Below are 230686 nucleotides of genomic sequence, written 5' to 3' on the forward strand. Positions count from 1 at the left end.
AAAATTCAAGTCCGAAAAAAAACAAAATCGCTTTATGAATCCGTCTTTAGAAAAGGATATAGTCTGATTTGTAACGTTTGCCAAAAAATTGTAATTTTTATAGAGTACTTGATAGTTATGGCTAAAAAAAATAAATATGCTCTGTCCCCATGAGCTTAACTTTTGTCCAGTAATCAGGGTAAACCACGACACCAATAGTGTGATACCTATAAATACCAAACATATCACCCAGCCGGTAAGCATATCATAAGAAGGAGGTGGCCCAGCAGAGGCGTTGGGCGTTGGGGGATTTAGATAAGCCATGATTGTGTAAGCGGTATAGAGCAGCGGCTGATGTACCAAATAAATTGAAAACGACCAGTCTCCGATTCGCTGTAAAGGTACTGTCCCGAAGAATTTGTCCATATTGGTACTTCCATAAGCCGCCGATAAAAGCATTAAAGGAAAAAATAAAACTGTAAATACATCGGGAACAGCAAAATGCAAACATAAGCCTAAGCCTAACGTAAGGACTAAGAAAGTATACCCATTTCCAAACAAACGTTTACCCTTATTTTCCGAGTAATATTGATAAACCATCATCCCCAATACAAATCCAAATAAGCAGCGTAAAAAGCCGTATTGATACGACACATTGATAGTCAAATCGGCAGGATTGACTTTGGTAAAAGCGATAGACTCCGGAACCGTCACTATAGGTACAATCACAAAAGTAATCAGTAAATAGCCCCCAACGCAGCCCGCAATCATCAGCAAACGCCCCCAAGAAGAGAGTTTTGAGAATAGTTTTACCAAAAACGGAAACAACATATACATCCACCATTCGGTACTGATAGACCATGAGGCGTTGTTCCAAGTAAACCACTCGTTGACATTCATACTGTGCAACAGCAACAAATGACTTGGAATCGTGGCCCAATCGTTGCTAATGGCATTCATAGGGTTCATATCTATCCCCCCTGCCGCAATAAATACCAACTGCAACAAGACGCAGTAAAGAAGTGTTACAAAATGCAAGGGATAGACCCGTGCAAAACGAGCAATCGTGAAACGTTTGAAATCTTTTTTGTGTACCGACTCAGCAAACCATTGTCCATATACGTGATACATGATAAACCCACTCAATACAAAGAAAAAATCGACCATGAGATACATACGTGTAAACAGCATTGAGTCCTTAAATTTTAGGAGCATATTGCCCCACCACCCACCATCAAATCTACATGAAACATGACTGTTAATAGGGCTGCGATACCCCGAAGCGGGGTCAAATTGGCCAGATAAGGAGTTGAGTTGTTCATTATGAGAAAGGGTAAAGAGTTATCACAAAAAATCAGGTAACTTTCAGAATGTCAGCCTATTACCCACCCTTCCTTTCTAAAAATAACATTCCCTATACAAGCGCAGGTAACCAATCAAATGTAGCAACTAAATCCCAATACTCAATTTGATATTGAGCAAACGGTTGGTTTTTGTTTAAATCAGTAAATACCAAACCACTTTCAAACCAAACTATCTCTATATCAAACCCTTAATTTATTCACTAGTAGAAACTATAGCAGCAAAAAGTTGGAGGGCAATAATTATTGAAGCCTCAATTGGCATAAACCTAATTTGATAAAAGGAGTACTGCGAATGCGCTCTTCGTTCAAAGATTACAGTTTTACAAAAACAACCTTATGTGCTGTCTTTTGCTTCTATTCATTCAAATTTAGCAATCCAATTTTATCAATTATTATACGTTTCCAAACAAGGATTCCCCTCAATTGGGTAAAATTCTCACTCCCAAACGCGCCGGTTCTACAGTAGTTTGGGCGTATTGTGTTTTCCAAACGGGGTTCTTACCTACTCCTTGCACTGTAGTATTGCTTCGGATGGTATCGCCTGTGTCAAAAATATAATAAGCAATTTGCATTAAAACTTCCGCGATTTCGCCAGGATCATAACCCGAAAAAATACATTCAAAATCAGGAAGCCCGTAGATATGCAAACCAATCGAGTCCATTAAAATTTCGTTTTTAGAGCCACTTATATTAAACATCCTAATATTCACAACACCCTCTAAAATAGCAGGATGCGTATCCGAAAGTGCCCTTAAATAATCATTGGCTGCTAGTAATTTATCACTGCCCTTAAAATAAATTGCGGCAGGAGTAGTGGCTTTTACTACTGCCCTGATAAATTTTTGAAAATACTCCAATCTTGCTTGATAAGGAAGTGTCCTCGACATCAAATCGGTCAAATTAATTTCAAATTTGCATTTTCCTATTACTTCTTCTGCCTCTGACCAATGCCAAGACTGCATAAACGCTGAATGAAAGCGACTAATTTCCAAATCTTTGTTAACCTCAATAATCACCCCTTGCGCTGGAACAGTCGCATCCGTGAGCTGGAGCGTATAATCTGGGAAAAAGAACATCAGCGAATCATCTTCATTGGTAGTATCTACATTTTCAAATAGTAGTTTTAATTCTTCTAAAATACGGCCTTTATCAAGGATTGGTTTAGTTTCAAAAAGCAAACTAACAAATTGAATTTGAGGCTTGTTGGCTACCAATTCATTATTTAAAGCACCTTCTTTTTCGTTTTTTTTACTTTTTAAAAACTCAAACAATCCCATATATTTATCTAGTTAATACTATTATGACTAAAAATCAACAATCAGGTAAATTTACTAACTTACAGATTTTTTAAGGCTCATAATAAAAAATCTCTGGATAGTTTTCTGAAGTTGATTCAAGGTCTGAGTCTGCGTACTCAAAGGAAAGCCACTCAATATTTTCTAAACCTATAATTTCGGCAAATTTGTAATCCCCTCCATCAGCCTCATCTGGATTATCGACCCCAAAAAGTTCTTTTAAAGCTTCTTTTTTATCATCATCTAATTGCAACTCAACACTAAACTCCTCAAAATTAAGCCTTTCGTTGCTGATTTTAAATCCTTCAAAATAGTCTTGTATGTCATAATGTGATATTAAATTTGCATCCCTATACAAGTCAAATCCCCAAAATAGAGCATCATCTGTTCGAATAAATTCTAAAAGCAAACCTTTATTAAACTGCGTCAATATTGCTCTTTCTGCCACCAATATTGTAATCCACCCATTCACAGGCGGAATAAGATAACCCTTCAAGTTAGCATTTTTTAATAATATTTTTGCGTCTTCTATATTATCAGATTTAAGATGAAATTGATTGCTAAAATCGCTCATATTACAGTATGTCTTAAAATTTATTTGTGGAGAAATTTTATTTAATTTTTACTTTGCAATGATAGTACTTTAGTATCTAAATCACAAAAAACAATTGATAATTTCCCCCTCAATTATCTATATCTTTTACAAGCGGTCTATCGTCTGACACGCGTTTTTCGTAGGATATTTGAAATCGACTTAAATCAGGCTTGAATCTACGCGTCCGTTTTAATTCATGCTCATAAATTACTTTTCCCAATTGATACAAAAAAGGATGTCCTACGGTTTGGTATTCGTATTTATTATCGTTCAGGATACCGTCACTGTTTACATAAATAGTCGCGGCTAACATGTATTCTATTTTGTTTTTAAAATCAGCTACATAAGAGGCATCCGTCAAAAAACCATAGGACCAGCCTACTTTATTGAAAACCCTTACGCCCTCGGGCAGTTGCCGCTGTAGGCTATCTCGAAAAAAGAATTTGACATAACTATCATAATATTCTTCTCCGTCGTATTTGGGATAGTTGGTTTCGCCTGGAAATTGAGAAAGGTATTGATACAAAAAAAGATAATCATCTTCGGTCAGGTCAAAACGTTGTTTGGCTTTCATAGCCTCCGGAAACATCACCGACTTGAGGATTTGTTGAAAAGCTTCGAGGGGAAGTTTGTTGCGAGTCGTAAAATCAATTGGCGCATGAATGAGGCTATCTTTGGCATCCCAATGCCCCTGCCCTACTTTAGCGATACGTCTAAAATCAAAAGCGTCGGTATTGTAGGCAGCAGGTTGGGCATAAATCACCGAGCTATCTCCCCTCAAAAATCGTACTGGATTGGTATGGCGATTTTCGTCGGGCGTCATTCTTACAAAACGGTGCGTAATGCGGGTGTCAAGATAGCCTTTGGCACGAAGCGCACGATTGATGGTTTGTTGACCCACAAACTCATACATTCGATTATAGGCGTCGTTGTCGCTTACCAGCAACGCCTTTTTGATAAAATGCGCAATCGACGGCAGACCGTTGGGAGAGGTAGCATCTTTCCAAAGTTTGGTTTGGCCACTATAGGCACTATCAAACTGCATGGAGGTAAATTTGTTTACCTGCGGGAGTCGCAATTGATTGAGCTTTTCCAAAGACAACAACGCCAAGGGCAACTTAACCGTAGAGGCAGGATTGAAATACAAAGTGCTATCGACATTGAAATAGTAATTTTTGAAGGAAGGCACATTGTTTTTATCACGGTCGATTTGGGTATAGATAATTTGGAGGCGATAAGTTTGGGGATGCTGTACCACTTCCTGAAAAATAGGATGTGTATTTTGGGCAAAGAGCTGCGACAAAAAAGCATCGGTTTGAGCTTGGGCTTTTGTTTCGGATAAACCACTAACAGTAAGCAAGAAAAGTAAAATTTTTCGCATGGTTTGTTGAAGATAAAGTGCTATTAAACAAAATCAGAGCTGATGATTGGGGATCACCAGCTCTGATTGATTATTCTGAGTCCTATAAAAGATTAAACCACAATGGTCTTACCAGGTACGGCTACTGGGTAGTATCCATCAGACCCTGGAAGAAGTTTGGGAAGAGCATCCCAAGCTAGTTTTTCGGGGAATAAGCTAATATTAGAATTAAGCGCTTCGTCCCATTTCACTACTTTGCCCGAGTAAGTAGCCATACGTCCCATGATGGAGGTCAGAGTACTTTTGGCGCCATTTTCGGCATCGGCAAATTTATATTCGCCTTTGGCAATTGCCTCAAAAAGCTCATCGTGCTCTACTTGATAAGGGTTACGGTCACCTTTGCCTTCGTGGGCATACAATACTTTTCCGCCTTTATAAGCTTTAAGGACGGTATTGTTTCCGTTGAAGCTATCGATACGGCCTTTGGTTCCCAAAAACTGCTCATCTACTTTGCTGTAAGTACCTTCGTAGTGGCGGCATTGGCTATTGATAAGGGTACCATCAGCATAGGTAAAATCAACGATATGGTGGTCAAAAATCTCACCAAATTCTTTACCATTACGAACTTGACGGCCACCTGTTCCTTGGGCCGATACCGGGTATCCTTGTTTTGCCCAGTTGGCTACGTCGATATTGTGTACGTGCTGCTCAGTGATATGGTCTCCGCAAAGCCAGTTGAAATAGTACCAGTTACGCATTTGGTATTCCATTTCGGTTTGGCCTGGTTTGCGTGGGTTGTTCCACACGCCACCCGAAACCCAATACACACTACCACCCACAATATCGCCGATTTTGCCGTCATGAATACGGTTCATCGCTTCGCGGTAGTTACGCTGATAGTGGCGCTGAAGACCTACCACTACATTGAGTTTTTTGCGTTTTGCTTCTTCTGCCGCTGCCAATACCTGACGAATACCCGGTGCATCCGTGGCTACGGGTTTTTCCATGAAGATGTGTTTATTTTGACGAACAGCCTCTTCAAAGTGCCCGGGACGGAAGCCTGGAGGCGTTGCCAGAATCACTACATCCGCCAAAGCAATTGCTTGTTTGTAAGCATCAAAACCCACAAACATACGGTCTTTGGGGACATCTACTTTTGAGTTAATATCGATCTCGGCACCTGCGCCGTCTTTGTATTTACGTTTGGTAAGGGCATTGTAAGCACCTTCTACACGATCAGCAAAGGCATCGGCCATTGCTACCAATTTCACATTTTGGGTAGTACTCAAAGCCTGAGCAGCGGCGCCCGTTCCACGACCCCCACAACCCACAAGAGCTATTTTGATAGTGTCATTGACGGAATTGTGATACCCGTAAGAAGAAAAAGGAAGACTACTCAACAAAGCTCCTCCCGTGAGAAGGCTTGAAGTTTTGAGGAACTCTCGGCGATTGGTTTCCATGTTTAGAAAAAAGGTTTATGGATTTGTACTGTGGATTAATGAATACGTTGAAAATGTAGAAATCGTTGCGGCAAGCCGCTTGATGTTAAGAAACTATACAGCCTTTCCAAGCCTTCATCTTAACACTTGGAAAGTCTATTATCACAAAGGCAGAAAGCACTGTAGTCTAATCATTCGAACACTTCAATTTAATACAAAAAAATTGACAATCAGACCTTTAACAATCCACCTACCCTATTAATAATCTTCGATAAGCGGTGGATTGTAATACGCGGCGATTTCTTCTTTGGAAGGAGGCGTAGCCGGGCGCACAATCCTGAATCCCACAAAGGAAGCACTCGTCATCCACCATTCGCTTTTGGGGCTTTGGGGGTCAATGATTTTCCACTCAGCGGCTGAAGGTACACGTGCTGCGCTGCGAGCTACGGTAGCATCATCATCCCACGACCCACCTCTAACCGAGTTGGGATACAATTCTTTTACTTTCGGATAATCTTCTTTTACTTCTCCTTTGGCTTTTTTGGCATAATAGTCCTTGTAATATTGATCTATTGTCCATTCCATGACGTTTCCGTGCATATCATAAAGTCCCCAAGGATTAGGTTTTTTAGTACCTATTTTTTTATAACCGCCTCCGCTGTTGCCTTTATACCAAGCATACTCATCAAGTTGCTTTGGATCATCTCCAAACGAATAAGCAGTAGTAGTTCCTGCACGACAGGCATATTCCCACTCCGCTTCGGTAGGAAGGCGATAAAAAACGCCCGTTTTTTCATAAAGCCACTTGCAGAAATAAATAGCGGCGTATTGTGTCATATTGATAGCAGGATAACCCGAGCGTCCCATCCCAAACGACATATCGACATAAGCCGCGCTTGGGCGTGTACTTCCGTCGGTTTTGGCAAGGCTATTTTCAGGATCTGGAAAACGCTTGGCCATTTCGATTTCAATATTTTTGGTGGTAAACAAATCGTAGAAATCCCACGTGATTTCGTATTTTCCCATCCAAAACGGCTCAATCTTCACTTTGTGCTGTGGTCCTTCGTCATCTTTACGCCCTTTTTCTTTCTCGGGGCTTCCCATCATAAACTCCCCTCCTTTGATAGCGACCATGTCGTATTTTATGTCACTTCCCGAAATAGCTTGCGTATAGTTTTCAAATTTCGTTTGAGCCATTGCTGACCCACAGATGGCCCAGAATAGTAGTGATTTTTTTAAAAATTGCATTTTTTGTGAATAGTGAAATAACTGAAAAAGAATTTAGAACCTGAAATATACCGCAAAACAACGAATTTCTTCGGTTCAAACGACAATAATCTAAGTTTTACTATTCAAAATGCCATTTTTATTTGATGACCATTAACTGATTTTTTAAGACAAACTGTATATCAATAGGCCGCCGCAATCGTAATGATTATGACTTCTTTGGCACCCGCCTCCAATACCGTCGCAGCGGCCGATTCCAGGGTAGAGCCCGTCGTCAATACATCATCAATGAGAGCGATTGATTTATTATGAACCAAATCAGGCTTCATCACTTCAAAGATACCCGATACATTCTCAAAACGTTGGAGTCTGGTTTTGTGAGTTTGGGTTTCGGTAAATTTCGCTCTTAGAAGTACTTCTGCTGACCACGCTATTTTGGAAGTAGACGACAGCCCTTCGGCCAATAAATCGCTCTGATTGTATCCTCTTTGTTTTTTCTTTCGCTCATGCAAAGGTACTGGCACCAACAAATCCAAGTCCTGAATGATCCCCGATTCAAACAACTCCTGCCCGTACAATTGCCCCAAAACAAGCCCTACTTCAGACCGATTGCGGTATTTGAGCTGATGAAGGAGACGTTGGACACGTCCTGCTTTTTCAAACTTCAAAAAAGAATACACCGCCCTCACTGGCACTTTGCCCGCGAATTTATCTTCTAGTGTCTTAATCGGACTGAGATGAGAGTTGGTACGGGGCAGGTTGGCTCGGCACTTAGTGCAGATAACGCCCTCATTTCCTACCAATTGACTTTGACATGATGCACATGGGTTTGGATAAAACAAATCCAGTAAATCATGCCAATAGAGGGTCAGTTTGGTAGCAAAAGCCATAAGAATGGTATTTAGAAGACGTGGCAAGTCTTTTAAAACTTGCCACGTCTGAATGGGGTTTAACGACTATATAATATTGGATTTAATGGACTATCCGGCACACTGCCAACGGGCGAGGAAGCAAGCCATGTTTCCCAATCAGCCTTTTGAAAACTATTTTTAGGCTGAATAATGCGCTGGTCTTTATCCATATAAATCATCGTCATCACTTTGCGGGGTTTGGTAGAGAGATTGGCCCCTGCACGGTGAAACAACCACCCCGCATGGTAACTTACCTCACCCAACTCAAAGGGTGTTTCGTTCAGATTAAACTGTGTCAATGATTGAGACATCAAAGCCTCACTTTCGTCACTAATTTCTACGTCACGGCCAATCTCTACGGCTTGACTTTTTTCGGCAAAAGCCAAAGGTCCCATATCCATCGGAGTGGCTTGCAACGGAATCCAAATCGTGACGGTTTTGGGAGATGCCAAAGGCCAATAAAACTGATCGGCGTGCCAGGGAGTGATGCCCCCACTCGGTTCTTTGTAAAGTGCTTGGTCGTGATAGAGCCGTACACCCTCTACCCCCATGAGGTCGGCGGCGATTTGCGCCAAACGTTTAGAAAACACAAATTCTTTGGCAGTTTCGTCTTCACGCCAGAGATTCATGATTTGCAAAAACGCCCGCTCATAAGTTGTGCGCTCCTCCATAGGTTTGGTAAGTTTGTTGAGCTTAAACACCAAATCCGTAATCACATCTCCATAATAAGCCAACACCTCCGCACTAAGCACGTTTTTGAGTTTTACATAGCCGTATTCTTGATAAAAAGAAATGGCTTCGGGCGAAACTACATAAGGAGTATTGAGTTCCTCTTTCAAAATAGTTGTATCAATTGTTGCTGACATGATTAGTTGATTTTTTGCTTGAATGTTGATACAAAATAAGCTTATTTGTCAAATCCAAAAATTCTCATTATTGATAAAAAAATGTAGTATTTTAGCCTAAATATCACACGAAACAAATCTATAAAGTAAAAATTCTTCATTTTATGAAACCGCAGCTCGAAAAGCTAGCTCTCGAAGGGCGTTTTTCTTACTTAGCACGTCATTTCAAACGTCCCAATTTCGACGCGCCTTGGCACTATCATCCTGAGTGGGAGCTTACCTATATCATTGACAGCAGCGGGCAGCGGTTTGTCGGCGATAGTATCGAGCCTTTCTTTGAAAACGATTTGGTATTGTTGGCGAGTAATCTCCCGCATTTTTGGCGCAATAGTGACGACTACTATCAGCTTCCTTTCCAAAAATCAGCAGAAGCCATCTTGGTGCAGTTTCCTCAAAGTTTGGTGGATGATTTTTTTGAAAAAGTACCCGAATTTAGCCATCTTAGGCGACTCTTGAATGAAGCAGTAAGAGGTATCAAATTTAGCACCCAAGTCGCTACTATGCTCAGAGATGACCTTCTTCGCCTGCCTACCCTTCCAGATGGTGAGCGTTTTGTAGCTTTTATGCACATTTTACTCATACTCAGCCATGATAGCAAAGGTCAATTGCTAGCAAGTCAAGGCTACCAAATCACCCCTGACGAAGCCGATACAGAGCGGATGAAGCGTATTCTAGAATTTACATTAGCCCATTTTCAAGAAGATATCAAGTTGGAAATCATTGCCGAAACTGCCCATTTGACAGTTCCGGCCTTCTGTCGATATTTTAAGAAGCGAACTCAAAAGACCTACGTTGATTTTTTGCAAGGCTTGCGAACAAGCCACGCCCGCCAACTACTCACTAGCTCCGAAATGAGCGTGGCGCAGATAGGTTTGGAATGTGGTTTTCAGAATCTGTCCCATTTTCACCAAGTTTTCAAACGACACACTGGCGATTCTCCTCTCCAGTATCGTTTAAAAACGCAACGCTAGGTTCCCTTCTATTTCTGCTCCGGTTTTCACCTTGTTTTTACGTATTTATGGTATTCTGCCCTTAGGCCGGTGTAAAATTATATTATCTTTGATGACAGATATTAGAGGGTTTTATATAGATATTATTGTTTTTACTTAACCATAACCTTCCTATGCCTTTTCACCTCCTAATAACTGAGTAATACTTACCTTCTTTCCTTAGGTATATTTCCTTTAAGATAGATTTGATAATCAATTATTTATACCCCATTGTACACAAAACTTACACGAAGTACAAATACTTATACCTACTCAATCTCTTCTTTCGGGTATCTTCAGCTAGAACAATCTTAAGGCATTTAACACATTCAATCAATAGACTTATAACCAAAAACCAATACTTGCTTTTTTCGCAAAAATTTTGCAGTTTTGTTAGCAAATACCCTAAATAATCAATGTTTTTTTGAAAAATTGTAAAGCAATGTTCTTTTGGATTAATAAATTGTAAAATTCCAAGATAATTTAAAATATTCTCAATGAGACAAAAATAAAGCTACATTATTTGGCAAAAACGTTGTTATACCAAATAAATTTTTGTTTAACTTGCGTGAGTTTATGATTAGGTAAAGCTACTGATGAGCGTATTGTTACCGAGCTATTAACCAACCCCCCCAATATACATTTAAAACCATGCTAGAACCTGCCCAACAGGGGCTTTATCGCCCCGAGTTTGAACACGACGCATGCGGTATCGGTTTCCGAGCCAACATGAAGGGTCGTAAATCTCACCAAATGGTCGCCGATGCCATCACGATGCTCGAACGCATGGACCACCGTGGTGCCTGTGGCTCTGACCCTAATACTGGTGATGGCGCGGGAATCTTAATCCAAATTCCCCACGAGTTTTTTGTGGAAGAGTGTACAAAGCTAGGCTTCTCGCTTCCTGCGGCTGGTGAGTACGGTGTAGGGATGATTTTCTTCCCCAAAGATGCCAAGCTCCGTGCCGAATGCCGTGACATTTTGAATCGTAAAATCAAAAAACTGGGTCTAGGTTTGCTAGGATATCGCACAGTACCTACCCTCAACGACATTCTAGGCGAAGGCTCACTCTCGGTAGAGCCCGAAGTAGAGCAGCTCTTTATCAAACGCCCTGACTCCATCACCGATGAACTCGGCTTTGAACGTAAGCTGTTTGTACTTCGTCAGTACGTGACTCGTATTATCTACGATTCGGTCATTGGTTCCAAATCTCACTTTTACTTTTCTTCGTTGTCGTGCCGTACAATTTCTTACAAAGGACAATTGACAACAGGACAATTAAAATATTATTTCCCCGATTTGCATCATGAGTCGGTGGTATCGGCGTTTGCGATTATTCACTCCCGCTTCTCGACCAATACTTTCCCCTCTTGGAAATTGGCTCAACCTTTCCGTTATGTAGCTCACAACGGTGAAATCAACACCGTAAGAGGCAACGTAAACTGGATTAGAGCGGGAGAAAAATCGTTTTGGTCTGATAAGTTTACCAAAGAAGAAATGGATATGTTGCTTCCTATTTGCGACATTACCAACTCCGATACGGCCAACTTAGACAACGCCATCGAATTACTCTATCTCTCAGGCCGCTCGCTTCCTCACGTGATGATGATGGTAGTACCGGAAGCTTGGGATGGCAACAACGACATGGACCCTCAGCGTAAAGCGTTTTATGAGTACCATGCCGCTATTCAAGAACCTTGGGATGGCCCAGCGTCGATTTCATTTACAGATGGCAAAATCATCGGGGCTACCTTAGACCGTAACGGACTCCGTCCTTCACGCTATTGGGTACTCGACGACGATACCGTTATCATGGCTTCCGAAGCAGGGGTATTGGATGTAGATCCCGCCAAAGTAGTTTCTAAAGGACGTCTTCAATCAGGTAAGATGTTTGTGGTAGATATGGAACAAGGCCGTATCATCCCTGATGAAGAACTCAAAGCTGATATTTGCTCACGCCAGCCTTATCAACAATGGTTGGAGGAAAACAAAATCAAAATCTCTGACCTCGAACCATCTCAACGCCCCTTTGCGCCCTACGATGACAAACTTCTCCTAAAACGTCAAATTGCTTTTGGATTTAGTTCAGAAGACATTCGGATGGTGCTTGGGCCAATGGCCGAAACAGGTATGGAAGCCATTGGGTCGATGGGGACAGATGTGCCGTTGGCGGTACTTTCAGAGCAAAGCCAACACTTGGCAAACTACTTTAAGCAACTCTTTGCTCAAGTAACCAACCCACCGATAGACTCGATTCGTGAGCGCTCGATTATGTCGCTTATCTCGTTTGTAGGCTCTACCGAAAACCTGCTTACTGAATCGCCTCAGCATTGTCGCCAAATCGAACTAGAGCAACCTGTACTAACTATTGAAGAGTTTGATAAGCTGCGTTGGGTAGATAAAGCGCATTTTCAAGCCAAAACCATCAATACTTATTTCCGCGCCGACCAAGGCGGCAAAGGCCTCGAAAGAGCCTTAGAGCGTATTTGTCGCTACGCCGAAGATGCGATTGAAGACGGTTTTGAAATCATCATTCTCTCCGACCGTGCAATTGACTCTGACCATGCTCCCATTCCTTCGCTTTTGGCCTTAGCGGCCGTTCACCACCACCTTATTCGTCAAGGATTACGTGGTAAAGTGGGTATTTTGGTAGAAGCAGGAGATGTATTTGAGACCCACCACGTAGCTACTCTGATTGGTTATGGTGCAGCAGGTGTATGCCCTTATATGGCTTTCCAAACCCTTGCTTATATGAACAAGCATGGCATGATCAATGGAGAGTTTAAAAATGAAAAACTATATGCCAACTACATCAAGGCCATTGACAAAGAATTGCTCAAAATCTTCTCCAAGATGGGGATTTCTACCTTGCAATCTTACCAAGGAGCCCAAATTTTTGAGTGTTTGGGATTGAACAAAGATGTAGTTGATAAATATTTTACAGGTACTATTTCACGGATTGGTGGAATGGGTATCGACGAAATCGCTCGTGAGGTATTGATTCGTCACAAAGTGGCTTACCCTGAGGTACCAATGATTAGCCCTCGTCTTGGAGTGGGTGGATTCTATCAGTGGAAACAACGTGGCGAAGCTCACATTTTCAATCCTCAGACCATCCATTTGCTTCAACAATCGACCCGCAAAGGTGGAGAAGAAGGGTATCAGATTTTCAAGAAGTTTTCAAAACTCATTGATGACCAAACCCAAAAAGCACTCACGCTTCGAGGCTTGATGAAATTCAAAAAAGGAACGCCTATTCCTTTAGAAGAAGTAGAGTCGGTCGAAAGCATTTTCAAACGCTTCGCCACAGGTGCGATGTCTTTTGGGTCTATTTCTTGGGAAGCCCACACTACCCTCGCTATCGCTATGAATCGTATCGGCGGTAAGTCAAACTCTGGCGAAGGTGGAGAAGATGAGCTTCGCTATACTCCCCTACCCAATGGTGACTTTATGTCGTCGGCGATTAAGCAAGTAGCTTCGGGGCGTTTTGGCGTAACAAGCCACTACCTTTCAAATGCGCAAGAATTGCAAATCAAAATGGCCCAAGGAGCCAAACCAGGTGAAGGTGGGCAGCTTCCGGGTCATAAAGTGGATGACTGGATTGGCCGTACTCGTCACTCTACGCCTGGCGTAGGTTTGATTTCGCCTCCTCCTCACCACGATATTTATTCGATTGAGGATTTGGCGCAGCTCATCTATGACCTCAAAAATGCCAACCGCGCTGCTCGCATCAGTGTCAAACTCGTATCCGAAGCAGGCGTAGGTACCGTAGCTACTGGAGTTGCCAAAGCTCATTCTGACCATATCCTCATCTCTGGCCACGACGGTGGAACGGGTGCTTCGCCACTCAGTTCGATTCGCCACGCAGGTTTACCTTGGGAGCTTGGTTTGGCCGAAACCCACCAAACTTTGGTAAAAAATAAACTCCGTGGCCGGGTGACAATTCAGGCCGACGGACAGATGCGTACTGGCCGCGACTTAGCGATTGCGGCTTTGCTAGGAGCCGAAGAATTTGGCGTAGCTACCGCCGCTTTGGTGACGGCTGGCTGTATCATGATGCGCAAATGCCACCTCAATACTTGCCCCGTGGGTGTCGCTACCCAACGCAAAGAATTGCGTGCGCTCTTTACTGGAAAGCCTGAGTATGTGGTAAATATGTTTACGTACATGGCACAAGAACTACGCGAAATCATGGCACAACTTGGCTTCCGTACCATCAACGAAATGGTAGGACAAGTGCAGTTCTTAGAAATGCGTAACGACATCAAACATTGGAAGTATAAAGCGTTGGATTTCAATGCAATGCTCTATAAAGAACCTGTGAGCCTTGATGTAGCTCAATTCAAACAAGAAGAACAAGACCACGGTATAGATAGCGTGATTGACTGGCAATTGATTGAAGCCGCTCAGCCTGCGCTTCAAAATCAAGAAGAGGTATATGGAGAATATCCTATCAACAACCTCAACCGCTCAGTGGGCAACATGCTCTCCAACGAAATCTCCAAAAAATACGGAGGAGTAGGCTTATCAAAAGGCACTATCCACTTCAAGTTTAGAGGTACGGCGGGTCAAAGCTTCGGAGCTTTCAACACAAACGGTATTCGTTTAGAGCTTGAAGGCGATGCCAACGATTACTTTGGCAAAGGTCTTTGCGGGGCAGAATTGGTAGTATATCCCGACCGCGAAGCTACTTTCAAACCCGAAGAAAACATCATCATTGGAAACGTAGCGTTTTATGGCGCTACCTCCGGCGAAGCTTATATCCGTGGTACGGCCGGAGAGCGTTTCTGCGTTCGTAACTCAGGAGCCAAAGTAGTAGTAGAAGGCGTAGGCGACCACGGCCTCGAATACATGACAGGAGGTCTAGCCATTATTTTGGGTGAAGTAGGACGTAACTTTGCCGCAGGTATGTCGGGAGGAGTGGCCTATGTATGGGATAAAAATGGAGACTTTACTTCTAAAGTCAATACCGAAATGGTGACTACCGAGCCTCTCTCGGAAGAAGACGAGACCATTATCAAAGGTTTTATTGAGAAGCATTTCCAATATACCACAAGTAACGTTGCCTTTATGATGACCCAAGATTGGGGTAATTATTTAGGTCAGTTTGTGAAAGTAATGCCTACCGATTTCAAAAAGGCCTTGGCCGGGCGTGGTATCAGCCTTTCACAACAGATTGCTGACAAAAATGTAGTGTATCAAGATATTGTAGTTGACGTAGCCCACAATTAACCCATCCCTTAATATAGACCTTGCAGGTATTCTACCTGTAAGGTCCCCTTTAAAAAGGAAATGAAGGTATTTTTGTAGTTGCTCAATCTTGATGATAAGCATTTTATACATTCACTCAATCACCGCCTGTGCGGAACGTAACTCACTCATTCACTGATTATTTAAAATGGGAAAACCCACTGGATTCATAGAATTTGGCCGCGAATTGCCCGCCAAACGCAGCGTTGAAGAACGCCGTTTAGACTATAAAGAAATCGAACCCCTTGGCACCGAAGATAGCTCCAAAAACCAAGCAGCTCGCTGTATGGATTGTGGCATTCCTTTTTGCCATAATGGCTGCCCTCTCGGCAACATCATTCCCGAATTTAACGATGCCGTATATGAAGGCAACTGGGAATATGCCTACCAAATTTTGAGCAGTACCAACAACTTTCCCGAATTTACGGGCCGCATTTGCCCTGCTCCCTGCGAAGCTTCGTGCGTATTGGGTATCAACAAACCTCCCGTTGCTATTGAATTTATTGAAAAATCAATCATCGAAACGGCTTACGAAAAAGGATTGGTACAACCCCGCATTCCTAACGTAAGAACAGGTAAAAAAGTAGCCGTAGTAGGCTCAGGCCCTGCCGGAATGGCGGCAGCGGCTCAGCTCAATTATGCAGGTCACACCGTTACGTTGTTCGAACGTGCCGACCAAATTGGCGGTCTCTTGCGCTATGGTATTCCTGATTTTAAATTAGAAAAATACGTCATTGACCGCCGTATCAAAGTTATGGAACAAGAAGGCGTTACGTTCAAAACCAATACCCATATTGGCGTGGATGTATCAGCCGACGAACTCCTCAAAGAATTTGACGCGATTGTGCTTACGATTGGTTCTACAGAGCCTCGCTCTATTCAAATCCCCGGTTGGTTGACTTACCTTGGCAAAGGGATTTACCCTGCTATGGAGTTTTTGAGCCAACAAAACAAACGCGTAGCGGGCATCGACCGTATCGCTGACCACCGTGGTGATAAATATCAAAATGGTGAAATTTTGGCAACCGACAAAAATGTGGTGGTTATTGGTGGTGGAGATACTGGCTCAGACTGCGTTGGTACTTCCAACCGTCACAAAGCCAAGACAGTCACTCAAGTAGAGGTAATGCCTGCCCCTAAATATGACGACAAAAAACAACCTTTTTATACAGTTCGTGACGAATCTACCCCTTGGCCGCTTTGGCCTTTGACCAAACGCACTTCTACTTCTCACGAAGAAGGATGTGAGCGTTTTTGGAGTATTGCCGTACAAGAATTTGTAGGAGATGGTCAAAAACTAACGGGCTTACGTATCGCCGACATCACAGGAGAACGCATCACCGACGACGGCCGCAAAGTTTCTATCACGGAAAACGAACGCGTTGTTCCTTGCGACTTAGCACTGATTGCGGCAGGTTTCTTGCATCCTCAGCAAGGTTTGATTGAGCAATTTGGCCTCGAAACCGATTTCCGCAAAAACATCAAGGCTACCGAAAGCAGCTACAAAACCTCTCTCGATAAGGTGTTTGCAGCGGGCGACTGCCGCCGTGGACAATCCCTAGTGGTATGGGCGATTTCGGAAGGCCGCGAAGCGGCTCGCAAAGTGGACGAATTCCTCATGGGCGAGTCGTTTTTGGAAGCCAAAGAAGTAGGAATTTTCAACCCTGCTTTTGCACAGGCATAAAGTAAAACAAAGCTAATAAAGCACAAAAGAGGTCCGAAATGGCCTCTTTTGTGCTTTATTAGCCCGCAAATGCCGCTCTATAGGCCATGGGGTTTTGATTTTTGAGCATCCGAAACGAGCGGTTGAAATTTGAAAGATTATGAAAACCGCATTCATAAGCAATCTGCTGAATGCTTTTTTTGTTTTCGATTAACATCCTACAGGCATAGCCAATGCGCACTTCAGTCAGAAATTGGATGTATGTCTTTTGGGTACGATTTTTGAAATAACGACAAAAATTCGGCACCGACATGTTAGCGACCGAAGCCGCTTCATCGATCAAAATACGTCGATTAAATTGCGATAATGTAAATTCATAGACGCGATTGATGGCGTCGGTATCAAATCGGTGGTAAGAATCCAGAAAACCTTCGCTACTCAAAAGAACCAACTCGTCAGACTCCGCAATGATTTCAAAAATATGCAAAAACAAAGCGATACGCTGTACTCCGCTAGCATTTTCGAGAAGCTGAGTGATTAATGTTAGAATCCTTTCACGCGTCCTTCCCAAAATCCTGATCCCTCTTTTGGCTTTCTCAAAAAGGCGTTTTAAACCTTCCATTTCTTTGAGTTCAAAAAAATCCATTCCGAAGCACTCTGGCAAAAATTGTATTACGTGCGATTCTACTTGTAATACCGACTGCGGTGCAAAATAAACAGCATCGTTTTTCCAAACATGAGGTAAATTGCTTCCCAACAAAATCAAATCTCCTTCCTCAAACTCTTCAATGCTATCACCCACAAACCTCGTACCACGGCCTTGTACAATATGGGTTAGTTCTATTTCGGGATGAAAATGCCAATTTTCATACAAGTAAGGTAGTTTATCAATTCTAGCCACAAATGAGTAGTTGGCCGACGGGTTGATTTTCCGAAATACTGCTTGCATACTATCTATGATATAATACTATTATTATCTTTTCTTCAAACCAAAATTGATAATATTTCATCAAAACTCTATAATATTTCACAAAAAACATATCAATTTTAAGCGTTTTTTTGTAAAGTCATATACTCTTGTGAGTAAAGGTTTATTTTATACTCAAGAGATATAGTTAAAATCAGCATTCAAAGTCTTTTATACATAGATTATTCAAACAATTCTTAACTACCAAAATTTGCCTCTTTCATGAAACTGTACCATACCCGCCAAGGCATTATCGTTGAGTCTGAAGGGCTTTTATACCTTTCGTCCTCCACAAACTGGGATACTTATGTCAACCGTGATGATTTGTACGATGCTATCAGCGCCGAAATCGCCACGCTTTCAGCCGATGCTTCCCTAGCCGAAATGATCAAAACCGACTTGTTGGCTCCTATCAGTCAGCAAGAAGTGTGGGCATCGGGCGTCACCTATCTCAAAAGCCGCGAAGCTCGTATGGAAGAATCAAAAGACGCGGGAGGGGGCGATTTTTATGCCCGTGTCTATGATGCAGACCGCCCCGAGCTTTTTTTCAAAGCTACGGCTTCTCGCACAGTGGGTTCGGGCGCAGAAGTACTGATTCGGAGAGATTCCAAATGGAATGTTCCAGAGCCGGAACTTACCTTATTTGCTACTTCAAGTGGAAAAATCGTAGGCTATACCTGCGGCAATGATATGAGCTCAAGAGACATCGAAGGCGAAAATCCATTGTATCTCCCCCAAGCCAAAAGTTATGATGCTTCGGCTGCCATTGGCCCATGCTTGTACGTTCCGGGCGCGCCGATTCATCCCGATAGTATGATTCAACTAGAAATTGTACGTGAAGGCAATACCGTATTTTCGGGAAGTATTTCTATCAATCGTATGAAACGTAAGCACGACGAATTGATTGGATTTTTGTTCAGAGAAACCTCTTTCATTAATGGTGTGTTCTTAATGACAGGTACGGGTGTGGTTCCGCCCAATGAATTTACATTGGCCGTAGGCGACGAAGTACGCATTAGCATCGAAGGTATCGGAACTCTAATCAATACAGTGGCTCAAAAACCTACTCATTAATGTCATTACAAGGAAAACAAATCATCGGATTCGCGCTTTCAGCCGAAGGTGAAGGTACATTTCAAGCTTTTAATCCTACTACAGGAGAAAAGCTTCCGACGCGATTTTATCGCGCTACTCGCAACGAACTCGAGCAAGCAGCCCAAAAAGCCCAAGATGCTTTTCAGATTTATCGTAAAAAATCGGGAATCGAAAAAGCAGCGTTTTTAGAAAAAATCGCGGAAGAAATCGAAAATATAGGAGACAAACTCGTCCAAATGGCCACTGCCGAAACAGGCTTGCCTGCGGGTCGAATCCAAGGCGAGCGCGGTCGTACTACAGGGCAGTTGCGGTTGTTTGCCCAACTTTTGAGAGATGGCTCTTGGGTCAATGCTCGCATTGAAGGCGCCCTGCCCGACCGTCAACCACTGCCTAGAGTTGATATTCGTATGATGCAGCGCCCACTTGGCCCTGTAGGGGTATTTGGCGCGAGCAATTTCCCCTTGGCTTTTTCGGTAGCGGGAGGCGATACGGCTTCTGCATTAGCCGCAGGATGCCCCGTGATTGTCAAAGCTCATTCAGCCCATCCCGGTACTTCGGAGTTGGTAGGGCAAGCCATTCAGCAAGCCGCTCAAAAGTCTCAAATGCCCGACGGCGTTTTTTCATTGTTGCATGGAAGTGGTACTGAAATAGGTGCCGGGCTTGTTCAGCACCCCTACATCAAAGCCATTGGGTTTACGGGGTCTTACCAAGGCGGAATGGCCTTGTTTCATCTAGCAGCCAATCGCCCAGAGCCTATTCCAGTGTATGCCGAAATGGGAAGTACCAATCCCGTTTTTGTATTACCTCAAATCATGAAAGAAAAAGGCGAAGCAATTGCGCAACAATTTGCCGCCTCTGTCACGCTTGGAGTGGGTCAGTTTTGTACCAATCCGGGTATGTTGATTGCCCATAAAACCGAAGACTATTCTCAGTTTCTAGGAAATCTAGAAACCCAATTCCAAAATGCGGCAGGAGGTGTAATGCTTACCCAAGGGATTCAGACGGCTTATCTTAATGGAATAGCCAAGCACTCCGAAGATGAAAAAGTATCGATTGTAGCAGAAGGAAATGAAGGCACAGGCTTTACGGCAGTAAAACCTGTTTTATTCAAAACTGACGCTCAAGCCATTGCCGAAAATCACAACTTATCAGAAGAAATATTCGGCCCTACTAGCGTATTGGTTGAAGCCAATAGCAAGGAAGAATTATTGAAAATAGCCCAAAATCTAGAAGGACACCTTACGGCTACGATTCATGGTACACCCGAAGAACTTCTCGAATACGCTGATTTGGTAGATTTGCTAGAGCAAAAAGTAGGTCGTCTGCTTATCAATGGCTTCCCTACGGGCGTAGAAGTTTGTCATGCCATGACACACGGCGGGCCTTTCCCTGCTTCTTCAGATTCGAGAAGCACCTCGGTAGGTACGGCTGCCATTTACCGTTTTACTCGTCCTGTAAGTTATCAAAACTTCCCAGAGGGGCTATTGCCCGACGAGCTCAAAGACGCTAATCCACTCAATATTTGGAGATTAGTAAATGGGGAATTTCAAAAATAATAGAAAAGATTTATCATAGGTTAATAAAGTGAGTAAAGGTCTCTTGCTCTGTGAGAGACCTTCTTTTTAACACCTCTAAACATGCAACACAAAGTTTTAAAAGTAAACGCATCGGATAATGTAATCGTTGCCCTTCGTAACCTTGAAGCAGGCGAAACTATAGAATTTGAAGGCGAGACCTACGTATTGCCTAGGGCGATTGCCGCTAAACACAAATTTGTTACCCATGATTTAGCCGTTGGAGACCACGTCACTATGTATGGGGTGCTAGTAGGCAAAGCTACTCAACCTATCGCAAGGGGGGAGCAAATCACTACTTTCAACCTCAAGCATGAATCCGACGAATTTTCGGTAACAAAACGCAAACCCCAAACCAATTGGGTAGCGCCAGATGTTTCAAAATGGGTCAACCGCACTTTTATGGGTTTTCCTCGTTTAGACGGACAAGTAGGAATTGCGAATTATTGGCTAGTGATTCCGCTGGTTTTTTGCGAAAACCGTAACATTCTCAAGCTTAAAGATGCTTTCGACAAAGCACTTGGGTATGCTTTTCCAGACATTTATTTAAAGCAAGTCAACGACCTCGTAAAACTATACGAAAAAGCCGATAACGCTGCCCTCAAAAGCTATAATGCCACTACCCAAACCCTGAACTTAGGCCCCGAACCTTTGTTTAAAAACCTTGACGGCATCAAGTTTTTGACGCACGAATCGGGCTGTGGCGAGAGTAACCAAGAATCGGCAGTATTGGCGGCTTTGTTTGGAGCTTATGCCAACAATGCCAATGTTACGGGTATCACCGTTTTGAGTCTTGGCTGCCAAAAAACGCAATTCGATGATTTGATGAAAGAAATCAAAACTCGAAATCCGAATTTTGATAAGCCTATTTTATTTTTTGAACAACAAGCCTACGGTACAGAATTTGAGATGATGTCGGCTGCCATCAAAGCAACCTTTGAAGGGTTGATTGAAGCCAACAAACTTGAGCGCCAACCTGCTCCCCTATCAAAACTCAATATCGGCCTCAAATGCGGCGGTTCGGATGGTTTTTCGGGAATTTCGGCCAATCCTGTCTTAGGTCATTTGTCGGATTTGGTGGTGGCCTTAGGAGGCAATACTTACCTTGCCGAGTTTCCTGAATTATGTGGTGTAGAACAAGAGCTCATCGACCGCTGTACAAGCGAAGCAAAAGCCCAAAAATTTGAGACCCTCATGCGCGACTACGCCGCCAAAGCAGAGGCAGTAGGAGCCGGTTTTGACATGAACCCTTCGGCTGGTAACATCAAAGATGGTCTCATCACCGATGCTATCAAATCAGCAGGAGCCGCCAAAAAAGGCGGTACAGCTCCTATTGCGGATGTACTAAACTATACCGAAGTAGCCCAAGAATCTGGTCTGCACTTGGTATGCACCCCTGGCAACGATGTATTGGCCACTACAGGGCAGGCCGCTTCTGGGGCCACAATCACCTTGTTTACCACGGGCCTTGGCACGCCTACCGGCAACCCCATTTGTCCGATTGTCAAAGTCTCGACCAATACCAAACTAGCACAGAAAATGCCCGATATCATTGACTTTGATTGTGGAGCTATCATTGAGGGTGAAAAAACCATCGAACAAACCGCCGAAGAACTACTTGAATATTGTATCCAACTCGCAAGCGGCACCATAAAAACAAAAGCCCAATTGCTTGGCCAAGACGATTTTATGCCTTGGAAACGTGGCGTGAGTTTGTAAAATTTTGTATTTTTTTATATTCTAGCAGTGGTTTGTAATTATAAACTGCTGCTTTTTTTTTAAATACTCCCAAATCCATTTTAAGCAGCCGAGCAATGTCAATCGTATTGAATATCAGGATCTTAATAATATAATTAATCCACTTTAATTTTGCACATTTACTCAAGTAAGCAATGCTAATCGTTATCAGTTAATTGTATTGATAATCAGCGATTTAGAAATAATTATAGTGTAGTTTAATTTTGCTCAAATAATTAAGTAAGTAGGCAATGTTAATTATTAAACATATTGAATATCAGACATTTAATGATATTATTAATTCGCTTTAATTTCACTCATTTTTCTAATAAATATTTAGATTATTATTTTTTACCCTACTTATATCCAAAAGTTTTTTTATAATTGTATTTTGCATCCATACACAAACGAACTTCTATTATTCAATTCTTTTTATGAAGAAACAAATACTTACTGTTGCTGCACTACTTTTTGCAATTACAACCTATTCACAAAACTCTCTTTCTGTAACCCAAACAGGTAGTGGTGCCAATAATACAGACATTACCCAAACTTCAACCAATAATGCCGTAACGCTTACGCAAAATTCGTCACCTGAAACAAGTAGTAATGACATTACTATCAAACAAACTTCTTCTGACAATACTTTTACGGGAAGCCAAGAAAGTATCCATGAGAGTGAAAATAAATTTACTGTGGAGCAAATGGGCGTTCGAGCTACCACCGAACTCAGCCAACATGCCACATCAATGAGTGTCAACTCAGGCAGTATTGTCCAGCGTGGTACTGACAATTTTGCTAACACTCACCAACTTTCGAGCCTATCGAGCCAAAACTTTAGTACAATTGCTCAAGATAATGCGTCGCACAATGCTTCAGTTATACAAACTGCTTCTGAGTTTGCAAACAATTCTAGTACTATCTCTCAGCTATCCTATGGCAATGCGTCTTCTTTCAATAATGCGTTGGTAGAACAAGAAAGCTCTGATAATAGTCAAAATACAAGTTCTACCCAGCAAAAAGGGACTTATAATGTAGGTACTGTATCACAAACGGCATCCGGTGCTGGAAGTAACAATACAGCCGAAATTGGGCAGCACTACTCAGATACTCAAAGCGCTAATTTTGCCCAGCTTACCCAATCGGCAATAGATGGTGGGCAAAACACTGGAAAAATCCGCCAAAGCTATACTGACAATGAGGGCATTATCGACCAGTCTGCCACTGGAACAGGTGCTAAAAATACGGCTAGTATTATTCAGTCTTCAAACTTTACTGCCACAAACTCTACAGGAAGTATCTATCAAAACACCCAAAATCTGGGTGAAAATAGCGCAGAGTTATGGCATTTGGGCACAAACAGTGCTGGTACTATCTCTCAAACTATAAGTGATGCAGGTCCCAGTAAAAATACCGCATCCTTAACTGTCGCAGCAGAATCAATTGGGCAAATCACCCAAATTGCTTCACAGAGTGGTAGTAACACGGGTTATGTCGACCAAAGTGGAAGCAACAACACCACTACCCTGGAGCAAACCGCTACTGGGGAAGGGAGCACCAATTTTACCCGCTTCTATCACGGTGCAGGTGCCCTGTCAGGCAATAGTGCGGTGATTACACAAAATGCCCAAAAAGGAGGAGCAAATAAAGTAGACAATCTTTCGCAAATTAATAGCGATAATAGCCTCACTTTATCACAAACAACTAATGGTCAAGGCAGCTATAATGAATCTTTTATCTCACAAGGAGGAAATGGTTCTTCAGCCAACATCTCCCAAGATGCAGCAGGAGCCGCCAAAAACGAAGCTCATTCAATTGATAAAGGTACCAACAACAACTCCACCATTAGTCAATCCATCAGCGGTGGTAGTAGCAGCAAAAACGTAGCTTATGTCTATCACGACGAATCTACCTCCATTTCCAATAAAGCAAACATTACGCAATCAGGCGTAGAAAATTCTCAAAATACAGCTCATATCTTCCAAAATAATTCTTCTGGAAATGAAGGCAACATCACTCAAATAGCTAAAGGAAATGGCATAGGAAAGAATATAGCAAGCATCAATCAGTCGGGTGCCAATCTTCCTCAAGATAACACTGCTACAATTACTCAGGAGGTGGCAGATAACGCCATCAATTATGCAAATATTGGTCAATACCATAACTCAAGCAATGTAACAATCACCCAAAAAGCAAGTGGTGAACAAGTTGAGAATTATGCCTCTATATCAGCGCGTAAATTTTCGTCAGTGAACCTTCTTCAAGAGGTTACAGGGACGCAATCGAAAAACACTACGTCTGTTAGTGATGAGGGCCAAGAAAACGAAGGAAATCAAAAAGATGTTACTCAAACTATTCAAGGCGACCAAAGTAATAACTCAGCTAACATCTATCAGCGATACCAACTAGTAGGAATTCCATTCATCTCCTCCAAAAATAATTCAGCGACCGTAACACAAACTATCAATGGTAACAACAGCAATAACGATGTGGCTGTTGACCAACATTATGGGACATCGGAGTCTAATTCCGCAGAAGTAATGCAAACAGCAGGCAATAATGGAAACAACTCTGCTGAAATACTACAGGGTAACACAAACAACTCCACTACCTTAAACCAAGAAGCAACCGGAAGCAGTCTTAGCAAAAATGAAATAAGAGTATATCAATACCAATTAGAAGCCAATAACAACACTAGCCAAATTAGCCAAGACGCTTTGGCAGGAGGTTATAACAAAGGTACAGTTACTCAATCTGGTAACGGTGCTGAGATGACATTAAGCCAAACTGCGGAAGATGCAGGTAGTACCAACGAAGCTACTATTATCCAAAATGACGGAGCTAATGAAGTAAGTCTCACCCAACAAGCTAATGCTCAGGGAAGTAACTTGGCCTCTATCTATCAAGCAAAAGATGACAACTCAGCGACAGTTTCACAAACGGCCTCCGGAGTATCTAGTAAAAACTCCGTTACTGTTTTCCAAAACAACCCCAATACAACGTCAAATGCTTCAAACATCATCCAAAATGCAGGAGAAGGCAGTACCAATACAGTAATTGTAGCTCAGTATCAATCCAACAATTTATCAAAAGTCGACCAAACAGCAATTAACTACAGCAAAAATCAGGCAATTGTTTACCAAAGCTTTAATACATCTGCAGCCAATTCCTCTGACTTTATACAGTCGGCTACTAATGGAGGAGAAAATTCAGGTACTATCAATCAAAATGGCACTGACAATACGGCAATAGTCAATCAAAATGCAGACGGAATAGGAAGTAAAAATACGCTAGAGTTATGGAATTCTTCTACAGAAACCTCTCAAACTAATTCTGCTAATATTACTCAAACTAGTTCCAATCAAGGAGCAAATAATGCCACAATTCGCCAAGATTATACAAACAACAGCGTAGTCTTAAACCAATCTGCTTCTGGGCTAGGAAGTGTCAATACTGCCAATATATCTCAACAATTTACCACAGGGGCTTTGCCCCCTAACCAAAATAGCGCGCAGATTAGCCAAACTGCAATTGGCTTGGGAGAAAACATGGTCAGTTTCTTCCAAAATGATAAAAAAAATACGGCGACCATCGAACAAACAGCAATTGGTGGAGAAGGCAGCACAAACACCTCACTTATCGGCGGAATCAATCCCCAAAATACGGCGGAAGAAAACACCAGTTCAGTTATTCAACACGCATCAGCAGGTGGATTTAATAGTGGAAATATCTTAGTTGCTCACGGTAAATTCAATCAAGGTACAATCACCCAAAAGGCCGTTGAAAAAGTTGCAAAAAACTACGCCAATATTGGTAGTTCTTACACAAGTATTGGCAATACTGCTATTATCGATCAAGAAGCTAACGAGCTAAGCCAAAACAATAGTCAAATCATTCAAGAAGGTTCTTATAGTACTTCTAGCATCATCCAAAAAGCGGAAAAAGAAGGATATAATAAAGCCAACATTTTTCAAACAGGTAGCAATAATAGCTTTAGTATCAACCAATCAGCCGACAATGCTACCAATAACTTTGAAGGCTCACAGGAAGGTGAACACAATGAAGTATCAATTACACAAATAGGAGCAGAAGGTAGTACGCACTCTACTACTATCTCCCAAAATGGCAACGAAAATGACATCGATATTTACCAAAATGGTAGCAATAATACCGTTGACGTATCCCAACAAACCAACAAAAGTAGTGTCTCGATTACGCAAGCAGCCCAGAGTAGTGACAATTCGGTAGTTATTAGCCAGTATAATGATGGCGAACATAGTGCTACTATTACCCAAGCAGGTGCAGGGCATCATATTACTAGCAATCAACGTGGTAGCGCCCAAGTGGAGGTATTGTCGCAAAGTGGTGAAACCAACATCATCACTTCTGACCAAAATGGAAGTGACAATTTTGCGTCTTTTACCCAAGCAGGTATTGAAAACACCGTTCGGAACAACCAATCAGGTTCCGACCTGACTATAGAAAGCAGTCAAACAGGTGAATACAACTCTGTCACAATCACCCAATCTGGGAATGGAAGCACCTTAAACAACAATCAATCAGGTACCAACAATACTTTTAACCTTACTCAAAGTAGTTCTAATTGATTAAGTATTCTACTCACAACATACTGAGAGGCGGCCTTGGCTGCCTCTTTTTTTGATATCCACTTTTTCCAAAAAAATCAACAATCATTTTTGGAGATTATACGTTTAGTTAAAAAACAGCACATCATGCCTAAACGATACTTGCCTTTTATCTTTCTATTCTTCTTATCCTTCTCTTGTATAGCCCAGCAAATATTGAGCGATAAGGAGCTATTTTTACGACAAAATCCTCAATACCAAACCATGCTCAATGGCGACGGTCGCTACTTAGCATTAGATGTTTATCGTTGGGGTGGAATTACTCGCCATCGTTATTTTGTGGGCGACCAGCTACAATTCAAGCTCAAAGGAAAGCCCAAACGTTTTAACGAGACTATTGTCGCCATATCAGATAGTTCATTCACCATTGCGCGCTTCAACGATATTATCAACGAAAATGAATATACCGAAATTAAATTTCCAGAAGTACGCAAAATTAGGGTGTATCGCCGCATCCCGTGGGTAACCCAAGGCGCGTATATGCTCCCCGTAGCAGGAGGACTTTTTTTGCTGAGTGATACCTTTATTTACAAAGGTGGAATGGAGTTTGCAGTACAGTTTGACCCTAAATCAGCCTTAATTGGCGGCGGAATCGCTTCTTTGGGGCTTCTATGCAAACGACTTAGTTTTCCTACTTATCATCTCAAACGTCATAGGTTACATACGTTGCGCGTAAAATAAATACAAACAATATTATTTAAACTGATAGTCAGGCATTTAAAAACATCACCACCTACACTATTATAGATTATATTTCGATTTATTGGCTTGTTTTTCTGAGTAAAAGTACTTATATTTAATAAGTTTTTCCAAAAACCAAGCTGTTATGAAAACACTTTACCCTTCCTTCGTAGTAGCCTCACTCTCAATAGTATTCATTTCTGGATGCATTACTTTACAAGAAAAACTGGGGCCTTCTCTTTCTATAAGTGGAAACACCGATTATGGTGAAATCTGGCAAGGTGATACTGTCACTAAAACATTGGTAATTAAAAATAGAGGCGACGCCACCGCCACGGGTATTAATCTTCAAATTCCGATGGGATATGTATCTACTACAGGCACTACTCTGAGCGATTTAGCTGCCAAAGATTCTGTCACGTTTCAAGTCTCATTTATTCCTCCTGCTTCTGGAACTTACAACAATGACTTGGTTGTCAAATACAACAATAACACAGATCTGGCCACTCGTGCGCTTACAGGAAAAGCCTGGGGGAAAATATGGGATAAAGTATTTGGAGGCAATAATTCGGACGGAGTCATTACTATCATTCCCTCAGTGGATGGTGGGTATTTAATCGGTGGATATAGTTATTCGGGTATCTCTGGTGACAAGACCCAAACCGCGAAGGGAGAATCAGATTATTGGGTGGTTAAAATCAACGCCAACGGTGACAAAGAGTGGGATAAAACCTACGGAGGTGACCAACATGACATCCTAACAAGTATAATTGCTACCTCTGATGGGGGATTTATTTTGGGTGGATATAGCCATTCAAGTGCCTCGACCGACAAGTCAGAAAACTCCAAAGGTGATAATGGAAGTTCTGATTACTGGATTGTCAAAATCAATAGCAACGGCGATAAACAATGGGATAAGGTACTTGGCGGGTATAGTTTTGATAATTTGAGAAGCATAATACCTACCTCCGATGGTGGATACCTATTAGGAGGTGATAGTAGCTCTGGAATAGGAGCTGACAAGACTGAAGCCTCCAAAGGTTCTACGGACTTTTGGGTACTAAAAATTAATGCCAATGGTATCAAAGTATGGGATAAGACCTACGGAGGTGACCGCCCCGACCAAATTTATAGAATGATAACTACTGCCGATGGGGGATTTTTGCTGACAGGCACTTCCGCTTCGGGAGTTGGGGGAGACAAAACCCAGCCTTCAATAGGTGAAGAAGATATCTGGATTGTCAAAATTAATGCCAGCGGCAATAAACAATGGGACAAAGTATTTGGTGGAAATAAAAGCGAATATATTTCTAGTATTATTTCTTCCTCCGACGGCAACTATATCTTGGGTGCCACTAGTAGCTCTTCTAACTCCCGTGACAAAACTCAACCCTCAAGAGGAGAAAACGATTTTTGGACTCTAAAAATAACTCCTAATGGTGATAAAATATGGGATAAAACATGGGGTGGAAATAGCTTCGAAAATTTGACCAGCGTGGCTCCTATCGGCAATGAAGATTGGTTTGTGGCAGGTTCTAGCAATTCTACTTTATCAGGTGATAGAACACGCCTTGCCAGGGCTAATCCCGACTTTTGGATCCTAAAAATAACCGCTAACGGAGAGAAAAAATGGGATAAAGCTTTTGGAGGAGGCAGCAATGAATCTCTCAATGCCATCGCCACTACTGCTGATAATGGCTTTTTATTGGCAGGAACAAGCAACTCAAACCTTGGAAACGACAAAAGTCAATCTTCAAGAGGCTCAGTGGACTTTTGGGTCATTAAAATAAAATAGAAGAGAAAGGTGCCACCGCAAATGTTTTACCTTCTTCGGCAATCTCAGTTGCCGGAAAGATACTTTGTGCTTCTTGCAAAAAACCACTAAACTCTTTATACCTAGACGAAAAATGGCCTAATAACAGCCGCCCCACTTCTGCTTTAGACGCGGTGCGAGCGGCATCTTTGGCCGTAGCATGATAGCGCTCATAGGCTTGCTGCGCCAAATCTTCCATGAAAGTAGCTTCGTGATAAAGTAAATCTACTCCTTTGATATATTCAGAAAGTTGCTCGTAAAACCGTGTATCGGAGCAGTAGGCATAACTACGTGGCGCGGGTGCGGGTAGGGTATATTCTTCAAAATTGTAGAGTATCGTCCCAGATTCGTCATAAACATGTTCCGCATTTTTAAGCTTTTTCAAGCACTCATACGACATCTGGTCTGAAATTTTTTCTTTGATAAGCTTACGTTTATGGGGCTTTTCACGAAAAAGATAGCCTGCACACGGCACACGGTGTTGCAACGGAATCGTATGTACCGTAAAACAAGGATGGTCAAAAACTTGAGTATGTTGGGTAGTGTCTACTACCGTAAAATGTATAGTAAAATGAAGCGGTGTCTGTGAATACTTAAATTGAAGGAGTAATATCTCATCAAGACCGCGTGGGCCAAAAAGATGGAGGTCGTCGGTACGACCTCCCAAATTGAGACTTGACAGTAAGGCAATAAGCCCAAAATAATGATCTCCGTGCAAATGAGAGATAAAAATCGCTCTAAGGCGACTAGGGCGAATTTTGTACTCTAAGAGCCTTATTTGCGTACCTTCTCCGCAGTCAATCAGAAAATTTTCGTTTTCGTAAGAAATCAACTGCGCAGAAGGATGCCGCCCTATGGTAGGGGTAGCCGAACCTGCCCCCAAAATTGTGACTGTAAATTGCATTTAAGGTTTTTCGCTCTGAGTGTAGCCGTCTTCGTCCATGTCATCGTCGTTGAAGTCATCACTGTCAGCGCCAAATTCATTTTCCAAATCGTTCATAAAAACGGCATCAATGCCTTCTTCGACAGTAGGTAGAATGGTGACATCACGGATTTTACCATCGATAAGCTGATCTACAAAATCATCATCGTCCGACACCAAAACCAAAACACCTAATTCTCTCGAACACAGCATGTTGATTTTCTTTAAAACACTAATCCCAGCACTGTCAATGCTTTTGGCCGTACTAAAATCAATGATAAGATTGTGAAAGCCTTCACGAAATAACGTTCGTGATACTGCCTCTAAATCAGCAGCAAAAGTATCTTCAAACTTGTTTTCTTGAACGTTGATGAGAGCGTATTGCTCGTGTTTTTGAATGGTATAGTTCATTAGATGTTGGTGGTTAAGAATTAAACGCTAAGTGTCAAGGGCATTTAGCAGGTAGCGATTAATGAATAACGTATTCTCAACGCGAAAATAGCGAACCCTTGATATTTTCTTCTATTCTTTGCAAAATATCTTCGGTAGAAGCTTTTACGAAAGACTGACCTGTTACCTTTTCAAAAAGCTCTATATAACGCGCCGAAATCTGCAAAACCCATTCGTCTGACATTTCAGGAACTTGCTGTCCTTCTTTACCTTGAAAACCATTTGCAATCAACCATTCTCTCACAAACTCTTTCGACAATTGTTTTTGTGGTAAGCCTTTTTGTTGATTTTCTTGGTATACATCCGCATAAAAATACCGTGAAGAATCAGGTGTATGCACTTCATCGATTAAGTAAATTTTACCTTCGGCATGGCCAAACTCGTATTTGGTATCTACCAAAATAAGCCCTTGCTGTGCTGCCATTTGGGTTCCTCTCTCAAATAGTGCCAAGGCGTATTTTTCTAATTGTACATATTCTGCTTCCGACACTATACCTCTCTCCAAGATTTGCTCTCTCGAAATATCTTCGTCGTGCCCTTCGTGTGCCTTAGTAGTAGGTGTAATAATAGGCGTAGGAAGACGGTCATTTTCTTTTAATCCTTCGGGTAGGGTCACGCCACATACACTACGCTTACCAGCCTTATACTCACGAGCCGAATGTCCCGCCAAGTACCCTCTCACTACCATTTCCACCGGATAAGTTTCGCATTTGTGACCCACACTGACGTTAGGGTCTGGCACATCAATCAACCAATTGGGGACAATATCGGCCGTAGCTCTCAAAAAATGAGCCGCAATCTGATTTAGCACTTGCCCTTTGAAAGGAATCGCTCGTGGCAAAATCACGTCGAAGGCCGAAATACGGTCGCTGGCAATCATCACCACACGGTCGTCAAAACTATATACATCACGAACTTTGCCACGATAAAAGCCCGTCTGATTAGGAAACTGAAAATTGGTTTGAGTAAGCGCTTGCATTGGGGGTTTTAGATTAAAGTGATGGTACAAAGGGCGGTTTTACCATTTTCCTTTGCTATCATCATTGGGAATGTTTGAACGATGTTTCTGTTGTTGTAAATATTGAATTTCGGAGGCTTTTAGTGCGTCTAATATCATCATAGCCTGTACTTCCGTCATTTTGATATTTTGGAGGCGATTCAGAATATCTTTTTTCTGCTCTGTCTTTATCGCTTCCTGTGCTACTTGAGGACTCTCCGTTTTGGTAGGTTTTGTTTCCTTGGTGGTTTCGTTTCGAGTGGTGTTTGGAGAAGATTTAGATTCGGGAACAATCCCGCTGTATTTCTTTTTCAAAAACTCATAATTAAATCTTGATTTCTGATTATCAGGATTTTCCTTGAGACTTTCTTTTAAATAATTGAGTCCCGCAAGGGTATCTTTCTCTAAAACCGCAATTATTCCAAGTTGATTCAGGGCTTTGGAGGCCAAAAAAGGGTCTTTTAGTCGAGCAAGTTTATTATAATAGCGTCGCGCACTTTTTAGTTGTTTCAATTGAAAGTAGGAATGCGCCAAATTCAACCGCGCTTCGGGTTCGGCAAAGAGTGAGGCCGAAGTCACATCACGATAGGCTTCCGTAGCTTTTTTATAGTCTTGGTTTGTATATGCTTCTTGGGCTTCCATTTTGGCTCGATTACTGCGCGAAATTGTATCAAAGGAACGATTATCCCAAATCCACAAAAGCAAAGAAATTAGTAATGACGGAACCACAGTATAAAATCAATTAGGTAGGTATTTCTCCTATTATTTGTAGGGCATAACGCTCGCAACGCGCCTCTGAGTGTACTCCTAAAGTAACTAAGCTGCAAAGATAGCGTTTTTTAAATCTTGGCACAGTTTTGGAGATATTGGGCATATCACCTTACATTTGACTTGTTTTCCAATGTCTGTGGTTATGTCAAAATCCAAAAAGGGGAACCCTCAACCCGCCAAACCAACTCAAAAGCAACAAGTTATACCTGTTGAACCTAGTATTCTATCTACCCAAAGCTTTGTGGCAGAAGCTACATCAAAGCCTCCGATTGCCAAGGTAAACAATGCGCTATTTCGTAAAATTTTTTGGGGTTTAGCTTTGGTGCTCCTCATCGGAATGCCCATTTTGAGTACTCAGTACAGTATCACCGCCGATGAATGGGGTAACAAAGCCTACGGCGAACTTTGCTTGGATTATTTCACAAGTCTTGGGCAGAAAAAAGACGCCCTCACTTATGCTCCGCGTGGTGGTGAAGTGATGTATTGCTATGGGCCTACCTTAGATCTTATATCAGCGGCGATTTATCGCACTACTGGTGCCGATCCTTATACCGTCAGGCATTTATTGCTTTCTCTGATGGGTGTACTCATTATGGTAGGATGCGGCCTTATTGCTCGTCTTCTTGGCGGCAATTGGCGGGTCGCTGTCATTGCCTTGGTGTTTACGTTGTTTTCGCCTCGTATTTTTGGGGATTCAATGAACAACCCCAAAGACATTACGTTTGCCGCAGGTTATATTGTAACGATATGCTTTTTGATTAAATTTTTGCAAGAACTCCCCCGCCCTTCTTGGCGCACTAGCTTGTTTCTGATTGCGGGTATCGGGATTGGTTTAGGAAGCCGTGCACCGGGATTGGCATTGGTAGGATATGTACCTTTTTTTGTGGTTTTCGAAATCTTATTCCGTAAAGGTCTGCGCAAAACCATCTTCTCCGAAAGCACTTTGATCAAAGATGTGGCCCTAAAAACCACCGCCGCTACCTTGGGAGGATATATCTTAGGTATTCTTTTCTGGCCTTTTGCGCTAGCCAATCCTTTCAAAAACCCGCTCGTAGCTTTACAGACTCTCACCAACTTCCCGATTAGCATCAAAACTCTCTTTGAAGGCTCCAAAATATATTCTACGGCTTTGCCTTGGTACTATGTTCCAAAATATATGATGGTTTCGACTCCATTATATTTTTTGGCGGGTTTGCTGATTTTTGTCCTTATTTTCCCGTTTATAAAGAAATATTTCAATCAGCGTTATCTCTTCATTGTGTTGTTTGTGGGGATGTTTCCGCTTATTTACGGAATCTCAAAAAACTCAGCTTTCTATAATGGTTGGCGCCATACTACCTTTATCTATCCTCCATTGGTGGCGCTTGCAGCAGTAGGATTTGAATATTTGCTCCAACGTTTTTCAAATACTGGACAAAAAATCTTGGCGGGGATTCTGGCGATATTGGTGGCATTGCCCTTGTGGTTTATGGTCAAAAATCACCCTTATCAATACACTTATTATAACGAACTTACGGGCGGTGTCAAGGGCGCTTTTGGACAATACGAGACGGACTATTTTGGAACTAGTACCCGCGAAATAGCCGCTTGGATGAAAAAAAACATCCCCAATATCCAAACCGATAGCGTGGTTATTGCGAGTGATTATTATATTCCTCTCAAAGATTATTTTACGGATTATCCCAAACTCAAAATGGCTTATCGACGCTACTATCAGCGTTCTGAACATGATTGGGATTATGGGGTATTCTTGACAGGACACCTCACCCCGAGCCACTTCCGCAACTCCAATGTATTTCCACCGGCGGGTACGATTCATACCATTACGGTCAATGGTGCACCCATTGGAGTGGTAATCAAACGAATCTCGAAAGATGACTTTAAGGGAATTCAACTTATCAAAGAAGGCAAAATAGCGGAATCGATACCTTATCTCGAAAGAGCCCAACAAGCCGACCCTAACAATGAGGTTATTAAGCTTTATTTGGCCAATGCGTATAACAACGTAGGCCGCCTCAATGAAGCCTTACAGACTACCCAAAAAGCCCTTGAGATTTTTCCTGAGTACTTAGGGGCAATGACTACCATGGCGATTACGTATATCAATCTCAACCAAAACGATAACGCGATTTTTATGCTCACGGAGGTGCTTAACCAAGACCCTTCAAATCGTGATGCTGCCCAATATTTGGCTTTGGCTTACGAACGCAAAGGTGACCTCAATACTGCCAATCGCATCAGGAGCCAGTTGCAGCCGCAATAAGAAAGCTTTCGTAATAACACCAGTCAGCTAATCGCGTCCTACGAGGTCGCGATTTTGCTTATTTATAAGCGGATAGTTGCAATGAATGACCAACCACACTTAAAATAAATCATTGACAATCTTTTGATTAAGCCCTATTTTTAACCCATCAAACTAAACAACTTCTCAATCTCTAAAATCCATTATTAGCGTATGTCATCTCGTTCTCAGGTCGATTGCGATGTAGTACTCATCGGTGCAGGCATTATGAGTGCTACTTTAGCTGTTTTTTTGAAAGAACTTCAGCCCGATTTAAAAATTGAAATTTTTGAAAGATTAGACCACGTAGCTGGCGAAAGCTCATACGCTTGGAACAACGCAGGCACGGGCCACTCGGCCCTCTGTGAGCTCAATTATACGCCCCAAAAAGAAGACGGAACCATTGATATATCCAAAGCCCTCAAAATCATAGAGTCGTTTGAGATTTCTAAGCAATTTTGGGCCTATTTGGTAGGACACGGTTATTTTAGTAGTCCAAAATCTTTTATCAATAGTATTCCTCATATGAGTTTTGTCGAAGGCGAGGAAGATGTTTCTTTTTTACGAAAAAGATTTGAAGCACTGCAAAGTTCACACCTTTTTGCGGGTATGCAATTTGCCGACGACTATGAAACCCTAAGCAAGTGGATTCCACTCATGGTGAATAAACGTGACTCTGACCAAAAGATAGCTGCTACTCGCATAGACATCGGTACCGATGTTGATTTTGGAGAACTCACTCGCAGCCTTTTCAATCACCTCAAAGAAAGTCATGAGGTAGCAGTATCGCTAAGTCACGAAGTGATTGCAATGCAACGAGACGAATATGAACATTGGCTGCTAAGAATTGAGGACAAAACCACCGAAAACCACGAATGGATTCGGACCAAATTTGTTTTCATCGGGGCAGGTGGAGGCTCACTTCCATTGCTCGAAAAATCAGATATTGAAGAAGGAGAAGGTTTTGGAGGATTTCCGGTCAGTGGACAATGGCTCGTGTGCCAAAACGAAACTTTGATTGAAGCGCACCACGCCAAAGTATACGGGAAAGCCAAAGTGGGTACTCCTCCTATGTCAGTGCCTCACCTAGACACGCGCATCATCAATGGCAAGAAGCAATTACTTTTTGGTCCTTTTGCGGGCTTTTCTACCAAATTTCTCAAAGAAGGCTCTTTTCTTGACTTGGCCTTTTCTATCACCGCCGACAATCTGCTTCCTATGTTGAGCGCAGGGATTCACAACTTACCTCTTACCAAGTACCTTATTGAGCAAGTGATGATGAGTTTTGAGGACAAAATGGAAGCTTTACGTGAGTTTATGCCTGCTGCCAAGGCCGAAGACTGGGAGTTGGCTATTGCGGGGCAACGAGTCCAAGTCATCAAAAAAGACGAAAAGGAAGGAGGGGTTTTAGAATTTGGGACAGAACTAGTCGCAGCAGCCGACGGAAGCGTTGCGGCATTGCTAGGAGCCTCCCCCGGTGCTTCTACCTCAGTTTCGATTATGCTTGATTTGCTAAACAAATGCTTCAAAACAGAAATGCAATCAGAAGCATGGCAAAACAAGCTCCAAGAGATGATTCCGTCTTATGGCAAAAAACTCTCCAACGATCCTATACTTACCCAGCAAGTCAGACGCTGGAGCCATGAGGTATTGGAGCTTGACGCCGTTCCTAATACCTAGTACCGATTCTATTTTTCTTAACTAACAGCCAATATGAAGCATTTCAGTCTTTTTGTAGTTATTATTTTATTGTTGTCTATTTCGTCGGTATTCGCCCAAAAACTCAGCATTCGTCTTACTGATTCCAACAAAGAACCGGTGATTGGGGCTACGGTTCGTTTAACAGAACAAACCGACTCTACCAAAAAACTCTTTGGAGTAGCCGATGTAGAGGGCAATGTCGTTTTTGTACTTAAATCTCCCAACACAAGTTATCGACTAGAAGCTACTTCGGTGGGCTTTGCTCCTTTCAAAACTACCATCAACCCCTCCTCCCAAAGTGAATGGACGTTTGTGATGCAAGTAGATAAAAAAACGCTCAACGAAGTAGTAGTCACCGCTCCAAAGCCGCTCATGCTCCAAGAAGATGATAAAACCATCGTAGACCCTGAGCCTATCGCCAGCGTAAGTACCAATGCCATGGAAATCATGGAAAAAATTCCTGGTCTCTTCATTGACCCCGACGGCAATATCTACATCAGTAGTACTACCCCTGCCACGGTGCATATCAATGGTAGAGAACAAAAAATGAGCGCCGCCGACATTGCTTCTTTACTCAAGAATCTCCCTCCCAACAGCATCGCCAAAATTGAAATCTTAAGAACTCCCTCTGCCAAATTTGACGCTAGTGGTAGTGGAGGCGTGGTCAATGTGGTACTCAAAAAAGGCGTAAAACTCGGCATCACGGGGAGCCTTAGCGCTGGTATGAATCAAGGAAGGTACGGAAATCAATTTGTAGGAGGAACTATCAATCACAATGACGGCAACCGTAGCTCGTATTTGACCCTAAATTATAACAAACGCAATAGCTATGACCAGCTCACTACAGATCGTCCTTTTACCGCCGATTCGCTCCTAAGCCAGCGGTCATTCACGACGACCCCTAGCCAAGTGTTTTACAGTGGTTTTGGAATGGGTTTTACTCCCAACAAAAAATGGGAAATCAATTTTGACGACCGCCTCTCTTTTAATAAGTTTCAATCTCTGGCCGACAATCTCAATCAAATAAGCAGCCTAAGCGAGGGGCTTGTTATTACCCAAAATACCAATACCCTTCAAAACAACACCCGCGCCTTTTCGTTCAATCAAGACATTTCGACCAAATACAAAATAGACTCCTTAGGTTCGGAGTTTACGATAGATGCCTCCTACAATTTCTCCCAAAGCAATGGTACACAGCAGTTTAGTACCATCTTCACCCAACCTATTCGACCAGTGATTGGTGGAGATGGCTCCATTGACAACAAAAGGCACTTTTTCAATGCTCGTACGGATTTTCGATACCAATTTCCCCATAAAATCTTGTTGGAAACAGGCCTCAAAACTACTCTTCAGCACTTCAATAACCAGACACAGTATTTTAGCGAGGTAGGAGGTATAAGACGCCCTGATAATTTCCGCACCCGGACTTTTGAATACGACGAAAACATCAACTCTGCTTATCTACAAGGCTCCAAAACTATCAACGCCTTTGTCATTAAAATGGGGGTTCGTTTAGAAAATACCCGCATGGATGGGCACCAACTCAGCCCAAGCGACACCTCTTTTAGACTTCGTCGTACGGATCTTTTTCCTTATGTATTTTTGAGCCGACGCTTATCCAAAATCGCCGGCTACGAGCTTCGCGGCTATTTGGTTTATCGGCGCTCTATCACACGTCCCGTTTATGAATACCTCAATCCTTTTCCGCGATACATAGACCAATACCTCTACGAATCTGGAAACCCTTCGCTTAGACCTCAATTTACCGAAAATATCGAGGCCAATATCAGCGTCCAAGAACGTCCTATTTTTGCGATTGGGCGCAATTATACCCGCGACATTTTTACGAATGTAGTCTACCAAGATGCCCAGAATCCAAGCCTAGCTTACCGTACTTATGACAACTTAGGCAAAAATCAAGAAACCTATTTTAGACTTATGGGGGCTATTCCTCCGGGTGGTAAATACTTTTTTGTGGTAGGAACCCAATATAACCACAACAAATACGACGGGTTTTATGAAGGACGTCCGTTGACTTTTCAGCGGGGTTCGTGGTCATTTTTTACTTTCCATTCGCTCAAAATAGACAATCTAACTACCCTGACTCTCAACGGTTTTGTTAGACTAAAAGGGCAACTTCAATTTTATGAATTAAGTAATTTTGGTGCTTTAAACATCAACCTTAACCGTAAGTTTTTTGACCGTAAGCTCACCGTAGCCCTCTCGGCCAATGACGTTTTCTTTACTTCAAACAATCAGTTCAGCATTCAGCAAGGAAGTATTACGGCCTATGGCAAACGCCAAAGTGATACCCGTCGGTTTGGGATTAATGTTTTGTACAATTTTGGTATTCGTAAAAAAGAAGAAAAAAACAATATGATGAATTTTGAAACGCTCGAAAAAAGCGTCAATTAATTTATCGAATCCAAACCCCTTGGCCTATTTCCAGAATTTGGTGAGGGGTTTGGTACAAATCAGCATATTTCTCAAACTCTTGCGGTTCTTCGGTATTAAAACTAAACATGTGGTAATGATGCGGAATCACCAATTTAGCCCTAATTTCTTTACCTAGACGAGCCGCTTCTTCGGCGTTCAGGTTGCCCGCTACTTTACGTTCTGGCTTGTTGCCATTGATGGGCAAAAAAGCCACATCCACCTCAAAAGGCTTCAATATTTCGACCATACCATCGTACCAAAGGGTATCGCCCGAGTGGTATACCCGATAGCCTCCAAACTCCACCACAAATCCCATGTATTTACACCTCCCCAGATTGTCTCTTTCGAGGGCATTATGAGCGGCAGGTACGCCTATTATCTTAAAACCCTGTATTTCAATACCCTCACCGTCGTTGAGTCCCACTGGAAAATCCATCGCACACGCCAAACGCTCACAAACAAAAGCTCGATTGGCTTCGGGTATTATAAACTGTATGTTGGGATTTTGGGCAATGAGCGGTAGGAGCGTTTCGGCATCCAAGTGATCCGTATGATTGTGTGAAGAAGTCACTATATCTATCATCGTGAGTTTGGCGGGATTGATAGCACGCTCGCTCATACGCGTATGAGGCTTGTCGGTAGCTGCGTATTTGACTGTCAATGAGTCTGACAGGTAAGGATCAAAGAGTAAATGTTTTCCCCTAAACTGAACCAGAAAACCACTCTGCCCTAGCCACCATATCCCAAAGCCTTCCTCAACAGTGGAGTGAGAAAAAATATCTTGTAACAAGGTTTCGTCTTTTTGAAAAGCAGGAATCAGGCTCATACGTCAGAAAATAGATTAGTGATATAGCTTTAAAATACCTTTTTATTGGCAATTTACTTATACAATTGTGGCGGTTTTGGTCGAACTAACTTAGGAAGACAAACGTTGAAAATGAGTAAACCATATCGCCTTCTTCTTTATTATTAGATTCAATCATCATGGGAAAATTTCACTCTTCTATCGCGCCAGCTCATCAAGATTTTATTCAAAATCAGCATTTATTCTTTGTCAGTACCGCCCCTTTGAGTGGCGAAGGGCACGTCAATCTTTCACCCAAAGGACTTGATTGTTTCAGGGTTCTTAATAGCCATCAAGTGGCTTACATGGATTTGATTAGTAGCGGCAACGAGACCTCCGCTCATGTCCTCGAAAATGGCCGCATTACAATCATGTTTTGCTCATTTGACAAAACTCCGCTTATTCTTCGTCTTTATGGAAAGGGAAAAACAGTACTACCTCATTCGGAAGAGTGGCAAATGTATGCTCCCCATTTTACAATATACCCAAGCACACGCCAAATCATAGTGGCGGATATAGATCTTGTTCAAACTTCCTGCGGATTTGGGGTGCCGCTTTATGAATACGTGGGAGAAAGGAGCATTCATTTTGAGTGGGCCGAAAAGAAAGGAGAACAAGGACTACAAGAATATATTCAAGAAAAAAACCTCAAAAGTTTAGATGGGCTACCCACGGCTATTGGGCAAAACACTTTTTAATAATTCTAACGATTTAGTGGCTAAATTGCACTAATTATAACGATTAAGGACGACTCGCGACTTAGTACGATTAGATTTATAGGGGTTTCTTCCTTTTAGTGGAGGCATATTTCGGCAGGAATCTATATTTTTGTCTCTTTGAAATGGCTTCAATAAAATCTGTTTTTAGGATTTAAGACCTAACCAGAAAGCACGTCTTTTTTTGTTTGTAGGTTTTGGAAAAGATAGAAGTAGTATTCTCAAGCACTTTCATTAATAGATACGCCCCAACAAATGAATGTAGATTTAACAGAAAGCCTAAAAATCAGGCAATTGAGCGCCGAGGAGGAAATTCCTTATCACTTATTACTTCTTGCCGATCCTTCCCAAAAATTGATCGACGACTATCTACTCAGTGGTGAAGTATACGTAGCTTCGCTTGAGGAAGCTATCGTAGGGGCTTATGTACTCACTCCGCTCAACGACGATGAAATCGAAATTAAAAATATCGCCGTAGAAACCGAATACCAAAACAAAGGCTTAGGTAGCATTTTGCTTGATGATGCCACCCTTAAAGCCAAGGAGAAATCTTTTAAAATTTTAATTATTGGCACGGCAGATTCTAGTTTGGGTCAGCTGTACTTATACCAAAAACAGGGCTTTGAAATCTCAGGTATCAAAAAGGATTTTTTCATTGAAAACTACGAGGAGCCTATTTATGAAAATGGAGTACTGTGTCGTCACATGATTGTACTCACCAAGCACTTATAATTGTCTTCCCAGAAATAGGCTCACTTTTAGAGCGTTAGTACCTTCTCGTTTATTTTTCAAAAACAGCCAAGAAAGACAGAAATCATATGAAAATTCACATTTTTGGTGCCTCTGCAAGCGGAGTTACTACGCTTGGTAGGGCATTGGCTGCCGAATTAAACATTCCTTATTTCGATACAGACTCTTATTTTTGGGAACAAACAGCTCTTCCTTTCACGGTCAAAAGAGAGCCAACCCTGCGCAACACTCTACTTTCCAACAATTTAGCTCCTCATCCTAGTTGGATTTTAGGTGGGTCGATTGTAAGTTGGGGCCAGCAAGAATGGATGCAATTTGATTTAGTGGTGTTTTTATACATTCCTCATTCTATTCGGATGGCAAGATTGCATCATCGCGAGTTAGAACGCTACGGCAATCACATTTTTGAAGACCCTATTCGCCGTCAACTCTATCATGATTTTGTAACTTGGGCTTCGGGCTACGACGACAATTCTACCAAAGGGCGTACTTTGGCAGTTCATGAGGCTTGGCTTCAACAACAATCCTGCCCTATACTCGAACTCCGGGGAGATTTGTCGGTAGCTCAGCGTATTGAGTCTATCAAGCACAAACTTTCTTCTATTTCCTAAAAAACTTTTTTGTATGACCTCTCCTAAAATCTTACCAGCAGTAGCAGCGGCTATTTTCAATGCTCAAGGAGAAGTACTTCTTCAGCGCCGCAAAGATGTCAATCAATGGTGCATTATATCGGGACATGTCGAATACGGCGAAAGCATCCAAGAGGCGATCTTGCGCGAAATCTACGAAGAAGCCAACGTATCAGCCAAAATCGTCCGATTGATAGGCATCTACTCCTCGCCCGATTTTCAGACGTACCATTATCCTGAGCAGTCAGTTCAGTATGTTACGTCGTATTTTGAAGTAAAACTTCTTGAAGAAATTGGGCAAGACTTTTCTAAAAATGAAAGCTTTGAATTTAGGTTTTTTAACAAAAACGACCTTCCTCAAGAAATGGCTCTCATCAATCCTCATTGGCTAGAGGATGCCTTAGATACGGCAAATGAAGTATTTTTAAGATAGAACCTTGTGTTCTAAGGTTCTATCTTGATGCTACATTTATTGCAACCTAACCAAATACCGTGCTTGGGTTTCGGTAGCCCGAGTAGCGGGGTTTAAAAACGGAAGCGTCAAACCTGTGACGTGAAAGTTTTGGTAAGAATGCAACACCTCAGCTTGACTATCAATGGTTTTGAGCGATGCAAGCCCCTGCTCATCGGTATAGAGAAGTATCTCTTTGTCCTTCTTCGTTGTTTTTAATTCTTCTGCCGACTTTATCACAGGCGTGGTACGTTGGGTATAAAAATCTAACGCACTATGAAAAATATTGTAATTTGTAGAAGCCTCCAAATCATAGATATAAAAGGCATCTTTTTTGTCTTGATAATCTTTGGCTACTTTTTGCCCTACTACCGATCCAATCTGATAGGTCAAAAGCGTGGGATAAAAATGATAATTCATCACCAAGTTGGCCGCAATAGCCGTCAAAAACGGAGCAAATACAAGCTGCGAAAAACCCGGACGTCGGGTACTGTATAGCCTTACCACCAAAACCGACAACAGCACTACGATGGCAATCAGAACGATGTTTTCTAAAGGAAAAAACCAAGTACAGGCCGCCAAAATGACAATGCCCATTACGACCGAGGTGATAATCAAACCCACCCGCACCCATTTAAAGACTGTCGTAGAAGAGGGCATTTCGATGGTTTTGATGAGGAAAGAAGCCGTCAAAACCGCCGCCAATGGAAACACCACAAAGGTATAGTGTGGCAACTGATACTGCGCCGTAGACAAAGCCATAAAAGGCAATACAAAACCTCCCAACGAAATCGCTTCTTCTTGGGAAGTCAACAAAAACTTTTGTTTTACTACCTGCCTAATCGCAAAAACCAACGCTGGAATAAAAGCCAGTACCCAAGGTAAAAAACTCCAAAGGAAATTATGAGACTGAAAAAATAATCCTGCATCATTTACCCACTGATTTTCGCCCGTAATACGCCCAAAGCTCTGAGTCCAGAAAAAGAAAACAATCCCTTCGGTACCATACTGCCGTAGCAATCCAATACAATAGGGCAGCAAAACAAGCCCAATAACCGGAATTCCTAATATCCAACGGGGGTCGAAAAGTTGTTTCCATTGACGTTTTAAAACAAAATCTACAAAAAACGCAGAGCCTACTACAATGAGGCTGATGGGGCCTTTGGCTAGCATTCCTAAACCCGCAAACACAAATCCACCGACAAAATGTTTCCATTTTCGATGCCGTAGGTATTCGGCGATTAGCCAAATAGAAACCATGACGCTATTGGTAAGCAAAGTATCACATCGAACATCATGATTCATCAAAAAAAACGCTTGACAACTCCCCATCACCAACGCCGCCACATAAGCGGTTTGTTCTGAATAATAAAGTTTTGTAAAACGATACACGGCATACAAGCCCAAGATTGTCGACAAAATTGGGATGAAGCGATAGGCAAAATTGGAGATGCCAAATAATTTGAAAATAATAGCCGAAATCCAAAACAACAATGGAGGCTTATCGAGGTAATAATCCTGACCGCGCAATTGTACTTCTAAAAACTCCCCATTATCGGCCATTTCGCGCCCAATAGAAGCATATTGGGCCGCATCAATATCCATAATATCAATCCTAAACGCCCCGATTACATAGACTATGATTAAAGCTACAAAAGGTAAATATTTATTGTTCCAACGCATACAGGTGGGTTTATATGTAATGTATTTTATTTGTGGGGGCGACTCGCCCCCTGAAACTTTCTATTAGAGGTGTTACTTAAATGCTGGGATACCCGTAATCTCATGCCCAAGTATCAAAGCATGAATATCGTGCGTACCTTCATACGTAATCACCGATTCGAGATTCATCATATGCCGCATGATAGGATAATCGCCCGTGATGCCCATTCCTCCCAACATTTGTCGAGCCTCACGAGCTATATGAAGAGCCATGTCAACATTGTTTCGTTTGGCCATCGAAATCTGAGCAGTAGTAGCTTTTCCGGCATTTTTGAGGGTTCCTAGCCGCCAGGCCAACAATTGTGCCTTGGTAATTTCGGTCAACATTTCGGCTAGTTTTTGTTGTTGAATCTGAAACGCACCTATCGGTTTTCCGAACTGAATTCTTTCCAAAGCATAGTTGCGGGCGGTCTCATAGCAGTCAATCGCAGCCCCTATTGCTCCCCATGCGATGCCATAGCGGGCATTGTCGAGACAGCCAAGCGGCCCCCTAAGCCCCTCCACATTAGGCAAGATATTGGCCTTGGGTACTTTGACATTGTCAAAAACCAACTCTCCCGTCACACTCGCCCGTAGCGACCACTTATTATGGATTTCGGGTGCCGAAAACCCCTCCATTCCTTTCTCGACAATCAGTCCTTGTATACGCCCTTGTTCGTTTTTGGCCCATACTACCGCAATATCGGCCACGGGAGAATTTGTAATCCACATTTTGGAACCATTCAAAACCACATGGTCACTTTCATCCGTAAAATGCGTAAGCATACCTGCGGGATTAGATCCGTGGTTGGGTTCGGTTAGCCCAAAACACCCGATCCATTCGCCCGAAGCCAAACGTGGTAAGTACTTTTGGCGCTGCTCTTCGGAGCCATAAGCAAAAATAGGCCACATCACCAGCGAACTCTGCACCGATACCGTAGAGCGCATACCTGAGTCACAACGCTCAATTTCTTGGGTAATCAACCCATACGCAATATAATCCATCCCACCCCCACCGTACTCCACGGGTAAGGTAGGGCCAAAAGCGCCAATTTCGGCAAATTTTTGAATCAAATGGGCAGGAAAGGCGGCTCGTTGAGCATAGTCTTCGATGATGGGGCGTACATCCCGATTGATCATCTGTCGTACCGCATCCCGCACCAAGAGATGCTCTTCGGTCAGTAAGTCATCAATTTGATAAAAGTCAGTAGTTGTTGAAAAAGAAGTGCTCATGATTTTTGGAGAATGTATTTTAAAATAATCTCTCAGTCTGAATTGTCCCCAAAATTATCATAAAATCCACCCATTATCACAAAAATCAAGGAAAGCTGTAACCAAATAGTTGCAACAAACGTTACTATATGGTAAATTTGATAAACTCTGACACTGATTTTGTAACGTGGAAACGCTTTTGCTGATTCTTTTATTGATTCCGTATTTAGTACTTCGATACCATCTTACAGACCACGATACCCCAACCGACAAAGAAAGGAAAAGGCTATCAGAGGGAATACAACTGTACGAAAATCAGGCCTATGCCGAAGCTTTTGTCTATTTTGATAAAAGAATCAAAGAATACCGTAAATCTGCCATTGCCTACGCCTATCGAGCCAAATGTAATCTCAAAGAAGGAAATTACTTTTCGGCCATTTATGATTCAGGACAAGCCCTTAGCTTTGACAATACCCTAGCCGACGTGCACCTTGACCACGGCATGGCTCATTATTTTTTAGGTGAATACAACACCGCTTTTCTTTCATTCGACAAAGCGGTCTGGTTTTCAAGAGGAAACGAATCCAACGCCCTTCGCTGGCGCGCTTTGGCTCGTCTGAAGCTCCACCAACTATCACAAGCCGAAAAAGACCTTTCAAGGGCCGTAGAATTGGGCGATGAAAACGCCGCCTATGTACTGAGTCAACCTCCTTTTTGTCGAAAGGTGATTTTATAATCGCTTCAACTTTTTTCTTTTTATGTGTGTTACTACATTCACACCTCAAATTTCATTTGTGATTGATTATTTATTCGACACTTTCATAAACACCTAGTCTATGCTCGAAGTAACCCCTGACAACAAGCTTAAACGCCTCATTGTGGTAGGCGACCGCGTGCTTATCAAACCCAAAAATCCCGTTGATCAGACTTCCTCTGGCCTTTATCTTCCTGCCACTGTTACCGAAAAAGAACAAGTACAAAGTGGATATGTCATCAAAGTCGGGCCAGGCTACCCCATTCCCAGCCCCGTAGAAGATGAACCTTGGAAAGAAACCGAAGAAAAAGTAAAATACATGCCTCTGCAAGCCCAAGAAGGCGACCTTGCGATTTATCTCCAACGCAATGCCATAGAGGTGATGTATAATGATGAAAAATACATCATTGTCCCTCAGTCGGCCATCTTGATGCTAGAGCGGCACGAAGATTTGTTTGGCTAATCCTAAACAACCAAAAAAGCCCGGCGTGCCGGGCTTTTTTGGTATAGAAAGAGTATGATTTATCACTTACCGCTTTCCTGTGGACCACCACCTCGGGGGTCGTAGCCAGAAGCAAAAAGTGGATACTGATCAAAAATTGACCGCACTACGTTTCGGTAGTAGTTGTTGGCTGCATTGGGATTTTTGAAAATACCAGCCGCGTACCCTCTCCAGACCACTTGATCACTGTCAGCATCAATCAAAGAGATAATGATTGTTCCTTTATCAAGCGAATAGCGAATAGGTTCATATTTGAAAGAATCGTCTTCGGTATCTACCCAGTTTTTAATAACCGGCTGCATATACCCCTGATAACGTAGATTGTCATAAAAAATACCGTAATTTACCAAAAGGGAAGGCTTACTTGTGGAGAGGCGATAGCCACGCGCCTGCATTTGGCGGTGAATCGCATTGTACACTTCCGTACAGACATTACCTGTATCTCTCTCACATTCCAAGAAGGCATACGTACTGTATGTCTTGAAATTTGTTTCATAACTGTAATCGTGTTCAACGAAAATACGACGACTTGTGTTACAGCCCGCCGCCCACACAACGACGCAACCAAAAAGTAAAAGTTTAGCAAGCTTCATGACGGATGTTAGTGTTAGGTGTTATGCCCGAATATTTGGATAAAATTACGAAATTTTCGATAAAAGCAAATTTTTTATTGTAAAACTTGTCAACAATAAATTATCCTATGTAATACGCTACTCCTTGATGAAATTCGTTGGCCGTTACTTTGATGTCATACCCGCAACTTCCTATTCCTGTAAGCAACGAAAAACGTAACTCTCCCCCTTTATTTTTTTTGTCTTGATAAGCCAATTCAATGAGATGAGGTATATCAAGCACTTTTAAATTTACTTTGCCATACAACGAAAATATAAACTCCTCTACTTGCTCTAATGTTTGCAAATCGACCATTTTTTTTCGATAGGCTATGTAAGTTTCGATAATCATTCCGGCCGCGATAGCTTCTCCGTGCAACAATCGCTCTTTGGGTGGTTTACTCAAATAATATGTTTCGACAGCGTGACCAACAGTATGACCAAAATTTAAAATTTTGCGTAATCCTTTTTCTGTAGGGTCTTGGGTTACTACCTCTTTTTTTATTTCGACCGAATGCGCAATCAAATCCCCCCAATCCTGAGCTTCAAAGTCTTTCTTGCGTATTGCTTCCCATTTGGCCGCATCCGCAATCAGACAATGCTTAATGATTTCGGCAAAACCCGATCTCAGTTCTATATACGGGAGTGTGGATAAAAAGGATGCGTCAATCAAAACATTTTTTGGTTGGGTAAAAACGCCCAAATGATTCTTGAATCCCTGAAAATCAATGCCTAGTTTTCCACCCACGCTTGCATCCACTTGCGCAAGCAAAGTGGTCGGAATTTGCACAAAGTCAATCCCTCGTTTATAGGTGGCGGCACAAAACCCTCCCATGTCTCCAATCACTCCACCACCCAAATTAAACACTACCGCATGACGGTCTAGACCAAAGCGGGTCATTTCGCCCCAAATCTGCTCACACGTACTTAGATTTTTGTGTTGCTCCCCCGCAGGCACTACTATCAAGTGGTGCTTTGGCAAAAGCGTTTTTATGCGACTATAGCAGTGTTTGCGGGTATTGGTATCTGCAATTACGACGACTTTAGAGTAGGATTTATCCGATAAATAAGCCGGAAGGCTTTCTTGAATAGGGGCAATTGTTACTGACATAGGATGAGTTATGAATTAAAAATCTAAAAATAAGTGATTTAAGTGCTAAAGCACAACTAGGCTGCCCGTGCGGTTACTCGTTGGTCGTTATTCGTTTATCATTAACTGTAGTACCCTGCTGCGATTATTCGCTCAAAATCAACAGATTATACCCAAGCAAAAGCCAAAAAATTCTTGCTTTACTACTTAAAACAGGTTTAACTAAATTATTTAAAAACTAAAAAAGCATATCTACAACAATTTTACAAATGAGTGTAATCCTATATTCTACCTATCATTATAGCTATCTCTTGAGGGTTGGAGGTTGATAATTTTCTTCTACACGCACATTGAGCCATCTTCCAAATACAGAATAATCATGCAAGTGAGGAATTAAATTCAAGCAAAAACCTGCACAAATCCGCATAACAAATTTTGAAAAACCGCACACAAACGCAATTTTATTGCAGGATTCATTGCAAATCAGAAAGGTATTTGCTTTTTTTGGAGAGTTTATTCAGTTTTTTAATCAAACTAAAACCAACTTCAACTTTATTATGAACAAACTTTTACTCCGATTAGGGGTTTTGGTGCTTTCTTTTGCGTTAAGTCTATCGCTTTTTGCCCAAGACCGGGTGATTACGGGAAAAGTATCGAGCAACTCCGACAACACCCTACTTCCTGGGGTGAGTATTGTGGTCAAAGGCACTACACGCGGTACCACCACCGACAACAACGGCGATTTTAAGCTCACAGTGCCAGCCAACGCTACCTTGATTTTCAGCTATATTGGCTTTACAAGCCGTGAAATAAAGGTAGGGAATCAGAGCGTCATCAACCTCGAATTGTCGCCCGATGAATCGACTCTCAATGAAGTGGTTGTGACCGCTATGGGTATCAAGAAAGAGAAAAAACTCCTAGGTTACTCTACCCAAGATGTGAAAGGACAAGACATCATCGATACTGGTCGTGACAATTTCTTGGTAGCTCTGCAAGGGCGTGTCGCAGGGCTTACCATGACACCAACTTCTGGTCAACCTGGCGCTTCGGTGTCTATCCAATTGCGCGGAGCTAGTTCGATTGGCGGCAATAATCAACCACTTTATGTAGTTGATGGCCTCCCTATCGACAACCGTACATTTAGCCAAGAAGCCTACGTAAACCCATTGCCCAACCGCGACAACGATTATCTCAACCGTGCTGCCGATATCAATCCAAACGACATTGAAAGCATCACCGTTCTGAAAGGGCCTGAAGCAGCCGCTTTGTATGGTATTGATGCCTCGGCAGGAGCCATTTTGATTACGACAAAAAAAGGAAGTGGGGGCAAAGGTAAAATCACTTACGACAACAACTTCCGTTTTGAGGATGTATATCGTTTTCCGCAGGTACAGAAAGTGTATGGCCGGGGAATCAATGGCGCTCCAGACCCAAATACGCAACGGTTTTTTGGGCCAAAGCTTCCCGAAAACACCCAATTTTATGACAATTTTGAGTCTTTCTTCCGTACTGGTTTTACCCAAAAACATAGCTTAGGATTTGAGGGAGGAAAAGAAGGCGTGACTTACCGCTGGTCTACTACCTACACCGACCAAGCCGGTACTGTGCCTACGAGTGCTTTCAAAACCCTTTCTACGCGCCTTACTGCTACTGCCAATCTTACCTCCAAGCTCAAAGCTACTACCTCTTTTAGCTTTGTAAATACGCAAGTAGTGAAGCCTATCCGTAGCGAATATGGCTTTTTGATTGGTTTGCTTACTTGGCCTTCTTACGATGATGTGAGCAATTACCTCAATCCCGACGGCACGCGTCGCCGCTTGATTGCTGATACGGGCGAATACGACAATCCGCTGTTTAGTGTCAATAAAAACAAAAACACTGACCGTACCAAACGTACCATTGGTAACTTTTCGCTTGAATATACTCCTACTACTTGGCTCAATATCATCGGGCGATTCGGGGCTGACAATTACTCAACCCTCGGAAATTCATTTCTTCATCCTGAGTCAAACCGTGGCTTAGTGGGGCGTGGTACTATCGACAACTATACCGAAAATAGCCAATTGCTCAATGGGAATTTGTTGGTAACCGCCAAAAAAGCAATCGGAGATTTCAATACCTCCTTTTTGTTGGGAGGCTCAGTAGACGACCGCAATTATGAAGTCACCGCCGTAAGAGGAGAAAAACTATATCTGCCTGATTATAATTCTATCAACAACACCGACCCTGCTACCCAGCGTAACAAGCTCACTATCACCCGTCAAAGATTGCTAGGTGTATTTGGAAAATTGGATATAGACTATAAAAACTATTTGTCGTTGTCAATCACTGGTCGTAACGACTGGTCGTCTACCCTTCCCAAAGCCAACAATTCCTTCTTTTATCCTTCAGTCAGTATGAGTTTTGTATTTACTGACCTGCCTTCGATGAAAGGCCAATTCAGCGCCTTGTCGTTTGGTAAAATTAGAGCTTCTTATGCACAAACTGGTAAAGATGCGATTCCTTACCGCGTAAGAGCACGCTTGGTACCACAGACGAGCACAGGCGGTGGTTTTATCTATGATTTTTATGGTGATAATCCAAACCTCAATCCAGAGCGTTCGAGCGGATTTGAAGTAGGTACTGAGCTAAAATTCTTTAAAAATCGTTTGGGATTAGAAGTGGCTTATTATTCAAATGAACGCTCAAAACAAATTGTAGTACAGCGCCTTAGCTACGGCACAGGCTTTATCTTTGGATTGCTCAATGGAGGAACATTCTCTAACAGAGGTGTAGAAATCACTTTGACAGGTTCGCCCATACGTACTCCTTCTTTTAGCTGGGACGCTACTGTCAACTTCAGCAAACTTAAAACAGACGTGCGCAACCTTCCTGCTGATGTAGCAGAGTACTATAACTCAGACACTTGGCTGTATGGTAATGCCCGCGCTAGTGCTTTTGTGAATGGATTGGATAGTTATTATTCAAATATCAACTTAGCCTACAATCGCCGTGGAGAAGGAAGCGCAACTGCCATTGGGGGCTACAGCTATCTTCGCAACAACAAGGGCGATATTTTGATTAGCCCTGCTACTGGTTTACCGATTACTAATACCAACTTCTTGCCAATTGGTGACCGTAATCCAGATTTTACAATGGGTGTAACCAACATGTTCCGCTATAAAAACTTACAACTTTCGTTTTTATTGGATATTCGTAAAGGAGGAGATGTATACAATGGTAATGAAAGATATCTATACGCCATGGGCTTAAGTACTCGTACCCTTGATAGAGACCAACCTGTGGTATTTAAGGGCGTATTGCGTGATGGTTTGGAAAATACCGATAATCCTACCGCTAATAATATCCAAGTCACTCCCGCTACTCGTTTAGACTACTATACTTCGGCACTTCCTGAGTCTGAATTTGTAGAAAAAGACATCAATTGGTTGCGCTTACGCGATGTTACTTTAAGCTATAGACTCCCTACTACCCTTCTCAATCGTACAGGTTTTCTAAACAACGCCAGCGTATTTGTAACAGGAACAGACTTGTTCCTTCTTACCAACTATACAGGTGCCGATCCAAGTATCAACGGAAACTCTGCCAGTACTCTTGGGGTAGGAGGTGCTGGTTTTGACTTTGGAACGTTGGCGCTTGCACGGGCAGTATCGTTTGGAGTGCGTATCGGCTTATAATCTCCCCAGCTTTTGAAAAAGAGGACAAAATTCTCACAATCAAATAGTTACAAATACAAAATTTGATTAAAAATGAAAAAAATACTTCATATATTTCTTACACTTGGGGTAATGACGGGTTTGAGCAGTTGCGAAAAATACCTTGACATCAACACCGACCCAAGCAATCCCCAAGTAGCTGAAGCCTCGGCTATTTTGCCTCCAGTACTCGCCCAAATGGCGCGCGGACACGTTTTTGACTCACGGTTTACTGGGCGCTACGTCCAATATTGGGGACTCAATTCGGCCCTTGATAGCTGGGAAAGACACGGCTATATCTCTGGAAGTGACAACGGCGGTGAGATGTGGCGCTCGCATTATTGGTCAGTAGGTAAAAACATCGATTTGATCATCGAAGATGCCACTCCCAAAAAGCAGTTTGACTACGTAGGCGCGGCCAAAGCCATCAGAGCTTGGACTTGGCAAACCTCCACTGATGTATATGGTGAGATGATTCTGAAACAGGCATGGGAACCCAATCGCTACGTTTTTGAATATGATTCGCAAGAAGATATATATAAAGAAGTGGTAAGACTCGCCACCGAAGCTATTCAGGATTTGAGCAATACCGAAACCGTAGCTGCCCTTCGTCGTGGCGATGCTGTTTATAATGGAGATGTAACCAAATGGACAAAGTTTGCGTATGCGGTATTGGCTAGAAATGCTCATAACTTAACCAACAAAGCAAGTTATAATCCTGACAAGGTGATTGAGTACGTAGACAAGTCTTTCACAAGCAATGCAGATAACTTCTCGGTGTCTCATGCAGGTTCCAACTCCCTTGATGGTAACTTCTACGGGCCTCTGCGTGGCAATTTAACCACTACGGTTCCAGGAGCTTACACCATAGGACTTCTTGACGGTACTACTTTTGCAGGTGTAGTTGACCCACGCTTGCCCATCATGTTTGCAGCTTCTCCTGATGGGGTTTATCGGGGTGTACAAGCCACTTTTGGTGACCCCAACAACGCCGCAGGAAACGTCAGAAGAATTCCATTGCTATGGGGAAATCTTCCCGGCACAACTGCCCCAACGGCTGGCCGCTGGATTTATCGCGACAATGCTCCTTATCAGTTGGCGACTTATGCCGAACTCCAATTTATCAAAGCAGAAGCAGCTCTAAAAAAGAACAATCCTACCCTAGCTTTAGAAGCCTACAAAAAAGGAATCGAAGCTCACATGGATTTTGTGGGAGTAGCCGCCGCCGACAAAGCCAAATACATGGCAAGTGCGGCCGTAGCACAAACGGCAGGAGCGCTAAAATTAAGTGATGTCATGCTCCAGAAGTACATTGCACTATACGCTATCGGCGCTATGGAAACATGGGTAGATATGCGCCGTCATAAGTACAGCAGCGATGTGTATACTGGTTTTACACTTCCCACAGGCACTCGCCTTTTTCCTGACAACAACGGCAAGCCCGTGTATCGAATGCGCCCACGTTACAACTCTGAATACGTTTGGAATCGGAAATCTTTGGACATTATCGGCGGCAACAATCCCGATTATCATACCTACGAAATTTGGTTTGTAAAACCTTAGTGCATTTATTGTTGAATCGCTGATAGATCAAATGAGACCTCAGTTTTTAACCAAATTCATTGAAATGAAAATTAGCTCAATCAAAAATATACTAGTCGCAAGTGCGATTGCAGCGCTCATCACTGCTTGCGGAGAAGAGCACAATCTTCTAAAAGACGTTGAGACCGCGCAAGGGGCACGGGTCAAATTTATCCACGCCGCCCCTGATGCTGCTGGTGTCGCCCTTTTTGTGAATGACAAGAAATTTTCGGGCGTTATCACTACTCCACCTGCTACACCGGGTGTTATTACTTATGGCAATGTGTATCCCGCTATCGACTATGCTATCGTAGAGGCAGGTGCTGCCAAGGCTCGTCTGACGGTCCCCGCCTCAAGTACTGCCGCCGAAGTAGTTTTGTTTGACGGTAGCGTCCCTGTAGAAGCAGACAAGTATTATTCTGTATTTGCAACAGGCATAGCGCCTACATACGGCGCCGTCGTCATTCCAGACAATATCCCTGCTTTCAACGACCGTCAGTTGTTTTTTAGGGTAGTCAACATGGTGCCTAACTCTACTTCCGTTGGGGTGACAGTTGCCGGAACTACAATTGCCGAAAAAGTAGAATTTGGCAAAGCCAGTAGTTTTGTCCCGCTTACTCTTCCAGCTGATTTTAAAGGAGGTGCCATCGCTATCAGCGGCTTTACAACTAAAGTAGAGGGGGCAGCCAATGTCACGGCTTCTGTCACTACCAACTTTACGGGCTTGACGGCAGGGCGTGCCATTACTTTTGTGGTAAGAGGGGTTTTACCTACTTCTACCACCACTACTTCAAAATTTCCAGTTACCATATCAACATACAATAATCGCTAAGTAGTTTTCTTAAACAAGAATCCCGCGCTGAAAAGTGCGGGATTTTTTGTTGTTATTATTCAACATCGGCAAAGCTCAGCGTTTTGCCGATGTTTTTTTATTAAGCCCCAAAAGTAGCAATCGTACCTTGTACTTCGGCTTTGAAATGTTCGATAAAATCTTGGATGGTCATTTGACCTAAATCACCTTGGCCTTTGCGACGTACCGAAACTTTACCTTCCTCTTGTTCTTTCTCCCCTACAATGAGCATATAAGGTAACTTGTTGACTTCGGCATCTCTGATTTTGCGACCAATTTTTTCATCACGATGATCTACATAGCCACGTACATCCGCTTCTTGAAGTTGGAGGAAAATATCATTGGCATAGTCTTGGTATTTTTCAGAGAGAGGCAATACCGCAATCTGATCAGGTGAGAGCCACAAGGGGAAATTACCTGCCGTATTTTCAATCAAGATAGCAATAAAACGCTCCAAAGAGCCAAAAGGCGCCCGGTGAATCATCACAGGACGGTGCTTCTGGCCATCCGAACCCATGTATTCTAATTCAAATCGCTGCGGCAATTGGTAGTCTACCTGAATAGTACCAAGCTGCCACTTGCGACCGAGAGCGTCGCGTACCATAAAATCTAACTTAGGGCCATAAAAAGCGGCTTCGCCCAACTCTGTTACGGTGTTAAGTCCTTTTTCTGCCGCCGCTTCTATGATAGCACTTTCGGCTTTTGCCCAATCGTCGTCGCTACCAAAGTATTTTTCTGGCTTTTCGGGGTCGCGTAATGAAATCTGAGCGCTATAATTGTCAAATCCCAAAGAACGGAATACATATTGCACCAAGTCAATTACCCGTTTGAACTCATCCTTTACTTGCTCTGCCCGACAGAAAATATGCGCATCGTCTTGGGTAAAACCACGCACGCGAGTCAGACCGTGCAACTCCCCACTTTGCTCATAACGATACACTGTACCAAACTCAGCCAAACGCAAAGGCAACTCACGATAAGAACGTGGGCGCGATTTGTAGATTTCGCAGTGGTGAGGGCAGTTCATGGGTTTGAGCATAAACTCCTCGCCTTCCTCGGGAGTATGAATAGGCTGAAACGAATCTTTTCCGTACTTTTCCCAGTGACCCGAAGTAATATATAATTGCTTTCCACCAATGTGTGGCGTTACTACAGGAGAGTAGCCCGCTCTTACTTGTGCTCTTCGCAAGAAGCTTTCGAGACGCTCGCGGAGCAAAGCTCCTTTGGGCAACCATAGTGGTAAACCTTGGCCTACTTTCTCAGAAAATGTAAAAAGCTCAAGTTCTTTGCCTAGCTTGCGGTGGTCACGTTTTTTGGCTTCTTCCAGTACGTGCAAATACTCGTCTAGTTCTTTTTGCTTAGGAAAAGTCACGGCATATACGCGAGTAAGCATAGGGCGTTTTTCGTCGCCACGCCAATAGGCACCCGCTACATTCATAATTTTAGCGGCTTTGATAAATCCCGTATTGGGGATATGAGGGCCACGGCAAAGATCTGTAAACTCACCTTGTGAATAAAAAGTAATCTGACCGTCTTCCAACCCGTCAATCAGTTCGAGTTTGTATTGATCTCCTTTTTCGGTAAAATACTCAATCGCATCTTTTTTGCTTACTTCGGTACGCTTATAATCGCTTTTTTGACGTGCCAATTCAAGCATTTTATCTTCTACTTTTTTGAAATCTTCCTGCGAAAATGGTTTCCCGTTTAGGTCAATATCGTAATAAAAGCCCGTTTCGATAGCGGGACCAATCCCAAACTTTGTACCAGGATAAAGGGCTTCAATCGCCTCGGCCAGCAAGTGAGCCGAAGAGTGCCAAAAGGTGGCCTTGCCATCGGTATCATTCCACGTCAGAAGCTGGACGGTAGCGTCGGTGGTAATAGGGCGCGTGGCATCCCACACTTGACCGTTGACTTTGGCGGCTAATACATTCCGCGCTAATCCTTCGCTGATACTCAGCGCAATGTCCATACTTGACGAGCCTTGGGGATACTCGCGTACACTACCATCGGGTAGCGTAATTTTGATAAGGTCACTCATTTGAAAATAACGAATTATACATGATAAATAATAAGCACCGCATGGCGGCTAAAAATTTTCGCAAAATTGGGATTTTTATACTTTACTGCCAACATTCAGCAAGGTCAATCTACGGCTTAATCTTCAAATTCCGTGCCGTATCAATCTTGGTTTTGATTTCTAAACGAGGCGTGAGTACTTGAAGCGGGATGCGCTCGGGGTCAAGAGGACGCTCTTGGGTCGGCGAAGACTCTTCTTCCGACTCAGTAGCTACTTCGGGTGATGCTGGCGGCAGCGTACCATAAGTATCCAAATAATACTTGCGTTGCTGAGCGCGATACAACCGCCCCTTTGAACGCCAATCGCTAGGGTCAACTTCGACCGCAAGTCCGTACTGCTCCACAGCCCCTTCCAAATTACCCATTCGGTCGTAAGCAGTGCCTAGCATAAAGTTTACTTGTGGGTACTTGGGATTATACCTGATCACTTTTTGAAAGGTTTTTATTGCTTGAGGCAAGCTATTCCACTTAAGATAGATGGCTCCTGCCTGAAAATCAGCTACATAATTGGTAGAGTCAAAAAATATGGCTTTACGAAAGCATATTAAGGCACTATCTAGCCTTTTTTGAGTACTATAACTCAACCCTCTGGTATAATACAGAGCCGACTCTTTAGGAAAATACTTTAAGCCTTGGCTATTGATATAGCGCGCTTGTTCATAATCTCGCAAACGAGTATGAATACTAGTAAGCTCAATATAAGCCGGAGCAAAACGAGGCTTCAGTTCTAATGCTTTCTGCATCAAAGCAATCGCCGAAAGTGTATCTCCTTGACTTGCATCCAGCATACCATTGTAAAAATAGGCTTCTCCTTCATAGGGAGCCATCTGCAATGCTTTGGCTAGGTATAATTTTGCTTGGCGGTATTGTTTTTTTTGTTGGGTCAAATCTCCCAATAATATATACAATTCAGGTGTATCTTGCTGCAATACTTCGGCACGGCGAGCGGCAGCTAGCGACTCGTCATACCGCTTCAATTGACGTAGTATACGGGCTTTAGTCAACAAATACAACCCATTGCTAGGGCTAATATCAAGTGCCTCATTGACATCTTCCAACGCCGCAGGGAAATTGCGTAGCACCATATACAGCTCTCCTCTTTTATGAAAATTGGCGGCTGAACGCGGGTTACGTCTAATGATATTATCCAAATACTCCACCCCGATTTTAGCACGTTTTACTTCATCGTCGGAGGGAGACGGCGGAATACGAGTTTGCTGTCGGGCATCGCTGCTACATCCCCATAAACCAATCAATAAACCAATACCCAATAAAAACGAAAACCCTTTCAATGTGTTGAACTCAAATGATTTTAACGCAAATTTCGAGAAAGTTTCGACCAAATCACAAGTAAATACGCTAATTAAAAATTAGGCCCGCACTTCTCCGTGTGCTATTATTTCCATTATTTAATAATAGCCTGTCTATACACTCGCAAAACGATAAAAAATCCCTAAGGGCAATTTGCGTCCAAAGTGGTCAGGCAAGTATAACTCTCCCATTTCGGCATTTGGTATTTTTCCAAATCGGTCTAAAACCAGATTTTCGGCCATTAAGGCTGAAAATCCAAGCGAGTAAAGATTCAAAATAAACACAAAACTCTGTTTATCAAGCAATTCTGAACAAGACTTGAGCAGCTCATTGAGTTGCTCTTCAAGCACCCACTTCTCCCCAGCCGGGCCACGTCCATAAGCCGGCGGATCCAGAATGATACAATTATAGGTTTTTCCACGCCTTACTTCGCGTTGTACAAACTTAAAGGCATCTTCGACCATCCAGCGGATATTGTCGATCCCGCTTGCTTCCATATTTTCGCGCGCCCACGTGACCACAGGCTTTACCGAATCTACGTGCGTCACGTCGGCACCTGCTTGTCGTGCCGCCACTGAAGCAGCACCCGTATACGCAAAGAGATTCAAAACGGTAGGACGCTCAACGGGCAAATCACTTAGTTTTTGGGCTAAATAATCCCAGTTGGCGGCTTGTTCTGGAAAAATCCCCACGTGCTTGAAAGCAGTCAGTGAGCATTTGAGTTTCAAATCTAGCTGTTGATGACGATAGCTCGTCCACCATTTTTCGGGCATTCCGGGAGTGAGCTGCCATTCGCCACGCTCGGGAGAGTTTTTTTCCCTTACAAAAGTCGCTTGTGCTCTTTTTTTCCATTCTTGTTCCGACAACGACTTATCCCAAATCGCCTGAGGTTCTGGTCGGGCAAGTACATAAGCCCCAAATCTTTCTAATTTCTCAAAATTACCGCTGTCTATCAGTTCGTATTCTTTCCAGTGGAGAGGAGTGAGTAATTGCATGTGTATAAATAAAAGTCCCTATTTTGTAGCAAACTTAAACCACAAAATAGGGACTTCGCAATAGAATCAGAAATTAAAAAGAAATTTTGTTCATATAAAATACATTCCGACGTCCATCGTCTCCAGTGATGCGTTGGTAGCCAAAGGCCAAGTAGTAATTATCGTACCAATACAGCACTTCGTCGGTGGTAGTCTGACGCACCCGATCTCCCATGTCGGCAGTCAAGATAGGAATAGGCTGACGGTCAGCTAATACTTTGTTTCCATCAAATACCTTGGCTTTGATAGCACCTCTGTTGCTATAAAGCATTTCTATGGTTTGGTCAGGATTAGGTTTCACCCGGATTTTTTCTTTTAGTTCCATACTACGTACGTTTTCAAACGGCAAAGAATTGTCCCATAGAAGTTCTCCTTTGGGGTTGAACCCCGCCACAATCGCATGAGTATAAACAAAACCGTTGAATACTTGACCGTTGTTCATACGACGCGAGCCAAACCAAGGATCCCAGTAGTATGGATTCCACAAGCCATAAGACGGAAACATACCAAACCCGCCCCATCCCCAAGGCGACATCATGGGTGAGCCCCACCACGAACTCATGCCATACGGTCCGTTCATATTGTTGCGATATTCGGGATAAAACACTTCGCCTGAGATAAGATAATTGCCGTTTTGCTCAATGATATCATGCACCAACAAGCGATAGTTTAGTTTTACGTCTGTTCCACTTTCTTTTTTACGTTCGATTTTGCGCTGCATTCGTTCTTGCTCGCGCTCACTCATAAAATTGAAAAAGTTTTTGAAATCCGTAAAACTATGGTATTGTGTAAAATCGACTTCATCATACACAATTTTGCTCAAAAACAACCCTTGCGATGCGCTGTTGTTGTTGCCTTGCATATTGCGAAAGCCATAGGTACCAATCATCAATTTGGTCGAGTCATTGAGCATAAAAAGACGCCCATTGAGCAAAGAATAATCGGGGTCAGGATTCAATATTATTTGACCCACCGACTGACCATATTCATCAAAAGTACGAGAAATAAGCTTGATTTCGCGCCCTTTGCGAGCGGCGTAGCAAACATTGACAAGGTGATGAGTAGTATCTACATCTACCGACTGAATCACCGTATTGGCTTGGGTGACTCCGGGCAAAACTTTACTCTGTTTAGAGGCTAAGTTGGTATAAAGTAGCATCGGCTCGTCACGCACGGTTCCAGCCATAAAAACAGAATAACCTAGTGTCTGAAAATCTGTAATCTGAAAACGGTCAACGGAAGTCAAGTAAAAAGTCTCCATAAAACCTGCCAAACCTACTTTGACTACTTGGTAAAAATCAGTACGATTTCGCGTAAACAATAAATAGACCGACTGCCCGTCGTAAGACGATTTTACAAAATCAAGATTGTCCTCAATTGTTCCATTCAATGTCCAATCTCTTTCGAGATCCGCGTTGAATTTCTGGATATTGAAAGCATTTTTTGCAATCTGAGATACTAAAACCACGCCTTTTCCCCCTAGCGAAATCGTGTGAAAGGTCTCGTTGGTAGTTTGGGTAGGTAGCTCTACCCGCTTAATAGTCTGGGCATTGGTAACATTATAAGCCAACACAGCAAGCAGCAAGGGGATGATTGCCCATAAGCTACGCCTGAGATTGAAATAAGACAAGCAAGGAATATCTTGCCCCTCTACTGATTTTTGAACGTTATTCATCTGCGTTTTCATCGTTGCTAAGACTTAAGATTAGGTCAAACTCTTCCGCTTGAATCGGCATGACCGACAAGCGAGATTGCCTAATTAACGCTATTTGTTGTAATCTATTATCTGCTTTTATTTGTTGTAAAGTCACCGGCTTCTTCAAAGGCTGCACTGGCACTAGCTCTACCACCACCCAGCGTGGATCATCGATAGTAGGGTCAGGATAAGCTTCTGTGGCAACCTCAGCAATCCCCACTACGGCAAGTCCCTCATTGCTATGATAAAACAACACCCAATCTCCTTTTTTCATGGCTTTGAGGTTGTTGCGTGCTTGATAATTTCTCACTCCATCCCATACACTTCTACCTGCTTTCACAAAATCGTCCCAACTGTATGCAAAAGGTTCTGACTTAACTAACCAATGATTCATTCTTATCGATTTATACCTTATTGGGGTTTTTAGATGCCCAAAAACCCCAATGTTAAATTTACTTAAAATACGTTTTACAGAAACTATTTGACCAACATTGCCGCCCCAAACACCCCTGCACTATCTCCCAATTTAGGTCGTAGGATTTTAGTCTGCACACGCCCACTGTTGAATATATATTTTTTGGCTCTTTCTACACCTTCGGTGTATAGCAAATCAATATTGCCCACTCCTCCACCCAGCACAATGGCATCGGGGTCAAGAATATTCATCAGTACCGAAACTGCCTTACCAAAATACTCTAGCATCCTATCGATAGTCTGCGTAGCAAAAGGGTCTGTACCAGCATAATACCTCTCTACTATCTCCTTCATTTTCAGTTCATTTCCACTGATTTGTGCATAGTACCTTTGCAAAGCTGGCCCCGACAATACTTGCTCAGTACACCCCTTTTTACCACAATAACAATCGTAGCCGTTGGGTTCGAGTTCATTATGTCCCCATTCCCCTCCGATACCTTGTGTTCCGTTCAAGACAAACGATTGACCATCGTTTCCTTTAATAACAACCCCACCCCCTACGCCTGTTCCCATAATGACGCCAAAAACACACTGATAGTTGGGAACCACCTCTGGCACCACTCCCATTGTAGCTTCGGCAAGGGCAAAACAATTGGCATCATTGGCGATTTCAACCGGAATCCCCAAGAGTCCCATTAAGTCTTTTTTGAGGGGCATGTCATTGAGACAGGTAGTATTACAGTTTTTCATGAGACCGGTAGAAGGTTCTACCGTACCTGGGGTACCAATTCCCACTTTTTCGGCTTTATGACCTGTCTCGGCCTCAAGCTCATGTATCAGTCTCACGATTTGATTGACAATATGCTGATAGCCCTTATATGCTTCAGTATCAATTCTTTTACGGATAATGACGGCATCAGGTGAAGGGGATGCCAATATTACTCCCTCTATTTTGGTGCCTCCGAGGTCGATTCCCCAAATGGTCTGCATAATGATTTGAACGAATGTATGATTGTTAAACGAAATAATTAGCTTATCCCTTGATAAAGAATACCTAGCGTCAAAACTCCTCTCTCTGGTTAATTTTTGGCATAATTACGAACATTTGCTGACTTATCAAGTTTTCAAGATGTATTTCTATTTTTGCAAAATAAAACCGAAAAATCTAACAATATGGCACTCCAAAAAGGCGATAAAGCCCCTTCATTTAAACTTTATAATACCAATAAACAAGAAATATCTTTAGAGGATTTTAAAGGCAAAAACCTTATTATTCATTTTTTCCCCGCCGCATTTACGGGTGTATGTACGGCTCAGCTCTGCACCATGCGCGACAATATTGAGTATTACACTCGCCTCAATGCTGAGGTAGTAGGTATATCAGTAGATATGCTATTTTCGTTGGGAAAATTCAAAGAAGAACAAAATTATACTTTTGACCTGCTCTCCGATTTCAACAAACAAACCATCAAAGATTACGGGGTTTATTTTGAAAACTTCGCTTTTGGTATGAAGGGCGTGGCAAGTCGTGCGGCTTTTGTGATTGATAAAGAGGGAGTCATTCAGTATGCCGAGGTACTAGATAGCCCCGCCAATTTGCCAGATTTTCAGGCTATTAAAAGCACCTTAGAAAATCTATAAGGCTTTGACATTGAACACAAAAATACCATAAAGGCCTTCTTTATGGTATTTTTTATATACCAAAATTTGTTTATTTATAACATTTATGATATGTTGTAAATAATTTTACATTGTTAAGTTATTTCTAATCCATAAAAATGCATGGGAATCGTTGAACGTCGGGAACGCTTGCGCAAACAAGTCCGTACCGATATCCTCAAAACCGCCCGCGATATCGCCCGCGAAGAAGGTTGGCAAGCAGTATCTATTCGAAAAATAGCCGAAGTAATCGAATATAGTCCTCCTATTCTTTACGAATATTTTGACAATAAAGACAAGCTCTTAGAAACCATTCGTAATGAAGGCTTTAGCCATCTCCACAATGAGCTTACTCGCCTCAAAACCCTGTATCGTAGTCCCGAAAAGCTCCTGCTCGAATTTGCGCAAGTGCAATGGAAATTTGCGATTGAGCAGCCCGAGGTATTTCAAGTAATGTTTAATATAGAAGGAGCGATGTGTCAGTCTAGGCAAGCGTTTCAGGTGGAGTTTGCGATGCTCAACAACCACCCTATTTGGGATGCCTTAGCGCACATTCGTCCTCGGTCGGCTGATGCGATCTCCAAAACCTTCTACGAATGGTGGTGTTTGACTTATGGTTTTTTGATGGTATCTCTCATCACTCAACCCAAAACCAGCTTAGTTACTTTTGAGCCTATTTTTATGGAATCTGTAAGGCGTTTTGTGAGGGGGCTTGTATGACCAAACATTTACATCCATAGACTTTGATAGAAGCAAGCCTTGGCAATGTTTTGAAACATTGCCAAGGCTTTTATGACTCTTTGGTATTCAAACGCTTCATCAGATCTTCTAAATAATCAATCTGAACTTCCTGTATTTCAAGCAATTTTCGATTTTGATGTACCAGTAAGTGGTCCATTTTCTCACTCAGCAACTTGATTTCGAGCTCGGCTTTTAGATTGATTTTATAATCATGCTCGGCACGTTGTCGGTCTTTTTGCTCTTGTCGATTTTGACTCATCATAATGATTGGTGCTTGTATGGCTGCCAAACACGATAAAATCAAATTTAACAAGATAAAGGGATAAGGGTCGAAAGGCTTGGCCGCCAACACCCACACGTTGATCAACATCCACAGCATGAGAAAAGAGAAGAAAGTGACAATAAACGTCCAACTTCCTCCAAATGTGGCAATCTTGTCGGCTAGCTTCTGTCCGGTGGTAAGTTGGGTATCTATTTCATCCTGAATGTTTTCCGACAATATGGCGTTTTCATTAATCGCCTTCATTACGTCCAAGTCTAGCACTGCCAACTCGCCCCGCTCTTGTTCTACTAACTTAGTAAGATAAGTACGTCGATAATAATTCAGCTCATCAATCGAAATATAGCTTTCGGCACTAAATGCCGGATAGTCTTGCTGAATGTACTTGAATATACTATCTCGGATATCGCACCCTTTGACGGCCTCTGCTGCCTCGACCGAGACATTTGAAATAATACTGATTGGCATATATTTCTTCTAAAATTTTCTGCGAAGGTATTACTTTTATTGCTCAATCAACTACTCCTGAGGAGAGTACTTTACGATATCTATTCCGATACCATTGGGATCTTCGATAGCAAAATGCCGATCTCCCCAAGGTTCGTTACGAATATCGATTTTGATTTCTATTCCGCTATTTTTTAGTTTATTATAAATCTTGTCCACATCATCCACTTCAATGGTAAGATACATACCTTTTCCCATAAATGGTGCTTGAAACAAAGGCTGCTGAGTGGGATGATTTCGCAACAAAAAGCTAATTTCGGCTTCTTTGGAGGGTGTATGAAGTAAGAGGTAAAATTCGTTTTCAAAACTTACCCCAAAGCCTAATACTTGGGTATAAAAGACCTTGCTCTCTGCGAGTTTGTGCGTAACAATACCTGCGTTTAGTTTCATTTTGTTAGAGATGTTAGAAGTTCTGCTTTTTTGTGAATAAGCACTATTTGATAAACAAACAAGTAGGCAAATGGCTATTAAGTATCTCATTGTCAATAGGATTTTGATGACACAAAAGTCAACAAATACCTTGCTTTATCATTGTAAAAATCGGACAACTTACCTGCCAAATGCTTTGCTCGGCGTCACTCCATAAAAATTCTTAAACTCCTTGATGAAATGAGCTTGGTCGTAATAGCCTACATCAAAAAAAAGCTTGTTTTGTCTCAAACTCTGAGAGGAAGGTTTGGCGCGTAAAATATTCTGAAACCGCACCACTTTACTAAACGTTTTGGGTGTATCACCAATATAAAACTCAAAAAGGCGCCGAAGCTGACGTGAACTTATACCTGTGTCTAAATCTGTTTCTACATCTAGTACTCCATGCTTGTCAAGAATAATCTGTATCGCATCGTAGAATCTAGTATCATAGTCAACAATCGCCTTTGAGACGATTTCAATAAAATAAGCATCCAATAAGTTTACGATTTGGTCGGGGGGCTGTTCAGCGTTCAAATGATTTCTAATGAAATCTGAAACATGAGGAAGTACATTGTCTAATGATTCAAATTTGTTGCTAAGTTCTTTGGCGTTGATTTTGAATAATTGCGGAAACATACTGGGCAAAAACCGAACCCCCACATAATTGAAAGAAGGAGGAAGAGCAAACTCCGTAAACTGTTTGCAAAAACCCATCACAAAACTTTCGTGCGATTGATGTGCCTCAAAAAATATATCAATACACCCATCCGAAACTACGCGGTAATTGAACTGCTCCGCCAATGGATGAGCGGTTTTGAGCTGCCAATAGCAATAAATATAACGTCGTAACTCAGGTGCCGGCAAAAATTCACGATAAATAACATTGTCGGCCGATTGTCTGACCGTCGGCTGAATAGGCGTGTACAAATCTCTTATGCTGATTGATTTACTCAAAATATACTTCGTTTTACATTGCCAAAGATAAAAACAAACACGAGTCATCCCGAAGGAGTTTGTAGAGCAATACCTATCATGATAATCATAAAAATACCTTCTGATTAGGTTTGAGAGTCTGCAAACGCTCAAATACACATCAGAAGGCACTATGGGTGAATCACCTAACTTCGAGAAGACTCATGTTTCTGTTTTACAACCATCTATTTCTACACTATGGTTTCCTTGTGGGTGGTGGTGTATTTGATTTTGCTGCTTTGTGGCAAATGATTCAAGTGGGGCATTTTACCCTGGCGATATTCCTGATAAAGTCTTCTTATATCTTCTTGAGAATCACCAATAAACGGCCCATGACTCACTATCGCAGCATGCTGCGGCTCACCCGCATATACTATAAATCGTGCACCTTCATCGCCTGCTTTGAAGCTTACTTGGGTCTCCTCAGATGGTACTGAAGGTAGTTCTAGCCAAGCCGATTGGCCTTGCAGGATTTTTTTATCTCCTATCCATACAGCTCCTTCCACTACATAAATGAAGCCGTTGTAAGAAGCAGGAAGTATCTGAATAGCATCACTTTGAGCCCCTAATCGAAAATCCACCAATGTGAAAGGGGTGTAATTTTTTAAAGGTGAAGTAAGGCCATTGCTCGTTCCGCTATAAACCCTAATTTCATCATTACCATTGCTGAAAGTGGGTACATCTTCCAGCTCAATTTGTTGCCAACGAGGCTCGGCCCAGCGTTTATCAGGTGGTAGTACCAACCACAATTGCAAGATGTGCATTTTGGTTTTGGCCGTAATTTCTTCCGTATGAATGATACCTTTACCCGCAGTCATTAATTCCAAACTCCCCGTTTTCCATTCTCTTCCGTCGCCTTGCAATACCAAAGTCACCGTTTCAAAGCCTGCGTGAGGATGGGCACCGCCCACTGGCGCGCCACCTGGCAAGTCAAGGCGATCGTCCATGAGGAGAATAAAGGGATCGGTTTGGGCAAATTGAGTGCCATCAATGACCGCCGCTGCGGTATGGCCTATTCCCAGAAATCCTTGATGTAAAGGACTGCTGACAATTTTAGTTATTTTACGCAGTTTCATGTCTGAATTGATTTTAAATTTAATTTTTATGCTTCAGTAGTTTTAAACAACCGCTGTTTTAACTCTGGAAAACGTAACACAATCGTAATCCAGACCAATACCTGTATCACCACTGCCATCATAATAGACTGCTGATGCTGAAGGTGGGTAGCAATCGCTCCTCCCATATACGCAATCAACAGCAACGAGCCTAATACTCCTGTACGAGGAATAACAAAAAGTATCAGCGAAATAATCTCGACAATACCAATGATTCGATAAGTATTGGCATCTATCCCCGTAGATGCAGCTTGCGCCAATGCAGCTTCATTTTGTGTGAGTTTTAAGTAAGCACTAAACGTAAAAAGTAATGCTAAACCTAGGGTCAAAACCCAACCTATTGTTTTGGTGATTTTCTGTGACATCTTCAATTATTTTTTGATTACGTTGCAAAATTACAACCCCATGTTATACTTTTATTATCTGTTACAAAAAGGATACCGGTTACAAAAAGAATACCACTATGGAGATTAAAGAAGAATACGCCATTGAAAATAAAGCCGAATGCAAAAGAGCTATTTTGGCCGTAAGAGATACCTTAGATGTAGTAGGAGGCAAGTGGAAACTAGTCTTACTGACTATCTTAATGAGGGGCAAAAGAAGGTTTAGGGAGCTTTCTAGAGAAGCTGGTATTTCTCCCCGGATTTTGTCGAAAGAATTACAAGAATTAGAAATGAATGGACTCATTAGCCGCACCGTAAACGATACCAAGCCGATTACGGTAGAGTATGCCGTTACGCCTTATAGCGAGACCTTACATGAAGTACTTGACGCCCTCAATCGATGGGGGGTACAACACCGTCATAAAATTATTAATACTCCATAAAATCGTACTCATCAGGGATGTACAAACACACCATTTTCTTATTTTGATAAATCTCAGGGAATCGCTGCCTGATGTGGTTTCTATGGTGTTTTTCCATTACTATTGAATGGTCATTTCGACTTTTCGTTGAAATAATCCCAGGCAACTTTTGCAATATCGGCCACAATCTTCTCATTGGTTTCGGCATTTTCTTTAGAGTCAGTCACAAAAACACTAATGAAAAAGTGGTGCCCATTGGGTAAAAATACAATTCCTATATCATTTACAGCCGCTGTAATTCCTTTGTTAGTACCTGACGAACCTGTTTTGTGGGCCACTACCGTATTAGGCGGCAGCGCTCCTTTTAGTCTTTTAGCGCCAGTAGTTGTTTCTCGCATTACTCGCCAGATAAAATCATGACTTTTGGCCGAAAGAAACTTTTTCTTATTGTAGTAAAAAGCCGCCAATACTTCATTGGCCGCTTTGGGTGTTGTCCAGTTTTGAAACTGTAGCTCCCAATTACCTTGCTGCTGTTCCTCGTTAAATTTAATCGAAATATCTTTAAAGTTGTGTTGAATAAAATAATCCTCCACTACTTTGGGACCACCCAAAAGTCGAAGCAAAACCTCACAACCCACGTTGTCGCTTGAAGCTACGGTTGATTCTAAAATTTCGGCAATCGACAAAGTAGCTCCGTTGGGGTATTTATCGCGTATAGGACTGTAAAGATCGGGCAACAAATCTTTTTTTTGAATTTCGATTTTTTGATCAAGCGAAAGTTTCCCTTTATCTACCTGCGACAACACCACCAAACCAATGTGTAGCTTAAAAACACTTTGCAGAGGATAATGCCGATTGGCATTGATTGATAGCGTATCTTTGCCATTGTTTCCACTAATCGCCACCCCTACCACGGCGTTTTTGGTCGCTAATATTTTATTAATTTTCTGACGTAAATCGCTGGTTGTCTGCCCCACAACGTGGCCAATCATTACGAAAAATAGAAGAATAGACAGACCGGTTAGTTTGTTCATTTTTTTAGATTGCTTTTGAAGAAAATACATAAAAAACCTGTTTGTAGGTGTGGAGGGGCAAATTATCGAAGAAATCTTGAACCACAAGCAAAAAACCGAACATAATTTACCGTTTGATTGGGTAGCCAAAAATATCCGTATTCAACCACTTATTGACACAATGGAAAATCCATTAAAAGAAATCATCTGGAATCAATTTGGTGCAAGCATCGAAATGCTCGAAAACGCTATCTTTCTATGTCCAGAAGAAGAATGGAACACCGACAAACTATTCTGGTACCAGGCTTTTCATTGTTTATTTTTCTTGGATTATTATCTCACGCTTGAGCCTTCTACTTTTGTACCGCCAGCGCCGTTTACCTTGTCCGAGTTTGAAGATACGCTCCCTGAAAGAGTATATACTAAGGAAGAATTGATGACTTATTTAGCTTTTTGTAAAACCAAATGCCACGACCTAATCGCCACTATGACCGACCAAATCGCCCACAGTCATTGGACAAATGAATCTCAAACGATGAGTTATCCTGTGACTGAGATTTTGCTTTACAACATGCGTCATGTACAACACCACGCTGCCCAGCTCAACTTACTATTGCGACAAACAATCAATGATGCTCCCGATTGGGTTTTTCGAGTTAGTAGCTCTTTGTTAAAGAGTTAGTGTTTCGCAACTCCGTTCGTGGTGTCTTTTGTGATTTACGATTACTTTTATCAAACATTTTTAAAAATGTAGTAACCCAACGAATTTTACCCTTGATATGGAGCAAACAGAGGTGAATGTGAGAGAAGAAGTGCTTCGTTTTGTCTCACAATTTGACAGCCTAACCCCAGAGGAAGCAGAAGAAATTGGGGCACATCTCAAAGCAAAAGCCTTCAAAAAAGGACAAATATTGGTGAAAGAGGGAGATATTACCCGCGAATGTTATTTTGTCCTAAGGGGGTGTTTAAGACAATATGTGATTTTGGACGGAGATGAAAAAACCACCGAATTTTATACCGAAAATCAAGCTGCGGTGCTTTTCAGCAGCTATACATCTCAAAGTAAATCAACAAGTTATCTAGTTTCCAATGAAAACTCGATTGTGATTGTAGGTACTCCTACCGAAGAAGACAAAATGTATCAAAAATTTCCAAAACTTGCCCACATCACCCGCATGATGTTGGAACAAGATTTTGGACAAATCCAAAACAAGCTTACGCATTTCATCACAAGCTCTCCCGAAGAACGTTACCAGCATTTACTGAGCCACCGCCCCGATTTGCTTCAACGAGTTCCACAGCACCAATTAGCTAGTTATTTAGGAATCACCCCCGAATCACTCAGTCGCATTAGAAAAAGGATTCTAAAATCAAGCTAACGAAATCTTTTGCCTTCCTTTCCACAAAAGCCAAACCGCAAGGCCCAACTCTCCCGCCGCCATCGGCAGGCTCAGAATAGCCTCCACTGTACTTTTGATACCCTGATAATCTTCCAAAAGCAAATTAGCGGTATTGCTTACTAAATAACATCCTCCCGCCACTAACGCCAAAATGCCCAGCGTTTTGGGAAGTGCTTTGGTCTTTAAGGCCAAATATCCCAAAAGACATAAATGCCCCCCAAAAACAATCAGCGACAAAGACCACATTTCCAAAAAACCATTCAAGGCACTATTGATAAGCATTTCATTTTGAGGAATATACTTCTGAAATTGTAGTACCATCACTGGGTTTTGGAGCGAAACTCCAAGCAACGCCGCATAGATGAGTCGCATCCAAGCCGTCAACAAAGACAAAGGTTCGTCAATATCTTTGAAAAATATGTAGATTGACCATGCCACAATAACATCCAAAATCAAAATCACCACAAACAAAAAAATGAACAATCGAAAGAGCGGCTGGGAATGATTGAGATTGACAAGCGTGGCCGTACTATTGTTGGCTACATAGATATTTTGAAAGGCATATCCATAGGCAGTTCCCGCAAAAATTGCCATTGTTAGGAGGGATAAGCCCATGACAAAAGCCATTTTTCGATGTAGTGGAGAAGTTAGTGTTTTCATGAGTTGTTTGTTAAATTTGAACGCACAAAACTACTTCACTCTTCATGCTTAAATCGTTGACTTAAGATAAGAAATATCACTATCCAAAAATTATCATGCAGCAAAAACTTATTGCTTATTTTTCAGAAATCATGCCCCTCACTGCTGACGAAATCGAAGCTATAGTGGAGAGCATGACGATTAAAAGCTATCAAAAAGGAGACATTCTACTTGCAGAAGGACAAGTGTCTATGGAATGTTATTTTGTATTGGAAGGGTGTGTGAGGCAGTATTATCTTATTGATGGTGAAGAAAAAACCACTCAATTTTTCACCGAAAATGACTGGGTTGTATCCTTCAATAGTTTTACCCAAAAGACCCCTTCAAATCATTATCTTGTTTGCAACGAAGATACTACTCTTGTGGTAGGCAATGAAGACAAAGAGAATGCCCTCTATCAACGTTTTCCAAAATTTGAATCCATTTCTCGTAATATTATGGGAAATGTGTACGGTCAGCAGCAAGAACTCACAGCCTCGTATGTAACCGACACCCCTGAGCAACGTTACATCAAATTGCGAGAGTTACGTCCCAACTTACTCCAACGCATCCCCCAATACCAATTGGCTAGCTATATTGGGGTAAAGCCAGAATCACTCAGCAGAATTAGGCGGAGAATCATGCAAAGGCATTGATTCTGTCAAAAGATAAACCTTTCAGGCAGAGCCATATACCAAAAGCAACTTCAAACAAGCCTCCCGGTAGCGACATGATAAGCCCAATTGGATACCCAAACAATTCGGAAATAGCCCCTAAAGTTAACCCCAAATACCCTACGAGTCCCCATATTGCGAGAAAGGCAGGCACCCATTTGAGCTTCCAAAGCGTATAGCAAAACCCTATACTGCCTACCCCTAAGGTCAGCATGGCAAGTTGATAAGCCCAAAAATTTGACTTTTGCACTGCCATTACTATCACCTGCGCCGCATCTTCATTAGGATGAGATTGCTGTAATCCCACTACGCTCACTAGGCTTACCATTCCTACTGCTAGCAGGAGCGACTCCACTAAGCGGGTACACAAATATCCCAAGGCGATTTGCTTGTTGTAGGTTTCTAAGTATGGATAAATCATAACCGCCAGCACCACTACTGCCACTGAATTTCCAAATGAGAGTAATATACCTAAACCCAGTCTAAGGCTATCCGAAGTCATAGAAGAACTCGAAATGAGGGTATTACCTACGCCATACAATACCATAGCTGCCAAAAACAAGCCTCCTATCCAACGTACATTTTTTTGGTTTACTTTCATTACAAGTTGTATTTTTGATAACACCTCACAAAAGTATTCCTACGTTTTCCCAATTTCATTGACAATTGTTAAGAAAGCATCGGACGAGTTTTATTTTTTTTGACTATGAAAATCTGCGTAGCCCAAATTCGTCCTCAAAAGGGGGCGATTGAAACCAACCTCCAACGGCATATCGAACTCATTAGGGTAGCGATAAGCCATGAGGTGGATATCATTATTTTTCCAGAACTTTCTCTATCAAGTTATGAACCTACGCTTGCCCAAGATTTGGCAAAGGAAGCCGATGATGTACAGCTTAGTATTTTTCAAGATTTAAGCGATACTCATCAGATTACTATTGGGATAGGAGTGCCTACTCGTACCCAAAATGGGATTTGTATTAGTATGATTATTTTTCATCCCTATCAGGCGCGCCAAGTATATTCAAAAAAATACCTGCATGAAGATGAACTCCCTTTTTTTGTGAATGGACAAAATGATAGCGTTGTCATCAAAGCCTTTCCGCACATGGCGCTTGCGATTTGCTATGAACTGTCCATTCCTGAACACGCCCAAAACGCCCATCGTCATCATGCCCAAGTTTATATAGCTAGTGTAGCCAAAACCGCTGAAGGAGTTCAGAAAGCCTCAAAACAACTATCACACATCGCTTCCCAATACAACATGACTGTGCTGATGTCAAACTGTGTAGGCTACTGTGACGATTTCGAAAGTGCCGGTCAGAGTGCGGTTTGGAATCAAGAAGGGTGCCTGTTAGGACAATTAGACGCTGTCTCTGAAGGAATATTGGTGATAGATACTGAGACCCAAGCAGTATTCTCTTCTATCTTAGTTTAGTGTCATTTTATACCCTCTAACAACAAAAGCCCCAATGACTTGGGGCTTTGTTAATAGAAAATGTCTTTTTGCCTATTTTTGCGCGGGTGCAGGTTGCTGCTGAGCTGGCGCAGGCGTTGTAGAAGGTGCTGGTGTCGTAGGAGCAGCTGGCAATGAGCGCTGATTTGCTTTCTCTACATTGACACTGTTGATGCCTGAATCAGTTTGAGGAGCCCCAATAAACAGGTTTGAAACCAAAGCCAAAATAGCCATTGCTCCAGCCAATCCCCAAGTAATCTGCTCCAACAAGTCCGTTGTGCGTTTTACGCCAAACATCTGAGTGGCACCTGTTCCACCAAATTCCCCTGCCAAACCACCGCCTTTTGAGTTTTGCACCAATACTATAAGTACTAGCAACACGGAAATAATGGCAATCAATACAATAAATACGGTGAACATAATCTTTTAATTTTTAGAAGTTTAACCTTAAACGTCAGATGCTATGACGATCAAACGTACAATGTATTACTTCATTCAGTGGTTAAATCCTTAATTTTTTCAGCAAAGTACGCTTTTTTTTCTGGTTTTTTCAACATCAACTGTTCGTATATTTCTATAGCCCGCTCAATTTTCCCCTGTCTAACCATAATTTTGGCCATTCCTTCGCTTACTACGCCTTCCGAGAAGGTCATGTTTCGTTTTTTAGCAAGGTCTTCTGGTTCGGTCACCACTTCATGGGGATTGGCTCTAATGGGTCCCATTTTGGCTTCATTCTCAATAAAACTATCAATAATTTCAATCTGTTTCAAACGTTCAAGTTCACGATGATCGAGTTGGGTATCTTCCACTACTGAGCTTTCTATCTGTTCCAATTCGGTTTGTAAGGCGTTTTCTCTTAAAGCACTGTCATCGATGGGAGGTCTTTCGGGCAGCTTGCTTTGGGCGGAGGTAGGTTCTACTAAAATTTGTAAATTGTCTTCTTCCAACGAAATCGTTGGTAATTGTGGGAGTTTCCAAGGCGCTTGATAATTGGAGGCAGGGGTCTTCTGATAATCTTTCGGCCACAATATCACGTTTTCAAATTGGCTACTCCGCAAAGCAGGCGACCATTCAAACTCGTTTTGGATCAATTTGCGCAGTGTATTGCGACTCAACGAATAAGCCGCGGCTTTTTGGACACTCGTCTCTGAGCGGTCAGGGAAATACTTCATGTACGACTTGGCAATCAACACATACAATGCCTGACAATAAGGATACTCTTGAGCGGCTTCTTCCAAATGGACAACATCCGTCTCCGCCGTATCTTCTGGATGCGTAGTCCAGTAAGAAAATGATTCTTTAACGTAACGATTACTCATATATGGGGTCAATAAAAAATGCACAAAAATAGCCGGCAGTCTCTGATAAAAAAAATTACCAGTCTCCTGCCGATTTATTGAAAATATCCTGCACGATTTGGTCTAAAATCTGCGGAATCAATCGACTTTCTACCTGACTCAGTGTTTGATTTTGTGGAAAATCTTTAAAAAAGGAGAAAGATTGATCAAAGTTTTTTTCTTCATCCTTGTTATTAGTAAACTTCACTTGAATACTGATAGTGAGTCGGTTTAGGGCAGCTTGGTCGTTGGAAGTAGGTGCTGCGGGAGTGACTTCATAGCCTACAATGCTTCCCTCAAGTTGAAGATCTCCATTGTTGGGCAACAACGCCAAATTGGTATTTCGTTGGTAATATTCTTTCATTTTTTCGTTGAACTGCAAAGCTAAGTTTGCAGGTCCACCGGCGGTTGCCATCGAAAAATTATTGATCGTAACACTCTTAATATCAGGGGCTAAGGTGGTTCCTCTGAAAGAATAAATACCACAAGAGCTACAAACCCATGCCTGAAACAAACAAAGAACAACAACCCATCCTCGATACCTAAACATGTTATTCTTCTTCAATATCATATTGTTTGATTTTTCTGTATAAAGTTCGCTCCGAAATTCCCAACGCTTGCGCCGCATATTTACGTTTACCATTACTCCGTTGTAATGCTTTCACAATCATCTCTTTTTCTTTTTGTTCGAGCGAAAGTGATTCATCTTCGGCGGTTTCATGTGCGATGTCTTCTACATCATCGTAGGGCGAAATCTGAATAATGTTGGACGACGGATTGGTGATGGTAGATCCGCTACTGATAGTAGGTTGACTTGGCAGAAGTTTGGTTTCGGAGAGCGCTTTCCCAAAGTTGCTATCCGCTTCTATACCACTAAATAGCCCATCGTGCTCCCGCAAAATATCACTACCATAGGCTTCATTGTTCAATACTTTTAGCACCAATTTTTTGAGGTCATTGACATCGCGACGCATATCAAACAAGATTTTGTACAACAACTCCCGCTCATTGAATGATTCGGGATTGGCACTACCATTGTTTAAAGCACCGTGCAGGGTCACTGAGCGGGTAGAACTAGCATAATTAGGCAAATATTTGACCAAGGTCTGGGGCGTAATCGGGACTTTATTGTCGGCTTCCAGTATTTGTATTTGTTCGGCAATATTTTTGAGCTGACGAATATTGCCCGGAAAATTGTAGCTAATGAGCATTTCACGAGCTTCGGCGGTGAGAACAACAGGCGTGATACGGTAGCGCTCGGCAAAGTCGGTAGTAAATTTCCGAAAAAGCATGTCAATATCCGACCCTCTCTCGCGAAGTGGAGGTACTGCAATAGGGACGGTATTGAGTCGATAATACAAATCTTCGCGAAACTTACCCCGCTGAACTGCATCTATCAAATTGACGTTGGTAGCAGCCACTACTCTTACATCCGTTTTTTGAACCTTCGACGAACCTACTCGGATAAACTCTTTGTTTTCCAAAACCCGCAACAAACGTGCTTGTGTGCCAATGGGCATTTCGGCAATTTCGTCCAAAAAGATGGTACCGCCATTGGTAATTTCAAAATACCCCTTACGATCATCTATTGCCCCTGTAAAAGAGCCCTTTACGTGTCCAAACAACTCTGAATCAATCGTTCCTTCGGGAATCGCTCCGCAGTTGATGGCGATAAAGGGCCCGTGTTTACGGGCACTTAAATTATGAATTATCTTTGAAAAAGATTCTTTACCACTTCCACTTTCTCCCGTGATGAGCACTGTCAAATCGGTGGCCGCTACTTGCATGGCTACGTTGAGAGCGTAGTTGAGAGCAGGAGCATTTCCGATGATGCCAAAACGATTTTTAATGGATTGTATTTCGGGATTTGAAAGCATTTAGCAAACCAAAAAATGACAAATAAATTTTAAGAAAGTCCACTAAGCAGGTACTTCTTCTACTACTTTTCCAATCAAAGTAGCCGACGAACATTCTGTCACTAATACATGAACATAATCTCCCTTTTTGTAATGTTCTCTTGGAAACACCACCACTTTATTTTGGTCATTTCGACCACACAAATCTGCATCCGAACGCTTCGAAGGACCCTCCACAAGCACTTTATGGACTTTACCTAGTGCCAATTGGTTGCGCTCGCCCGAATGCTTAAGCTGCACCGCAATCACTTCTTGCAAGCGACGCTTCTTGATATCTTCGGCGATATCGTCTTTGTATTTTTTGGCGGCGGGTGTACCAGGTCTTTCAGAATACGCAAACATATAAGCGTAGTCATATTTTACGTATTCCATCAGCGTGAGTGTGTCTTGATGCTCTTCCTCAGTTTCGGTACAAAAACCCGTAATCATATCGGTCGAAATGCCACAATCTTCGCCCAAAATCTCACGAATCCGGTCGATTTTCTGAACGTACCACTCGCGGTCGTAAGTTCTGTTCATGAGTTTCAATACCCGACTATTACCACTTTGTGCTGGCAAGTGAATGTACTTGCAGATATTTTCGTACTTCTTCATGGTCCAGAGCACATCATCTGTAATGTCTTTGGGGTGAGAAGTACTAAACCGAACTCTTAACTCTGGACTGACCAAAGCCACCATTTCCAACAATTGGGCAAAATTGACCGTAGTCACATTTTCGTTTTCTACAATTTCGTCTTGTGGCTTTATTTTACCTTTTTCGCTTTTCCACTTATAGCTATCTACATTTTGCCCTAGCAGCGTCACTTCACGATAGCCTTCTGCAAAAAGCTGACGAGCTTCTTCTACGACGCTAAAAGGATCACGACTACGTTCACGCCCACGAGTATAAGGCACTACACAAAAACTACACATGTTGTCGCAACCACGCATGATGCTGATGTAGGCCGTAATACCATTGGAATTCAGGCGAATAGGTGAAATATCGGCGTAGGTCTCCTCGCGCGACAAGAATACATTGACTGCTTTTTGTCCCGTTTCGGCCTCTTCTACAAGTCTTGGCAAATCACGATAAGCATCGGGTCCGGCCACGATGTCTACCATTTTTTCTTCTTCCAAAAGTTTAGTTTTCAAGCGTTCGGCCATACATCCTAGCACGCCAATCACCAACCCCGGACGTTTTTTCTTGAGGTTGTTGAGCTGCTGAAGCCTATTTCTAACTTTTTGCTCGGCATTGTCACGAATGGCACAAGTATTCAAAAAAATCACATCGGCACCATCTTCGCTAGAAGTAGTAGCAAAATCAGCATTGCGCATCACAGCCGCCACTATTTCGCTATCCGAGAAATTCATCTGACACCCATAGCTTTCGATAAAAAGTCTTTTTTTGTCAACCGTCAGCTCTTCTTCGCTTACTTTGACAATCTCACAGGCTTCTTTATCTGTTTCCGAAAGTATTTTTAATGTTGAAGTAATCATTTTCTTGGTCAATGTCGTTAGTTCCTGTAAGAGCTATTTATATAAAGACTCTCAAAGAAGTGCCGCAAAGTTACGAAAGAATCCCTGAAAAAACTGACAAAGTGTCAGGGTTTAACAAAATTTAGTAAAATTGGGCGTTCTTCATTTGATTATTGCTGAAGCCACGTCAAAGATACTCGTCTTGGAAAGCACGATAAGCCCGTTGAAGCTCTTGATAAGTTTTTGTATTTTGCTGATTTAATGCCACTTGCATCCCTTGGAGATACAATTTTTCGGCTTCTTCAAAAAACTCCATCTCAGCAAACAACGCCGCAGCATGGTAGTAAGTAGGCAAATAATCAGGATGTTTCTCCAAAAGCATCCGAAAATATACCTCAGCTTGGTGGGCATCGCTATTTTGATATTCCATCGCTAAGGCATAAATATTGAAAGGATCGGAAGGATCTTCTTCAAAAAATTGTAGTAATAACGTGAGGCGATTGTTATTCATAAAAAATTATTATGCAAGCATACTATTTTTAAAAACCTTGTTTATATTCGCACCAACAAAATAAATCTTCTAAAAGTTATATTTCAAACCATCTGAATAAACCCATGAAAATTTTAGTTTGTATAACCAATGTTCCAGATACATCAGCCAAAATTAGTTTTACTGATAACAATACCAAACTCAACAAAGCAGGAGTTCAATATATGATAGGCCCCTATGATGATTATGCTTTGGCACGAGCAGTGGAGCTAAAAGAAAAATCGGGAGGCAGTATTACTGTTCTCAATGTAGGCGAAGCCGACAGTGACCCGCAAATTCGGAAAGCACTCGCGATTGGGGCTGACGACGCTATCCGCGTCAACTGTGACCCTCAAGATTCTTATTTTACGGCGGCACAAATCGCAGCCGTAGCCAAAGAAGGGAATTATGACTTGATACTTATGGGACGTGAATCTATCGATTTCAATAGTGGCGTCGTGCACGGATTGGTAGGAGAAATGCTCGGAATCCCGTCGTTTTCGCCCGTTATGAAACTTGATATAGAAGGCAATATCGCCAAATTTGCCCGGGAAATAGAAGGAGGTAAAGAGCACCTCGAAGCGCCTCTGCCGCTGGTATTAGGCTGCCAAGAGCCTATCGCCGAGTGGAAAATCCCAAACATGCGTGGTATCATGACGGCTCGTACCAAACCTCTCAAAGTCGTAGAGCCTGTTGAGGTAAACGACCTTGCTTCGCTTACGGCTTATAGCTTGCCCGCCCCCAAAGGAGCTTGTAAAATGATTCCTGCTGACCAAGCAGAAACGCTTATTAGCCTTCTAAAAACAGAAGCAAAAGTATTGTAAATACAGTGACACCTGTCTATCAAACACTTACTTCATTAAATCTTTGATTTTTATGTCGGTCTTAATATTTGTAGAATTAGATAACGGAAGTATCAAAAAAACTTCTCTCGAAGCCGTTGCCTACGGAGCGGCTGTAGCCCAAACCCAAAGTACTACTGCCACTGTTTTGGCCATTGGCAATGCCGATTCAAATGAACTTGCCAAAGCGGGGGCTTATGGCGCTAGCAAAGTCCTTCATGCCAACGAAGCTGCACTTTCTAACGAAAACGCGATGGCTTATGCAAGCGTACTAGCCGCAGCAGTTCAGCAAGAAAGCTCCAAAATCGTCATTTTACCAAAATCAGGGCTTTCTGATGCAATGGGGGCACGTGTAGCAGCCAAATTGGGCGCAAGTATCGTGTCGGGGGTTACCGAACTCCCCGACCTCAGCAATGGCTTCCAAGTAAAGCGTAGCATTTATACAGGCAAAGCCTTTGCCACTGTCGAAGTAAAAGGTGATATCAAAATATTGGGAATCAAGAAAAACGCCATCGAAGCCCAAGAAGGTAGCGGAACTGCTACCGTCGAAAGTTTCAATCCAAGCTTACCAGATGGCGATTTTACGGCCAAAGTCATCAACCAAGAAAAAGCCAGCGGAGAGCTATCACTTACCGAAGCCGACATTATCGTTTCGGGAGGGCGCGGTATGAAAGGCCCAGAACATTGGCAGCCACTACTAGATTTGGCGGAAGCATTGGGAGCGGCCACGGGATGTTCAAAACCTGTTTCTGACCTTGATTGGCGCCCTCACCATGAGCACATCGGACAAACTGGTATCAAGGTGGCGCCCAATCTTTATATTGCTTGTGGTATTTCGGGAGCTATTCAACACTTAGCAGGTGTCAATTCCTCAAAAGTGATTGTGGCCATCAACAAAGACCCCGAAGCACCTTTTTTCAAAGCAGCCGATTATGGTATCGTAGGAGATGTATTTGACGTTTTACCACGACTTACCAAAGCTGTCAAAGAATCAAAATAAGGTTTAGGGCTTTTGCGTCAACGAAACTCTCTGATACGGGAACGCTAAAAGCCCCTTCCAATGTTAATAAGCCTACTGAGAATGGAAAAACTTTCCTTTTTCTCTGTAGGTTTATTATTTTTGCATCCTCTCAAGGGGAATCCGTTGTCCGTTATCACCCTCTGGAGGATTTGATAACAGATATTAACATAAATACAGTAGTGGAAAAAATAAAATTGGAAATTTTGGGGCTCTCACCGAGCCAATCACAGGCTGGCTCTTTTGCACTGGTACTTGGAGAAGAGTATGGAAATCGCCGCTTGCCGATTATTATTGGCATGTTTGAAGCGCAGGCTATTGCCATCGAAATCGAAAAAATCCAGCCCAATCGTCCCATGACCCACGACTTGTTTAAGTCGTTTGCCAAGGCATTTAATTATTCAGTCAATGAGATTATAATTTCAGACTTGCGCGAGGGAATATTTTTTGCCCGCATTTACTGTTCTGACGGTGTGAGAGAAACGGTGATTGACGCTCGCCCTTCAGATGCGATTGCGATTGCGCTCCGTTTCAATGTACCTCTCTATACCTACGAAACCATCTTGTCAGAAGCGGGAATTGTATCGGGAACTCAAAACGAACCCGAAGACGCGATTGAAGAGCTTGTACAAAGTCCTAAACCTCGCTCCCTAAACGACCAACTCAAAAACATGAGTTTGGAGGATTTACATCGAATACTCGATGAAGCTCTTTCGAACGAAGAATATGAGAAAGCAGCTAAAATTCGGGACGAGATTACGCGTCGTAACTAAGCATAAGATAGCTTTCTTACAATAAAAGCCCTGACCATAAAAATCAGGGCTTTTGCTATGTATATGGGAAATACCTTCCCAACTTTCAATGTTATTTCTTCTTTCCTTTAGGCAATATCGCCGGAACAGGTATCTTGGAAGCAAATTCGGCGGCACCTTTTTCAATAGCATCTTTAAAAAACGCGAACGAAGGGTCACCACTCGATTGTCCTAAGTCAAGCGCTTTTTTGGCAATGGGAGCTGCTTCCGCAAAATTCCCTAGTTTACCTAAAATCTGCGCCTTGGTCCATAGATTGCGGAAAGTTTCTTTGTAAGCTACCGCCTGATTGACCATCGACAATGCTTTTTGGAGATTAATTCCTTTGCCAAGTAAGTAATTAGCTCCCGCATTCATGTTGTTTGCACTTGCTTCAGCAGCTTTGTCAATTGCCGTTTCTACCATTTTAGTAGTGTTTGTGGCAAGTTTTGTACTTACTTTGGTTTGTGCCCACATTATATCAAGATTGGCAGTAGAATCGGTAATATCCGAAAACCCAATCGCAAATGTTTCGGTAGTAGGTGCTTGCGTAGGTTTTACACTTACGCGTACCACATCATCTGCTTGTTTGTATTGCTCAGGCGCAGTAGCGGCAGACTTATTGATAATGACCGTCCAAGTGTCAGCATTAGGAATACTATACAAAAAGTACTTGCCGGCTGGTACATTTTGGCCTTCGAGCATAACATCCGTCGAAAATTCAATAGCCGTTGCTTGGTTGGCACCTGTACGCCAAAACTGTCCATAAGGGACGAGCTTGCCAAAAATCTCCCGACCTTTCATGCTTGGACGTGAGTACTTTACCGTAATATCCGTAACACCCACACTCTGCATTAGGGTAGCAGATGAGCTAGGCTGAGGGGTACGAATCTGGGCAAAACTAAAGGTAGAAGCAGCCAATAAGGCTAGTAAGGGCAATGATTTCTTCATGATTTTTAGCAGTTTTGTTTCAAATTTTTGGAGTTTGTGGCGCGAATATAAATAAAAGAAGCTGATAGGCCGCTAACTCTATCTACTATTAAACATTTTTATAAAATGAAACGTAATCAATTACTCACCCTGCTTAATCAACATATACCCTTTGACAATGAGGAGCATCAAATGTGGCAAGATACCCTTCAGTTTGTCGCCCAAAACCCCGATTGTTTTGAGCGATGGCTCGCTATTGGGCATGTGACTGGCTCGGCTTGGGTGGTTGATTCTAGCTCGCAATTAGCACTCTTGATGCATCATCAAAAACTCGACCGCTGGTTTCAGCCGGGTGGACATGCGGATGGCGAATCTGATATTTTGAAAGTAGCGCTCAAAGAAGCCCAAGAAGAAACAGGCCTCAACGACATCAGGGCCGTATCCTCCCAAATCTTTGATGTGGACGTACACCTCATTCCTGCCAATTCCAAAGAAGCCGCCCATTTGCATTACGATATTCGCTTTTTGTTTGAAGCCAATAGCCAAATTCCTCTTAAGCAAAATAGCGAGTCAAAAGCTCTCGCTTGGGTACCTTACACGAAAGTACACGACTACAATAGTTCACCTTCTATCGTAAGAATGGTAGAAAAAATGAAAATAAGTAATTTTTTTGAGTAAAAAAATAGGTATATAAACTCTATTTTTTTACTTTAGTGACCGTATTCCAACAATCGATAAAATTATAACATGAAATTTTTTACATCCTTTCGCATAGGCGGTTGGATAGTGCTTTTTGTCATGAGCACTCATTTGCTCAACGCACAAAAAGTCAAGGAAGACCGCAACAACTACGCCAAGCCTCAAACAATCGACAAGATTCAATTGCGCCGTGCTGCTCCTTTTGTCTATTCTCCTCATATTTCTTACAAAGAACAGCGACAAATGCAATTGGCTAAAAAGAAAATGGGTGGTATAACTTTTGTGGTCAAATCCCGCCGTACTACTTCTGCCAATTACAAACAGCAAAATTTTCAGCCCAAATCCCGTCATTCTTCAAACACCGAACGGTTTGTGGCGGATAGTAGCGCCCCTTTTGTGAGGTATGAGTTTTCTGATTCTCTCAGAGCCAGCAATCGATAATGGGGGATTTTGACAGTGGAGGTGTCGATTTATACAAAAAAAGGTGAACTTTGCACCTCCACTAATCCTAATATATTAATTATGGGTAGGTAAAACAAGTGCTCACGCACATACTGCCCACCCATTGATTGCTTTATGAATACTCCTCTGATTGCCCCCTCTGTATTGGCCGCCGATTTTGCCAATTTACAGCGCGACGTAGAAATGCTCAATCGAAGTGCTGCCGATTGGATTCACGTAGATATTATGGATGGCGTTTTTGTGCCCAATATTTCTTTTGGTCTTCCTGTCACAGCTGCCATTAAAAAACACGCACAAAAGCCCCTAGACGTCCATTTGATGATTGTTCAGCCTGAGCGATATTTAGAAGCTTTTCGTGATGCGGGTGCCGAAATACTGACAGTACACTACGAGGCTTGTCCTCATTTGCACCGCACTATTCAACATATCAAATCGCTAGGAGCCAAAGCTGGCGTAGCTCTCAATCCTCATACGCCCGTAAGTGTATTACAAGATATCATTCAAGATATAGATTTGGCACTGATTATGTCCGTAAATCCGGGTTTTGGTGGGCAAAAATTCATCGAACGTACCTACGAGCGTGTCCGTCAACTTGCGGCCTTGATTGCTGAATCAGAAAGTCGGGCCATTATTGAGATAGACGGAGGTGTCAATCAAGACAATGCTCCCCTACTCTATCATGCAGGTGCACGCGCACTCGTGGCAGGGAGTTTTGTATTTTCGGCTCCTGACCCCGAGGCAACTATTTCTAATTTAAAGAAAGTGTGGTAACAACACCGCAATGACGTCTTAGCATTGAGACGTCATTGCGGTCTATGGGGTATTTTAGCCATTCTTAAACCCCAACTTCTTCAATCCAGCCTTGATTTCGGGACAAGACATGAATAAGTTCCAGAGAAATCCCGTACGATAGTTTTCAATCATACAAATAATTGGCCCTTGGTCGATAGCCAGATACTGAGGTGTCACCCAGTTGTTGTGGTGAATGCTAAAAGCATCATAAAATCCCGCATTTCCCCACAACCATGATTTGTTTTTGTAAAAAAAACGCATTGCACTAAGCGACTCTTTGGGAGTATAAGGGATAGAACTTAGTGCTGCGGTAGGCGAAATCACCCCTTTGTCGGTATAAAAAGGCTTGTGCCCATCATAGCCCGTGCTTCCGTCTTTATTTAGTGAATAGCTTGAAGTAAGCCCCCAACAGTCTTTCCCGTATCCTTTAAAATGCAAAGGATTCTCGACGCAATATTGATAGTTGATTTTGGTATGATTGACGTTTAGTTGCCAATAGTCCGCGTACTTGTCTTTTAGTTTGCGAGGGTCAAGGCCCACAAACGAATAATGCGCCCAAAACAAAGGCCCGCCGTACTCTTCGGCATAGTTGTGTTTGAGAATCAAGGGGATACCGTATTTTTTTTTGTCCGATACGATTCCCCCATTCCGCGCCCATCCTTGATGATACACACTAGGCTTGATAGAAAACTTAGGAGAGGAGGCCGCCAAAATATACGTTACCAATACCTCGTTATAGCCTTCTAGTGCAAAATTCATTTGCCAATTATAATTGGGAGACCAGTGCCAATAAAGCGTCTCTTTGCCTTGGGTGTACCAATTCCACTCTATTTCTTTCCAAAGCGCATCAATACGTTGGCTTAATTTCTGCTCCGCAGGATTTCCGTTTTTAAAATACTGACGTACACACAGCATTCCCTCTACCATAAATGCGGTTTCGACCAAGTCTCCACCGTCGTCTTTTTTACCAAACGGAACGGTCTTGCCCGTATTTCCGTCAATCCAGTGCGACCATGCACCATGATAGCGATCCGCTTTTTCTAAAAACGAGACCATTTTTACCAGCCTCTCATAACCCTGCTTGCGACTAATATAGCCTCTCTCAATACCTACCAAAATAGCCATAAATCCGAAGCCAGAACCACCCGTTGTCACTACGTGTGCATCATTCATGGGGTAATTGCCCGTAGGATGGTAGCGTTCACGAGCTAGTCCAGAATGGGGTTCGGCAAAATCCCAAAAATACCGAAAAGTCTGACGCTGAACACTATCCATCAAAGCCGTATCGGAGAGAGTTTGTGCATAGGTGGCCGACACGCTCATCAGCACTGCCAACACTCCTCCATAGGTTGTTTTTAAAATGTTTGTTAATATCTTTTTCAAAAGCCAATAAGTTTAAAAGTGAGCTAATAAATGAGTGATGAAGCTACCCTATTTTTTGAGGGTCGGTTGCCATTTTTAATCAAAAACGACAACCGACCTACTTATTTAGCTGCTAATAGCCCGGATTTTGGGTCAACACTCCCCCACTCAGTTGAATCTGAACCGCAGGAATAGGGAGCAATTCATGTTTATTTTTCACAAATGTTTTACCATGAGCTTTGAAGGCATCAACCGCCCTTCCTGCCTGCACCTCTTCCTGACGAATAATATCAAATTGACGGTCGTGCTCAAGGGCTAGTTCGAGGCGGCGTTCTTTCCAAATGGCCTCACGGGTAATGGTCGTCAAGTCTTTTAGGCCTGCTCTTTTACGAATGGCGTTGATGTCAGACAAGGCCGTAGTAGTATTGCCTAAAGCAAAAGCCGCCTCTGCTCTAATGAGCATCACATCCGCTAAGCGTAAAATACGAAGGTTTTTGGGAAGACGGTCGTTTACGCCACAATTGGGCTCAGCAGTACGGCTATGATAAGCCTTGTAGTTGTAGTAGCTATTTTCGACCGAATCTCGACGAGGCACCCTAAAACCATCCCAAAGCACTGTGCCTGAAGTAGAACTTACCGAAATCACGGTGGCATTTCGTCTTACATCTCCTACTTCATATTCTGCCAATAGCGAAGCAGAAGGGCCTCCAAACCCAAATCCTAAATCGGTCCAGCCACGTAGGCCACCTGCCCGAGGTCCCTGACAAACAGTATATTGGCTAATGGCAGCGTTGCAAGAAAGGTTGGTACCTGTCTGTACTTCAAAGAGTGATTCGGCGCCATTGGCTCCAGCCGCTCGCCAAATATTCTCATAGGCTGACAGCAGGCTATAATTTCCCGCTTGATTTTTAACCACCGAATCGGCCAAGGAAAAAGCCCTTTGATAGTTTTTTTGGTATAAAAACACTTTACTCAACAAACCCATTGCAGCACCTTTGGTAGCCCTTCCCACTGCCGTAGAAGCATCTCCTTTGATAGGAAGGTTGGCTTTGGCATATTCCAAATCTCTGACAATGAGGGCATAAGTTTCTTCTTTGGTTGCTCTTTTTTGCAAAACAGGATTACCTAGCTCATCCACATTAGGAACTCCGTCGAGGAGCGTTACTCCACCCCAAAAACGAACTAAATTGAAATAACAATAGGCTCTTAAAAATCTCACCTCAGCCGTTAAACGATTACGCGTAATCTCTGGTGCGGGGCTTAGAGGAAGTTTGTCCAAAGCCTGATTGGCCCGGGCAATCGTACGATAATAAGCCGACCACACACTATTGAGTAGGCCGTTGCTTGGATCAGCACTCAAATTATCCATCTGACCATACGTAGCTGCCCCGTCCGAGGCAGTGCTGCCTTTGTCGGCATCATCGGAGGCGATATTGGTCAACCCCACATACGAAAATCCGTGCATGTTGGCATCCCAAAGGTTATTGTATACTCCTGTCACCAGTGTTTCGGCGGCATTGGGGTCATTTTTGATTGCATCCACGGAGATTTGACCTTGCGGTGGCGTATTCAGAAAATCGTCACAAGCCCCCAACACACCTATGGTGAGCAATGAAAGAGTGGTTTTTTGTATATATGATTTGATGTTTTTCATCGGTAATTTTAGTTTGCACTCCTCCCTTATTTATCCATTTTTAAGGATTGAGAGTAGTAAATTGTCTATTCTTAAAAGTAAGTCAATCGTACATCAGCCATTAAAAGCTTGTATTAACTTCCAAAACTAGTCTTTAAAACCCTAAATTGAGACCTACCGCAATGGTACGAGTAGTAGGGTAAGTATTTAGCTCAATTCCTGATTCAAGCGGGCCAGCGGGCAATTCGGGACTAAAACCGCTGAACTTGGAAATTGTAAATAAATTTTGAGCCACAAAGTAGACGCGACATCTTTCGATTTTGGCTTTGTTCAACAAGCCTTTCGGAATCGAATACCCCAAAGTCAAGTTGTTTAAGCGGATAAAATCGCCTGATTCGATAAAATAAGTAGAAGCAGGGGTAGCCGAATTGATGATGCGTGGGTCGGTATTGGAGGGGCGGTCAGCTTTCCAACGAGCATCTGCATAAGCAGCTTCGAGGTTGTCGGTGTTTTCAAAACGAAAAGCACGCTTTCCGTTATAAATCTTCCCTCCATAGCTTCCGTAGAAATCGGTACTAAAATCGAAGCCTTTGAAATCAAGTCCTAAATTGAACCCATAATAGGCTTTGGGCTGATAAGAACCCGCATAGATTTTATCGTTGGCATCAATGACATTGTTTCCGTCGACGTCTTGGTATTTCAAATCTCCAGGCTTAACGTTGGCGCGGGTTCCAAAGACCGGAGAAGCATCAATTTCGGCTTGGTTTTGAAAAACCCCGATGGCATTGAGCACATAAAAACTTCCTACTTCCCGGCCATTGTCAGTGCGAGTCACAAGACCTTGTTGCCCTACACTTCCCGCCAAAAGCGCCTGCCCTCCGTTAAGACCTAATAGTTGATTTTTGTTGAATGAAATATTACCTCCAAAAGTATAATTGAGTCCTTTTCCAATTTTGTCTTTCCAATTGAGCGATAGTTCTATTCCTTTGTTTACAAAAGAGGCCACATTGGTAAGCAATTGATTGTCAGGGTCACCAAAAATCGCAGGGATGATTCTGTACGCCAAAGCATCATTGACTTTTTTGTTGTAATAATCCATCTCACCGGATAGACGATTGTTGAGCGCCGTAAATTCAAAACCAATATCGGCTTGCTCGCTTGCTTCCCAACGTAGGTTTTGATCTTTAATGTCTTGAATCACACTACCGTAGGCAATCGTTGAACCAAAATAATAAGGGACATTTACTCCCGCCGTAAGGATATACGCAGCACTTTCGATGTTGTCATTCCCCACTTTACCCCAGCTGCCGCGCAGTTTTAAGAAATCCAGAAAAGGAAGCGTATTTTTGATAAAACTCTCTTCACTAAGTACCCAACCTGCACCAATCGTCGGGAAATTACCCCAGCGTTGAACAAACTTCGAACTTCCGTCTCTTCTAAGAGAAGCCGTCAACAAATACTTACCATCAAAATTGTAATTAAGACGACCTACAAAAGACTGACGCGTTTGCAAGTCGCCCGTACTACCATTAGAAAGCTGAGAATCAGGATTCCCCAGTCCCAAATACCACAAATCTTCGTTGACAGGGACATTGATACGAGAACCCGTAATTTGGTTTGTGGTAAATTTTTCGGTAATACTTCCTACCAACAAAGTCACATCATGCTTCCCAAAAGACTTGGCAAAAGTAGCGGTATTGTCAGCAATCCAACGTAGAAAACGGTTTTCGGTAAGATTGAGTTGGCTATTCAAACGACGCTGATTTCCGCCCGAAGTGATATAGGTATTTAAGTCGGTTTGGAAAGGTGTCAGATAAACGCGGTTGTTCGAAAATCCATTGTCAGCACTGAAAGCCGTACGAAGTTTTAACCATTCGATAGGTGTATATTCCAAAGCTACATTTCCCTGAAAACGGCTGGTTTGGGTACGGTCATTGCGGGTATCCATCGAAAGTAGCGGATTGCCCACGTTGCCAAAAGCTGAGGTATTTCCATACTTTCCATTCTCATCTTTAGCGATTACCATAGGCGAAGCCCGATAAACCGACCGATAAGTATCGCCTAGTTCTACTCCTTTTTCATTACCTCTTGTGTAGGAGAGTTGGGTGGTCAATTTCAATCGCTTACTGATATTATAGTCATTATTGATTCGAAATGTGATACGTCTAAAATCGTTTGTTGTCACAATCCCATTATCCACAATGTACCCACCACTTATGTAAAAGGTGCTTTTTTCGCTACCACCCGAAACGGAGATGTTGTGGTTTTGCTGTTGGCCTCTGCGCAATACTGCATCGTACCAATCGGTAGTACCAGCAAAAGCATGAGGCGACGCCGCCGCATTGAAAGTAGGAGCTATTTCTTTGAGATAGTCTAGGTATTGGTCTCTGTTGGCCATTTTTACCAAATTAGCCGCTTGTCTAAAACCCGTATTGCCGTCATAATTTACTTTGATTTCACCCGCTTTTCCTTTTTTGGTAGTAATCAAAATCACCCCATTGGCGGCGCGCACTCCATAAATTGAAGCAGAAGCATCTTTCAATACTTCAAGGCTCACAATGTCGTTGTTGTTGATGTTGCGAATATCATCGGTCAAAACCCCATCTACTACATACAAAGGATTGACTCCTGCCAGTGCCGAACCAATCCCACGAATCCGAACTTGTGGCTGTGTATTGGGCTGCCCCGAAGCGATAATCTGCACCCCTGCTACTTTGCCTTGCAATGCTTGCGTAGCTGTCTGAACAGGCTGTTTGAACAGCTCCTCGCCTTTCACTTTCCCAATCGACCCCGTCAAGTCTCGCTTACGTTGCGAGCCATAGCCTACCACAATCACCTCATCCAACACCTGAGAAGCAGCTGTAAGATTGACATTAATCTGTGTTCGGTTAGCTATATTTTCTTCTACAGTATTGAAGCCAATAAAACTAAAAGTAAGGGTAGCATTTTCGTCGGCTGTAATGCTGTATTTACCTTCTACATCCGTCAAAGTACCAGTAGCTGTACCTTTTACTTTCACTGTCACCCCCGGCACACCTATGCCATTGTCGGTCACAATCCCCGTGATTTTGATGTCTTTGGCAAGCAAAACCCCACTCCACAGACACAATAAAATCGTGAGTATCTGATGTTTGGGGGCTAAAAATGAAGAAAGAAGTTTGAGCATAGAAATTTTAGTTTTTTTAATAGATTTTCTTTTTAAAACACAAAACTTTGGTCGCAAATATCGGGTTTTACGAAAATCAATGCCTAATTTTGCACCTTATCATTACCTTATCAAACCCAAAAACATACCGATAAATAGGTGATGAAAAGCGACATATCATAAGAAGTATGCGATTTTTTATGCTTCATCCAAAAATCTCTTATCCAAGCGCGAAGTTGATTAGCGTGCTACTCTTTCCATTATTTTTTTGTGCTCCTTCTTTTTCTAGTGGACAACGCCTAGAAAACCTCTGCCGTCCTGAAGTACTTCATTTTACTCCCAACATTTATCAAGCCCAAAGACAAAACTGGTCCATAGCCCAGCACCATCAGACTAAGTTTATGTACACTGCCAATTCTAAAGGCTTGCTTGAATTTGACGGTAGCCACTGGAAATGCTATGAACTACCCCGTCGGCAAATCATCCGGTCGGTAATGGTCGGCAAAGATGGGCTTATCTATACAGGTGCATTGGGGGAATTTGGCTACTGGCAACGCAACTCCCAAGGGCAGCTTTCCTATCATTCTTTGGTATCAAAGATTCCAGATAAGGCCATCCAAACCGAGGAGATTTGGCATATTATCGAAACTACCGAAGGCATCTTTTTTCAGTCTTTCGCTTTTCTTTTTTTATTAAAAAACCACAAAATTGAAAAAATAGAAGTACCAAGTACTATTCTTTACCTGTTTGAAGCCAACGATAAACTGTGGATTGGAGGCATCGACCAAGGATTATATGAACTCAAAAACAAGAAGTTTGTCTTCGTAAAAGGTAGCGAGTTTCTTAAAAGCAAAAACATAAACGTCATCTTGCCTTATCAAGCCCACGAAATACTCATCGGGACCAATGCCGGGCTGTTTGTATACGACGGCATTAGTTTTAGGGAGTTTAACTCACAACTCTCCTCTTTTGTCAGCGACAACCAACTCAATACAGCACTTCGCATCAGCCCTACTCTTTTTGCTTTTGGGACCATACTCAATGGTTTTGTTTTATGCGATTTGCAGGGAAATATTCTCCAGCATTTTCATCAAAAAAATGATTTACAAAACAATACCATTCTCTCTTTTACCCTTGACCAAGATGCCAATCTATGGGTAGGTATGGACAGTGGAATCGACTATGTGGTTCTCAACTCCCCCATTAAATATTTCAAAGACCCTAGCGAAAAACTCGGCATGGTGTACTGCGCCTTGCTAGACCAAGATTTGTTGTATTTGGGCACAAACCGTGGCCTTTTTGTGCGAAACATTGCCCTTCCCAACGATGGCTTTCGGTTGGTACCAATGATGCAAGGTCGCGTACTTGAGCTAAAAAAAGTAGATGAACAAATTTTTTGTGGACACAATAGCGGCACTTTTTTGCTAGAAAAAGGCTGGGCGCATAAAATATCCAATGTCACTGGGGGCTGGGTCTTAAAAAAACTCTCAAAACATCCCGACGTTTTGATTCAAGGTACGTATACCAAGCTCTGTATCTATCGAAAAAAAAGCCAAACCAAACAGTGGGAATTTAGTCATTTTGTGGAAGGTTTTTCGGCGCCAGTCAAGCACCTCGAAGAAGACTCGGAAGGCAATATTTGGGTCAATCTCATCAATCGAGGAGTGAGTCGTATACAACTTACAGCCGATCTCAAATCCATTAGAAACGAAGTCAACTACGAAGATTCGGAGTTTTATCGTTCGAATCTTGTTCAAGTCAACGGAAAAATCATGGTCGCCACTTCCAAAGGTCTTTTAGAATACCAAAATGGGACTTTTAAAGAAGCAGACCTTCAAAAAAAATTGAAAAAAGTGATTCCTCAGCAGATTTTTCCGCTGGACAATCAAAGAATTCTCATCAATAAATTGGAAGGTGGATTAGCGATTTATGACCAAGGCCAAATCAGAAGCTTACCCCTTAAAAGTAGTCAACTTGTTGACGAAAACAATATCTTCAAGATTGCGCCTTCATTGTATTTTGTGTGCGTCGAAAATGGGTTTATTCTCCTACCCGAAAAAAGCCTCAACCTTCCTCAACTCAAACAAACGCAATCTTTGATTAGAGAATTGAGAGTTGAGAATCGCCCCATCGCAGGCGAATGGACTTCTCCCTCGGTTCTACCTGTCGTCAGTCTAGGTCATGAACAAAATAGCTTCGTTATCAAATTTTGTACCCTGCCTACTCCCTTAGAAGTAACCTATACTTATGTACTTGAAAGCGACTCTAAAAGGTGGGTATATTCGTCGGTGCAGCCCTCCAAAGAATTTAACAACCTACCTCCTGGAGCTTATACTTTTCGGCTCAAATCCAACCTCTCGACGCGCGAGAGTCTGCTTCAAATAGAAATCCGACCGCCTTGGTATTGGAATATGTTTTCCCAAACTGTGTATTTTATTTTGTTTTTGTCGCTGTTGTATTTGGTGTACCGAGTCCAACAAAAACGCTTTCAGCAAAAACATGAAAAACAAAAGCGAGAATTGGAAGAAAAACTCCGCCGACAAGCCGAAGAAAACCACCAAAAATTGCTGGAATTGCGTAACCAACAACTTGAACAAGACGTGATTCGGAAATCGGAAGAATTGGCGAACTCAGCCATGAATATCGTACGTAAAAATGAATTGCTAGAAAAAGTAGAGCAAGAATTACTACAGCTACCCAACGATTTGGGGAAAAGCGCGTATCAAAAACTCCATCGCCTTATTGAGCGCAACCTCTCGTCTGACAAAGATTGGCGGGTTTTTGAAGCAAATTTCAATCAAGTACACGAAGGTTTTCTAAAAAAGCTTTTGACTCAATACCCCAACCTATCCAAAGGTGATTTGAAACTAGCCGCTTTTCTACGCATGAATCTTTCTTCCAAAGAAATTGCTGGTTTTCTCAATATTACGGTTCAAAGTGTGGAGCTTAAAAGACATCGACTCCGACAAAAAATTAATCTTCCACCCGACAAAAGCCTCAGTGAGTTTATAATGCAGGTATAAAAAGCACAAAACATTTGACTAGAAAAAACCTTATCGAATGGTCATTGATAGCAATCCGCTTTCTTACAACGATCAAAATTCTTCTACTTTTATTGCTAATATTTCAAAACAATATCCAAGTTTTCTATTTTTGTGGGGACTTCGCATTCCCATAAAACAATAATGGAAGATACAAACCTAGCAGATAGTCAGTCATCCGACGAGCAAGGGCTTTGGCTCGCTTTCAAACAAGGCGACCGACAAGCCTTTGAACTTATCTACCGAAAGCATATCAATCCATTGATCAGTTATGGATACAAAATCACCTCTAACCGCAGTCTAATTCAAGACTGTATTCAAGACTTGTTTGTAGAATTATGGGAAAGTCGCGAGCGACTCACCGACGCCGCCTCTGTTAAATATTATTTGTTGAGGTCGCTGCGTTATAAGGTCATTCGAGCTTTACAACTCACCCCTACCGAAGATATTCAGGAAATAGATATTGAGGTGAGTGATGATAATTTTGAAACAAAACTTCTAGCAGACGAAATCGCTACCCAACAAGCCCTGAAGCTCTCTAACGCACTCCAACTCCTCCCCAAACGCCAACGCGAGGCGATACATTTGCGTTATTTTCAAGAAATGAACAACGAAGAAGTAGCTCATATCATGGGAGTAGGCTATCAGTCGGCGTGCAAATTTATCTACACGGGTCTCAAAACCCTCCGCGATTTGATGCAATTGTCGGCCGTGATTTCTTTTTTATTAAAATTTTAAAAAAATCTTTAAAAAAAATGGATTAAAAGTCGGGGTTTTCTGCACTGGGCTGTAGAAAACACCAAATATTCATGGATAAGGACTATTCCCGATTTGAAATTGAAGATTTTGCTTTTGATGAATCTTTTCGCCGTTGGGTAAGCGGCAAGGATTCTTCTGTCCGCGTTTTTTGGGAATCTTATCTTGAATCCAATCCTCATCAAACAGACGTTATTTTAGCCGCCCGCCAACTTGTATTAGATTTACAAAACGAATCACCCTTGACCAATGACTCAGCATTAGTAGAGTCAATTTGGGACAATGTGCAAGAACGAACACAGCCCAAGCAAAAAGTATTTTGGCAACAAAACTCCCGCTGGTACATGGCTGCTGCTGCCGTATCTATGCTGATAGTAATATCGGCTAGTGTGTGGTGGCTACGTCACTCACCCACACGAGTAAGTTTAGACTCACCTCTTTCTTCTCAGCAAGACAGCATTTTATATACCGAACACGTCAATACCCAACAGAAACCGTTGACGCTCTACTTGGAAGACGGGAGCTTGGTAACTTTAGAAAAAAATAGCCGTTTGATGTATCCTAAAAAATTTGGTCCGTCGAGCCGGATTGTTCATTTGAGTGGCAAAGCTTTTTTTGATATTACCCGAAATCCCGACCGCCCTTTTTTAATTTATGCCAACGAAACCGTCACGAAAGTATTAGGAACAAGCTTTACTATCAGTGCCTATCAGCATGATAATGAGGTGATTGTTGCGGTAAAATCAGGTAAAGTATCCGTTTTTCCGAAAAAAGACTTTGACAAATCTCCCCAAAACAACGTAGCGGCGGGAGTCGTGCTTACGCCCAACCAACAAGCGGTGTTTTCGCGTAAACAAGAACAATTTAACAAGACCTTAGTCGAACAACCAATCTTGCTAACTTCCAAGGAAAGCAACATGTTTGATTTCGACAACAAACCCCTCGCAGAAGTGTTTGGGGTACTTGAAAAAGCTTACGGCGTAGAGATTGTATACGATGCTGACTTGGTCCTAAATCGCTCACTTAAAGTAAGTTTTGACGATGAGTCTTTGCAAGAAAAACTAATGATTATCTGTAATACAATGGATATGTCGTATCAGATTGTAGACGCAAAAGTGCTTATTGAGAAGAAAAAGTAAATTTTTTGCTAACCCAAAACCCTCTAATTGATGCAATAAAAAACGTACTAAAACAAGAGGCCGGTAGCGTAGGAACACTACCGGCCGAAAGACGTCCCCCTACATCTTTGGCCGGATAAGGGGATGTTTTGCTCACTGATTCAATCAAGTAAACAACAAAACATTCAAAGGTATGAAAAAACATCGACTCATCGTCGAAACTGCTATTGCTATGCTTAAATTTTCCTGTTTTCATATATTAATGGCAATGGTGAGCTTTGGAATAAGCATCGCCAAAGACAGTAATGCGCAGGAAATTTTGGAACGTCCTGTTTCCGTAGAAATCATAAGCAAAGATGTCCAAACGGCGCTACAGTTCGTAGAAAAATCAGCAAAGGTTAAATTTAGCTACGAACCTGCCCTTTTACCGAAGGGAGAAAAAATCAATCTTGTTGTCAAAAACGAACGCCTTTCGGCGGTTTTGGAAAAACTACTAAAACCTCTTCGGCTCGTATATACCACTTCTGGTAAGTACATTATTTTGACCAAAGAAACCAAACAAAGCTTTCTGGAAATAGAAAGAAAACCCGAACCCGAAGTGTGGTTGTTTGAAAAAACGATTACTGGCACCGTCTCCGACGAGCGCGGTCAGGGCTTACCCGGCGTAAGTGTTTTGGTAAAAGGTACCCAACAAGGAACAAGTACCGACGCCAACGGTAAGTATAAACTTATCCTAGGAGACGCTCCTACAACTTTGGTATTTTCTTATGTAGGATATGTAAGTCGAGAAGCACTCATCCAAAACAGAACCGTGCTTGATATTCAGCTTCTTCCAGACGAAAAAGCCCTCACCGAAGTGGTGGTAGTAGGCTATGGCACTCAGCAAAAAGAAGATATTACGGGGGCGATTGCGACGGCTTCTGCCAAAGAGCTTCGCGACCCGCCAGTGGCTCAAGTGGCGCAGATGCTACAAGGTAAACTAGTAGGGGTGCGCATCGACCAAGTCAGCGGACGCCCTGGCGAAGGCATGAACATCAAAGTGAGAGGCTCTGTGTCTATTACGGCAGGTGCTAACCCACTGTATGTAGTTGACGGAATGCCGATTACGGGCGATATCAATACCATCAATCCCAACGAAATCGAAAGTATCAGTGTGTTGAAAGACGCGGCTTCGTCGTCGCTTTATGGTTCGAGAGCGGGCAATGGGGTGGTGTTGATTCAAACCAAAAAAGCCAAAGCCGGAAAAACCCTCATCGATTTTAGTTCTTATTATGGCTTTACCCAAATCCCCGAGGCCCGCAGATTGAAAATGATGAATGCTGAAGAATATGCCCAGTTTCAGAAGGAAATTGCCGAATCCAACGGGCGTGCCGTCAATCCAGCCTTTCAGAATCCCGCTCAGTATGCCGGAAAAGGCACTGATTGGTACGATGTAGTAACCCGCACAGGTGCTATTCAAAGTCACAACCTTTCGATTAGTTCGGGTACCAAAAACTTTTTGACATCGGTCACAGGCGGGTATTTCAAAGAAGAAGGAGTCGTGGTAGGGACGGGGTTTCAGCGCCTTTCATTGCGCGTCAATTCTCTTTTTACCCCTAGTGAAAAAGTAAAGATTGGGTTCAACTTAGCTCCCAACTTCGCCTCTAATACCAATTTTGCCACCGACGGTGGGCCTTATGGTACCGAAAACATCATTTCGGGAGCTTTGGCTACTAGCCCCCTAGCCAGTCCTTACAATGCCGACGGGAGCCTCGCCCTGACCGCTTCCGACCCTGCCTCTTTTGGCAATCCTAATTGGCTCAGAGTAGCGCAAGAAAAAGTATATCGCAACAAAACGTATTCGTTGCTCTCCAATGCCTACGTCGAATACGAAATCGTCAAAGGATTGAAAGCCAAAACAACCGCCAATGTGCAGTTGAGCAACAACAACATCTTTCAGTTCAATCCTTCGACGATTGGGGTTTTGTTTACACCTCCGCCGCGTATTCCGAGTGGCTCTGACAATACTACCCGTATGTACAACTGGGTGAATGAGAACTCGTTGACGTACCAAACCGAATTTCGGGGGCATCAAATTGATGCCTTGGTAGATTTCACGGCGCAACGTTTTCGGAGCGACAACAACGTGATTTCGGCCACTAACTACGCTGACGATAAAATTCAAGCAGTCAGTGCTGCCGGTAGGGTCGTAGTGACGAGCAATGTGCAAGAATGGGCTTTGCTTTCGTATTTAGCGCGTCTTAATTACAATTACAAAAGTAAGTATCTACTGACAGCGTCGGTACGGCGTGATGGTTCTTCGCGGTTTGGCCCAAACAATCGTTGGGGAAATTTCCCTTCTGTTTCGGTAGGATGGATTGTTTCAAAAGAACCTTTCTGGACGCTGACACCCGTTTCGTTTTTGAAGTTAAGAGCAAGCTATGGAATCACCGGAAACTTTGAAATCGGTAATTATTCATTTCGCTCAACGGTCGGGTCGGTGTTTTATGCTTTCGGAAATTCGATGTTTCAGGGCAGAGCAGCCAACAACCTAGGCGACAACAATCTAGGGTGGGAGCGCAAGAAGCAATTTAACATTGGGGCAGACGTATATCTTCTGAACGACCGTTTTCAACTAACGTATAACTATTATCGTACCATCTCCAGCAACTTGCTTTATAATGTCTCGGTTCCAGTTTCTTCTGGTTTTAGCAGTATTCAGACTAATATCGGAGAGTTGAAATTTTGGGGCCACGAAATAGGCATCAACACCACCAATATTCACAATGAGCGCTTTAGCTGGAATACATCCCTCAATATGTCGTTTGACCGCAATCGGGTAGAAAAACTATCGACCGAAAAAACAACGGCTATTTACCAAGGGATGTCTAGTTATGGTTTCTTTAGCCATATTTCACAAATAGGCTCACCAGTGGGATTGTTTTATGGAGCGGTTTGGGATGGGGTTTACAAAAATCAAGAAGAATTTAATACTTCTCCCAAATACGCTGATTCGCAAGTAGGTACGATCAAATACAAAGACTTAAACGGCGACGGCAAGATTACTTTTCCGGAAGATTATACCACTATTGGTACCCCTTGGCCGAAGTTTATCTTTGGGCTGACCAACCAAATACATTATGGAAACTTTGACCTTGGACTTACGATTACGGGCAACTACGGCAATCAAATATTGAGTCATTACGAAAACTGGCTTACTAATCTCGACGGTCCTTTCAATGTATTGGCCGAAGTAAAAGACCGTTGGAACTCTCCTTCTGACCCTGGCGTGGGCAAATACGGCAGTGTACAGCAAGGAACTACCTACCTCGAACGCGACCGCTGGAGTACACGTTACCTCAAAGACGGCAGTTTTGTTTCGTTCAAAAACATTACGGTGGGTTATAATATCCCTCTTAAAAGCCGTACTATCCGCAACCTACGCGTATATAGCAGCATTCAGAATGCGTGGGTCATCAGCAAATATCCGGGCAACCCTGAGGTCAACACTCGAAATGTATCGAGCGGCAACTCCCCCGGAGTCGATGAAGGTTCGTATCCTGTACCACGCACAATCAGTTTTGGTCTTAACCTTGGATTCTAAAAAGAAGCACTATGAAAATCAGACTCATCGCCATAGGTATTTTGTTTTGTATGCTGAGTGCCTGTGATAATTTTTTGGATATTGCCCCCGAAACGTCCTTGTCTTCCGATAGTTTTTTTCGTACCCAAGCCGATTTTGAACAAGCCGTAGGGGGGATTTATGCGCCCCTTCAAGGTCTTTATAATCAAGATTGGATACTGAACGAAATGCGTTCTGACAATACTTTTTTTATTTATAACATCGCCCAACGCGGAGGAAAACAGCAAGAAGACCCTGCTACTTTTACGGTGGAGACCAACAATACTTATACCCTCGGAAAATGGACCAACAATTATCTCATTATCTCTCGTGCCAATCAGGTATTAAGTAAAATGGAAGAAGCAAGTTTTGAGACTTCAGTCAAAAACAACCTAAAAGGGCAAGCTCTTTTTTTGCGGGCATTTGCTTATTTTGATTTGGTAAAAAACTTTGGAGGAGTGCCACTTTTTCTCCAACCAGCTACTTCTTACAAAGAGACCTTTCAACCCCGTGTTGAAGTAGCGGCTATCTATAAGCAAATCGTAACCGATGCTTCCGAAGCGGCAAAACTACTACCTGCCAAAGCTGCGGCTGTAGGACGAGCCACTACCGGAGCAGCTCATACCCTCTTGGCCGATGTTTATATCAATCAAAAAGCTTGGGCAGAAGCCGAAACCGCCCTCAAAACCGTCACGACGCTGGGCTATAGCCTTTTACCTAACTACGGTGATATATTCAAACCTACCAATAAGGGCAATAGCGAAATGATTTTTGATGTTCAATACGCCGAAGGAACTTCACAAACGATTTTTAACGCCTTGCCTTACTTATTTATTCCTATCTTACCCGACCCTTCGGTGATTACGGGGGTCAAGCCTGCTACTCAGCAGACTTACGGAGGTTTTAATGTACCTACGCCTGATTTGCTCGCTGCTTATGAAGATACCATCAAAGATCAACGTTTTGCGGCATCAATCGGTTTTTATACGGGTGCTTCTCCATTGATAGGAATCAAATACCAACGAACGCCTTACATCAAAAAATACTTACATCCGCACAGTGTGTATGGTCAAACTGCCGAAAATGGGCCTATTTATCGCTATGCCGAAGTGTTGTTGATGCTTGCCGAAGCGGCCAACGAACAAAATCGATTGAGCGATGCACTGGGCTATCTCAATCAAGTCCGCAAACGTGCCGGTTTGCCAGATGTGACGAGCACAAGTCAGGCCGATTTGAGAGCTAAAATTCTGAAAGAAAGACAAATCGAGTTGGCATTTGAAAACAAACGCTGGCGAGATTTGGTACGAACAGGCCAGGCAGTAACGGTAATGTCGGCGATTAGCACCAAAATAAAGGCCAATCCTCAGGCATATTACTATCCCACGGGTAGTGCGCCTATTACAACGGCTTTTAATGTCAGCGAGAGAGATTTGCTTTATCCTATTCCGGTAAGTGAAATCATCATTAATCCTGAATTAAAACAAAATCCTGGTTACTAGCACCAATCTATGGGCTTGTTCCTTTGAAGGAGCAAGCCCCTTTTCAAACCACATGAATATGATAAGATTTGCAATTTTGATGAGCCTCGTGATAGGTATTTTTGGTTTTCATCCTTCTAAAAAAGTGGCCATTTTTGACGGAAAAACCTTCAACGGTTGGGAAGGCGATACCCTGCATACGTGGCGTATCGAAAACGGCACAATCGCCGCAGGCAAAGCAGGACAGAATGTACCACACAATGATTTTCTTTGTACTACGCGCCGTTATGAAAATTTTATTCTACATCTCAAAGTAAAACTAACTGGCACTCAGGGCTTTGTCAATGGAGGCATTCAGTTTAGAAGCGAAAGATTGACCAAACCTGCTTATGAAATGACTGGTTATCAGGCTGATTGGGGGCCCAAATATTGGGGAAGTCTCTATGATGAATCACGGCGTAACGTCACGTTGGTACAGCCCGATTCGGTTCTGATCACAAAATGGGTGAAACCCAATGACTGGAATACCTACGAAATACGAGCCGAAAAACGTCGTATTCGACTGTATGTTAATGGACACCAAACCGTAGATTATACCGAAAAAGACGCCAACATCCCTCAATCTGGCCTGATTGCACTACAAATCCACGGCGCAGGACATACCCAAGTGGCGTATAAAGATATTGTCATTCAAGAATTGCCCTAACGAACCTTTCACCCCTCTATTTTTTGCATTTCTTATGAAACGTACATTTTGGAACATATTCATACTAAGCTCATTTTCAGTTCTTTTCTTGACGGCTTATCATGACATGAGTCGTATTTCAAGCGCATCGTCAGAAGACCCTTTTGATAGTCCCCGCACAGTAAGTCAAACCCCAAATACAGTACCCCTTTCGCCCGAAGAAAGCATGAAGACCTTTAGACTACCCAAGGGATATAAACTGGAATTAGTAGCAAGCGAGCCCATGATTTCGGAGCCGGTGGCATTGGCTTGGGACGGCAACGGGCGCTTGTATGTAGCCCAAATGGAAACCTATATGCAGACCGTATTGGCCGACGGACAAGAACAACCCCGCAGCCGAATCATGCGCTTGGAAGATATTGACGGTGATGGTAAAATGGATAAAAGCACCGTTTTTCTTGACAAACTTTTGCTACCAAGGGCGATATTGACCGTAGGCAATGAATTGTTTGTCAACGAAACCAATACTTACAATATCTACGCTTATAGCGATACCAACGGCGACGGCAAAGCTGATAAGAAAAGGGTAGTATATGAAAACAAACGCCAAGCCTTTGGGAATGTAGAGCACCAACGAAGTGGCCTAGATTGGAACCTCGACAACTGGATTTATGAAACCATTGACCCTATTCGGTATCGTTACAAAAACGGACGTCTCCAAGCCGATACTTTACCCAATCCTGCGGGTCAGTGGGGGCTTACTCACGATGATTATGGACGCGTGTATTTTAGCCGAGCGGCAGCAGGGGTGGCAGCGTCGGGCTTTCAGATAAATCCTAGCTATGGATTGCTTGATTTTGCCGATGCCCTCGAAAAAGATTTTAGCCAAGTCTGGTCTACTATCAAAACTCCCGATGTCAACGGGGGGCCTAAAACCCTGCGCCCCGATAGTACAATGGCTACTTTTACTTCTATCTGTGGGCAGTCTGTCTTCAGGGGCGACCGGCTTTCGCAAAGTATTCAGGGAGATTATATTGCTGCCGAACCCGTAGCACGGGTCATAAGAAGAGCCAACATTGAGAATCGAAACGGAAAAATCTTTCTTTCAAACGTTTATCAAGAAGATGAGTTTGTATCCTCTACCGATATGAACTTTCGCCCTATTAATACCTACACTGGGCCTGACGGTTGTTTGTATATTTTGGATATGTACCGAGGTATTATTCAAGAATCTACATGGGCACAGCCCGGCAGCTACCTTTATGACCAAATCAAATCGAAAGGGCTTGACAAAAACATTCAGCGAGGGCGTATCTATCGACTTGTATATGAAGGTATACGCCCCGAAAAAGCTCCAAAGATGTTGAGCGAATCGACTCAAAAATTGATTCATCATCTCAATCATCCCAATGGCTGGTGGCGCGACAATGCCCAGAGGGAGATCATTATCAGAAATGATAAATCGGTAGCTCCCCTCCTCCAACAAATAGTGCTAGGTCAAAAAAGTATTCTTACAAAAACGCCTTCCGATTTGGCACGAATACACGCCCTATGGACACTGGAAGGACTGGGAGTACTCGACAAGTCGCTTTTAATAAAGCTTTTAGCCGATCCAAACGCCGAAATACGCAAAATGGTAGTGTGGGCAAGCGAGTCGTTTATTAAGAAAAACGACCCTCAAATTTTGGAAAAATTATCATTGCTCCAAAACGACGAAAGCTACGATGTACTGGCACAATTGCTCACTTCTATTTCTCTCAGCAAAACACCAAAAGCTACCGAAATCGCCAATGCCATTTTGGGCAAACACCCCACCAATGAGTTACTAATAGGCATTAAAAATACATTGCAAAAAACCGAAGAATCTAAAAAAATAGGCAGTGGGCGATTGTATGCCTTAAACCCAACCGACCGACAACGCGTAGTAGAAGGAAAACAAATTTTTCAATCTTTGTGCGCTACTTGTCATGGACTCTATGGTGAAGGCTCTCCTGCTAAAACTGCGCCGCATTTGGCTGGTAAATTTAAACTGCTCGAAAATCGTAACGAAGTCATCAAAATCATGCTACATGGGTTGACAGGTCCCGTAGACGGGGTCACCTATCATGAATTGATGCCTCCTATGGGAGGCAACAGCGATGAGTGGATTGCTTCCGTTTTAACTTATGTTCGCTTTGACCTGTGTATGCAGAGTTTCCCGCAAATATCAGAAGGCTACCTCAACAATTTTGTAATCGTCAAACCCGAACAAGTGAAGGCTATTCGAGAAAAAAATGAAAATAGATCCAAACCTTGGACGTGGGAAGAGCTTTTTGCTGACAAGAAACAAGGACGTTAGGTTTATTTTGTCGCAAAAGAGATAGGGGCTATCTATTTATTTACCAAAAAGTAGAAAACCTCTATCTTTTTTACAAGCCATATTTTGCGCCAAACATTCCACAAATAAATCGTAAATTGCAAGCCATATCAAGCTTCGCAAACCATGAAATACAGTTGGTCTTTAGTGTTTATCTTTCTTCACTTTATTGCCAAATCACAAACGGTCTCGGTAGATACCTTTGCGGTACAGCTAAAGCAATCCCCTCATCCACAACTGATTGATGTAAGAACTCCCAAGGAATTTGCCGAAGGGCATCTGCCCGGGGCTATCAATATTGACTCCCAAAGCAAGGACTTCACCAAAAGCCTTGCTAGCCTTGACAAAACCAAGCCCATTTTTGTGTATTGCTTGTCGGGTGGGCGCAGTAGCACCGCTATGACCAAACTCCGTAAACTTGGCTACACCAATGTGCTAGATTTACAGGGGGGATATTTGAAGTGGGCTTCGCGTATGATGCCAGTCGAAGGGGTTTCAAAATCAAACGCCCAACCAGAATGGCCCGAAGCTCGATTTGATAGCCTTCTTCACGCGCGCGCTTTGGTGCTTGTAGATGTGTATGCGCCTTGGTGCGGCCCCTGCAAAAAAATGGCACCGATTATTGACAAACTCGCGACCGAAATGGCCTCTACTGTCAAGATAGTCAAACTCAATGCGGATACCGAAAAACCTTTCATGGCTACTTACAAAGTGGAAGAGTTGCCTACATTGCTCCTTTTTGAAAATGGAAAACTCCTCACTCGTCAGACAGGTTTTCATAATGAAGCGGCTTTAAGAGCCTTGATTAAACAAAAACCTTAATTATATATGTAAGCCAGCAACTTTAGATAACATCGGCCACAACTACATATTGTCTGGCTCAATATGAATGAATCAAAACATGCCCTAGTTGAGGTAATTGCCTCCTCAGGGTATTTTTGAGTTGATGCGCAATCTCGTCTCCTCGGCTTACCGTCAAGTCTCCTTTTCAGGACGAAAAATAAGGTAGCTATTGTACAAAATAATTCCGCCCAACACAAAAAGAGTCCAAACCTTGGGCAATTCGTGGGTTTGTTGTTGTGTCATTGGCTTTTAAAAAAATTACGTCTTTCCCTCCTCCGTTTATAGCTTATAAATCTAGCAGTAGAAATTTATTATAGAAATTAAAGTTTCAAAAAATATTTTACATACAAATAATGAATATATAACCTTTATTTTACATACATTTACTGAATAAATACACCTATTTTATGAAAGGAACGCATTTAGGCGAGTTTGAAGAGTTGGTTTTATTGACTATCGCAGCCCTTAGCAGCGAAGCATACAGCGTGGCGATTTGTGATGAATTAGAAAAACATACTGGACGCACTACCAAACTTGGGGTGGTTCATGCCGTACTCAACCGACTAGAAGAGAAAGGCTTAGCAAAGAGCTACTTAGGAGAAGCCACCAATACACGCGGCGGCAAACGTAAACGTTATTATGAAGTAACACAAGTTGGAAAAATCGCACTTACCCATGCCCGCGACATCAGAGAAGGGCTTTGGCGAGTTATTCCTGACCTTCATTTAGGAGGAGCATTATGACCCACTCTCAACCGCCCCACCCACCTCGCTGGGCGCAAAAGCTCCTTTCGTGGTATTGCCGCCCCGAACTCGCCGAAGACTTACAAGGCGACCTCAATGAGTTTTTTGAGCGCAATTTACGCAAGCACGGGCTTTGGTACGCCCGTTTTATTTATTGGATAGATGTCCTCAAATTCATTCGCTCTTATACATTACGTGTTCCTGAATTTCACCTTTTATTTATCCATTATATCATGATTAACAGCTATTTTAAAACCTCGCTCCGTAGTTTGGTTAGAACCAAACTTTTTTCTTTCATCAATGTAGTCGGCCTTGCCATCAGTATGTCGGTAGGACTTTTGATGATTGCACTTTTGAGTGATTTGCTCTCTTATGATGATTTTCATGCGAAAAAATCCCGGATTTATCGCATCATCACCACTCTACAGCCCAAAGGAAGTGCTGAAATAGAATTGGCTTCAAGCTCAGTATTGGCAGGCAAAAAAATCAAAGAATCTTTTCCCAACATTGAGAGTGTGACGCTCTTACGACGGGGCTTCGGTGGCGACGCCCAAGTCGGCGAGAGCATTGTACCAATAGGAGGTTTGTGGGCTGATTCTTCATTTTTTAAAGTATTTTCATTTACGTTACGGGCAGGCAATCCTACCACAGCTTTACGTAATCCTTACTCAATAATATTGCCCGAAAAAACCGCTCATAAGCTCTTTGGTCATAGCGATGTTTTGGGCAAAAGTATTCGCTTCGATACCACTAATTATACCATCACAGGTATTATGGAAGATATACCTAAGCTCTCCCACCTTCGCTTTGATGCGTTGGTATCGTTTGCGAGTATAGATTTGAGAAATGCTGATTCCGATGGTCATTTTTTGAATTGGGATAATGTTTATTCAAATTATGCCTATGTGTTACTTCCAGAAAACGGTCATCCACAGACTTTACAAACCAACCTAAATAAACTCTGCACCACCCAAAACAAATCCCTAAAAGACTTACAAATTTTGCTATCAGCCCAGCCTTTGAGTAAAATCGTAGTAGGCAATAATCTGGAAAACTCTATCGGCCCTACGATTCATCAGGTTGCGATTTGGGTACTAGGAGGCCTTGTAATGATAGTCATTTTGTCGGCCTGTTTCAATTATACCAATCTGTCGATTGCACGTTCGCTACGTCGCTCGCGCGAAGTAGGTGTACGCAAAGTCATGGGAGCTTTAAGAAATCAGGTTTTAGGGCAATTTATTATTGAGTCAGTTATTATTTCACTGCTTGCTTTGGTGTTTTCTTTTTTACTCTTTTTGGCATTAAGGGAGCAATTTTTATCGTTGAATCCTCACATAGACAACCTCGTATCCCTCAGAATTTCATTCAAACTTATTGGGTATTTTATTGTTTTTTCAATGAGTGTGGGCATCGTTGCCGGTTTTTTGCCAGCGTTGTTTTTTTCACGACTCAAAGCTCTACAAGTTTTGAAAGGAACCTCTTCAATTCAACTTTTCCGCCGAGTCAATTTGCGCAAGAGCCTCATTGTAGTTCAATACACGCTGTCGTTGATTTTTATCACAACTACTGTCATAGGTTATCATCAATACAAAAGCTTTTTAGTATTTGACTTGGGATTTTCTACCCAAAACATCCTGAATATCAAACTACAAGGTAACAAAAGTGAATTGTTACGGAAAGAATTGGCAGAAATTCCGGCCGTGAAAGGCATTGCTACTTCGCGGCTTGTGACGAGTTTAGGGAGTATTTATGGCACGATAATTAAATATCAAAACCCTACCGATTCTTCCAATGTGGCGCTCAATTTTGTGGATGAAAACTATTTACCTCTTCATGGACATCGATTACTAGCAGGTCGAAATTTTACGCCTCATACCCACGAAAACAATAGCACCGAAATCATCGTAAATCAACAACTTCTCAAACGTTTTGATATCACCCCTCAAAACCCTTCAAAGGCTTTAGGAGAGCAAATCAAAACCTTGGATGGTAAAAAATACACCATTGTAGGCGTCCTCAAAGATTTCCACTATGGTACGGTAGAGCGCAAAATTGAACCTTTCGTGATGCACTACTCACCCGAAGAATCGGGGGGCTATCTCAATCTCAAAATCAATGCTGAAGACTTACCTTCTACGATGAGTCGGATTGAGGAAGCCTGGAAACGAATCGACAAAATTCACCCCTTAGAAGCACGCTTTTATGATGATCAAATCCAAGAAGCCTATCAGCAATTTTCGGTCATGGTAAAGGTAATTGGCTTTTTGGCTTTTTTGGCAGTCGTTATTGCATCGATGGGACTTTTTGGAATGGTAGTGTTTATGACAGAAACCAAGCTTAAAGAAATTAGCATTCGAAAGGTAATGGGTGCCAACGAATCCTCTTTGATTTACTTTTTAAGCAAGAGTTTTATTGCGCTGTTGATACTTTCAGCGGTCATTGCTTTGCCACTTACCTACTTCTTGTTTGATAAAATAGTCTTGGTCAAGTTTGCCTATCATCAGCCTATTGGTTTGGGTGAATTAATGACAGGTTTTGTCATGGTAGTAGCACTTGCTTCCCTGCTTATTGGCTCACAAACCCTCAAGGCCGCCCGTACCAATCCCGCCAAAGTGCTCAGGAACGAATAAATCTGCCTTGCCCTTTATCTATTTTGGCCTTTCTATAATGAAGGGTCAAAATAGTACTTTGCAACACTACCCTAACTGCCGTGGCTTGCTTACCACCAAAGTCAATAAACTAGCTACCAACACCGCAAAAGCTAACAAAATATAAGAAGCATAAAAAGAGCCTGTAAGCCCGTTGAGATAGCCTACCAAATACGCCCCCACAAAAGACCCTAAAGCTCCCATGCTATTGACTAACCCGATAGCACCTCCTACGACATTTTTGGGCAAAAGCTCCGTCAGAAGGGCAAAAAACGGCCCATAAGGAGCATACAAAGCGCCTCCTGCCAACACCAACAAAGCATAAGAAAGCCAGAAAAACTCACCTTTCATCGCGTAAGCCCCCACAAAAGATACCGCTGCTATCAGCAAAAAAGGCCAGATAAAGAGTTTACGATTTTGGGTTTTGTCAGAATAGTAAGAAGCGCCAAACATCCCTACAATCGCCAAAATATAAGGCACTGCCGACAGCCAGCCCGTGGTAATGATGTCCATATCTTGCCTTGACTTAATGATAGAAGGTAGCCACATCACAAATCCATATACCCCCAAACTCCATAAAAAATAATGAACACATAAAAGAATAACGGCTTTGGAACGAAAAGCTTGTCCATAATTTTTGACTGGTTTGATGGATTCTTGTTCTTTTTGTAAACGCTGTTCGATGGCTACTTTCTCTTCCTCCGAAAGCCAAGTGGCTTCGCGTGGGGTTTCGGCAATCATTTTCCACCATACAAAAGCCCAAATGATACCCGGTACTCCTTGAATGATAAACATCCATCGCCAGCCTAAAGACTCAATAAGATACCCCGACAATACCGACATCCACAAAACCGTAACGGGATTGCCCAAGATTAAAAAAGTATTGGCTCGCGAACGCTCCTCTTTCGTAAACCACTGACTCAATAAAATAAGCATGGAAGGCATCACGGCGCTTTCCACTACGCCAAGCATAAACCGAATCACTATCAACGAAGGCACATTGCTTACCATGCCTGTAGCGGCGGCCAAGCTTCCCCACAAAATCAGAGAAACGAAAATTAGTTTTTTTGCACTCTTGTGTGAAGCATAGTGCGCTCCGGGAATTTGAAAAAAGAAATATCCTAAAAAAAATAGAGAACTAAGTAAAGAGGTAGTTGCTTTGGAGATGTGAAGGTCTTCGTTCATTCCGCCTGCTGCCGCAAACCCAAAATTAGCTCTGTCGAGATAAGCAAGGCTATAGGTAATAAAAGCAATAGGGATAATGCGATACCAACGGATTTGAGGAAGAGGTCTAAGCATAACTGATAAGGCTAAGTAAGAGTAAAATTGGGTAAGTCTTTCAAAAACCGCACTGCGCTTTCGAGCAAAACTACACATCTCTAAAAGATACCAGCAGAAGCAATTACTCTAGCTGTTTGTAAACAAACTTATATATAAAACATCATTTTTATTTTTACTCACTAAAAAAACGACGAGCCACCATTGCAATGGTGGCTCGTCGTTTTTTTAGAATACAATTGTTTACGAAGCAACTATCAGCTTAATACCATCGAGTTGTTTGATTGTCACTGACTGTCCAGGAAGTATATCCTGACGATTTTCGGCCAGAGCAATCCATTCTGTACCACGATAAAAAACCTTACCTTCGCCTTCCGACGGAATCCGCTCTACTACGGTGGCTTTATCACCCACATATTCGGAATACTCAAGAGATTTATCGTTCCGTTTGAGAAGACCTCTCAAAGGTTTACGCAGGGCAAATAACGACATAACTGATACAATCGAAAAACAAAAAAGTTGAGCGTTGATGGTAGGGGTTAGGCCTACCCAAGTCAAAATAGCGGTCACAAATGCCCCTACGCTCAAAAACGCAAAAACAAACGTTACTGATAATAATTCTGCAATCAACATTGCAGTTCCGATAATTACCCAAATTTGGGTCGGCGTAATTTCCATTTTACTTACATGTTAAACATTTGCACTTTCACTATCAATCAGGCTACATGCCTACCGCACTTTGCCTGCTGATGCCAAAGCAATACCCGGTGACAAACAACCTACTTTTGTTGCTTTACCACACTCATTGCTGCCGCAATCATCGAAGACATATCTCCGAAATTGGCCGGCAAAATCATGGTATTGGTGCTTTTGGCTAAATTACCAAATTGTTGCACCAACTGCTCCGCTACTTTTAGCTGTACAGCGTCCATACCGCCTTTTTCTTGAATAGCCGCCGCTACTACTTTTATACTCTCAGCCGTAGCATCCGCTACTGATTTAATGGCTGCTGCTTGTCCCTCTGCTTCGTTGATTTGACGCGTCTTGAGGGCTTCTGATTCCAATACTACTTTCTGTTTTTGTCCTTCAGCCATGTTGACGGCGGCCATTTTTTCACCGTCAGATTGCAAAATCAACGCCCTACGCTCCCGTTCGGCCTGCATCTGCTTTTCCATAGCGTGCAATACACTTTGTGGCGGAGTGATATTTTTGATTTCATAACGCAGCATTTTCACCCCCCACCCTATGGCAGCTTCGTCAATAGCTTGTACCACCGCTTGGTTGACAGTCGTACGTTCTTCAAAAGTTTTGTCCAAATCAATTTTTCCTATTTCTGAACGCATGGTGGTTTGAGCTAGCTGAGTTACCCCAAAAACATAATCAGATATACCGTAAGAAGCCCGTTGAGGGTCAACTACTTGCAAAAACAAAACGCCATCTACTCGCACCTGAACGTTGTCGCGAGTGATACAGATTTGTTCGGGAATATCAATTGCTTTTTCTTTCAAACTATGTTTATAAGCAATCCGGTCAAAAAAGGGAATTACCCAGTTGATACCCGGCTGCAAGACACCATAAAATTTTCCGAGTCGTTCTACAACAAAAGCCGTTTGTTGGGGTACCACTTTTACGGTCATCCATACAAGCAACAAGGCCAAAACGACAATTACGATAAATGTAATCATTTCAAATAAAGGTTAAGAGTTTGACAGTTTAGAGATTTCCTATTCATAAACCTGAGCAAAAATAACCCAGATTTATCAGCACGTCAATGCTTTCGGGATGAAGATAACAAAACTTATCAAGAACGGTAAGTTCTATTGATTGAACGGTTTAGGAAATAAGTAAGCCTTCTTGCTTTCTTACAAACACCAATAGATTTCAATCAATCATTTACAACTAAACACACCACCGATGCGTCTTATGGGATGAGTATAGGCACTTCGTCAGACTTTCTAAAAGACGCTGATTTTTGTTCACAAAAAATTATGGATTAAACATTATTTCTCCCCTATTCAAACGCCTTTCAACCTTTCTTTCCAATATGAAAAATCTCTTAGGACTCTTGTTATTTTTTTCTTTGGTAGCTTGTAAAGAACACACACCCTCCAACCAGCTTGTAGGAACCTGGAAACTTGTTTCCTATTGTGTTCCTACAAGCGCTACTACTTGCAACTCGGTCGTGGTGCCTGACTCAAAAAGAGTCTTTGTTTCTTTTACAAAAAATGGAGAGTTTGGAGAAGGATATCAAAATACAATTCCGGCTGAATATGCTTTTTTAGGCTGCGGAGGAGGGACTTATGAGCTAATGCCTTCACAACTTCGCATCAGAGCCGTATGCATGTCCTCTCTCAATGGGGCACTTTTCAATGTTATTATTCTTGATGACAAAAAATTAAGTTTAAGTGGGCCAGGTGGTGGCGAATATACTTTTGAAAAACAATAGTAGACGACATTATTAGTCTTTCGTCCATTGATTGTCAACGAGCCGCCAAATTTTTAACGGATTACCGTTTTTTAGTTCGTCTGGCAAAAGGTTATTGGGGAAATTTTGGAAAGCAAATGGCCTTACAAAACGCTTCATGGCTCTAGCACCTACCGAGCCAAAACGCCCGTCGGTACTGGCTGGGAATGGCCCTCCATGCTGCATCGCGGCTCCTACCTCTACGCCCGTCGGAACGCCGTTGAGAATCAATCGACCGCAAAGCAGACTTATGTTTTCTAATAAACCTTCGGCCTGCGTCAAATCGATTTCATTGGCGATTACGGTGCAAGTAAGCTGTCCTTCCAAATGACTTATCACCTCATTCATTTGGGTCAGATTTTGACATTTGACAAGCAGCGCAAAAGGCCCAAAAACTTCTTGATGCAAGGTAGGATTGCTCACAAACTCCAATGCGCTAGTAAAAGCGACCGAAGGAATGCCCTCATACACCTCGGCGGGCCATTGAGTCTCTGATGCTAAAGTGACGCCTTCCTGAGAAAGTACATCGGTACGTTTTGTGCGGAAAGCCTTGGCAATACCATCGTGCAACATCGTCAAAGGCTGTATTTGGCGTATCTCCTCGGTCAATACCTCCATAAACTTATCCAAACCTGCGGCTTCCATTCCTATCATAAGCCCTGGCTTAGTACAAAACTGCCCCATTCCCCCAGTGATAGAGGCGGCATACATCTTGGCATATTTTTCTGGCTCATTTGCTAGAGCATTAGGCAATAAAAATACGGGATTGGTACTACCCATTTCGGAGAAAACTGGAATCGGTACGGGCCGTTGATTAGCTAAATCAAATAAAGCTTTACCCCCACCATAAGAACCTGTAAACCCTACTGCGGCGGTTTTAGGATGCATCACTAAGGCCTTTCCTACTTCAAAATTAGCCCCATACACGTGTTCAAATACTCCTTCGGGCATTCCGGTACGAGCGATAGCCTTCTTGATAGCTTCTGCTACCATAGCGGAGGTTTCGGGGTGAGCAGGATGGGCTTTTACCACTACTGAGCAGCCGGCTCCCCACGCTGCTGCGGGGTCTACGCCGGCCGTCGAATAAGCAAAGGGGAAATTGCTCGCCCCAAACACCACCACTGGCCCAATCGGTACCAACATATTACGCACATCAGGTTTGGGTAAAGGCGTTCTTTCGGGCTGTCCTGTGTCAATCGTAGCTTCCAACCATGACCCTTCTTCAAGTGTATCAGCCACGTGACGAAGCTGAAAGCAAGTACGCCCTCTTTCTCCCATCAAACGCTCATAAGGCAAGTGCGCTTCGCGCATCGCTACTTCTAAGACGGCATCGCCAAGTAGCTCTAGTTCTTCGGCAATGGTTCTGATAAACAACGCCTTTTCTTTGGCTGACTTGTTACGGTATTTCAAAAAAGCTTGGTAGGCGCGCTCCATCGCGCTTTCAATCTCTGGAAGTGTGGTATCTTGATACATCGTATGTTTTGTTTTAGTAACAACTTGGCGGTGTGCCTTATGCAAAAAGTCATAAGCTTTGTGGTTTTATCATAACGAGACACTTTTCTAAAGAGGCTTATAACTAAGGAGCTACCTGTAAAAAAATTGTTTAGCTTACTAAGTTTCGACCACTTTGGTTTTCAGGCCGCCCCATTCTTTGGCTGATATAGGCCCTACCAAATACACATCAATTTCTATCTGTCCTACTTTAAAAGCCTGCATGGGAGCTTGAATATGGCTTTCTAGCAACGCTTTCACACTTTCAAATTGTGCCACTTGTTGTTTTTCTTCTTCTCCATACCACTCTTCAATAGTAGTGACAGGCTGCCAAAATTTTTCTGGTTCAATTTCCTGCACCGAAGTTTCGGGTGGAAGCCCCATAAAAAACTCCAAGTCACTCACAGTTAGAGGAGAAGCTACATTGACTTTAAATTGTATCCATTCGATGGGCTCATCCGATTCGCTTGGATAGTACAAATTTTCTAAAAAAGGAGTGACTTTTGAAATCCACTCCGTCTCAATGCCGATGTCACTCGAATTAGAATCCGATTGATTCTCAATTTGATTGCTTTCCATTTTGTTATTTTTCTAAATTTGAACCAAACTTAAAACATTTTCAAGACAATGCTAGAGCAATTAATGGGTCTTATCCAAGACAACTCTCAAGATGCTATCGTAAAAAACCCTGCCATCCCCAACCAATTCAACAGCGACGCGATGCAAACAATCTTCAGTTCGGTAGTAGGTGGGTTACAAAACCAAGCTCAAGAAGGCAATGTAAGTGGCCTCATGGGTCTCTTGTCAGGGCAAAGCGGCACAGGCAATAACTTAATGGGAAATCCTATTGTATCGGGTATTGCTCAAAATGCTATTGGTAGCTTAATGGAGAAATTTGGCTTATCAAATAGCGCAGCGGCGGGTATTATCTCTCAGGTACTTCCAGGGGTGTTGACTTCACTCATTTCTAAAGTAAGCAACCCTAACGACAATAGCATGGATTTTGGAGGAATCATGGGTTCTTTATTGGGTGGTCAGGCCCAGCAAGCCCAACAGCAAGGCGGCTTCGATTTTAATCAAATTGGGTACGCTTTGGCCGATGGCAAGCTCGACATGAATGACGTGATGAGAATCGGGGGGAGTCTCCTCGGTGGTAGCGGCAACAACAGTAGCTCAGGTGGTGGCTTGGGTGGCCTGCTTGGTGGTCTTTTTGGGAAATAAAAATCCTTGTATATTCATTAAAACAAAAGCGTCTAAAAGAAATTTTAGGCGCTTTTTTAGTTTAAAAGTACAAGGTAAAGCCCCGCCTTTTTTTGCTTTAATAGGTAATCTTTTTCATTTATTTTATTAGCATTATGCCAAGATATTGTTTAGCACTTGATCTCAAAGACGACGAAAAGCTGATTGCCGAATACGAAAAATACCACGAAAAAATTCGACCCGAAATCGCGGAAAGTATCACAAGCTCAGGTATTACCAACATGGAGATTTACCGTATTGGCAATCGCTTATTTATGATTATGGATACCACCGACGACTTTTCGTTTGAGGCCAAAGCCGCCGCCGATGCCGCCAACCCCAAAGTACAAGAATGGGAAAATCTGATGTGGAACTATCAGCAAGCACTGCCTATGGCCCAAGAAGGTGAAAAATGGCTCGTGATGAAACCCATTTTTAAGCTTTAATCAAAAAAACGCTGGCGACGTCTGAAATGTCGCCAGCGTTAGAAATTAGATGTTTAGGATGCTTCCTTAAAAAAAGCTCCATTTTGTGTGGCTAAGAAAGCCTCAAGAGGAATTTCTTCTTGTTTGATAAAACCCTGTTGGGGCAAAGTTTCGGCTGCTACCATCTCCACCACTGCCGCAATAGAAGCCGCAGTAGTCCATGAAATAGCTCGCCAATGTTGGCCGTCGATTTCGCGAGGGTGATAGGCTCTATAAAACTCTTCTCTAGCCAAACTACCTGCTTGCCAACCTTCTACCACGGCATATACATATACCACATCTTGTTTTACGGGAGGTTTGGCAGCCGTCAAAATCTCTTCAATTTGCGCTCGGCGGTTTTTCATAATCAATTCATACAGTAAAAAACGCATCAACTTCGCGTGCCCTGGATACCGAATCGTTTTGTAATTAAGCGTATCTACTTTTCCTAAGTAAGTTTCGCACATAGTGCCTAGCCCCCCTGACGTACTAAAAGCTTCGAATTCTTGTCCTTCGATATTGATTACTTCGATACCGTCAAGCGACGACACCATTTTACGTTCGCCATTGTGGATGACTTCGGCATCGTTGATATACTCATTGATAACCCCCGCTGGCGACCACGTAAAAGAGTATCCCAACAATCCATTTGGATAACGGGGCAGTGCGCCTACTCTCAATTCTATGTCGCGGAGTTTATCGAATCGTTTTGCTAAATCAGCCCCTACGATACCAATCAGACCCGGTGCCAACCCACACTGAGGCGCCATAACCCCACGGTGAGTGGTCGACATCTCCCGAATAGCCGCCGTAGTAGGTACATCTTCGGTGAGATCAAAGTAATGAATCCCTAATTCATGAGCCGATTGAGCAATGGGCAAATTGAGATTGTAAGGCATACACGACACCACAGCATCATAATCTTTCAAAATTTTTTTGAGAAGGTCGGTATCTGTCACATCGCCTTCTATGACCTCAAAAGGCAAAGATTTAGATGGACGTCGTAAATCTAAACCTTTGACAGTAAACTGCTTGCTCAGCAAGGTAGCCACCAATGAACCCACCTTACCCAAGCCAATGACTAATACATTTTGCATGGTTACTATTTGATTTTTGGATAAAAAAATACAATAAAAATATCAGAGCTATCACCGACAAATGACGGTACAAGAAGACACTAAGGCACAAAAGAACAGGCACTACGAAGGTAGGCCAAGCGAGCGAGATATTTTTTTAGGTCTGGATTCATGACAAAACAAATGTAAAAATCCTTTGTTGTTTGGGCAAGTAGTTGTTAAAAAATCTAAAGTTTCTATTCCTAAAAATGCAGTTTCATCAATACCCCCAATACAAATTCACTGATTATCAATTCAATACCCATTGTCATTTACAACTAATTTGATAACAGATGCTGAGAAAATTTAAAAGCTGTCGATGATTTTTGTTACTTTGCAACATATGAATATTAAACGCTGGACATACCCCCACCCTCTGACATCCGAACAAATCGCTCAAGCAGAATCGCTGACCGCCTCCATCAATGTAAATCCATTTTTGGGGCGTCTGTTGGTTCAAAGGGGCATTACTACTTTTGAAGAAGCCAAAGATTTTTTTCGTCCTTCTCTTAGTCATCTCCATGATCCTTTTTTGATGAAAGACATGGACAAAGCTGTCACAAGGCTTTTGCAAGCTTTTCAAAATCAGGAGAAAATCATCGTTTATGGAGACTATGACGTAGACGGTGCCACTTCGGTAGCGCTGTTTTATGGTTATCTCAAACAGTTTTATCCTCATCTCGAATATTACATCCCCGACCGCTACTCAGAAGGCTATGGCGTATCGTGGCAAGGCATCGAATATGCCGAGCAAAATGGTTTTACACTGATCGTCACACTCGACTGCGGCATCAAATCGGCCGACAAAGTAGCCGTCGCGCGAGAAAAAGGGATTGATTTTATTATTTGTGATCACCACCGCCCTGACCTCAATCTTCCAGCGGCAGTGGCGGTACTCGACCCCAAACGCGAAGATTGCCCCTATCCTTACAAAGAGCTGACGGGCTGCGGCGTAGGTTTTAAACTTTTGCAGGGGCTTTGTCAGCAGGGTTTTGCAGATGAAACCGTTTTGGAAAGCTACCTGGACTTGTTGGTAGTAAGTATTGCCGCAGACATTGTGCATATCACGGGCGAAAATCGTGTTTTAGCGACTTTTGGACTCAAAAAAATCAATCAACGACAGCGCATTGGACTCAACGCCCTGATTGATATTGCGGGTTTCAAAAATGAGCTAGACATCACCAATATTGTTTTTGGATTAGCACCTCGCATCAATGCCGCTGGGCGTATTGCACATGCCAAGGAAGCCGTCCGGCTCTTGCTCTCAAACGACAAAGAACAAGCAGAGGCTTTTGCGCAAGAAATCAATCAACACAACAGCGACCGCCGCAACTTCGATACCAGCATCACCGACGAAGCACTCAATATGATCAGAGAGAATCATTGGTTGCTGGAGGCGAAAAGTACCGTTTTGTACAAAGAAGATTGGCACAAAGGGGTTGTCGGGATTGTTGCGAGTCGTTGCATTGAGCATTTCCATCGTCCTACCGTCATTCTTACGCATTCCAACGGCAAAGCTGCTGGTTCTGCTCGTTCTGTACCGGGTTTTGATGTTTATGAGGCTATTGAGGCTTGTTCAGATTTGTTAGAACAATTTGGCGGACATACCTTCGCCGCAGGCTTATCTCTGCCAGTCGATAATGTAGAAGCTTTTCGAATTAAGTTTGATCAAATCGTAAGAGAAAGGATTTTGCCCGAACAACTCACCCCTTTGGTTGAGGTTGACATGGAGCTGGATATGAACGTTATCAACCCTCGTTTTTACGGTATTCTCAAACAAATGGCGCCTTTCGGCCCTGGAAATATGACGCCCGTTTTTGCAAGCCACGGCGTGCGAATGAGCGGTAATCCTACCCTTATGAAAGAAAAACACTTGAAGCTAGAAGTATTTCAGCCCACCTCTCAAGGGGCCGTGAAGTTTACGGCAGTAGGCTTTGGTATGGCGGATTTTTATCCAAAACTTGTAAGTGGCAAACCTTTCTCCATTGCTTATACTATTGAAGAAAATACGTTTCGCGACAAAACTACGTTACAGTTGTATTTGAAAGATATAAAGTTTGAAGCCTAAAGGCTTTTATGCACTTTTAGTAAGAGTGTATAAACAAACCAACCCATGATTCTTAGAACAGAAAATTTAATTAAAAAATACGGTTCGCGCCTCGTCAACGACCACGTGAGCTATCAAGTAGGGCAAGGTGAAATCGTAGGTTTGCTTGGCCCCAATGGCGCCGGCAAAACCACTTCTTTTTATATGGCGACGGGGCTTGTTAAACCCAACAGCGGCCACGTATACATCGACAACAAAGACATTACTGACCTGCCCATGTACAAACGTGCACGACTCGGCGTGGGATACTTAGCTCAGGAAGCATCGGTATTCCGAACGCTCACAGTCGAAGAAAACATCATGGCGGTGCTTGAAATGACCTCTCTCTCCAAAGCCGAACAAAAACATAAATGTGAGGAACTCCTCGACGAGTTTAGTCTCCATCATGTTCGCAAAAACAAAGGTATGGTACTTTCGGGTGGTGAGCGCCGACGTACCGAAATCGCCCGCTGTTTGGCGGTTGACCCTAAGTTTATTTTGTTGGATGAGCCTTTTGCGGGGGTTGACCCCATTGCGGTAGAAGATATTCAGACAATCGTGGCCAAATTAAAATACAAAAACATCGGAATCCTCATCACTGACCACAATGTATCCGAAACCCTCTCTATCACCGACCGTGCTTATTTGCTTTTTGAAGGAAAAATCCTAAAACAAGGTACGCCAGAAGAATTGGCCGCCGACCCTCAAGTACGCCGTTTGTATCTGGGTCAAAGTTTTGAACTCAAAAGAAAAATATAAAAAACAGGTAATTTGAGCAAAAGGAGCTATGTCAAAAAAATCCTTTTAAGATTTACTTTTTGCCATTTATCCTTTATTTTTCTGTCGCTTTTTTGAGATCCTTACCTTTACTGTCATTCTCAATCTAACTAATCCTTTAAACTACCCTTTTCATGGAACCGCAAACAACTACCACCCGAATTTCCCTTAAATATGGCATTATTTCGGCCGTTGGATCTATCATTTTTATCACTATTTTGTACTTAACAGACCAAAGCACCAATGCTGCCATTAGCTGGCTGGGGATGATTATTCCTATCGCAGCAATGGTGATGGGCATGAAAGAATTTAGAAGCCTAAACCAAGGATTCATGACTTACGGACAAGGTTTGGGAATCGGCACGTTGATGTCGGCAATATCTGGTTTTTTGAGTTCTGTTTACACCTACATTTACAACATATTCATTGACCCCACCTTGCGTCAACAAATGCTAGACAAAGTACGTGATGACCTAGAAAGTAAAGGTATGGATGATACCCAAGTGGAGGCTGCTCTCGAAATGACTCAAAAATTCTCTACGCCTGGCATTACCTTTTTTGTGGGCATTTTGATGTCGATTATTATGGGCTTTATTTTTTCGCTTATTATTTCAGCTATTTTCAAGAAAGACAAACCATTTGAACTAGAATAAACGCGAAGGCCTTACCTCAATCTTGCCTATCAGTATTTGCACTAAATTAGACTTTCCAAGTTTTACATACGGCACAGCATAATGCGTAGGGTGACAAATCCTTCTTTCAATTGGCCTACTTATTTATAATTAAAAACGAAAGTAAATGTCTAATAATCAAAACAGTTGACGGTGCGTAAGCACTTAAATGCATAGCGTAATCTCTCCCTTTCAAATGATTGCTATTTTTCGGAAAGAAATCTTTTCATTTTTTAGTTCGCTCACGGCCTACATCGTCATGGGGGTATTTTTGACGGCAGTGGGCTTGCTGCTTTGGGTATTTCCAGATACCAATGTACTCAATTATGGCTATGCCGATTTAGGTACTTTTTTCAACATTACACCTTTGGTATTGCTGTTTTTGATTCCAGCTATTACGATGCGGGCTTTGGCGGAGGAAGTAAAAAATGGCACCATTGAATTGCTCCTTACCAAACCATTGGGCAATTGGTCGTTGGTTTTAGGAAAGTTTTGGGCCAGTTTGGCACTTACTTTTTTGGCGCTGATTCCTACCTTACTTTATTACTATACGGTTTATCAACTTGGCAATCCCGTCGGCAACATCGACTCGGCAGCGGTATTTGGGTCTTATATTGGTCTTTTGTTTTTGAGTGCGGTGTTTGTATCTATTGGATTATGGACTTCCTCGCTTTCCGACAATCAAATCGTAGCCTTTGTATTGGGGGTTTTTATCTGTTTTCTTTTATATACAGGGATTGGTGCCGTTGCAAAACTAGATTTTTGGGGAGAACTTTCCTATCCACTTTCTTGGATTTCACTTGATGAACAATACGCCGATTTGGGTCGGGGTCTCATTGATAGCCGCAATGTGGTTTACCTTATTTCGGTCGCCGTTTTATTTTTATGGCTGACCCAAAATAGAATTGCGAGTCGGCGGAAATAACCTAAATTTAAGCTCTTAAAGGGAGGGTTAAAGGTGAAGGAAATCTTTCCTTGCTTTTAACCCTTCATCATTTAAACATTCACTAATCTGCAATGTGGCAAATTTGGATTGATACAGGAGGTACTTTTACCGATTGTTTGGGACTCAATCCCGAAGGACAACTACACCGTACCAAAGTACTCAGTAGTAGCTTTTTGAGGGGAACTATTTTACAAAAAATAGCTCTCAATACTTACGAAGTTTCGGCTCCTTGGGCTAGTTATGAAGGGCTTTTCAGAGGTTATGATTTTAGGGTATTGGGTCAAAATGATTTTTTAAAAATCGCCGATTTTGCAGCAAATAAACTGGTACTAGAAGAAGACATTTCTGTGCCTCATTACCCTTTTCATTTTGAGATTACGACCCACGAAGAAGCACCCGTATTAGCTACGCGCCTTATTACTCAAACCCCACTTCATGCTCCTTTTCCAGCTCTTACCATGCGCCTTGGTACCACCAAGGGTACGAATGCCTTGCTAGAACGAAAAGGTGCCAAAGTGGCTCTTTTTGTTACCAAAGGTTTTGGAGACTTACTCAAAATTGGCACACAACAACGCCCCCACTTATTTCAACTAGCTATTCCTGACCCTGTATTGCTCTACGGCCAAGTGATTGAAGTCGAAGAGCGACTCGATGCCGACGGCAACCTCCTACAGCCCTTGGATACCGCTAAGATTCAGGATATTGCGAGCGACTCGGTAGCGATTTCATTTTTACATAGTTATAAAAATCCAGTTCATGAAAATGCTCTTCGGCATCACCTACTTGGGCAAGGGCATGAGTATGTCAGTAGTTCGGCCGAACTGTATGCAGGTATCAATTACCTCAAACGCACCCAAACGGCGCTGATTAATGCCTATTTACAACCTATTTTATCTGATTATTTGCGCAATATTACCGCTTCTTTAGGTCAAGAAGCTGTACGTGTCATGACAAGTGCGGGGGGGCTAGTGCATTCAAGTCTTTTCAGAGCCAAAGATAGTTTATTGAGTGGGCCTGCGGGTGGTATGGTAGGTGCCGCAGCTATTGCCCAACAGCTTGGTTTTGAGCGTTGTTTGACCTTCGATATGGGCGGAACAAGTACTGACACGGCTCGTTTTGACAATAAATTAGATGTAGAATTTGTCACCAAAATTGAAGGTATTGAGCTACACAACCCTACCCTCGCCATCGAAACAGTAGCCGCCGGTGGAGGCTCTATTTGCTATTTTGATGGTCAAAAACTACGGGTAGGCCCCGAAAGTGCTGGTGCTCAACCAGGGCCAGCTTGCTATGGCGCAGGCGGCCCTTTGACGATTACAGATGTCAATTTGTTGTTGGGTAAAATGGATTCGTCACGTTTTGGGGTTCCTATCAATCCAAACAAAGCACAGCAAGCCCTCCAAACTATCCAAGAACAGATTTTGACCCAAACCAGTCAAAAACTCAGTGAAATAGAAATTCTAAGGGGTTTTGAACAAATTGCCAACGAAAAAATGGCAGAAGCGATTCGACGTATTTCGGTCGCCAAAGGATTTGCGCCCAAAGATTACCCATTACTTACTTTTGGAGGAGCGGGGGGGCTACATGGCTGTCAGTTGGCCGATATTTTGGGTATCGACACGGTCATTCTTCCATACGACGCAGGGCTTTTAAGTGCTTTTGGCATGGGGCAAGCACGTACCCAACGTATTGCAAATCACCAAGTCCTCAAACTTTTAGAAGATATACTACCTGAGCTTGATGAGCTAATTCAAACATTGGCAGCAGAGGCTACTACAGCACTGCACCAAGAGCAAATCAAGGAGATCGAAATTGAGTACGTACTATTATATCTTCGTTTTAAAGGACAAGAAAACGCCCTAGAGATTATCTACCAAAGCGCCGATAATCTTGCCCAACAATTTCGAGAAAAATACCGACAGCTCTTTGGATACTACCCCAGCGCCCTAGCGATTGAGGTAGAAAGTATCAAACTTATTGCTAGCGAAAAAGTAGAATCTCAAACCTATTCTCAAAAGTATGAGCCTATCCGTAAGGCCCAACCTTTTAAAGTAAGTTCGGGTCAATACGCTATTTTTGATTGGGAATCCTTAGAAAATGGGGATTTTTTTGAAGGCCCTGCGGTGTTGCTCAATGTCACTTCTACCTCATTTATTCCCGAAAGATGGCGGCTAGTAGTCTCCCCTACCAAAGATGCCGTAGTGCATAAATTACAAGCCCATCGCCCTCTAGAAACCCTAGAAAAAGAGAGTCAACAGGCCATAGAACTTGAACTATTTACGAATCGTTTTATGGCTATTGCCGACGAAATGGGTGCTCAATTGCAACGAACGGCTTTCTCAGTCAATGTCAAAGAACGTTTGGATTTTTCGTGCGCTATTTTGGATGCCCAAGCGGAGTTGTTGGTCAATGCCCCCCATATTCCGGTTCATCTGGGGAGCTTGGGCGTATGCGCTCGATTGGTACTCCCACGCACCCCCCTCCGCCCTGGGGAGGTGGTGATTGTAAATCATCCCAAATACGGAGGGTCGCATCTGCCCGATGTCACGCTTTTAGCGGGGGTATTTACCCCTGAAGGCGACCTCATCGGCTACGTCATCAATCGGGCTCATCATGCCGAAATAGGAGGCCGCACACCGGGTTCGATGCCTCCCGATGCCATTTCGCTCGCGGAGGAAGGAGTCGTCATTTTGCCCACTTATTTGGTTATCAATGACCAAATCCAGTGGGAAGCTATGGAAGAATTATTTCTGAAAGGGCCATATCCTACTCGCTCATTTACCGAAAATATGGCCGACATCAACGCGGCATTGTCTTCTCTAAAATCCGGACAAATTGCTTTGCAGTCGTTGGTAGCTCAACATGGCTTAGCACGGGTGCAGCATTATATGAAACTCCTGAAAGACTCCACCTTTTCGGCCTTACAGGAAGTACTACAACCCATTAAAAATCATACTTTTACAGCTTTAGAATCTTTAGATGATGGGCATCAAATTAGCGTAAAAATTATAACATCGCCCCAAGACTCTTCACCTAGTTCACCACTGATTGTTTTTGATTTTAGTGGAACTTCGTCCCGTCATCCTTTCAATCTCAATGCCAATATCTCCATTATTTACAGCGCGATATTGTATGTATTGCGACTGTTGGTCAATAAAAATATTCCCCTTAACGAAGGTCTCACCCAAGGTATCGAAGTCGTTTTACCACCTGATAGCTTTTTACATCCTGAGTTTAGCGACGACCCTTCCCAATGTCCTGCCGTAGTAGGGGGCAATACCGAAGTAAGTCAACGCCTCGTAGATACACTTCTCAAAGCTTTTGGACTGGCAGCTTGCAGCCAAGGTACGATGAACAATTTTTTGTTTGGCAATGAACAGTTTGGTTACTACGAAACTATCTGCGGTGGTACGGGAGCTACCCCTCAGGCGCATGGCAGGTCTGCGGTACATCAACACATGACCAATACACGCATCACCGATGCTGAAGAACTCGAACGACGCTACCCTGTGCGTCTTGATGAGTTTGCAATTCGCGAAAATTCGGGCGGGCAAGGCCAATGGAATGGTGGCGACGGGGTGGTTCGAGAACTTACATTTTTGGCGCCTTTGCGCGTGACCCTCATTACCCAACACCGCCAAGTAGCACCTTATGGTATGAAGGGGGGTAAAAATGGACAAACAGGACACCAAACCCTAACTACAAATGACGGAGAAAAGCACGAACTCAGCGGAATCTGTTCGCTGGAAGTAGTCGCTGGAGATAAAATCAGAATCGAAACTCCGGGAGGTGGGGGCTATGGAAGCCAAATTTAAAAAGTGTCCTATTTCCCCGAAAAAATGCTAAATTTACGGATAAATAAAAGTAAGCAACGTGCCTCTTAACCAAGACAACATACGACTCGTTTTTGGTCTTAAACTAAAACAACTTCGCCTTGACAAGACTCTATCTCTCAGCGACTTGTCTCAAAAAACAGGCTTGTCTATTTCTTATATTAATGAAATTGAAAAGGGGAAAAAATACCCTAAATCAGATAAAATTATAGCCCTTGCCAGTGCGCTCGACGTTGACTATGATTCGTTGGTATCTATCAAATTGAGCAAAAAACTAGAACCTATTTCAGAATTATTACAGTCTAATATCCTGACCGAGCTTCCCCTCGATTTGTTTGGTATCGACCCCGCCGACTTGCTCGAAATGCTCTCCGATGCGCCTACTAAGCTGAGTGCTTTTATCGGAACGCTTATCGAAATTGCCCGCAATTACAATATGTCCGTAGAGCAGTTTTATTTCTCTGCTTTGCGCACTTACCAAGAGATGTACGACAATTATTTTGAGGATTTGGAAGAAGAAGCCGACGCTTTCCTAGCTCAATTTGCGATACCCGAGGAGTTGATTTTAGATGATAAATACTTGGCTGATTTACTGGTCAAAAATTATGAGTACGAGATTCAGTTTATTGACGAAAAAAAATACCCCGAACTTGTAGGAATTCGCTCCCTACTGGTTCATCGTGGCGATAAACTTCGGCTGTTGGTAAGTCCACAGCTTGATGCCAATCAAAGGGCCTTTGTATATGGTCGGGAGCTGGGGTATCAATATATGAAACTCAAAAATCGCCTCAATACCACCCATTTAGTGGAAGCCGAATCTTTTGAACAACTCCTTAACAACTACAAAGCATCGTATTTTGCTAGTGCGATCATCATCAAAGGAAACATATTGGCTCGCAAGCTTTCCGAGTTTTTTGAGCAACCTTACTTCGACGCCGATGCCTTGCTCAATCTGATAGAATACTTCCACAGTACCCCCGAATCTTTTTGCTATCGCCTCAGCAACATTCTCCCCAAACACTTCGGAATCAGCCAATTGTTCTTTTTGCGGTTTAATAATTATGCTGGACAAAATCGTTTTGATTTGACGAAGGAAATGCACATTGCTCGCAAACACAACCCTCATACCGTACGTGATGAGCATTACTGCCGCCGCTGGGTAGCACTGACGATTTTGCAAGAATTGGCCGATTTACAGCGAAAAGGCCAATATCATTATACTCTTTGTCGCGCCCAAATTTCCCACTATATCGATACGCAAGACAAATATTTTGTGGTATCTTTTGCCAAGCCCATGTCACCTACCCCAAACCTCAACGTAAGTGTATCGATGGGGATTCGACTAGATGATAATGTAAGAAGCAAAATCAAATTTCTCAATACGGGGCAAATCAGCACACGTGAAGTCAATGAAACCTGCGAACGCTGCCCTTCTTTTGATTGTAAAGAACGGATGGCAGCACCCACGGTTTTGCAGCGAAAACGTAAAAATGAAGCGATTCGTAAAGCGATGACTAAGCTAAGTAGCGAGCGGTAGACACCTCATCCCCTAGCCCCTTCTCCTTACAGAAGAAAGGGAATGATGCACAAACTATAACCTACCTGCCTTCACGGCTTCGTCCTTGCGAAAGAAAGGGGACTATGAATATCAAACTTTAAGGCCGCCATCTACCATTTCTAGCTTGCGGTCGGCTAGGTTGGCTAGGTGTTCGTTGTGGGTTACAATCACGAAAGTTTGCCCTAGTTCGTTGCGAAGTTTGAAAAACAATTGGTGTAAATCTTCGGCATTGCGCGAATCAAGGTTGCCACTTGGCTCATCGGCAAACACAATGGCGGGATTGTTGATAAGAGCACGTGCCACTGCCACACGCTGCTGCTCTCCTCCTGATAGCTGAGAAGGCAAATGACTTAACCGTTCTTTCAAACCTAGCATTTCGAGCAGTTCTTGGGCTCTTTTGGTAATTGCCGCGCCTTTTCCTCCAATAAACCCCGGCATACATACATTTTCGAGGGCCGTAAATTCGGGCAGCAAATGATGAAACTGAAACACAAAACCAATCTCTTCGTTACGAAAAGCCGCCAAATCTTTTTCTTTTAAACCAAAAACATCCGTCCCTTTGATGATTACTTTGCCCGAATCGGGGTTGTCGAGCGTACCCAAAATATGTAATAACGTACTTTTTCCCGCTCCCGATGCCCCCACGATAGTTACCAATTCGCCTTGGGTAATTTCTAAATCAATTCCTTTCAACACAGGTAGTGTTCCGTATTTTCGTACTATTTGGTGGGCTTGTAGCATAGCGACTTCTTTTGGATTTGGGACGACAAAGATTGGAAAACTTCCCAACTTAGACAAAAGCCAAGGGAGTACTTTTCTCCAATATTTTGTTGTTACTATTGCAGGTTCTTCATTTTTTGCGGATACTTGCTTTCTTCTAAAAATCAACCAATGGCTAAAGTAAAAACTGCTTATTTCTGTCAAAATTGTGGTCATCAGGCCAGTAAGTGGCTCGGCCGCTGTCCTTCCTGTGGCGAATGGAATACCCTCGTAGAGGAAGTTTTGGAAAAAGAAGACAAAAAAGGCCCCTTAGGACAATGGAAATCGGTGAGTTTGGCCGCCAAACCCAAAGCCATTGCCGACATCAAATATGAGGAAGAGCCGCGCATCGTTACGACCGACGGCGAGCTCAATCGTGTGTTGGGAGGTGGAATCGTGCAAGGGTCGTTGGTACTGATTGGAGGAGAGCCGGGCATTGGCAAATCGACCTTGATGCTCCAAATCGCCCTCACGCTCAAGCAGCGCGTACTGTACGTATCGGGCGAAGAAAGCGAACAACAAATCAAAATGCGCGCAGAACGCATCACTTCAAACAATCAAAATTGCTTCATTCTGACCGAAACCAGTACCGACAATATCTTCCGACAAATGGAGGAATTTGACCCCGATGTGCTCATTATTGATTCGATTCAGACCATGCAATCTTCGCTCATTGAATCGGGGGCGGGGAGTGTGTCGCAAGTACGGCAGTGCGCCGCCGAACTTATGAAATACGCCAAAGAAAGCGGCGTGCCTGTGTTTATGATTGGGCATATCACCAAAGACGGCAATCTCGCGGGTCCCAAAACCCTCGAACACATGGTAGATACGGTGCTACAATTTGAAGGCGACCGCCATACTACTTACCGGATATTACGCACTACCAAAAATCGCTTTGGAAGTACCTCTGAACTAGGGATTTATGAAATGCTTGGCACTGGCTTACGCCAAGTAACCAACCCCTCCGAAATCCTCATTTCGCAACGTGAAGAGCAGCTCAGTGGCATCACCATTGGCTCTATGCTCGAAGGGAATCGCCCTTTGATGATTGAGATACAATCGCTAGTGAGCGTAGCCAACTACGGAACACCCCAACGCAGCAGTACTGGCTTCGACAACAAACGCCTCCAAATGCTACTTGCGGTTTTGGAAAAACGTGGCGGCTTTCGACTCGGCACCCAAGACGTATTCTTAAACGTAGCGGGTGGCTTGCGCGTGGAAGACCCCGCCATAGACCTTGCCGTAGTGACCTCCATTGCTTCTTCTTACGAAGATGCGTTCATTGCGCCATCGGTTTGTTTTGCGGGAGAGGTGGGTTTGGGAGGTGAAGTACGCGCCGTCAATCGCATTGAGGGACGCATCGCCGAAGCTGAAAAATTAGGCTTCAAAAAAATCTATATTTCTAAATACAATACCAAAGGACTTATTTTCAAAAACTATAATATCCAAATCATTCCCGTCGCCAAATTAGACGAAGTTTTTGGGGATTTGTTGAGGTAACTATATAGAATAAAGGCATAAATATTGGTATAAAACAATTACTAAATGTTGTATCTTTGATTTTCTAAAAATATCAAAAATATCCTATTTATTGAATTATGGAAGATATAGAGATCATAATCAAAGATGAAACCATGACTGGAGTTGTACAAAATCAGTTTAAGCTCACAGTTTCAAGCAATAAAGTCAAGATTAAAGATCTGATAAAATCAAGGGTTTTTCAAGAGGTAGAAATATACAATCAAAATAAATCAGTTTTTTTTCAAGAACTCACAAAATCTCGTAAAACGTCTTTTGGAGCAAATACGCTCAAAGAACCAGAATCTGTGGATGCAGAAGAACAGTATTACTTTACTTTAGAATCATTTCAGAAAAACCGTTTCTTTCTACTCGTCGATAATCAACAATATTCGGACTTAGAAGAAGAAATCACGATTTACCAGAATATATCTGTATCATTCATTCGCCTTATTGCTTTAGTAGGGGGATAGACATAAAAATTATGGATAACAATTTCACCGAATTCCTTTTATCATCTACAGATTTTTCAAATCATAAAAAGTGGAAATGGCTTCAAGAACAGACTCTATCTTTTATTGAAGATAGACAATATTTTTATATTTTATTGGAAAATTTATCAAAATTTAAAAAAATAAACAGTATAGAATGTAAAAGTATTGTAGAAAAAATTAACCCTACCGATTATGAAGCATTCATATTAGCTCTTCATGAGTTAACTTGCGACCCGACCTCTAATCGTAACGGTTGGTTTATTGGAGAAAAGGTGAGAGTGTATCAGTTTTTTGTGGAGATATTATTCCATATTAATGCTCCAAACAAATACAATATACTTATAAAAATAGTCGAAAAATGTTTCAAAAAAATACCATTAGTAGGACCTACTTCTAGACAACTAGGTGATAAAATTTTGGGGATTTTTGAGAATTCTCATTCTATAGAAGGCTTGGGAGCTTTATTAAAGTTAAAACAAAGAAACAAATACCCTATCTTTTTAGAAAGATTAAATTTGTCTATAAAATATGCTTCTAATTTTTTAAAATTAAACCCTGATGATATTGAAGATTATTTTGTTGCAGATTATGGAATAGAAAGTGGCATTTTAGAACAATCCTTTGGAGATTACCAATCAATCGTTAAAATCAACGATTATGATGATGTTGAAATAATTTGGGCAAAACTAGGAAATAGCTTAAAAGGTGAACCTTCTGCTATAAAAAAAGACTTTGGAAATCAATTAAAAATTTGGAAATCAACCATAAGTGATATAAAAAAAGAGTTATCTGGACAAAGAGTTAGAATTGATAATTTTTACAAAAGAAGAAAAAGTTGGAATTATGAGGTATGGGAAAAACACTTTCTAAATCATCAATTGCTTCGTTTTATTATAAGAAAATTAATATGGCGGTTTGAGCACGATGGAAAAATCATAAATGGATATTACTCAAACAACCAATTCATTGATTATCAAGGACAAGTAATATCAAATATTGAAAATACTAATGTGTCTTTGTGGCATCCATCGCTATCAAGTACAGAAGAAGTAGAAGCATGGCGTAATTTTATGCTTTCTAACGAAATCAAGCAACCTATCAAGCAAGCATTTAGAGAAGTCTATCTCGTGACAGGAGCAGAAATAAATACTTCTACATTCTCAAATAGATTCGTAGGCCATGTATTGAGGCATCTTAAATTTATAGCATTGGCTCAACAAAGATTGTGGGAATATAGCCATGGCAATATATACTCTACTAGAGTAAATCCTTGGATTGACTATCCTGATTTTAATATCAAATGTACTTTTGATGTAGATGCTGATTCGGATTTTGTAACTACTGGCCCAATCCATTTTAGAGATACAAAACATAATGTTGCCCTAAGAATGGAAGATATCCCTACACTCTTGTTTTCGGAATCTATGCGAGATGTAGATTTATTTGTAGGTGTATGTTCGATTGGCGCGGAAGAACAATGGGAAAATCAAAGATTTAGAGAATATTGGATTGGTTATTCAACTTCAGATTTATCAGAGACTGCTCAAACACGAAGGAGTGTAATAGAATCGCTTGTATCTAAATTAAAAATAAAAGATAGATGCGAAGTTACTAACAGATATCTTAAAGTAACGGGCAAAAAAAGAATCTATAAAATTCACTTCGGAAGTGGCAATATTATGATGGAGCCAAATGACCAGTATCTATGCATTATCCCTGACCCTCGGCCTATTAAAGATAAACTTTTTCTACCTTTTGATGGAGACAATATGCTCTCCATTATCATTAGTAAAGCACTATTACTAGCGGACGATGACAAGATAAAAGATCCCATAATCTTAAATCAAATTAACCGATAATTATCATTATTCATCCTGAAATGTAATCTAACTAAAAACTGCACTTCAAAATTGAATATAGGTCTTTTTTTATGACTAAAACTAAACGAACTTATTGAATGGTATTCTTAATACTTCAAAACAATAGCTTACCAGATTAGAGTGATTGTCGCATGATGACCGTTTTTGGAAGAAATCAATATTCAGCAAACGCTCCAACTAGTGAGATAATGCTATTTTAACACACTTTTATGACTTCCATTTCAAGCAAAGACCCCAATTTTTGGATTTTAGAACTGATATGTCCTATCCCAATCGCACAATGATGCGCAGGGCCGTGGCTGTTCCAATCATTCACAAATTTGCGGGCTCCTTGCGGAAAACGATAGCGGCTATTGGTATTACCTATTTCCAAAATAGGCCCAGGTACAGATTTACCTTCTGCTACTAGCAACATGAGTCCTCCTCCCCTTCTTTCTACTACCGAAAGTAAGGTTACAGGACCATTTTTTACGCTCATTTCTACTGACACTCCGTTGCCCACTTTACCATGATATACTTTGAGGGGGCGCACTTTGGTTTTGCCCTCTGCAATCGCAATATGCCCGGGGCCGTCGTGCCCCATTAGTACCACATCATCCGCAAAATCCATGGCATAATATTCCGTAAACGAACCACCCGCGCCAAAGCTATCCATGATTTTCATGGCTTGGGCATTTTTGATTTCGTACTCACCTGCTACAGGAATCCCCTGCGCTGTCAGGAGTGAGTTCCCAAGTATGATGGAAGCAATCGCTTCTTCATTTTCTAGATTTCCAGTGCCTTTATAATAATAAGCCATTGACCCCAGTTTGTACTTCTCCACCAATCTATCCAATGCCACCGAAGTCACGGCGGCTTTTTCAAGCTCGGCCAACACACAATCTGGTTGGATTTCAAAAACTTCCTCAAACACTTGAAGTCTGTCTGCACACTCGTCGGGAGTGACCTCTTTTCGTAGCTGAGCGAGTTCTTCCACTTCCAAAAGCTCTATGTGCCCCCCAAAATGAGCATATTGCTGGGTCAAATCGGAGTAAATATCCAACATCCCACTATAATAATGCCCCATGCAGCCAAGGCGGTTGTGAGCCATGATTTCTTTGACTTTTGCGGCTTCCACCCATTCTTTCACCTCCTCCCAGCACTCGGGGTCATGGTGTAGCATTCCCGTTATTTGGTGAAATTTAATACCTACCCGGTGAAAAACATTCGCAATTTCGGGGACGGGACACGCAGAACAATACGCCAACCACTCGCCTGTCATTTTTGTACGATTGGTCAAGGCGTTGAAATTCTTATAATCAATCGCTGCTTCAGGCGATAAGTTCAAAATAATTACTGGCACTTTGGCCCGCTGCACTACTGGAAGTACAGTGGAAGATAAGGCATAAGTAGTGACATACAAAAATATCAGACCCACATCGGCTTGTTTGAAAAGTTGTCCTGTTTCAAAAGCCTTATCGGGCGTGTCGACCAAGCCTGCGTTGATGATATGAGGATGAAAATCGGCAATTTTTTCTTCTACTATTGTCATGTAGCCTTCTAGACGCTCTTTAAGACCTTCAAATTGAGACCAATAAGCCTCTAATCCTATTCCAAAAAGTCCAATTTTTAGTGAAGAATACATCGACCTATTGATGGCCTTCTCAGATAATACAGTAGCATTGAATAAATACATTTCTAAGGTTCGTTAAGTGCTTAATCTCAGTTAGTTGGTTAGGTGTATCGAAAATTAGGAGTTTAATAACTCATTTGAACGAGCAAAAAACCAATACCACTGCCTCGATACTCACAAAAATCTTATGAAAGAATAGACCTTTAGGCTATTATAATAGTAGGTTAAGAAGTATCACTCTTTTAGGAATAAACGCCACTCTTATTAGTCATTAAAAATACCAGCTTATGCAAATCAAATTCCTCCTACGACTGTAATTAGCACTATTAAAAAAACTATTTATTGGCTTTTTCCACAAAAAAATAAGATTTTCCCTTGTCATTAAATGACTTTTTTGATTATTATATTGCATTTTTTGATATGAAGCTTTTTCGAAAATACTTCACCTTCGACTCCAATATTTCTGAGCAAAATTTAGGTATCAACATCCTGAATGTTGGTCACAATATTCATCCTCCTCATACCCGCTACCCTGATGTTGAGCACCCTGATGCTTATTATTTTGAGTGGGAAAAAGGCCGTAGTCTCAAAGAATACCAAATCATATATATTTCCAAGGGAGAAGGGTACTTTGAAGCAGCCGACTTCCCCACGCAAACCATCGAAGCAGGCACTATTATTTTGCTTTATCCGGGTATTTGGCACCGATACCGCCCCAAAGAAAACACCGGCTGGGAAGAATATTGGGTAGGTTTTTCGGGTTCGTATGCCCACTATCTTCTCGAACAAGAATGTTTTAATCCTCAAAGTCCGATTATCAAAGTTGGATTCAATGCCGCATTTTTAGAAACATTTTCGAAGCTCATTGAGGTAGTAGAAGTACGACAAGAGTCTTACCAAAAGCTTTCTTCGTTTTTGCTCATTCAGCTTCTGGGGATTGTATACGCATCGGTATTGATGTCGCATCAAAAATTGTCAAGAAAAGAAGAAATTATTGAAGAAATCAGAAAAGAAATTCACAAAAACTGGAATAAAGATATTGATTTTGAACAACTTGCCCAACGCTTCAACCTTAGTTATATTTGGTTTCGGAAAACCTTCAAAGAAGTATTAGGTACTTCGCCCAATCAGTACCATCTAAATCTCAAACTCCACAAAGCCGAGCAGCTCATTCATGAAAGTAATCTTACGTTGGCCGAAATCGCCTATCAATCTGGCTTTGAATCGGAGTTTTATTTTTCAAGAATTTTTAAGAAAAAAATGAACTACAACGCCTCTGATATACGTAGAAAAAAATAAGGTTTTACCACCTCATTCTGAATCCTACCCCGTGGATTCCTTCAATTTTGATTTTGGGGTCGTCGCAGAGATACTTCCTCAAACGCGACATAAACACATCAAGGCTACGTCCCATAAAATAATCGTCGTCGCCCCAAATAGCTTTTAGCAAGTCTTCACGTTTGATGACTTGATTAGGACGTTCTACCAAATACCTCAAAACCTCCGCCTCCCGATAGGTCAAATCTTGAGTTTTGTTTTCAAACTGAAGCTGAAGTTTTTCAAAATTAAAAGTATAATTCCCAACTTTTACGCCTGCGGCTACTCCATTGTTTGGAGATTTGGAGGTCGATTTTTGAGTTCGACGTAAAAAAACTTCAATTTTCAGGATAAGTTCTTCAATACTAAAGGGCTTTGTAAGATAGTCATCTGCTCCCAGCCTAAGTCCGTGAATTTTGTCTTCTTGGAGCGAGCGCGCCGTCAAAAACAATATAGGCACTTCTTCGTCACGTTGCCTAATTTTTTGTGCTAAAGTAAATCCATCTAAGTGCGGCAACATCACATCTAAAACACATAAATCAAAATCTTGCTGATTAAATACTTCCAATGCCTGCAATCCATCGGCACAATGGACAATGTCATAGTGGAGTTCGAGGTTGTCTTTGGTCACAAAACCCAGATTTGGGTCATCTTCGACGTATAAAATTCGCGGCATTGTCTAATCAGTCTTGAGGGGGAGATTCATGTTGTAAACGCCACCGGCAGTTACTTATTACCCTCTGTTTTTTTTAAGGGTATCAAAATGATAAATTCACTTCCTTTTCCAAGCTCACTTTTCAGCTTTAGTTTCCAATGGTGTGCTTTGGCGATTTGTTGAACATAGCTCAGTCCAATCCCAAATCCTTTCACATTATGAATGTTGCCCGTTGGAACCCGATAAAACTTTTTAAAGACCTTGTCTTGATATTCGGTAGCAATTCCTATGCCATTGTCTTTCACAGACACCATAAAAGTATGGTTACTAGTAGAAGTTGACAAGATGATATTGGGGTCTTTGGGAGTATATTTGAAAGCATTGTCAATTAGATTGCTAATCGCATTTGACAAATGTATTCTATCGGCATAAATATAAGGTTCTTGAGCATTGAGCTTGAGGGTCAAGTTTTTTTCGTACTTATTAGCCAACGAAGAAATAATCTGATGTACATCCAACCATTCTATGTTAAGTGGTAGGGTATTTTTCTCAGCTTTGGCCATATTGAGCACCGTTTCCACCTGATTTTGAAGGCGTAGAGCTTCTTCTTTCAATATCTCAGTGTATTTTTTGAGTCTTTCGGGTTGCTCTTTTATAGCCGGAGTATTGAGTACATCAGCCGCAATCCGAATCGTTGCAATGGGGGTTTGAAGCTCATGAGTCATATTGTTGATAAAATCTCGCTGGACTTCGGTAAGTTGTTTTTGGCGGAGAATAACAAACAAAGCATAGCCAAAAAAGCCCACTGCAATCAGCACCAGCAGTGAAGACCACACCCAACCTTTTAAATCACTAATGACAGCCCCTTGCTGATTAGGAAATCGTACGCCAAAATAATAAGGGTATTTGTTGGATTTGAGCCAATTGGCAGTTTGAGTGGGAGTTTTACGGTCGTCACGGGTACTGAGTGATACTCCATAAAACATTTTATTGCTAGCACAATCATAAATCCCTACTTCAAAATCTGTCACCAAACTATGTTTTAAGAAACTGGCTTTGAGATAATGTTCCAAGATTCCGGGATCTACCATTGAGTTGGTATTCACCAAAAAGTAATTAGAAGAAAGCTGTTCAACGGGGTTGTTGTGAAGCATCACGGCATTCAATTGCGCCAGCTGCTCTGCTACTTCTTGTAAAGAAACATGCACTTGTTGATTAAACTGACGCTCCCGCATAGCCAAAGCTTTCCTGACCCAATAAATTTGAGTCACAATGACCCCAATAATGGATAAGGTTGACAAAATGACGAGCAGGCGAATGGTGGTTCTAGACATAAGTGCTTCCGCACAATTTAGGTTAGGATTAGGTCTATTGGCAATATTAACCAAAAAACATATACGAAAATAGGACTGCGGTAGATTCTTACCAAGCGGTTAACAATCCATTAACAAAAGTTGAGTTTTCATTAACAAGCGTTTTCATAAGGTTGATCTACTTTTGACATGTCAATTGATACCAAAAAAACATATCATTCACTTTAAAAGACTCATTCACATGAAAAAAGTAACTATTCTTTCTGTTTTATTTACGTTTTTGGCCATTTCACTTGTATTGGCGCATGTACTAGCACCTGCTTTTGGTTGGGCAGAGACCGAACACGATTTTGGTAAAATCAAGCAAGGTAAACCCGTAACGGCCGAATTTAAGTTTACCAATAAGGGAGGCCATCCGCTCATTATCAATAAGGCATATGGATCGTGCGGCTGCACGGGGGTCGAATACCCCAAAGAGCCCATTATGCCCGGAGCTTCAGGCAATATCAAAGCTACTTTCAATGCGGCAAGCGTGGGTGCTTTCAATAAAACAGTAACGGTAGAATCCAATTCTGAAAGCGGTATCGTTACTTTAAATATTCACGGAGAAGTTGTTCTTTAAGCTTTTTCTACAGCCATGAAAACAAAAGGGAGCACTCAAAAATGCTCCCTTTTATATGTCTTACTGTTTGCTTTTTTTTATTCTACATAGTTTAAGTCTTTGTGAAAAGTTTCTTCCATCCAAAATAGCGAAGCATAAGCTATCACAAAACACAGCAGGGCCACAATTCCTCCCGCGCTTATCACGCCAAAACTAGGTTTGAGATATTGATACAATGGCAACGTAAGTAGCGTAGTAGCGCGTACAAAATTGGCAACCGTGGAAGTAGCCGTAGCGCGTAGGTTAGTACCAAAGTTTTCGGCAGTGACGGTCAAAAACATGGCTATATACCCAATCGAAAAACCCAAATAAGCACAAGTCACATAAAACATTTGTACGTCAGATATTCCTCCATAAAGATAGAAAAGCACTCCCACTAGCGTCATGGTAGTCATGATACCGATAGCCATTTTTCTAGATTTGAGCCACTGACTGAGCACGCCACTAAACATATCTCCGACGACTGTTCCCACAAAAACATACATCACACATCGCCCCGATACAATCTCTTCTGCAATCCCTAACGCTTTTCCAAACTCATTGCTAAAGGTAGCCAAAATCCCAATGACAAAATACGTAGGCACTCCTACCCCAATGCAACGCATGTATTTCCAGAAACGACCCGCATCGCTAAAAAAAGCCCACATACTTCCTCTTTGTATTCGTTGGATTTTGGTTTGTTCAAACATCCCCGACTCATACAAACGTACTCTCAATGCCAACAATGCCAGTCCCAATCCACCTCCCACAAAATAAGTGGTACGCCAATCAAACCACGAATTGGTCAAAAAAGCCACCACTGCCCCAAGCAGCCCCACACTCGCCACAATCGATGAGCCATAGCCTCTCAGGTGCTTGGGCAATATTTCGGATACCAGGGTCAGGCCAGCGCCAAGCTCGCCCGCTAATCCCACGCCCGCCACAAATCGCAAAAATGCGTATATCGTAGGAGACTGAACAAAACCACAGCAAATATTGGCTACTGAATACATAATAATCGACCCAAACAATACTGAAAGGCGCCCTTTTTTGTCAGCTAATATCCCCCACACAATACCGCCTATGAGTAATCCCGCTTGTTGCCAATTATAGATTTGACTACCCAAAACCGACACTTCTTCAGGGTTTAATCCTAATCCTTTGAGACTTGGTACGCGTACTATATTGAAGACAATCAAGTCATATACATCTACAAAATAACCAAGGGCCGATACAATCACCGGAAGGCTCAACAAATGACTCAATGCCGAAGATTCGGCAGCGGGGTTTTTCATAAAATAAAAAGCATTAAGGGTCGTCAGGAACGCAATTACGCAAAAAGACGTTTTCCGAAAAAATATTATCACTAAATATAAGCATTGAATCATTGTTTTTCAAAAGTGCATTGATTCGTTTGGATACCACTTCATGCTCGAAACTATCATCATATCAGCCCTCTTTTTAGGAGCATTAGGCTACGTTGGAAACCGCCTTCGTAAAGAACTCAGTCCCAAAAAATCGGGCTGCGGTAAAGCCTGCGGATGTACAAAATAGTTTTTAGAGTTTGCTCTTTGCCGTTATTTTTACGCAGGGTTTGTCCTGCAACTCATTTCTTACAACATTCTGATGACCACAATTACCGTCATAGGGGGTGGCAGTTGGGCCACTGCTATCATTAAAATTCTTTCCGAAAACAACGTTCAGATTCGTTGGTGGCTCCGCGACCGCGCCGCCGTCGAGCATATTCGTAAGCACCATTACAATCCCGACTACCTCCGCGACGTAAGATTGAGTCCACGCAAAGTCAAAACATTCACCAAAATCACTGACGCCCTCAACGGAGCAGAGTATGTTATTTTGGCGATTCCGGCAGCGTTTGTCCAAGAACCCCTCTCCTCGCTCACTGCCAAACACTTTGAAGGGAAGCGCCTTATCTCAGCTATCAAAGGTATGATTCCTGAAAAACATTGTCTCGTTACGGATTGGCTAGAAGAACGTTTTGAGGTGCCACTTAGTCAAATCGCTGTTATTGCAGGCCCTTGTCATGCCGAAGAAGTAGCATTAGAAAAACAATCTTACCTGACCATTGCTTCTACCAACGAAGACTGCGCCGCTCATTTTGCCGACCTCATGACATGCCGCTTCGTTATGGCGCATCCCTTAGTGGATTTGTACGGGGTAGAATATGCCGCTGTCATGAAAAATATCGTAGCCTTGGCTTGCGGTATCAGTCATGGTTTGGGCTATGGCGACAATTTCCAAGCCGTACTTGTCTCCAATGCCATGCAGGAAATCAAACGATTTGTAGATGCCGTTGACCCGCGACAAAGAGACTTGAGTGCCTCGGCTTATTTAGGGGATTTGTTGGTCACGGCTTATTCGCAGTTTAGTCGTAACCGCACTTTCGGCAATATGATTGGAAGAGGCTACAGTGTCCAATCTGCCCAAATGGAAATGAAAATGATAGCGGAGGGGTATTATGCTGTCAATAGTATTTTTGAAATGAACAAAAAATACAACGTAAATATGCCCATTACGGAAGCTACTTACAAGATTTTGTACGAGCGCGAAAACCCTAGCATCGAAATAGGTAAATTGAAGTTACGGCTTCAATGAGTTTCTATGTTGAGAGCTTTCATGAGTGATTCCATAACCAACAAAATTCATCAATTCTTTCTGAGCGAATAAGTATGCTGCTTTCTCCACAAACACGACACGCCTGTTTCGCCTAAATTTGGTTATATTTGAAAAAAACATTCGGAAACCATGGAAGATACCAAACTGATTCCCAAAATCCTGATTTACGAAGAATTCGACGGCATTCCTCTTTACCGAAAAGGGTATAAGGATTTTGTGTTAGGACTGAAAAAAATTGAAGAAATCAATATGGGGACTAGTGGACTACAATATTTTATCATTGGCTGTATTATCAAATTTTTGAATAGAAACCTTCCCGAATCTTATTTTGCGGGTAGCTCCGAATTGGGACTTCATCTATCTAAAAACGCTAATTTTTCGGCCGACATCGCCATTTACAAAGAAGGTCGCTTGAATATTGGCTTTCATTCGGTCAATTATGTGGACACTCCTCCCAATGTGGTCATCGAAGTAGATATAAAAATAGAAGAGTACGATTATTTTAAAAGCGAAGAAGAATACTTTCATCGCAAAACCGAACAGCTGCTTCAATGGGGGGTAGAACGGGTCGTTTGGGTGTTTTCTTCTTCCCGCCGAATCTTGGTTGCCGACAATCTCCAAAAATGGGAATTTATCCGTTGGGACTTACCCTTTATCGTCATTGATGACTATGAAATAAATCTGTGGGAACTGATGCTCAAAAATGGATTTCAAACAGAAAGCAAAACCCAGTAAAGGTTTGAAACCAAACCAAGGAAGGATGAATCTACCTCTCCCGTATTCATCAGCCGCCCCTAAAAACCAGAACGAGAAGCGGAAAAGTGGTAATACCTGTAATAATAACGCAAACGTACCATGAGCAATCGCCTTATTTCTGAAATTCTGAATGCACCCCATGCTTACCTTCTGATTCAGGCGATTGAAGCTGCGCTTGAGAATAAAAAGCAGCGAAGAATTTCTTTTTACAATGACATTACTGAACAACAAAAAGCGGAATTTATCAATGGTGAAATCATTGTTTATTCGCCTGAGATGAAACGCCCAATACAGCACCGAAAAGCAAACACTTTTTCCTGCTCCTGATTGGGTGATTGAAATTTTATCAGAGGGGACAAAAGAGCGTGACCGTGGGGTGAAATTCAAAGATTATCAAGTACATCAAATAGAAAAATACTGGATTGTTGATCCCGACCACCAAACCATTGAACAGTATCACTACGAAGCGAATACGAACTGATTCTCAAATCGGCAGAAAGACACATTAAAAGCTTTGTTATGGAAGGATTCCACATCCCGATTCGGGCCGTATTTGACGAAGCCCTGAATGTCGAAACTTTGAAAACTTTGATGTAAGTTTAAACAAAACTCCCTGACCTTCGACAAAAAAGAATCAGGGAGTTTTTTGTTTAGTATAGTATTCAAATACAACTTAAAAGTTGAACCTTACACCAAGACTTGCTTGAGGATGTAAATAAAAAATAGCCGGTACCAACTCTGCATACAATCCCGCCTCTACAAAACATGAGAGAGGACTGCCGCTTACAAAATATTCAGCTCCTGCTAATCCAGCACCTCCCAAAGAAATATTGTTGGTATATTCTTTAAGTCCAGGGGCATTACGAGATTCAAAATAGTACCGACGTGAGTTGATTTGCCCCCCAAAACCATAGTAAACATGCAGTAATTCTTTCTTGAAAAGCCCTCGATGCCATAAGTAAGTAGCTCGCAACGACAACCCAGCGTTTTGATAAAAACCTTTGCGGTATTTGCGATCACGGCCATAAAACAACCCGTACGTTCCTACCGAAATATCAAAAGCTTTGTTTTCTCCAAAATACTTCCGAAGGTTTACCCCCGAAGGCTCGACCAGCTGAAACCCAACCGCCCAGTTGTTGTACTGTGCCAAGGAAGGCAAAATTGAACATAACGAAAGAAGGAACGTAAATAAAAGCTTCTTTTTCATTGAGAATAAATTTGGTTTTCTACAAGACAACTACCTATCATCAATCCCTCATCGCTCATGCCACTACCGCAAACTCCTTTAGGGTTTTTATTAATATATCGTTTTCTTCGGTCGTACCCACCGTGATTCGTAAACAACCATCACAAAGAAGCACTTTGGAACGATCTCGGACGATGATCTTTTGGTCAATCAAATACTGCATCACCGCCGAAGCATTTTCAAAAGCTACCAACAAAAAGTTGGCATCCGAAGGATATATCTTTTTAACTAACGCCAAGCTGAGCAAATTCGTGCCTAAACGGGCACGCTCAGCCAAAATATCGCGCACCATTTTGTTTTTTGTTTCGACGTGATTAAGCGCTTCAAGTAACAATTGTTGCGTAGCTCCACTTAAATTATAAGGAGGCTTAATTTTATTCAAAACCTTGATGATTTCTTCGGAAGCAAAACACATTCCCAAACGCAAAGAGGCCAAGCCCCAAGCTTTAGAAAAAGTTTGTAACACCACAAGATTTGGGTATTTGTCCAACTCTCCTGTAAAAGAAGGCTCATCCGAAAAATCAATATAGGCTTCGTCCACAACGACTAGCCCGCTGAATTGCTCCAAAAGGGCATAAATTGCTTCTCGCTTTACTGAGTTTCCGCTTGGATTGTTGGGCGAACATACCCAAATGATTTTGGTATGAGGCGTAATAGCCGCCAATACTTTTTCGGTATCGATCTGAAAATCGGACGTGAGGGGTACTTTGATGGCAGCTACATCATTGATCTCGGCGCTTACTTGGTACATTCCATAAGTAGGCGGCAACAAAATCATGTTGTCTTCGCGAGGAGTACAGGTAGCCCTTACCAGCAAATCTATCGGCTCATCGGAGCCATTTCCCAAGAAAATCTGTGAAGGGCGTACGCCTTTAATGGGTGCTAGTTTTTCTTTAATCGCCCACTGATAAGGGTCAGGATAGCGATTCCAAGCTTGACCATTGGCAGCCGCATAAGGGTTTTCGTTGGCATCCAAGAAGATACCTTCTTTGCCCGTATACTCATCCCGAGCCGACGAATAAGGAACCAAACTAAGAATATGAGGACGGAGTATTTTTTCTAAACTAAAAGCCATTGTAATAATCGGAAAAATTCTTGAAAACTATCTATTTCACGACAAACTACTCAAGCGCAAACTTACCGCCCGCTTGTGTGCCTGTAGCGATTCGGCCTCAGCCATAGCTTCTACGGTAGGGCCTAAAGCTTTCAAACCTTCGGGGGTGATGTGCTGCACCGTAATTTTTTTCACAAAACTATCCAACGATACCCCGCTGTAGGCCCGAGCGTGACCGTTGGTAGGCAGGGTATGATTGGTTCCAGAAGCATAATCTCCGCAAGATTCGGGGGTATAATTGCCCAAAAAGATAGAACCTGCATTGATGATTTTTTCGCATACTTCGTCGGCATTCCTGACGCTCAATATCAAATGCTCGGCGGCGTATTCGTTCAGCAAATCAATCGCTTCTTCTTCGGTTTCTACCAAAATTGCCTTGCTGTTTTCGATAGCTTTGCGGGCAAAATCGCGGCGTGGCAAAGCTTCCAACTGTGTACTTAAAGTGATATTGACCGAGGCCAAAAATTTCTTATCAGTCGAAACCAACAATACTTGGCTATCGGCCCCATGCTCTGCCTGAGACAACAAATCGGCCGCCACAAATGCCGGAACAGCACTGCTATCACCATACACTGCCACTTCTGATGGCCCAGCAGGCATGTCTATTGCTACTCCTTCTTTGGCCAAGAGCATTTTGGCCGCAGTCACGTACTGATTGCCAGGCCCAAAAATCTTGTATACCTTTGGAATCGACTCCGTGCCATAGGCCATCGCTGCGATAGCCTGCGCCCCTCCTACGCGGAATATTTTGGTAACTCCCACCAACTGAGCCGCATACATAATGGCGGGATGGTCGCTTGGCGTACAAAGCACCACTTCTTTACAACCCGCTAATTGAGCCGGTACACCCAACATCAGCACTGTACTAAACAACGGTGCCGACCCACCGGGGATGTATAGCCCCACTTTCTCGATTCCGACACTTCGCCGCCAGCAAGTTACGCCTGTCATGGTTTCTACTTTCTGTACAGGCTGATACTGGGTTTCGTGAAATTTACGAATATTGGCATACGCCTGACGAATCGCCGTTTTTAGCTCTTCAGAAATACTAGCCTCCGCCGATTCGATAACCGACGTAGGCATTGCTACATCTACTAGCTCAATTTTATCAAATTTCAAGGTCAATTCCTTAATAGCAGCATCGCCTTCTTTTTGTACTTTTTCTAAGATTGGGGCTACCAATTTTTCGATTTTGGCTATGCTTTGGGTAGGGCGAGCCAAGAGTGACGGCCATTCGCTACGGCTAGGATATGGAATAATTTGCATGAGTTGTGTCAGTGTTTGTGTCAAATATTACCTCAAAGATTCCAAAATTATCGAATCATTTTTTCGATAGGTATGATTAAAATCCCTTCTGCGCCTGCTTCACGAATTTTTTCAATATTTGACCAAAAATCGTTTTCGTTAATTACAGAATGCAGCGACACCCAGCCTTCAGTCACCAAAGGCAACACCGTTGGAGCTTTCATGCCCGGAATGTATTGCATGATTTCGTTGACTGAAGCCGCCGGACAATTCAATAAAATATATTTGTGATTTTGAGCCGCTTGCACTGCCTTGATTCTAAACATGATTTTATCAAGTAAAAGGGCTTTTTCTTCGCTCAAATTAGGCGCGGCTATCAAGATAGCTTCCGAACGATAAATGACTTCTACTTCTTTGAGTCCATTGCTAAGCAAAGTACTTCCCGAACTCACAATATCACACACAGCATCAGCCAATCCGATACTAGGAGCGATTTCGACCGAGCCGCTGATTTCGTGAATATCAGCTTCTACCCCATTTTCTTTTAAGTAATTTCCCAAAATCCGAGGGTACGAAGTAGCAATACCCCTTCCTTGTAAATCTTGAACGCCATTCCACTGCGTACCTCTTGGAATCGCCAACGAAAGACGGCATTTAGAAAAGCCTAATTTATGTACTACGGTTACTTCGCGACCTGTTTCGGTATATACATTTTCACCCACAATTCCCAAATCTGCGACCCCATCCTCGACATAGCCCGGGATGTCGTCGTCGCGTAAAAACAAAAATTCAGCAGGGAAGTTAGCCGAAATAGATTTCAGTTTACCCGATGAGCTACTATCAAACTGAATCCCACACTCTTTGAATAATTTAATAGAATCGTCGCTGAGGCGTCCCGATTTTTGAATGGCAATACGTAACATGAATGATTGGTAGTTAGGTGTTTACAACCATGCGACAAGCACAGCGAAACATTTGAAAATCTAATAAAATTGGAGGGGACGAATGACTCGTATCCTGAAGCCATACGTTATAAAAAGTTTCTACGCTCGCCCGTAGGCGTGGTGGTGATGATGTCGAAAAAAAGCGTAGTTGGGTGTTTTCACGAAGAATTGTACAAATTGATGCTGCAAATGTAGCGTAGTCTATGAGGATTGTCAAGGATTTGTACAAAAAAAGAGGATTTTAGGCCAAAACAACACCCAAATTATGTTTTTGGGCTTTTTTAATCAAAAAACTAGCCACTGCTAAATCTTGCACGGCGTTTCCGACCGACTTAAAAACCGTGATTTCATCCGAACTACGACGGAATATTTGCGTCTGCCTCAGGATTTCCCCTAGTTCGGTTAGCTTGAGAGTATTAGGGTCTAACACCCCTTCTTTCACCGCCAACACAATATCACCTGCCTCAGCCAAAGCCGCCGAACGCTGCTCTACCACTATTTGGGCTTTTTGCATAGTAGCAGCCGGAATCTCTCGGGCATCAGGTCGATAAGCACCCACGGCATTGACATGAACGCCCCTTTTCAAGTGTTTGTGTTCAAATACCGGTACATTTGAAGTAGTAGCCGTGCAAACAATGTCGGCCTCCGACAATGGGGAAGCTTGTTGCGCCGCTTGCGTCGGAAGCCCCAATCGGGTCTGTATTTCTTCACAAAAAGCTTCTGTCTTCATAACATCTCGTCCAAAAACAAGTATTTTTTCTAATGACCTTACGGCAGCCACGCCTTCGATTTGCGTACGTGCTTGGGCGCCTGTTCCAAAAATTGCCAACACTTTGGCATCTTTTCTAGCCAATACGTCCGTCGCTAATCCTGCGGCGGCACCCGTTCGCAGCGCCGTTAAGTACTCCGCATCCAAAAGCGCAAGAGGCTGCCCATTGACACCATCCATGACCAGCATCATGCCATGTATCAATGGTAAATGTTGGGCTGGATTTTCCCGAAAAATTGTAACAACTTTGACGCCTAATGCTTCTGATGAAGGCAAATACACGGGCATAAAAAGGGTTTGGGCATTTTGCTCAGGTTGAGGGAGATTTACCCTCAAAGGCACTACAGCTTCTCCATTTGAAAGACTTTGGAAAGCTTCTTTCATCACGTCAATAGCCTCCGCCATTGAAACAGCCTCAGTCACCACTTGGCGCGAAAGAAAACGAAAAGTTGAATGCTCTTCCATCATTAAGTTTCTATGATTTACCTTAAAAAGAAACCTTGTCCCAAAGGGTCGTTGGGGTCAATCAAAAATGTATTTTTTCCACAAATATGTGCTTTACCTTCTACTTCTGGGATGACTGCCCTGTGAGGTCCAAAAGCAGTGTCTTGTTTTACTTTTGCCACAAACTGACTTCCCACAATGCTCTCAATCACCATCGGCTGCCCTATTGACAGTCGACCTTGGGCATAGTGCAACGCCACCCGCCCACTTACGCCCGTACCCGTGGGGCTGCGGTCCACTTCACCATCGGCAAAAATACATACATTGCGGCTGTCAGTTCTTTCAGAATGCCCCTTGCCATAAAAGATGGTACCGTACAAAAAACTCAAATCCTCCTCAAAGGGATGTTTGATTTCGAGCTTATCCATCACGGCCTTTTTGAGGGCCATGCCCTTTTCAATCAAAAGTCGATAATTGCTTTCGGCCATGCCTAGCCCTATCTTATCGGCATCTACGTAGGCATAAAAAGCCCCACCATATACTATATCAAGCAGCACCTCTCCTAGCCCTTCTACACTTACTACTTGGTCGCGGTATAAGACAAAAGATGGTACATTTTCAAAACTTACCGAACTCACTCGCCCCTGATTGACACGGGCATAGGAAGTAATCAACCCCGCAGGAGCTTCTATTGTCAGCTTTGTAACAGGCTCTTGAAGGGGCACTAGCCCTAACTCTACGGCGACTTTTGTAATAGCGATGATACCATGCCCACACATAGAGCTGTAGCCTTCATTGTGCAAAAAAATCACTCCAAAGTCCGCATTTTCGCTAGTAGGCTCAGTCACAATGCAGCCATACATATCAGCATGACCGCGTGGTTCCCACATGAGGGTTTTTCGCAAATAGTCAAGGTTTTGTTTTAAATACCGCCTTTTTTCTAAAATGGTATTTCCTTCCAATAGCGGTAACCCCGACGTAATAATCCGCAGCGGTTCGCCTCCGGTATGCGCATCGATAGTTGTAATTTGTAACCATTCTTTTGGGGGATTCCAGTCATTTAACGCCGCAAGACGTTGGTCAAAAGGGGACATAAAGCGCTTAAATATTTTTGAAAGTGCGGTTAAAATACTAGATTTCGGACACTTTTCTAAAAAACGTGCAAAATGAAAATAGTTTTAATACAGTTTGTCTTTATCGCTGCGCTTTTGGTAAGTTTTGAGGGTACCGCCCAGTATGGATATGGGGGTTATGGTGGAGGATATGGCCGTGGCTATTCATCTAGGAGTCAATTCCCAGATACCCCCCGCAAACCTCTCACTCCCGACAAGATTGCCGAGGAACAAACTAAGTGGATGGATAAAAAGCTAAAGCTTACCGACGAACAATCGCTCTCGGTCGAAACCGCCAACTTAGATTATGCCTTGCGTCTGAGCGATTATCAGGAGGCGTTTATGAAATCACACGCTACTACCAGACCTTCTCCCCAAGAAATCCAACAAGTAAGAACTACCGTTGAAAAGTGGCAGGCGGAAAGAGAAACCAAGTTTCAATCAATTTTGACGCCTGAACAGTGGGAAATATACCAGAAGAAAAAGAAAAGTATGCCACATACTTCAGGATAATCTCCTAACGCAGGGGGCGACTTCTATAACGCAGGGGGCGTTTTGAACGCCCCCTGCGTTTACCCAAAAAAGACGATTGGCAGAATAAAAATTTGAATTTTGGATGCAGAATGTGAGCCGTATTTATTGAACCAGAGACCAAACTTGTCGCCTATTGTCCGACTAATTAATCCTTCTTTCTATAACGCAGGGGGCGTTCAAAACGCCCCCTGCGTTTCGGCATTTATCCAAAAACAGAACGCTTGACCCAGATGATTGGTAGAATAAAAATTTGAATTTTGGATGCAGAATGTTAACAATATTTATTGAACCAGAGACCAAACTTGTGGCTTATTGCCCTACCAATTAATCCTTCTGACCGTGAACTTCTATAACGCAGGGAGCGTTCAAAACGCTCCCTGCGTTTCGGCGTATTTTGAAATTGTGAGCCATAATATAGAGCTTGACCCAGACGATTGGCAGAATCAATATTTGAAACATTTGAATTTTGGATATAGAATGTTAGCTGTATTTATTGAACCAGAGACCAAACTTGTCGCCTATTGTCCGACCAATTAATCCTTCTTTCTATAACGCAGGGAGCGTTTTGAACGCTCCCTGCGTTTCGGCATTTATCCAAAACGAAAAGGATTAAAATCCTGAATGTCCATGCTAGTTTTGCCTCCTAAGATTAGCTCTGCGACAAGTTTTCCCGTAGCAGGCCCTAGACTTACACCCATCATCCCATGACCAGTAGCTAAGGTCACATTTCCAAAACTTTTTACCCTTCCGATGTAAGGCAGGCCGTCGGGCGAACAAGGCCGCAAACCACGCCACACTTTTTCTTTTTCTGGCAATGCCACCTCCATATCGGGATAGTAGCGGTTGATTCCCTGCACAATACCCCTCACTCGGTTCATGTTTACGGTCATGTCAGTACCTGCTACTTCGAGCGTACCGGCAAAACGCAAATCTGCTCCCATCGGCGTAGCCGTGGCTCGGGCTTCGAGCATGATAGCAGGTATTTGGATATTTTGAGCTATGTTTTTTACCATAAAACTATAACCCTTTCCCCCTTGAAGTGGCAAGGATATGCCCAATTTTTCGGTCAAAATGGGCGACCACGCTCCCGCCGCAATCACCAATTCGGCCGTTTCTGTTTTAAAGATACTACGCTCTCCGTTCGTGTTTTTAGTTTGCACCGCCATGATTTTATTGCCTTGTTTTTCAAAAGCAATCACTTCCTGATTTTCGTGAATCCACACACCTCGTTTTTTCAAATGACTTACTAGGTTTTTGATGAGCAAATTGGGCGTGATATGCGCATCACCAGGATAATACACCGCCCCTCTCACATCTACTCTTACATGGGGTTCCAGGTCTTGTACTTGCTGCGCCGTGAGTATATCTGCCACAATCCCCGCACCATTGGCAAGGTGCGCTTCTTCGGCCATTTCATGCTCGGTATCGGCATTTTTATAAAGCATCAGTAGCCCGCGCTCATGCCAACCAAAATCTATTTCTTGCGAGGCCGCTAAGTCTTGAAATAGTTTTTTGCTCAACAAACTAATGTCTCTCAACACTGGAATGGAGCGCTGTACGTGTTCTTGAGTGGAGTGTTTCCAGAAAAGCATTCCCCAACGCATCAAATCCCAACTCAACCTTGGTTTGACGTAAAAAGGGCTGGTCGATTTGAGCATCCATTGTAAGCCTTTTGCTATCATACCGGGCTGGGCCAAAGGTACAATATGGCTCGGCACAATCATCCCTGCATTGCCAAATGAGCAGCCGTCTTCAAAAGTACCTTGTTCGATAATAGTCACTTGGCAGCCCGCTTTTTGAAGATAATAGGCCGAAAACAAACCGCTTACGCCTCCGCCGATGATTGTGATTGAAGTCATAGTTTTTGATGCTAAATTAAGGACTCAAAGTTACGACGCGCCTTGTATGTTTTGATAACTCGAAGTTGACGACTTTTGATGAAATTTTAACCCATACTCTTTACAGCCAAAAGCCAAGATTAACCCTTGCTTGATTTATTGATTTTTGATTGTATTTTTGTACACTTCTTTTTTCTAACAGGCCAGTCATGAAATGCTAATTAATCATTGGTTTCCCAAAGGGCTATTTGTGTGCATTTGGCTCCTTGGCATCTTACAGGCAGCCGTAGCGCAGGTATATCATTTCCAGCACTACGATATTTTTTCGGGGTTGGGACAATCGCAGGTCTCCGACATCGAACAAGATCGCTTTGGCTATATTTGGCTTTCGACGCGCGGTGGAGGGATTTCTCGCTTTGATGGCCTGCATTTTACGACCTATCGCAAAGAAGACAACCTGCCTGCCAACAACATTGTATCGCTCGAAATTTCACCTAAAGGCTCAATGTATGTCGGGACCTCCTTGGGGCTTTCGATTTATGACGGAAAAAAAACGCTCCCCGTCAAGTCACCCACTCAAGAATCATACACGGTAGCCTCCGTAATAGGCGACAAAAGAGGCAACATCTACGCTATCTGTAATGCAAGTAGATTGGGGAAGTTGGTCAAAGACAGCCTTATTTTTCTAAAAAAACAAGGCTCTGAACGTCCCTCTTTCTACAGCGATATGACGCTTAATCCTCTGCAACAACTCATGGTAGCTACCTATAGCGGTGAGATATTTGAAGTGACTTCTACCCACCTCCAACACCGCTATACTACCCCTGACGGATTGGTGCTAAGATGTATTTTATTTGACTCCAAAGACAGCCTTTGGCTTGGTACAGAACAGGGAATATTTAGAACTTCGGCCAAAAACAAAAACATACAAAAGTCTGACTTAAAACTCATTAGCAAAGAGTTGGCCTATGAAATGATAGAAGCTTCTGACGGGAGTGTCTGGGTAGGTTTGAGCGTAGGAGCTATGAAATATAATCAGGGAAAAGTGCTCCAATTTGGTAGCAACAATGGTTTCACCAATTTTATGGTCAAAGGGCTACTAGAAGACCGTGAAGGCAATATCTGGTTTACGACCGATGGCGATGGCGTTTATAAATTTACCAACCCTTCTTTCACAAGTTTAAACGAATCTTCTGGCCTAAGTGCGAATACCATTTCTTCCTTTGTCATGACGCCTTCGGGGGTTTTATGGGTAAGTTATTTTGGTAAAGGACTGGATATTTGGAATCCACAAACCCAAAAAAGACTTCCTGTGCCTAAAGCACTCCAAAATAAACGCATCAATTGTTTAGCCACTGACAATGAAGGTAATGTATGGATTGGATTAGCAGGACCGGGAGTCTATAAAGTCTCTAAAAATCAGACAGAATACATTCCTTTAGATTCTTATATTACCTCTCATGGTATCATTCTTTTTATGGAAGCTGGCCAAGGAAAAGAGATGTGGATTAGTACTTCTAATGGGGTACTGGTACATGATGGCTCTCAACTTCGACATTATTCTTATCGGGATGGACTCAAAGGAGTATTTGTACGCCGCACCCTACAACTCCCTTCTGGTGAGACACTTATATCGGGAGCAAGGGGATTGAATGTGATTAAAGACAGAACCTTGACTGAGTTTCTTTATGATAAAGACCTTGCTTCTTTTCCAGCACTTAGCATGGCACAGCGGCCTGATGGACTTCTAGCACTTGGAAGTTTTGAGGATGGTGTAGCGGTATTGGATTTAAAAACAGGCAAGAAAAAATATTTTACCGTCAAAAATGGCCTTTGTTCTAATCTCATTTACAATACTATTTTTGACAAAGAAGGACGCCTCTGGATTGGCACAGAAAGAGGCATAGACCAACTTGATATTACCAAAGACCTAAAAATAAACAACTTACGGCATTTTAACGAAACCGATGGCTTCATTGCCCGCGAAACCAACGCCAATACCGCTATGCTTTCTCCAGAAGGAGATTTATGGATTGGCACCATCAAAGGCTTGTTTCACTATCAACCCAACAAAGCTAAAAATACATTAAAGGCACTCAAAGTTCACTTTACTGACGTACGAATTCCATTTGATACCACCAACCTAGCTCAGTACGGCGAAAGCGAAAATAGTTGGTACAATGTGCCGGTAAGTTTGGAACTCCCATACACCAAAAATCAACTCAAAATCAGCTACATAGCTATCAACCATAGCCGCCCTGACCATATTCGTTATCAGTATCAGTTGGAAGGAGCCGACACCGATTGGCTAGGCCCAACCGAACAAACCGCCGTGGTATATTCTCACCTTATTCCTGGCAAGTACAGGTTTAAAGTAAGGGCTTCTTTGGGAGACAATCAATGGGGCGAAATATCCGCTTATGAATTTGAAATCATCCCGCCTTTTTACCAACGTTGGTGGTTTATTTTAATCATTGTAGTAGCAATGGTCTCCCTGGCAATCCTCTCGCAAAAGCTTTATATTCAGTATCGTACGCGTAGAGTATTGGCTTATGAAAAACTAAAACAAGAAGCGGAAGCCGCGATTAGGGTACAAATAGCCCAAGATTTTCATGACGAACTCGGTAATCGATTGGCCGCTATTAGAATGCAATCCAATGTGCTTAAATTTCGGTTTAACGGCCACGAAAGCGAAGAAAAAAGAATTGTAGGTGAAATCGAAAAAAATGTAGTAAGGCTCTTCAGAGATACCAAAGATTTTATTTGGTCTATCGACCCCGAAAGCAATCAGATTACCGAATTAGCCCTCTATATCAAAGACTTAGGCGAAAATTTATTACAAGATACTCCCATTAGATTTCATGCCAATACTCATTTCCCCCCCGATGCTACAGACTTGGTTTTGCCGCCCGGTTGGAGTATCCAAGTGATCATGATTTTCAAGGAAGCACTCACCAACTGTGTCAAACACGCCCAATGTAAAAATATCTACTTTACAGCAACGATTGAGCAGCAATTGTTGACCTTTGAATTGATAGACGATGGCATAGGCATTAAGTTTCCGACCGAAGGCTATCATAAAGGACTAGTCAATATGCGTCAAAGAGCCGAAAAAATACATTGCCATTTGACCATAAAACCCGAAAATTTGAAAGGAACAATCGTACAACTAAAAGGAAAAATACCCACCAAAACAGCCTCCCTTAAAAATAGGTAGCTTTTAAGGGTCTAACCAAAACGTATAATGAACAACGTCACAAGAATCACCGTCATTGAAGACAATGAGGCCGTCAAAGATGGCCTTGCGCTCATCATTGGAAGTCAGCAGCGATTTCAGGTAGTCAATACCTATACCAACTGTATCGACGCCCTCAAAAACCTCCGTAGAGATATGCCCGACTTGGTCTTGATTGACCTTGAGCTACCGGGTATGCATGGCATAGAAGGCATCAAGCGTATCTTGCGTGAGCGCCCTCATACCACCTTACTTGTCGTAAGTGTACACGAAGACAGTAAACTTGTCTTTGAGGCACTTTGCGCGGGTGCATCGGGTTATTTAACAAAAGATACTGACCACATTAGGCTGCTCAATGCCATCGATGAAGTATTAAGTGGAGGAGCACCTATGAGTTCAAAAATCGCCTCTTTGGTAGTAAAATCTTTTCAACGAAATCTCAATTCGCCGCTCTCAGATCGTGAGACGGATGTATTGACTCTTTTGTCGAAAGGTAAAACTTATCATTCTATCGCCGATGAGCTTTTTATCAGTGTCGAAACTGTCAAAACCCACATTAGAAATATATACCAAAAACTACACGTCACTAACAAAACTGAAGCCCTCAAAAAAGCCGTCAAAGACAAGCTTATTTGACATAACGATTTTTGGGGGATAAAACACCCATTTTAATCTTTTATCGGTAGCAGACTATGAACACAACCCTCTCATAGTCTGCTTTTTAGTTATAAAACCACTATTTTGGGGTGATGCGCAGCATTGAAGATTTTTGTTGCTTTATGGTTATTATTCAACCCTTATAAAGCCATGAAAAACTTATTGCTGCTCCTCGCGGTGCTTTTCGCTAGCTTCTATACCCAAGCAAGCAAACCTACCGAACAAGAAGAAGTTTATGGACTCCACTTGGCCAACGGCCGCCAATCGACCCGCATTCGATTTGAATTACATTCTAATCTGATCATCGTACCAGTTAAAATCAACAAGTCGGATACCCTTCGATTTGTGTTGGATACGGGCGTAGGCTCTACGATTCTGACCGATGCCTCGGTAGCTCATAAATTGGGCATGAAATCGGTTCGAAAAATGAAAATTCAAGGCATGGGAAATGGCGAAGCCATGGCTGCGGATGTGACAGTAGGCAACACCCTCAAGGTAGGAAAGCTCCAAGCATTCAAACACAATGTAGTGGTGATGGACAAAGACATTCTGCGACTTTCAGAATTTGTGGGAGTACCTATTCACGGTATTTTTGGGTACGAAATCTTCAATAAGTTTGTGGTAACAATTGATTTCAACCGCCAAGAACTCACCCTCACTACTCCCACCAAATACAAATACTCCACCAAGCAAGGGGATAGATTTCCGATTGTGATTGAAAAAACAAAACCTTATTTGGACGCAGTCACGGTGGTGTCCAACGACCGCGAGTTGCCTATCAGAGTAGTGTTGGATACAGGCGCGGGTCATGCGCTGATGCTCAATACCTCTGCTTCCAACATACAACTCCCCCAAAAAGTAGTCAAAGCCCAGCTCGGCGTAGGACTAGCAGGGGTTATCAATGGGCATATCGGTCGAATTCCCAAAGTACGTATCGGCAATTTTGAACTCAATGATGTGATCACCACTTTTCCCGACAGCAGCGCCTTTGGCGTCAAAATCACCGACCAGCATCCCTACCGTGATGGTAATCTTGGCGGTGAATTGCTGCGTAGATTCAAGGTTACTTTCAATTATGAGGCGGGCTATATAGTGCTAAAGCCCAATAAAAAACGCTTCAACGACCGCTTTGAACACGACATGAGCGGCATTGATGTAAGGGCCAAAGGCAATCGCTTTCGCCAATATTATGTAGAAAACATCGTAGAAGGCTCTCCTGCACAGCAAGCGGGACTACAAGAAGGTGACGAACTGCTGTTTATCAACAACGAATCGGTAGAAGATTTGGCACTTTCGGAGCTTTATCGGATGTTTCAACGAAAAGAAGGTAAAGAAATCAGATTAGTAGTACGTAGAAATGGCCGCCCTGTCTCAATTGATTTTGCGTTGAAAAGGATAATTTAATACCTTTCAGTTCCTTTAACCAACGCCCTCTTTCATGCCTAAACCATTTCTAATTATTCTCCTTCTTTGGAGTTTACAAGCTTATACTCAAAACATACGCTTAGACAACCCACCCCAAGCGCCCCTCGTGTTTGTACCAGCAAGCACGGGGGCTTATGAGCGGGATTTTGCACTATCGCCCGATGGCACCGAAATGTACTGGTCGATAGTTGCCCCCAAAAATATTTTTAGTGCTATCGTTGGTCGAAAATTAATCAATGGTCAGTGGAGTGCGCCGCAGGTGGCCCCTTTTTCAGGACAATTTAGCGACCTTGAACCCGCTTTTTCACCCGATGGCAAACGCCTTTATTTTGCTTCAAACCGCCCTGCTTCTCCCACTGATTCTACTAAAGATTTTGACATTTGGTACGTAGAGCGTACTTCTTTGGGCTGGTCTATGCCCAAAAACATAGGCACGCCTATCAACACCCCCGATGCCGACGAATATTATCCTTCACTCACTCATAACGGGACTCTTTACTTTACAGCAATTTATAAAAATGGTCTCGGCAAAGACGACTTATGGCGCAGCGAATGGGTCAACGGCCAATACACCTCACCCAAACTCGTGGCCCAACCCATCAGTACCGAAGACTACGAGTTTAATGCCTATGTTTTGCCCGACGAATCTAAATTGTTTTATACGAGTTGTTTCCGAAAAAATGGCGTTTTAGACTGCGACTTGGTTGTGAGTTCGCGCTTGTCCGACGGCAGTTGGAGTTCCCCAAAACCGCTGGAAGGAGTCAACTCTGACAAGCTTGATTATTGTCCCTTCGTATCTCCTGATGGAAAAGTTCTTTTTTTTACCAGTGAACGAGCCCCGAAAAATTGGGATTTGACGAAACCGCTGTCTTACCAAGATTTACGAAAACGTCTTCAATCCCCCCAAAATGGCGAAGCTGATCTCTATTGGGTAGAACTCAAATCTGTACTTCCAAAACCATGAAACGAATATACACCATTGACATCACGCGCGGCTTGGTGATGATTATCATGGCCTTAGATCATGTGAGAGATTTGTTACACACGACCGCCTTTACCCAAGACCCTACCGACCTACGTACTACCACCACTGCCCTCTTTCTGACGCGTTGGGTCACACATCTTTGTGCGCCTAGCTTTGTGTTTTTATCGGGTACATCGGCCTACTTAACTTTCAAAAGCCAAAACAATCTCACTCAAACCCGTCAATTTTTGCTCAGTCGCGGACTTTGGTTGATGTTTCTGGAAATCACCATCGTCAATTTTGCCTTTTGGTTCGACCTACAATTTCGGACTATCATCCTGCAAGTCATTTTTGCCATTGGGGTGGGTTTTGTAGCCCTTTCATTTTTGCTAAAAATCCCGGTCAAAACTTTGGGCATCATAGCCGTCCTCCTCATTGTGCTGCATGGGCTTACTTTTTTTGTGCCAATCCCCAAAGACCAAGCGGCCGCTATAGGGTGGTCGTTTTTGTTTCGAACCAATGTATTCCCTCTTTCTCCCAATTTTGTACTTGGTACGCTTTATCCGGTAGTTCCGTGGTTTGGGATCATGCTCGCGGGCTTTTCGTTTGGGGCAGTGCTTCAAAAACCTACGCGTCGCACATGGTTATGGCGTGCTTCCTTTATGGCACTTGGTTTGTTTGTGATTGTTCGATTCTTGAATTATTATGGAGACCCAAGCCTCTGGAGCAAGCAATCTTCGGATTGGTTTACGGTGCTGTCGTTTATCAATGTATCCAAATATCCTCCCTCGCTTTTGTATACCCTTTTGATGTTGGGGTTGATGTTTGCTATTTTGGCCTTGGGCGATGTACAACCCAATGTCCTTACCGAACTATTGGCAACTTACGGACGCGTGCCTTTGTTTTACTATCTTCTTCACTGGTACCTCATTCACCTTCTGATGTTTGGTATGGTGTTTTGGCAAGGATTTACTTGGAAAGATATTCCCATCGGCCCCTTTAGTTTTGGACGTCCTCCAAAGAGCGGCGTCGAATTGCCTATCGTATATCTTGTATGGGGCGGGGTAGTACTTGCACTCTATCCCCTCTGCCGATGGTATGCACGCTATAAAGCTGCCCACAAAGACAAGAAGTGGTTGTCTTATTTGTAATTGAATCACTTTACAATTAATTGTCAATGAAATTTTATCAAATTGTGACGGTCATTCATCTCAACATAGAGCTTCTCCGAAGCTATTCTTCCACGACAGCATTCTCACCCTCTGCCTCGGAGAAGCAAAAGGTTTGTAGCTAACAAGTCGTCTCCCAACAAACAAAAGACTTCGGAGAAGTCAAACCCAAGCTTTATGGAGGAGCGAATCAAAAAACATTTGTGAAAAGGAGAGCTGTAATACCTGCTATACTAAGCATAGAAGACCTTCTGATTATATTTGAGCGCATGGGCTCACTCAAACATCAATCAGAAGGTTTTTATAAGAATCATCTAAATTCAGAATGACTCACAGGGGAAGCTCAAACAAGGAATTTACTTATGTTTCAGACGCTCATATACCAACTGTATGATACCGTCTTTTAGGCCCAAATCAGGCACCAAAATCTTATTCGCTCCGGCCCATTTCATCACCGAAATATAAATATCAGAAGCCGGTACAATCACATCGGCACGGTCGGCGTTGAGGCGTAGCTTGTGCACGCGCTCTTCTTGGCTAAACGACGCAATATAATCTCTCATCCGCTGAAGTTCTGAGAGAGATGTAGCATTTTCTTCCGTTTTGTTGACCAAGTTAAATAGCTTCGAAATATTACCACCTGTACCCACAGCCGTTACAGGTTCAAGCGTATCTACATTATCTTCTATCCAATCTTCTATTTTGCGCCAAGCCCCTTTACTCTCTTTTCCTTCAAGCAAGCGCACTGAGCCGATTTTGAAGGATTTAGAAGCGACTTTTTGACGGTTAAAATAAATATTCAATTCGGTACTTCCCCCACCCACATCAATGTGAAGGTACTGACCGTCTTCGATTGATTGCACCACCACATTATTGATAAGCTGCGCCTCCTTGATACCATCGATGATATGAATCCTAATCCCCGTGACAGCCGCTATACGCTCCGCCACCTCGTGTCCATTGCCCGATTCTCTCATAGCAGATGTGGCACAAGCCATGTAGCCATCTACCTCATGCAGCTCCATCAGAAGCTTGTAGCACTGCATCAATTTTAGGGTTCGTGCCTCGCTTTCAGGGGTTATGTTTCCAAAATTAAAAACATCATGCCCTAAGCGTAAAGGAAAACGTACATACTCTACTCTCTTAAAACTGGTGTGTCCGCCGTCGTGCAAAACCGACGAAATTTGCAGCCGTGCTGCGTTGGAACCAATATCAATTGCTGCGATTTTCAACGATTGTTTTTCATTTAGTTTCCGCAAATGTAAAACGTAGTAGATTACCTTTTAATAATCAATTGGGTTAATTTTTGAAAAATCAGACAATCCTAGTTAGTTTTGTCGGTCATTATTAAAGTAAATCAAAAAATAAAGTTGGCAAACTTTTGTTAACGTTGTGTCGGTTTTAAATTTTAGTGACCCGAAGTCAACAGTTAACCTACCGATTTGTAGAATGAAAATACTTGGAATCTCTGCTTTTTATCACGATTCAGCCGCTGCTTTGATAGATAACGGCGAAATCGTAGCCGCCGCACAAGAAGAACGCTTTACCCGCAAAAAACACGACCCCAATTTCCCAGCCAATGCCGTCAAGTATTGTCTTGAATATGGCGGTACTACCCTCAATGAGCTAGATGCCATTGTATTCTACGATAAGCCTCTTCTCAAATTCGAGCGTTTGCTAGAAACTTACTACACTTTTGCGCCCAAAGGAATCAAATCGTTTATTACGGCGATTCCGGTGTGGATCAAAGAAAAAATGTTTCTCAAGCGCCTCATCAAAGAAGAACTAGAGAAAATCGGTTATGACCCCAAAAAGCCCGTCAAACTTCTTTTTCCGGAGCACCACTTGTCGCACGCAGCAAGTGCTTACTATCCTTCTCCCTACGAAAAAGCCGCGATTTTGACCATAGATGGCGTAGGCGAATGGGCAACCGCCTCTATTTGCTCGGGCGAAGGCAACAAAATTTCTATTCTCAAAGAACTACGATTTCCTCATTCGTTGGGGCTTTTATATTCGGCATTTACTTACTTTCTGGGCTTCAAAGTTAACTCTGGTGAGTACAAACTCATGGGCTTGGCTCCCTACGGAAACCCCTCCTCACCCGATGTAGATAAGTATGTAGAAACTATCAAAAAGGAGTTGATAGACCTCAAAGAAGATGGCTCTATCTGGCTCGACCAAAAATACTTCGACTACGCTACTGGCCTCAAGATGGTCAACGAAAGCGAATGGGAGCGCATGTTTGGCATGAAAACCCGTAGACCTGAAGACCCTCTCGAAGCACATCATTGTAATCTGGGTTTGGCGATTCAGCGCGTTACGGAGGAAGTAGTAGTGAAGATGGCTCAAGAAGCCAAACGCCTTACGGGAGCCGACTATTTGTGTTTGGCGGGTGGTGTGGCGCTCAACTGCGTTTCTAACGGAAAACTGCAAAAAGCCAATGTCTTCAAAGAAGTCTTTATACAACCTGCCGCTGGGGATGCAGGAGGTGCCCTTGGCGCAGCTCTCACGGCTTATTACATTTATTTTGACCAAAAACGCGTCATCAATTATACCCAAGATGCGATGAGCGGCTCTTATTTAGGGCCTACTTTTTCAGATTTGGATGTAGAATTGGTAGCAAAAAAATACAAAGCCGTTGCCAAAAAATTTGAAAACTTCGACGAACTTACCCAAGAAGTCGCCAAAATCTTAGCGGAAGGCAACGTAGTAGGCTGGGTACAAGGGCGCATGGAGTTTGGGCCACGCGCATTGGGCGCACGAAGTATTCTAGGTGACCCACGCAACGCTGAGATGCAGAAAAAGCTCAACGTCAAAATCAAATATCGGGAGTCGTTCCGTCCGTTTGCGCCTTCGGTATTGGCCGAAAAAGTAGGCGAATACTTCGACTACGAAGGCATTTCGCCTTATATGTTGCTTGTGCATCCTGTCAAAGACTCACGTCGCAAGCCACTTCCCGCCGACTTTGATTCGTTTGATTTGCGCAACAAACTTTATTACTTGCGTTCGGATTTGCCTTCTATTACGCACATCGATTTTTCGGCACGGATTCAGACAGTGCACAAAAACACCAACCCACGTTACTATCAACTCATTAGCGATTTTGAGAAATTGACAGGATATGGGGTCATCGTAAATACCTCTTTCAACGTAAGAGGGGAACCTATCGTAAGTACCCCCAACGACGCCTATCGTTGTTTTATGCGTACCGAAATGGACTATCTAGTGGTGGGCAATTACGTGTTTGACAAACGTCAGCAACCTCACTGGGAAGACACCGATAACTGGAAAGAAGAATTCACTTTGGATTAAGGCTAAAGACGAAAAGAGAGATACTTTGATTTCTCTCTTTCGTCTAATACCTAATAAACATCCAACGTCTGTTTCAATATGACCTCAAAATTAATCACGTCATTTGTCCGCCTTATTTTTCTAGGAATCGTTGCCTTCTTTTTGTTTTTCCCCGACAAATTGAGCATCAAATTTGATTATCCTTACGCGGGTTTGGTAGATAGTTTTTATGTAAGATTGGCCAAGGCCACGTCGCTTTTATTGATTTTGATAGAACTCCTCCGAATGTTTTATTATGGAGTTATCAAAAATCCTAAAAGCAACAAAATCATCGCCAACATTGCCACATTAGGGATAATGGTGGTTTGGCTTGTAGGTATATTAGAAATAGCGTTTATGTTTATCTCCCAAAGCCACGAGGGAGATTTGAGCAAAGCCTCTCAAATTTGGTTTGCTAAATACTGGAAACCTATTACGTCAGAAGGCTACCGTGATTTCCCTAAATCCAACCCCGAACAAAAGAAAAAAATCTTGGTATTAGGCGATTCTTTCGCCGCAGGGCATGGACTCGAAAACACCGAAGATCGTTTTTCGGACCAATTAGAAAAAAAATTGGGAGCTGATAAAGTCGCCGTTTATAACTTAGGGGTATCGGGTTCGGACACGCGCGATGAGTTTGAGCGTTTACAAAAATTTCCCGTCAAGCCAGAAGTGCTGGTGTTAGAATATTTCCCTAACGACATCGAAAAAGCGGCCCGCGATGCCAAACTGACTCTGGCTCAATTTCAGCCTTACGATGATATCAAAATGCCAGGGATAGGGTCATTGGTAATGCGTTTTTATTTGCCCAATTACATCTATTGGCAGTTTCCTCATATGCCTCCTGCTTCGATTACCGATTTTGTGCAGAAGTCATACACAGATACCACAATTCTCAACCCACATTTAAGAGATTTACAGAAAATTGTTGACTATGCTCGGCAGCACAATGCACCAATGTACGTTGTTATGGTGCCTTTTTTGCAAAACGTAGAAAAAAGTAACGGCTATACTAAGCCCATTGAGGAGTTTTTCATCAAACAAAACATTCCGGTAGTACGCCTAAGTGACTATTTGGGTACTATCCCTCCCAAAGAACGCATCGTGGGCAAAAACGATGGCCATGCGAGTGCGAAAGTCAACGCCTTGATAGCGGAGAAGTTATATGAAAAGATGCAGCAATCTCCCAAACCTTAAGAAAAGATGGTAGATTGCGTATCAACAAATAACTAGGGAAGGCTAAGATTCACTTTGGCATAACCTTAAAATGTGTAATTTTGTATTTAAACAACATTGTATCACTGTTATTAATTATTTGTTTGAGGTTAACTCTCTAGCTATCAACTCATAAAACTAATAACTTATATCTTACCAAAATGGATTTTCTAAAAGACTTATTTGCCTTCTTGGGCGAGCGAAAAAAATGGTGGTTGGCTCCAATGATTATTCTTTTGTTGCTCATTGGCGTTATTATTGTCATTGGTGGTGGTTCGGCAGTAGCCCCATTCATTTATACATTATTCTAATTTAAAGTTGTTCATTTGTCAGTGATGAGAACTTATCCCATAACTGACAAATGAATCAATAGATAACACCTTCTAAAAATGTCTGAAGCAGAAAAAAGTAAAGCCCAGTTAGTGATTGTCACTGGGTTGGTAGTCTTTTCGTTTATTTTCAAATCGGCCTCCTTATACTTACTCTACGCCGCAGGGATTGTAGGTCTTCTTAGTATTTTCATTCCGGTAGTAGGAGATTTTATCGTAAAAATTTGGTTCAAAATCGCTGAAGGATTAGGATGGTTTAACTCTCGGGTTATTCTTTCGATTATGTTTTATGTGTTTTTGTGGCCAATAGCGATGCTTTATCGCCTTTCTACCAAAAACCCAATGGGCGTAAAACGTCCTACATCTACCAATACCGTATATGTAGAACGTAATCATGAATACACCAAAAAAGACTTAGAACAAATCTGGTAAGATTTGTTCTACCCTTTTTCCAAAAGCCACCAAATCGGCTTGCGGCGTTTCTGAACCTGATAGTTGGTCATCAAGTACAAACTAATGTGCTCGATGGCCTCATCTATACTATCAGTCACTTTGAGTAGCCCCAAGTCTTCGGGCGATATGGTACCCTGTTCTACCATTTTTTCGAGCATCGCCAACATGGGTTTGTAGTATTCTGTGCCCATAAGTACCATCGGAAAATTAGTGACTGTGCGGGTTTGAATAAGCGTTAAGGTTTCGTAAAGCTCGTCCATTGTACCTACTCCACCGGGCATAATCACAAACCCATAAGAATATTTGACCAATAGTACTTTACGCACAAAGAAGTACTTAATCTTCACCCATTTTTGCATATAAGGGTTTTCGCTTTGCTCATGGGGCAGTTTAATATTACAGCCTACTGAGCGGCCCCCACTTTCGAAAGCACCCCGATTGGCCGCTTCCATGATACCCGGCCCTCCTCCCGTCATTACAGTCATGCCAAGGTCATTGGCGATGCGTTTGCCCAATTCGCGCGCTTGCTCATAATATACCGACCCTTCTTTGAAGCGAGCCGAACCAAAAACCGTAATACACGGCCCCACAAAATGCAGGGCTCGAATTCCTTTCAAAAACTCCCACAACACGTCAATAATAAATAACAACTCAAAACGGCGGCTTTTGGGGCCTTCCAAATAATAATCTCCGTGACGTTGGTCAATAAAAGGCTTTCTTTTTTCTGGTTCTGAAATCATTAGCGCTGGTATTTAATTGGTTTGGATGTTGTAGATGCCTCGAAAGGCTGTTTACTTAGAGTGGGACTTTTGCAAACTTGCCAAGTTTAACCCTAACTTAGCAGCAATTTTAGTGATTTTGTTATGATTCAGATACAATCTTTTGTTTTCTCTCCTTTTCAAGAAAACACTTACGTTCTTTTTGACGAGACCCACGAGGCGGTTATTATCGATCCGGGTTGCTTAATGCAAGCCGAAAAAGAAACACTTGCCCAATTTGTCACCCAAAATAGACTCATAGTAAAGGCACTCCTTCAAACCCATGCTCACCTCGACCATGTGTTTGGAAGTGCGTTTGTGAAGCGAAAATATGGTGTCAAAATGTGGATGCACAAAAACGAGCTGCCCATTTTGGCCTCTGTCGAAAATCGATGCCAACTTTGGGGAATCCGTGGCTATGAGCCTGTAGAAGCAGATGAGTTTATCGACGAAGGTGATATTATTTCTTTCGGAAATTCTCAGCTTGAGATATTGTTTGTACCGGGTCATGCGCCAGGTCATTTGGCGTTTGTAAATCATGCGCAACGTTTTGTTATCGGCGGTGATGTGCTTTTCAAAGGCAGTGTCGGTCGTACCGACTTCCCACTTTGCGACAACGAGGCACTCATCAATAGTATTCAGACGAAGTTTATGACTTTAGAAGATGACTACCGCGTATACGCTGGCCACATGGATAGCACTACGATTGGATATGAGCGCCGCACCAATCCTTTTCTCACTTAATTTTATGTCAAAACCCAAACAACTAGCCACTTCAGATATTCGACTTTTCACGATTCCCAACCTCATGACCTGTGGCAATCTCGCTTGTGGTTGTCTGGGAATTGTATTTAGTTTTAGGGGAGATTTGCTCCTTGCAGGTACTTTGATTTTGGTAGCAGCCGTCTTAGATTTTTTGGATGGTTTTGCGGCTCGGCTGCTTCGACAATCATCGGCGATTGGTAAAGAACTCGATTCGTTGGCCGATATGGTCACTTTTGGCGTTTTGCCGTCGATGATTATTTTCCAATTATTGGAAAAAACCAGCACTACTATTGATATTGGCAATATGCTGATTTCTTTTAGTGCTTTTGTGCTGAGTATTTTTTCGGCCTTACGTTTAGCCAAATTCAATATTGATACCCGTCAATCCGATTCTTTCATTGGCGTACCCACGCCCGCCAATGCTTTATTAGTGGCCTCTTTGCCTTTTATTTTACGCAGCAATCCCGAACTAGAACCATGGATAGTCAATCAACAAACACTCATCGGATACACTCTATTGATGTCGTATTTGTTAGTGGCTGAGTTACCACTTTTGGCTTTCAAGTTCACCACCTTTGCTTGGAAAGCCAACCAAGTCAAATATATTTTCCTTCTAGTATCGGTGATTTTATTGTTTTTGTTGAAATTTGCAGCAATTCCACTGATTGTAGCTATTTATATACTACTGTCAGTATTACAAAGATTTATTAAAATTCAATAACATAGCACATTGTATTTCAATGATTTTGATTACGAAATACATTGTTCTTACCATTCATTTAAAATCAAAAATTCCAGATGAAATTTATCGCCGAAATCAACGTCATGCCCCAAAAAGAAATTTTGGACCCCCAAGGTAAAGCTGTTAAGTTGGGACTTCACAATTTAGGAATTGACGACGTGTCGGATGTTCGTATTGGTAAACACATCACTATGGCCCTCGAAGCTGATTCTGAGGCCGATGCCAAACAAAGAGTAGAAACTGCTTGTAGCAAATTGCTCGCCAATATGATTATGGAAGACTATACTTATACCCTCAAAGAAGGATAAATCCTCAAAAATGTGATGGCTCAGAGTCATCACATTTTTTTATTAGTATTACTCCTAATTCATTCCCTCAATGCCTTATTCCAAAATAACAGGGTTGGGCTACTACGTACCCGAAAATGTAGTAACCAACGAAGACCTTAAGCAGTGGATGGACACCTCCGATGAATGGATTCGGGAACGAACCGGAATTCGTGAGAGACGTTTTTTTACCTACGGCAAAGATACCAATGCAAGCATGGCTACGGCAGCCTCACGCCAAGCCTTGGAAAGAGCAGGCCTACAACCTTCTGACGTAGAGCTTATTGTATATGCCACGATTACGCCTGATTATTTCTTTCCGGGCTCGGCATTTTTGATGCAGCGCGAGCTCGACTTGGTGGGTATTCCCGTCATTGATATTCGTGAGCAATGCTCTGGATTTGTGTATGCACTTTCCATTGCGGATCAGTTTATCAAGACAGGTATGTACAAAACAGTACTTGTAGTGGGCGCCGAAATCCAATCCACTTGGACCGACAAAAGCACCAAAGGCCGCAATGTAGCCGTGATTTTTGGGGATGGAGCAGGCGCTGCCGTGGTCCAAGCTACCGAAGATGCCTCTCATCGTGTTTTATCGACTCACCTACACGCCGACGGACGTTTTGCCGAAGATTTGTACGTCAAAGACCCTGGCAGCAGTAGGCCTACCCGCTCCGCTACCAAAGAAATGATTGATGAAGGAGGTTTTGAGGTAGTTATGAATGGAAATGCCGTCTTCAAACACGCCGTGGTAAGATTTGCCGAAGCCATTCGCGAAGCCCTTGATGCCAACGGTTACTGTCCCGAAGACATTTCGCTGTTGGTACCTCATCAAGCCAATGTACGTATCAGTGAATATGTGCGCGACCAAATGAAACTTCGCGAAGATCAAGTGATTAGTAATATCCATAAATATGGAAACACTACCGCTGCTTCTATTCCTATTGCCCTTACCGAAGCCTGGGAAGAAGGACGAGTCAAAGAAGGTGATATTATTTGCCTTGCGGCTTTTGGAAGTGGGTTTACTTGGGCATCGGCGTTGATTAAATGGTAAAGCTTTCTCCCTTACTATAAATCATCCCAGAGATTGTGCAATAAATGCGGTAGGTGGAAGCTCAAAATTTCTAGTTAAAAGCCTTAAGTTTTACTTCTTCGAAGCTAAAATCCTGCCTCGGAGAGGCACAAAGTTTGTAGCTAACAAGTCCGAAAAAAGCAATGAACTTAGGAGAAGTCAAACATCAGGTTAATTTAATGGGTTTTCTCACAAAAAAACAAATTACCTAAATTCGAGATAATCTTTTTTCATAAATGGTTGTGTTGAGTCCTTGATAGTTTAAATGCTTTTTTTAAACTTGTCATCTCATAACACTTCCTTTTATGAAATCGTATCACATCCGCCTTTTTGAATACGACCATTGGGCCAATCTACGTATCATCGACGCCCTCGAAAAGCTCGATACTCCGCCCGAAAGAGCGCTCCTATTGATGAGCCATATTCTCAATGCCCAGATGGTCTGGTTTACCAGAGTGGCCAATGACCACTTGGTTGTCAGTCCGTGGGATTTGTTGCCTGTCTCGTGGCTTAAAGAAACGGCTGAACGAAGCTTCCAAAAATGGGATAGCCTCATCAAAGACACTGATGAGCAAGAATTCAATAAAATCATTAAGTATCAAAATACAACTGGTGCGAGTTTTGAGACGCCCCTAGGTGAGATTTTAATCCATCTTACGCACCATGCGGCCTATCACCGAGGTCAAATCATCTCTTTGCTCAAACCTATGATCAATCCCCTGCCTGCCACTGATTATATTGTATGGCTTAGAGAAAACTAAATTTTCTTATTACCCTCATTTTCGGCATTTTCTTCCCTTCATTACGATATGGCAACTATCAATCGGCGTCATGCCCTCAAAACACTCGGTCTTACGGCAAGTGCGGCAGCATTTGCCCAGCATGCCCAAGCCGAAACGATTCAAGAAATCACGTTTCCCAAAGATCCTCGCTACGTAGCTATTGCTCAACCCATAACAGCCGTAGTATTGGGAGCTGGCAATCGGGGTAATGTCTATGGGCGCTATGCCTTGGCCAATCCCAACGACATAAAAATGATAGGTGTGGCCGAACCTATCCCTTTTCGAAATGACAAGTTTGCTAAGGCGCATGGCATCAGCGAACAGCATCGTTTTAAAACCTGGGAAGATGTGTTTAAAGTCCCCAAATTTGCGGATGCTATCATCATTTCCACCCCCGATTATCTGCATTATGGCCCTGCCATGAAAGCTTTAGCGATGGGTTATCATGTATTGTTGGAGAAGCCAATTTCTCCTTCTTTGCAAGAGTGCTTGGAAATATTGGCTGCTGCAAAAAAATCAAAAAGTATTATTGCGGTTTGTCATGTGTTAAGATATACGACTTATTTCCGCAAACTCAAAGAGCTTTGTGATTCGGGAGAACTAGGTACTATGATGAGTATCAACCACTTGGAGGGAATCGAATATGTCCACATGGCCCACTCCTATGTAAGGGGCAATTGGCACGAGGCCGCTAAAACCAATCCTATCATTTTAGCCAAATCGTGTCATGACCTAGATATTATGCGATGGATTGCCAACAAATCCGCTAAAACTGTATCGGCCTATGGTAATCTGAAATGGTTTAAACGTGAAAACGCCCCCGAAGGCAGCACCGAACGCTGCGTAGAAGGCTGTAAAGTAGAACGTGAGTGCCCCTTTTCGGCAATAAAAGTATATTACGAACAAAAAAAACGCATCCACGTACTTGATGTCCCGGAAGACCCAGCGCTACAAGGCCCCGCTATTTTAGAAAAGCTCAAAACTTCCAACTATGGACGTTGTGTATATCGAATGAACAATGACCAGCCCGACCACTACACTAGCATTTATCAATTTGACGATGGTGTATTGGCTACTTTTGGCTTAGAGGCGTTTACGGCATGGGAAGCCCGCAAAACCCGTGTTATGTTTAGTATGGGAGAAATCGAAGGAGACAACGATTTGATAAAAGTAACCGATTTTCGAACCAAAGAAGTAACGTTATGGAAAGCCAGTACCCAAAAAGAATTTAACAACTCTGGGCATGGTGGTGGGGACTTTGGCTTAATGCAAAATTTTGTTCAAGCAGTAGCGCAAAACAATCCTGCGCTCCTCACCTCTACTATCGATGCTTCTATCGAAAGTCACGTAATGGGATTTATGGCCGAAGCTAGTCGAAAAAATGGAAAATCGATGGAGATAAAATTGGGGTAACCCTCCGTCATATAGTGGGATAAAAAATAAACCCTTCAAAAATAAAGGACTGTTGGAAAATCCAACAGCCCTTCGTTTTTTATAAACTCAGCATATCTTTAAACCTAATGGCCTGACGACGAGAGATTTCGATTTTTTCACCGCTTCCGCGCAAAGTCACCAAAAGCCCTCCCGAAAACCAAGGCTCTATTTTGTCAATCCACTGCAAATTGATAATATGCTTCCGATTAGCTCTAAAAAAAGAAACAGGGTCGAGGCGCTCCTCCAAAGCATTCAATGACTTAAGAACGAGTGGTTTTTGGTCGTCAAAATGAAGACGTACATAATTACCCATCGATTCAAACAGCCTTACTTTACCAAGTTTTACAAACCAACATCTTTCACCGTCTTTGATAAAAACTTGGTCGTTTTCTCCCAAAATTTTACGTTCGGTCAAAGTCTCAGTTTCATTCTTTCGGTCAAACTCATCAAATACCCGATGTACTGCTTCGCTCAATCGAGGTAAATCAATAGGTTTGAGGATATAATCTAGCGCGTTGTATTCAAAAGCCTTGAGAGCATACTCATCATAGGCTGTTGTAAAAATTACTTCTGGGATTGTATCATCGTCCAGAGATTCCAACAATTCAAACCCGTTTTTGCCGGGCATCTGAATATCTAAAAACAATAAATCGGGGCGTTGCTCTTCTACTAGCTTTTTTGCTTCGTCTGCATTAGCTGCCTCGCCTACAATTTCAATCTTTGGAAAATTCTCTAACAACCGGCGTAACTCGTTTCGAGCCAACCTTTCATCGTCAATAATCAGGGCTTTCATTAGCAAATGATTTGTGGTTTATCATATTTTGAATTTTTAGGCTACGGCAGGCCCATTTTATATACTTTTAGCCGCATTCTTTGTTTGGGGGATACTTCTAAACACCCCTTCGGTTTGAATTGGAATAATCACCTCAGCCCTTACTACATTTTCTGATTCCTGAAAAATTCTAAACCCCGCCGAATCTTCTCCATACAACAAATGTAAACGACGCTCAGTATTTTCAAGGCCAAATCCACTTGCTTCCTTATGTTTTTCTAAATCGTTGTCTTTTTTGATGAGCGTTCCCGTATTTCGAATGTGAATATGTACATGGTTGTTTTCTAAAAAAGAAGTTACTTGTATAAACCCACCGTTGACTGCCTTTTGTACCCCATGTTTTATGGCATTTTCTACTAAAGTTTGAAGCATCATTGGCGGTATTTGTAAGTAAAGGGTTTTGGGATCGATATGAAAATCAGCCGTAAGGCGCTCCTCATATCGTACTTTTTCAAGACTAAGGTAATCTTCCACTGTTTTGAGTTCTTCACGTAGCTCGACGGTCTTGCGGCGATCGGCCAAGAGAGAATTGCGCAAAATATTGGAAAGTTGCGTCACTCCTTGTTGTGCTTTGGCAGGATTTTCAGAAATAAGGGCTCTGATAGAGTTAAGAGCATTAAATACAAAATGAGGGTTGAGCTGCGACCTTAAAACTTTGGCCTCTGTTTCATTTACTGAGGTTTTGAGCAAAATTTTCTCTATTTCGGTGGCTCGCATGTTTTCTACATAATGATAAATCGTATAGCTCAGTACCCACATAAACATACTCTTGCTCCACGACAACCAATCCCCAAAAAAGATAAAAGGCTGGCTATTAAACACATCTTTAAGAGCATGAATATCAATGGGATAATTCATCAAAGTCATGATTAGCCCCAACAAAAGCCCCGAAAAAATAACACGCGGTACAAGCCGATATAGTGGTAAACTCACCCAATTTTGCTCTTTTACAATGAGCCGATAAAAGTGAGTCAATAGTACACATACCAATATATTTGCAATTGCAAAAAAGAAGTTTCCTATTGTAAGTTCTTCTTCTAATGCATAATATAGCAATTCGTAGAACATAAGAGCCGACCAGCCCCCTATTTGACAAATCCAGTATATTCTTTTTTTCGACATTCGTCCAATTTAGCTAATTTTGCCTTTGTTTTCAATTTACTCACCCCTATGCAAGTTATTAAAAAATCAATCGAAGGCCTGATAGAAATTATACCAGCGGTTTATAAAGATGAAAGAGGGTCTTTTTTTGAGACTTTCAACAAAGAAACTTTTGAGGCTAAAGGAATCCCCACTCATTTTGTGCAAGACAATCAATCTTTCTCCAAAAAAGGGGTTGTTAGAGGATTGCATTTTCAACGCGCACCTTTTGCTCAAGGCAAGCTCGTACGTGTAGTATCAGGAAGGGTACTAGATGTGGCCGTCGATATTCGTCCTGACTCCCCTACCTTTGGCCAATACGAAACCGTGGAACTATCTGCCGAGCTCAACAATCTATTTTATGTACCAGAAGGGTTTGCGCACGGATTTGTGGCATTAGAAGATTCAATTTTTATCTATAAATGCACCAACGTTTACAACAAAGCTTCTGAGGGAGGAATTATCTGGAACGACCCCGATTTAAACATTGATTGGCAAATTACTAACCCTATTGTATCCGAAAAAGACCTTCAATTGCCTACTTTTAAAGGTTATTTTGACCAAATACCTTCTTAAGCAATTTATATACCAATTTGACTTAATTTTTTTTAATAGGTAGCTTTATCGAGCCAATAGGTATCAATATTCTGATTTTCTAATGGTTAACAATTATTTTTGTATGCCTATTACTTTGGCACAATTCATGAAAAGATAATTTCATATAACGAAATGTATCTGGAAGCGAATTGTAAAATACCATGCCTTTTTCTTTTCTAAAACGAAATCGTACCTCTCAAGCATCTACTCGTTTTCCGCCTTTTGCGGTAGATATGCATGCTCACATTTTACCGTTGCTCGACAATGGCCCTCAAAGTTTGGAAGAGAGCGTGGCCCTTATCCAAGAAATGGCCTCTCAAGGCTTACGCAAGATTATCGCTACTCCTCATATTATGGGAGAGTTTTACGAAAACAGCATCGAAAATATTCGTAATAGCCGCAATCGACTTCGTAGTGAGCTTATTCGCAAATGTATCTCGGTCGAAATCGACATGGCCGCCGAATACTACCTTGATGTGTCTTTGGTTCATATGCTCGAACAAGGCCTGCCACTTCTTGCGATTCAAGATACTTACTTACTGTTAGAAACAAGCATTGTAGGCAGACCTTCGTTTTTGTACGAAGCTATCGAACTCATCCAAAAACGCGGCTTAGTGCCAGTATTAGCTCATCCAGAGCGTTATCATTATTTACAACAAAATTTCGACCTAGTGATTGATTTACACAGACGAGGGGTATTGTTTCAACTCAATCTCAACGCTTGGCAAAGTAATCACCTTGCTACTCGACAACTTGCCGAACGCCTAACTACCGAAGGACTAGTATCATTTGTAGGCAGCAATACCCATAATCAGCGCGAATGGAGCCATATCAAAGACTCTATTCATTCCACGGTTTTTGCACGATTGGTAGAAAAAGGTCTTTTAAACTCTCATCTTCTATAAGCGCATCGGAAGAGGTTTTGTATGGCCAAAATATATTACCTTTGGGTCCAATTTTTCTTTAGATATGCCCAAAGGAACCAAGTTATATAGTATTCTCCACAATAAGTGCCCTCGCTGTCAAGAAGGCAATTTTTTCAAGAGTAATCAGTCTTTTCGGTGGAAAGACTTTGATAAAATGCATCCCAACTGTGAAGTGTGCGGAGAGTCATTCGAAAGAGAACCAGGGTTTTACTTCGGCGGTATGTATGGCAGCTACGCGCTTTATACTTTGCTAATTTCGTTTGTTTTTGTATGCTTTGTACTCTGGCTTCAGTTCAATGTTTTTTATGTATTGGGGGTTTTGGTTCCAATTTTGATTTTGTCGCAACCGCTTTTTTTTAGATGGGGTCGATTGCTGTGGATTAATATTTTCGTAAAATATGACCCAGAAGCGGCCAAAAACCCAAAAAAAATCAAACCGAAATGGTAGCTTTGGAAAGCTTATAGGGTAAAAATTCGTCTACATCGTGACCATAGCGATGGAGCTCTCGGATGATAGTAGAGCTAATCGGAGCTAAATGTGGAGAGGTAATAAGAAAAATCGTCTCCACTTCTTCATAAACGTGCCTATTTACCTGCGATATGCTATTTTCGTACTCAAAATCGGTCGTATTTCGTAAACCTCTCAGCAAAAACCGCGCTCCTAATTGGCGAGCCATATTGGCTGTCAAGTCATCGTAAGTGACTGTACTGATTTGGGGATATATTGCAAAAGTTTCGTCAATCAACGCCTTCATTGTTTCTAAGGGGAAATAGCGCTTTTTGTTTGAATTGTGCCCAATCCCTACGATGATTTCATCAAACAAGTTGAGTCCTCTCAACACGATATCTTCGTGACCTTTGGTAAAAGGGTCAAACGAGCCCGGAAACAATGCGATACGTTTTTTCATAGAGTTGCGAAATAGATGTTGTATAAACTAAAATAACGATGCTCGGGCAAATCTTCAAAAGCCTCGCCTAGCATAATTTTGGGGGGAATATTACCAAACGAAATATGTGATAAAAATTTTTGGAGCAGTTGGTAATCTTCGGAGAAAGGGGTTATCTCACCATAGAGAAACGCCAATAAATCATCGGCTCTTAAACCTAGTGAATCTAACACAAACATCACAAAATACCCCATATCAGAGGCGACTTTGTAGGCAAACTTATTGCAAAAAAGCAAGCGGCTATTTTTAGCAATGGTCACAGTAAGGTATTCATCTTCAAAGTGAAGGCTCATCACACTTCTGTCTTTTTCGAGCTTCGACTGTATGATCGTTCCCTCAATCAAGGCATGCGTCTGATGCAGAAAAATAGGCTTATGCAACGTATAAGTATTGAGCATAAATTCGCTGATAGATTTCTGAACAGCAAACACATTGCGAGCGCCTAAGTGTCTTACTTCACGATGCACTACCTGCTCATGCTCAAGGGTTTCGCCTCTCAAGAGTTCTAGATAGGAGCCAATATATTCTTTTCGAAAGTACTCATCTGGAATGAGCGTAAAATGAGGCGTATTGAAAGAAACACTTACACTTTTCCAGAGATTGTTACTCAAAAGACGATTTTGCTGAACCAAATCCGACAGCCAAGCCGATTGATTTGGTTCTCGGCCAATCCCCGACATGAGATAATCTTCTAAACACAACACCCGTTTTTGGCCACTTTCAAACACCATGAAACGAAGTCTTTCGGTATTTACTTCCAACATTAATTCATACTCCGCGCATTTTTCGGGGTCAAATCTTTCGTCTTTAATCTCCAACAATGGAGTAATCGCGGTCTGTGTAATAAGCATCCGTCTTAAAATCCTAAGTGAATCGTTAGTTGTGAACTACGCCCGTCAGGGCATTGAGTTCGTTGAGGTAGCCTTTTAAAAGGTAAATATCTGATAAACGGTTGCAATATTTGAAAAGTGTGTGCACCTCATGAGATGGATACTTTTTTATATCTTCAAAACTCATCCAGCGCAACTCTTGGATGATTTGGGTATCGGTAGTCATCTCTGGATCCGAACCAAGAAGCTGCTGCCCTCCTATTACTTTCACTTCAAAAAAAAGTTCCAAAGCATGCAGCGGTGGATGCATAAATTCGTTTACAAACATCAAAGAACCAATTTCAACATCAAGCCCCGTTTCTTCTTTAAACTCTCTTTTGAGTGCATCGGGTGTGGTTTCTTCAAAATCAATTCCTCCTCCTGGAGGGCACCAAAAGGTATCGGTGTTGCCGATTCCACGGTGATTGAGCATCAAAATTTTATTGTTTTCGATGCATATACCGCATACTCTTATGCGAAGTCGATTGCCATAGAGGCGTTTTACTTCTTCTCTCGCCTTTTCCAAAGTTACAGTCAAGTTGTTTGTTTGAAAGGTCGGCAGCAGTAGTACACACTGTATCAATATGTTAGCTCAGGCTACCTTCCTTTTACCTTACTTCCCAACTGCAAATATAATCATATATCAATATGGACTTCCCGATATGTAACTTTCTAATGATTCGATACGAGCTTTTTGGTCTTTGATAATACTCGTGACCACGTCGTTGATAGAGATAATGCCTATTAGCTCCCCTTCATCCACAATCGGCAAGTGGCGAATATGCTTCTCTGACATAATAATCATGGCCTCTTCCAATTTTTGCTCAGACGAAACCGTGATAAGCTTGGAAGTCATTACGTCTTTGATGAGAGTTTGATTCGAACTTCTCCCCAACAAAATCACTTTGCGGGCATAATCTCTTTCTGAAAAAATACCGACCAACTGACCTTCATCTATGACCAACACCGCCCCAATGTTTTTTTCGGCCATCTGCTGCAATGCTTCCAATACAGTATCGTTTGACTTCACTGAGAAAATAGCATTGCGGACTTTGTCTTTTAATACATTCTTGATTTTCATTCGTTATAAAAATTAAAGTTAGGAATTAGTTTAGCTAGTCATCAAGAATACCCTCTCTATCAACACATTATCCATTTGATCTCACATTAGTCTTTTGGTATTTTAGGGAACATTTCGCTTAAAGAGACTATGAAAGTATAATTTTTTCTTAAAAAATGAAAATAAAAAAAAAGGAATAATTTATCATGGTTGCGAAATTTGCATTCCTACTGTAGTTTTGAGTACATGAAAGAGACACCGCCTTTGACTTCCGCTGCTTTGGTGCAAAAAGCCTTCCCCCATGAGCCTACTTCGGGTCAGCAGCATTTTTTTACGAAAATTGCCGAGTTTTTAGAAAACGAAGATGTCCGTGACTGTTTTTTGCTCAAGGGATATGCCGGAACGGGTAAAACGACCCTCATCAGTACCGTTATCAAAGTTATCACCAAATTTGGCTACAAAACGGTGCTTTTGGCTCCTACCGGGCGCGCTGCCAAGGTCATGAGCAACTACTCCAAGAAAAAAGCCCTAACTATCCACAAAAAAATCTACCGTCAAGTAGCGGATGCTTATACGGGTACGCTGCATTTTGAGCGACAATCCAACAAACACCGCGATACGCTTTTTATCGTTGACGAAGCTTCCATGATTTCGGACGAAGCCGAATTTGGCTCGCATGGCCTTCTGTATGATTTGATTGAATACGTCTTTGAAGGCATTGGCAATAAGCTCCTCATCGTAGGAGATGTGGCTCAGCTACCTCCTATCAATAAAGAACTAAGCCCTGCCCTCGACAAATCGTATCTTGAAAGTACTTTTTACCTCAGCGTGTATGAGCAAGAGCTCACTGAAGTGACACGCCAAGGCCAACACTCCGGCATCCTGCGCAATGCCACTAGTCTCAGAGATACCCTACCGCTCGAAAAACTTGACATCAAACTTCAAACCAAAGGATTGAGGGATTTTTATAAAATGCCAAGCGACCGCCTCGAAGACGGTCTACGCTATGCTTACGAAAAACACGGACGCGAAAATGTCACTATCATCACCCGTTCTAATCGCGAAGCGGTACAGCTCAATCAGTTTGTACGGCGCCAAATCAACGCCGCCGAAGAAGAACTTGAAGTGGGAGATTTGTTGATGATTGTTCGCAACAATTATACCGTCCTCGACGAAGAGTCGCCCGCTGGTTTTTTGGCCAATGGAGATTTTGTGGAAGTAAAACGCATCCGCAAGGAAGAAGAAGTACATGGCTTTCGATTTGCGACGGTAGAGCTTCAGCTACTCGATTATGAAGAGCAGCCGCCTTTTGAAGCAAAGATTTTTTTGGACACATTGCATTCGCCTAGCCCTTCGCTCACTCAGGAAGAAAACAGACGGTTGTATGAGGCTGTGTTGGAAGACTATATGTACCTCAAAACCAAAAAAGCCCGCAACGAAGCTATCCGCCAAGACGTGTATCTCAATGCCTTACAAGTAAAATTCGCCTATGCTCTTACCTGCCACAAATCTCAAGGAGGGCAATGGAAATCGGTTTTTGTCAATCAAGGTTTTTTACCCGAAGACCAAGTCAACAAGGAGTTTGTACGTTGGCTCTACACGGCTGTCACAAGGGCTACCGATGAAATATTTATGATGAATTTTCACGCTCAGTTTTTTGAGTAATTTTTACCACATCTCATAATAATGCAGCTCAATTTTCTTGATATTTCTTACCTAAAAACTGGGAATAAAAAGCAAAAACAAGTATTTCAACTTCTCAATTATCATAAAGTAATGGAGATTTTGAAAGCCTTTTCGCCCATTTTAGTAGGTACGATTCCGATTGGAATTGATATTCCCTCAAGTGATCTGGATATTATTTGTTGCTGGGACAATAAGGCTAATTTTATCCATACCCTTACCCAAAAATTAGGCAACCAAAGAGGATTCAAACTCTACGAAACTATCATCAGAGGCCACGAATCAGTGGTGGCACAATTTGATTTAGAAGAATTTGCGGTCGAGATTTTTGGGCAAAATATCCCTACTAAACAGCAAATGGGCTACCGTCATATGTGCATTGAACACTACCTTCTTTGTCAAAAGGGTGAAAAGTTTAGACAACAAATCATCGACCTAAAACAACAAGGCTACAAAACCGAACCCGCTTTTGGTGTATTGTTAGACCTAGGCGATGACCCTTATCAAGCTCTTCTTCAATACGAAAAAGAGTTTTTGAATAATGATTTCTAAAACCCCGTTTTGGTACTAAAAACTAGAATAATTTCCTATTTTTAGTGATTCATAATCCCCTTCACCTAAGCAATCGACGTGGAACTCACTACTTATATAAAACAACAAGGGATATATTCGGATTCGATTGGGGAATGGCTCCATGCAAACAGCAAAACCAAAGCTTATCCTAAAGGACATACCCTGCTGATGCCAGGCGAAATGTCGCATCGGGTGTATTATGTACAGGCAGGTTTGTTGAGGTCTTTTTATACCAAAGACGACAAAGACATTACGCATACTTTCGTGGCTGAAGGAGCTTTCATTTTACCGATTGAATGTATTTTTCACCACAGCCCTTCCATCTATGGTTACGAACTGATCGAAAGTTCGGTAATCACCACTTTTCGCTACGACGATTTTAACAAGCTTCACCAATTTCCCGAAATCAAAGAAGTAGAAAAACTTCTTCTGTACGAAGCCGTCAAAAAGTTTTCTGACATCATCAATACCATCAAATTCCAGTCTGCGAAAGAGCGCTATGAGCGTATGCTCAAAGAATATCCCAACATTCTGCTGAGGGCGCCCTTAGGTCATATTGCTTCTTATCTAGGTATTACCCAACAAACCCTCAGCGTTATCAGAGGTCAGATTTAAGAGCTTAAGATTCGAGGGAAACATATTTTTACACTTCTGTCATTTTTTAATCTATCTTAAAAATTCAGAATCATAGGCATACCAACTTTGCAGCATCAAAACAAAACGCAAATGTTGGACCAAGCCCATATTCACCAAATCATCGTTGCTGACGAAATAGGAATGGCTTCGCTCTTTCCTACGCTCAAGCACAAGCTCACCGCCGAAGAAGTGGAGTTTGTGTCTTTGGTATACTGCACCCAATCCACAAACTATCATTTCCAACCAGAAATAGAGATTCTGCAAAAACATTTTCCTCATAGATTGGTCGTGTTTTTTCAGCCCTCTACTTGCAGCAATAAGCACTATCCCCTCCGCGAAGTGTTAGAAGCGATTATCAACTCCAACACGAGTAAGGTGGTAGAAGTACTCCTATCCGCAGCATCCGAACTCTGTTTTGAAGCCGAAACAGAACTACATTTTTTAGGAATTCAAAACATCTCATTTCAAGAACAATATTTTTTAAATCAATAAACAGATGAAAAATCCCATTCTCTATGTATTGCCAAGCTTGGTGTTAGTGCTTGCCGCTTGCAATCAGAATCAGCCAGAACAAAAAACCATCGCCACTGCTACGGCCACCCCTGTAAGTGTAGAAGAAGTACAGACATCAGCTATCAATAGCGACATTTCGGTCAGTGGAAATATTGAAGGAAATACCACCGTACGTCTTGGCTTTTTGGTGGCAGGCAAAGTAAACTTTATCGCCGCCCGCGAAGGGCAAGCCATTAAAAAAGGACAATTGGTAGCAAGCTTAGACCCTACCAACTATCACATTGCCAAGCAATTGGCTGATGTACAAACCAATGCCGTGACCGACGAATTTAATCGTCTCAAACTTCTACGTGACAAAGGGAGCGTCACTGAGAGCGACTTCTCGAAAGTAAATTTTTCGCTACAACAAGCCCAATTACAACAACAACTCCATCAAAAAAACGAAAGCGATACCAAGCTATACGCGCCCATTAGCGGCGTGTTGATGAAAAAACTAACCGAAGTGGGCGAGATTGTGGGTACGGGTATTCCTTGCTTTGTTATCTCAGATATCAGTCGCGTCAAAGTGTTGGCGTATATTCCTGAAGGTGAACTTCATTTTATCAAAATCGGGCAACGCGCCGAAATTACTATCTCTGCTTTGGACAAAACATTTTCGGGGCGCGTGATTGAAGTGGGTTCTGCCGCTGATGTGACTTCGAGGGCTTTTACTATCAAAATCGAAGTCGAAAATCCCGGCCAAGCCATCCGCCCTGGCATGATAGCCGAAGCCAAAATAAAAGTAAACGCCACTTCTGAAATGGTGCTTTTGCCCATCGAAAGTATCAGCCGCGACATCAACAACCAAACCTACGTGTATGTGGTGGACAAATCGGTCAACAAGGCTTTCAAACGGGAAGTAAGTATCGGAAAAATGGTTGAAAACAAAGTGGAAATCATCAAAGGACTCAACAGCGGCGACGTAGTAGTGACTGCGGGTCAAAACAAAATCACCGAGGGTTCTTTGGTAACGATTAAATAACGTAAGACGATGAATATCATACAAGCATCCTTAAAATATAAACAAGTCACAGTTTCAGTATTGTTATTGTTGTTTGTGATTGGGGTTCAATCTTTGTTGAACATGCCCCGCCGCGAAGACCCCAAAATCACCATTCGTACGGGTTTGGTGGTGGCCTATTATCCCGGTGCCAACTCTTCGCAAGTAGAAGACCAAGTCACCAAAAAACTAGAGCAGTATCTATTTCAGTACGAGGAAGTAAACAAAGCCAAAACCTACTCCACTACTAAAGATGGCGTGGTGGTCATCAATGTAGAACTTACAGAAAGAGTCAAACAGCCCGATATTTTTTGGAGCAAACTCCGCAACCAACTCCTTGTAGCCAAGCAGCTCGACCTGCCCGAAGGTGTCAGAGGGCCTATTGTCAATTCAGATTTTGGAGATACAGAGGCAATGGTCATTGCTTTAGAAAGCCCTACTGCCAGCCCAAGTGAGCTCAAAAGCTATGCCCAAAAACTGGAAGATTATCTTCGGACGATTCCTGCCACCTCCAAAGTGAAGCGTATTGGCGAGCAAAAAGAAGAAATCGTGGTATCGTCCAATTCAGAAAAATTATCACAGTACGGTATCAGTTTGCAGCAAGTCGTCACTCTCTTGCAATCTCAAAACAAAATAAACCCCACCGGCGACATCAAGACCGACAACAATCAAACTTCGCTTTATACCAAAGGCTACTATAGCACCGAAGCTGACTTGGCCGACCAAATTGTAGGCACATCGCAAACGGGTTCAGTGGTCAAATTGGGAGATATTGCCAAGCTCAAACGCGACTATGCCGAGCCTCAAAGCCTCATTACGGTCAATGGCAACTCGGCGATTTTGTTGGCTATTCAGATGCAAGAAGGAAACAACATTGTCAAATTTGGTGACGAAGTGAACGCTAAAATCGAGCACGCTCAAAAAGTCATTCCTTCTCACGTCAAGATTACGACGATTGTGAACCAGCCGCATTTGGTGCAAGAAAATATTTCGCACTTCATCAAAGAATTCTTTTTAGCCATTGTATCGGTCATTGTGGTGGTCATTTTGCTGTTGCCGTTCCGCATTGCGGCAGTAGCGGCCACGGCCATTCCGGTGACGGTAGCCGTCACTTTCGCTCTTATGCACGGCCTTGGTATTGAGCTTCATCAAGTATCATTGGCAGCGTTGATTTTGGTATTGGGCATGGTGGTAGACGATGCCATTGTGATTGCCGACAACTACGTGGAGCTTCTGGACGAAGGCATAGACCGCTGGACAGCCGCTTGGCGCAGTGCCAACGACCTAGTCATGCCAGTATTGGTAGCGACGATTACCATTGTGGCGTCGTTTATGCCGATGATTTTGCTCAATGGCAGTGTTGGAGAGTTTATTTTTGCTTTACCTATCACGGTGGCGATTGCATTGCTATCGTCTTTTGTAGTGGCAATGTTGCTTACGCCCATGTTATGTTATCTTTTTATCAAAAAAGGACTACATCAAGCTGACAATCAAGACCAAAAGAAAAGAAAGTCACTGCTCGACTACATGCAAGAAGGCTATAATCGCCTCATTGATTGGTGCGTAAAATACCCCAAAACCACCCTCATCACTAGTTTTGCCTCTATCCTATTGGCAGGTCTATTGTTCAAGAGTGGAGTGCGACAGTTGTTTTTCCCCGCCGCCGAGAGAAATCAATTTATTGTAGAAGTATGGATGCCTACGGGTACGAAGTTGACCAAAACCAACGAAGCCATCAAAAAAGCAGAAGCACTCATCAAAAACGATAAAAGAGTCGTTTCTTATGCCACCTTCACAGGTACTGCTTCTCCTCGGTTTTACTATAATTTTTCGCCTGAGTTTCCTACTACCAACTACGCTCAGATTTTGGTGAACACCACTGACGAAAAAACCGCCGAAACTCTTGCCGAAGAATTGAGTCAAAAAGTAGATTCTACAATACCAGAGGGAAATACTTTTGTAAAACTCATGCAACAAGGCTCACCGCTCAAAGCACCTTTGGAGGTCAGAATTGTCGGTGACGACTTGGCTCGTTTGAAAGAAATTAGCGAACAAGTAACCGCTATCGTCAAAAACGCCCACGGCAGCCAACAAGTCCGCAATGATTTTGGAGAAGACTATTACGGGCTTTCACTCAATCTCAAACCCGAAGCTAGCCGCTTAGGATTTACCACAACGAGCATTTCGCAGACGGTTTATACAGGTTTTAGCGGAGCCGCTATTTCAAACATTTATGAAGGCAACAATGCCGTCAATATCGTGCTGCGCCTAGACGACGCCAACCGCCAAAATACCGACGACCTCCAAAAGATATACTTAAAATCACCGATTACGGGAAGCAATGTACCTCTTCGCCAAATAGTAGATGTGGTACCTCAGTGGCAAACGGGCAAAATCATGCACCGAAACGGCGTTCGTACCCTTACGGTGCAGTCGGAGGTAGCGCACGGAGTTTTACCAGCCGAACTTTTGAATCAAATCAAACCGCAGATTGAAAAGCTCTCATTGCCCAACGGCTATCATATTGAATACGGTGGCGAATATGCCAACAAACAAGAAACGCTCTCTCAAATGATCACCGCCCTTGTGGTAAGTTTGGTACTGATATTCTTCATTTTGTTGTTTCAATTCAAAAACCTAAAAGAATCAACCATCGTCATGCTGACAATTCCATTGAGCTTGTTTGGGGCTATTCTAGGGCTAGCCGTCACTGGCAACAATTTCAGCTTTACGGCCTTTATTGGGTTGATTTCATTGTCGGGGATTGTGGTTCGTAATGCGATCATTCTTGTAGACCATACCAACGAACTCATGCGACAAGGAATGGACATTCAAACCGCTGCCGTAGAAAGTGGCAAACGCCGCCTCCGCCCCATATTCTTGACCGCAATGGCGGCGGCAATCGGGGTACTTCCTATGATTATCTCGCAATCTCCCATGTGGGCTCCTCTCGCAAGCGTGTTGGCTTTTGGAGTAGTGTGGAGCATGATTATGGCCCTCATTACGGTTCCGGTACTTTATATTGGTTGGGTCAAGGTCAAAGACAAAAAAGACATTTTGTCGAACAGTGAATTTGAGAATTCGCCAAGTTGAAAATTCAGAAATGTTAAGAGTTACCTCTAGTAGGACTTAAAAATCACGAACATGAAAAATCTAAAAATATTCACCGTACCCTTGTTGATGTGCGGTATTCTATCCATACAAAACGCTTGGGCACAAACCACTTATTCGTTGGAGCAATTGACGGATATTGCCCTTAAATCCAACCGTGGACTAGCCATCAAACAATGGCAGATTGAGGAACGTAAAGCCAAGGTCAAAGAAGACGAAATCAAACGCTTACCGGCGGTGAATCTCAGTAGTACTTATCAGTATAATTTCAACTTAGCCGAAATTACAATCCCTGCGGGAACCATCGGCACTATTCCCCTGAGTGCTACCAATCAGGTACTTTTGCCCAATCAAGATGAAAGTTTTACCGTTGGCAAAAAAAGTAATTACAACATCGGAGTGAGTGCTTATCAACCTCTTTCGCAACAAGCAAAAATCAAAACGGGCATCGAAGCTAGTAAATTAGAAACGGTGGTGAGTGAGAAAGAAAAACAAAAAATGGCTTCACAAATCAAGCATGGAATTGAGCAATTGTATTTTGGGACCCTCATTGCCCAAAAGCAACTAGAAGAAGCCCAAGCTAAACTTGAGCTAGCTCATACCCGAATGAAAGATGTCGAAAACGCTTTGGAAGCAGGCAAAACGCTCGATGTCAACAAAGTAGGCTTGCTTGCTAATATCGCCGACGAGGAGCAAAATATCTTGAAATTGAATTTTCAGATTCAAAACTATAAATCTGATATTGCCAAACTAGCAGGTTTGGAAAGCGAAAACTTCAACTTAGAAAGCTCCCTCCCACTCCTCGTTGGGCTTCCCAATGTAGAAGACCTCAAAACCGAGCTCTCTGCTAATCCTGACCTACAACTTGCCAATCTTTCTAAAAACAAAGCAGAATTGGGCATCAAAGCGGCCAAACTGAGCGAGCGGCCAGATTTGGGGTTGATTGCGGGCTATGCCTTCCAAAGTGGCAACCCTTTAGCACCCGCCAACAACCCTTTTGTGGGTATCAATTTAAAATGGAATATACAAGATTTATATGCCAACAAACAAACCCAAAAACAACGCGCCTTTCAACTCAAACAAGCCCAAGAAAACATAGATTATACCAAGCAGCAGCTTTCGTACGAAATCGACAAAGCGTACCGTAAAGCGCTCCAAAGTAAATCTTTGATTGAGGTCGCCGAAAAAGCTTTAAAGTATCGTCAAGAAGAACTGAAATTACAAACCGACAAGCAGGCCGCTGGCATGAATCTCAAAACGGATTTGTTATCGACCAAAGTGCTAGTGGCGAAGGCAGAAGCAGATGTATATGCCGCTAAGATGTCGTATCTAATAGCCGTGTCGGACTTAGATGTATTGATAGGAAAATAGCGATGCTTTGTCGTTTTTTGCGTCGGAGACGCAATACCTCTTTTGCCCCAAATCATAATTTGGGGCAAGCTGTACGTCACGATTTTATTTCTTAGAAATGCCCCACACTATCAACCACTGCGCTGCCGCATAGGTACTCATCACAAACAAAGTAGACGCTTCAAAAGGAGACAAAAATTTGTTGAGGGCAATGCCTGAGTCAGATAAAATAAACAATACCGCCCCCACTAAAACCCAATTAAAACTGGTAGAAGAGACTGACTTAAATCGAAAAGCGGCTGCTACTCCCATACTACACAAACAAATAGAATAAGCTACTACGGGTATCCACAATCCCTGATTGTTAGGCGTATCCGTAATAGGAGAATGTAAAATCATCAAAAATATAAATCCATAAAGCGCAAAAGGAATAACGAGTTTCCACCAATTGACCTTTAAATACTGCTTACCTGCGGAGGAAAGAGTCTTCTGAAAAGCTATGATATAAAAAACCTGCATGACAAGAAAAGAACCCAAACCCGCCATAAACATGTTTTGTCCCCCAAACATCAAAAAAACGTCACCTCCTAAACCAAACCACATTCCTATCCACAGCCACGGGTGAGTCTTCAAATAATCGCGGGTCCAAAACAACAACGAAAGCATAATAAGCGGCTTAAATACATACACACCCTCTCTGAACCCTGCATAACTACAGATAATCTCGATGATGACAATAGCTACATAAATAATAAGTTGGAGCGACATGAGGAGCTAGCTGTAAGGAGTCCGTTATTTCTTTTCTTGGCAGAGTTCTATGAGTACGCCATTGGTACCTTTGGGATGCAAAAAGCAAACTAGCTTATTATCAGCGCCTTGTTTGGGAGTTTCATTAAGAAGGATAAAACCTTCATCTTTAAGTCGTTGCATTTCACTTACAATATCGTTTACTTCAAAAGCGACATGATGAATCCCCTCTCCTTTTTTCTCAATAAACTTCGCAATAGGACTATCAGGATTGGTTGCTTCCAGAAGCTCAATTTTTGTTTGATTAATCTTAAAAAAAGAAGTCATCACTCCCTCCGTCTCTACGGCTTCATGCTTGTAGGGAGCCACATTAAAAAGTTTGGAAAACAAATCGTCGGAAGCGGAAATACTCTTGACGGCAATCCCTAAATGTTCGACATTGGTAAACATATTCTGATAGTTGGTGATTGAAAAAAATTATTTGTAAAAGACTGGAAAAGGCAAAGTCTCATCAATGATTTCTAAAAACTACTACTGGTATATCCTATACTTCTGTAGCTCGCCCAAATAACATCTTTATTGTGGAGACATTCTAATATTTTTTTTCAAACGTTTGCATTAGTTTTTCTTATTTCTGGCTTTATTTCTTCAAATATTAATAATGTATATTTGCTCAGTCACAAACATCTATATCAAGATATAACTTACTCTAACATACTCAAATGAGCACCACCTCTTATAGTAATGCCGAAATTGCACCCTTAGCAAGTTTAGATGACTGGGAAGATGACCTTTTGAAGCGTTATCCAGACCCTGATAGCATAGCCCAAGCCAAAGCCAAAGAAGAATTTCGTAACTACGACCAACCTGGCCGCGACACAGTTACGGAGTTTTATCGCCTCAATCACAAATACCAAACTTATGATTTTGTGATGGAAAAAGAACGGGAATTCTTAAAATTCGATAAAAAAGAAATGCCCGTATGGGATGCTTTCCAGTTCTTAAACACCCTTGTCGATGACTCAGATCCAGATATTGAGCTTGACCAGCTTCAGCACCTTCTCCAAACTTCAGAAGCTATCCGCGCCGATGGCCATCCTGATTGGTTTGTATTGACGGGCCTGCTACACGACATGGGCAAAGTGCTTTGTCTGTTTGGTGAGCCACAATGGGCGGTTGTGGGAGATACTTTCCCGGTAGGCTGCAAGCACTCTGATAGAATCGTTTATCCCGAATTTTTTGAAGCCAATCCAGATTCAAAAGATGAACGTTACAATACCCAATATGGTGTATATGAGCCTAATTGCGGCTTACGTAATGTACACATGTCGTGGGGCCATGACGAGTATCTTTATCAAATGGTAAAAGATTATTTGCCAGAGTCGGCGCTTTATATGATTCGCTATCACTCATTTTATGCACAGCACCGCGAGCAAGCCTACAATCACCTCATGGATGCTCACGACCACGAATACTTCAAATGGGTAAAATTGTTTAACCCTTACGACTTATATTCAAAAGCTCCCACTCCTCCCAACTGGAAAGAGCTTCGTCCTTATTACGAAGATTTGGCAGCGAAATACTTGCCTACTACCTTGAAATTCTAAAAATAAAGAGCGGCGACACCGCTCTTTATTTTTAATCACCAAATACTTAATTTAGGGCTTCTATTACAAGCTCATGAAAACGCCCCCAACCGACCGCCCCGTCACGATTAAAGACATTGCTCGTAAGTTTAAATGCTCTCCTTCAACGGTCTCTAGGGCATTAAACAATCACCCCCTTATCAATGAAGATACCCGCAAAAACCTACAAGAATACGCCCAAAAGGTAGGTTATCAGCGTAATTCGGTATCGCTTAGCTTACTCAACAAACGCACAGGTACGCTGGGTGTGATTGTCCCAACGCTCAATCATCAGCACGAAACCGCCATCATCGACGGGTTGCAGTCGATGCTACAGCCTCAAGGTTATTTGATGAATATCTGCGTCACCAATGAGAGTTATCTTCTGGAAAAAGAATACGTAGAAAAACTCCTAGCCAATCGAGTAGAAGGGATTTTTCTTTCAATTTCGCAAGAAACCTACGACTCAGGCCACTACGAGCACCTCGAAAGTATCATTCAGCGCAAAGTTCCGTTGATTTTTATCGACCGCGAATATGGAGGATTTGAAGCCAGTAGAGTCACCATTGACGACTATTACGGTGCATTTGCCGCCACCGAGCACTTAATCAAAATGGGCTGCCAACGAATTGCTCATTTAAAAGGTCCTCAAGGCTTGGCGGTGACGGAGCAACGATTCAATGGATATTTAGATTGTCTCAAAAAATATCAGCTCCCTATCAATGAAGACCTCATCGCCAACACCAATTTCAAAGTAGATAGCGCAGTCATTCCCACCCAACGTTTTATGGAACTCCCCTCTCCTCCAGATGGGATTTTTGGAGTCAACGACCAAGTAGCGATTGGAGCTATGTATGTAGTACGCGAGCAAGGGTTTGAAGTACCTAGGCAAGTAGCCATCGTCGGATTTGACGATTCTCCTATTTCGGCTTATATTTCGCCCCCACTTAGCACCGTCAGGCGCCCTGGCAAGCAGATTGGAGCAGAAGCATCTCGTATTTTTTTGGGAGAAATCAAAGATCGTACTTTAGCTTTTGAAAATCTGATACTACCCTCATCGCTCATCATCCGTGAATCATCTCTTCGGGCTTAAGCTTTGATTGCTTTTCAGCTTCTCTTAGCTGATTACTGGTCATCGTGCTACCATCATGCGACCATCCGGGAGGGCTAAATACATATTTGAGTTTGGTTTTCCAGTCTACTTTTTTTCCTAAATCTTTGAAGATAGCCTTCCACTCATGAAAAACTGTATTGACCAAACTAGTGTCTTCCAACGACTTGGTAAGACCATACCGTACGGGTTCGTCTTCTAACTCTTCTTGAAAAGTACCAAAAATACGATCCCAGATGATAAGACACATCCCCATGTTTTTGTCGAGATAGCGAGTATTGGAGGCATGGTGTACACGGTGGTGAGAAGGAGTCACAAATATATACCCTAACCAACCCAATTTCCCCAAGTAATTGGTATGTACAATGATGCCATAAGTCTGAGTAATAGAGTACATCAATACAATATCGGCGGGCTTGAATCCTACCAATACCAAAGGGATAAAATAAACAAACCGATACAAAGGTTGGAAAACTGAAGAACGAAAGCCGGTAGTTAAGTTGAAAAATTCGGAAGAATGATGGGTGACATGCACTGCCCAAAAAAATCTACAATAATGGTCTACCACGTGCAACAAGTAAAACACAAAATCTTCGGCCAAAAACAGCAATAACCAATAAGCATACACGTTGGTAATTTCGGTAAAATGGTATTGATAAAACCACGCCAAAACCACCACATACACCGCCCGAAAAGCAAGATCAATGCCTCCGTTGAAAAGCATCAAAAAGAAATTGGTGAAAGTATCTCTCCACGTATAAAAATGGCGATGCTGCCAATGACTCAAAAGTGCTTCCAATCCAATTAATATAGCATAAAAAGGCGTTGTTAATTGAATTATGGTTTGTTCTAATTCGTTAGTCATTAGAAAAATACTATTTTTGCATTGCAAAGTTAGTAAAAAACAAAATATATACGGTGCCAAACTTGACAAACTAGCCTAAACGCCGTATAATAGCACAAATCCCGATAGTACGAGTATGGTAGGAATCATCATGGGTAGTATTTCTGACCTAAAAGTCATGCAAGAAGCTGCCGACATTTTAAAAGAATTTGGAATCGATTACGAGATTGATATAGTTTCAGCCCACCGTACTCCCGAAAAGATGGTCGAATATGGCAAAAGCGCCCGTTTGAGAGGATTAAAGGTCATTATTGCTGGAGCAGGTGGCGCAGCTCATTTGCCCGGAATGGTGGCGTCACTCACGACCTTGCCCGTCATTGGCGTACCGGTCAAAAGTAGCAATTCTATTGATGGCTGGGATTCGGTATTGTCTATATTACAAATGCCCTCTGGTGTACCCGTAGCCACGGTAGCCCTCAATGGAGCACGCAACGCCGGTATTCTAGCCGCCCAAATCATTGGGTCGTCCGATGAGAAAGTAGCAGATACTTTATTTGCTTACAAAGAATCTCTCAAAGTCAAAGTCGAAGAAATGAGTGCGGAAGCCCAAAAATATCGGGCATAAATTTTTGTTTATTTCATTAAAACAATCTGAGTAATATCTTTATGAGAGAATAAGAATCTTACTCAACGCATCATTGTAAATTTCATTTAAAAGAAAATGTCAGAAAACGAAAATAGAAATCGTCGTCCCGAAGAATCTTCAAAATTGCCCTACCTCTCGTTAGGCGTATTAGTATTGATGATTGCAGGATTGTTGTACGTAGGTTATGAATATATCGCCGACGATGCCGCCGATGTTGATCAGTTACTCAACACACCACTTGATACCACAGGTCGGGAATTGCAGCCCATTCCTAACAACGATGGTCAGCTCGCTCAGCCTCCTGCTACTACCGAAGCATCAGAGGAAACTTCGTCCGAAACGCTACCTCCTCCTCCAAAAGAAGAAGAAATAGCTACCAAAACCCCACGACCTGATCTCGAAGAAGAAACCTCAAAACCTACTGAAACCAAACCGGTAGAAGAGCCCAAAAAAGTAGTAGTAGACCCAGGAGGGGTGGAAATTACCCATACGGTACAAGCAGGAGAGACTTTTTATGGTATTGCTAATCGCTATAATATCAAAAGCAATACCCTGAAGGGACTTAATCCTAGCATTCAAGATGAAAGCAAAGATGTAAAGTCGGGCGTAACGCGCATCAAAATACGCGTGCAAGCTATTCACACGGTAGGTCCCGGAGATATTTTACGCGTAGTAGCTGACAAATACGGCATCTCAGTGCAGCAGTTGATGGCTGCCAACAAAAAGACTAAAAATTTTGCCGAACGTGGTGAAAAGCTAATCATCCCATTTCCTGAAAAAAAATAGCTTTCATTACACCGCACGCTTTGAGCCTACGTTTGCATTAAGCGTAGGCTTTTTTTGCAAAACCTCAATTCTCAACTTACCTGAGCGAGTCTTTCTTTCCTCCCAAAAAACTCCGAAATCGTAGGCTCAGCTACTTCTTTTACTTCTTGTTCGTTGTAATACACCAAGTGCCATTCCCCTTCCTCATCTTCTACCAAGGCACTCAGCGATTCTACCCAATCACCAGAGTTCATATAAAGCAAGTCCCCAATTTGTCGAATTGCGGGCTGATGAATATGCCCACATATCACCCCGTCGCAGTTACGAGATTTGGCTAGCTCGGTCAGTTTTTCCTCAAAATCTGAGATATAGCTCACCGCCGCTTTTACGCGCTGCTTTACCACCTGCGACAATGAATAGTAGGACAACCCTCGCCAAGTACGATAGTGATTGTATAACTTATTGACCCACAACAAAAATGTATAACCCATATCCCCCAGATACGCTATCCATTTCATATTAGTAGTAATACTATCAAACACATCCCCATGCGTGACATAAAAACGCTTGTCTTTTGATTTGAGAACGTAATCTTTCCGAATCTGAAACTGTTTGCCTAATTTGAGAGGCATGATTTGATCCATAAAATCATCATGATTACCACGTAAATAAATTACTTTGGTATCATATTCGTCCATCATTTTCAATACTGTTTTGAAAAAAGCAGTATGCTTCTTTTTCCAAGCGCCATATTTCTTAAGCTGCCAGCCGTCGATGATGTCACCGTTCAGAATTAGCTTGCGACATTTATAGTGTTTGAGAAAATTGGTTACTTCTTTGGCCTTGGAACCGCCCGTCCCCAAGTGCAAATCTGAAATAACGATTGTCCGAAAATGTGTTGTGTTTTTCATGCTATCAAAAAAAATACATTTCTTTTACTTATTCATTTTCAAGGATTTATCGTTTTGCTAATTTTTAAAATAGCTAGTAATATTTTGATAACACTACCTATATCAGGAACTTTAGCGACCAAAACATCATTAAATATTTACTCAAAAGAGACATTCATGATAATGCCTCATAAATCTGATTATTGAATGGAAAATCCCGTATTAATTTTTGGTGCCACTGGCTTAGGCTTAGTCGCGTTAGATATTTTTCAAAGAAACAATGTAGTCGTCTATGGCCTTCTCGACGACAATACCTCTTTACACAATACCGAAATAGACCAATACCTCGTGTTAGGCAGTACCGATGACGACGGTTTTTTGAAGTTGATTGGAAAAAAATGTGAAGCTTTTGTGGCCGTTGAAGAGCGTTCTTTACGACGCAATCTGGTAGAGATGCTCAACGATCGCCGTCATATCATGCCCGTCAATGCCATTCATGACACAGCGGTTGTTTCGACTTTAGCGGAAATCGGGCATGGTAACCTTATTGCAGCCCGCGCCGTCGTCAATGTAAAAGCAAGCATTGGTCATCATAACCTCATTCAGTCGGGGGCTATAGTAGACCACGGAGCTACCATTGGAGATTATGTAAACATCGGCGCAGGAAGCGTCATTGGAAGCGGGGTCATCGTCGAAAACGACGCCTTCATTGGGGCAGGGGCAACCTTGATTGCAGGCGTTAAAATCGGGCAAGGTGCCAGCGTAGGTGCAGGGTCAGTAGTAGTCGAAAACGTACCTGCCGGCGGCAGGGTATTTGGCAATCCTGCGCAGAAGGTGTAGGATATTCTTATATAGATTGTTGTTATACAAAAAGCAGCTCTAAAAGGGTTGCTTTTTGTATTTTTATTGAAGTCCATTCAAAGTACTATTTCAACGACTAGTATCCTATTCTAAAAAACTTTACATCTATGCGCTTTCCTTTAAGAATATCCTCCGTCCGTTCAGGGCGGGCATCAGTCAAAAAAACTTGTCCAAAGGTATTGTCTTCTATCAGTTGGATAAGTTTCTGGATGCGTCGGTCATCCAATTTGTCAAAAATATCATCAAGTAGCAGCAAAGGCTTCATCTCTTTTTCGACCGCAATACAGTCAAATTGAGCCAATTTCAAGGCCAACACAAAAGACTTTTGCTGTCCTTGTGAACCAAACTTTCGCAGGGCGACGCCATCCATTTCAAACAAAAAATCGTCTTTATGAATACCCATCAGGGTACGTTGTAGCTGCAAATCCCGCTGCCGGTGCTGCCTAAACTTATCCCTAAAACTTAGGTCTTCGACTTCTGATTCATATTTAATTGTAATAGCTTCGCGGCTCTCCCCCAAAAACGCATAGTATCGCTGCACTAGCGGCTCAAACTCCACTAAAAACCGCTGACGGCGTTCATAAATACGATTGGCAAGCCCAACAAGTGCTTCATCATAGGTATCCAACAATACATCGTCAAATTGTTGTCGCTCCGCAAAAATTTTGAGAATGCTATTTCGCTGTGCAAGGGTTTTGTTATACTGTAATAAATCTTGCAAATAAAAAGAATCCAATTGGGACAATACCCCGTCAAAAAAACGGCGGCGCTCTTCGCTTCCCTCTCTAACGAGATCAGTGTCGTTTGGAGCTACTAATACGATAGGAAACTCCCCTATATGATCACTGATACGCTCATAGGTTTTTTTGTCTGAAAGTATTACTTTTCGCTGCCCACGCTGTAAACTACAGGTAATCTGAACTGTCTTGGCTCCTTTCTTAAAGATACCGTCTACCATCAAAAAATCGGCATGGTGCTGAATACTCAAAACATCCTGTACCTGAAAAGCGCTTTTGGTAAGTCCTAACCAATAAATCGCATCTAATAAATTGGTCTTACCGCTACCGTTTTCCCCTACGAAGCAATTGAGACGCGGAGAAAACTCAAAAGTCCCCTCTTCATAGTTCTTAAAAAACGACAATTGGAGTTTTTCTAGGTATAGCTGTGGCATTGATTGGTTTTATGCTTATTTTCGCGGGGCAAAGATAAAAACATTAGACTTTGGATAAGGGTCAATTATGAGAGAAAGAATGAATGCCCCTTCTCCGAAGCCCAACGTCACAAATCGAATTTAACACTATGGCAACCAAAACCAAAGCGGCACCAGCCAAAACTACTCACCCCAAAGAAAGATATATGTACTGGTATGAGTCTATGCTCCTTCAGCGTAAGTTTGAAGAAAAAGCAGGTCAACTCTACGGTCAACAAAAAATACGCGGATTTTGTCACCTTTATATTGGCCAAGAGGCTTGTTCTTCGGGGGGTGTCACTGCCCTCACCAAAGATGATAAATGGATTACGGCCTACCGCGACCACGGAATTCCGTTGGCATTGGGCACTGACCCCAAGGCAATCATGGCTGAGCTTTATGGAAAAGCGACCGGTACTACCAAAGGCAAAGGAGGCTCGATGCACATCTTCGACAAAGAAAGAAATTTTGTAGGAGGCCACGGTATTGTAGGAGCTCAAATTCCATTGGGTGCGGGAATTGCATTTGCAGAGAAGTACAACAAAACCAAAAACCTTTGTATTTGTCTTTTTGGCGACGGAGCTGTACGCCAAGGTGCCTTGCACGAGGCCTTCAACATGGCTATGACTTGGAAACTACCAGTCATTTTTGTGGTTGAAAACAATGGATACGCCATGGGTACTTCCGTAACTCGTACTTCCAACGTGACTGACCTCTACACCATAGGTGAAGCTTACGATATGCCTTCTGAGCCAGTAGATGGCATGGACGTAGAAGCTGTACATGAAGCCGTAAGCCGCGCCGCCGAACGCGCTCGCAACGGAGAAGGCCCTACGTTTTTGGAATTCAAAACCTACCGCTATAGAGGTCACTCAATGTCTGACCCCCAAAAATACCGTACAAAAGAAGAGGTAGAAGAATACAAAAGACGTGACCCTATTGAGACTATCAAAGAAAAAATCCTCACCAATGGTATTGCCACCGAAGAAGAAATCGCGGCAATCGACGCAAAGGTGAAACAACAAGTAGAAGAGTCTGTGAAGTTTGCAGAAGAATCTCCTTGGCCTGATGCTTCTGAGATTTATACAGATATATATTTACAAGAAGATTATCCTTTTATCAAGGATTAATTACATGCACTTGATATGTTAGGCGATAAGTGCAGCTTCGTCCAAGAGGCAGCGCTTATCGTCTAAATTTTTTTGCTATGAAAACGTTAGGAAATTATTTTATTTTTTTAGGCAACCTTTTCCGTAACCGTGAAAAGTTTAAAGTTTACGTAAAGTTAGTATTAGAAGAGTGCATTGAAATCGGTATCAACTCCGTTTTTATTGTCTCGATTGTTGCCACCTTCCTTGGAGCAGTGACTTGCGTACAAACTGCCGACAACCTCGTTAGCCCTTTTGTTCCTAACTACATTATTTCACTCATTGTACGTGATAGCAGCATTTTAGAATTTGCTCCTACGATTACGTGCGTAGTATTGTCGGGAAAAGTAGGCTCCCACATCGCTGGTGGGCTTGGCACAATGCGTATTACAGAGCAAATCGACGCACTCGAAGTAATGGGAATCAATTCGGTTTCGTATCTGGTACTTCCCAAAATAGTAGCGGCGATAGTGACTTTTCCAATGCTCGTTATTTTATCGGGCTTTCTTTCTATTTTAGGCGGGTATTTAGCGGGAGTGGCCACCAATGTCATCTCCCCCGAAGATTACGTCACTGGACTACGATACGATTTTCGCACATTCAACATTCCTTTTGCCCTTATCAAATCGGTTGTATTTGCATTTCTGATTACTTCTATCTCTTCTTTTAAAGGATACTTTACCAGAGGCGGTGCCTTAGAAGTAGGCCAAGCTTCCACTGCTGCGGTTACTAATAGCTGCATAGCAGTGCTGATTGCGGATTATCTATTGGCTCAACTTCTATTGCTTTAGCCCCTACCAAAATCAAAAGGCAGCTCTACAAAAGCCGCCTATCTTACTTATATGATATTACGTATCTTGGATGCTACCGTTTTAATTTAAGAAAAATCAATTACTTTTTCTACCACATAAGCCTGGGTACCAAGCCACTTGGCTTCCTGACCTAGCTGCGATATTACGACGCTAAGGTTGTTTCTAAAGTCTGTAAGACAATATTTGTTGATAGCCTGCTCAATGGGGTTGGTAATAAAGGCCCCCGCTTTGGCCACAATTCCATCTACGATGATAATTTCGGGATTGAAGAGATGAATCGCAATCGAGAGCCCTTTGCCCAGCTCCATCCCGATTTCATGAAGAATATCTATTGCAAACGAATCACCCTGCCAAGCAGCGTCAATGATCGTTTCGGCGTCGATTTTATCGGTCTCAATCACCGACAACCTAGAGATTCGTCCTTCACCTAGTCCTTTTTTGATACGTCTTATGAGAGAAGCCGCAGAAGTAATGGTATCCAAACACCCTACTTTGCCACAATGACATAGTTCTCCATTGGGTACTACTTGAATATGCCCAAGCTCTCCCGCAAAACCAGAAGCTCCCTGAAACACTTCCCCATTAAGAATTACTCCTAAGCCTACCCCCCAATCAATATAAATAGCCAATACGTGGTCTTTGCCTTGAGCTAGTCCAAAACGGTGCTCACCCAAAGTGGTAGCTTTGGTATCATTGATCACATACACTGGAAAACTGAAATGTTTCTCAAGCATTGTCCCAAAAGAATTCTCGCTTTGGTTGAGACTACGATAGGTAAAGTTAAAACCCTTACGAGTATCCACAAGGCCGGCTACGGCTACACCCATTGCCATAAAATCACTATACTTGATACCAGACTCTTTCAATACCTGCTCTGTGACGTCGATGAGGTGATTGAGAAACTGCGGAGAGTCTTCAAGCTTTAGATTAAAATCGCGCCGAAGTACTACCTCATTTTTGAGATTCATAATCAGCACTTTGGTATCGTGCGTACTTACATCTAATACAACTATGTAAAAGCGCTCGGTACTTAGGCTAAACAAGACTGGCTTACGTCCTTGTTTGGTGACGCCCGTTCCTACGGGTACAATCCACTTTTCTTCGACCATTTCTTCCACGATACTCGTGACCGAAGGCACACTGCTATGGATTACTCTCGCCATTTCGGCAATAGAGCATGTACCTGAACGATAAAGCTCAGTGAGAATACGACGTCGATGTTGACTTTTTTTATAATCAACTACTGACGTTTTAGGGAAAATATCGGCCTCAGACGATGTAGTGGAATCAAACATAATACTTCTATTAAGATTAATATACCAAATAAATACTTATGGTTGGATTCATAAATGTAATATTAATTTTTTTTACAAATGAATCTATTTTAAAAATATTTTTTTATTAAATTTCTTGTCCAACATTCATAATCTATTTATTATTGTAAAATAATTCTACAAGTTTTCCAAAAATTCGTTTCATCAACTATTTTTTTCTATTTTTTTTTACTAATCCTTATAAACAATCCATCATTTATGAAAAAAACGCTACTTGTGTGCATGTTGCTTTTGATTGGCTGTATATCAGCCTTTTCGCAGAGCAACCGTACCGTGACAGGTACTGTACGCGATGCTAAGAGCGAGCCAATTCCGGGCGTAAGTGTTATTGAAAAAGGCTCTCGCAATGGCGCCATTACCGATCAGTATGGCAACTTTAGAATCAACGTTGGTACCAATGCCACCTTGATTTTTTCCTATGTTGGCTTTTTGAAACAAGAAAAAGAGATAGGTAACAGTACTTCTTTGACAATAGTACTCGACGAAGACACAAAAACACTTAACGAAGTAGTTGTCACTGGTTTTGGGGTAAAACAAGAAACACGCAAGCTTGCCTATGCAGTGCAAGAAGTGAAAGGACAAGACCTTATTCGTGCCAACAACGCCAACGTCGTCAACTCCCTCCAAGGTAAAGTAGCTGGGGTACACATCGACCAAGGTACTGGTGGCCCAATGTCTTCTTCACGTATTCGTATCCGTGGTAATGCCTCTTTAGGCGGTAACACTCAGCCTCTTTTCGTGATTGACGGGGTATTGATTCGTCCAGGTACTTCTGGTGCTGACTCATGGGGAGCGGCCCAAGATATGGGTAACATCATGAAAAACATCAACTCTGATAACATCGAGTCGATGACCGTTTTGAAAGGTTCTGGTGCAAGCGCATTGTATGGGTCAGAAGCCTTGAATGGGGTAATCGTGATTCAAACCAAAAAAGGACGTGTTCAAAAAGGACTTGGGGTTACTTACAACCACACTTCTTCTTTTGAAAAAGCATACCGTTTCCTTGATCTTCAAAACCAATTTGGTGCTGGTATCAACCCTACCTTCCCCAAAGGTGCTGACGGAGTGGATGAAATCGATCGCGTAGGTGGTGCATGGAGCTACTCTTATGGCCCTCGTATGCAAGGTCAAATGGTACGTGACTTAGACGGACGGATGGTACCATACGTTGCCAACAATCCGCTTGATTTCTTCCAAACTGGTAAATATACCAACCACAACGTGGCCATTGAAGGAGGTACCGAAACTACTACTTTCCGGGCGGCTTATTCTCGCCTCGACAATAGCACTATCATGCCTTCAGGAACAGAGCTAAGTCGTAACAACTTCAACTTGAGAGCCACTCAAAAGATTGGTAAAATCTTTACGTTGGATGCAACCGTCGACTATACTGACAACAATCTAACGAACCCTGCTCGTCAAGGAGGTAACTTCAATCCTGTGTTCCGTCTTGTATTTGGACGTCCACGTAGCTTTGATATCAATTATTGGGCTAACAATTACGTGGATCCTACTGCGGGTGGTCGTCGCCAAGGTGTCAATGACCCCTACAACATTACTTCTTTCTTCTGGGAAACATTTGAGAGAGATGAGCTTCAAAACGAGAAAGTATTCCGTACCAATATCGACCTTAATGCCAACCTTGCTCCTTGGTTAAATCTTTTGGTACGTGGAAACGTACAAAACCAATTGATCAAAGCAGAAACCAAAAACCGTGGAGACGGCCCTCGTTTCTCTGGTAACGATTTTTATCAAACACGTACACAAGATGACTCGCAGTATCGCTTGCAAGCAGTGTTGAGTGCGAACCGTAACATTGGAGACAATTTCCAATTTAACGTTGCTGCTGGTGCTGAGACCAACCGTCTACTGGGTGGTCGTAACTATCGTACTTGGACGGAAGGTGGACTTCGTTTACCTGAAATTTACTCACTTGCCAACGCCCGTACTCGTGTCGAAATTGCCACTAGCCCTATCGCAGCGAAACGTACTGATGCAGTATACTTGTATGGAGACTTGACTTTCAAAGATTATTTGACTTTCAACTTCAGTAATCGTATGGACTTCTCATCTACCCTGACTTATGCCGACGGTAGCGGAGATTATTCATACTACTATCCTTCAGTAGGTCTTTCTTATATCGTAACTGAGAGCCTCAAAAACTTGCCCACTTGGTTGAGCTTTGGTAAGCTTCGTGCTAGCCTTGGCTATACTGGTGCTGACACTGACCCATGGTCTCTTAACCGTACTGGTATTTATAATCCAAGTGGTGTTTATAACTTCCCTACAGGATCCGTACAACGCTCAGGTTTCCGCGACAACACTCTTCCTAACTATGCGCTTCGCAACCGTCTAGCGCGTGAGTGGGAACTAGGATTTGATGCTCGTTTCTTCAACAACCGAATTGGTATCGACTTCACGGTATATAACAAACTTACTACCAACGAAATCTTGAGTATCCCTGTAACTTCAGAAGCGGGTGTAAGCAGCCGTATCATCAATGCTGGTAAAATCCAAAACAAAGGGATTGAGTTGATGATTACTGCTACTCCTATCAAATCTAAGGATGTACGTTGGAATACTTCTTTGAATATCACTCGCAACCGCAACAAAATCCTTGAACTCACCGAAGGAGTTAATAGCTATCAATTAGACTTAGCTTTTGGTGCTGATATGGCCTCAGTAGCTCGCGTAGGTAAAGATTACGGAACTATCGTTACGTCTTATGCTTTTGCTACCTATCAAAGAAAAGATGCTAGCGGAAATCCTGTGGCTCACCCTGCCAATGGACAACGTGTAATTGGCTCAGTGAGTGGCGGCTCGGGAGGTTATCTTGGTTTTATGCGTAGTGGTGCTTATGGCCAAGGTGAAAAAGAAATCGGTAGTATCATGGAAAAAATGTTGTTGAGCAACGTTAACAACGTTTCTTACAAAAATTTCAATTTGACGCTCCAAGTTGACTCAAAAATCGGCGGTATGATGGCTTCAGCTACCCACCAATACGGTTCACAATCTGGAAACTTTGCACGTAGCTTGTTTGGTCGTAACAAAGAACTCGGTGGTGTAGAATTTACGGATGCTCAAGGTGTACGCCGTGATGACGGTATCATTCCAGAAGGTGTACTAGCTGATGGTTTCAAGGTAACTAAGGATGGCCAAACCATCGACTTAGGGGGTATGAGCTACGCAGAAGCCGTACAAAAAGGATACCTTACTCCTATCCCTGCTCGTAACTACTACGAAAACCTTACACAGTGGTCATCAGGTATTCGCGAATACTCTACTTTCGAAAACTCTTGGGTATCGCTTCGTGAAATCTCAGTTGGTTATGATGTACCTGCCAAATTTGTTAACAAAATCAAGTTCCAATCACTCCGCGTAAGTGTAGTAGGTCGTAACTTGGGCTATTTGTACCGTACTGCACCTGATGGTATCAACCCTGAAGGTTTGAAGTCTAACCGCCCAGGTGAATTTGCCGAATACGGCGGCTTGCCATTCTCTCGTAATATTGGTGTAACACTTAACGCAGGTTTCTAATTCTCAGCCTTTAGTTGCTGATTTTTCAAAACATTTTTTAAAGACAGATAATTATGAAATGGTCATATAAAACAATCCTTGGTTTGTTGGTAGCGGGATTTGTGAGTACCTCTTGCGATAAGCAAAGCTTTGTAGACATCAACAAAGACCCTGATGCACTCTCAACCGTACCGCCAGAGAACCAATTACTCAACGCAACTATCAGCTTACACTCGCAAGATTTCGAGGCATATTATGATACTTATCGCCGTATCATGCCTTGGATGCAATATAATACAGGTCCTAACGGTAACGAACTAGCTTTTACGTCCAACGTCGATAATTTTTCGCAACGCTACGGTCGTTTCTATAACGGTGTTGGAAATGTACTCTATGACTTAGAAAAGCTTGTAGAGCGTCTTCCAGAAGCCGAGCAACCTAGATATGTGCACATGATTCGTATGGCCCGTGTTTTGCGTTCTTATTATGCTTTTTATGTGAGTGACATCTATGGTAGCATTCCTTATTCGGATGCATTCCTTGCTCGCTATGGTGGAACCCTCACGCCTAAATATGACACCCAACAAGAGCTTTTCAACAAGTTGGATGCTGATTTGAAAGAGGCTGTTACTGTCCTCAAAACTACCCAATCAGTAGCTCAAATCAACCCTGCTGCTTACGATCAGTATTATGCAGGAAGTGCTACCAAATGGGTTAAAGCTGCCAATGCACTCCGTTTGAAAATCGCAACTCGCCTCATCAAACGTGATGCTGCGAAGGCCCGTACAATCGCTCAAGAAGTATTGGCTACTCCAGCCGACTTGATGACCTCAAACGCTGACGGATGGGTATTTGTAGGTCGTTTTGATTTTACAAGCGGTGGAAACTGGAACCCTGATGGTTTTAGAGCTTCTAAACCTTTGGTTGACTTCATGTGGAATACCAAAGACCCACGTTTGGATGCGTTCTTTACGCCTAACCGCTATTCACAAACAAACATCGATGCGTTGATTGCCGCTGGTCAATTGCCGGCTGGTACGAAAGAAAACGCTCGTCGCTATGTGGGTAGCTTTACTAGCCCTGACGAAGCGCAAACAGCAACTAATCGCCGCGCTTTCTATACTCCTCGTACTGTTACGGTAGCAGGTCAGCAAGTATCGGTTGATACCCTTTCAAATATTCAACCTCGCTTGTTCCAGCCAGCCTTCAACAGCGGCAATGGTGTAGGAGATGGTCTTTCTTATTTGCCTGTAATTACTTACGCTGACTTTTGCTTCATGCGTGCAGAGTTGGCGGCTCGCACTATCACTACTGAGTCTGCTAAAGATTGGTACGAAGCAGGGGTAAGATCTTCTATCACTTGGTTTGATGAGGTAGCCAAAGGAAGTAAAATTGAAAACTATACTGCTCTTACAGCCGGTGAAATCGATGCTTACTTGGCTCGCCCAGAAGTAGCTTTCAATTCGGCTAAAGCCATCGAACAAATCGCTAGCCAAGCTTATATCAATTATTTCAACAAAGTAAATGAAGGCTGGGCTGTATGGAAAAGAACAGGTTTCCCCAATTCGACATCTGTTTTGGCTTTGCCTGATATGCGCTCAAATGGGGCTGTATTGGGCCTTCCACGCCGCGCACCACTCGGCTTATTGAACACAACTGACCCTAACTATACCAACAAGAAAAGCGCTTATGATGCCATGGCAGCCATCACAGGATGGGGCCGCGACCCTCAAGATGCTACTGGCCGCGTATGGTGGGATCAACAATAATCTTAAACGTTAGAGTTGAACTTTGGTAAGTAGTCGAAATTCCGAGATAGCTTTATCTCGGAATTTTTTTCTTTCAATTCACTTTTAACTATTATACAAAGAAATCTCCGCAGAAAAATCTATTATATCATTACTAGCGCATTTTGTATCTTTAATATTATTCTATTTTCGCAGCTACTTAGCCTTAGGCACTAAGTTTTAAGCAGTAGGCATTTTTTGCGATGCTTTTAGGCAATCACCGCCGAGACTCGTTAAGTATGCAAAACCTTTTTTAATAAAAACTACTTTTACTATGCGATTTTGGAAGTCAAACATGTATAGTTCTTTTTATAAAGTCTTACTAATAAGTCTTTCTGGTTTATCTTCTTTTGCTCAAAAAATCACTTTTTATCAAGATATACAACCCATATTTCATGCCAATTGCGCGGGTTGTCATCGTCCGGGAGAAGCTGCACCTTTCAACCTGATTACTTATGAAGACATCAGCAAACGTTCGGACTTCATCAAAAAAGTAATCACATCTGGCTATATGCCCCCTTGGCGTGCCAATGACAACTACACTCATTTTGCCAACAAAAGACAATTGAGTGATTCCCAAATTCAGACCATTGTGGCATGGATAGACACCGATATGCCCAAAGGGAAAATCAACCTCGATGCCGAGAAAAAGCTCCTCGACCGCACTGATGCAGGTACTGCTTATCATCGCAAGCCTGATTTGACCCTCAAAATGGATAAGGCTTATCTTCAAAAAGGTGATGGAGAAGAACGTTTTATGGTATTTAAAATTCCCTTTGAGCTCCCTACCGAAGCCAATGTAGAAGCAGTGGAATTTGTATCAAACAACAAAAAAATCATACATCATGCCAACTACGCCATCCACCCGGTGGAAGACCCTACCATAGATCTTCATAATACAGTCTCCCAAATAAACCTTGGCACTGACGAAAAATACACTTACGACCAATGGCTCCCCTACAAAAAGAAAATGGTGTACTATGGCGGCTGGATTCCGGGGTCGTCTTATGAATCCTATCCAGCGGGAGTAGGCTGGAAAATGCCTCGTCGTGGGGTAATTCTGCTTACGATTCATTTCGGACCATCGGGCAAAGACGCAGAAAGTTTTAACGGAGTCAATTTCTTCTTCAAAACCGAACCTATCAAGCGTACCGTCAAAGTGATTAGTTTAGGCTCGGGGGGCATCGGCCAAAAAGACATCGACCCACCCCTTATGATTTTTGCCAACGACAAATCTACGCATCATCTTCAAGTGACCAATCGCAACGAAGATATTTCACTGCTTTACATTTGGCCACATATGCACCAAATCGGAGCCGAATTTAAAGCCTACGCCATGAATCTTTCGAGAGATACCATTCCGCTTGTACATATCCCTAATTGGGATTTTAGATGGCAAGAACTTTATCGTTATCAACAGCCCGTCATTCTCAAACGTGGTACAGTTATCCATATCGACGGCACCTACGACAATACCGCCGAAAACCCCGCTAACCCTTTTAAACCGCCAAAGCTTGTGCTTTCAAATGGCGATATGCGAAGCGACCAAGAAATGCTCACGTTGCTTCTAGTATATGTACCTTATGAAGAGGGGGACGAAAATAAAACTTGGGAATAAACATCTTATTGGCAATTATGACTGGATTCAATCGATATTTACTCAGCTCTGTTGGAATAGTTTTCTTGCTATCTCTCAAGCTTTTACCTTCCGATTTGTCGCCTGATTGGAAATTTGTACCTGCGCCAGTTGATGCTCCTACGCAGCAGCCTCAAAATTCACTACCACTTTTTAAACTCCTCTCTCCTACTCATACAGGCGTTAATTTTATCAATACCATTACAGAAAATGACTCTCTCCACATTTTCAAATACGAATACCTTTACAATGGCAATGGGGTAGGTGTAGGCGATTTTAACAATGATGGTCTACCAGATTTGTTTTTTTCGGGCAATACAGTCACGCATAAACTTTACCTCAACCGCAAAAACCTCCAATTTGAAGATGTTACGTCAGCAGCAGGTGTGGCTGGCAATGGTACTTGGGGCACTGGCGTGAGTGTAGTGGACATAAATGGAGATGGGCTGCTTGACATTTACGTCTGTCATTCGGGCAAGTTTCCTGCCGAAAAACTCGTCAATGAGCTTTTTATCAATCAAGGTTTACAAAATGGTGTACCTGTATTCAAAGAAAGTGCGCGCGAATTGGGCTTAGACCTACCCGGAACTCAAAGCACCCAAGCCGCTTTTTTGGATTATGACCTTGACGGTGATTTGGATGTGTTTGTACTCAACCATTCCAACCATACTTACAACCCCCTGCTCAATACCCGTACTACTCGCTCTACTCCTGACATGCGTTTTGGCAATCGTTTGCTAAAAAATGAAGACGGTAAGTTTGTGGATGTGACTTTGAAAGCGGGGATTATCAACAATCCCCTCAATTTTGGACTCGGGGTAGTCGTCTCGGATCTCAATCACGATGGCTGGCCCGATATTTACTCTACCAGCGATTATACCGAGCAAGACTGCCTTTATCTAAACCAAAAAGATGACACCTTCAAAGAGTCGTTAAGAAGTAGCATGGCACACATTTCCAAATTTTCGATGGGGGTCGATATAGCCGATTACAACAACGACCTGCTCCCCGATGTACTTACGCTTGATATGCTTCCCGAAGATAATCAACGCCAGAAAATGCTCAAAGGGCCCGATGAATATGACCAATACAAACTCCTGATAGACAGCGGTTATTATCACCAAAATATGCGTAATATGCTCCAGTTGAACCTTGGGAATAAGCCAAAAGGAGTAGATGAAAATCAGGCAAAAACCACTCCGGCGTTTTCAGAAATAGGCCAACTAGCCGGCATTTCTAATACCGACTGGAGTTGGGCAGGTCTCTTAGCCGATTTTGACAACGACGGCTGGAAAGATCTGTTTGTGTCCAATGGCTACTTACGCGATTTTACCGATATGGATTTCATGAAATATACCGTTGCCGAAGCCAAGCTCAATTATGCTTCACGGGGTATTCTTGATTTCCAAACCTACGATTTAGTCAAAAAAATGCCTTCCAACCGCCTCGTCAATTATGTATATCATAACAATCGTGATTTAACATTTTCTAAAAAAAACCAAGAATGGGGTATCACCAATCCATCGGTTTCGACGGCAGCCGCTTACGCTGATTTTGACGGAGACGGCGATTTGGATTTGGTGGTTTGTAACCAAAATGAAGCGGTTTCAATTTATCAAAATCAAAACGAAACCCAACAACAAAAAAACAATTTCCTCAAAATCAAGCTTATAGGTACAGAGCGTAACACGATGGCCTTGGGGGCGAAAGTCGTCATCGAAACGGCTGAAGGTAAACAATACCAAGAAATGTATCCCATAAGAGGCTACCAAGCTTCGGTAGAGCCTTTACTTTGTTTTGGGTTAGGAACTCACTCAGCGGCTAAGTCAATAGCCGTGTATTGGCCCAATGGCAAACGCTCTTTTTTGCAAAATGTACCTGCTAATCAATCCATTGAAATAACCCAACAATCAACCACCGAAGCTTCTGCGTTGACGATTTCGCCTAACCAAGGAATTTTTACAGAACTAAATGCGGACAATGTACTTCCTTTCAAACATATTGAAAACGACTTTATTGATTTCAAAGTAGAGGTGCTTATTCCTTATCAACTTTCGCGTTTGGGCCCTGCCTTAGCTAAAGGGGACGTCAATGGCGACGGCTTGGAAGACATCTTCTTGGGAGGGGCGGTAGAACGAATGGGTGAGCTGTGGCTACAGCGTTCCGACGGGAATTTTCAACGTAGTCCTCAGCAAGCATGGAAACCCGACGCAGCAAGCGAAGATGTCAATGCCTTGTTTTTTGATGCCGATGGCGACCAAGACCTTGACCTATACGTAGTGAGTGGTGGCAACGAATACGAATCTGGCTCTCCCGAATACCAAGACCGCCTCTATCTCAACGACGGTAAAGGGAATTTTCAGCGGGCAAGCGCCGCACTCCCAGCCATGAACGATAGCAAAATGGCAGTAACAGCAGCCGATTTTGACCAAGACGGTGACCTTGACCTTTTTGTGGGTGGACGCGGAAAAGCTGGCTTCTTTCCATTGCCTTCGGTTAGCTTTTTATTAAGAAATGATACCAAAAAAGGCAGTAATGTTCCTGTATTTACGGATATTACGGACCAAATAGTCCCTTCTTTACGTCTCATTGGAATGGTGCAGAGTGCTATCTGGAGCGACCTCAACAATGACAAATATCCAGAGTTGATAATAGCAGGAGATTGGATGCCTGTCTGTATTTTTCAGAATAAAAATGGTAAGTTTACTGAAATCTCTTCCCAAAGCGGACTAGCCAATACCGAAGGAATGTGGGCATCTCTCTTGGCTACCGATATTGATAATGACGGCGACATAGACATCATAGCTGGCAACGCCGGACTCAACAATCAGTTTAAAGCCTCTGACAAAGAACCCATGAGTATCGTCACCGCCGATATCAACGACGACGGTGTCATTGATCCTATCTGGAGCTATTTTATCCAAGGCAAAAGCTACCCTGCCGCTTCCCGCGATGAGTTGCTGGATCAAGTGACTCCATTACGGAAAAAATTCAATCGTTATCACCTTTACGCCAATGCTACCATAGAAGATATTTATTCTTCCAAACAACTTTCCTCTGCCAAAGCCGTGAAATGTCGGCAATTGGCATCGGGTGTTTTTATCAATGACAAAGGGAAATTTACCTTCAAAGCCTTCCCCATAGAAGCACAGTTTTCGCGGATTAGCAGTATTTTGTACGAAGATTTTGACCACGACAATCACAAAGATTTGTTATTCATCGGCAATTTTCACCCTTATCGCGTACAAATGGGGCCTTGCGATGCTAGTTTTGGTCTTCTGATGAAAGGCAACGGCCAAGGCCACTTTCTCCCTTTACTACCTACCCAAAGTGGTCTTTGGGCCAATGGAGATACCCGCTATGCCACTTTTATCAAAACAGCCAAGGGTTCGCAAAGGCTAATAATTGGTCAGAATAACGACAAGCTAAAGATTTTTGAAATTAAGTGATATTTCCTATGCTTACCCTACATTGGCCTAAAGCCCTATTGATATTGTTGATAGCTTGTTTTTGCCTTTCCCACCTCAAGGCACAAGATACCGCTTTCGAAACTGCTACTTTTCACCAAGCACATTTACACCTTACAGATGTAATTGTGACGGATATTCTCAGCCCACCAGTAGCCTCACGGGTATATATGTACGCCCATGTGGCGGCTTACGAAGCCCTCGTAGCAACTACTCCTTCGGCAGGCTACCTATCACTGGCTGGTCAAATTCGGCAGCTTTCTGCCGTGCCTGTTCCTCCCAAAACTCTTAACCCAGCAATAGCCTCGCTCGAAGCATTTTTGGTCACGGGCCGTAGTATGATTTTTTCAGAACAAATGTTTGATGAAAAAGTCGCTAAAATCTGGCTAAGTTTCCAACAGAAAGGGTACAATAGTGCTATCGTAGAAGCGTCCCGCGCCTATGGCCGCCAAGTCGCCGAGCATATTTTGGCTTGGAGTTCGCAAGACAATTACAAAGCCACCCGTGCCATGCGTCGCTATGCCCCTATCAAACGTGCAGGGGCGTGGTTGCCTACCCCTCCGGGTTATATGGCTGCTATTGAACCTTATTGGAACCGCATCCGAACACTCGTACTCGATTCGGCGGCTCAATTCAAACCCCTACCCAATCCCCCTTTCAATACGCAGCCTAGCAGTGATTTTTATAAATTGGCCAAAGAAGTGCAACAAACGGGAATAAATTTAACACCCGAACAAACCCTCATTGCTAACTTTTGGGATTGTAACCCCTTCTTTCTCAACACCCAAGGCCACCTTAATTTTGGCACAAAAAAGCTTTCTCCGGGCGGACATTGGTTGTCTATCGCGGGACAAGTAGCTACCCAAAAGCAGGCCGATATGCTCAAAAGTAGCGCCGCCTATACACTTACTTCGATCGCTTTATTTGAAGGTTTTGTCAGTTGTTGGGACGAAAAATACCGTTCTAATGTCATTCGCCCTGAGACTTATATCAACGCCTACATCGACGAAAAATGGCGGCCTTTACTCCAAACACCGCCTTTTCCCGAATATACGAGCGGTCACAGTGTCATTTCGTCGGCGGTAGCTGTTGTACTAACATCATGGTTTGGAGATAATATCGCGTTTTTGGATGCGACCGAAGTCCCTTATGGCCTTCCCAAGCGTCAGTTTCAATCATTCAATCAAGCAGCCGAAGAAGCGGCCATTAGTCGCTTATACGGTGGCATTCACTATCGCCCCGCTATCGAAAATGGTCAAAAACAAGGCCAACAAATCGGGGAATATATACTAAAGAAATTGAGGATAAGGAAATGAAGAGGAATATGAGCTAAGGTTTCTTTACCATTTTCTTGTTAAAAGTTGTACTTCAAATTCAGCAGGATTCAATATTTGAGCGGTTTTAAAGGGATGATGCTCTAACAAATCTTTATCTCCAGTCACTAAATAATCGGCTTTGGAAAAATGAATAAGATCTAGCAAAAAGTTATCTTTAGGATCACGACTGATAAAATGGAGAGGACTGATATCCACTTTTTCGCTGATATTTTCCAGTAATTCTATCAACTCAATCACACTATTTTTCGGGAAATACTTCTGTAGTTTTTCTCGGCTAGTCACTACTTTAATTTCAGTAAGAAGCTGCTCTGTTATGATAATTGTAATTCGTCTATCTACCACAAACGCTTTGATATAGCTTAGTCTCTTACCAATCAAAAAGCTAATCCAAACATTAGTGTCAAAAATAACTCTAATGCTTTTGCTTTTCATACATTTCTCGTCTCACGTTTTCAACTTCTTCTTCAATAACCTCTAAATCCAATTCATCAGACTTAAATGTATTCAAAAGTTTAGATAGTTTTGAGTCAATCACTTCTTTCTCTAATTCCCTACTCAACTGAATTTTTTGTTGTTTAGGCAGCTGTCTCACTAAAGATAAGACTTGCTCAAAAGTAAAATCTATTTGGATTGTCGTTTTCATTGTTTTGGCATTATTTGTTTTCTCCAAATTTATATTTTTTTCACACAACCTCCTCAAAGTCAAAACGTAAACCTCAGCATCAAACTTATATTTAGGCAAACAATTATAGGATAAAAAAAATTTAAATCCCTACCCATCTTGGCGCAGCACCTCCAATGGCGAGCGTGACAAAATACCCCAACTATTGACGATTCCGATGATGACCGTAATGGATGTTACGACCAAAAACACAATAAGTATCGGCAAAAATTGAGGATTGAAAGGGGTTTCAAAACTAAAACGGGCTAAGGCCCAGCTACCAGCTACCGCCAACAAAATCCCCGTACTAGCCGCCAAAGTTCCCAAGAAAAAATATTCCAAAGCCGTAATCACCAAAATCTGCCGACGGCTTGCTCCAAGGGTCCGTAAAAGAATACTTTCCCGAATCCGTTGGTATTTGGAAATAAGCACCGATGCAATCAATACTATCAGCCCCGTCAGAATACTAAACCCCGCCATAAAACGAATCACAAAACTGATTTTGGTAGATATTTCGTCCAATACCGTAAGAATCAACCCCAAGTCCACCATCGATACATTGGGGAACTGTTGCACCACAGTCTGCTGAAAACGCGCCGATACCTCATTGTTGGGTACGTGGGTCAATAGCACGTGAAACTGAGGGGCTTCTTCTAATACTCCTTTGGGAAACAACACCAAAAAATTGGTCTGTACTCCACCCCAATCTATGTCTCGATAGCTCGCTACTACAGTGGTCAAAATCGTACCTTGCACATTGAAAGTAAGGGTATCACCGATATTGATGACATTACGCTCGGCATAGCCATCTTCTATCGAAATTGGCACTACTCCACCAAAATCCTTGACTTCACCTATCCATTTCCCCTTCACGATTTTTTCGCTCGAAATAAGCGAATCGCGGAAGGTAACGCGATATTCGCGACTAAAAAGCCCCCGCCAGCGGCGCGTGGTGGTGTCTTTTAAAGCCTCAGTAGAAGTTTGTCCGTTGAGCTGTTCCAAACGCATCGTCACAATCGGAACCGACTGCAAAACAGACAGTCGCTGCTGTTTTAACAATGCCGTAACGGCTGTTTTTTGAGGACTTTGAATATCAAAAAGCACCATATTGGGCTGGTCGCCGTCGGTAGAGAGTTTGATACGGTCGAGCAATATCGTTTGGATAAAAATAAGGGTACAAATAAACATCGTACCTAGTCCTATCGATACCACCAAAATAATGGTTTGATTGTTGGGACGGTACAAATTTGCCAGTCCTTGCCTTGCCAAATAGCCCCAAGCTGAAGGAAAAAAGCGCCGAACAGCCCACATCAACACAGTCGCCATGGCGGTCAACAACAAAAAAGCAAAGGTTACTCCTACCGTAAAGGCCAGGGCATCGGTCCATTTTTTCATTTGAAGCCACGTAAACCCAAACACAAAAAGTAAAATAAGGGCATATATGACCCATTTGAGTGGGTCTCTGCTCAAAGTCACGTTCTCAAAAGATTCACGCAGTACATTCAGAGGAGAAATGGTGCGAATCGAGATAAGCGACAAAAGCGCAAAGAGATTGGAAATAATCACCCCCAACAAAATCCCTTGTCCAATCGACACCCACGAAAGAGAAGTTTCTAATTCAAAGGGCAAAAAGTCTTGCAAAACAGCTGGCAAAAATTGCTGAATAATTGCCCCTAAACTCGCGCCGAGTAGGGAACCGAGCAGCCCTAGCCCCGAAATCTGAATCAAATAAATCAAAAAAGCCTGCGATGCCTTCACTCCCAAACAGCGTAAAATAGCTATTGAGCTGATTTTTTCGCGGATATAAATATGAATAGCACTCGCGACTCCCACGCAGCCCAACAACAACGCAATAAAACCTACCAAACTCAAAAAGCGCGTCAAGTCCCGGAATGTACGACCCGTATCTTGTTTTTGGCTTTCTACGGTTCGGAAATTATAATCTTCGGCTTCGAGCGTAGGCTCAATTTTTTTGACAAGTTGTTCGATATTGGTTTTAGGCACAAACTTAAAATAATAACGATACACGATTCGGCTTCCTTTTTGGGCAAGCCCTGTTTGAGTAAGATAGGATAATGGAATATAAACCGAAGGCGCTACTGTAGCCGCAATACCCGTTTGACCGGGGGCTTTGGTAAGAATACCCGCAATCAAAAACGTAACCTCCCCTACCTTGATAGAATCTCCTACTTGAGCCTGATACTGAAGCATCAAAGTCTGATCAACAAGGGCGGCTTTTTGATTTCTAAAGCTTTTGGCCGCCGTTGCAGGGGTCGTTTCGAGTTGACCATAATAAGGAAAATCGCCCTCCAAAGCCCTTACTTGTGCCAATCGGGTACCTGCATTTTTAGGGAAATAAATCATCGACGCAAAACTCCTTTCTTCTGACTGCTGCCCGCCCAATGAATCAATCAACGCCGCTATTTTGGGAGTAGGCGGTGTATTGTCGGATAGTTCAAGGTCGGCACCGAGGAGTTCGGCGGCTTGCCCATCGATATTTTCTTGGAGATTGTAGCCCAATGAATAAATCGCTACCAGCGCTGCAATACCCAAAACGATAGAAGAAATAAAAAGCAACAATCGAGAATAATTGCGGCGACTATCGCGCCAAGCCATTTTGAGAAGCCAACTGAAATTTATTTTTGAATTCATGTTAGGTTTTGTGCAGACTTTAAACTTGATTCAGACTTGCCAAGTTTTAAAAACTTAGCAAGTCTTTTATTTTAAGAAACAACAACATCAGAAACAACTTTCCCACCTTTGATACGTACAATGCGCTGAGTCTTAGCGGCAAGTTCAAGGTTGTGAGTTACAAGGACTAAGGTCGTTCCGGCTTCTTTGTTTAAGTCAAAAAGTAGTTTCTCTACCTTCTCACTCGTTTCGGCGTCAAGATTTCCGGTGGGTTCATCCGCAAAAAGAATTTGAGGTTGGTTAGAAAAAGCCCGCGCCAGCGATACCCGCTGCTGTTCACCTCCACTTAGCTGCGTAGGATAATGATGCCCACGGTCGGCCAAGCCTACTTTATCTAACAAATCCAATGCTCGATTTTTGACGTTTTTTTCACCGCGCAGCTCCAGCGGCACCATTACATTTTCGAGAGCAGTAAGGGTAGGCAACAACTGAAAGTTTTGAAAAATAAAACCTACGTAGCGATTACGAACATCGGCCAATTGGTCTTCGTTGAGGTTGTTGAGTCTGATTCCGTTGAGTTCTACACTCCCCGAACTCGCTCTATCCAAACCCGCACACAATCCCAACAAGGTAGTTTTACCACTTCCCGAAGGTCCCACAATCGACAGTATCGAGCCTGTTTCTACCGAAAAATTGACCTCATCTAACACTTTCAAATCTCGATTGCCGCTGCGATAAACCTTACTAACTTGCTGAAGTTGGAGTATATTTGCCATGAACGTTTTTTAGTTTTATTTTGTCAATGCGAAAGAGTTACCTCTTTAATTTGGGAATTAGGCGATTCGTCACCAGTTTTCGACTTTTTGATTCTCAATTGCATCCCTTACAAGGTATCAACTTACTGATAAACAAAATACATTATGTCTAAAATAGTTTCAATATTCTTGCTTTATTTTTTGGTGATGACCGTGTTAGGTTGTAGTAATGGAGAAAAAAGTGCCGAAAATAGCAGTACTCCCTCCCAAAATAAGACAGAGACCCCGTCCCAAAAAACCAAAAACATCTTGATTTTTGGCAATAGCCTCACCGCCGGCTACGGCCTCGAACCTGCCGAATCGTATCCTTCGCAGCTACAAAACCGCTTAGATTCACTTCACTTACCCTATAAAATCATCAATGCTGGCTTAAGTGGAGAAACTACCGCCGGAGGTAATAGCCGCTTAGAGTGGGTACTCAAAAATCCCGTTGACATCTTTATTTTGGAACTTGGGGGCAACGACGGCTTGCGTGGCATTCCAGCTACCGAAACCCGTAAAAACCTCCAAGCGATGATTGACAAAGTAAAAGCCAAATACCCCGCCGCCAAAATCATCTTGGCAGGAATGCAAGTACCTCCTAGCATGGGCAAAAAATACGCCGATGAGTTCAAAGTCATTTATCCTGAATTGGCGCAAAAAAACGAGATAGCCTTGATTCCATTTTTGCTTGAAAATGTAGGCGGAGAAGTCAAACTCAACCAAAAAGACGGTATTCACCCCAACGCCGAAGGGGCCAAAATAGTAGCCGAAAATGTATGGCAAGTGTTGAAGGGGCTATTGGAAGAAAAGGCAAGTTAAAAAGTGACGTTTGGTCATAAGTTTGCCGACACGAAGGGACTATCTCTCACTCGTCCCGACATGATGTGGGGACGCAAACGGCATAAAGTCTCCGACTTTCTAAAAACTACTTACCGCTACAAACATCAATGGTTTTTAGGAGTATTATCTCCCCTACTCCAAAGTAACCTCCCAAGTCCTTTCAAAACTCTCCTGAGAAGGAAGTGCTATAATGCCTTCTTTTTGGGTGAGGTCTTGGGTGTGATTTACCGAATCTGCAATACCACACCACGGCTCAATACACACAAAATCGGCGTTTTTGGCCGCCCAAATCCCCAAATAAGGAAAACCAGCAAAATCAAATCGAAGCGAATGCGGAGATTTGGGGGAGTACAACAATACACTTTGGGAACGGTAATTTTTAAACACAAGCGCATCTTCATAAAACAATTCCTTCGATAAAAACAAATCGCTCGTTTGTTCGGCCAACAACACAGGCTCGGTTTGTATCAGCCCCTCCGAAGTAAGTGGCCATCTTGCCCAATCTTCCGTTTCATCAAAACACAGCGAATAATCCTCATAACTAGCACCTTCGGTCAGAGGGATTTTGAAAGCAGGATGCCCTCCTACCGAAAACCACATCGTATCTTTTCCCGTATTTTCAACCAAATAACTCACACTCAAACCATTATCTCTTAAAACATACCGAATCCGAAAAGTAAACTCAAAAGGATAAACTGCCAATGTGCTTTCATCATGGGTAAGCATTAAAGTAACCGAATCATTTTCTTGCTGCTCTACCACAAAGACCTTGTCCCGTGCAAAACCGTGCCTGGGCAACTGATATGCCTGCTGATTGAAGTAATAGGTATTGTTTTTGAGCCCTCCCACGATTGGAAATAGTACAGGCGAATGTTTTCCCCAAAACGCTGGATTTCCTTCCCACATAAAATCAATTTGAGCCGATTTCAAAAACAGGCTAGTAAGTTCGGCACCTTTGGGGTTAATTTTGGCTAAAAGAAAATCATTCTGAATCGTAATCATGGGAAAATATTTTTGGGACAAAGGTATGACGATTGAAACGATAGTTACTATCCATCCTGTTTTTTTACTAAACTAAACAGGGTGTAATGCCCACGTACTTGGAGTCAAGCTAAAATCAGTAAACAAGGCCTCAAAACTTGACGCCAAAGGACTACAAGCATATACTCCAAAATAAACTTCTTCTAAAGGTTGGTGTAAATGAAAAATACGCATTTGATTGAATTGCTGCCCATTTTCAGAATTTTCAATCAAAAAATCCTGCCCACGCCGCGAAAGACGATACCACATGGTACGTATTTGAGCCGAAATATCGGTAGTGGCCCAGTCAGAATAACCCAAATTGGTAACCACACTCCCCAAGCGAGCTACTTCTGAATTTTCGTACTCAATAGAAGCTTTAAACCAATTTTCACTGTCTTGATAAATAATAAGCCCACATTGGTCAAATTGAGTGTGAGAATCAAAAGTGGTTTTGACCGTGAATGAAAAATCATCCTTAATACTTCGCAAAAAAGCAGGCGCGTTGTCATTTTGAAACCCGTAGTAGGTTCTTTGCCAAAAATCGGTTTTAGGCTGTGTAACCACGCGCAAGCTTTCTGCTTTTATCTCAAAGACGGCGGGAGGGTTGAGCCACCGAAACATACTAAAATCCATCATAAATGTTTATGCTTTGTTTGGTGCAATATACAGTTTAGTATTTGATTTACTAAATCCACATTTATTCCTCAACCCACGCTCTTTCATTAGTGATTTTTGGTTTCAATATCTATGATTTGCTGACCATACTTTCCCAAATACATTTTGAGCAGCGGGCCATAGAGCTTATGTCCGTCATCGACATTGGTAAAGATAATCACCGCATCTTTAGATTTGGGTAACAAAAACACTTGGGTTCTTACACCTTCGTCGGCGCCGCCGTGGGACAAGGCATATTCTCCCTCACCAAAATCATAAATTTCCCACCCCAAACCAAAGTATTTGTGTGCTTTGGTTTTTACTTGATGACTTACCATTTCGTTGAAAATGTCTTTACTCAATCCTTTGGCATTCATGACCGACACCAAAAATTTACCATAATCTTCTACCGTCGTCAGCAAATCGTCGGCGGCATTGGCGTAGGTATTTTTATTGATTTTATAGGTGTCCCCTTTCGGATTGTGACCCACTGCAAAACGCGCTTCATCGACGGTACTATTCCAATAAAATTGTGTGTCGTCCATACCCGTCGGCGTTAGCAACATCTCCTTGGCAAGTACATCTAAGGGCTTTTTAAACTTTTTCTCCAAAGCTTTGCGCAAATACTCAAACCCTTCGCCCGAATACCCATATTTGGTACCGGGGTCGCTACCAAAAGCCAATTTTTGGTCAGCGTTGGTCCAACGCCAATTCGGGAAACCCGTTTGGTGGGTCAATACATGGCGGGTAGTTAGTTTTTGGTGACGAGGATCGTTTTTCAAATCTGGATCAATCCAATAATGAAACAGCGGCTCGTCCAAGTTCCATTGACTCGCACTTACCAAGCGTAAAGTAAGCATTGCCACGACGGGTTTTGTCAGCGAAGCTACATTGAAAAGCGCATTGTAGGGGGCAGACACCTCTTTTTTCAAATTTCCATACACTTTTATTTCCTTCAATTGACCTTCTCGGATGATACCCAAGCCCAACGCAGGAATGTGGGATTCGGCGAGCCATTTTTCTACGGCGACATCACTTTCAAAAACAACTTGTTCATTGTCAGTCGCATCAATCGTCTGATGGTCATAGCTAAGCCCCCGTCCCAGCCGCCACTGCCCTTCTTCGAGCAGCCACAAATGCGTAAAACGGGCAATGCTCGCGAAGCGCTCAGGCTGTCCTTTTATGTTTTCATAAAACCGATGCCGCCCCACTTGAATCGCTCCGTAGAGCACGCCATTTTTTTCGAGCGGATACACTTCCATGCTTCCTTTTACCAACGCCCGACGCGATTGATACCTTTCAGGATGCGCACAAAGACCATTTTTAAAACTATTAATAAAATCCCTTTTACCGTTGGTAATTCCGCCTTTGTCGTGATAAAATTCAAAATTTTCGCTTACCAAATATTCAAGCGGAGCCAAGTCACAAGTATTGAAGGTGATTCCAAACAGCAAACTGTCTTGCTTCTGAATCGTTTGGAAAAGGGAAGTTTGGGCATAGCCCAAGAGGGTGGCGGCTACCAAGAAAGCCGTCAAAAAGATAGTTTTCATTGCTGTATTATTGTTGTGTTATAAAAAATTAGATTTACTTAAACTAAACTTTGTAATTTTCTTAAACCCTACTCAGCCTCCAACTTTAGGTTGGGAAAAATAGAGAGGCCTTATCTTTCGGGACTTCAAGCTTGATTTACAATATCTTGATATAAAAATTCAGGGCTAAAACCTCAAAATGCGCTTATTACTTTTAGACCCCAGCCTAAAGGCGTGGGGCTTGAGGAGACTTATAGTAACATTTACTTATTGATTTTTCTTTCAATCAAAAAGCTGATTATCAAGCCTATTCCTCCAAATATAAACATCATGGCAATGAATGCTCCTTGACGTGGAACGTCAAACTCAATTTCGACAAAATTGCCAAACAAAATACCTACCCCAATCCCAATCAAAAGCAGTCCATAACGAAGCGTAGCCGATAAAACTCCTTTTTTATTGCTAAATTCGGCAGGAGATAGACCGCGTTCCATCAAAGACATCCGCTCGCGGTGACGGGTCAGCAACAAGACGTAGAGTATCGCGAATATCGCCCCTATCGCCGTAAGTGATACAATACAATCTCGCAATATCTCATCCATGATTGAAAAAAATGATTGGTTTACATCACATTGGAGGGAAGATTGAAACTGTTGGTTACAAAAAACTTGAAAAATATTTTGTAACCAATCTTCAAAAACATCACTCTCATGAGTTAGAATGAAACATCATGATTTATTTTATATCGACAGAGTATTGAAAGGCGACACCGCAGCCTTTGCTTTTTTGGTGGATAAATACAAACACATGGTGTATACGATTGCCCTCAAAATCAGCGACAATGAAGCGGATGCCGAAGACATAGCCCAAGAGAGTTTTGTAAAAGCCTATCGTCAGCTTCATACTTTTGAAGGAAAATCTAAGTTTTCGACTTGGCTTTATACCATTGCATACCGCACAGCTTTGGCGCAGATACAAGAAAATACCATAGATACCGCTCCTATCACCGAAGAAATCGCCGATACATACGCGCCCGACCCACTGTCGTCGTCAGTCGAAGCCAACGAACAGCAACGTTACGTACGGGAAGCCATTCAGCGATTACCCAAAATAGAAGCCTTGCTAGTAACGTTGTATTATTTAGAAGAAAATTCGGTCAAAGAAATTCAAGAAATCACTGGTCTTACGGCCGAAAATATAAAAATCAGATTGTTTCGTGCCCGAAAAAAACTAGAACAATGGTTACGATTTTTGTTATGAAAACCCTATATGTGGTCTAGCTTTGCGTCGGAGACGCTGTACCGTTTTTGCCCCAAATGGTAGTTTGGGGCAAGCTAGTGCAAGCGATAGTAATTGTTGAAAGTAAACAGTTTAAAGAGCTTTATTATGAACGAAGAGGAGTCATTGAAAAATTGGTTAAAAACGGCTGGTTTAGAGACGCCTTCTGAGCGTTTTACGGAAAAAGTGATGCAAAAAATTGAAGCAGAAGCAGCTCAATCTGTGCTTATAGAAAGCAATCTAAAAGCCCTGCTGCAAGCCCATACGCTCGCTCATCCGTCGCATGATTTTACCAAAAAAGTCATGGGAAAGGCCGTTGCGCCTAAAGTATATGCCCCTATCATTCCATCCAAAGCGTGGTATGCTGTAGCGGCAGTATTGGTTTTGTTTATGGTAGCTAGTATTTATACATGGAAGCCGTCTCATTCGGTCGCGCCTCAATACTCGCCTAGCCTACCCCACTTCACTCTTCTTTCCTCTATTCCCTTTACCTACGCAGCCGGGCTGCTAGTGATAGGCATTTTGTTTGCGATAGCTCATCTTTTACAATACAAAACCCTCAAAATCAACTAGCTTCTTACCCTGCTTTTTTCGTTTTCGGAGCCGCCGGTTTGGCGCAAATTCAAGGTTTTGCCTTTATTGAAGCGGTACGAAAACGACAGTGTCACTACTCGCGAATCAAGATAGCTAAACCAATTGGCAGAGGCATTGGCGATATTTCGGATGTCGCCTTTGATTTGGTTGGTATAAAAAATGTCGCTAACATTGAGTTTAAGCGCACCTTGGTTTTTCAATACTTTTTTGGCTATTCCTGCTCGTACCGACCCAATCGGATAAACGAGCAATTGCCCCAACAAAAAAGTACTTTGATAAGAACTCGCCAACTCCGCCGACCACGAACTATTGATTTGGATTTGATTGGTAGGAACCACTACCCAATAAAACCGTGAATCATCCAGACGCTGCCCGTAGAGGGTTGCCTTAAAGCCATTGTTGATGTATTCGGTATAGAGGTTGAGCGTCCACCATTTTGCCAACTGAAAACTTCCATTTACCGAAATACCATAAGAAATCCGCTGCCCAAAATTTCCGGGGCGACTGTAGTAAATAGTGCCTCGCTGCTCATTGGTTTCTGAGATTACATTTTTGGCAATGCTGTATTGTAAAGTAGTCGTAATCTTGTTTTTGAAAGTATGAGATAGTTCAAAATTATAAGAAAAAGTAGGTTGCAAAAAAGGGTTACCACCATAGTACGTAAAGCGGTCGAGAGGATACGAAAACGGATTCATATCCTGATAGTTAGGCCGATCAATGCGCCGACCAAAGGAGAAGCCCATTTGGTGTGTATTGGTACTATCTAAGCGATATTGAAGGTACAAAGTCGGGAAAAAACTATTGTATTTTCGGGTAAAAGTAGAGTCTTTGGTTTGTTTGTTTCCTAATTGATGCCCTTTGATGATGGTATTCTCAAATCGCAATCCCGCTTGTAAAGACCATTGTTTCCAATTTCTTGAATAATTGACGTAAGAGGCGTTGATATTTTCGTTGTAATTAAAATTATTGGTAAACTCATAATTAGGCGAAGGTTTTCCGTCCAGAATGTCGAAAAAGTCGGCGATATTCCCCGTACCGATGATACTCGTTTTGACGCCTGTTTCAAACCTTCCTCCGTCCGAAGTAGGATGTACATAATCTACCTTAGCCGTACCAATATCGATAGTGGTAGGCAAATACGAAACCAAAATCGACCTACTCACAAACTGATTTTTAGCATCCAAAATGGTATTGGTGAGTGTTTGGTCGCTGGTAGATTGGTAGTGGATATAGTCGATATTGGTGGATAGTTCTTTGCCCGTACTATCGAACTTATGCGCAAAATTGAGGTTGATACTACCATTTTTCCAGATTCGGTCGGTGGGGCTGAGTGCTTCTACAAAATTTGTCACTTCGTTTTTAGCGTCCAAAACTTGGGCTTTGTTTGTGACATTGTTACGAGAAGGATTATAAAAGCCATTGAGTACCAACCCAAAAGTAGTTTTTTTGGAAGCATAATAATCAAAGCCTGCTTTTACAGAATTGCCGCCATTGTTACGCTGAATGTAGGAGTTTTGGGTAAAAGCTGAGCTAAACTTCCCCGCCGAATCATAGTAGCGCCGCCAAATCGTAAGATCTTGATAGCTATTGTTTTGATTGACGCTAAGACTAGAAAAGAAATTGAATTGATTGACCCGATAGTTGAAATTGAGGCTATTGTTGGTACGTCGATACACACCCTGCCCATAACTTAAGCTAAGACCGCCATTAAACCCTCGCAACACATTTTTTTTCAATCTGATATTAATTACCCCCGCATTGCCTGCGGCATCATATTTAGCGGGAGGGTTGGGCATGATTTCGATGGTTTCGACCGAGCCAGCAGGAAGAGATTTGAGGTAATTGGCCAAATCATCGGCCGACAAATAAGTAGGTTTATCATCCACAAATACCACCACGCCCGATTTGCCTTTGAGCCTGATGCCGCCGTTTTGATCCACTGCTAGACCCGGCGATTTTTCGAGTACTTCCAAGGCATTTGTTCCGGCATTGCTAATCAGGGCATCCACATTGACCACGGTACGGTCAATTTTGGTTTCTACAAAAGGCTTCTTTCCTTTTACGGTCACCTCCGCCAAATTTTTATTGGATTCTTGTAGCACTATAGTAGGCCAATTTACATCGGCATTGCCTACTTCAAAAGGGGTACTTACGCTTTTTTGATGCCCCAAATGAGTTACCATCAGCAGGTACACATTTGATTTAATACCTACAAACTCAAATTGGCCGTCAGTTTCGGTAACGGCGGCTTTCACAAAAGCTGAGTCTTTGGCTGTAAGAAGCGACACCACTGCCCCGTTAAGTGGTTTTTGAGAACCGCCTTTGACGGCTCCATTGATTTTGAAAGTTTGTGCGAAGAGGGTGGCCGAGCTACAGAATGACCACAGAAGCACATAAAAAAGAGCGCGTAGTGTACAGGATTTTATCATGGCTGACGGGAAATTGTATGATGGTAACGTCACAAATGTAGCACAAACCACCACCATACAAATTTTCCCCTAGACCAATCGTTTTTTTTAAAAGCCGAAGTGCGCTAAAATCAATCTAAAGTGCAGAGGATTACCACCCAATGCCATAATCTTCACCATGATTGCTGGAGCCTCCCCAAAAGCTATTGTGCGTCCAATCAAAGTAAATGGCATTGATAGGGCCACTTGTACGCTCTTGATAGTTGATTTTATAGCCCATTCGTCCTAGTTCTTTTCGAGTCCAAGCCGGCATAGCCTCGTTGAGCGTAAGGCCGCCATTGATGCGCTCGTGTTTGCCAAAACTTGAATACATCTGCTGTGTTTTGAAACTTGGTGCTTCACAAGATTCTTGCACAGTCATATCAAACTCGACCATGTTCAGAAAAAACTGTAACAATAATTGGTCTTGTTCATCGCCTGCTTGCTTAGCAAAAGCCAAGTAAGGTTTTCCATTTTTGAGGGCGAGGCTTGGCGTAAGCGTTACGCGGGGGCGCTTTCCGGGGGCCACTACATTATAGGGATTTTCTTTAGGGTCAAGCACAAAAGCCTGCATTCGTTGGCTCATTCCGATACCTGTGTTGCCTGCAATACAAGCAGGCACCCACCCTCCACTTGGAGTCACCGATACTACCCAGCCTTCTTCGTCGGCGGCCTCAATGGAAGTAGTACCTGCCGTAAAACTTTCCTGAAATTTCTCATCCAAAGTAGCATTGTTTTTGGGGGCGTTTAAGCTGGCACTTCCCCAATTTTTCAGCATATCAAGATAAGGATTCGCCTTTCCTTCAAAAGGATAAGGGTCACCAGGGCCTATTTTGGGGTCGTTCATATCAAACTTGATTAGTTTACTGCGTTCTTTGGCGTATTCCTTCGAAAGCAGTCCTTTCATAGGTTCTTCGGGAGCAAAAGCAGGATCTCCGTAATAAAAATCACGGTCGGCAAAAGCCAAGTTCATCGCTTGATACAAGGTATGAATGTAGCGCGTCGAATTATAGCCCATGCTTTTCAAGTCAAAGTTTTCGAGAATATTGAGGGTTTGTAGCATGGCAGGCCCTTGGGTCCACTGCTGAAGTTTATAGACCTCAATTCCGCGATAAGTAGTCATCATGGGTTCTTCGATTTTGACTTTCCAGTTGGCCAAATCCTCCTCCGTAATCAACCCACCCTGCTCACGACACCCTCTCGAAAATTCTTTGGCGATTTCGCCTTTATAAAACAAGTCATTGGCTGCATAAATCGCGTCTTTGCGTGACTTGCCCTTAGCGAGTGCCTGCTGCTCGGCATTGACCAATTTGGTCAGAGTATTTAATAAATCTTTTTGGACAAAAATCTCCCCCGCATCAGGCGCTTCACGCGAGGCACCAAGATGGGGCAAAAACACTTTTTTAGAATAAGGCCATTGCTTGATGAGGTCTTTGCCTTTTTCGATAGAGTTGGCCGTTTGTGCTTCAATAGGATAGCCCGCCGCCATTTGCATGGCAGGCGCCAATACCTCCTTAAGAGACATCGTACCATACTCGGCAAGCATGGTCATCAATCCCCCTGGTGTACCGGGTGTGACGGCGGCCAAAGGGCCATATTCGGGTGGATACTTCATGCCCTTGTTGGTAAAAAACTCAGGCGTAGCTCCCGTAGGTGCTACGCCGTGGGCATTGATAGCAATGACTTTCTTGGTTTTGGGATTATAGATAAGGGCCTGTGTTTCACCGCCCCAGCTCAGCACATCCCACATAGTACAGGTCGCAGCGAGCATCGCACAAGCCGCGTCGATGGCATTGCCACCTTTGGTAAAGGTCATCGCACCCGCCGTAGCAGCAAGAGGTTTGCCTGTGATAGCCATCCAATGTTTACCATGCAAAGGCGGCTTTTGGGTAGTGACAGGTAGGTTGTTGAACGCCTGCCCCTTTCCCTCAACCAATGAGAAAAATAGCGCAAATCCAGTGAGTAGAAGGCGAACTTGTTTCATACGTTTAGGTTTGGTTTGTTGATTTTTATTATGGGAGAAAACTATATATATCCAATAACCTCTTAACAAATCACCAATCTAGGGCCTCAGGAATTTTCTCAAATATAGTCTTCCATTTAGGAGATATTTTACTATCTATTTTTTTAATACTCTGCCATACAGAAGGATGTTGATATGACCCAATATATTTTTTATAACTTGCTTTAATTTCACTTTTTATATCATCTAAAGGTTGAGAGAAGTTAAAATATTCATCATAAGGCGTAAGTACCTGCTGTAATTCTTCCTGATTAGCCGCTTTAAGTATCCTCACTAATCTATCCATCATTTCATAGTAATGCTTCCCTGCACTTTTTCTAGCTACGATAAGTGTATCTCTTTGATTTAACTCAAGAATTTCGAGAGTTGCTTTTACTTTATTACTATCTTTTTGGTTTAAATCTGGAATTATTTCAAACTTAAAAGTTTTAAGATTTAGAATCATAAAATCACTTGGATTTTCAACTCTTGGATTTATAAAGGCCACTACCGAATATTTAGGCTCTTCTCCCCTTTTTACCTCAAAAATATCATCGTTATTGTCCAACACATAACATTCATCCAGCTTGTAACCAGAATTACATTGCTTACAAGCCAAAAGGTAGTTTTCCCATAAGAAGGCTTTAGTAGGAAAAAACGATTTAGGATAGATATGCTCTATGTCATTGGCTTCATTTTGTTCACAGTAATTACACAATCCTTCATAAACACACAAACCATATAGCACTTCTCTTACATTTTCAAAAGCTTTCTCACCCTTCGCACCTCCTTTGGAGTTCCAAAGTTTTTTTGCTTTTGCCACTTTTTTCTCAAAAGTTTGCTCATTGTTTACAGCCTCTTGCAAAATATCTAACTCCCTTTGAATCTCTTCGTTCAATTTTTTAGATACTAGTTGGATCATCCGTACTTAATATTTTTTGTAAACTTATTCGCTCTTGTTCTTCTTGGGGAGTTATCTTACCCAAAGCAGATAGCATATTTAGATGTCCTAGTTTTTCAAGTTTTTCCTCAGATTTTTCAGAGCGTACAGGTGTTTTTCCAAACAATTCTGTACCATACGCATCTAAGATATTTCCATATATTAAACGTTCTTTTTCCAAACCAACCACTTCTCCAGAATCATCTGCAGCGCCAGGTGAAGCCAAACGCCAAATGCTACCTTTCTCACAAGCTCTGCAAACCAATGGGCTGTGAGTTGTGACAATGAATTGGAGTTTGGGAAAATATTTTGTAAACCACGTTCCTATTCTAGTTTGCCATGTAGGATGCAGATGAGCATCTATTTCATCTATCAATACTACACCCGGCAAATCAATCATCATCTTGTTTCGCCTAATATTCTCAAAAACAGTATCTGAATTATACACTCTTATTAGTTGGCGTATTAATTCAAAAGTAAGACTGAGTATCGAACGATAACCATCACTTAATTGATTTACACTGATTAAAGAGCCGTTACCGTCTTTAAAAACCACTCCATTGGAGCTTACACTTTCTATTTCCGCCTTGTGGGGCAAAAAATCAGCTGAATTAACTAGATTTTTAATGTCATCAATAATATGACCTTCTTCTTTATTTTCTAAAATTTGATAATTTAACTTCACTAGCCACTCAATTGCCTCCGTCAAAGCAACATCTTCACCAAAAACAGATAAGTGTGCCCCAAGTTTTGGTTGAGAATAAAATACTTTAGTCCAATCAGGGTTACCTCCTTCAAATCTCCGAAAAGGGCCATACGCTACCGAAAACCATCCCTTCCCTTGCCCCCAATTATAATTTTGTGGTTCAGGCTTTTGCCCTTTTTTTGGTAAAAATTCTACATATTCGTCCGACCGTTTAAATTGTATAATATTAGGGATAAGTTGTCTTGTAAGCTTGGCCCTTCGTCCTGTATGCACGTCTCCAACAGAGGGTTCTATACTAATATCTATCTCTCCCCAATTTTTTTGTCTATTCAACCACTCATTCCATGATGCTCTCAACCCTAAAGCCTCTGTAGGGCCTACCAACGCCAAAGCTATTGATTTAACAACTGTTGATTTACCAGATCCATTATCTCCAATAACTACGTGCCAACCTGCTGGTTCAGGAAAATCCATTTCAAAATGAGAAATCGAACGGATATTTTGTATAATTACTTTTTTAATGTACATATTAGTTCTCCTTTTGTCACAAATTAAAAGCATTCCTAATGCCTAGAGTCTTTTCAAACTTTTTGTAACATAGCTAATTTTATTAATCAAAAATCTTGTTTTAATATTTTGACTTTTTATCAAAAATAAAACTTTCTAGTCAACTTATCAACAAGCCAAAAAACCACTCACATCATACCTTTCGCTTTCAATTCTAGGTATTTGTTGACGGTGTTGGCGTTGAGGTCTTTGGGGACAGTCAAAATCGCCTGAATTCCGTACAGTTCAAGTTCTTTGACGACGCGCCGTTTTTCGTAGTAAAACCTCTCGGCTATGGTTTTGAGGTAAATATCTTCCGTATTGTCGGCGGGACTTTTGAGTAGAGAAGCGGTCTCCGTATTTTCAAAAAACACCACAATCAGCAAGTGAGTTTTGGCCAACTGCCGCAAAAAAGGCAGCTGTCGCCGCATCGCACTGAGGGTTTCGAAATTGGTAAAAAGCAACAACAAACTCCGCTGACGGATATGTTTTTTTACATGTGCGTACAAAGTCTCATAATCACTCTCCAAGTAGCGAGTCTTTTGTTTATAGAGCACTTCGAGGATTTTCTGCATCTGCCCTGCCTTCCGCTCTGCGGGTAATATTTGACCTATTACTTCCGAAAACGTGATAAGCCCCGCTTTGTCTTGTTTGATTAGGGCGATATTGCTCAACACAAGTGTAGCATTGATGGCATAGTCGAGGAGGGTCATTTCTTCAAAAGGCGACTTCATGACCCGCCCTTTGTCTATCAAACAATACACCGCTTGTGAGCGCTCATCTTGGAAAGCATTGACCATGAGCTCATTGCGACGGGCAGTGGCTTTCCAGTTTACGGTTCGTACGTCATCGCCTTTTACATAAGGACGTATCTGCTCAAACTCCATACTGTGCCCCAAACGCCGAATCCGCTTGATACCCAGCTCCGTAAGTCGGTTAGAAATGGCCATCAATTCATACTGCCGCATCTGGAGATAGGAAGGATACACCGCAACGGTTTTGTTTTGGGAAGATTGATACCGACGTTTGACCAATCCCAAGGGGGTTTTGATAAAAGCATTGACCGCTCCAAAACTATATTCGCCTCGCTTGGTAGGACGCAACTCATAACGAAGCAATTGGGTTTCGTTGGGGGAAAGTTCCGCCTCAAAAAGTACATCTCTCCTCTGAAATTGAAAAGGAATTTCGTCTACTATTTCCCAGCGAGTTTTGAAAGGGTAGCGATTTTCGAGGTAAATCGTCACGGGATTTTCGTCCCCATTCGACAGCCGGTCTGACACATCTCTTTTGACAAAAATCCCTTCTTTGGTACGAAAAAGCAAAAAAAGATCTAACAACACCAAGAAAGCAAAAATAGCCGTCATGAGTTTGGCGATTCCAAACAAAAAAGGTGCTGCTTGTGCCCCTAAAAACACTGCACTAAGCCCCATCAAAATACCCCAAAAAAGATTGGAGAAGTATAAAGGTCTAATATATTTCAATTGGATATAGAAGGTTGGAAGTTGGTATCAAATCGTAAATTCACCTGCTCCTTCACGAATTATGTCAAAATCGTCGTTGGTAGCATCTATGACCGTAGAAGGGATCAAGCCTCCAAAACCACCATCTATTACCATATCGACTTGGTGCTGAAAGCGTTCAAAAATGATTTCGGGGTCGGTAGGATATTCCATAAAATCATCTTCGTCTTTGATAGAAGTCGTAATGATAGGGTGGTCAAGTTCATAAACGATTTGGCGAGTAATGGGATGGTCAGGAATACGAATCCCGACAGTTTTGCGGTTTGCCAATACTTTGGGGACGCGATTGCTTGCTTCCAAAACAAACGTAAAAGGCCCCGGTAAAAGTCTTTTCATAAGTTTGAAGGCGTTGTTGCTCACTCTGGCGTAATCTGCAATATGACTCAAATCAAAACAAATAAACGAAAAGTCATTTTTCTGGGGTTTGATGCCTTTGATACGGGCCAAGCGCTCAACAGCTCGCGCATTGTGAATATCGCAACCCATCGCATAGACCGTATCCGTAGGATAAATAACAATGCCACCGTCGCGCAGGCTATTCACTACTTGCTGTATCTTACGCGGTTCGGGGGTTTGAGGGTGTATTTTCAGAAACTCTGCGGGCATTTGATTATTCAGAAATTTAAAATCCAGTAATTTGAAAATGAAAGTACAAACAATTCGTACAAAGTAACAAGCCGCTATCAGTTGACGATTCTTCGTCAAGCGTCAAACGATAAACATAAAATCCTGTAATTCAAACAATTAACAAACAACTAGCTAATAAAAATAATACCAACTAATTTTATACAAATCTGAAGTAATTAAGCAAAATCAAAAGAATACAAATGTTATATTTCTGATAATCACTACGATTAACAGTCATTTGAAGTGAGATTCCCTAAACAACAACAATTGTCGTTTAAGTTGATAATCAGTATTTTAATAATATTTTTTCTAGCGCTCCAATTGTACAAACGGAACACCCTGCTGCATGAGTTGAAGATTGCGTTGATTGCGCCACTTGGCATAATACTGATAAAGCCAATTGACAGGAAGACGAAGACGACAGAGCCATACCAATAGCTCTGTTTCCCAGCCGGGGTCTTCGATATAATTGAGAAGTTTGCGAAAAGCCGCTGCTTGTTCGGCGTCTTCGGCTACAAAGCATTTCTTGATAAACTCACGAATCCGATTTGCCAAAATATCATATTCTTCTTGCGAACGGCTCAAATCATACGCTTTGTTGCAGACTTCCCAGCTTGATTTGAGCATTGGATTGCCGACTCGATAAAACTGAGTTGCCAAAGATCCATCCAAGACCCGTTTGTGAGTCAATACTTCATCTATGTAATGGTATTTGTAATCATGCGCTGAACGAACAAAAAAATCAAAATCTTCGTAACTAAGGTTTTCATCGTATCCGCCCAGTTTCATCAACACTGACTTACGCATCATGATGGTAGGCGTACAAATAAAATAACGGCGCAAAATCTCTTTGTATACATCGCCCGTAGGTACTTGCCCCTCTGCCCCACCATGTGCACCAAGCGCATAATGATACCCAAACTTCTTGCCCGTCGAGTCGATATAAGCCGCGTTGGAAAACACCACCGCATATTCTTTGTTAAGCGTTTCAAAAACCTCTACTTGTTTTTGAATACGTTCAGGAAGCATAATATCGTCGGCAGCCAAATCAATGACGTATTTGCCAGAGGCTTGCTCCAAACCTTGATTGAAAGCCCGACAAAGGCCAATATTGTAAGTATTGCGTATAAATACAATGCGTGGGTGCTTATCCACTACCTGCTGTATCACCCTCCTCGAATTATCTGTACTTGCGTTGTCAATCACAATCAGCTGAATAGCCTCATACGTTTGATTAATCACAGACAACAAACTCTCTCTCACAAAATTCTCGTGATTATAACAGGTACATATTACGGTAACTTCCGGTTTCATGCTAATCGTTAGGCAACATTGCCTCAGTAATAATATTTTAATACAGATTTTGGGAACATTTATTAAGTAAATCTAAAATATTAATAGCGATTGATTTACACCTCTCCCTGTCTTTTTAGTTAACGGTAAAAATTGAGCAATCTATTAGCACTACAAAATCGTGCCAAATATCCTTTAAAACTTTTAAAATCAGAGAAATACAACCAACAAATCACTAATAATCAAACAGTTGTAATTTAACATATCAAATATCAAGCCTTACCTATTTCAACGGGTCAATTTGGCACGATTTTCTCTGTTAAACGTTTAAAATCTGGTGTAAAAAATATTTTTCATTATTTATGGGTTAGGGTAGTGCATAAATGCCGTATCAAGTTGTATACGGCATTTTTTTTAAGTTGCTTGATTACGTTTTTTTTGGTGTTTGGCTCGCCAAATACTTAAATTAAGCTCAAAACCGAAAATAAGTAACAATGCTACCAAATAAAACCAAATCATCATCGCAATGATGGTACCGATAGAACCATATAACTTGTTGTAGCTACTAAAGTTTGACAAATAGAAAGAAAAACCGTAGGTCGCCATGATAATGAGGAGGGATGCAATCAATGCCCCCAAGTTAAAAAAACGCCAACCGTGGTTGATTTTGGGTGCAAAACGATATATGATTGCGACGGCCAATGTAAAGGCAGCAAACATAACTCCATACCGCAAGGCATCTACCAAAAAAACCGTAAAATCGTCTCCCAATAGCACGGTATCGTGGAGCCAATCGACTACAAATCCTCCCCCTATAATCACAATTACCGCCAAAAACAAAACCGACGAGAGCAGCACTGTGAGCATAATCGAAATGCCTTTGGTCTTGAAAAACCCTCGGTTTTCGGAAGTACGATCCGCCATATTGAAGGCTGTCATAAGCGCTCCCATGCCATTTGTAGCCGTAATAAGAGCGAAAATAAAACCAAAAGATAATATACCACTTTGCTTACGGCTGATGATATCGTAAATCGTAGCAGCAGCAAACTCGTACAACGCCCCCGGCATGGCATCGTGCATAAAGCTCATAATCTGAACTTGCATGTCGGGAATAGGAAAGTAAGGAATCAACGTAAATAAAAATAGAATCGCAGGAAATACCGCCAATGTAAAATTGTAGGCTACCGCAGTGGCCCTTTGGTCGATGTCATAGAGTAAGATTTTTTCTAATAAAATCGTCGCTATATCTGCCAAAGAGACTGTTTCCGAAAAAAATCGCTTTTGGTGTAACCACGCATAGCTACGACGAAGTTGACGGTATTTAGATGTTGACCAGTTTTGAAGCATTCACTCCCGGTGATTTATTCATGTGTTTCAAGAAAAATACGGCGCAAGTCGTTCGAGAAGGCCTTTGGGTGCTCGCGTTGGACGGTTGGTATCACGGCTCAAAAACACGAGCGTTGTTTCTCCGGTATTCAATAAGACATTGTCTTGATTTCGAATTTCGTATCGAAATACCACCCGTGCTGCGGGCAACTCAGGAATCAATACTTTAATCGTAAGCTCATCATCATAGCGTGCAGGCTGAAGATAGCGCGAATAGTTTTCATATACGGGCATCATAGTGCCACTCTGCTCCATATCACGATACGAAAACCCGATACTCCTCAATGCCTCCACCCTCCCTATTTCATAAAATCGCCCATAGTTTCCATAATATACGTATCCCATTTGGTCGGTATCGGCATACCTCACTCGGGTTCCTTTTACTTCGTAAACAAACATATTTTTAGTCAAATATTGAAACAATCCGAAAACAATGTAAAGAACTGGCAGTCAAATAAATGGCCAATATCTCTCCGCATTTATTTCTTCATTTATACTGTATTTTTTATTTTTTGATATTCAATCGATTTAGTGCCTCTTGATACAGGCGAGCATTCTTGAGGTGGTCTTCATAATTGCTGGCAAACATATGATAACCCGAAAAATCAGCACTGGCACACATGTAAGTATAATCGTGTTTTTCGTAATTCAAAACAGCGTCAATTGAATTCAAATCTGCCACCCGGATAGGCCCTGGCGGCAGTCCCACGTTGGTATAAGTATTGTAAGGAGATTTCACCAAAAGTTGCGCGTTAAGAACCCGTTTAATCTCAAAATTTTTGAGGGCAAACTTAATGGTAGGATCTGCTTGTAAAGGCATCGACGAATTGAGTCGATTGATGTACAAACCCGCCACACGAGGTCTTTCGTCTTTCTTACGTCCCTGCTCTTCTTCCACAATCGATGCCAAAATCGAAACTTGGATGGGTGTTAGCCCGATAGCCTGCGCTTTGGCTGTGCGTTCGGTATTCCAGTATTTTTGGTATTCGTCATACATTCTACCCAAAAATTTGGAGGCATTGGTAGTCCAATAAATCTCGTAAGTATTGGGTAAAAACATGCTTACGACATTGGCGGTATCAAAGCCGTATTTCTGACATACTTGTGGGTCGTCGAGCAAGGCTTGCAACGAATCTGGTCCAAAAGCAAATTTGTTGCCGATGCGCTGTATCAAATCGGATTTGAGACGGATATTGTTAAAAGTCAGCCGCACCGCATCTTGGCGTCCATTTCTGAGTTTTTGGATTGCCTCCCAGTTGCCCATTTTGCGGGTCAAAAGGTAGCGCCCGGGTTTTACTCTTTCGGGTAAATCCAAAAATTTAGCCAAAAACCGAAAAGACATCTCATTGTTGAGTACATCATTTTTTTTGAGGGTATCTAAAAGACTTTCATAGGTACCTCCCACTGGTATCAAAAGCGCAAAATCTTTTTCTTTTTCTCCTTGAAAATTGGGCGTCTTAGCTACCTGCCAAAAATAAAAACTAAAAGTAGTCGCTACCACACAGACCGTTACGAATAATCCTATTTTGAAATTACGAGACATGAAACATGAAGTTAGATGTTGATACTTGAACACCCCATCAGAGTTTATTTCTCTCCAGAGGCTTCAAAATTGTTGCAAAAGTACTAGTTCGATTGGTATTTTTTATGGGAAAAGTGATGAGGATATTATGAATGGGTTCAAAAGCGTAATTTTTTGTTTTAAGAACCTAGCTAAGTGTGCCCAACTACCGCATACTCAATCTCCTGATGATTCTTATGGTAAAGTGTACTTTTAAAACACAGAAATAATAAGATTTGAGTAACTTTGCTTTTCGTTTTAATCAATTTTAAAATTCAATAGTTACATACAAAGACATAAGTACATGGAGTGCCTAAGCAGACGTGTACGAAATATATTCACAAATGGACGCAAAAGAAGAGTTATTACGCATTATTGACCAATTTAACCTTATTTACGAAAGCGAAGAAGCATGGCATGGCCCCTCTGTGGTAGAGGTATTGAGCGATGTTTCGTGGGAAATGGCGGCCGAAAAAATCATGCCCAATACTCATAGCATTGCCGAACTGGTATATCATATGACTACTTGGCGCATTTTTGTCGTAAAACGCCTCCAAGGTGACGGCGAATACGAAGTTACTAAAGCGCGTGATTGGAAGACTTTCCCCATCTTTGACGAGTTTGAGTGGGAAGCCCTACAAATGGAACTTAGCCTTAGCCAAGAAGAACTCATTGCCGAACTCGAAAAAAGAGAAGATGACGAGTTTTTGGAAGAAATCGTTCCGGGGCGTCAGTACGATTATTATACCATGCTTCACGGCATTTTACAACACGACTTATACCATGCCGGACAAATATCAATCCTCAAAAAAGCCCTTTTCTACAAAGGCTTGGGTAAGAAAAAACACCAAGATGAAGACGGCTACTATGGCTCTGGTGCCGGCGACTTCGATGATTATGATGATAGATACTAAAAGCTATTGATTCATCACTATTCATCTCAAACTCTGAATTTCCATGCGTCTATCCACGTTGCTAAGTTTTTGTTTGCTTCTCACCTGGACAGTTCGTGCACAAAACTCTTCTTCCATAGCCGCCGTCAATGGCACTAAGCTATACTACGAAGTAGCAGGGCGCGGAGAAGCTTTGGTTTTTATTCACAGTATCGCCCTAGATACTCGCGTTTGGGATGCCCAATGGTCGGTATTTTCCAAGAAATTTAGAGCTATAAGGTACGATGTGCGCGGCTATGGGCAGTCAGGTCGCGCACATGACCCCCACGACCCTACCGAAGATTTAAAAGCATTACTTGATTTTCTCAAAGTAGAAAAAGCCCATTTGGTAGGCCAGGGCATGGGCGGCAATATCGCCTTGAATTTTGCGGCCAAATACCCCGACAGAGTCCTAAAAATCATCTCTGTCGACACTACATTAGACGGTTTTTCTGACTATACTGCCGATTTTAATGCTACCCTCAATCAGATTGTAGATTTAGCCTCTCATCGCGGATGGCACGACGAAGAGCAAGCCGTGTGGCTTCGGTCTCCACTTACTCGCCTCTACACTGCCGACGATAGAGCGATTATCAACCTGAGTGAAATCATTGCCGATTATCACGGCGATCACTTTATCAATCCCCGCATCAATCCTGACTTTGGCAGCCCCAGTACTTTGCAATTATTATCCAAAATCCAAAGTCCCTTGCTCATCCTCGTAGGTGAAAAAGACGAAGAAAGTATGCACCGTATCGCCAAAATTTTAGAAACTCAAATACCTTATTCTCAAAAACGTATTATCAAAGGTGCGGGCCATCTGTCCAACATGGACAAGCCCAAAATCTTCAATCACTTAGCATTGAGTTTTTTAAGGAAGAAACCTTAAATTTGATGCCGTACCACAAACCAAACCCCAACCTAGGGCTTATAAATAGAACGCCATTCTTAACAATTTGATAAAACCTTTTAATGAGGAATAGGTATTGTTTTGCAGTCAATTTTGCACAATAGTCCTAATGTCAATTTTGGTCGTAGTATATTTATCAAAGCCCAATTACAACAATACCTTTTTATGGATACCAGAAGAGAGTTTCTCAAAAAAGCAGCTTTGCTCTCCAGTGGAGCAAGTCTCTGGGGCATGTTGCCTGCCTCTATTCAAAAAGCCCTAGAAATCAACCCTGCCCAAGGCAGCACCTATCTCGATGCTGAGCACATTGTGGTGCTGATGCAAGAAAACCGCTCTTTTGACCACTGTTTTGGTACACTCAAAGGTGTTAGGGGCTTCAATGACCCCCGTGCGATAAGTTTGCCTAATAAAAACCCCGTTTGGTTACAAACCAATCCCAACGGCGAAACCTACGCCCCTTTCCGCCTTGACATAAAAAATACTAAAGTAACTTGGATGAGCTCGTTGCCTCATTCGTGGGTAGATCAAGTAGATGCCCGCAACGACGGCAAATACGACC

The 230686-nt window shown here is 42.4% G+C and carries 200 protein-coding genes (1 of these 200 cut by a window edge); 107 read left to right on the forward strand and 93 right to left on the reverse strand.

What is annotated here, in order from left to right:
• The 8 genes from G563_RS0118440 to G563_RS0118480 all read right to left on the reverse strand — a co-directional run.
• The coding region (locus G563_RS0118440) for an acyltransferase family protein (RefSeq protein WP_169579787.1) at window positions 1–1170 on the reverse strand (1170 nt) is incomplete at its 3' end.
• 592 nt (window positions 1171–1762) lie between these two features.
• Complete coding sequence (locus tag G563_RS0118445) at window positions 1763–2620, reverse strand: DUF4261 domain-containing protein (protein WP_028666590.1); 858 nt, start codon at window positions 2618–2620, stop codon at window positions 1763–1765.
• 70 nt (window positions 2621–2690) lie between these two features.
• Window positions 2691–3212: a hypothetical protein gene (locus G563_RS0118450; RefSeq protein ID WP_028666591.1), complete on the reverse strand. Its 522-nt coding sequence runs from the start codon at window positions 3210–3212 to the stop codon at window positions 2691–2693.
• Window positions 3213–3321: 109 nt separating this feature from the next.
• Window positions 3322–4614, reverse strand: coding sequence for a serine hydrolase (locus tag G563_RS0118455; protein WP_028666592.1), 1293 nt, complete (start codon window positions 4612–4614; stop codon window positions 3322–3324).
• Between the two features lie 92 nt (window positions 4615–4706).
• Window positions 4707–6053, reverse strand: a complete 1347-nt coding sequence (locus G563_RS0118460) for a Gfo/Idh/MocA family protein (protein WP_028666593.1) — start codon at window positions 6051–6053, stop codon at window positions 4707–4709.
• 237 nt (window positions 6054–6290) lie between these two features.
• Window positions 6291–7229: a formylglycine-generating enzyme family protein gene (locus tag G563_RS0118470; protein ID WP_229598529.1), complete on the reverse strand. Its 939-nt coding sequence runs from the start codon at window positions 7227–7229 to the stop codon at window positions 6291–6293.
• A gap of 212 nt (window positions 7230–7441) precedes the next feature.
• Window positions 7442–8176 carry a ComF family protein gene (locus tag G563_RS0118475; RefSeq protein WP_229598530.1) on the reverse strand — a complete coding sequence of 245 codons (735 nt, stop codon included), beginning with the start codon at window positions 8174–8176 and terminating at the stop codon, window positions 7442–7444.
• A 32-nt stretch (window positions 8177–8208) separates the two neighbouring features.
• Complete coding sequence (locus G563_RS0118480; RefSeq protein ID WP_028666597.1) at window positions 8209–9036, reverse strand: phytanoyl-CoA dioxygenase family protein; 828 nt, start codon at window positions 9034–9036, stop codon at window positions 8209–8211.
• A 143-nt stretch (window positions 9037–9179) separates the two neighbouring features.
• Here G563_RS0118480 and G563_RS0118485 point away from each other — a divergent pair, with 143 nt between their 5' ends.
• The 3 genes from G563_RS0118485 to G563_RS0118495 all read left to right on the forward strand — a co-directional run bounded on the left by G563_RS0118485 (window position 9180) and on the right by G563_RS0118495 (window position 16998).
• Window positions 9180–10046 carry a helix-turn-helix domain-containing protein gene (locus G563_RS0118485; protein ID WP_028666598.1) on the forward strand — a complete coding sequence of 289 codons (867 nt, stop codon included), beginning with the start codon at window positions 9180–9182 and terminating at the stop codon, window positions 10044–10046.
• Window positions 10047–10715: 669 nt separating this feature from the next.
• The gene (gltB, locus tag G563_RS0118490) at window positions 10716–15296 is read left to right on the forward strand and encodes a glutamate synthase large subunit (protein ID WP_028666599.1); all 4581 of its coding nucleotides are present in this window, start codon (window positions 10716–10718) and stop codon (window positions 15294–15296) included.
• 166 nt (window positions 15297–15462) lie between these two features.
• Window positions 15463–16998 (forward strand): glutamate synthase subunit beta, encoded by a 1536-nt coding sequence (locus tag G563_RS0118495; protein ID WP_028666600.1) that lies wholly within the window; start codon window positions 15463–15465, stop codon window positions 16996–16998.
• Window positions 16999–17056: 58 nt separating this feature from the next.
• Here the strand turns inward: G563_RS0118495 and G563_RS0118500 are convergent, their stop codons facing one another.
• On the reverse strand, window positions 17057–17926 hold the full coding sequence (locus G563_RS0118500) for an AraC family transcriptional regulator (protein ID WP_028666601.1): 870 nt from the start codon (window positions 17924–17926) through the stop codon (window positions 17057–17059).
• A gap of 240 nt (window positions 17927–18166) precedes the next feature.
• Here G563_RS0118500 and G563_RS0118505 point away from each other — a divergent pair, with 240 nt between their 5' ends.
• From G563_RS0118505 to G563_RS0118530, 6 genes are all read left to right on the forward strand, one after another.
• Window positions 18167–19018, forward strand: a complete 852-nt coding sequence (locus tag G563_RS0118505) for a fumarylacetoacetate hydrolase family protein (RefSeq protein WP_028666602.1) — start codon at window positions 18167–18169, stop codon at window positions 19016–19018.
• Complete coding sequence (locus G563_RS0118510) at window positions 19018–20595, forward strand: aldehyde dehydrogenase (NADP(+)) (RefSeq protein WP_028666603.1); 1578 nt, start codon at window positions 19018–19020, stop codon at window positions 20593–20595. The genes G563_RS0118505 and G563_RS0118510 overlap by 1 nt, the downstream gene beginning before the upstream one ends.
• Window positions 20596–20676: 81 nt before the next feature.
• The gene (locus G563_RS0118515; RefSeq protein WP_028666604.1) at window positions 20677–22332 is read left to right on the forward strand and encodes a UxaA family hydrolase; all 1656 of its coding nucleotides are present in this window, start codon (window positions 20677–20679) and stop codon (window positions 22330–22332) included.
• A gap of 452 nt (window positions 22333–22784) precedes the next feature.
• Window positions 22785–26957 (forward strand): beta strand repeat-containing protein, encoded by a 4173-nt coding sequence (locus G563_RS0118520; RefSeq protein WP_028666605.1) that lies wholly within the window; start codon window positions 22785–22787, stop codon window positions 26955–26957.
• Window positions 26958–27083: 126 nt separating this feature from the next.
• A complete protein-coding gene (locus tag G563_RS0118525; RefSeq protein WP_157585465.1) occupies window positions 27084–27677 on the forward strand; it encodes a hypothetical protein in 594 nt (197 codons plus the stop codon).
• Between the two features lie 145 nt (window positions 27678–27822).
• Window positions 27823–29472 (forward strand): CARDB domain-containing protein, encoded by a 1650-nt coding sequence (locus tag G563_RS0118530; protein WP_028666607.1) that lies wholly within the window; start codon window positions 27823–27825, stop codon window positions 29470–29472.
• Here G563_RS0118530 and G563_RS0118535 read toward each other — a convergent pair.
• From G563_RS0118535 to G563_RS0118550, 4 genes are all read right to left on the reverse strand, one after another.
• Window positions 29459–30394 carry a ribonuclease Z gene (locus G563_RS0118535; RefSeq protein WP_028666608.1) on the reverse strand — a complete coding sequence of 312 codons (936 nt, stop codon included), beginning with the start codon at window positions 30392–30394 and terminating at the stop codon, window positions 29459–29461. The genes G563_RS0118530 and G563_RS0118535 overlap by 14 nt on opposite strands.
• Window positions 30395–30823: an STAS domain-containing protein gene (locus tag G563_RS38700; RefSeq protein ID WP_028666609.1), complete on the reverse strand. Its 429-nt coding sequence runs from the start codon at window positions 30821–30823 to the stop codon at window positions 30395–30397.
• Window positions 30824–30899: 76 nt separating this feature from the next.
• Entirely contained in the window at window positions 30900–31841 is a 942-nt protein-coding gene (locus G563_RS0118545) for a phosphoribosylaminoimidazolesuccinocarboxamide synthase (RefSeq protein ID WP_028666610.1), read from the reverse strand.
• 39 nt (window positions 31842–31880) lie between these two features.
• Window positions 31881–32564, reverse strand: coding sequence for a tetratricopeptide repeat protein (locus G563_RS0118550; protein ID WP_028666611.1), 684 nt, complete (start codon window positions 32562–32564; stop codon window positions 31881–31883).
• A gap of 208 nt (window positions 32565–32772) precedes the next feature.
• Between G563_RS0118550 and G563_RS0118555 the strand changes: the two genes are divergently transcribed.
• From G563_RS0118555 to G563_RS0118565, 3 genes are all read left to right on the forward strand, one after another.
• Entirely contained in the window at window positions 32773–34893 is a 2121-nt protein-coding gene (locus G563_RS0118555) for a tetratricopeptide repeat protein (RefSeq protein WP_028666612.1), read from the forward strand.
• A 192-nt stretch (window positions 34894–35085) separates the two neighbouring features.
• A complete protein-coding gene (gene mqo, locus G563_RS0118560) occupies window positions 35086–36591 on the forward strand; it encodes a malate dehydrogenase (quinone) (protein WP_028666613.1) in 1506 nt (501 codons plus the stop codon).
• A 33-nt stretch (window positions 36592–36624) separates the two neighbouring features.
• Complete coding sequence (locus G563_RS0118565) at window positions 36625–39027, forward strand: TonB-dependent receptor (RefSeq protein WP_028666614.1); 2403 nt, start codon at window positions 36625–36627, stop codon at window positions 39025–39027.
• A gap of 1 nt (window position 39028) precedes the next feature.
• On the opposite strand, the gene G563_RS0118570 is transcribed toward G563_RS0118565, so the two are convergent.
• Window positions 39029–39874: an MBL fold metallo-hydrolase gene (locus G563_RS0118570; RefSeq protein ID WP_028666615.1), complete on the reverse strand. Its 846-nt coding sequence runs from the start codon at window positions 39872–39874 to the stop codon at window positions 39029–39031.
• Window positions 39875–40032: 158 nt separating this feature from the next.
• Here G563_RS0118570 and G563_RS0118575 point away from each other — a divergent pair, with 158 nt between their 5' ends.
• The 4 genes from G563_RS0118575 (at window position 40033) to G563_RS0118590 (ending at window position 42420) form a co-directional block, all read left to right on the forward strand.
• Window positions 40033–40590 carry a pyridoxamine 5'-phosphate oxidase family protein gene (locus G563_RS0118575; protein WP_028666616.1) on the forward strand — a complete coding sequence of 186 codons (558 nt, stop codon included), beginning with the start codon at window positions 40033–40035 and terminating at the stop codon, window positions 40588–40590.
• 273 nt (window positions 40591–40863) lie between these two features.
• The gene (locus tag G563_RS0118580; protein WP_037327508.1) at window positions 40864–41340 is read left to right on the forward strand and encodes a GNAT family N-acetyltransferase; all 477 of its coding nucleotides are present in this window, start codon (window positions 40864–40866) and stop codon (window positions 41338–41340) included.
• Window positions 41341–41426: 86 nt separating this feature from the next.
• Window positions 41427–41969 (forward strand): P-loop NTPase family protein, encoded by a 543-nt coding sequence (locus G563_RS0118585; protein ID WP_028666618.1) that lies wholly within the window; start codon window positions 41427–41429, stop codon window positions 41967–41969.
• Window positions 41970–41982: 13 nt separating this feature from the next.
• Entirely contained in the window at window positions 41983–42420 is a 438-nt protein-coding gene (locus G563_RS0118590) for an NUDIX domain-containing protein (RefSeq protein ID WP_028666619.1), read from the forward strand.
• A gap of 36 nt (window positions 42421–42456) precedes the next feature.
• On the opposite strand, the gene G563_RS0118595 is transcribed toward G563_RS0118590, so the two are convergent.
• Together G563_RS0118595 and G563_RS0118600 are read right to left on the reverse strand one after the other, a co-directional pair.
• A complete protein-coding gene (locus G563_RS0118595; RefSeq protein ID WP_028666620.1) occupies window positions 42457–44121 on the reverse strand; it encodes an ArnT family glycosyltransferase in 1665 nt (554 codons plus the stop codon).
• A 72-nt stretch (window positions 44122–44193) separates the two neighbouring features.
• Window positions 44194–45372 carry an acyl-CoA dehydrogenase family protein gene (locus G563_RS0118600; RefSeq protein ID WP_028666621.1) on the reverse strand — a complete coding sequence of 393 codons (1179 nt, stop codon included), beginning with the start codon at window positions 45370–45372 and terminating at the stop codon, window positions 44194–44196.
• Between the two features lie 166 nt (window positions 45373–45538).
• Here G563_RS0118600 and G563_RS0118605 point away from each other — a divergent pair, with 166 nt between their 5' ends.
• Window positions 45539–46087 carry a tetratricopeptide repeat protein gene (locus G563_RS0118605; RefSeq protein WP_028666622.1) on the forward strand — a complete coding sequence of 183 codons (549 nt, stop codon included), beginning with the start codon at window positions 45539–45541 and terminating at the stop codon, window positions 46085–46087.
• Between the two features lie 100 nt (window positions 46088–46187).
• Window positions 46188–46568 carry a co-chaperone GroES gene (locus G563_RS0118610; protein WP_028666623.1) on the forward strand — a complete coding sequence of 127 codons (381 nt, stop codon included), beginning with the start codon at window positions 46188–46190 and terminating at the stop codon, window positions 46566–46568.
• Between the two features lie 62 nt (window positions 46569–46630).
• Here G563_RS0118610 and G563_RS0118615 read toward each other — a convergent pair whose 3' ends face one another.
• Together G563_RS0118615 and aroB are read right to left on the reverse strand one after the other, a co-directional pair.
• Window positions 46631–47200, reverse strand: a complete 570-nt coding sequence (locus G563_RS0118615; protein ID WP_028666624.1) for a DUF4136 domain-containing protein — start codon at window positions 47198–47200, stop codon at window positions 46631–46633.
• 100 nt (window positions 47201–47300) lie between these two features.
• On the reverse strand, window positions 47301–48329 hold the full coding sequence (aroB, locus tag G563_RS0118620; RefSeq protein ID WP_028666625.1) for a 3-dehydroquinate synthase: 1029 nt from the start codon (window positions 48327–48329) through the stop codon (window positions 47301–47303).
• Between the two features lie 536 nt (window positions 48330–48865).
• On the opposite strand from aroB, the gene G563_RS0118625 reads away from it, so the two are divergent.
• The 3 genes from G563_RS0118625 (at window position 48866) to G563_RS0118635 (ending at window position 54416) form a co-directional block, all read left to right on the forward strand.
• Window positions 48866–51985: a SusC/RagA family TonB-linked outer membrane protein gene (locus G563_RS0118625; RefSeq protein WP_028666626.1), complete on the forward strand. Its 3120-nt coding sequence runs from the start codon at window positions 48866–48868 to the stop codon at window positions 51983–51985.
• A 72-nt stretch (window positions 51986–52057) separates the two neighbouring features.
• The gene (locus G563_RS0118630) at window positions 52058–53566 is read left to right on the forward strand and encodes a SusD/RagB family nutrient-binding outer membrane lipoprotein (protein ID WP_028666627.1); all 1509 of its coding nucleotides are present in this window, start codon (window positions 52058–52060) and stop codon (window positions 53564–53566) included.
• A gap of 64 nt (window positions 53567–53630) precedes the next feature.
• A complete protein-coding gene (locus G563_RS0118635; protein WP_169579789.1) occupies window positions 53631–54416 on the forward strand; it encodes a DUF4397 domain-containing protein in 786 nt (261 codons plus the stop codon).
• A 100-nt stretch (window positions 54417–54516) separates the two neighbouring features.
• On the opposite strand, the gene thrS is transcribed toward G563_RS0118635, so the two are convergent.
• From thrS to G563_RS0118665, 6 genes are all read right to left on the reverse strand, one after another.
• Window positions 54517–56472: a threonine--tRNA ligase gene (thrS, locus tag G563_RS0118640; protein WP_028666629.1), complete on the reverse strand. Its 1956-nt coding sequence runs from the start codon at window positions 56470–56472 to the stop codon at window positions 54517–54519.
• A gap of 109 nt (window positions 56473–56581) precedes the next feature.
• Complete coding sequence (locus G563_RS0118645; RefSeq protein ID WP_157585467.1) at window positions 56582–57802, reverse strand: tetratricopeptide repeat protein; 1221 nt, start codon at window positions 57800–57802, stop codon at window positions 56582–56584.
• Between the two features lie 132 nt (window positions 57803–57934).
• Entirely contained in the window at window positions 57935–58816 is an 882-nt protein-coding gene (locus G563_RS0118650) for an RsmD family RNA methyltransferase (protein WP_028666631.1), read from the reverse strand.
• Between the two features lie 73 nt (window positions 58817–58889).
• A complete protein-coding gene (locus G563_RS0118655; RefSeq protein WP_211235292.1) occupies window positions 58890–60530 on the reverse strand; it encodes a hypothetical protein in 1641 nt (546 codons plus the stop codon).
• The gene (locus G563_RS0118660) at window positions 60523–60945 is read right to left on the reverse strand and encodes an EVE domain-containing protein (RefSeq protein WP_028666633.1); all 423 of its coding nucleotides are present in this window, start codon (window positions 60943–60945) and stop codon (window positions 60523–60525) included. Before G563_RS0118660 ends, G563_RS0118655 begins: the two co-directional genes overlap by 8 nt.
• A gap of 83 nt (window positions 60946–61028) precedes the next feature.
• A complete protein-coding gene (locus tag G563_RS0118665) occupies window positions 61029–61955 on the reverse strand; it encodes an ROK family protein (RefSeq protein ID WP_028666634.1) in 927 nt (308 codons plus the stop codon).
• Between the two features lie 183 nt (window positions 61956–62138).
• Between G563_RS0118665 and G563_RS0118670 the strand changes: the two genes are divergently transcribed.
• Window positions 62139–62606 (forward strand): redoxin domain-containing protein, encoded by a 468-nt coding sequence (locus G563_RS0118670; protein ID WP_028666635.1) that lies wholly within the window; start codon window positions 62139–62141, stop codon window positions 62604–62606.
• Window positions 62607–62747: 141 nt separating this feature from the next.
• Window positions 62748–63344, forward strand: a complete 597-nt coding sequence (locus G563_RS0118675) for a TetR/AcrR family transcriptional regulator (RefSeq protein ID WP_028666636.1) — start codon at window positions 62748–62750, stop codon at window positions 63342–63344.
• 70 nt (window positions 63345–63414) lie between these two features.
• Here the strand turns inward: G563_RS0118675 and G563_RS0118680 are convergent, their stop codons facing one another.
• The 5 genes from G563_RS0118680 to G563_RS0118700 form a co-directional block, all read right to left on the reverse strand.
• Window positions 63415–64113 (reverse strand): DUF1003 domain-containing protein, encoded by a 699-nt coding sequence (locus G563_RS0118680; protein WP_028666637.1) that lies wholly within the window; start codon window positions 64111–64113, stop codon window positions 63415–63417.
• 51 nt (window positions 64114–64164) lie between these two features.
• Window positions 64165–64542: a VOC family protein gene (locus G563_RS0118685; protein ID WP_028666638.1), complete on the reverse strand. Its 378-nt coding sequence runs from the start codon at window positions 64540–64542 to the stop codon at window positions 64165–64167.
• A 159-nt stretch (window positions 64543–64701) separates the two neighbouring features.
• The gene (locus G563_RS0118690) at window positions 64702–65517 is read right to left on the reverse strand and encodes an AraC family transcriptional regulator (RefSeq protein WP_028666639.1); all 816 of its coding nucleotides are present in this window, start codon (window positions 65515–65517) and stop codon (window positions 64702–64704) included.
• Window positions 65518–65726: 209 nt separating this feature from the next.
• Window positions 65727–66611 carry a pirin family protein gene (locus G563_RS0118695; protein WP_028666640.1) on the reverse strand — a complete coding sequence of 295 codons (885 nt, stop codon included), beginning with the start codon at window positions 66609–66611 and terminating at the stop codon, window positions 65727–65729.
• Between the two features lie 26 nt (window positions 66612–66637).
• A complete protein-coding gene (locus tag G563_RS0118700; RefSeq protein ID WP_028666641.1) occupies window positions 66638–67015 on the reverse strand; it encodes a DoxX family protein in 378 nt (125 codons plus the stop codon).
• Between the two features lie 98 nt (window positions 67016–67113).
• Here G563_RS0118700 and G563_RS0118705 point away from each other — a divergent pair, with 98 nt between their 5' ends.
• Entirely contained in the window at window positions 67114–67476 is a 363-nt protein-coding gene (locus G563_RS0118705; RefSeq protein WP_028666642.1) for a winged helix-turn-helix transcriptional regulator, read from the forward strand.
• A gap of 110 nt (window positions 67477–67586) precedes the next feature.
• Here the strand turns inward: G563_RS0118705 and bla are convergent, their stop codons facing one another.
• Window positions 67587–68489 carry a class A beta-lactamase, subclass A2 gene (bla, locus tag G563_RS0118710; RefSeq protein WP_028666643.1) on the reverse strand — a complete coding sequence of 301 codons (903 nt, stop codon included), beginning with the start codon at window positions 68487–68489 and terminating at the stop codon, window positions 67587–67589.
• A 49-nt stretch (window positions 68490–68538) separates the two neighbouring features.
• On the opposite strand from bla, the gene G563_RS0118715 reads away from it, so the two are divergent.
• Window positions 68539–69150, forward strand: coding sequence for a DinB family protein (locus G563_RS0118715; RefSeq protein ID WP_211235293.1), 612 nt, complete (start codon window positions 68539–68541; stop codon window positions 69148–69150).
• A gap of 97 nt (window positions 69151–69247) precedes the next feature.
• A complete protein-coding gene (locus G563_RS0118720; protein ID WP_229598531.1) occupies window positions 69248–69847 on the forward strand; it encodes a Crp/Fnr family transcriptional regulator in 600 nt (199 codons plus the stop codon).
• Here G563_RS0118720 and G563_RS0118725 read toward each other — a convergent pair.
• On the reverse strand, window positions 69839–70528 hold the full coding sequence (locus G563_RS0118725) for a DUF4386 domain-containing protein (protein WP_063828422.1): 690 nt from the start codon (window positions 70526–70528) through the stop codon (window positions 69839–69841). The two genes, G563_RS0118720 and G563_RS0118725, sit on opposite strands and share 9 nt — an antisense overlap.
• 95 nt (window positions 70529–70623) lie before the next feature.
• Here G563_RS0118725 and G563_RS0118730 point away from each other — a divergent pair, with 95 nt between their 5' ends.
• The gene (locus G563_RS0118730; protein WP_028666647.1) at window positions 70624–71202 is read left to right on the forward strand and encodes a Crp/Fnr family transcriptional regulator; all 579 of its coding nucleotides are present in this window, start codon (window positions 70624–70626) and stop codon (window positions 71200–71202) included.
• Here G563_RS0118730 and G563_RS0118735 read toward each other — a convergent pair.
• Window positions 71186–71821: a DUF4386 domain-containing protein gene (locus tag G563_RS0118735; protein WP_028666648.1), complete on the reverse strand. Its 636-nt coding sequence runs from the start codon at window positions 71819–71821 to the stop codon at window positions 71186–71188. The two genes, G563_RS0118730 and G563_RS0118735, sit on opposite strands and share 17 nt — an antisense overlap.
• A gap of 105 nt (window positions 71822–71926) precedes the next feature.
• On the opposite strand from G563_RS0118735, the gene G563_RS0118740 reads away from it, so the two are divergent.
• Complete coding sequence (locus tag G563_RS0118740; protein ID WP_028666649.1) at window positions 71927–72658, forward strand: carbon-nitrogen hydrolase family protein; 732 nt, start codon at window positions 71927–71929, stop codon at window positions 72656–72658.
• 72 nt (window positions 72659–72730) lie between these two features.
• On the opposite strand, the gene secG is transcribed toward G563_RS0118740, so the two are convergent.
• From secG to G563_RS0118775, 6 genes are all read right to left on the reverse strand, one after another.
• Entirely contained in the window at window positions 72731–73096 is a 366-nt protein-coding gene (secG, locus tag G563_RS0118745) for a preprotein translocase subunit SecG (RefSeq protein ID WP_028666650.1), read from the reverse strand.
• Between the two features lie 71 nt (window positions 73097–73167).
• Entirely contained in the window at window positions 73168–73995 is an 828-nt protein-coding gene (locus tag G563_RS0118750; protein ID WP_037327510.1) for a DUF8458 domain-containing protein, read from the reverse strand.
• Between the two features lie 55 nt (window positions 73996–74050).
• Window positions 74051–74563: an LPS assembly lipoprotein LptE gene (lptE, locus tag G563_RS0118755; RefSeq protein ID WP_229598532.1), complete on the reverse strand. Its 513-nt coding sequence runs from the start codon at window positions 74561–74563 to the stop codon at window positions 74051–74053.
• 1 nt (window position 74564) lies between these two features.
• A complete protein-coding gene (locus tag G563_RS0118760) occupies window positions 74565–75890 on the reverse strand; it encodes a sigma-54 interaction domain-containing protein (RefSeq protein ID WP_028666653.1) in 1326 nt (441 codons plus the stop codon).
• A gap of 42 nt (window positions 75891–75932) precedes the next feature.
• Window positions 75933–77405, reverse strand: a complete 1473-nt coding sequence (miaB, locus tag G563_RS0118765) for a tRNA (N6-isopentenyl adenosine(37)-C2)-methylthiotransferase MiaB (protein WP_028666654.1) — start codon at window positions 77403–77405, stop codon at window positions 75933–75935.
• Window positions 77406–77571: 166 nt separating this feature from the next.
• Window positions 77572–77895: a hypothetical protein gene (locus G563_RS0118775; protein WP_028666655.1), complete on the reverse strand. Its 324-nt coding sequence runs from the start codon at window positions 77893–77895 to the stop codon at window positions 77572–77574.
• Window positions 77896–77999: 104 nt separating this feature from the next.
• On the opposite strand from G563_RS0118775, the gene G563_RS0118780 reads away from it, so the two are divergent.
• The 3 genes from G563_RS0118780 to G563_RS0118790 all read left to right on the forward strand — a co-directional run bounded on the left by G563_RS0118780 (window position 78000) and on the right by G563_RS0118790 (window position 80546).
• Entirely contained in the window at window positions 78000–78737 is a 738-nt protein-coding gene (locus G563_RS0118780) for an electron transfer flavoprotein subunit beta/FixA family protein (protein WP_028666656.1), read from the forward strand.
• 52 nt (window positions 78738–78789) lie between these two features.
• Window positions 78790–79755: an electron transfer flavoprotein subunit alpha/FixB family protein gene (locus G563_RS0118785; RefSeq protein ID WP_028666657.1), complete on the forward strand. Its 966-nt coding sequence runs from the start codon at window positions 78790–78792 to the stop codon at window positions 79753–79755.
• A gap of 200 nt (window positions 79756–79955) precedes the next feature.
• Window positions 79956–80546: a bifunctional nuclease family protein gene (locus tag G563_RS0118790; protein WP_028666658.1), complete on the forward strand. Its 591-nt coding sequence runs from the start codon at window positions 79956–79958 to the stop codon at window positions 80544–80546.
• Between the two features lie 91 nt (window positions 80547–80637).
• Here the strand turns inward: G563_RS0118790 and G563_RS0118795 are convergent, their stop codons facing one another.
• A complete protein-coding gene (locus G563_RS0118795) occupies window positions 80638–81513 on the reverse strand; it encodes a DUF2911 domain-containing protein (RefSeq protein WP_037327512.1) in 876 nt (291 codons plus the stop codon).
• A gap of 105 nt (window positions 81514–81618) precedes the next feature.
• Here G563_RS0118795 and G563_RS0118800 point away from each other — a divergent pair, with 105 nt between their 5' ends.
• The 3 genes from G563_RS0118800 (at window position 81619) to rpe (ending at window position 83424) form a co-directional block, all read left to right on the forward strand.
• Complete coding sequence (locus G563_RS0118800) at window positions 81619–82170, forward strand: NUDIX hydrolase (protein ID WP_037327514.1); 552 nt, start codon at window positions 81619–81621, stop codon at window positions 82168–82170.
• Window positions 82171–82239: 69 nt separating this feature from the next.
• On the forward strand, window positions 82240–82632 hold the full coding sequence (locus tag G563_RS0118805; protein WP_028666661.1) for a hypothetical protein: 393 nt from the start codon (window positions 82240–82242) through the stop codon (window positions 82630–82632).
• 135 nt (window positions 82633–82767) lie between these two features.
• A complete protein-coding gene (gene rpe / locus G563_RS0118810) occupies window positions 82768–83424 on the forward strand; it encodes a ribulose-phosphate 3-epimerase (RefSeq protein ID WP_028666662.1) in 657 nt (218 codons plus the stop codon).
• Window positions 83425–83478: 54 nt separating this feature from the next.
• Here the strand turns inward: rpe and G563_RS35270 are convergent, their stop codons facing one another.
• The 3 genes from G563_RS35270 to G563_RS0118825 form a co-directional block, all read right to left on the reverse strand.
• Window positions 83479–84828: a glucoamylase family protein gene (locus tag G563_RS35270; RefSeq protein ID WP_310586561.1), complete on the reverse strand. Its 1350-nt coding sequence runs from the start codon at window positions 84826–84828 to the stop codon at window positions 83479–83481.
• A 112-nt stretch (window positions 84829–84940) separates the two neighbouring features.
• Window positions 84941–86461: a RagB/SusD family nutrient uptake outer membrane protein gene (locus G563_RS0118820; RefSeq protein ID WP_028666663.1), complete on the reverse strand. Its 1521-nt coding sequence runs from the start codon at window positions 86459–86461 to the stop codon at window positions 84941–84943.
• A gap of 133 nt (window positions 86462–86594) precedes the next feature.
• Entirely contained in the window at window positions 86595–89606 is a 3012-nt protein-coding gene (locus G563_RS0118825) for a SusC/RagA family TonB-linked outer membrane protein (RefSeq protein ID WP_051211069.1), read from the reverse strand.
• A gap of 179 nt (window positions 89607–89785) precedes the next feature.
• On the opposite strand from G563_RS0118825, the gene G563_RS0118830 reads away from it, so the two are divergent.
• The 8 genes from G563_RS0118830 to trxA all read left to right on the forward strand — a co-directional run bounded on the left by G563_RS0118830 (window position 89786) and on the right by trxA (window position 103442).
• Window positions 89786–92608, forward strand: coding sequence for a ligand-binding sensor domain-containing protein (locus G563_RS0118830; RefSeq protein WP_028666665.1), 2823 nt, complete (start codon window positions 89786–89788; stop codon window positions 92606–92608).
• A gap of 162 nt (window positions 92609–92770) precedes the next feature.
• Window positions 92771–93364, forward strand: coding sequence for an RNA polymerase sigma factor (locus G563_RS35275; protein ID WP_051211070.1), 594 nt, complete (start codon window positions 92771–92773; stop codon window positions 93362–93364).
• Window positions 93365–93435: 71 nt separating this feature from the next.
• The gene (locus G563_RS0118840; protein WP_037327517.1) at window positions 93436–94521 is read left to right on the forward strand and encodes a FecR family protein; all 1086 of its coding nucleotides are present in this window, start codon (window positions 93436–93438) and stop codon (window positions 94519–94521) included.
• A gap of 172 nt (window positions 94522–94693) precedes the next feature.
• Complete coding sequence (locus G563_RS0118850) at window positions 94694–98083, forward strand: TonB-dependent receptor (RefSeq protein ID WP_028666667.1); 3390 nt, start codon at window positions 94694–94696, stop codon at window positions 98081–98083.
• A gap of 11 nt (window positions 98084–98094) precedes the next feature.
• A complete protein-coding gene (locus G563_RS0118855; protein ID WP_028666668.1) occupies window positions 98095–99600 on the forward strand; it encodes a RagB/SusD family nutrient uptake outer membrane protein in 1506 nt (501 codons plus the stop codon).
• 58 nt (window positions 99601–99658) lie between these two features.
• Complete coding sequence (locus G563_RS0118860; protein ID WP_028666669.1) at window positions 99659–100285, forward strand: 3-keto-disaccharide hydrolase; 627 nt, start codon at window positions 99659–99661, stop codon at window positions 100283–100285.
• Between the two features lie 106 nt (window positions 100286–100391).
• Complete coding sequence (locus G563_RS0118865) at window positions 100392–102602, forward strand: DUF7133 domain-containing protein (protein ID WP_229598533.1); 2211 nt, start codon at window positions 100392–100394, stop codon at window positions 102600–102602.
• Window positions 102603–102746: 144 nt separating this feature from the next.
• Window positions 102747–103442, forward strand: a complete 696-nt coding sequence (gene trxA, locus G563_RS0118870; protein ID WP_028666671.1) for a thioredoxin — start codon at window positions 102747–102749, stop codon at window positions 103440–103442.
• A gap of 58 nt (window positions 103443–103500) precedes the next feature.
• On the opposite strand, the gene G563_RS38175 is transcribed toward trxA, so the two are convergent.
• The gene (locus tag G563_RS38175; RefSeq protein WP_157585471.1) at window positions 103501–103599 is read right to left on the reverse strand and encodes a cation transporter dimerization domain-containing protein; all 99 of its coding nucleotides are present in this window, start codon (window positions 103597–103599) and stop codon (window positions 103501–103503) included.
• Between the two features lie 271 nt (window positions 103600–103870).
• On the opposite strand from G563_RS38175, the gene G563_RS0118880 reads away from it, so the two are divergent.
• Complete coding sequence (locus tag G563_RS0118880) at window positions 103871–104206, forward strand: PadR family transcriptional regulator (RefSeq protein WP_028666672.1); 336 nt, start codon at window positions 103871–103873, stop codon at window positions 104204–104206.
• Window positions 104203–106836, forward strand: coding sequence for an ABC transporter permease (locus G563_RS0118885; RefSeq protein ID WP_229598534.1), 2634 nt, complete (start codon window positions 104203–104205; stop codon window positions 106834–106836). Before G563_RS0118880 ends, G563_RS0118885 begins: the two co-directional genes overlap by 4 nt.
• 66 nt (window positions 106837–106902) lie before the next feature.
• Here G563_RS0118885 and G563_RS0118890 read toward each other — a convergent pair whose 3' ends face one another.
• The 3 genes from G563_RS0118890 to G563_RS0118900 all read right to left on the reverse strand — a co-directional run bounded on the left by G563_RS0118890 (window position 106903) and on the right by G563_RS0118900 (window position 109817).
• Entirely contained in the window at window positions 106903–108153 is a 1251-nt protein-coding gene (locus G563_RS0118890; protein ID WP_028666674.1) for an MFS transporter, read from the reverse strand.
• A 222-nt stretch (window positions 108154–108375) separates the two neighbouring features.
• A complete protein-coding gene (locus G563_RS0118895) occupies window positions 108376–108810 on the reverse strand; it encodes an NfeD family protein (RefSeq protein ID WP_028666675.1) in 435 nt (144 codons plus the stop codon).
• 101 nt (window positions 108811–108911) lie between these two features.
• Window positions 108912–109817, reverse strand: a complete 906-nt coding sequence (locus tag G563_RS0118900) for an SPFH domain-containing protein (RefSeq protein ID WP_028666676.1) — start codon at window positions 109815–109817, stop codon at window positions 108912–108914.
• 359 nt (window positions 109818–110176) lie between these two features.
• Between G563_RS0118900 and G563_RS0118905 the strand changes: the two genes are divergently transcribed.
• Entirely contained in the window at window positions 110177–110578 is a 402-nt protein-coding gene (locus tag G563_RS0118905; RefSeq protein WP_028666677.1) for a hypothetical protein, read from the forward strand.
• Between the two features lie 12 nt (window positions 110579–110590).
• On the opposite strand, the gene G563_RS0118910 is transcribed toward G563_RS0118905, so the two are convergent.
• On the reverse strand, window positions 110591–112114 hold the full coding sequence (locus G563_RS0118910; RefSeq protein WP_262506123.1) for an aldehyde dehydrogenase (NADP(+)): 1524 nt from the start codon (window positions 112112–112114) through the stop codon (window positions 110591–110593).
• Between the two features lie 93 nt (window positions 112115–112207).
• Window positions 112208–112666: a nuclease A inhibitor family protein gene (locus G563_RS0118915; RefSeq protein ID WP_051211073.1), complete on the reverse strand. Its 459-nt coding sequence runs from the start codon at window positions 112664–112666 to the stop codon at window positions 112208–112210.
• A 48-nt stretch (window positions 112667–112714) separates the two neighbouring features.
• Between G563_RS0118915 and G563_RS0118920 the strand changes: the two genes are divergently transcribed.
• Both G563_RS0118920 and G563_RS0118925 read left to right on the forward strand, forming a co-directional pair.
• Window positions 112715–113308 (forward strand): hypothetical protein, encoded by a 594-nt coding sequence (locus G563_RS0118920; RefSeq protein WP_028666680.1) that lies wholly within the window; start codon window positions 112715–112717, stop codon window positions 113306–113308.
• Window positions 113309–113442: 134 nt separating this feature from the next.
• Entirely contained in the window at window positions 113443–113772 is a 330-nt protein-coding gene (locus tag G563_RS0118925) for an L-rhamnose mutarotase (protein ID WP_028666681.1), read from the forward strand.
• A 53-nt stretch (window positions 113773–113825) separates the two neighbouring features.
• Here G563_RS0118925 and G563_RS0118930 read toward each other — a convergent pair whose 3' ends face one another.
• Complete coding sequence (locus G563_RS0118930) at window positions 113826–114887, reverse strand: saccharopine dehydrogenase C-terminal domain-containing protein (protein ID WP_028666682.1); 1062 nt, start codon at window positions 114885–114887, stop codon at window positions 113826–113828.
• A 361-nt stretch (window positions 114888–115248) separates the two neighbouring features.
• On the opposite strand from G563_RS0118930, the gene recJ reads away from it, so the two are divergent.
• The 6 genes from recJ to G563_RS0118960 all read left to right on the forward strand — a co-directional run bounded on the left by recJ (window position 115249) and on the right by G563_RS0118960 (window position 124755).
• On the forward strand, window positions 115249–116973 hold the full coding sequence (gene recJ, locus G563_RS0118935) for a single-stranded-DNA-specific exonuclease RecJ (RefSeq protein ID WP_028666683.1): 1725 nt from the start codon (window positions 115249–115251) through the stop codon (window positions 116971–116973).
• Between the two features lie 45 nt (window positions 116974–117018).
• Window positions 117019–117750, forward strand: coding sequence for an LPS export ABC transporter ATP-binding protein (lptB, locus tag G563_RS0118940; RefSeq protein WP_028666684.1), 732 nt, complete (start codon window positions 117019–117021; stop codon window positions 117748–117750).
• 152 nt (window positions 117751–117902) lie between these two features.
• Window positions 117903–118421, forward strand: coding sequence for a DUF4199 domain-containing protein (locus G563_RS0118945; protein ID WP_028666685.1), 519 nt, complete (start codon window positions 117903–117905; stop codon window positions 118419–118421).
• A gap of 214 nt (window positions 118422–118635) precedes the next feature.
• A complete protein-coding gene (gene gldF / locus G563_RS0118950; protein ID WP_028666686.1) occupies window positions 118636–119364 on the forward strand; it encodes a gliding motility-associated ABC transporter permease subunit GldF in 729 nt (242 codons plus the stop codon).
• A gap of 92 nt (window positions 119365–119456) precedes the next feature.
• Window positions 119457–123200, forward strand: coding sequence for a hydantoinase B/oxoprolinase family protein (locus G563_RS0118955; protein WP_028666687.1), 3744 nt, complete (start codon window positions 119457–119459; stop codon window positions 123198–123200).
• A gap of 58 nt (window positions 123201–123258) precedes the next feature.
• Window positions 123259–124755, forward strand: coding sequence for a helix-turn-helix domain-containing protein (locus G563_RS0118960; RefSeq protein WP_028666688.1), 1497 nt, complete (start codon window positions 123259–123261; stop codon window positions 124753–124755).
• Between the two features lie 111 nt (window positions 124756–124866).
• On the opposite strand, the gene G563_RS0118965 is transcribed toward G563_RS0118960, so the two are convergent.
• Window positions 124867–125517 (reverse strand): ABC transporter ATP-binding protein, encoded by a 651-nt coding sequence (locus tag G563_RS0118965; protein WP_028666689.1) that lies wholly within the window; start codon window positions 125515–125517, stop codon window positions 124867–124869.
• Window positions 125518–125667: 150 nt separating this feature from the next.
• On the opposite strand from G563_RS0118965, the gene radA reads away from it, so the two are divergent.
• The 3 genes from radA to G563_RS0118980 all read left to right on the forward strand — a co-directional run bounded on the left by radA (window position 125668) and on the right by G563_RS0118980 (window position 129406).
• Window positions 125668–127035 (forward strand): DNA repair protein RadA, encoded by a 1368-nt coding sequence (gene radA, locus G563_RS0118970; RefSeq protein ID WP_028666690.1) that lies wholly within the window; start codon window positions 125668–125670, stop codon window positions 127033–127035.
• Between the two features lie 98 nt (window positions 127036–127133).
• Entirely contained in the window at window positions 127134–127526 is a 393-nt protein-coding gene (locus G563_RS0118975; RefSeq protein ID WP_028666691.1) for a hypothetical protein, read from the forward strand.
• Between the two features lie 11 nt (window positions 127527–127537).
• The gene (locus G563_RS0118980; protein WP_028666692.1) at window positions 127538–129406 is read left to right on the forward strand and encodes a DUF4132 domain-containing protein; all 1869 of its coding nucleotides are present in this window, start codon (window positions 127538–127540) and stop codon (window positions 129404–129406) included.
• A gap of 217 nt (window positions 129407–129623) precedes the next feature.
• On the opposite strand, the gene G563_RS0118985 is transcribed toward G563_RS0118980, so the two are convergent.
• A complete protein-coding gene (locus tag G563_RS0118985; protein WP_084650911.1) occupies window positions 129624–131102 on the reverse strand; it encodes an arabinose isomerase in 1479 nt (492 codons plus the stop codon).
• 357 nt (window positions 131103–131459) lie between these two features.
• Here G563_RS0118985 and G563_RS0118990 point away from each other — a divergent pair, with 357 nt between their 5' ends.
• A complete protein-coding gene (locus tag G563_RS0118990; RefSeq protein ID WP_028666694.1) occupies window positions 131460–132338 on the forward strand; it encodes an AraC family transcriptional regulator in 879 nt (292 codons plus the stop codon).
• A gap of 4 nt (window positions 132339–132342) precedes the next feature.
• On the opposite strand, the gene G563_RS0118995 is transcribed toward G563_RS0118990, so the two are convergent.
• Together G563_RS0118995 and G563_RS0119000 are read right to left on the reverse strand one after the other, a co-directional pair.
• Window positions 132343–133032: a response regulator transcription factor gene (locus G563_RS0118995; protein WP_028666695.1), complete on the reverse strand. Its 690-nt coding sequence runs from the start codon at window positions 133030–133032 to the stop codon at window positions 132343–132345.
• A 50-nt stretch (window positions 133033–133082) separates the two neighbouring features.
• Window positions 133083–134345 (reverse strand): sensor histidine kinase, encoded by a 1263-nt coding sequence (locus tag G563_RS0119000; RefSeq protein WP_028666696.1) that lies wholly within the window; start codon window positions 134343–134345, stop codon window positions 133083–133085.
• 220 nt (window positions 134346–134565) lie between these two features.
• Here G563_RS0119000 and G563_RS0119005 point away from each other — a divergent pair, with 220 nt between their 5' ends.
• On the forward strand, window positions 134566–134946 hold the full coding sequence (locus G563_RS0119005; RefSeq protein WP_028666697.1) for a DUF1573 domain-containing protein: 381 nt from the start codon (window positions 134566–134568) through the stop codon (window positions 134944–134946).
• A gap of 77 nt (window positions 134947–135023) precedes the next feature.
• Here G563_RS0119005 and G563_RS0119010 read toward each other — a convergent pair whose 3' ends face one another.
• Window positions 135024–136259, reverse strand: coding sequence for an MFS transporter (locus tag G563_RS0119010; protein ID WP_028666698.1), 1236 nt, complete (start codon window positions 136257–136259; stop codon window positions 135024–135026).
• 133 nt (window positions 136260–136392) lie between these two features.
• On the opposite strand from G563_RS0119010, the gene G563_RS37720 reads away from it, so the two are divergent.
• The 5 genes from G563_RS37720 (at window position 136393) to G563_RS38985 (ending at window position 138838) form a co-directional block, all read left to right on the forward strand.
• Window positions 136393–136518 carry a FeoB-associated Cys-rich membrane protein gene (locus G563_RS37720; RefSeq protein ID WP_084650912.1) on the forward strand — a complete coding sequence of 42 codons (126 nt, stop codon included), beginning with the start codon at window positions 136393–136395 and terminating at the stop codon, window positions 136516–136518.
• A 72-nt stretch (window positions 136519–136590) separates the two neighbouring features.
• A complete protein-coding gene (locus G563_RS0119020) occupies window positions 136591–137580 on the forward strand; it encodes an NAD(P)H-dependent glycerol-3-phosphate dehydrogenase (RefSeq protein WP_028666699.1) in 990 nt (329 codons plus the stop codon).
• A 150-nt stretch (window positions 137581–137730) separates the two neighbouring features.
• Window positions 137731–138336, forward strand: a complete 606-nt coding sequence (locus G563_RS35280) for a PDDEXK family nuclease (RefSeq protein WP_051211074.1) — start codon at window positions 137731–137733, stop codon at window positions 138334–138336.
• Window positions 138337–138456: 120 nt separating this feature from the next.
• On the forward strand, window positions 138457–138684 hold the full coding sequence (locus G563_RS38980) for a hypothetical protein (RefSeq protein ID WP_028666700.1): 228 nt from the start codon (window positions 138457–138459) through the stop codon (window positions 138682–138684).
• A 4-nt stretch (window positions 138685–138688) separates the two neighbouring features.
• Window positions 138689–138838, forward strand: coding sequence for a Uma2 family endonuclease (locus G563_RS38985; protein ID WP_229598535.1), 150 nt, complete (start codon window positions 138689–138691; stop codon window positions 138836–138838).
• A 192-nt stretch (window positions 138839–139030) separates the two neighbouring features.
• Here the strand turns inward: G563_RS38985 and G563_RS0119040 are convergent, their stop codons facing one another.
• The 6 genes from G563_RS0119040 to G563_RS0119070 form a co-directional block, all read right to left on the reverse strand.
• Window positions 139031–139564: a hypothetical protein gene (locus G563_RS0119040; RefSeq protein ID WP_028666701.1), complete on the reverse strand. Its 534-nt coding sequence runs from the start codon at window positions 139562–139564 to the stop codon at window positions 139031–139033.
• 55 nt (window positions 139565–139619) lie between these two features.
• Window positions 139620–140678, reverse strand: coding sequence for a histidinol-phosphate transaminase (gene hisC / locus G563_RS0119045; protein WP_028666702.1), 1059 nt, complete (start codon window positions 140676–140678; stop codon window positions 139620–139622).
• Between the two features lie 36 nt (window positions 140679–140714).
• Complete coding sequence (gene hisD, locus G563_RS0119050) at window positions 140715–141983, reverse strand: histidinol dehydrogenase (RefSeq protein WP_028666703.1); 1269 nt, start codon at window positions 141981–141983, stop codon at window positions 140715–140717.
• A gap of 47 nt (window positions 141984–142030) precedes the next feature.
• The gene (gene hisG / locus G563_RS0119055) at window positions 142031–142885 is read right to left on the reverse strand and encodes an ATP phosphoribosyltransferase (RefSeq protein ID WP_028666704.1); all 855 of its coding nucleotides are present in this window, start codon (window positions 142883–142885) and stop codon (window positions 142031–142033) included.
• A 262-nt stretch (window positions 142886–143147) separates the two neighbouring features.
• The gene (locus G563_RS0119065) at window positions 143148–144143 is read right to left on the reverse strand and encodes an ornithine cyclodeaminase family protein (protein WP_028666705.1); all 996 of its coding nucleotides are present in this window, start codon (window positions 144141–144143) and stop codon (window positions 143148–143150) included.
• A gap of 14 nt (window positions 144144–144157) precedes the next feature.
• Entirely contained in the window at window positions 144158–145213 is a 1056-nt protein-coding gene (locus tag G563_RS0119070; RefSeq protein ID WP_028666706.1) for a proline racemase family protein, read from the reverse strand.
• A 72-nt stretch (window positions 145214–145285) separates the two neighbouring features.
• Between G563_RS0119070 and G563_RS35285 the strand changes: the two genes are divergently transcribed.
• Complete coding sequence (locus G563_RS35285; protein WP_051211075.1) at window positions 145286–145744, forward strand: DUF4890 domain-containing protein; 459 nt, start codon at window positions 145286–145288, stop codon at window positions 145742–145744.
• 611 nt (window positions 145745–146355) lie between these two features.
• On the opposite strand, the gene G563_RS0119080 is transcribed toward G563_RS35285, so the two are convergent.
• Window positions 146356–147624: an NAD(P)/FAD-dependent oxidoreductase gene (locus tag G563_RS0119080; protein ID WP_028666707.1), complete on the reverse strand. Its 1269-nt coding sequence runs from the start codon at window positions 147622–147624 to the stop codon at window positions 146356–146358.
• Window positions 147625–147817: 193 nt separating this feature from the next.
• Between G563_RS0119080 and G563_RS0119085 the strand changes: the two genes are divergently transcribed.
• The 5 genes from G563_RS0119085 (at window position 147818) to G563_RS0119105 (ending at window position 155035) form a co-directional block, all read left to right on the forward strand.
• Window positions 147818–150820 (forward strand): sensor histidine kinase, encoded by a 3003-nt coding sequence (locus G563_RS0119085; RefSeq protein ID WP_028666708.1) that lies wholly within the window; start codon window positions 147818–147820, stop codon window positions 150818–150820.
• Window positions 150821–150847: 27 nt separating this feature from the next.
• Window positions 150848–151474, forward strand: coding sequence for a response regulator transcription factor (locus G563_RS0119090; RefSeq protein WP_028666709.1), 627 nt, complete (start codon window positions 150848–150850; stop codon window positions 151472–151474).
• Window positions 151475–151645: 171 nt separating this feature from the next.
• Complete coding sequence (locus G563_RS0119095) at window positions 151646–152899, forward strand: aspartyl protease family protein (protein WP_028666710.1); 1254 nt, start codon at window positions 151646–151648, stop codon at window positions 152897–152899.
• 34 nt (window positions 152900–152933) lie between these two features.
• Window positions 152934–153884 carry a PD40 domain-containing protein gene (locus tag G563_RS35290; protein ID WP_051211076.1) on the forward strand — a complete coding sequence of 317 codons (951 nt, stop codon included), beginning with the start codon at window positions 152934–152936 and terminating at the stop codon, window positions 153882–153884.
• Window positions 153881–155035 carry an acetyltransferase domain-containing protein gene (locus G563_RS0119105; RefSeq protein ID WP_028666711.1) on the forward strand — a complete coding sequence of 385 codons (1155 nt, stop codon included), beginning with the start codon at window positions 153881–153883 and terminating at the stop codon, window positions 155033–155035. Before G563_RS35290 ends, G563_RS0119105 begins: the two co-directional genes overlap by 4 nt.
• Before the next feature lie 374 nt (window positions 155036–155409).
• Here the strand turns inward: G563_RS0119105 and G563_RS0119110 are convergent, their stop codons facing one another.
• Entirely contained in the window at window positions 155410–156285 is an 876-nt protein-coding gene (locus G563_RS0119110; RefSeq protein WP_028666712.1) for a Ppx/GppA phosphatase family protein, read from the reverse strand.
• A 217-nt stretch (window positions 156286–156502) separates the two neighbouring features.
• Here G563_RS0119110 and G563_RS0119115 point away from each other — a divergent pair, with 217 nt between their 5' ends.
• From G563_RS0119115 to G563_RS0119130, 4 genes are all read left to right on the forward strand, one after another.
• On the forward strand, window positions 156503–158365 hold the full coding sequence (locus tag G563_RS0119115; RefSeq protein ID WP_028666713.1) for a carbamoyltransferase family protein: 1863 nt from the start codon (window positions 156503–156505) through the stop codon (window positions 158363–158365).
• 78 nt (window positions 158366–158443) lie between these two features.
• A complete protein-coding gene (locus tag G563_RS0119120; RefSeq protein ID WP_028666714.1) occupies window positions 158444–159580 on the forward strand; it encodes an SGNH/GDSL hydrolase family protein in 1137 nt (378 codons plus the stop codon).
• Window positions 159581–159759: 179 nt separating this feature from the next.
• Window positions 159760–159909: a DUF5989 family protein gene (locus G563_RS38520; RefSeq protein ID WP_169579790.1), complete on the forward strand. Its 150-nt coding sequence runs from the start codon at window positions 159760–159762 to the stop codon at window positions 159907–159909.
• A 78-nt stretch (window positions 159910–159987) separates the two neighbouring features.
• Window positions 159988–160359 carry an SxtJ family membrane protein gene (locus G563_RS0119130; RefSeq protein ID WP_028666715.1) on the forward strand — a complete coding sequence of 124 codons (372 nt, stop codon included), beginning with the start codon at window positions 159988–159990 and terminating at the stop codon, window positions 160357–160359.
• Window positions 160360–160367: 8 nt separating this feature from the next.
• Here G563_RS0119130 and G563_RS0119135 read toward each other — a convergent pair whose 3' ends face one another.
• Entirely contained in the window at window positions 160368–161120 is a 753-nt protein-coding gene (locus tag G563_RS0119135) for an LOG family protein (RefSeq protein WP_028666716.1), read from the reverse strand.
• A 123-nt stretch (window positions 161121–161243) separates the two neighbouring features.
• Between G563_RS0119135 and G563_RS0119140 the strand changes: the two genes are divergently transcribed.
• The 6 genes from G563_RS0119140 to G563_RS0119165 all read left to right on the forward strand — a co-directional run bounded on the left by G563_RS0119140 (window position 161244) and on the right by G563_RS0119165 (window position 166238).
• On the forward strand, window positions 161244–161882 hold the full coding sequence (locus G563_RS0119140) for an MBL fold metallo-hydrolase (RefSeq protein ID WP_028666717.1): 639 nt from the start codon (window positions 161244–161246) through the stop codon (window positions 161880–161882).
• A gap of 4 nt (window positions 161883–161886) precedes the next feature.
• Complete coding sequence (pssA, locus tag G563_RS0119145) at window positions 161887–162624, forward strand: CDP-diacylglycerol--serine O-phosphatidyltransferase (protein ID WP_051211077.1); 738 nt, start codon at window positions 161887–161889, stop codon at window positions 162622–162624.
• Window positions 162625–162701: 77 nt separating this feature from the next.
• Window positions 162702–162953: a phosphoribosylformylglycinamidine synthase subunit PurS gene (gene purS / locus G563_RS0119150; protein ID WP_028666719.1), complete on the forward strand. Its 252-nt coding sequence runs from the start codon at window positions 162702–162704 to the stop codon at window positions 162951–162953.
• A gap of 70 nt (window positions 162954–163023) precedes the next feature.
• Entirely contained in the window at window positions 163024–164025 is a 1002-nt protein-coding gene (locus tag G563_RS0119155) for a 3-oxoacyl-ACP synthase III family protein (protein ID WP_028666720.1), read from the forward strand.
• A 323-nt stretch (window positions 164026–164348) separates the two neighbouring features.
• Window positions 164349–164804 carry a DinB family protein gene (locus G563_RS0119160; protein WP_028666721.1) on the forward strand — a complete coding sequence of 152 codons (456 nt, stop codon included), beginning with the start codon at window positions 164349–164351 and terminating at the stop codon, window positions 164802–164804.
• Between the two features lie 48 nt (window positions 164805–164852).
• Window positions 164853–166238 carry a Gfo/Idh/MocA family protein gene (locus G563_RS0119165; protein WP_028666722.1) on the forward strand — a complete coding sequence of 462 codons (1386 nt, stop codon included), beginning with the start codon at window positions 164853–164855 and terminating at the stop codon, window positions 166236–166238.
• Between the two features lie 79 nt (window positions 166239–166317).
• Here the strand turns inward: G563_RS0119165 and G563_RS0119170 are convergent, their stop codons facing one another.
• Window positions 166318–167052, reverse strand: a complete 735-nt coding sequence (locus G563_RS0119170; protein WP_028666723.1) for a LytR/AlgR family response regulator transcription factor — start codon at window positions 167050–167052, stop codon at window positions 166318–166320.
• A 57-nt stretch (window positions 167053–167109) separates the two neighbouring features.
• Window positions 167110–168213, reverse strand: a complete 1104-nt coding sequence (locus G563_RS0119175) for a sensor histidine kinase (RefSeq protein WP_028666724.1) — start codon at window positions 168211–168213, stop codon at window positions 167110–167112.
• A gap of 48 nt (window positions 168214–168261) precedes the next feature.
• Here G563_RS0119175 and rfbC point away from each other — a divergent pair, with 48 nt between their 5' ends.
• The 3 genes from rfbC to G563_RS0119190 all read left to right on the forward strand — a co-directional run bounded on the left by rfbC (window position 168262) and on the right by G563_RS0119190 (window position 170202).
• Window positions 168262–168807 (forward strand): dTDP-4-dehydrorhamnose 3,5-epimerase, encoded by a 546-nt coding sequence (gene rfbC / locus G563_RS0119180; RefSeq protein WP_028666725.1) that lies wholly within the window; start codon window positions 168262–168264, stop codon window positions 168805–168807.
• Window positions 168808–168989: 182 nt separating this feature from the next.
• The gene (locus G563_RS35295; protein ID WP_037327523.1) at window positions 168990–169733 is read left to right on the forward strand and encodes a tyrosine-protein phosphatase; all 744 of its coding nucleotides are present in this window, start codon (window positions 168990–168992) and stop codon (window positions 169731–169733) included.
• Window positions 169734–169797: 64 nt separating this feature from the next.
• Window positions 169798–170202, forward strand: a complete 405-nt coding sequence (locus G563_RS0119190) for a DUF983 domain-containing protein (protein ID WP_028666726.1) — start codon at window positions 169798–169800, stop codon at window positions 170200–170202.
• On the opposite strand, the gene coaD is transcribed toward G563_RS0119190, so the two are convergent.
• The 4 genes from coaD to G563_RS0119210 all read right to left on the reverse strand — a co-directional run bounded on the left by coaD (window position 170186) and on the right by G563_RS0119210 (window position 172651).
• Complete coding sequence (coaD, locus tag G563_RS0119195; protein ID WP_037327526.1) at window positions 170186–170662, reverse strand: pantetheine-phosphate adenylyltransferase; 477 nt, start codon at window positions 170660–170662, stop codon at window positions 170186–170188. The genes G563_RS0119190 and coaD overlap by 17 nt on opposite strands.
• Window positions 170659–171552, reverse strand: coding sequence for a DUF3822 family protein (locus G563_RS0119200; RefSeq protein WP_028666728.1), 894 nt, complete (start codon window positions 171550–171552; stop codon window positions 170659–170661). The genes coaD and G563_RS0119200 overlap by 4 nt, the downstream gene beginning before the upstream one ends.
• Window positions 171553–171577: 25 nt before the next feature.
• Entirely contained in the window at window positions 171578–172108 is a 531-nt protein-coding gene (locus G563_RS0119205) for an NUDIX domain-containing protein (RefSeq protein ID WP_051211078.1), read from the reverse strand.
• 105 nt (window positions 172109–172213) lie between these two features.
• Window positions 172214–172651: a CBS domain-containing protein gene (locus G563_RS0119210; protein WP_028666730.1), complete on the reverse strand. Its 438-nt coding sequence runs from the start codon at window positions 172649–172651 to the stop codon at window positions 172214–172216.
• A gap of 225 nt (window positions 172652–172876) precedes the next feature.
• Here G563_RS0119210 and G563_RS0119215 point away from each other — a divergent pair, with 225 nt between their 5' ends.
• From G563_RS0119215 to G563_RS0119245, 7 genes are all read left to right on the forward strand, one after another.
• The gene (locus G563_RS0119215; protein ID WP_028666731.1) at window positions 172877–174295 is read left to right on the forward strand and encodes an ATP-dependent DNA helicase; all 1419 of its coding nucleotides are present in this window, start codon (window positions 172877–172879) and stop codon (window positions 174293–174295) included.
• 21 nt (window positions 174296–174316) lie between these two features.
• Window positions 174317–174865: a DUF4269 domain-containing protein gene (locus G563_RS35300; protein ID WP_037327529.1), complete on the forward strand. Its 549-nt coding sequence runs from the start codon at window positions 174317–174319 to the stop codon at window positions 174863–174865.
• 78 nt (window positions 174866–174943) lie between these two features.
• Window positions 174944–175501 carry a Crp/Fnr family transcriptional regulator gene (locus G563_RS0119225; protein ID WP_028666732.1) on the forward strand — a complete coding sequence of 186 codons (558 nt, stop codon included), beginning with the start codon at window positions 174944–174946 and terminating at the stop codon, window positions 175499–175501.
• Window positions 175502–175612: 111 nt separating this feature from the next.
• A complete protein-coding gene (locus G563_RS0119230) occupies window positions 175613–176014 on the forward strand; it encodes a hypothetical protein (protein ID WP_028666733.1) in 402 nt (133 codons plus the stop codon).
• 4 nt (window positions 176015–176018) lie between these two features.
• The gene (locus tag G563_RS0119235) at window positions 176019–177056 is read left to right on the forward strand and encodes an efflux RND transporter periplasmic adaptor subunit (RefSeq protein ID WP_028666734.1); all 1038 of its coding nucleotides are present in this window, start codon (window positions 176019–176021) and stop codon (window positions 177054–177056) included.
• A 9-nt stretch (window positions 177057–177065) separates the two neighbouring features.
• Window positions 177066–180167, forward strand: coding sequence for an efflux RND transporter permease subunit (locus G563_RS35305; protein WP_037327531.1), 3102 nt, complete (start codon window positions 177066–177068; stop codon window positions 180165–180167).
• Between the two features lie 51 nt (window positions 180168–180218).
• Complete coding sequence (locus G563_RS0119245; RefSeq protein ID WP_028666735.1) at window positions 180219–181556, forward strand: TolC family protein; 1338 nt, start codon at window positions 180219–180221, stop codon at window positions 181554–181556.
• An 84-nt stretch (window positions 181557–181640) separates the two neighbouring features.
• On the opposite strand, the gene G563_RS37135 is transcribed toward G563_RS0119245, so the two are convergent.
• Entirely contained in the window at window positions 181641–182303 is a 663-nt protein-coding gene (locus tag G563_RS37135; RefSeq protein ID WP_051211080.1) for a lysoplasmalogenase, read from the reverse strand.
• A gap of 24 nt (window positions 182304–182327) precedes the next feature.
• Window positions 182328–182732, reverse strand: a complete 405-nt coding sequence (gene mce, locus G563_RS0119255; protein WP_028666736.1) for a methylmalonyl-CoA epimerase — start codon at window positions 182730–182732, stop codon at window positions 182328–182330.
• A 272-nt stretch (window positions 182733–183004) separates the two neighbouring features.
• On the opposite strand from mce, the gene G563_RS0119260 reads away from it, so the two are divergent.
• Both G563_RS0119260 and G563_RS0119265 read left to right on the forward strand, forming a co-directional pair.
• Window positions 183005–183889 (forward strand): inositol oxygenase family protein, encoded by an 885-nt coding sequence (locus G563_RS0119260; RefSeq protein WP_028666737.1) that lies wholly within the window; start codon window positions 183005–183007, stop codon window positions 183887–183889.
• A gap of 73 nt (window positions 183890–183962) precedes the next feature.
• A complete protein-coding gene (locus tag G563_RS0119265) occupies window positions 183963–185000 on the forward strand; it encodes a LacI family DNA-binding transcriptional regulator (RefSeq protein ID WP_028666738.1) in 1038 nt (345 codons plus the stop codon).
• Here the strand turns inward: G563_RS0119265 and G563_RS0119270 are convergent.
• Window positions 184972–185883 (reverse strand): sterol desaturase family protein, encoded by a 912-nt coding sequence (locus G563_RS0119270; protein WP_028666739.1) that lies wholly within the window; start codon window positions 185881–185883, stop codon window positions 184972–184974. The genes G563_RS0119265 and G563_RS0119270 overlap by 29 nt on opposite strands.
• A gap of 115 nt (window positions 185884–185998) precedes the next feature.
• On the opposite strand from G563_RS0119270, the gene purE reads away from it, so the two are divergent.
• Complete coding sequence (purE, locus tag G563_RS0119275; RefSeq protein WP_028666740.1) at window positions 185999–186487, forward strand: 5-(carboxyamino)imidazole ribonucleotide mutase; 489 nt, start codon at window positions 185999–186001, stop codon at window positions 186485–186487.
• Between the two features lie 96 nt (window positions 186488–186583).
• A complete protein-coding gene (locus G563_RS0119280; RefSeq protein WP_028666741.1) occupies window positions 186584–187294 on the forward strand; it encodes a LysM peptidoglycan-binding domain-containing protein in 711 nt (236 codons plus the stop codon).
• Between the two features lie 71 nt (window positions 187295–187365).
• Here the strand turns inward: G563_RS0119280 and G563_RS0119285 are convergent, their stop codons facing one another.
• Complete coding sequence (locus G563_RS0119285; RefSeq protein ID WP_028666742.1) at window positions 187366–188184, reverse strand: UDP-2,3-diacylglucosamine diphosphatase; 819 nt, start codon at window positions 188182–188184, stop codon at window positions 187366–187368.
• A gap of 186 nt (window positions 188185–188370) precedes the next feature.
• On the opposite strand from G563_RS0119285, the gene G563_RS0119290 reads away from it, so the two are divergent.
• Window positions 188371–189003, forward strand: coding sequence for an acetyltransferase (locus G563_RS0119290; protein ID WP_028666743.1), 633 nt, complete (start codon window positions 188371–188373; stop codon window positions 189001–189003).
• A 97-nt stretch (window positions 189004–189100) separates the two neighbouring features.
• Here G563_RS0119290 and recF read toward each other — a convergent pair whose 3' ends face one another.
• Entirely contained in the window at window positions 189101–190195 is a 1095-nt protein-coding gene (gene recF, locus G563_RS0119295; RefSeq protein ID WP_028666744.1) for a DNA replication/repair protein RecF, read from the reverse strand.
• A gap of 128 nt (window positions 190196–190323) precedes the next feature.
• Between recF and pdhA the strand changes: the two genes are divergently transcribed.
• Both pdhA and G563_RS0119305 read left to right on the forward strand, forming a co-directional pair.
• The gene (gene pdhA / locus G563_RS0119300; RefSeq protein ID WP_028666745.1) at window positions 190324–191343 is read left to right on the forward strand and encodes a pyruvate dehydrogenase (acetyl-transferring) E1 component subunit alpha; all 1020 of its coding nucleotides are present in this window, start codon (window positions 190324–190326) and stop codon (window positions 191341–191343) included.
• A 77-nt stretch (window positions 191344–191420) separates the two neighbouring features.
• Window positions 191421–192152 (forward strand): MlaE family ABC transporter permease, encoded by a 732-nt coding sequence (locus G563_RS0119305; protein WP_028666746.1) that lies wholly within the window; start codon window positions 191421–191423, stop codon window positions 192150–192152.
• 86 nt (window positions 192153–192238) lie between these two features.
• Here G563_RS0119305 and G563_RS0119310 read toward each other — a convergent pair whose 3' ends face one another.
• On the reverse strand, window positions 192239–193468 hold the full coding sequence (locus G563_RS0119310; RefSeq protein WP_037327535.1) for an ROK family transcriptional regulator: 1230 nt from the start codon (window positions 193466–193468) through the stop codon (window positions 192239–192241).
• Window positions 193469–193705: 237 nt separating this feature from the next.
• Here G563_RS0119310 and G563_RS0119315 point away from each other — a divergent pair, with 237 nt between their 5' ends.
• The 5 genes from G563_RS0119315 to G563_RS0119335 all read left to right on the forward strand — a co-directional run bounded on the left by G563_RS0119315 (window position 193706) and on the right by G563_RS0119335 (window position 205229).
• Complete coding sequence (locus G563_RS0119315) at window positions 193706–197044, forward strand: SusC/RagA family TonB-linked outer membrane protein (RefSeq protein WP_028666748.1); 3339 nt, start codon at window positions 193706–193708, stop codon at window positions 197042–197044.
• Window positions 197045–197097: 53 nt separating this feature from the next.
• Window positions 197098–198792 carry a SusD/RagB family nutrient-binding outer membrane lipoprotein gene (locus G563_RS0119320; RefSeq protein ID WP_028666749.1) on the forward strand — a complete coding sequence of 565 codons (1695 nt, stop codon included), beginning with the start codon at window positions 197098–197100 and terminating at the stop codon, window positions 198790–198792.
• Window positions 198793–199105: 313 nt separating this feature from the next.
• A complete protein-coding gene (locus G563_RS0119325) occupies window positions 199106–200428 on the forward strand; it encodes a c-type cytochrome (protein WP_051211081.1) in 1323 nt (440 codons plus the stop codon).
• 17 nt (window positions 200429–200445) lie between these two features.
• Entirely contained in the window at window positions 200446–203895 is a 3450-nt protein-coding gene (locus tag G563_RS35315) for a VCBS repeat-containing protein (RefSeq protein WP_084650913.1), read from the forward strand.
• 8 nt (window positions 203896–203903) lie between these two features.
• Window positions 203904–205229, forward strand: a complete 1326-nt coding sequence (locus tag G563_RS0119335) for a vanadium-dependent haloperoxidase (RefSeq protein ID WP_028666751.1) — start codon at window positions 203904–203906, stop codon at window positions 205227–205229.
• 24 nt (window positions 205230–205253) lie between these two features.
• Here the strand turns inward: G563_RS0119335 and G563_RS0119340 are convergent, their stop codons facing one another.
• The 4 genes from G563_RS0119340 to G563_RS0119355 all read right to left on the reverse strand — a co-directional run bounded on the left by G563_RS0119340 (window position 205254) and on the right by G563_RS0119355 (window position 209318).
• Window positions 205254–205682, reverse strand: coding sequence for a putative toxin-antitoxin system toxin component, PIN family (locus tag G563_RS0119340; protein WP_028666752.1), 429 nt, complete (start codon window positions 205680–205682; stop codon window positions 205254–205256).
• Window positions 205663–205893, reverse strand: coding sequence for a type II toxin-antitoxin system VapB15 family antitoxin (gene vap15, locus G563_RS0119345; protein WP_028666753.1), 231 nt, complete (start codon window positions 205891–205893; stop codon window positions 205663–205665). The genes G563_RS0119340 and vap15 overlap by 20 nt, the downstream gene beginning before the upstream one ends.
• A gap of 129 nt (window positions 205894–206022) precedes the next feature.
• Complete coding sequence (locus G563_RS0119350) at window positions 206023–208563, reverse strand: ABC transporter permease (RefSeq protein ID WP_028666754.1); 2541 nt, start codon at window positions 208561–208563, stop codon at window positions 206023–206025.
• A 71-nt stretch (window positions 208564–208634) separates the two neighbouring features.
• Window positions 208635–209318, reverse strand: coding sequence for an ABC transporter ATP-binding protein (locus tag G563_RS0119355; protein ID WP_028666755.1), 684 nt, complete (start codon window positions 209316–209318; stop codon window positions 208635–208637).
• A 144-nt stretch (window positions 209319–209462) separates the two neighbouring features.
• Here G563_RS0119355 and G563_RS0119360 point away from each other — a divergent pair, with 144 nt between their 5' ends.
• A complete protein-coding gene (locus G563_RS0119360; protein WP_028666756.1) occupies window positions 209463–210158 on the forward strand; it encodes an arylesterase in 696 nt (231 codons plus the stop codon).
• Window positions 210159–210311: 153 nt separating this feature from the next.
• On the opposite strand, the gene G563_RS0119365 is transcribed toward G563_RS0119360, so the two are convergent.
• From G563_RS0119365 to G563_RS0119380, 4 genes are all read right to left on the reverse strand, one after another.
• Window positions 210312–211181, reverse strand: coding sequence for an aldose 1-epimerase family protein (locus G563_RS0119365; RefSeq protein ID WP_028666757.1), 870 nt, complete (start codon window positions 211179–211181; stop codon window positions 210312–210314).
• A 72-nt stretch (window positions 211182–211253) separates the two neighbouring features.
• Window positions 211254–211838, reverse strand: coding sequence for a DUF1349 domain-containing protein (locus tag G563_RS0119370; protein ID WP_028666758.1), 585 nt, complete (start codon window positions 211836–211838; stop codon window positions 211254–211256).
• An 86-nt stretch (window positions 211839–211924) separates the two neighbouring features.
• On the reverse strand, window positions 211925–213406 hold the full coding sequence (locus tag G563_RS0119375) for a serine hydrolase domain-containing protein (protein WP_028666759.1): 1482 nt from the start codon (window positions 213404–213406) through the stop codon (window positions 211925–211927).
• A 242-nt stretch (window positions 213407–213648) separates the two neighbouring features.
• The gene (locus G563_RS0119380) at window positions 213649–213987 is read right to left on the reverse strand and encodes a DUF6249 domain-containing protein (RefSeq protein WP_037327538.1); all 339 of its coding nucleotides are present in this window, start codon (window positions 213985–213987) and stop codon (window positions 213649–213651) included.
• A gap of 118 nt (window positions 213988–214105) precedes the next feature.
• Between G563_RS0119380 and G563_RS0119390 the strand changes: the two genes are divergently transcribed.
• Both G563_RS0119390 and G563_RS0119395 read left to right on the forward strand, forming a co-directional pair.
• A complete protein-coding gene (locus tag G563_RS0119390) occupies window positions 214106–214645 on the forward strand; it encodes an RNA polymerase sigma factor (RefSeq protein WP_028666761.1) in 540 nt (179 codons plus the stop codon).
• Window positions 214646–214771: 126 nt separating this feature from the next.
• On the forward strand, window positions 214772–215236 hold the full coding sequence (locus G563_RS0119395; RefSeq protein WP_028666762.1) for a hypothetical protein: 465 nt from the start codon (window positions 214772–214774) through the stop codon (window positions 215234–215236).
• On the opposite strand, the gene G563_RS0119400 is transcribed toward G563_RS0119395, so the two are convergent.
• The 10 genes from G563_RS0119400 to mltG form a co-directional block, all read right to left on the reverse strand.
• The gene (locus G563_RS0119400; RefSeq protein ID WP_028666763.1) at window positions 215233–217686 is read right to left on the reverse strand and encodes a TonB-dependent receptor; all 2454 of its coding nucleotides are present in this window, start codon (window positions 217684–217686) and stop codon (window positions 215233–215235) included. The genes G563_RS0119395 and G563_RS0119400 overlap by 4 nt on opposite strands.
• A gap of 130 nt (window positions 217687–217816) precedes the next feature.
• Window positions 217817–219688: a gamma-glutamyltransferase family protein gene (locus G563_RS0119405; protein WP_028666764.1), complete on the reverse strand. Its 1872-nt coding sequence runs from the start codon at window positions 219686–219688 to the stop codon at window positions 217817–217819.
• A 70-nt stretch (window positions 219689–219758) separates the two neighbouring features.
• Window positions 219759–220604 carry an HNH endonuclease family protein gene (locus G563_RS0119410; RefSeq protein WP_157585483.1) on the reverse strand — a complete coding sequence of 282 codons (846 nt, stop codon included), beginning with the start codon at window positions 220602–220604 and terminating at the stop codon, window positions 219759–219761.
• A 4-nt stretch (window positions 220605–220608) separates the two neighbouring features.
• Window positions 220609–221880 (reverse strand): AAA family ATPase, encoded by a 1272-nt coding sequence (locus G563_RS0119415; RefSeq protein WP_028666766.1) that lies wholly within the window; start codon window positions 221878–221880, stop codon window positions 220609–220611.
• 167 nt (window positions 221881–222047) lie between these two features.
• On the reverse strand, window positions 222048–223379 hold the full coding sequence (locus tag G563_RS0119420; protein ID WP_028666767.1) for a DUF58 domain-containing protein: 1332 nt from the start codon (window positions 223377–223379) through the stop codon (window positions 222048–222050).
• Window positions 223380–223406: 27 nt separating this feature from the next.
• Complete coding sequence (locus G563_RS0119425; protein ID WP_028666768.1) at window positions 223407–224024, reverse strand: L-threonylcarbamoyladenylate synthase; 618 nt, start codon at window positions 224022–224024, stop codon at window positions 223407–223409.
• A 330-nt stretch (window positions 224025–224354) separates the two neighbouring features.
• A complete protein-coding gene (locus G563_RS0119430; RefSeq protein ID WP_037327542.1) occupies window positions 224355–225359 on the reverse strand; it encodes a glycosyltransferase family 2 protein in 1005 nt (334 codons plus the stop codon).
• 393 nt (window positions 225360–225752) lie between these two features.
• Entirely contained in the window at window positions 225753–226685 is a 933-nt protein-coding gene (locus G563_RS35320) for a YihY/virulence factor BrkB family protein (protein ID WP_037327545.1), read from the reverse strand.
• Window positions 226686–226712: 27 nt separating this feature from the next.
• Entirely contained in the window at window positions 226713–227123 is a 411-nt protein-coding gene (locus G563_RS0119440; RefSeq protein WP_028666770.1) for an acyl-CoA thioesterase, read from the reverse strand.
• Window positions 227124–227229: 106 nt separating this feature from the next.
• Window positions 227230–228267 (reverse strand): endolytic transglycosylase MltG, encoded by a 1038-nt coding sequence (mltG, locus tag G563_RS0119445; protein WP_028666771.1) that lies wholly within the window; start codon window positions 228265–228267, stop codon window positions 227230–227232.
• A 362-nt stretch (window positions 228268–228629) separates the two neighbouring features.
• Here mltG and G563_RS0119450 point away from each other — a divergent pair, with 362 nt between their 5' ends.
• From G563_RS0119450 to G563_RS0119460, 3 genes are all read left to right on the forward strand, one after another.
• Complete coding sequence (locus G563_RS0119450; RefSeq protein ID WP_028666772.1) at window positions 228630–229199, forward strand: DinB family protein; 570 nt, start codon at window positions 228630–228632, stop codon at window positions 229197–229199.
• Between the two features lie 43 nt (window positions 229200–229242).
• The gene (locus G563_RS0119455; protein ID WP_084650914.1) at window positions 229243–230106 is read left to right on the forward strand and encodes an alpha/beta fold hydrolase; all 864 of its coding nucleotides are present in this window, start codon (window positions 229243–229245) and stop codon (window positions 230104–230106) included.
• 186 nt (window positions 230107–230292) lie between these two features.
• Window positions 230293–230686, forward strand: the beginning of a protein-coding gene (locus G563_RS0119460) for a phosphocholine-specific phospholipase C (protein WP_028666774.1). It continues 2150 nt past the right edge of the window; only the first 394 of its 2544 coding nucleotides appear in the window; it begins with the start codon at window positions 230293–230295; the stop codon falls past the right edge of the window.

Origin of the sequence: Runella zeae DSM 19591 (assembly GCF_000423565.1) — a bacterium.
Lineage (GTDB): Bacteria > Bacteroidota > Bacteroidia > Cytophagales > Spirosomataceae > Runella > Runella zeae.

Coding starts and splice junctions, on each gene's coding strand:
- G563_RS0118445 (WP_028666590.1), bottom strand. CDS start 2,620: ATGGGATTGTTTGAGTTTTTAAAAAGTAAAAAAAACGAAAAAGAAGGT.
- G563_RS0118450 (WP_028666591.1), bottom strand. CDS start 3,212: ATGAGCGATTTTAGCAATCAATTTCATCTTAAATCTGATAATATAGAA.
- G563_RS0118455 (WP_028666592.1), bottom strand. CDS start 4,614: ATGCGAAAAATTTTACTTTTCTTGCTTACTGTTAGTGGTTTATCCGAA.
- G563_RS0118460 (WP_028666593.1), bottom strand. CDS start 6,053: ATGGAAACCAATCGCCGAGAGTTCCTCAAAACTTCAAGCCTTCTCACG.
- G563_RS0118470 (WP_229598529.1), bottom strand. CDS start 7,229: ATGGCTCAAACGAAATTTGAAAACTATACGCAAGCTATTTCGGGAAGT.
- G563_RS0118480 (WP_028666597.1), bottom strand. CDS start 9,036: ATGTCAGCAACAATTGATACAACTATTTTGAAAGAGGAACTCAATACT.
- G563_RS0118485 (WP_028666598.1), top strand. CDS start 9,180: ATGAAACCGCAGCTCGAAAAGCTAGCTCTCGAAGGGCGTTTTTCTTAC.
- gltB (WP_028666599.1), top strand. CDS start 10,716: ATGCTAGAACCTGCCCAACAGGGGCTTTATCGCCCCGAGTTTGAACAC.
- G563_RS0118495 (WP_028666600.1), top strand. CDS start 15,463: ATGGGAAAACCCACTGGATTCATAGAATTTGGCCGCGAATTGCCCGCC.
- G563_RS0118500 (WP_028666601.1), bottom strand. CDS start 17,926: ATGCAAGCAGTATTTCGGAAAATCAACCCGTCGGCCAACTACTCATTT.
- G563_RS0118505 (WP_028666602.1), top strand. CDS start 18,167: ATGAAACTGTACCATACCCGCCAAGGCATTATCGTTGAGTCTGAAGGG.
- G563_RS0118510 (WP_028666603.1), top strand. CDS start 19,018: ATGTCATTACAAGGAAAACAAATCATCGGATTCGCGCTTTCAGCCGAA.
- G563_RS0118515 (WP_028666604.1), top strand. CDS start 20,677: ATGCAACACAAAGTTTTAAAAGTAAACGCATCGGATAATGTAATCGTT.
- G563_RS0118520 (WP_028666605.1), top strand. CDS start 22,785: ATGAAGAAACAAATACTTACTGTTGCTGCACTACTTTTTGCAATTACA.
- G563_RS0118525 (WP_157585465.1), top strand. CDS start 27,084: ATGCCTAAACGATACTTGCCTTTTATCTTTCTATTCTTCTTATCCTTC.
- G563_RS0118530 (WP_028666607.1), top strand. CDS start 27,823: ATGAAAACACTTTACCCTTCCTTCGTAGTAGCCTCACTCTCAATAGTA.
- G563_RS0118535 (WP_028666608.1), bottom strand. CDS start 30,394: ATGCAATTTACAGTCACAATTTTGGGGGCAGGTTCGGCTACCCCTACC.
- G563_RS38700 (WP_028666609.1), bottom strand. CDS start 30,823: ATGAACTATACCATTCAAAAACACGAGCAATACGCTCTCATCAACGTT.
- G563_RS0118545 (WP_028666610.1), bottom strand. CDS start 31,841: ATGCAAGCGCTTACTCAAACCAATTTTCAGTTTCCTAATCAGACGGGC.
- G563_RS0118555 (WP_028666612.1), top strand. CDS start 32,773: ATGTCAAAATCCAAAAAGGGGAACCCTCAACCCGCCAAACCAACTCAA.
- mqo (WP_028666613.1), top strand. CDS start 35,086: ATGTCATCTCGTTCTCAGGTCGATTGCGATGTAGTACTCATCGGTGCA.
- G563_RS0118565 (WP_028666614.1), top strand. CDS start 36,625: ATGAAGCATTTCAGTCTTTTTGTAGTTATTATTTTATTGTTGTCTATT.
- G563_RS0118570 (WP_028666615.1), bottom strand. CDS start 39,874: ATGAGCCTGATTCCTGCTTTTCAAAAAGACGAAACCTTGTTACAAGAT.
- G563_RS0118575 (WP_028666616.1), top strand. CDS start 40,033: ATGGGAAAATTTCACTCTTCTATCGCGCCAGCTCATCAAGATTTTATT.
- G563_RS0118580 (WP_037327508.1), top strand. CDS start 40,864: ATGAATGTAGATTTAACAGAAAGCCTAAAAATCAGGCAATTGAGCGCC.
- G563_RS0118585 (WP_028666618.1), top strand. CDS start 41,427: ATGAAAATTCACATTTTTGGTGCCTCTGCAAGCGGAGTTACTACGCTT.
- G563_RS0118590 (WP_028666619.1), top strand. CDS start 41,983: ATGACCTCTCCTAAAATCTTACCAGCAGTAGCAGCGGCTATTTTCAAT.
- G563_RS0118595 (WP_028666620.1), bottom strand. CDS start 44,121: ATGCGTTGGAACAATAAATATTTACCTTTTGTAGCTTTAATCATAGTC.
- G563_RS0118600 (WP_028666621.1), bottom strand. CDS start 45,372: ATGAGCACTTCTTTTTCAACAACTACTGACTTTTATCAAATTGATGAC.
- G563_RS0118610 (WP_028666623.1), top strand. CDS start 46,188: ATGCTCGAAGTAACCCCTGACAACAAGCTTAAACGCCTCATTGTGGTA.
- G563_RS0118615 (WP_028666624.1), bottom strand. CDS start 47,200: ATGAAGCTTGCTAAACTTTTACTTTTTGGTTGCGTCGTTGTGTGGGCG.
- aroB (WP_028666625.1), bottom strand. CDS start 48,329: ATGTCAGTAACAATTGCCCCTATTCAAGAAAGCCTTCCGGCTTATTTA.
- G563_RS0118625 (WP_028666626.1), top strand. CDS start 48,866: ATGAACAAACTTTTACTCCGATTAGGGGTTTTGGTGCTTTCTTTTGCG.
- G563_RS0118630 (WP_028666627.1), top strand. CDS start 52,058: ATGAAAAAAATACTTCATATATTTCTTACACTTGGGGTAATGACGGGT.
- G563_RS0118635 (WP_169579789.1), top strand. CDS start 53,631: ATGAAAATTAGCTCAATCAAAAATATACTAGTCGCAAGTGCGATTGCA.
- thrS (WP_028666629.1), bottom strand. CDS start 56,472: ATGAGTGACCTTATCAAAATTACGCTACCCGATGGTAGTGTACGCGAG.
- G563_RS0118650 (WP_028666631.1), bottom strand. CDS start 58,816: ATGCAATTACTCACTCCTCTCCACTGGAAAGAATACGAACTGATAGAC.
- G563_RS0118655 (WP_211235292.1), bottom strand. CDS start 60,530: ATGAATAACGTTCAAAAATCAGTAGAGGGGCAAGATATTCCTTGCTTG.
- G563_RS0118660 (WP_028666633.1), bottom strand. CDS start 60,945: ATGAATCATTGGTTAGTTAAGTCAGAACCTTTTGCATACAGTTGGGAC.
- G563_RS0118665 (WP_028666634.1), bottom strand. CDS start 61,955: ATGCAGACCATTTGGGGAATCGACCTCGGAGGCACCAAAATAGAGGGA.
- G563_RS0118670 (WP_028666635.1), top strand. CDS start 62,139: ATGGCACTCCAAAAAGGCGATAAAGCCCCTTCATTTAAACTTTATAAT.
- G563_RS0118675 (WP_028666636.1), top strand. CDS start 62,748: ATGGGAATCGTTGAACGTCGGGAACGCTTGCGCAAACAAGTCCGTACC.
- G563_RS0118680 (WP_028666637.1), bottom strand. CDS start 64,113: ATGCCAATCAGTATTATTTCAAATGTCTCGGTCGAGGCAGCAGAGGCC.
- G563_RS0118685 (WP_028666638.1), bottom strand. CDS start 64,542: ATGAAACTAAACGCAGGTATTGTTACGCACAAACTCGCAGAGAGCAAG.
- G563_RS0118695 (WP_028666640.1), bottom strand. CDS start 66,611: ATGAAACTGCGTAAAATAACTAAAATTGTCAGCAGTCCTTTACATCAA.
- G563_RS0118700 (WP_028666641.1), bottom strand. CDS start 67,015: ATGTCACAGAAAATCACCAAAACAATAGGTTGGGTTTTGACCCTAGGT.
- G563_RS0118705 (WP_028666642.1), top strand. CDS start 67,114: ATGGAGATTAAAGAAGAATACGCCATTGAAAATAAAGCCGAATGCAAA.
- bla (WP_028666643.1), bottom strand. CDS start 68,489: ATGAACAAACTAACCGGTCTGTCTATTCTTCTATTTTTCGTAATGATT.
- G563_RS0118720 (WP_229598531.1), top strand. CDS start 69,248: ATGGAGCAAACAGAGGTGAATGTGAGAGAAGAAGTGCTTCGTTTTGTC.
- G563_RS0118725 (WP_063828422.1), bottom strand. CDS start 70,528: ATGAAAACACTAACTTCTCCACTACATCGAAAAATGGCTTTTGTCATG.
- G563_RS0118730 (WP_028666647.1), top strand. CDS start 70,624: ATGCAGCAAAAACTTATTGCTTATTTTTCAGAAATCATGCCCCTCACT.
- G563_RS0118735 (WP_028666648.1), bottom strand. CDS start 71,821: ATGAAAGTAAACCAAAAAAATGTACGTTGGATAGGAGGCTTGTTTTTG.
- G563_RS0118740 (WP_028666649.1), top strand. CDS start 71,927: ATGAAAATCTGCGTAGCCCAAATTCGTCCTCAAAAGGGGGCGATTGAA.
- secG (WP_028666650.1), bottom strand. CDS start 73,096: ATGTTCACCGTATTTATTGTATTGATTGCCATTATTTCCGTGTTGCTA.
- G563_RS0118750 (WP_037327510.1), bottom strand. CDS start 73,995: ATGAGTAATCGTTACGTTAAAGAATCATTTTCTTACTGGACTACGCAT.
- lptE (WP_229598532.1), bottom strand. CDS start 74,563: ATGTTTAGGTATCGAGGATGGGTTGTTGTTCTTTGTTTGTTTCAGGCA.
- G563_RS0118760 (WP_028666653.1), bottom strand. CDS start 75,890: ATGCTTTCAAATCCCGAAATACAATCCATTAAAAATCGTTTTGGCATC.
- miaB (WP_028666654.1), bottom strand. CDS start 77,405: ATGATTACTTCAACATTAAAAATACTTTCGGAAACAGATAAAGAAGCC.
- G563_RS0118775 (WP_028666655.1), bottom strand. CDS start 77,895: ATGAATAACAATCGCCTCACGTTATTACTACAATTTTTTGAAGAAGAT.
- G563_RS0118780 (WP_028666656.1), top strand. CDS start 78,000: ATGAAAATTTTAGTTTGTATAACCAATGTTCCAGATACATCAGCCAAA.
- G563_RS0118785 (WP_028666657.1), top strand. CDS start 78,790: ATGTCGGTCTTAATATTTGTAGAATTAGATAACGGAAGTATCAAAAAA.
- G563_RS0118795 (WP_037327512.1), bottom strand. CDS start 81,513: ATGAAGAAATCATTGCCCTTACTAGCCTTATTGGCTGCTTCTACCTTT.
- G563_RS0118800 (WP_037327514.1), top strand. CDS start 81,619: ATGAAACGTAATCAATTACTCACCCTGCTTAATCAACATATACCCTTT.
- G563_RS0118805 (WP_028666661.1), top strand. CDS start 82,240: ATGAAATTTTTTACATCCTTTCGCATAGGCGGTTGGATAGTGCTTTTT.
- rpe (WP_028666662.1), top strand. CDS start 82,768: ATGAATACTCCTCTGATTGCCCCCTCTGTATTGGCCGCCGATTTTGCC.
- G563_RS0118820 (WP_028666663.1), bottom strand. CDS start 86,461: ATGAAAAACATCAAATCATATATACAAAAAACCACTCTTTCATTGCTC.
- G563_RS0118825 (WP_051211069.1), bottom strand. CDS start 89,606: ATGCTCAAACTTCTTTCTTCATTTTTAGCCCCCAAACATCAGATACTC.
- G563_RS0118830 (WP_028666665.1), top strand. CDS start 89,786: ATGCTTCATCCAAAAATCTCTTATCCAAGCGCGAAGTTGATTAGCGTG.
- G563_RS35275 (WP_051211070.1), top strand. CDS start 92,771: ATGGAAGATACAAACCTAGCAGATAGTCAGTCATCCGACGAGCAAGGG.
- G563_RS0118840 (WP_037327517.1), top strand. CDS start 93,436: ATGGATAAGGACTATTCCCGATTTGAAATTGAAGATTTTGCTTTTGAT.
- G563_RS0118850 (WP_028666667.1), top strand. CDS start 94,694: ATGAAAAAACATCGACTCATCGTCGAAACTGCTATTGCTATGCTTAAA.
- G563_RS0118855 (WP_028666668.1), top strand. CDS start 98,095: ATGAAAATCAGACTCATCGCCATAGGTATTTTGTTTTGTATGCTGAGT.
- G563_RS0118860 (WP_028666669.1), top strand. CDS start 99,659: ATGATAAGATTTGCAATTTTGATGAGCCTCGTGATAGGTATTTTTGGT.
- G563_RS0118865 (WP_229598533.1), top strand. CDS start 100,392: ATGAGTCGTATTTCAAGCGCATCGTCAGAAGACCCTTTTGATAGTCCC.
- trxA (WP_028666671.1), top strand. CDS start 102,747: ATGAAATACAGTTGGTCTTTAGTGTTTATCTTTCTTCACTTTATTGCC.
- G563_RS0118880 (WP_028666672.1), top strand. CDS start 103,871: ATGAAAGGAACGCATTTAGGCGAGTTTGAAGAGTTGGTTTTATTGACT.
- G563_RS0118885 (WP_229598534.1), top strand. CDS start 104,203: ATGACCCACTCTCAACCGCCCCACCCACCTCGCTGGGCGCAAAAGCTC.
- G563_RS0118890 (WP_028666674.1), bottom strand. CDS start 108,153: ATGCTTAGACCTCTTCCTCAAATCCGTTGGTATCGCATTATCCCTATT.
- G563_RS0118895 (WP_028666675.1), bottom strand. CDS start 108,810: ATGGAAATTACGCCGACCCAAATTTGGGTAATTATCGGAACTGCAATG.
- G563_RS0118900 (WP_028666676.1), bottom strand. CDS start 109,817: ATGATTACATTTATCGTAATTGTCGTTTTGGCCTTGTTGCTTGTATGG.
- G563_RS0118905 (WP_028666677.1), top strand. CDS start 110,177: ATGAAAAATCTCTTAGGACTCTTGTTATTTTTTTCTTTGGTAGCTTGT.
- G563_RS0118915 (WP_051211073.1), bottom strand. CDS start 112,666: ATGGAAAGCAATCAAATTGAGAATCAATCGGATTCTAATTCGAGTGAC.
- G563_RS0118920 (WP_028666680.1), top strand. CDS start 112,715: ATGCTAGAGCAATTAATGGGTCTTATCCAAGACAACTCTCAAGATGCT.
- G563_RS0118925 (WP_028666681.1), top strand. CDS start 113,443: ATGCCAAGATATTGTTTAGCACTTGATCTCAAAGACGACGAAAAGCTG.
- G563_RS0118930 (WP_028666682.1), bottom strand. CDS start 114,887: ATGCAAAATGTATTAGTCATTGGCTTGGGTAAGGTGGGTTCATTGGTG.
- recJ (WP_028666683.1), top strand. CDS start 115,249: ATGAATATTAAACGCTGGACATACCCCCACCCTCTGACATCCGAACAA.
- lptB (WP_028666684.1), top strand. CDS start 117,019: ATGATTCTTAGAACAGAAAATTTAATTAAAAAATACGGTTCGCGCCTC.
- G563_RS0118945 (WP_028666685.1), top strand. CDS start 117,903: ATGGAACCGCAAACAACTACCACCCGAATTTCCCTTAAATATGGCATT.
- gldF (WP_028666686.1), top strand. CDS start 118,636: ATGATTGCTATTTTTCGGAAAGAAATCTTTTCATTTTTTAGTTCGCTC.
- G563_RS0118955 (WP_028666687.1), top strand. CDS start 119,457: ATGTGGCAAATTTGGATTGATACAGGAGGTACTTTTACCGATTGTTTG.
- G563_RS0118965 (WP_028666689.1), bottom strand. CDS start 125,517: ATGCTACAAGCCCACCAAATAGTACGAAAATACGGAACACTACCTGTG.
- radA (WP_028666690.1), top strand. CDS start 125,668: ATGGCTAAAGTAAAAACTGCTTATTTCTGTCAAAATTGTGGTCATCAG.
- G563_RS0118975 (WP_028666691.1), top strand. CDS start 127,134: ATGGAAGATATAGAGATCATAATCAAAGATGAAACCATGACTGGAGTT.
- G563_RS0118980 (WP_028666692.1), top strand. CDS start 127,538: ATGGATAACAATTTCACCGAATTCCTTTTATCATCTACAGATTTTTCA.
- G563_RS0118985 (WP_084650911.1), bottom strand. CDS start 131,102: ATGTATTTATTCAATGCTACTGTATTATCTGAGAAGGCCATCAATAGG.
- G563_RS0118990 (WP_028666694.1), top strand. CDS start 131,460: ATGAAGCTTTTTCGAAAATACTTCACCTTCGACTCCAATATTTCTGAG.
- G563_RS0118995 (WP_028666695.1), bottom strand. CDS start 133,032: ATGCCGCGAATTTTATACGTCGAAGATGACCCAAATCTGGGTTTTGTG.
- G563_RS0119000 (WP_028666696.1), bottom strand. CDS start 134,345: ATGTCTAGAACCACCATTCGCCTGCTCGTCATTTTGTCAACCTTATCC.
- G563_RS0119005 (WP_028666697.1), top strand. CDS start 134,566: ATGAAAAAAGTAACTATTCTTTCTGTTTTATTTACGTTTTTGGCCATT.
- G563_RS0119010 (WP_028666698.1), bottom strand. CDS start 136,259: ATGAAAAACCCCGCTGCCGAATCTTCGGCATTGAGTCATTTGTTGAGC.
- G563_RS37720 (WP_084650912.1), top strand. CDS start 136,393: ATGCTCGAAACTATCATCATATCAGCCCTCTTTTTAGGAGCATTAGGC.
- G563_RS0119020 (WP_028666699.1), top strand. CDS start 136,591: ATGACCACAATTACCGTCATAGGGGGTGGCAGTTGGGCCACTGCTATC.
- G563_RS35280 (WP_051211074.1), top strand. CDS start 137,731: ATGGAAGATACCAAACTGATTCCCAAAATCCTGATTTACGAAGAATTC.
- G563_RS38980 (WP_028666700.1), top strand. CDS start 138,457: ATGAGCAATCGCCTTATTTCTGAAATTCTGAATGCACCCCATGCTTAC.
- G563_RS0119040 (WP_028666701.1), bottom strand. CDS start 139,564: ATGAAAAAGAAGCTTTTATTTACGTTCCTTCTTTCGTTATGTTCAATT.
- hisC (WP_028666702.1), bottom strand. CDS start 140,678: ATGGCTTTTAGTTTAGAAAAAATACTCCGTCCTCATATTCTTAGTTTG.
- hisD (WP_028666703.1), bottom strand. CDS start 141,983: ATGCAAATTATTCCATATCCTAGCCGTAGCGAATGGCCGTCACTCTTG.
- hisG (WP_028666704.1), bottom strand. CDS start 142,885: ATGTTACGTATTGCCATTCAAAAATCGGGACGCCTCAGCGACGATTCT.
- G563_RS0119065 (WP_028666705.1), bottom strand. CDS start 144,143: ATGATGGAAGAGCATTCAACTTTTCGTTTTCTTTCGCGCCAAGTGGTG.
- G563_RS0119070 (WP_028666706.1), bottom strand. CDS start 145,213: ATGTCCCCTTTTGACCAACGTCTTGCGGCGTTAAATGACTGGAATCCC.
- G563_RS35285 (WP_051211075.1), top strand. CDS start 145,286: ATGAAAATAGTTTTAATACAGTTTGTCTTTATCGCTGCGCTTTTGGTA.
- G563_RS0119080 (WP_028666707.1), bottom strand. CDS start 147,624: ATGACTTCAATCACAATCATCGGCGGAGGCGTAAGCGGTTTGTTTTCG.
- G563_RS0119085 (WP_028666708.1), top strand. CDS start 147,818: ATGCTAATTAATCATTGGTTTCCCAAAGGGCTATTTGTGTGCATTTGG.
- G563_RS0119090 (WP_028666709.1), top strand. CDS start 150,848: ATGAACAACGTCACAAGAATCACCGTCATTGAAGACAATGAGGCCGTC.
- G563_RS0119095 (WP_028666710.1), top strand. CDS start 151,646: ATGAAAAACTTATTGCTGCTCCTCGCGGTGCTTTTCGCTAGCTTCTAT.
- G563_RS35290 (WP_051211076.1), top strand. CDS start 152,934: ATGCCTAAACCATTTCTAATTATTCTCCTTCTTTGGAGTTTACAAGCT.
- G563_RS0119105 (WP_028666711.1), top strand. CDS start 153,881: ATGAAACGAATATACACCATTGACATCACGCGCGGCTTGGTGATGATT.
- G563_RS0119115 (WP_028666713.1), top strand. CDS start 156,503: ATGAAAATACTTGGAATCTCTGCTTTTTATCACGATTCAGCCGCTGCT.
- G563_RS0119120 (WP_028666714.1), top strand. CDS start 158,444: ATGACCTCAAAATTAATCACGTCATTTGTCCGCCTTATTTTTCTAGGA.
- G563_RS38520 (WP_169579790.1), top strand. CDS start 159,760: ATGGATTTTCTAAAAGACTTATTTGCCTTCTTGGGCGAGCGAAAAAAA.
- G563_RS0119130 (WP_028666715.1), top strand. CDS start 159,988: ATGTCTGAAGCAGAAAAAAGTAAAGCCCAGTTAGTGATTGTCACTGGG.
- G563_RS0119135 (WP_028666716.1), bottom strand. CDS start 161,120: ATGATTTCAGAACCAGAAAAAAGAAAGCCTTTTATTGACCAACGTCAC.
- G563_RS0119140 (WP_028666717.1), top strand. CDS start 161,244: ATGATTCAGATACAATCTTTTGTTTTCTCTCCTTTTCAAGAAAACACT.
- pssA (WP_051211077.1), top strand. CDS start 161,887: ATGTCAAAACCCAAACAACTAGCCACTTCAGATATTCGACTTTTCACG.
- purS (WP_028666719.1), top strand. CDS start 162,702: ATGAAATTTATCGCCGAAATCAACGTCATGCCCCAAAAAGAAATTTTG.
- G563_RS0119155 (WP_028666720.1), top strand. CDS start 163,024: ATGCCTTATTCCAAAATAACAGGGTTGGGCTACTACGTACCCGAAAAT.
- G563_RS0119160 (WP_028666721.1), top strand. CDS start 164,349: ATGAAATCGTATCACATCCGCCTTTTTGAATACGACCATTGGGCCAAT.
- G563_RS0119165 (WP_028666722.1), top strand. CDS start 164,853: ATGGCAACTATCAATCGGCGTCATGCCCTCAAAACACTCGGTCTTACG.
- G563_RS0119170 (WP_028666723.1), bottom strand. CDS start 167,052: ATGAAAGCCCTGATTATTGACGATGAAAGGTTGGCTCGAAACGAGTTA.
- G563_RS0119175 (WP_028666724.1), bottom strand. CDS start 168,213: ATGTCGAAAAAAAGAATATACTGGATTTGTCAAATAGGGGGCTGGTCG.
- rfbC (WP_028666725.1), top strand. CDS start 168,262: ATGCAAGTTATTAAAAAATCAATCGAAGGCCTGATAGAAATTATACCA.
- G563_RS35295 (WP_037327523.1), top strand. CDS start 168,990: ATGCCTTTTTCTTTTCTAAAACGAAATCGTACCTCTCAAGCATCTACT.
- G563_RS0119190 (WP_028666726.1), top strand. CDS start 169,798: ATGCCCAAAGGAACCAAGTTATATAGTATTCTCCACAATAAGTGCCCT.
- coaD (WP_037327526.1), bottom strand. CDS start 170,662: ATGAAAAAACGTATCGCATTGTTTCCGGGCTCGTTTGACCCTTTTACC.
- G563_RS0119200 (WP_028666728.1), bottom strand. CDS start 171,552: ATGCTTATTACACAGACCGCGATTACTCCATTGTTGGAGATTAAAGAC.
- G563_RS0119210 (WP_028666730.1), bottom strand. CDS start 172,651: ATGAAAATCAAGAATGTATTAAAAGACAAAGTCCGCAATGCTATTTTC.
- G563_RS0119215 (WP_028666731.1), top strand. CDS start 172,877: ATGAAAGAGACACCGCCTTTGACTTCCGCTGCTTTGGTGCAAAAAGCC.
- G563_RS35300 (WP_037327529.1), top strand. CDS start 174,317: ATGCAGCTCAATTTTCTTGATATTTCTTACCTAAAAACTGGGAATAAA.
- G563_RS0119230 (WP_028666733.1), top strand. CDS start 175,613: ATGTTGGACCAAGCCCATATTCACCAAATCATCGTTGCTGACGAAATA.
- G563_RS0119235 (WP_028666734.1), top strand. CDS start 176,019: ATGAAAAATCCCATTCTCTATGTATTGCCAAGCTTGGTGTTAGTGCTT.
- G563_RS35305 (WP_037327531.1), top strand. CDS start 177,066: ATGAATATCATACAAGCATCCTTAAAATATAAACAAGTCACAGTTTCA.
- G563_RS0119245 (WP_028666735.1), top strand. CDS start 180,219: ATGAAAAATCTAAAAATATTCACCGTACCCTTGTTGATGTGCGGTATT.
- G563_RS37135 (WP_051211080.1), bottom strand. CDS start 182,303: ATGTCGCTCCAACTTATTATTTATGTAGCTATTGTCATCATCGAGATT.
- mce (WP_028666736.1), bottom strand. CDS start 182,732: ATGTTTACCAATGTCGAACATTTAGGGATTGCCGTCAAGAGTATTTCC.
- G563_RS0119260 (WP_028666737.1), top strand. CDS start 183,005: ATGAGCACCACCTCTTATAGTAATGCCGAAATTGCACCCTTAGCAAGT.
- G563_RS0119265 (WP_028666738.1), top strand. CDS start 183,963: ATGAAAACGCCCCCAACCGACCGCCCCGTCACGATTAAAGACATTGCT.
- G563_RS0119270 (WP_028666739.1), bottom strand. CDS start 185,883: ATGACTAACGAATTAGAACAAACCATAATTCAATTAACAACGCCTTTT.
- purE (WP_028666740.1), top strand. CDS start 185,999: ATGGTAGGAATCATCATGGGTAGTATTTCTGACCTAAAAGTCATGCAA.
- G563_RS0119280 (WP_028666741.1), top strand. CDS start 186,584: ATGTCAGAAAACGAAAATAGAAATCGTCGTCCCGAAGAATCTTCAAAA.
- G563_RS0119285 (WP_028666742.1), bottom strand. CDS start 188,184: ATGAAAAACACAACACATTTTCGGACAATCGTTATTTCAGATTTGCAC.
- G563_RS0119290 (WP_028666743.1), top strand. CDS start 188,371: ATGGAAAATCCCGTATTAATTTTTGGTGCCACTGGCTTAGGCTTAGTC.
- recF (WP_028666744.1), bottom strand. CDS start 190,195: ATGCCACAGCTATACCTAGAAAAACTCCAATTGTCGTTTTTTAAGAAC.
- pdhA (WP_028666745.1), top strand. CDS start 190,324: ATGGCAACCAAAACCAAAGCGGCACCAGCCAAAACTACTCACCCCAAA.
- G563_RS0119305 (WP_028666746.1), top strand. CDS start 191,421: ATGAAAACGTTAGGAAATTATTTTATTTTTTTAGGCAACCTTTTCCGT.
- G563_RS0119310 (WP_037327535.1), bottom strand. CDS start 193,468: ATGTTTGATTCCACTACATCGTCTGAGGCCGATATTTTCCCTAAAACG.
- G563_RS0119315 (WP_028666748.1), top strand. CDS start 193,706: ATGAAAAAAACGCTACTTGTGTGCATGTTGCTTTTGATTGGCTGTATA.
- G563_RS0119320 (WP_028666749.1), top strand. CDS start 197,098: ATGAAATGGTCATATAAAACAATCCTTGGTTTGTTGGTAGCGGGATTT.
- G563_RS0119325 (WP_051211081.1), top strand. CDS start 199,106: ATGTATAGTTCTTTTTATAAAGTCTTACTAATAAGTCTTTCTGGTTTA.
- G563_RS35315 (WP_084650913.1), top strand. CDS start 200,446: ATGACTGGATTCAATCGATATTTACTCAGCTCTGTTGGAATAGTTTTC.
- G563_RS0119335 (WP_028666751.1), top strand. CDS start 203,904: ATGCTTACCCTACATTGGCCTAAAGCCCTATTGATATTGTTGATAGCT.
- G563_RS0119340 (WP_028666752.1), bottom strand. CDS start 205,682: ATGAAAAGCAAAAGCATTAGAGTTATTTTTGACACTAATGTTTGGATT.
- vap15 (WP_028666753.1), bottom strand. CDS start 205,893: ATGAAAACGACAATCCAAATAGATTTTACTTTTGAGCAAGTCTTATCT.
- G563_RS0119350 (WP_028666754.1), bottom strand. CDS start 208,563: ATGAATTCAAAAATAAATTTCAGTTGGCTTCTCAAAATGGCTTGGCGC.
- G563_RS0119355 (WP_028666755.1), bottom strand. CDS start 209,318: ATGGCAAATATACTCCAACTTCAGCAAGTTAGTAAGGTTTATCGCAGC.
- G563_RS0119360 (WP_028666756.1), top strand. CDS start 209,463: ATGTCTAAAATAGTTTCAATATTCTTGCTTTATTTTTTGGTGATGACC.
- G563_RS0119365 (WP_028666757.1), bottom strand. CDS start 211,181: ATGATTACGATTCAGAATGATTTTCTTTTAGCCAAAATTAACCCCAAA.
- G563_RS0119370 (WP_028666758.1), bottom strand. CDS start 211,838: ATGATGGATTTTAGTATGTTTCGGTGGCTCAACCCTCCCGCCGTCTTT.
- G563_RS0119375 (WP_028666759.1), bottom strand. CDS start 213,406: ATGAAAACTATCTTTTTGACGGCTTTCTTGGTAGCCGCCACCCTCTTG.
- G563_RS0119380 (WP_037327538.1), bottom strand. CDS start 213,987: ATGGATGAGATATTGCGAGATTGTATTGTATCACTTACGGCGATAGGG.
- G563_RS0119390 (WP_028666761.1), top strand. CDS start 214,106: ATGAAACATCATGATTTATTTTATATCGACAGAGTATTGAAAGGCGAC.
- G563_RS0119395 (WP_028666762.1), top strand. CDS start 214,772: ATGAACGAAGAGGAGTCATTGAAAAATTGGTTAAAAACGGCTGGTTTA.
- G563_RS0119400 (WP_028666763.1), bottom strand. CDS start 217,686: ATGATAAAATCCTGTACACTACGCGCTCTTTTTTATGTGCTTCTGTGG.
- G563_RS0119405 (WP_028666764.1), bottom strand. CDS start 219,688: ATGAAACAAGTTCGCCTTCTACTCACTGGATTTGCGCTATTTTTCTCA.
- G563_RS0119415 (WP_028666766.1), bottom strand. CDS start 221,880: ATGTACATTAAAAAAGTAATTATACAAAATATCCGTTCGATTTCTCAT.
- G563_RS0119425 (WP_028666768.1), bottom strand. CDS start 224,024: ATGCCCGCAGAGTTTCTGAAAATACACCCTCAAACCCCCGAACCGCGT.
- G563_RS0119430 (WP_037327542.1), bottom strand. CDS start 225,359: ATGAAACCGGAAGTTACCGTAATATGTACCTGTTATAATCACGAGAAT.
- G563_RS35320 (WP_037327545.1), bottom strand. CDS start 226,685: ATGCTTCAAAACTGGTCAACATCTAAATACCGTCAACTTCGTCGTAGC.
- G563_RS0119440 (WP_028666770.1), bottom strand. CDS start 227,123: ATGTTTGTTTACGAAGTAAAAGGAACCCGAGTGAGGTATGCCGATACC.
- mltG (WP_028666771.1), bottom strand. CDS start 228,267: ATGTCTCGTAATTTCAAAATAGGATTATTCGTAACGGTCTGTGTGGTA.
- G563_RS0119450 (WP_028666772.1), top strand. CDS start 228,630: ATGGACGCAAAAGAAGAGTTATTACGCATTATTGACCAATTTAACCTT.
- G563_RS0119455 (WP_084650914.1), top strand. CDS start 229,243: ATGCGTCTATCCACGTTGCTAAGTTTTTGTTTGCTTCTCACCTGGACA.